The sequence below is a fragment of the Novipirellula rosea genome, assembly GCF_039541335.1.
Taxonomy (GTDB): Bacteria; Planctomycetota; Planctomycetia; order Pirellulales; family Pirellulaceae; genus Novipirellula; species Novipirellula rosea.
Map to the genome: position 1 here is coordinate 1 of NZ_BAABGA010000008.1, position 178,100 is coordinate 178,100.

The 178,100-nt window shown below is 54.5% G+C and carries 123 protein-coding genes and 2 tRNA genes; 71 read left to right on the forward strand and 54 right to left on the reverse strand.

Annotated elements, in window-relative coordinates; all coding sequences use genetic code 11:
- The 3 genes from ABD971_RS02465 to ABD971_RS02475 all read left to right on the forward strand — a co-directional run.
- Positions 1–326: hypothetical protein (locus tag ABD971_RS02465; RefSeq protein WP_345319076.1), on the forward strand; the 326-nt coding region annotated here is incomplete at its 5' end.
- Positions 327–427: 101 nt separating this feature from the next.
- Positions 428–1,456 carry a helix-turn-helix transcriptional regulator gene (locus tag ABD971_RS02470; RefSeq protein ID WP_345319078.1) on the forward strand — a complete coding sequence of 343 codons (1,029 nt, stop codon included), beginning with the start codon at positions 428–430 and terminating at the stop codon, positions 1,454–1,456.
- A gap of 969 nt (positions 1,457–2,425) precedes the next feature.
- Positions 2,426–3,724 carry an MBL fold metallo-hydrolase gene (locus ABD971_RS02475; protein ID WP_345319080.1) on the forward strand — a complete coding sequence of 433 codons (1,299 nt, stop codon included), beginning with the start codon at positions 2,426–2,428 and terminating at the stop codon, positions 3,722–3,724.
- A gap of 224 nt (positions 3,725–3,948) precedes the next feature.
- Here ABD971_RS02475 and ABD971_RS02480 read toward each other — a convergent pair whose 3' ends face one another.
- On the reverse strand, positions 3,949–4,326 hold the full coding sequence (locus ABD971_RS02480; protein ID WP_345319082.1) for a hypothetical protein: 378 nt from the start codon (positions 4,324–4,326) through the stop codon (positions 3,949–3,951).
- Positions 4,327–4,898: 572 nt separating this feature from the next.
- Here ABD971_RS02480 and ABD971_RS35980 point away from each other — a divergent pair.
- Positions 4,899–5,222 carry an ArdC-like ssDNA-binding domain-containing protein gene (locus ABD971_RS35980; RefSeq protein WP_425571242.1) on the forward strand — a complete coding sequence of 108 codons (324 nt, stop codon included), beginning with the start codon at positions 4,899–4,901 and terminating at the stop codon, positions 5,220–5,222.
- On the opposite strand, the gene ABD971_RS02485 is transcribed toward ABD971_RS35980, so the two are convergent.
- Both ABD971_RS02485 and ABD971_RS02490 read right to left on the reverse strand, forming a co-directional pair.
- A complete protein-coding gene (locus ABD971_RS02485; protein ID WP_345319084.1) occupies positions 5,191–5,727 on the reverse strand; it encodes a hypothetical protein in 537 nt (178 codons plus the stop codon). The genes ABD971_RS35980 and ABD971_RS02485 overlap by 32 nt on opposite strands.
- Before the next feature lie 80 nt (positions 5,728–5,807).
- On the reverse strand, positions 5,808–6,878 hold the full coding sequence (locus tag ABD971_RS02490) for a hypothetical protein (protein ID WP_345319086.1): 1,071 nt from the start codon (positions 6,876–6,878) through the stop codon (positions 5,808–5,810).
- 272 nt (positions 6,879–7,150) lie between these two features.
- Here ABD971_RS02490 and ABD971_RS02495 point away from each other — a divergent pair, with 272 nt between their 5' ends.
- From ABD971_RS02495 to ABD971_RS02520, 6 genes are all read left to right on the forward strand, one after another.
- Positions 7,151–7,417, forward strand: coding sequence for a hypothetical protein (locus ABD971_RS02495; protein WP_425571236.1), 267 nt, complete (start codon positions 7,151–7,153; stop codon positions 7,415–7,417).
- A 202-nt stretch (positions 7,418–7,619) separates the two neighbouring features.
- Positions 7,620–8,048: a hypothetical protein gene (locus ABD971_RS02500; protein WP_345319090.1), complete on the forward strand. Its 429-nt coding sequence runs from the start codon at positions 7,620–7,622 to the stop codon at positions 8,046–8,048.
- Between the two features lie 282 nt (positions 8,049–8,330).
- Positions 8,331–9,107 carry a hypothetical protein gene (locus ABD971_RS02505; protein WP_345319092.1) on the forward strand — a complete coding sequence of 259 codons (777 nt, stop codon included), beginning with the start codon at positions 8,331–8,333 and terminating at the stop codon, positions 9,105–9,107.
- A gap of 182 nt (positions 9,108–9,289) precedes the next feature.
- The gene (locus tag ABD971_RS02510; RefSeq protein ID WP_345319094.1) at positions 9,290–9,544 is read left to right on the forward strand and encodes a hypothetical protein; all 255 of its coding nucleotides are present in this window, start codon (positions 9,290–9,292) and stop codon (positions 9,542–9,544) included.
- 11 nt (positions 9,545–9,555) lie between these two features.
- Complete coding sequence (locus ABD971_RS02515) at positions 9,556–10,776, forward strand: tyrosine-type recombinase/integrase (protein WP_345319096.1); 1,221 nt, start codon at positions 9,556–9,558, stop codon at positions 10,774–10,776.
- Positions 10,777–11,595: 819 nt separating this feature from the next.
- A complete protein-coding gene (locus ABD971_RS02520) occupies positions 11,596–12,216 on the forward strand; it encodes a hypothetical protein (protein WP_345319098.1) in 621 nt (206 codons plus the stop codon).
- A 54-nt stretch (positions 12,217–12,270) separates the two neighbouring features.
- On the opposite strand, the gene ABD971_RS02525 is transcribed toward ABD971_RS02520, so the two are convergent.
- From ABD971_RS02525 to ABD971_RS02545, 5 genes are all read right to left on the reverse strand, one after another.
- Complete coding sequence (locus ABD971_RS02525; RefSeq protein WP_345319100.1) at positions 12,271–12,864, reverse strand: hypothetical protein; 594 nt, start codon at positions 12,862–12,864, stop codon at positions 12,271–12,273.
- 1,518 nt (positions 12,865–14,382) lie between these two features.
- A complete protein-coding gene (locus ABD971_RS02530; RefSeq protein WP_345319102.1) occupies positions 14,383–15,312 on the reverse strand; it encodes a ParB N-terminal domain-containing protein in 930 nt (309 codons plus the stop codon).
- Between the two features lie 167 nt (positions 15,313–15,479).
- Entirely contained in the window at positions 15,480–17,618 is a 2,139-nt protein-coding gene (locus ABD971_RS02535) for a hypothetical protein (protein ID WP_345319104.1), read from the reverse strand.
- Positions 17,619–17,672: 54 nt separating this feature from the next.
- Entirely contained in the window at positions 17,673–19,181 is a 1,509-nt protein-coding gene (locus ABD971_RS02540; protein WP_345319106.1) for a hypothetical protein, read from the reverse strand.
- Between the two features lie 245 nt (positions 19,182–19,426).
- Positions 19,427–19,729 carry a DUF1580 domain-containing protein gene (locus tag ABD971_RS02545; RefSeq protein ID WP_345319108.1) on the reverse strand — a complete coding sequence of 101 codons (303 nt, stop codon included), beginning with the start codon at positions 19,727–19,729 and terminating at the stop codon, positions 19,427–19,429.
- 230 nt (positions 19,730–19,959) lie between these two features.
- Here ABD971_RS02545 and ABD971_RS02550 point away from each other — a divergent pair, with 230 nt between their 5' ends.
- The gene (locus tag ABD971_RS02550; RefSeq protein ID WP_345319110.1) at positions 19,960–20,421 is read left to right on the forward strand and encodes a hypothetical protein; all 462 of its coding nucleotides are present in this window, start codon (positions 19,960–19,962) and stop codon (positions 20,419–20,421) included.
- 222 nt (positions 20,422–20,643) lie between these two features.
- Here the strand turns inward: ABD971_RS02550 and ABD971_RS02555 are convergent, their stop codons facing one another.
- The 3 genes from ABD971_RS02555 to ABD971_RS02565 form a co-directional block, all read right to left on the reverse strand.
- On the reverse strand, positions 20,644–21,822 hold the full coding sequence (locus tag ABD971_RS02555) for a tyrosine-type recombinase/integrase (RefSeq protein ID WP_345319112.1): 1,179 nt from the start codon (positions 21,820–21,822) through the stop codon (positions 20,644–20,646).
- An 86-nt stretch (positions 21,823–21,908) separates the two neighbouring features.
- Positions 21,909–21,982: transfer RNA gene (locus ABD971_RS02560), tRNA-Arg, on the reverse strand.
- 105 nt (positions 21,983–22,087) lie between these two features.
- The gene (locus ABD971_RS02565; protein WP_339946454.1) at positions 22,088–22,459 is read right to left on the reverse strand and encodes a DUF2237 family protein; all 372 of its coding nucleotides are present in this window, start codon (positions 22,457–22,459) and stop codon (positions 22,088–22,090) included.
- 425 nt (positions 22,460–22,884) lie between these two features.
- Between ABD971_RS02565 and ABD971_RS02570 the strand changes: the two genes are divergently transcribed.
- The 3 genes from ABD971_RS02570 (at position 22,885) to ABD971_RS02580 (ending at position 27,315) form a co-directional block, all read left to right on the forward strand.
- Complete coding sequence (locus ABD971_RS02570; protein ID WP_345319115.1) at positions 22,885–25,239, forward strand: ATP-dependent helicase; 2,355 nt, start codon at positions 22,885–22,887, stop codon at positions 25,237–25,239.
- A 353-nt stretch (positions 25,240–25,592) separates the two neighbouring features.
- Positions 25,593–26,099, forward strand: a complete 507-nt coding sequence (gene purE / locus ABD971_RS02575; protein ID WP_345319118.1) for a 5-(carboxyamino)imidazole ribonucleotide mutase — start codon at positions 25,593–25,595, stop codon at positions 26,097–26,099.
- A 7-nt stretch (positions 26,100–26,106) separates the two neighbouring features.
- Positions 26,107–27,315: a 5-(carboxyamino)imidazole ribonucleotide synthase gene (locus ABD971_RS02580; RefSeq protein WP_425571237.1), complete on the forward strand. Its 1,209-nt coding sequence runs from the start codon at positions 26,107–26,109 to the stop codon at positions 27,313–27,315.
- A gap of 217 nt (positions 27,316–27,532) precedes the next feature.
- On the opposite strand, the gene ABD971_RS02585 is transcribed toward ABD971_RS02580, so the two are convergent.
- The 8 genes from ABD971_RS02585 to ABD971_RS02620 form a co-directional block, all read right to left on the reverse strand.
- Positions 27,533–28,471, reverse strand: a complete 939-nt coding sequence (locus ABD971_RS02585; protein ID WP_345319122.1) for a CBS domain-containing protein — start codon at positions 28,469–28,471, stop codon at positions 27,533–27,535.
- A 306-nt stretch (positions 28,472–28,777) separates the two neighbouring features.
- Positions 28,778–30,751, reverse strand: coding sequence for a TolC family protein (locus tag ABD971_RS02590; protein ID WP_345319304.1), 1,974 nt, complete (start codon positions 30,749–30,751; stop codon positions 28,778–28,780).
- A gap of 1,165 nt (positions 30,752–31,916) precedes the next feature.
- Positions 31,917–32,447: a DUF6580 family putative transport protein gene (locus ABD971_RS02595; RefSeq protein ID WP_345319124.1), complete on the reverse strand. Its 531-nt coding sequence runs from the start codon at positions 32,445–32,447 to the stop codon at positions 31,917–31,919.
- Positions 32,448–32,752: 305 nt separating this feature from the next.
- A complete protein-coding gene (locus ABD971_RS02600; protein WP_345319126.1) occupies positions 32,753–33,736 on the reverse strand; it encodes a hypothetical protein in 984 nt (327 codons plus the stop codon).
- Positions 33,737–34,126: 390 nt separating this feature from the next.
- A complete protein-coding gene (locus tag ABD971_RS02605) occupies positions 34,127–35,224 on the reverse strand; it encodes a DUF1559 family PulG-like putative transporter (RefSeq protein ID WP_345319127.1) in 1,098 nt (365 codons plus the stop codon).
- Between the two features lie 293 nt (positions 35,225–35,517).
- Positions 35,518–36,957 (reverse strand): DUF1501 domain-containing protein, encoded by a 1,440-nt coding sequence (locus ABD971_RS02610; protein WP_345319128.1) that lies wholly within the window; start codon positions 36,955–36,957, stop codon positions 35,518–35,520.
- Positions 36,958–36,996: 39 nt separating this feature from the next.
- The gene (locus ABD971_RS02615) at positions 36,997–39,726 is read right to left on the reverse strand and encodes a PSD1 and planctomycete cytochrome C domain-containing protein (protein ID WP_345319129.1); all 2,730 of its coding nucleotides are present in this window, start codon (positions 39,724–39,726) and stop codon (positions 36,997–36,999) included.
- Positions 39,723–40,691, reverse strand: a complete 969-nt coding sequence (locus ABD971_RS02620) for a GntR family transcriptional regulator (protein ID WP_345319131.1) — start codon at positions 40,689–40,691, stop codon at positions 39,723–39,725. The genes ABD971_RS02615 and ABD971_RS02620 overlap by 4 nt, the downstream gene beginning before the upstream one ends.
- Positions 40,692–40,978: 287 nt before the next feature.
- On the opposite strand from ABD971_RS02620, the gene dgoD reads away from it, so the two are divergent.
- The 6 genes from dgoD to ABD971_RS02650 all read left to right on the forward strand — a co-directional run bounded on the left by dgoD (position 40,979) and on the right by ABD971_RS02650 (position 51,333).
- Positions 40,979–42,157, forward strand: a complete 1,179-nt coding sequence (dgoD, locus tag ABD971_RS02625) for a galactonate dehydratase (RefSeq protein WP_345319133.1) — start codon at positions 40,979–40,981, stop codon at positions 42,155–42,157.
- Between the two features lie 2 nt (positions 42,158–42,159).
- Entirely contained in the window at positions 42,160–43,551 is a 1,392-nt protein-coding gene (locus tag ABD971_RS02630) for a neutral/alkaline non-lysosomal ceramidase N-terminal domain-containing protein (RefSeq protein ID WP_345319135.1), read from the forward strand.
- The gene (locus ABD971_RS02635) at positions 43,535–44,452 is read left to right on the forward strand and encodes a dihydrodipicolinate synthase family protein (protein ID WP_345319137.1); all 918 of its coding nucleotides are present in this window, start codon (positions 43,535–43,537) and stop codon (positions 44,450–44,452) included. The genes ABD971_RS02630 and ABD971_RS02635 overlap by 17 nt, the downstream gene beginning before the upstream one ends.
- A complete protein-coding gene (locus ABD971_RS02640) occupies positions 44,453–45,733 on the forward strand; it encodes an MFS transporter (protein ID WP_345319139.1) in 1,281 nt (426 codons plus the stop codon).
- Between the two features lie 508 nt (positions 45,734–46,241).
- Complete coding sequence (locus ABD971_RS02645; protein WP_345319141.1) at positions 46,242–47,555, forward strand: DUF3472 domain-containing protein; 1,314 nt, start codon at positions 46,242–46,244, stop codon at positions 47,553–47,555.
- Positions 47,556–50,466: 2,911 nt separating this feature from the next.
- Positions 50,467–51,333: a hypothetical protein gene (locus ABD971_RS02650; RefSeq protein WP_345319143.1), complete on the forward strand. Its 867-nt coding sequence runs from the start codon at positions 50,467–50,469 to the stop codon at positions 51,331–51,333.
- Between the two features lie 288 nt (positions 51,334–51,621).
- Here the strand turns inward: ABD971_RS02650 and ABD971_RS02655 are convergent, their stop codons facing one another.
- On the reverse strand, positions 51,622–52,125 hold the full coding sequence (locus ABD971_RS02655; RefSeq protein WP_345319145.1) for an IS110 family transposase: 504 nt from the start codon (positions 52,123–52,125) through the stop codon (positions 51,622–51,624).
- A 1,465-nt stretch (positions 52,126–53,590) separates the two neighbouring features.
- On the reverse strand, positions 53,591–53,875 hold the full coding sequence (locus ABD971_RS02660; RefSeq protein ID WP_345319147.1) for a hypothetical protein: 285 nt from the start codon (positions 53,873–53,875) through the stop codon (positions 53,591–53,593).
- An 83-nt stretch (positions 53,876–53,958) separates the two neighbouring features.
- Between ABD971_RS02660 and ABD971_RS02665 the strand changes: the two genes are divergently transcribed.
- Positions 53,959–54,585, forward strand: coding sequence for a hypothetical protein (locus ABD971_RS02665; protein WP_345319149.1), 627 nt, complete (start codon positions 53,959–53,961; stop codon positions 54,583–54,585).
- Positions 54,586–54,776: 191 nt separating this feature from the next.
- On the opposite strand, the gene ABD971_RS02670 is transcribed toward ABD971_RS02665, so the two are convergent.
- Positions 54,777–55,016, reverse strand: a complete 240-nt coding sequence (locus ABD971_RS02670; protein ID WP_345319151.1) for a transposase — start codon at positions 55,014–55,016, stop codon at positions 54,777–54,779.
- A 993-nt stretch (positions 55,017–56,009) separates the two neighbouring features.
- On the opposite strand from ABD971_RS02670, the gene ABD971_RS02675 reads away from it, so the two are divergent.
- Positions 56,010–56,531 (forward strand): hypothetical protein, encoded by a 522-nt coding sequence (locus tag ABD971_RS02675; protein ID WP_345319153.1) that lies wholly within the window; start codon positions 56,010–56,012, stop codon positions 56,529–56,531.
- Between the two features lie 1,041 nt (positions 56,532–57,572).
- Here the strand turns inward: ABD971_RS02675 and ABD971_RS02680 are convergent.
- Entirely contained in the window at positions 57,573–57,998 is a 426-nt protein-coding gene (locus ABD971_RS02680) for a reverse transcriptase domain-containing protein (RefSeq protein ID WP_345319155.1), read from the reverse strand.
- A 320-nt stretch (positions 57,999–58,318) separates the two neighbouring features.
- On the opposite strand from ABD971_RS02680, the gene ABD971_RS02685 reads away from it, so the two are divergent.
- The 6 genes from ABD971_RS02685 (at position 58,319) to ABD971_RS02710 (ending at position 64,352) form a co-directional block, all read left to right on the forward strand.
- Positions 58,319–58,990, forward strand: coding sequence for a hypothetical protein (locus tag ABD971_RS02685; RefSeq protein WP_345319157.1), 672 nt, complete (start codon positions 58,319–58,321; stop codon positions 58,988–58,990).
- Positions 58,991–59,177: 187 nt separating this feature from the next.
- Positions 59,178–59,759: a hypothetical protein gene (locus ABD971_RS02690; RefSeq protein ID WP_345319159.1), complete on the forward strand. Its 582-nt coding sequence runs from the start codon at positions 59,178–59,180 to the stop codon at positions 59,757–59,759.
- Between the two features lie 438 nt (positions 59,760–60,197).
- Complete coding sequence (locus ABD971_RS02695) at positions 60,198–60,776, forward strand: hypothetical protein (RefSeq protein ID WP_345319161.1); 579 nt, start codon at positions 60,198–60,200, stop codon at positions 60,774–60,776.
- A gap of 67 nt (positions 60,777–60,843) precedes the next feature.
- Positions 60,844–61,002 carry a hypothetical protein gene (locus ABD971_RS02700; protein WP_345319163.1) on the forward strand — a complete coding sequence of 53 codons (159 nt, stop codon included), beginning with the start codon at positions 60,844–60,846 and terminating at the stop codon, positions 61,000–61,002.
- 398 nt (positions 61,003–61,400) lie between these two features.
- The gene (locus ABD971_RS02705) at positions 61,401–61,718 is read left to right on the forward strand and encodes a hypothetical protein (RefSeq protein ID WP_345319165.1); all 318 of its coding nucleotides are present in this window, start codon (positions 61,401–61,403) and stop codon (positions 61,716–61,718) included.
- A 1,749-nt stretch (positions 61,719–63,467) separates the two neighbouring features.
- Positions 63,468–64,352 carry a hypothetical protein gene (locus ABD971_RS02710; protein ID WP_345319167.1) on the forward strand — a complete coding sequence of 295 codons (885 nt, stop codon included), beginning with the start codon at positions 63,468–63,470 and terminating at the stop codon, positions 64,350–64,352.
- 245 nt (positions 64,353–64,597) lie between these two features.
- Here the strand turns inward: ABD971_RS02710 and ABD971_RS02715 are convergent, their stop codons facing one another.
- On the reverse strand, positions 64,598–64,789 hold the full coding sequence (locus ABD971_RS02715; protein ID WP_345319169.1) for a hypothetical protein: 192 nt from the start codon (positions 64,787–64,789) through the stop codon (positions 64,598–64,600).
- A gap of 2,379 nt (positions 64,790–67,168) precedes the next feature.
- Between ABD971_RS02715 and ABD971_RS02720 the strand changes: the two genes are divergently transcribed.
- The 13 genes from ABD971_RS02720 (at position 67,169) to ABD971_RS02780 (ending at position 83,187) form a co-directional block, all read left to right on the forward strand.
- The gene (locus ABD971_RS02720; RefSeq protein WP_345319171.1) at positions 67,169–67,468 is read left to right on the forward strand and encodes a hypothetical protein; all 300 of its coding nucleotides are present in this window, start codon (positions 67,169–67,171) and stop codon (positions 67,466–67,468) included.
- Between the two features lie 786 nt (positions 67,469–68,254).
- Positions 68,255–68,590 (forward strand): hypothetical protein, encoded by a 336-nt coding sequence (locus tag ABD971_RS02725; RefSeq protein ID WP_345319173.1) that lies wholly within the window; start codon positions 68,255–68,257, stop codon positions 68,588–68,590.
- A gap of 123 nt (positions 68,591–68,713) precedes the next feature.
- Positions 68,714–69,532 (forward strand): hypothetical protein, encoded by an 819-nt coding sequence (locus ABD971_RS02730; protein WP_345319175.1) that lies wholly within the window; start codon positions 68,714–68,716, stop codon positions 69,530–69,532.
- 111 nt (positions 69,533–69,643) lie between these two features.
- A complete protein-coding gene (locus ABD971_RS02735) occupies positions 69,644–69,904 on the forward strand; it encodes a hypothetical protein (protein ID WP_339944709.1) in 261 nt (86 codons plus the stop codon).
- Positions 69,905–70,552: 648 nt separating this feature from the next.
- Positions 70,553–71,068 (forward strand): hypothetical protein, encoded by a 516-nt coding sequence (locus ABD971_RS02740; RefSeq protein WP_345319179.1) that lies wholly within the window; start codon positions 70,553–70,555, stop codon positions 71,066–71,068.
- Positions 71,069–71,212: 144 nt separating this feature from the next.
- Positions 71,213–72,505 (forward strand): putative signal transducing protein, encoded by a 1,293-nt coding sequence (locus ABD971_RS02745; RefSeq protein WP_345319181.1) that lies wholly within the window; start codon positions 71,213–71,215, stop codon positions 72,503–72,505.
- A 32-nt stretch (positions 72,506–72,537) separates the two neighbouring features.
- Complete coding sequence (locus ABD971_RS02750; protein ID WP_345319183.1) at positions 72,538–72,933, forward strand: hypothetical protein; 396 nt, start codon at positions 72,538–72,540, stop codon at positions 72,931–72,933.
- A 729-nt stretch (positions 72,934–73,662) separates the two neighbouring features.
- The gene (locus ABD971_RS02755) at positions 73,663–74,214 is read left to right on the forward strand and encodes a hypothetical protein (protein ID WP_345319185.1); all 552 of its coding nucleotides are present in this window, start codon (positions 73,663–73,665) and stop codon (positions 74,212–74,214) included.
- Between the two features lie 288 nt (positions 74,215–74,502).
- A complete protein-coding gene (locus tag ABD971_RS02760; RefSeq protein WP_345319187.1) occupies positions 74,503–75,111 on the forward strand; it encodes a hypothetical protein in 609 nt (202 codons plus the stop codon).
- 802 nt (positions 75,112–75,913) lie between these two features.
- Complete coding sequence (locus tag ABD971_RS02765; protein WP_345319189.1) at positions 75,914–77,608, forward strand: HDOD domain-containing protein; 1,695 nt, start codon at positions 75,914–75,916, stop codon at positions 77,606–77,608.
- 309 nt (positions 77,609–77,917) lie between these two features.
- On the forward strand, positions 77,918–78,685 hold the full coding sequence (locus ABD971_RS02770) for a hypothetical protein (protein ID WP_345319191.1): 768 nt from the start codon (positions 77,918–77,920) through the stop codon (positions 78,683–78,685).
- A gap of 71 nt (positions 78,686–78,756) precedes the next feature.
- Positions 78,757–80,562 (forward strand): ATP-binding protein, encoded by a 1,806-nt coding sequence (locus tag ABD971_RS02775; protein WP_345319193.1) that lies wholly within the window; start codon positions 78,757–78,759, stop codon positions 80,560–80,562.
- Positions 80,563–81,057: 495 nt separating this feature from the next.
- On the forward strand, positions 81,058–83,187 hold the full coding sequence (locus ABD971_RS02780; RefSeq protein WP_345319196.1) for a PAS domain-containing hybrid sensor histidine kinase/response regulator: 2,130 nt from the start codon (positions 81,058–81,060) through the stop codon (positions 83,185–83,187).
- A gap of 68 nt (positions 83,188–83,255) precedes the next feature.
- Here the strand turns inward: ABD971_RS02780 and ABD971_RS02785 are convergent, their stop codons facing one another.
- The 3 genes from ABD971_RS02785 to ABD971_RS02795 all read right to left on the reverse strand — a co-directional run bounded on the left by ABD971_RS02785 (position 83,256) and on the right by ABD971_RS02795 (position 86,992).
- Complete coding sequence (locus tag ABD971_RS02785; RefSeq protein ID WP_345319198.1) at positions 83,256–84,845, reverse strand: sulfatase family protein; 1,590 nt, start codon at positions 84,843–84,845, stop codon at positions 83,256–83,258.
- Between the two features lie 45 nt (positions 84,846–84,890).
- Positions 84,891–86,621, reverse strand: coding sequence for a sodium:solute symporter (locus tag ABD971_RS02790; RefSeq protein WP_345319200.1), 1,731 nt, complete (start codon positions 86,619–86,621; stop codon positions 84,891–84,893).
- Positions 86,622–86,824: 203 nt separating this feature from the next.
- Complete coding sequence (locus ABD971_RS02795; RefSeq protein WP_339944732.1) at positions 86,825–86,992, reverse strand: hypothetical protein; 168 nt, start codon at positions 86,990–86,992, stop codon at positions 86,825–86,827.
- 74 nt (positions 86,993–87,066) lie between these two features.
- Between ABD971_RS02795 and ABD971_RS02800 the strand changes: the two genes are divergently transcribed.
- Complete coding sequence (locus ABD971_RS02800) at positions 87,067–88,179, forward strand: AraC family transcriptional regulator (protein ID WP_345319203.1); 1,113 nt, start codon at positions 87,067–87,069, stop codon at positions 88,177–88,179.
- Between the two features lie 64 nt (positions 88,180–88,243).
- Here ABD971_RS02800 and ABD971_RS02805 read toward each other — a convergent pair whose 3' ends face one another.
- A complete protein-coding gene (locus ABD971_RS02805; RefSeq protein ID WP_345319205.1) occupies positions 88,244–89,383 on the reverse strand; it encodes an acyltransferase family protein in 1,140 nt (379 codons plus the stop codon).
- Positions 89,384–89,697: 314 nt separating this feature from the next.
- Here ABD971_RS02805 and ABD971_RS02810 point away from each other — a divergent pair, with 314 nt between their 5' ends.
- Positions 89,698–91,068 (forward strand): SWIM zinc finger family protein, encoded by a 1,371-nt coding sequence (locus tag ABD971_RS02810; protein WP_345319207.1) that lies wholly within the window; start codon positions 89,698–89,700, stop codon positions 91,066–91,068.
- A complete protein-coding gene (locus tag ABD971_RS02815; protein WP_345319209.1) occupies positions 91,065–94,091 on the forward strand; it encodes a DUF6493 family protein in 3,027 nt (1,008 codons plus the stop codon). Before ABD971_RS02810 ends, ABD971_RS02815 begins: the two co-directional genes overlap by 4 nt.
- On the opposite strand, the gene ABD971_RS02820 is transcribed toward ABD971_RS02815, so the two are convergent.
- Entirely contained in the window at positions 94,057–95,124 is a 1,068-nt protein-coding gene (locus ABD971_RS02820; RefSeq protein WP_339944741.1) for a 3-deoxy-7-phosphoheptulonate synthase, read from the reverse strand. The two genes, ABD971_RS02815 and ABD971_RS02820, sit on opposite strands and share 35 nt — an antisense overlap.
- A gap of 422 nt (positions 95,125–95,546) precedes the next feature.
- Between ABD971_RS02820 and ABD971_RS02825 the strand changes: the two genes are divergently transcribed.
- Together ABD971_RS02825 and ABD971_RS02830 are read left to right on the forward strand one after the other, a co-directional pair.
- On the forward strand, positions 95,547–96,446 hold the full coding sequence (locus tag ABD971_RS02825) for a rhomboid family intramembrane serine protease (protein WP_345319212.1): 900 nt from the start codon (positions 95,547–95,549) through the stop codon (positions 96,444–96,446).
- An 86-nt stretch (positions 96,447–96,532) separates the two neighbouring features.
- A complete protein-coding gene (locus ABD971_RS02830) occupies positions 96,533–98,128 on the forward strand; it encodes an arylsulfatase (protein ID WP_345319214.1) in 1,596 nt (531 codons plus the stop codon).
- A gap of 141 nt (positions 98,129–98,269) precedes the next feature.
- On the opposite strand, the gene ABD971_RS02835 is transcribed toward ABD971_RS02830, so the two are convergent.
- The 4 genes from ABD971_RS02835 to ABD971_RS02850 form a co-directional block, all read right to left on the reverse strand.
- Positions 98,270–101,680: a family 78 glycoside hydrolase catalytic domain gene (locus ABD971_RS02835; RefSeq protein WP_486348638.1), complete on the reverse strand. Its 3,411-nt coding sequence runs from the start codon at positions 101,678–101,680 to the stop codon at positions 98,270–98,272.
- 227 nt (positions 101,681–101,907) lie between these two features.
- The gene (locus ABD971_RS02840) at positions 101,908–102,126 is read right to left on the reverse strand and encodes a hypothetical protein (protein ID WP_339944748.1); all 219 of its coding nucleotides are present in this window, start codon (positions 102,124–102,126) and stop codon (positions 101,908–101,910) included.
- A 30-nt stretch (positions 102,127–102,156) separates the two neighbouring features.
- Positions 102,157–103,587 (reverse strand): purine-cytosine permease family protein, encoded by a 1,431-nt coding sequence (locus ABD971_RS02845; RefSeq protein ID WP_345319219.1) that lies wholly within the window; start codon positions 103,585–103,587, stop codon positions 102,157–102,159.
- Positions 103,588–103,765: 178 nt separating this feature from the next.
- Complete coding sequence (locus ABD971_RS02850; RefSeq protein ID WP_345319221.1) at positions 103,766–105,049, reverse strand: L-rhamnose isomerase; 1,284 nt, start codon at positions 105,047–105,049, stop codon at positions 103,766–103,768.
- Between the two features lie 269 nt (positions 105,050–105,318).
- Here ABD971_RS02850 and ABD971_RS02855 point away from each other — a divergent pair, with 269 nt between their 5' ends.
- On the forward strand, positions 105,319–106,188 hold the full coding sequence (locus ABD971_RS02855; protein WP_339944753.1) for a helix-turn-helix domain-containing protein: 870 nt from the start codon (positions 105,319–105,321) through the stop codon (positions 106,186–106,188).
- A gap of 48 nt (positions 106,189–106,236) precedes the next feature.
- Here the strand turns inward: ABD971_RS02855 and ABD971_RS02860 are convergent, their stop codons facing one another.
- Both ABD971_RS02860 and ABD971_RS02865 read right to left on the reverse strand, forming a co-directional pair.
- The gene (locus ABD971_RS02860; RefSeq protein WP_345319223.1) at positions 106,237–107,385 is read right to left on the reverse strand and encodes a hypothetical protein; all 1,149 of its coding nucleotides are present in this window, start codon (positions 107,383–107,385) and stop codon (positions 106,237–106,239) included.
- Between the two features lie 222 nt (positions 107,386–107,607).
- Positions 107,608–109,017 carry a hypothetical protein gene (locus ABD971_RS02865; RefSeq protein WP_345319225.1) on the reverse strand — a complete coding sequence of 470 codons (1,410 nt, stop codon included), beginning with the start codon at positions 109,015–109,017 and terminating at the stop codon, positions 107,608–107,610.
- Positions 109,018–109,695: 678 nt separating this feature from the next.
- Between ABD971_RS02865 and ABD971_RS02870 the strand changes: the two genes are divergently transcribed.
- Positions 109,696–110,463 carry a hypothetical protein gene (locus ABD971_RS02870; RefSeq protein ID WP_345319227.1) on the forward strand — a complete coding sequence of 256 codons (768 nt, stop codon included), beginning with the start codon at positions 109,696–109,698 and terminating at the stop codon, positions 110,461–110,463.
- Positions 110,464–110,483: 20 nt separating this feature from the next.
- Here ABD971_RS02870 and dinB read toward each other — a convergent pair whose 3' ends face one another.
- Complete coding sequence (gene dinB / locus ABD971_RS02875) at positions 110,484–111,647, reverse strand: DNA polymerase IV (RefSeq protein ID WP_345319229.1); 1,164 nt, start codon at positions 111,645–111,647, stop codon at positions 110,484–110,486.
- A 409-nt stretch (positions 111,648–112,056) separates the two neighbouring features.
- On the opposite strand from dinB, the gene ABD971_RS02880 reads away from it, so the two are divergent.
- Positions 112,057–112,953 carry a LysR family transcriptional regulator gene (locus ABD971_RS02880; RefSeq protein WP_345319231.1) on the forward strand — a complete coding sequence of 299 codons (897 nt, stop codon included), beginning with the start codon at positions 112,057–112,059 and terminating at the stop codon, positions 112,951–112,953.
- Between the two features lie 70 nt (positions 112,954–113,023).
- On the opposite strand, the gene ABD971_RS02885 is transcribed toward ABD971_RS02880, so the two are convergent.
- From ABD971_RS02885 to ABD971_RS02895, 3 genes are all read right to left on the reverse strand, one after another.
- Positions 113,024–113,299 (reverse strand): anti-sigma factor family protein, encoded by a 276-nt coding sequence (locus ABD971_RS02885; RefSeq protein WP_339944761.1) that lies wholly within the window; start codon positions 113,297–113,299, stop codon positions 113,024–113,026.
- Positions 113,300–113,890 carry a sigma-70 family RNA polymerase sigma factor gene (locus ABD971_RS02890; protein ID WP_339944763.1) on the reverse strand — a complete coding sequence of 197 codons (591 nt, stop codon included), beginning with the start codon at positions 113,888–113,890 and terminating at the stop codon, positions 113,300–113,302. It abuts the gene before it with no gap.
- Positions 113,891–114,241: 351 nt separating this feature from the next.
- A complete protein-coding gene (locus ABD971_RS02895) occupies positions 114,242–116,407 on the reverse strand; it encodes an FAD-dependent oxidoreductase (RefSeq protein ID WP_345319235.1) in 2,166 nt (721 codons plus the stop codon).
- Between the two features lie 309 nt (positions 116,408–116,716).
- On the opposite strand from ABD971_RS02895, the gene ABD971_RS02900 reads away from it, so the two are divergent.
- The 5 genes from ABD971_RS02900 (at position 116,717) to ABD971_RS02920 (ending at position 126,975) form a co-directional block, all read left to right on the forward strand.
- Entirely contained in the window at positions 116,717–119,071 is a 2,355-nt protein-coding gene (locus tag ABD971_RS02900; protein ID WP_345319237.1) for a DUF1553 domain-containing protein, read from the forward strand.
- Between the two features lie 9 nt (positions 119,072–119,080).
- Positions 119,081–120,478: a DUF1501 domain-containing protein gene (locus tag ABD971_RS02905; protein WP_345319239.1), complete on the forward strand. Its 1,398-nt coding sequence runs from the start codon at positions 119,081–119,083 to the stop codon at positions 120,476–120,478.
- 59 nt (positions 120,479–120,537) lie between these two features.
- Entirely contained in the window at positions 120,538–123,228 is a 2,691-nt protein-coding gene (locus ABD971_RS02910) for a right-handed parallel beta-helix repeat-containing protein (RefSeq protein WP_345319241.1), read from the forward strand.
- 96 nt (positions 123,229–123,324) lie between these two features.
- Positions 123,325–125,577, forward strand: a complete 2,253-nt coding sequence (locus ABD971_RS02915; protein WP_345319243.1) for a right-handed parallel beta-helix repeat-containing protein — start codon at positions 123,325–123,327, stop codon at positions 125,575–125,577.
- 81 nt (positions 125,578–125,658) lie between these two features.
- Positions 125,659–126,975 carry an SGNH/GDSL hydrolase family protein gene (locus ABD971_RS02920; RefSeq protein WP_345319245.1) on the forward strand — a complete coding sequence of 439 codons (1,317 nt, stop codon included), beginning with the start codon at positions 125,659–125,661 and terminating at the stop codon, positions 126,973–126,975.
- A 182-nt stretch (positions 126,976–127,157) separates the two neighbouring features.
- Here the strand turns inward: ABD971_RS02920 and ABD971_RS02925 are convergent, their stop codons facing one another.
- On the reverse strand, positions 127,158–128,267 hold the full coding sequence (locus tag ABD971_RS02925) for an alpha/beta hydrolase fold domain-containing protein (protein WP_345319247.1): 1,110 nt from the start codon (positions 128,265–128,267) through the stop codon (positions 127,158–127,160).
- Positions 128,268–128,569: 302 nt separating this feature from the next.
- Here ABD971_RS02925 and ABD971_RS02930 point away from each other — a divergent pair, with 302 nt between their 5' ends.
- Positions 128,570–129,295: an FkbM family methyltransferase gene (locus ABD971_RS02930; RefSeq protein ID WP_339944777.1), complete on the forward strand. Its 726-nt coding sequence runs from the start codon at positions 128,570–128,572 to the stop codon at positions 129,293–129,295.
- A gap of 24 nt (positions 129,296–129,319) precedes the next feature.
- Here the strand turns inward: ABD971_RS02930 and ABD971_RS02935 are convergent, their stop codons facing one another.
- Entirely contained in the window at positions 129,320–130,867 is a 1,548-nt protein-coding gene (locus tag ABD971_RS02935; RefSeq protein WP_345319250.1) for a hypothetical protein, read from the reverse strand.
- Positions 130,868–131,256: 389 nt separating this feature from the next.
- Here ABD971_RS02935 and ABD971_RS02940 point away from each other — a divergent pair, with 389 nt between their 5' ends.
- The 4 genes from ABD971_RS02940 (at position 131,257) to ABD971_RS02955 (ending at position 134,915) form a co-directional block, all read left to right on the forward strand.
- Positions 131,257–131,961: a PTS sugar transporter subunit IIA gene (locus ABD971_RS02940; RefSeq protein ID WP_345319252.1), complete on the forward strand. Its 705-nt coding sequence runs from the start codon at positions 131,257–131,259 to the stop codon at positions 131,959–131,961.
- 31 nt (positions 131,962–131,992) lie between these two features.
- Positions 131,993–132,832 (forward strand): hypothetical protein, encoded by an 840-nt coding sequence (locus ABD971_RS02945; protein ID WP_345319254.1) that lies wholly within the window; start codon positions 131,993–131,995, stop codon positions 132,830–132,832.
- Positions 132,833–133,585: 753 nt separating this feature from the next.
- Positions 133,586–133,960 carry a 50S ribosome-binding protein YggL gene (locus tag ABD971_RS35985; RefSeq protein ID WP_425571240.1) on the forward strand — a complete coding sequence of 125 codons (375 nt, stop codon included), beginning with the start codon at positions 133,586–133,588 and terminating at the stop codon, positions 133,958–133,960.
- 244 nt (positions 133,961–134,204) lie between these two features.
- Positions 134,205–134,915: a DUF4272 domain-containing protein gene (locus ABD971_RS02955; protein ID WP_345319258.1), complete on the forward strand. Its 711-nt coding sequence runs from the start codon at positions 134,205–134,207 to the stop codon at positions 134,913–134,915.
- 276 nt (positions 134,916–135,191) lie between these two features.
- On the opposite strand, the gene gmd is transcribed toward ABD971_RS02955, so the two are convergent.
- Together gmd and ABD971_RS02965 are read right to left on the reverse strand one after the other, a co-directional pair.
- Positions 135,192–136,208: a GDP-mannose 4,6-dehydratase gene (gene gmd / locus ABD971_RS02960; protein ID WP_339945509.1), complete on the reverse strand. Its 1,017-nt coding sequence runs from the start codon at positions 136,206–136,208 to the stop codon at positions 135,192–135,194.
- Between the two features lie 72 nt (positions 136,209–136,280).
- Positions 136,281–137,234 (reverse strand): GDP-L-fucose synthase family protein, encoded by a 954-nt coding sequence (locus ABD971_RS02965; RefSeq protein WP_345319262.1) that lies wholly within the window; start codon positions 137,232–137,234, stop codon positions 136,281–136,283.
- Positions 137,235–137,539: 305 nt separating this feature from the next.
- On the opposite strand from ABD971_RS02965, the gene ABD971_RS02970 reads away from it, so the two are divergent.
- A complete protein-coding gene (locus tag ABD971_RS02970) occupies positions 137,540–140,698 on the forward strand; it encodes a hypothetical protein (RefSeq protein WP_345319264.1) in 3,159 nt (1,052 codons plus the stop codon).
- 58 nt (positions 140,699–140,756) lie between these two features.
- On the opposite strand, the gene ABD971_RS02975 is transcribed toward ABD971_RS02970, so the two are convergent.
- On the reverse strand, positions 140,757–141,191 hold the full coding sequence (locus ABD971_RS02975; protein ID WP_339945504.1) for an NUDIX hydrolase: 435 nt from the start codon (positions 141,189–141,191) through the stop codon (positions 140,757–140,759).
- A gap of 130 nt (positions 141,192–141,321) precedes the next feature.
- Here ABD971_RS02975 and ABD971_RS02980 point away from each other — a divergent pair, with 130 nt between their 5' ends.
- Together ABD971_RS02980 and ABD971_RS02985 are read left to right on the forward strand one after the other, a co-directional pair.
- The gene (locus tag ABD971_RS02980) at positions 141,322–142,617 is read left to right on the forward strand and encodes a CCA tRNA nucleotidyltransferase (RefSeq protein WP_345319268.1); all 1,296 of its coding nucleotides are present in this window, start codon (positions 141,322–141,324) and stop codon (positions 142,615–142,617) included.
- A gap of 554 nt (positions 142,618–143,171) precedes the next feature.
- Entirely contained in the window at positions 143,172–143,573 is a 402-nt protein-coding gene (locus ABD971_RS02985) for an RNA-binding regulator (RefSeq protein ID WP_345319306.1), read from the forward strand.
- Positions 143,574–143,839: 266 nt separating this feature from the next.
- On the opposite strand, the gene ABD971_RS02990 is transcribed toward ABD971_RS02985, so the two are convergent.
- The 4 genes from ABD971_RS02990 to ABD971_RS03005 form a co-directional block, all read right to left on the reverse strand.
- A complete protein-coding gene (locus ABD971_RS02990; protein ID WP_345319270.1) occupies positions 143,840–145,228 on the reverse strand; it encodes an SGNH/GDSL hydrolase family protein in 1,389 nt (462 codons plus the stop codon).
- Positions 145,229–145,332: 104 nt separating this feature from the next.
- The gene (locus ABD971_RS02995; RefSeq protein ID WP_345319272.1) at positions 145,333–152,640 is read right to left on the reverse strand and encodes a hypothetical protein; all 7,308 of its coding nucleotides are present in this window, start codon (positions 152,638–152,640) and stop codon (positions 145,333–145,335) included.
- The gene (locus ABD971_RS03000) at positions 152,637–156,278 is read right to left on the reverse strand and encodes a hypothetical protein (RefSeq protein ID WP_345319274.1); all 3,642 of its coding nucleotides are present in this window, start codon (positions 156,276–156,278) and stop codon (positions 152,637–152,639) included. The genes ABD971_RS02995 and ABD971_RS03000 overlap by 4 nt, the downstream gene beginning before the upstream one ends.
- Before the next feature lie 395 nt (positions 156,279–156,673).
- A complete protein-coding gene (locus tag ABD971_RS03005) occupies positions 156,674–156,880 on the reverse strand; it encodes a hypothetical protein (protein WP_345319276.1) in 207 nt (68 codons plus the stop codon).
- Between the two features lie 105 nt (positions 156,881–156,985).
- Between ABD971_RS03005 and ABD971_RS03010 the strand changes: the two genes are divergently transcribed.
- The 6 genes from ABD971_RS03010 (at position 156,986) to ABD971_RS03035 (ending at position 162,081) form a co-directional block, all read left to right on the forward strand.
- On the forward strand, positions 156,986–157,312 hold the full coding sequence (locus tag ABD971_RS03010; RefSeq protein ID WP_345319278.1) for an iron-containing alcohol dehydrogenase: 327 nt from the start codon (positions 156,986–156,988) through the stop codon (positions 157,310–157,312).
- Positions 157,313–157,470: 158 nt separating this feature from the next.
- Positions 157,471–157,947: a hypothetical protein gene (locus tag ABD971_RS03015; protein WP_345319280.1), complete on the forward strand. Its 477-nt coding sequence runs from the start codon at positions 157,471–157,473 to the stop codon at positions 157,945–157,947.
- Positions 157,948–158,192: 245 nt separating this feature from the next.
- Positions 158,193–159,197, forward strand: a complete 1,005-nt coding sequence (locus ABD971_RS03020; RefSeq protein ID WP_345319282.1) for a ThuA domain-containing protein — start codon at positions 158,193–158,195, stop codon at positions 159,195–159,197.
- A gap of 281 nt (positions 159,198–159,478) precedes the next feature.
- Positions 159,479–160,447 carry an EamA family transporter RarD gene (gene rarD, locus ABD971_RS03025; protein WP_345319284.1) on the forward strand — a complete coding sequence of 323 codons (969 nt, stop codon included), beginning with the start codon at positions 159,479–159,481 and terminating at the stop codon, positions 160,445–160,447.
- 511 nt (positions 160,448–160,958) lie between these two features.
- On the forward strand, positions 160,959–161,249 hold the full coding sequence (locus ABD971_RS03030; RefSeq protein ID WP_339945488.1) for a hypothetical protein: 291 nt from the start codon (positions 160,959–160,961) through the stop codon (positions 161,247–161,249).
- Between the two features lie 136 nt (positions 161,250–161,385).
- Positions 161,386–162,081 (forward strand): hypothetical protein, encoded by a 696-nt coding sequence (locus ABD971_RS03035; protein ID WP_345319286.1) that lies wholly within the window; start codon positions 161,386–161,388, stop codon positions 162,079–162,081.
- Positions 162,082–162,179: 98 nt separating this feature from the next.
- On the opposite strand, the gene ABD971_RS03040 is transcribed toward ABD971_RS03035, so the two are convergent.
- The 4 genes from ABD971_RS03040 to ABD971_RS03055 form a co-directional block, all read right to left on the reverse strand.
- Positions 162,180–163,586: a tetratricopeptide repeat protein gene (locus ABD971_RS03040; protein WP_345319288.1), complete on the reverse strand. Its 1,407-nt coding sequence runs from the start codon at positions 163,584–163,586 to the stop codon at positions 162,180–162,182.
- Positions 163,583–164,926 carry an AAA family ATPase gene (locus ABD971_RS03045; protein WP_345319290.1) on the reverse strand — a complete coding sequence of 448 codons (1,344 nt, stop codon included), beginning with the start codon at positions 164,924–164,926 and terminating at the stop codon, positions 163,583–163,585. Before ABD971_RS03045 ends, ABD971_RS03040 begins: the two co-directional genes overlap by 4 nt.
- A gap of 535 nt (positions 164,927–165,461) precedes the next feature.
- Positions 165,462–169,592: a hypothetical protein gene (locus ABD971_RS03050; RefSeq protein ID WP_345319292.1), complete on the reverse strand. Its 4,131-nt coding sequence runs from the start codon at positions 169,590–169,592 to the stop codon at positions 165,462–165,464.
- A 399-nt stretch (positions 169,593–169,991) separates the two neighbouring features.
- Positions 169,992–171,671: an alpha-keto acid decarboxylase family protein gene (locus ABD971_RS03055; protein WP_345319294.1), complete on the reverse strand. Its 1,680-nt coding sequence runs from the start codon at positions 171,669–171,671 to the stop codon at positions 169,992–169,994.
- A 375-nt stretch (positions 171,672–172,046) separates the two neighbouring features.
- Between ABD971_RS03055 and ABD971_RS03060 the strand changes: the two genes are divergently transcribed.
- Positions 172,047–173,843: a proteasome accessory factor PafA2 family protein gene (locus tag ABD971_RS03060; RefSeq protein ID WP_345319297.1), complete on the forward strand. Its 1,797-nt coding sequence runs from the start codon at positions 172,047–172,049 to the stop codon at positions 173,841–173,843.
- Between the two features lie 295 nt (positions 173,844–174,138).
- Positions 174,139–174,223 (forward strand) — tRNA-Leu (locus tag ABD971_RS03065).
- A 411-nt stretch (positions 174,224–174,634) separates the two neighbouring features.
- Here ABD971_RS03065 and ABD971_RS03070 read toward each other — a convergent pair.
- Positions 174,635–175,525, reverse strand: coding sequence for a hypothetical protein (locus tag ABD971_RS03070; RefSeq protein ID WP_345319299.1), 891 nt, complete (start codon positions 175,523–175,525; stop codon positions 174,635–174,637).
- Positions 175,526–175,623: 98 nt separating this feature from the next.
- Positions 175,624–176,022, reverse strand: a complete 399-nt coding sequence (locus tag ABD971_RS03075; RefSeq protein WP_345319301.1) for a hypothetical protein — start codon at positions 176,020–176,022, stop codon at positions 175,624–175,626.
- A gap of 883 nt (positions 176,023–176,905) precedes the next feature.
- Here ABD971_RS03075 and ABD971_RS03080 point away from each other — a divergent pair.
- Positions 176,906–177,853 carry an ankyrin repeat domain-containing protein gene (locus tag ABD971_RS03080; RefSeq protein WP_345319302.1) on the forward strand — a complete coding sequence of 316 codons (948 nt, stop codon included), beginning with the start codon at positions 176,906–176,908 and terminating at the stop codon, positions 177,851–177,853.
- Positions 177,854–178,100 lie beyond the last annotated feature (247 nt).

Here is a 178,100-nt window from a genome sequence, read left to right on the forward strand (position 1 = left end):
TTGACTCAGGTAAGAGACGATTCGGACTGATCCTGGTTTCACCAAAACCCGGGCATCCGCTCGTGGATCAATACCGAGACCGAATCCATTTACTCCGATCCATTCCAAGAGGAAGCGAACTGATTGAACTCCCTAAGAGCCCCATCATCGGAGCATCAAGCTACCGTGGCATTAGCCAGGTGCTAGCTAAGAATTCTCGCTTCATGTCAGTCACTGAGCAAAAAATTGCGACACAACTCGGAGGATTTCTGGAACTAAAATCACAACAAATCCGAGAAAAATCACGTGGTTTCAAGAGAGCATCTGCCAGCTTAAATTTCGCCTGAAATTTGAAGTCGTGCCCCACCTCTGGCAGCCTTTTGCTTTCCAATTGGCAACGCGGAAGACGAATGTCTCCAATTATGAAGATCTCCTTTGAAAGACGGGAATGACAAAGAAGTTAGGACCAAGGAAAAACATCCCCGAACGCCCCGATGCGGATCGAAGGGTCCGGCAAAGTCTCCGTATCGCAAGAGTTCTTCATGTCCTAAACCTGATTCAGTCGCGAGGACGCTGGAATGTTGCTGCCATCGCCAAGGAACTGGACTGCTCTGCTCGCACAGTTCATCGTGACCTGAACGTATTGGAGTTTTGCGGGGTTCCGTTCTACTTCAGCGAAGAGGAGCAATGTTATCGAGTTCGTTCAGACTTTCGATTCCCAACCCTGATGCTCAATAGCGAAGAAGCACTAGGCCAAGCTATTGCGACTGCCATCACCAAGACGCCTGGATTAAATATTGGTTTGGGAGCCGGTCCCACGACCACTCGACTAGCATCAGCATCGAATGATGAGATCAAACAGACAATTGCTGATGCGATGAGCCTGATTGAAGTCTTCGACTTGAAGTTGGTCGACCACAGCCGACATGGCGAAATTTTGAAGACCGTCCAACTGGCGTTGCTAGGTGCAAATCAGATCACCGGGGTGTACTTGTCACCTTATGAAGAGTCGCCCGTCAAGCTGACATTGCATCCTTATCGACTTTGCTTAGTGAAGCAGGCTTGGTACGTGATTGGACACATTGACGGAGAGACGGAAGCAAAGACCTTCCGTGCGGCCAGATTCAAGAGCCTGCGACAGACCGAAGCAATGGCTCAGCGTCCTGAGAAGTTTGATCTGCGTAAGCACTTTGGCAATGCTTGGTCCGTATACCGAGGGGCAGTGAGCTACGACGTTGAACTTCGGTTCGATGCTTCCGTTGCTCGCACGGTCGTGGAAACCAATTGGCACCACACCCAAACCGAGAAGAAACATCGCGACGGCAGTGTGACACTAATGTTTACCGTCGATGGGCTAGAAGAAATCCAACGATGGATTCTCGGATGGACCGGGGATGTGAACATTGTGAGCCCAGCGGAGTTGAGAGTGGCAATCATCGAAAGGTTGCGGAAAGGAATCGATGACAATTCAAAGTGAATCGGAACCGAATGATCAAGCTGGCCCTGTCATCGGGGTAGGTAGTTCAGCAGACACACTTCAATTTATGGCGAACGCTATGGAAGATCGTTTACCTCTGAGAACCGAAGAGGTCGTTTTCGTAACTCGGATCATGTTTGAAACTCTCTGTTTCGACGAACCTATCGACAAGTCCGCTGAAAGATGTTTTCAGGAACTCGGGCTTCAAAACGGTGCAATCGAGAATTTTCATCGGGTGATGGGAGACTGCCACTTAGAAATCTTGTCAAAGATCTACGAAAGACACGAACCACCTGCAGTTCAAGATTGCCCATGGAAGAACCAGAGGGCTTTCCTAGCACGGGATACCGAAATGCGAGACTGGCTCAAGTCCAACGGGGTCGAGCCCGCCGAGATCGAACCGTTTATCCGAGACACGTTGCAGAATTGATCTATAGCCTAAATATCATCATTCCTTTTACGAGGCCATCGCCATGATGGGCTGTGCACTTTTACTGCTCTACCTGATCTTTATGTTCTGGTTAAGTTGCTTCGTTGGCATGCTAGGCGTGGGGCTGGACACTTTAATTCAAGGAGAACACCCAATTCCGGTCTGTGGTGGAATCGCGTTTCTGTTGAATCTCTATCTGTTCTGCTTCAAGACGATCCCCGGTCGGCAGGGATGAACTACCAAAGGAAATTCCACAAAACCTTGCACCGCTGACCCAACCGTGACTGTGGCCTCTGATAGTGTGGACCAAGACTCCCGGAGCCAGGCTGTTCCCACCTAGGGAAGCTTGCTGGTGCAATCCCGTCAGCTAACAGACGTAGTGATACACTGATTTCAATCAGGCCGCCGCTACCAAACTGCCCAGACTGACAATCCATGGGGTGACGGCCAGCGTCAAGCGAGAAACAACCACAGGGTCTCCGGGAGTCCTTTTCCAAAATTTAAAACATCAACGTCGAAACATTCGAGAAAACTAACCAATGCAATTGACCATCTTCCGGGGAAGCAAAGAAGTCGGCGGAAATTGCATTGAAGTTCAAAGCGGCAACACAAGAATCATCCTGGATGTTGGGATGCCGTTGTTCGATCAACAAGGGCAGGCACACGACGGATTCACCTTGGGTCGGATGCCGACTGTGGAGCTTGAAGCCAACGGCATCATCCCCAAAGTTCCTGGGCTTTTTTCTGGCGACCAATCGCCCGATGCCATTCTTCTTTCCCATGCTCACCTAGACCATGTTGGACTTCTGCGGCACACCAAGCATTCGATTCCCGTCTATGCCAGCAAGGGAACCAGCAAGATGATGCTGGCCGGGAGCGTCTACGCGAACCAACAACAACTTCCCAGAGATCGTTTCAAGGAGATCGAACCGAAGCAAACTGTAGTGATCGGCGACATTACGGTGACGGCCTTTCCGGTCGACCATTCCATTCATGGTTGTCTAGCCTTTCTGATCGAAGCCGAGGGGAAACGCATTCTCTACACCGGAGATCTACGACTACACGGCAGACGGCAAGATGCCCACAAGCAAATTGTGACGGCACTCGGCGGCACCAAGCTGAATGCACTGATCGTGGAAGGAACACACTTTGGTTTTGAAAACGGAAATGAAGTCACAGAGGATGGGCTTGAAGCGGAGATCATCCAACACGTCAAATCTGCTTCAAGCCTAGTTCTCGCTTCCTTCTCACCACAAAACACCGACCGCCTCCGGTCATTCATCCATGCTTCTAGCGAAACGGGACGAACGTTCGTAGCAGACGCCTACACCGCCTTCGTTCTTCATTTGGTTGGTTCCGATGCCAAATTAGAACATCCACTCAAAACTGGAACTGGGCGAGTCTATTTTCCAGATTCTTTGAAGGAGAGAATTCAGCGGTGGGGAACGAACCGAGCAAATGAACTATTCCGGGAGACGGAAATTGACATGGCAGAAATCATGCAGGCACCCGAGAAATACGTGATGGTTTTTCGGTCAAGCATGCTGAGTGATTTTGATGGTTGCTTTCCCTCCGAGACGCTTTGCCTCTACTCAACTTGGCACGGTTACAGCCAGCGTCTGGACTGGCAGGAAGTACAGAAGGCTCTGGATGGAGTCGAGGGCAAGATCACTCACGTTCACACCAGCGGCCACGCTCTATCGTCCGACCTTGTGGAGTTTACCAAGGCAATCGATGCCAGAACAATTGTCCCGGTCCACAGTTTTGAACCGGAAGCGTTCAAAGAGCATTTTGATAATGTGACAATGTCCACGGACGGTCAGGCAATAGTGATCTAACGTCGAACGATCGACCAGGGGAGGGAATCCAGTGGCTAAATTGCCAATCCAGATGGACGTGAGTGGTCACCACTGACACTCAAAAACTGAACGGGTAGTCCAGCTTGCTCAAGCGTACTGAGTAGTTCACGGAATCCAACAACTCGCTGATGAACTCCAACCACCCGATACTGGCAAGCAGGCCGACTATTGTCCCTTTCTGTTTTGAGCACGCATCTTAGTCGTCACTCTAATTCGCAGGTAACGTGAATTCCCAACAACGCCAAAGCCTTATGAACGCCTTTCTGATCTAGTATCTCGAAAGTTCCAAGGGAAATCGGCTTGTCAATGGTCCCCTCGCCGAGAAAAATCTGACGAAGCAATTCGTCGCCAACCTTTCCTTCCAACTTTTCTGCAAAGAATTGTAGCTTGTTCCCAGAACGTAATATCGAAAGGTAATGTCCTTCAGGCAGACCAGTGAAATCACCGTCAACAAGCAGCAAATTCGGGTCGGTTTCAGCGACTTCACAGGTAAAGTTGTCAGTACCGTTGATTTTGTGGCACAATTTTTCCAGCGAATTCCCAAATTCGTCTGCGTCTTCTAATCCATCATACTCGTTCATGAGTGTCCTTATTAAATTGAGGGTCAAGCTTGCTTTCGAACAAACTGGGAATGCCGCCCCGAAAATCAGCGTCGATTTTACCAACTTCGAGGAAGTTTAAAAACTTCCCACCGAACGGGTAGTCGGAGCAGACAGAAGCGATACGCTCTCAGGACAGTGCCACTACGAACAGCCCAAACAGCACTTCGAACGCCACGGTCAACACCAGCCAGATCGAGCCGACGAGCATCAGTTCATTCCGTCGCTCGCCCTTAATTCACCGGATGACGAAGTAAGCCATCAAAAAATGATTGCCGAGACGGTTAGCACGCCTACAGATCAAGGCTTAATTAGAGATTTGGCTATTCGCTAGTTTAATTCACTGTTTCACGTAAAAATCTCAACTTGATCGCTTTGGTAATCTTGATCTCGTTTTGCTACCCGGATGAGAGAGAAGTCATGCCCCAAATTTGCTTACACTAAAATCGTTGATGTCTGCAAAAAACGCATTCCGAACTTCCTCAATTCAAGACTTGATTGGCGTTAGAGAAACGTACTCACCAAAGCCGTCGCTGCTTGTCCACGTTGTGTCCATGCCCGCTGAGCTCAGAAATGCCATTGCTTTCTTTCGGAACCTGCTGACTCGCAAGCCATACATTGGGGTCAACCCATTGATCCTCGAAATGGCTTTACAGCGTCATGGTTTCATAAGCTCAATCTGGGCTACATTCAACCAGTGGAAACAAATGGGTGGACACCGTGACTGGCAAGCAACTTGGATTGTTCATCGAGGTACTGTTTCTGCCCCCATACATTTTTCAACAAGTGGAGTCCAGATTCTTGGCGGTGATCGAAAAAGGGAGTTTTGCAGTTATAAAAGTATTTTCAATCGTGAGACTTTTCTCCGGCAGCAATGATTAAACATTTGATGAGATACTGGTCTTCAGACAACATTTGCTCATGCTCATCAAAGAAGAAATTCGAATGAATATCTCTTAAGCAGAAGGCATCGGAGATGGTTGATTCGAGATTCATTTCTTTGGGGTGGTCTCCACCATGAGCCACGCCCCAATCTCCACTCCCCATACGAACAACTCGACCACGAGGCAAACCGTAGGGGCAGTTCTCGATTTGGCTCAGTAATCCCTGAAGATTCAGTTGATGCAGTCCTGCGAGAATGCGAACAACGTCTTCCCAAACGTCCACATGACCGGCTTCTCCTCCTACGTAAAATGCGTTGGGGAAAACCAAGATGGACCAAGCACCTTGGGGAAGTGGAATCCAGTAATAGGCACCTGTGAACGGCAGGCCTCGTTTCAAAGCCAGGTGATACCGATGGTGGTGATGACTGGTAACCACTGAAGTTCGAGTGGTTGGATCGGAATCAGGTAGCCAAGGGCTTTGCCACTTCTTCTTCAACATAGATTGCCTCGTCGGTTTAGAAGCCAATACTAATACCACACCGGGCTGACAAAGCTGGGTCGCCACAGGTTCGCAGTCTGTCAGTTTGTGATGCCTGAATCAAAGACGAAGGTTTGACTTCCAGCGGGATCGAGGTTGAGATTGGCACCCGCTCCGCCGCAAAGGACCAGACCTGAGGCAACCGAAGGGAGTACATCCATCAAAGGTTTCCAAGAACCCGCACCAGCCAAGATTTCTTGTACCTGAATTTTGGAACAATTCCCGATCACCAAAGCAGGGCGTGACACGATGGCTCTCGGAACAGCCTCGGGGATTTCCGCGAGTCGAGTTTCCATGCCAAGATCTCGTTTTATCTGAACGACCTTCTCGAAAACGGTGATCAGTTCACTGCTGTTTTGCTCAATCCGATCCTTGTACCTCTGCAATTGTTGGATGACTTCTGGAACGTCACCCTTAGACGGAAGGAAGAGCCTTCCATCCACAATGGTTTTCACTTCCACGAACGAGAAGGCACTCACCACGGGATCGAAAACACACAGGTCAATTTTGTCGAAGCCGCGTACGCCCGGATCCTGAAAAGCGACTTCTTGATCTACGATCAAATTGGTTGGACGTATGGTCAACCGATGAATGACATCCCCCTCATCTCCACGGCCATCCATTCGAGCTTTGAAATGCTTAAGCGTAACGGGATCTAAATTCCCCGGCTGAAGTGGAGTAACACTGGGCGAGTACTCAAAACCAGCCTCACCGAGAATAACGCTGGCATAACGCGACTGTGTTCGTGCTTGTGGGATGTAATCCAGACTGATCGAGCCAGACACCTCCCCATCCCGCAGCGTCAACTCTCGAATCAGAGCTCTACTTTTGTAGTAGACCGTGATGCTGTTGTCCCGGATCTCAGGAAACAGTTCGGGGTCGGCGATGAAAGATCTCAAAAACGATGGTGGGCTATCGAGCCATTTGGCGGGGACGCTACGTCGGATCAAAACTGTTTCCTTAATCACTTTGGAGATGGAGAACCAACAGAGAGCTGAAGCCGGTTCGGTCAATCCAAATTCTGTCACCCCATATTGCCAATAGCGGGTCACACCAAGCTCTGGCCAGAGGTGGTTCTGCCCCACAGAAGGCGGGAAGAACCAAATTGCCAACCGTCGGCCAGATCCTGTGACCCGCAGTTGACTCAGCACCATGCGATGATTCGGGTTCGAGAAGTACGGGTGTGATCGCTGGAAAAATGATGGCCGATAACGAAGACCAAGACGACAAACCGAGAGAACGGACGGATGCCGAACGGCGAGCACGGCAATGTGCTCGTCTCGCGAATTTGATGAAGGCACTCCACCTCATCTCCGGTCGGGGAAGGTGGGATGCAAAGGGACTGGCGGGAGAACTGGAATGTTCTCAACGGACAGTTCATCGGATGCTGTCTACACTCAGCATGGCTGGAGTCCCATGGTACTTCGATGAAAAGATCAGGGCTTATCGAATTCGAGAAGGCTTCAAATTCTCCCTCGCTGAAAATGCTCTTCTCAATGTTCCTGATCAGGACGAGAGCGGAAATCAGTGCGACTCACTCGCCGAGTCGATCGACCAAGTCATTGAAGATGGAGAAACGTTCGCTCACTCGCTTGAATCACTATTAGCCACGTTGCGGTCGGTCCGCAAAGGACGTTTTGGCGAAAGATAACAGCGACTGATCTAGGCCTGACTGTACTTGAAAAACCGCCATCTGACCGCAAACTAAGTGTCTACTTCGAAATCGGTTTCCGATGTACGGACGCATTACGCCTACACATCCAAAGTAGGCACGCGTTTCCTTGCTTACCCCGGAATGATTTAGTTGCCATAACGAAGTGGCGACTAGATTCACTCCGATAAAGGGAAACGACATGTCTACAAATCACCAACTCAACACCATACAGAGGTTCGCAAAGTCCGTCGGGAAAAAGAAAGGCACGGTCCGCCTCGCGATGAATAGCGTCGATCCCGACAGCTCTATTGGTGAGACCGTCTACAAGGTTAGTCAATTTGTTGACGATTCGACAGTGCAGATTTGGGAGGTTCATCGAACCGTTGATCTATACAGGGAAGTGCGTGCCAACACGTTTGTGATTGAAACAAATGGCAATGTGTCGGTGCATGGAAACTTCTGTATGGAGTTTCACAGCAATGATGAATTGCTCGCCGAGATTTGGGAAGAGCCAGATCTCGGCATGGTTGCTGACTTCAAGGAATTGGTGGATTTCGCTCGCATGCAGCTGACTGCAACTAGCCATGAGGGCTTAGCCGATGCAACAACACAGAACAATGATCGCTAGTCAGGTCGTCGGCACAATTTAGCTTCTGAGCAGGTCAAGACTCTCATGGCGATACGCACCGAGAGTCTATGACCGTCTGCCGCTGGAAGTCTCGCTCAATCCACGCGACGACCTGTCCAGGTCAGTTGGCTCATCTAGTTGTTCGTAACTGCCACTTGATGACGTGATGCCTGGTTCTTGCAATACAGTTTCTGTATCTGCCAGCAAGAACTCGGTGCACGGCTCTTGCCGTCACAGCCAAATACTTAAATCAGATCCAACTTACGTAAAAACAGCAAAAACATGAAATCAACACGAAAGAACGACCAACGTATTAGAAAATTTCAGGAAGCCACGCGTGCATTTTTAAGTCACGTAAGCCAGCTAGAACAGGAGATCGCGGCGAACTATCACGGACCGCATTTTGGTCCTGACTGCATCGAGAGATTTTGGTGCGTTGAGTTTGAATCCGCATACATGGAACTACGTATCTACCTCAAACCATTCATACGACAGCGACTGTGCTTCCCCCCACAAAGCACGCACTATTGCTCAAATGCATTTCAATCGGAATCAGCGACATCAGCCTTAATGCATTTCCTGAATCCAGCTGAAGCCCTTCATGGCGAAGCTGGCATACTTCAAGATTCGACTTACCTTCAGCTCAAGGCGGAGATGCTAGACGAGCTTTCCGACGTCGCCACTCGGATAAGCGAAACTCACAAGTTCCAACCATCAAAACGAGCGAAAAAGATCAGCGAACTAATCGAGCTGCGATCATTCATCTTCGATCACCATTTTCCGGAGGGTGGAAAGCCTAATCTCGATGTGCTCGATAGCACTGACATTGAGGAAGCATTTGGTTGGGGGCAATCTACCGCCTCCAAGAAAATGAAAGTGCTGTTTCGGAATCGAATTGGCGGAGGGATAAAAGCATACCAAAAGCTATTTGGTCCAGATAAGGAAGTCAACGGAATACGCGTCAAGTTGAGTGACGAAACTTTGACCGTTGACGAAATCTGGGAGGACCGAGCCCTCTACGAAGATGACGATCTGGACGACGGAACCCTAGTCGCCTGACTGACCGCAGAGATCGAGGCAATGGCGACTAAAAGGAGATATTCGTTTCGTGAAATCTCAGAATATCCGGATTCCAAATTCGTCAGCCAGTATCGGGCGTAAAGCAGTATTCCATCGGGTATTTGGAATGTCCGGCCTTTAGGTGAAATCACACTTCACCTCTACGTAAAGGCTATCACCTGATGAATTCGGCAAACAGCTTCATGAACGGCGTAATCAATCCAGAAGAGCTCTACACGCTTGCTGCGTTCAAGCAGCGGCTCGGGGTAGCCGATGCTACTCTCCGTACTGCCCGCCGTGCTGGACTCAAAGTCCACTACCTCCACAAGCAGGGATTCATCCTTGGCAAGGACTGGATCGATTACGTCGTCAACTCTGGCCCTAACGTCTCACGCGGACAGGCCGCCATTGCTCCCACTTCCTCATCTGCGGAATAGGGGGCAGTAAGATGGCCAAAAAGAAACGAGAGCCCGTGCATGCCAAAACTCCGCGAGTTCGCATCGCGGCACCCAAAAACCGCCCTCTCCAAGTTCGATACTTCTGCCCGAGCGAAAAGCGGGAGGTGCGAGTTTCCGTCGGAAGCTTGGAGATGGAAGAAGCGGAGCAACTAAAGAAGGAGATCGAAGCAAAGCTCTTGCTCGGGATCAAGGTACAGCCTGATCAGAACAAATCCCGAGGTCCGGAAATGACCTGGGACGAGTTCCGTGAAGAATACAGCCAACTTCACCTGAAGTCAGTCCGAGATAGCTCAGCCAAGGATGCCGAGAGCAGACTGGACATAGCTACCAAGATCATCAAACCAAAGACGCTCGGTGAAATGGCCAAGCCTGCTTCACTGCAACGACTCCAAGCAGGGCTACTTGCGGGTGAACACAGCCGACGAGGAATGCCTCGTTCTCCACACACCGTTCGTGGCTACATGAAGAGCATTGTGTCAGCTCTGAATTGGGCGTACCACCAAGATTGGCTTACTGACCAGCCAAAGCGACCTCGTATCAAGGTGTCAAAGAAGACCGCGATGAAGGGGAGGCCAATCACCGAGACTGAGTTCAAAAAGATGCTGAAATGCACAGCGGCTGAGGTAGGTGATGAAGCAGCAGACTCCTGGAAATTCATTCTTCGTGGACTCTGGGAATCAGCCTTGAGGATCGATGAACTGATGCACGTCTCTTGGGATATGCATGGCACTATCAGACCAAAATGGATTAAAGGCAGATTGCCAGTTTTAGAAATCCCAGCAGCAATGCAAAAGAACGATACCGATGAAGATATCCCACTTCTTCCGGCTTTCGAGAAACTCCTGATACAAATCCCCAAGGAAGACCGAACGGGATGGATCTTTGATCCACTGTCACTGCAACTGAAACTTGGTCGGAAAGTACGGCACCAACGACCCGATGCAGAGTGGGTTGGGAAAGTGATCAGCCGGATCGGCAAGCGAGCCAAGATCGAAGTAGCCCCAGCAGATTCGCGAACGGGTACCGAAATTAAATTTGCATCGGCACATGATCTGAGACGATCCTGCGGGGAGAGACTCCGAAACGCCGGAGTACCACCACTCGTGATTTGTCGAGTGATGAGGCACTCCTCCTGGGAAACCACTCGAAGGCACTACGCACCAGGAGATGTGCAAAAAGACGCAGCAGTCCTGAGAGGCTTGCTACGATAAGTAGGTGGAACTCATTACCTTCTGCCGAGGCAAAGGGCTGTATGACAAACTGCCCATCAAAAAAGAAGCTCTACTAGATCAGCCTAGGTATCGACTTCTTGTTCCAGTTCTTTGATTCGTGCTCTGATGTCATTGAGAGCGGACTCAAATTCACTCTCGGAATGCCTTAGCCTCTTTATGGCTTCCGGGATCGAGACACCATCGCTTCTCCCACCATCGGGAAGAACCACATTGACCAAATTGTCACTATCCTCTCGATTTTAACTTTTGGCTTCATGTTCTGCCTATGATGACGCGATGCTCTGGCGACGAGTCTGCAAGAATCAGTACCTGGGTACAGTGAAGTCAGTCATTTGACGTAAAGGCAGTACACCCCAGAGGATTCGAACCTCTAACCTTCGGTTCCGTAGACCAAGAAGGCAAACCACAGCCTAACGCAGATTGCTACGTGTTTTTAGCGGGTATCGGACTTGTTGAGTGGTTGGTAATACACCCGCAATCGTGGTCGTTCACGGCGGATGGTGATGACATACACCCGTCACTACCCCCCAGAGCCTACACCTTTGGCAGCTAGCAGGTCCAGTGGAAAAGTCTTTTTTGGATCCAATGGCCTGTGAGAGTCTTCCTCCGCTTGCTGTCCAAGTTGGACACGCAATAGCCATGGCTATCCAGATGTGATGTAAGAAATGGTGGCAGAGTTTGCTGGCGGCTTATTCACACATCGTTACGCAAGTCGCGTGATGGCAGTCGGTTGCATTCATTCGTTACGCCTGACCACAATTGACGCAAGGATCCACTCCTCGTCAGAGAAGAATCATCATGTCAACGTCTACTTTAGATATGCCATTCCACCCCAACAGTCTTGTGAATGAGCGCCGGTGTCCACTTTGCATGGAGATGAAGCCTATCGCCGAGTTTCGTCCTCATTCAGTTTGGAATGGCAAACGCCACCGCGCACCACACTGCAATTCTTGTCATGCTCGGCGTGAGCGAGAACGCAAGGCCCGTAAGAAATGGGAGTCGGATTCAAAGCTACTGCATGCCGCTTGGGGGGCACTCGCGCGTCCCGAAACAAAACGAATGTGTATTGAGAGCTTTCTATTGACGTTAATGAAACACTTCGGCGGTCCTCGCGAACTCGCAAGAAATTGGCATCAGAGTTTTACGGAAGCTACGGCATTGAAGCGAGTGCGGGCGGCTGTGGCGATGCTCAGGCTACTTGAGAGATTTGAGCGTCATGACGTCGATCCTGAGGAGTTAGATGATGAGGAACTCGTGCAAGAGACCCTAAACGCAAAGATCGCTGCAACCACCGAACTGCTAAAAGATCGTCCTGAGGTAGTCGGTATTGTCGCTGAACAGTTCGGCTATCGGTTGACTCGCATTGATGACTCATTGGATGGGCATGAGGCAGTTGCAGGGATAGCAATTCAGCAATAGCCCACTATCTAGGAATTGCACCGCGGTGATTGAGCAGCAGAACGAAACCGGCTGTTAATGCCGTGATTCAAGCGATGCTTTTAACATTCGTGGATCAAACCTCGGTGACATCCAGGTATTTACGGTGAGGTAGCAGATGGGCTTCGCATTGACATAAATCTGCGGGCATTCATTTGAAGCGTTATTGAATGGCGAGTATCGTCCGATCGTTCCACCGTATTTGCAAACAGTGTTGAAGATTGAAAACTGTCCGACGGAGCTCCCATGCTGACCAACAGAGTTAGAAATTGATTTCGGATCGATCAAGTTGTTTGAAATGATCCCGAGAAATTGGCCATCCGGCGCAATGATCACACCGCCAAGGATGTCATCGATTGTGATGTTGTCCGTGTTTCGTCCAGCAACTTTCGCTTGAGAGTTCTGGCCGATTGCAATCGCCCTATCAACGGTCAGTGCAAACCATGCGTTTAACGCTTGCATTTCGGAGGTGGTTAGTTTGCTGAGCCCCGCTGCTCGAAACTGATCAGGTGTCATGCAACGCTCGACAGTCAATTGTCCGCTTGACTGAGCAGCTGCTCCTGCGCACGCGAACATCAACACTAGCACGGCAGCTGCGAATCGCCCTGTGAGCACTTTCAGGTCTACCATCTCTATTTGCCTCGGATACGGATTAAAAATCTCCCCCAACGCCCTCAAAGAATTGTACCCCTCTCGTAGCGGTGAGGCATGCGATACCCCGGGAAAATGGACACTAAACCGACTCAACTTTGACGGATGGGTTTAGACCAACCTTCCCAAACTTTTCCTTGATGATCTCGATTGATTTTGGCGCAAACCGCTTTTCCACGATGACCGCATCGTGGATAGGTTGCACTGGCTCAGTCGAGTGTCGCACGGCTAGCCGGGTCCCTACGGAATCAATCATCAACTCGCCTTCAAGTCGCTGGCAAAGACAGGCCAGCTCCTGGTGCCTGCCAGACTTTGTTTTTATGACGTAGTCGCTGATCGTAGGGAAATCTTTCTGTATTACTCGGAATACGGGACTCGCCAACGTGTCTTTCACCGATGCAAAAAGTGGAATCAAACAGGATCGCTTGAAGTTCTCGTATCGGACCAATTTCATGTCGAGCCGAATTGTCCTTCCTGATTCCAACTGCAACTCGTGAAGTACTGGTCCCGCAATTTGCTGTATCGCTTCCCAGAGATATCGATACAGTTCCCTTGACTCGCAAAGCTCAAGCCAATGCTGCACATCCCTCGGTGCGATCAATCTCGAAAAGTGCGCGCCATATGGTAGTAGGACGCGCCCCGGTTCGCCCCTAGCCGGTGGTGGCGGCTGCGTTGTAGCGAGTACGCCCAACAGAAGTGGTTGGCAAGCAGAGACGTCGACAATGGCGAGCGGTTCGCCTTCAGTCGTCCTGAGAAACTTCCTTGCCTTTCTCGGCAGCTGCGTTGCCAAGCTGTGGTATCGCCGAAAGTCGCATCGTTTTGCAAACTCTTGTCGATTCAACCAACGTGCGATCGTCCATTGGTCCCACTGGCTGGATAAGCTCTTGTCATTCGCCGCATCTGCTGACAACCAAAAACGATCGAAGCATCCCCGATAATGGCTCCCCGCAAATCCAAGATTGTAAGGATCCGGTTCATGCAGGACAGACACACGACGACGCGCATGGACGGATTGCACGAGGTGAAGTTTGCTTCGTCCGTGGCGATGTTTTGCCGTCAAACGATATGACATTGGAAACGCCGGGTTGTAAGCCGTGCCCGTGCTGTATCGCGGGTTAACCTCAATTGCTCCAAGCTCAAGGCCCAGCCTAATCGTCTTGGCGTACCGGCTTCCAAGCAGCTTTCTCAAGCACTTGCTGTGGCGATTGATGAAGTGGCCTCGCTGTGCCTGCCTCGTCAATCCAGTGTGTAACGCGAGATCACTAAGAAACGTCGCTAGCTTATCGCCGGCTACGCCTGTTGGAATTTCCACTGTAGACGGAACCGCAACGAAAACACCGCCTTGTCTTGGGGGCACGTTCTGTGAGAATGACATTGCTACATATCCATACCCGCTCGCCCCTCGTCGCCAAACTTGGGCGGGCGGGTTTTGTTTTGGAGAGCTCCCTCAAAGAACACGGCGCCGCCAAGCTCACTCCTGGCGGCGAAACCGAACGATTACGCTAGGATGGGATTGCTCGCACCCAGCCATGCCTGCTCGATGGCCTCCAAAACCCTCGCAGTATCATCAATGAACCGGTAGGGAGCGGCCATCGCCATCGCGTCATATTCGCCGTCGGTTTGGTCCAGTGCGTCCATGACTCCCTGTGCGTCCGTCACGCGAACTTTGACGACCTCATTGCCGACCACACGGTAGACACGATACCCATGCTCCACGCGTGCAATCAGCGTAGAGTCAGAGTGTCCATCATCAAACTGCAACCATCCCTGGTTCTCTTCTAGCGAAAGAATGTCTTCGATGAACGAGTCTTCGTGAGTGTCCAAATTGGACACCGGATTGCCGGCTTTTGAACGATTGCGAAGATTGATGACCGTCTGCGGGGAACACTGGACACGACGTGCAATTTCGCGTGCCGAAAGATCGGGCCATGCACCCCATGCCAATTGAATCGCTCGCTGAACGTCTGCACGACTACGACGTAGGCCATGCTGCGAGTTGGCCGCAACCGCAAAGCGGATTGCATCTTCGTGATTGCCTTGCCGGATGAGTGCGGGGATGCACCTGATCCCAATACGCTTAGCCGCAGCCAAGCGATGGAAGCCATCCACCAGCAGATTGCCGACGCAAACCAACGGGGGAAACGGCCACGACTTGCCGTCCTGGATAGCCTGACTGGCCACGCTGGCGTACTCCGCGACGGTCGACTCATCGAGCTGGACGCGGGCTTGCAGTGCGGCGTCGACAACGATCGCCTCCACCGCAACATCTATCGCACTTTCGTTGTCGCCGAACACCTGTCCAATAACAGAGGAAACGCTGTTTTGATTTCCGCTGCCCTGGGAATCTTCATTGGCCTCGGTCGGGTTGCTGGCTCGATCGGGGCTTTTTTCGTTATTGGGCAATTGCCCCGTTTTTGTTGCGTGCATAAAACGCCTCTCCATTGTTTTGATCGGCGACCAACTCAGCAACCGATCTGGTGAAAAAACAGTACATGGGACTCGCACGTGAGAGGGGGGATTTTCACTTTCGCGTCTGCCACGCTAGCAGAATATGCCACCGTGGCAGACTGTGGGATTCGCTTTTGTAGTCATCATCAAAATTCCTCGCCGTCGAAGAATCCATCAGGGAACTCAGATCGTTTCTTCCGAACGCACTCACCTTCCTCCATCTTTCCTGCAAATCCGTCATCGCAGCACAGTTCGATGTCGATCCCAAAGTTGATGTTCATCTCGCACTCATACGTCAGATCGTTCTCGGAATCGTAGTACGAACCTGAATAGGCTCCGCTACACGGAATGTCATCCATCAAGAACGAACCCGGCTCCATCGGGAAATCAGGGTTGTATGTCAACTCACCTGTCGGGCCACCACAAAAGTCCGTTATCCAGAAAAAGTGATTGCGCCCGATGATTCCAGGCGTCGAACTGTCTGTCACAGTCACATCGAAATACTGCAAGTTGGATCCATCAAGTACAGTTTCCAGGTTCGTTGGGCATCCAGGTACGGCGATGTTGACCGTCTTGGTTGCAAGCGTTGGCGCTCCGTTCTGGCTGTACTCTACAAAGTCTCCGCTACCATCCGTGACCGTCACTACAAGATCCGTGATCAATCCAGTTTGGTCCGCACTGACCGGGAAGTAGCACGTTCCGCAACATGGCACATAGGTATCACAACAGCAGTTGGCTGACGGGTTGCAGCCTTTGTACTCGATGATTCCCGTTTTGCCTGCAAACGTGATGGTGATGGTTTGCGCATCGATTCCATCGACACATTTCACTTTCATTGACGCCGATATATCGGTGTCATCAGGAGTCCAGCAAGCCTCGTCCTCACTCTCGCTGTCCGCTTCGGGCGTCGATCCTTCAAACTCCAACTCGCTCGTCCAACCCACGCAGATCGTCGGCTCTGGTGAAATGGGCGCAGACAATGACAAACCGATGTCGAATTCGTCACCTGTGCATAGCTTCTCTGGGAGTGTGATCGTCAGCGTTACCGGTGGATCTTGCGAGCAATCGTCTAAGGTGAATTCCAGTTGCCCGCCGTCGTTTTCCGCCGTATCGAATCCGCTCGAATAGTCGAACACAACGCAGCAATCCTCGCACTCCACTGGATCCAAACAACATGGGTCTGTGTACCCGCAATAGCCGAATTGCAACTTCACACAGAAATCGCCGTGCTTGTCATAGCCTGGAGTTGTCACCGTTTCGTCCGACGCCGTGATCGTTATCGTGTCAATTAAGTCCGCGGCGTTGGGGCCAAAATCCTTGCACTTTAACTGCAACTCGAATCCCCGCTCCAGTTCCTCGGAAACCGGCAAGCAGACCGGATTCTCGCACGCTGCGTTCCCCTCCGGCCCGGTGACAACCTCCCAGACGTTCGGGTCGTATTGGATGCAAACCTGGTTCTCGTAGGTCACCGATGGATCAAGAGTCGACGGCACCAAGCTCACATTGATCAGCAGTGTGTTGCCTGCGTTGCCCGTGGTGCCCTCGTAGGTCTCGGGGCAGATCGTCCGCTTGTCACCACCAGACGGAGTGACGGCAACCTTCATCCGCGCCCGGGTAGGATCATCGTCCCAGAAGATGAACTCGCCGCTCAGTTCCTCGTTGGCAACGCTGCACGCCTCTTCCTCGGTGTAGGGTCCAACGTTGTCGGCAAGAATCTTTGGCGACGTGAGGTACAGACAGCAATCGGCACACTCGTAATCGTGCGGGCAACAATCGCTGCTTGGGCAATCGGTCATCGTGATAATCGTCTCACCCACATTGTCGGCGCTAACAACGATCTCACCCCACTGTGTGTTGTACTCGTGCCAACAATCCCAAAAAGTCAGCTTGGTCGAAGTCTCGGATGGTGTCGCCCACTCAACAATCCCATCTTCCACCTTGTCGTCCGCGTCGGTTGACGCGAACAACCACGCACGATCCCACTGCACTCTCGCACGGTACGATCCGCTGGAACCTGTCAGCGCGAACGTCTGAATGATCTCAACCTCATCGTCGCCGCACACTTTGCGGCTGTTCTTTACTGGCATCACCAACACAACGGTCATGTCGTAATCGTCGCCCGATAGCGTGACCTCCAAGTCGCCATCATCGTTGAACGAACCCCAAGTGATCGTGCTGCAACACGATGGGCATTTGCCATCACATGAGCAATCCGTCTCGCAGAACGATGGCTTGCCATTGGAAAAGAGCGGCTTGCCATTCTTGAACATCGGTTTACGTGTCATGGTGTCACCTCATCGGGGATTTGCGTTAACACTGAGTCTCAACGACCGCCGAACCTAAAATGGTCGAGCGTAGTGACCAGCAGGACGCTTCGGCTTGGTGTTCCGCTCAGCCCCGTAATCTTTCCCGAAAATCGAACCAAGGTCATCGAAGAATGCGATCTCGTCGCTGAAATCTGGGTTGAGGCCAAACATTTCTCCAAGTGAGCCGACCGCTTGTCCAATTGGGCCAGGACGATCGTTGTACAATTGCAGGACTTGGTATCGCGAAATCCCGAGTTTAGCTGCCTCCGCAACCAAATCCTCACCCTCGAACCCACGAGTCTGAAGGTCGCGGACATAGTTGTACACGAGCTCCTGAGGAACATTCCCATACTCGTCTGGACGAACCGGCGCCAATGAAGGCTGTGGAGTAGTGCCGTCAATCGCAGGTCCAGACGCCGCACTTGAACCATTCGTCAACGGAAACAGCTGCTCTTGCTGCTGGCGCGCCCAATCGATCGCCCTTGGATCACCCGACGCATAGGCCTCAGAAATTGCATTAGACAACTCCTGCGCCCTACGGACCTCAGGATTCTTGAACAGCTCCGCTTCTGCTCGGTTCTTTTCCGCAACCGCCTCAGCCTGCAAATAGTTAGCGTCTGCTGTTCGCATCGACGCATCCGCCTGTCGGTTGCGAAACGATGACTCAAAGTCAAACATGCGGTCACGATGGGCGTTTTCTGCCTGTTGATTTGCGGCGTTAAGATTGAGGTCTGCAATTCCAAGAATGCCCTTCAATCCCACCTCTGCATCCGTGGCATACCTTCCATTCACCATACCCTGACGCGAGGCAAGGGCCTGATTCAAAATCTGAATCGCCTCCATTGCGAGAGCGGGATTCATTCTCATTGCCCGCATCGCAACCGGGTTCATAAAGGGATTGATGACCTCATACGGGTGACCACCATTGTCGTTCGCCCGAGACAGCTGCTGTTGACGCATCTCTCGCGCGTTTGCTCGACGGTCCGATCGACGCTGCTGGTACGCTTCAAACTTCGCTCGGTTCCCGGCGTCACCATCCGAATGAAAGATCTCGCCAAGTGTCCGAGTACCACCATGGATTCGTACTGGTTCGCCGTTGCCACCCGAAGAACCGAACTGCGGCATCGGCCCAGAAGGGCGAGCAGCGTAGGCTGCATTGATGGCGTCTTGGTTGCCAAGCGACGGACCCGGCGTGCTGACACCACCACGGGTAGTGATCCCGAACTGATCGGTGTTGCCGGTCGATCCAAGCCGTTGGCCGAGCGATGTCGCCTGAGCCATCCGGTTGTGAAGGTTGTTCGCCTGATTCTCTGCCATCGTGGCATAGTTGCCATGGACGTTCTGTGCCGCGTTCGCTTGGTTGACTAGGCTCGTCTGCGACTGCTGGAGGCTACCGGCCAACTGTTGTCGACGCCCGGTCATTGCCTGCTGTAGCGGGCTTGGTTGGGGGCGGAACGGATTGGCCGCAAGCTGATCAGCAAGGGTGTTGGCCCCCGCAGTGTACCGTCGCGACCGTTGAATAGGGGGCTCAAAGAGTGGCATCGTAAGTCTGCTCTATTAAAAGGTGGTTAATGTGGAGATGGTGGCGTGAATGCACTTGCGAGGCGTCCGTCCTCAATGTCTTTTGCGATCGATTCGAGCTGCCTTGACGCCTCGCTGTCGCACCACTCCGTCCCATGCAGAGTCTCGCGGGACCACGACGCATAGGCACTCAGGCAGCGCGATGCGATCTCAAATTGCGATCCAAAACTATCTCGCTCGTCATCACTGAGGGTGTGAGGCATTGATCAGGCTCCCAGCTTCTTAAGGGATTTTTCAGCGCGGGCTTGGTCTCGCTTTCGCTTTGCTGCGGATCGCACTGCCTTAGCAGCACATGGAGGCTTGCTTCGTGAATCGATGAACTCGCGAACGTCCTCCACGGTGGTCAGCCTCCGGCCTCCAACGACGTAGGTTCGCAGGCCATCGTTAGCCCATCGCTGTCCAGTGACGCGGTGACGCTCCAGCCCGGTTGCCACAAATATTGCATCAGTGAGCGGCATCATCTTTTTCATTTCTTGCTCCAGTGCGGGGGTGTGAATTGCTACTCGCATTGTTGTTTTGATGCAATGTCCAATGCAACAGCCTGCTACTGTCCGTGCGCAAGTTTGGAAGAGTTTGCAAGAAACATAGTGCATCGATGTGTGTCATCTCTGCTCCGGTGACTCAGCTAGACGACGCATCATGAGCCTGCCATAATGTCGCGACTAATAGAGGGCCGTCCGGTATCGTGCTGGGCTGGATGTCCCTGTCCCCACCTCACCAGCAACAGGAAACGCAAGCGATGACGCATCATGAGCCTGATTTCGAGACACCTTGTGACGAATGCAATGCAGTTAGCTACGCGAGATGGACGCAGTACTATCCCCGCTGGTCACATCAGCTCTGCCTCGACTGTGCAACACATCGGATCAGAGAGGAGTCCGCACTCGCCCAGATCAATGACTATCGACGCGTGCTCGACCCGTGTGAGCTGGCGAGGACAGTCGTGTACGGTATCCGGTCGAGCCACCGCGACAGTGACGCCAGCAGCAAACAGCTGCAACTGCTCATGTCGGGGATCGAGGTTGCAGTCGCCGGCCTGATTTTCCAGCCCGAGATGATTGTTGAGTACCAATTCCTAAGCGAGCTGGAGATGGCCATTATCGCCGAGTCCAGCCCGCCGCAGGACGACGATGACTCAGATGACTGGTGGGGTGGTGACACGCCCATGTCGCCCACGCCGAGCAATGTGGCAACAGTTTGAGTCTTAGCGGACGCCTCGCGAACCGTGAGGTGTCCGCCTCGGCTTTGACTATGTCACCGTGGCAGAGATGAGAGCTTGCGGGACTTGCCCAAATTACCGGGCTTGTTTTGTTGAAGCGTTCCCGATGGGGAATGTAAACACACATCCAATCGCGATGGGGACCACACTGGGCACCCACCCCACCCCCTCCTTTTCCAGCCGCTGGATAGCGGATAGCCGTCCTCATGACGCGGAAGCCATGAGCGTGCGTTTGTTGAACAGCCACTTACCCACGACGTTCACGACCTCCAGCAGCCGATCATCCCACACCTCTTGTACGTACAGGGCGCTCATGGATGCATCACAGTGCCCCATAATGTAGTCCCTTGCCTCCCTGTCCTTTGCGCTTGCAGCCGTTGTGGCAAATGACTTCCTCAGCCAAGAGAATCCCCCTCGCGACACAAGGGCATAGCTGCGTGCTGTCCGAAAACGCTTTGAGACATCGCCGTTTACGGATGAGTACGGCTGTCCGTGAGCTTGCAGGAAGAAATGGGGAAGCTCACTGCTCACTCTACGGCGTAGCGACTGCTTCAGTGTCTTGCGAGTTATATCCCAGAGCGGGCATCGTCGCTCTACTTCGGTCTTCTCTCGCGGGTATTCGATCCACCCTGACTGGATTGCTGCCTCAACGTGCCCCAACGTGATTCGTTCGACGTCGCTGTTTTGAAATCCGCAGTTGATGCCCAATAGAATCATCGATCGTAGGTGAATCCCGGACTCGTCCATGATCGACCGGATCTCCCGGGCATCGTAGCAGAGCTTGCCACGCTCTCGCCTTATGCGGCGTTGCACCTTGCGGCTCGGCTTGCGAAAGTCCGGCCCTGTATCAAGCTGCCGGATGTGCTTTGATCGCTGCAGCCAATTGAGCATTGTTTTGACGCGAGTGATTTCATTGCCCACCGTGATGGCATTGCACGTCTTCGCTCGCTCGAATTTGTATTCTGCAAACTGTGCTGGAGTCAGCCGTTCGATTGGCGTCCGAGACCCAAAGAATGCAGACACCCGTTTGCACGTTCTGAGGTAGTCCTTGAAGGTCCGTTGAGCTGTCTCAGTGGAGTCTACCCCTCGCTCTTTCGCCTCCAGAAACAGCTGGCATGCCTCGTAGACAGTCAGCGGCCCCTTGGGGGCAACTGGCCGATCGCCTCTCACGCCAAGAATTTCAGACTCGTACTCGGCTAATGCCGCATAGGGATCGTCCCAACGACCGAAATAGCATGTACGGCCTTTTATTTTCTTGGCCCACTTGCCGGACGCATGCGGAAAAAGAGGAAAGTCTGCGTACGGTTTAGCAGGCTTTTGGGGCTTAAGAGCCGCAGTAGATTTACAGGACACTGACGCGCTAGTACCAGTCTTCTTGTTCACCTGATTACACCCTTCGTGGTGTAGTCCGGTACAGCTAAGAAACTGACGAGCGCCGTCTAAGTCAGTGATTTACAGAGGTTTTTGAATACACCCCAGAGGATTCGAACCTCTAACCTTCGGTTCCGTAGACCGATGCTCTATCCAATTGAGCTAGGGGTGCTCGCTGCTCCGATAAAGGACTTCCCGGCGGGTGTGTCCTCTTCAGATGACAGGGATTCTAGCAATCAGGTTCGTGGCCGCAAGCCCTATCTGAACTCTATTTTTTTCATTCTTCTTCGAGCACCGCGTGCTCCTGCAATTCTTCGATTGAGGCAAACTCTAACGCGCTAATATGACTCGCTTCGAGCACTACCGGCGGCGCTTTGCCTGCGTCATACGCCTCTTTCCATCTGGCGGCACACAAACACCAGCGGTCGCCGGGACGTAATCCGGGGAATCGGAACATTGGATTGGGGGTGCTCAAGTCGTTGCCTCGCGATCGACTGAATTCTAAAAATTCAGCCGTCATTTTAGCGCAAATGACGTGTAAGCCCGAATCGGACGCTCCGGTGTTGCAACATCCGTCGCGGTAGAACCCGGTCAAAGGATCGGTGCTGCAGCTGGCGAGTTCGCCGCCTAAAACGTTTTTTCCAGCCATTGATGCGTTTTTTCCCATGCGTATCGTCGTCAAATTGCATCCCTAACGGATGCAGTCGGACTGTCCATTCTAACCATTTTATCCTACCAGATCTCCGTAGCGGGGGCTTGCCCCATGCTGGATGTCGCAATTGCCAAAAGCCGCAAAATTTGACCGCCCTCCCATGCTGAATCGCCTATTCGAAACGAGACGCCCCAACCAGACGCCTTCTTTCGCGGCTTCCCGGGCGGGCATCCGCCGCGTGCGAGGCGGATCGGGAAAAACGGGGTGCGAGATCCCCGCTTCGGGGGTGAGACCGTGGGGTCACTAACGTTTATTTGCCGTAGTCGGTATCATGAGGCGTCAAAGGAAACGTGTCACCGTTTCTCTTCTCTGTTTTTCGCCCGCCTCTCACGTCCCCGCTTTTCTACCGCGAGATCTCTGACATGGACGCCATCCTCAAAGGACTGACCGAGTCGCAAACGCAAGCGGTCACCCACATCGATGGACCGCTGCTGATTTTGGCTGGCCCCGGTTCGGGAAAAACGCGTGTGGTCACCCACCGTATTGCCTACATGATCTCGCAAGGGGTCTCGCCTTCGCAAATCGCGGCAGTCACGTTTACCAACAAAGCCGCTGACGAAATGCGGACTCGCGTCGGCCAGTTGGCACCGGGCAAACCGGTTTGGATGGGAACGTTCCACCGCTTCTGTGCCCAATTGCTTCGCCGTTACGCGCCGCTGGTGGGGTTGTCTGAAAATTATTCGATCTATGACACCTCGGATTCAAAACAGGCGATGAAACGCGCGATCGCGGCCGCCAACGTTTCGACCAGCCATACATCGCCCGAACAAATCACCTCGATCATCAGCAGTGCCAAAAACCGCTTGGTCACGCCCGAGATGATGTTGTCCGCATCGAGTCGAACGGGGGACGCTGTCGCCGCAAAAGTCTATCCGGTTTACCAGCAGCAATTGCTGACCGCCAACGCAGTCGACTTCGATGACCTGTTGTTCCATGTCGCAATCATGTTGCGAAACAACCCCGAACTACGCCAAGACCTGGATTCACGTTTCCGCTACATCTTGGTCGACGAGTACCAGGACACGAACTTGGCCCAGTACGCGATCGTCCGAGGGTTGTCGATCAACAATGCGAATCTAGCGGTCACTGGCGACCCGGATCAATCGATCTATGGGTGGCGCGGCGCAGACTTGAACAACATCCTCGATTTCGAAAAGGATTATCCAGCGGTCAAAACGGTTCGCTTGGAGCAAAATTACCGCAGCACGCCCAACATCCTGCGTGTCGCCGACCAATTGATTCGCCATAACCAAAAGCGAAAACAGAAAGATCTGTACACCCATAATCCCGAAGGCGATCCGGTCGTTTTGAGGATGTATGAAGATGGGTACCAAGAAGCCGACGGGATCGCGGACGAAATCGCCAACGCAATTCGTGTCGAAGGGATGCGGCCGCGTGATTTTGCGGTGCTCTGCCGAATGAACGCATTGACGCGGTCGTTGGAACATTCGATGCGAAGCCGCGGTTTGCCTTACCAAATCATCAACGGCGTCGAATTCTACCAGCGAAAAGAGATCAAAGATCTGCTGGCGTATCTGCATCTGATTAACAACCCCAATCATGATGTCGCGTTTCAACGCGTCGTCAATGTGCCAACACGTGGCATCGGCGCCAAAACGGTCGAGCGACTGCGTCGCTACGCGGATGTGAATCAAGTTCCGATGCTACAAGCGGCTCGCGACGTCTATCAAATCGAAGGGATCGCAAAACGTTCGGCAACCTTTGTGACACGATTCGTTGAACTGTACGATCGTTTGAGCAAGAAAGCCTCCGCGACGCTCGAAGATTTGCTGCGTTACCTTGTCGACGAAACCAAATACGAAGCGTTCCTGGAAAAATCATCCGTCGATCAGCAAGACAGTAGTGCGATCGGAAACGTCGACGAATTTATTTCCGCCGCAGTCGAATTCGATCGCCAGCATCCCGAAGACGGGACGCTCGAGGCATTTTTGGAACAGGTCGCATTGGTCGCGGACACCGACGCGTTCGAAGATTCCGATGACCGAGTGACGTTGATGACATTGCACGCAGCAAAAGGCCTCGAATTCCCCTGCATCTATATCGTCGGAGTGGAGCAAGGTTTATTGCCACATTCGCGTTCGATGGACACCGACGCAGGGTTCGAAGAGGAGCGGCGGTTGTTATTCGTGGGAATCACACGAGCGATGCAGCGGTTGCAGCTGAGTGTTTGTAAGCGGCGAACAGTGCGAGGCGACACACGGCCTGCGGTGCCGAGTCCGTTTTTGAACGAACTTCCTCTCGATGAACTGAAGAAAGTCGAAAGCACCGTGGATCGCGACTGGTTCGACGACGATCCCGACGCTCACGGTGGCTATCCCGAGTCTTGGGATTTACCCGACGAAGGGGACGCGTCGTCCGTCGACGACTCGGGGCCGACCGTGCATGAATCGGCTGCGACCGCTTACGACGAAGCTTGCCAATTGCCCGAGGCGGAATTGGCCGAAATGGCAGCGACAAAGAAACGCAAATCGGCACAGGTTTCAGGATTAAAGACCGCGGCCGAAATGCTCAACGGCGGTGTCACTCCGGTGACCGCCTACCGCGAAGGAACACAAGTGCGGCACACCGAATATGGCGACGGCACGGTGATCTCGATCACGGGGCGTGGTCCCAAACGAACCGCGACGGTGCGGTTCGATGACGGCGAACACAATTTCCGGCTGGCGTTCGCGAAATTGGAAGTGATCGACGACTAAGCAGGCAACTAGACGTAGCGGAACGTGTGCGTGAGTTTTGAGTCGGTCGGATCGACAACGACGAAAGTCTTGACGACTTGTTGATTTATTGAGCCGCGACGCGTCAGCGGCCGGGTCCCACACGATACCCGGTGCCTTACGGCCCACGGCTCACCCTTGCGATTTCCATTTGGATTAAATCAACAAGTCTTGACGACTTCCGCTACGGGGAGATTGTTCAGCGCGTCGCTGTGATTCGCCGGCAAAACCAACGTGGTGGGCGGATCGCGTTGATTTTTGTAAATTTGGCGAGCGAACAATCTCGCAAACCGCACCGCAATTAATGTCCTCCCCCCTTAGAAGCGAAGTTTGTCATGAGTGAAAACGAATTCGGCCCTACCGACGCCTTGGTTGGCGTGATCATGGGCAGCCGTAATGATTGGGAAACGATGCGCGCGGCTGCCGATATTTTGGACGAGTTGCAGATTCCTAACGAGCGTTTGGTGGTGTCGGCGCATCGAACGCCCACACGAATGGTCAACTATGCGACGGGGGCGAGCCAGCGTGGATTGAAGGTCATTATCGCCGGAGCAGGCGGAGCCGCTCATCTGCCAGGCATGGTGGCGTCGGAAACCAACCTGCCGGTGATCGGAGTCCCCGTGCAAAGCCGAGCCCTGCAGGGACTCGATTCATTGTTGTCGATCGTACAGATGCCTGGCGGGATTCCGGTCGCGACGATGTCGATCGGCGTTTCCGGCGCGAAGAACGCGGGTCTGATGGCGGCGCGGATCTTGGCGTTGTCAGATGATGCATTGGCCAAACGGTTGGCCGAGTTTGTTGAGAAACAAACCGCTGCGGTTCTCGAATCGGCGGAGCTATAGGATCAACGTGAGCGAGACGAAATTGAAAAACGATTCTGATTCCGGTTCCGATCCCCAAACAATTCTGCCCGGCAGCACCATCGGGATGGTGGGCGGTGGCCAATTGGGCCGCATGTTCGCCATCGCCGCTACCCAGATGGGTTACCAAGTGGTGGTGTTCTGCGAAACCGAGCAAGAGCCGGCAGCCCAGATTGCTCACCGCTGTGTCTTTGGACGGCTGAACAATATGGATGCGGTCGAAGCATTCGCGAATCAATGTAACGTGATCACGTTAGAGTTCGAGAATATTCCTGAAGCGACGATCGCCAAGTGCCAACAGTACGCACCGACCTACCCTTCGTCCGATGTGTTGGCGACGGCGCAAGACCGCTTGCGAGAAAAGAACACGATCCAAAACGCAGGATTGCCTGTCGCCCCGTTCGCCAAAGTGGTGGATGCGGAAACGTTAGCGACTGCCTCCGAGGCCGTCGGTTTACCCTTAATCCTAAAAACAGCTCGCAGCGGGTATGACGGAAAGGGACAACATCGCATCAACACGCTGGCCGATGCAGAGAACGTCGATTGGTCGCTGTGTGATGAATGGGTGGCGGAACAATTGATTGCGTTCGATCGCGAGGTATCGGTCGTTGTGGCGAGAACCGTCGATGGGAGAACGTCAACGTTTCCCATTTTCGAGAACGATCACGTCAATCACATCCTCGATGTGACGATGATTCCGGCCACGTTGTCCGACAGCGTTCAGCAAAAGGCACGCGAGATCGCGATCGCGACTGCCCAGGCACTCGATGTCGTAGGACTGTTGTGCGTGGAAATGTTCGTTCGATCCGACGCCGAGGGCAATGAGGAAGTGATAATCAACGAGGTTGCGCCGCGGCCTCATAATTCAGGTCACTTGACGATCGAAGCTTGCCATACAAGCCAGTTCGAGCAGCATGTTCGCGCGGTTTGCGGGCTGCCGCTTGGCAATACTGACATGATCTGTGGCGGCGCCGCGATGGCCAATCTGCTCGGAGACGTATGGGGCGACGAGACGCACACGCCACCGTGGGATCGTGCTCTTGATGTGGACGCAGTGAAGCTGCATTTGTATGGAAAGGTTCACCCCAAACCGGGACGCAAGATGGGGCATTTGACGTGCGTCGGAGAGAGCCGAGACACCGTCGTCGAGAAGGTTCGCGAGGCGAGACGCCGGTTAACGTCATCGTCGTCGGTGTAACGACGCGTTGCTTTTATAGCGGAGCGGCGCGGGGCCGCTACGAAAGTACATGGCATTGTCCGTGAGGCACCGGGCAACACGCGGAACCCGGCCGCTCACGCGTCGCGGCTCACTCTATCGACAGCCGGCGAATGAAACGTTCGAGATTTACCTGCCCCCCACGCGCTTCACCATCGAAAACGACGCTGGCGGATCGATCGCATCGATTCGCTCATGCCTAGCGGCGGAATGATTCCGGTGCGGTGCTTGAGACGAGGCTGAGGTAGAGCGTTTCGGCACCGCGACGTTCCGGTTTGGGACGAAGCAATTCCGCTGCGGCTTCGAGCAGGTCGCGACGGCTGACTTGTCCAAGCAATCGCCCCTCCTCGACGATCGGCAGTCGGCGATAGGGCGAGTTGAGGAACATCTGGGTAATGCCCAGCAGATCGGTCGACGGCGACGCTGTCAGCGCCTCGGTATCCATGTAAGGACCGATTTGTCGTGGCTGTGCCGCGCGGCGCAGGTTGTCGCTGGCGTGATTCGATTTTGCTCGCTCGACGACTTCGCATGCCAAACGGCACTCGGCACGCAGCACATCACGGCGACTGACTTGCCCCGCCAACCGCTCGCCCTGCAACACCGGAAGCCGGCGATACGGGGTCTCTTGAAACTTGTGGGCAATGTCCAACAGCGAATCGTCCTCATGAATGATGCGGTTGCGATCCAGGTTCATGTATTGGTTCACACTGGTGCCGGGCAGCTGATCGTGCAGCGCGGCGATCAACGCTCGCATCGCGGTCTTTTCCGAAAAGATGCCCAGATAATGTCCTCGCGAATCGACTACGGGGGCGCCCGATATTCGTCGGCTGAGCAAATGATCAATCGCGTCGAATACGTCCATGTCGGGATTGATCGTGACAAGTTTGCTGACCATGAATTCGCGAACACGGGTGATGTGAAGACCTTCCGCCCTTGCGGTTTCGACTGGTTCAGTCAACGCGTTCATGCAGCATTTTTCACTGAACACAGCGAGATAACCGCCATCGGCACCAAGTACCGGCGCCCCAGAAATATTGTCTCTTAGCAGCCTTGCAACGCTGTCCATGACATCACACTCGGGGGTCAACGTCACTAGATTGCGACGCATGATATCGCTTGCGGCCTTCACTTCGTTCATATCCAAGCCCTTGTGAAAAAGAAGAGATTCGATCCCGCGTGTGGGGTTCGAGGTTGGTGCTTGATCCCAACCTAACGCGTGGTGACGCGTAAAGTCAAACTTTTACCGCAATTCGGCTTGTGAAACATTGCGCAAGGGGGGATGAAACGAAAACAGCACAAGCGATGTAACCATCCCTTGTGCTGTTCGTTTCAAATCAAAAAGCAAGTTGTCGCTGCGATGCGATCGATAGTTAGCGGCGCGGCGTGAGTCGCGCCCCTCGGTCATCCACTCCGAAAGTCTTGACGACTTCCGCTACGGAGGTTTCTAGTTCTCAGTCGGTGCGGGCGTCGGTTCAGCGGTCGGTTGTGGTGACGATTCGAGCATCGCGTCGGTGGCCGGAGCGTTCATGAACGTTTGCATCTGCGGAGCCGAAGGATCAAACGGGCCGCTGGTCAGTGGCGACGGTATATGCACGTCGCTTGGGTTGCGACGAGGCGTCAAGTGACGTCCGGTTTCGTACGCGTCTTGGTACGCCCCCGGTGCCCATTGCCCTTCGGACAGCTGCACTTGGTTGTAAGCCAACAACGATCCTTTTTGACGGTGGAAGTCGCGAATGGCAAGGTTGTAGTTGGTCAGCGAAGTGTAGAATTCAGCCTCACTTGTCACCACTTGCCGTTGGGCTTGCAGCAAGAAGTTGATGTTGTCCGTTCCGTCGCGGTAACGGCGACGCAGCACATCGACTTGTCGTTGGTCCGCCAAATAGCGGTTGTAGTTGGTTTCCAATAATTGGTGCGTCAACATGATTTGACGAGCCGAGTCGGACAGGTCATGGCTGACTCGCAGTTCGGTTTCCGCGAGCACGGCACGTTCACGACGCAGGTTTAAGTTTGCGTGGGCCACAGCCGCACTTGCCGCACGCAAGCCGACGGGCAACTGCATCTCTACGCCCGCTTGCCATTCTTGGTAATTGCCGTCGGTGATACTGCCATACAGGTTATCGAATTGTTCTTTATCACTGCCGCCGATCAAATGATCCCCAAGACCACGGAAACGGTATTGACCAAGAAAATCCAGACGAGGACGTCGATTCAGACGTGCGGCGGTCAGTTCCATTTCACGCCGCTTCAGATTGAATCGTTGGCGGCGAACTTCGACTCGTCGCGTCAATGCTTGTCCAAGAGCACTTTCCCAATCGAACACGACACGGACATCGGTCGGCGTCGTGGTCGGCTTTAGCAAGCGTCCGTCACTGGCAGGCAACCCGATTAGATAACGAAGCCGTTGCTCGCGGGTGTACAACCCGTCGGGACCACCGAGAGCTGCTTCGACTTGAGCGCGGAACTGATAGTACTGCGATTGAGCTTGGGCCTCTTCGTCGCTTCGTCCCGCACCCGCTTCAAGACGGACTTGTTGGTACTGGAACGTCTGCAATGCCGCGTCACGTCCTTTGACGTTGGCTTCGAGCACTCGGTAACCGACCGACAGATCCCAGTAAGCTTGCTCGACATCGGCAACCAAGCTGATCACGGCGGCTTCGAAATCAGCCAATGCAACATCTTCGTTGACACGTGCAATCAAGACACCGTTGTATTGTCCGATCCCCGAATTGGGACCGGCAATACGATTAAACGTCGTTCCCGATCCTTGCAGCAATGGTTGACGATACTCGGCTTCGAGGAAGCCAACAAAGTCGCTGCGGAATGCACGGTTCGGCCGGTTGCTGTCGTTGTAGTTAATGTTGTGACGCAAAGCGAAACTTGCACCTTGCGCGGTTTGTTTCGACAACTCGGCGATGTATGTCGCGTAGTCTTCTTGCAATGCGCGTGGGGTGAACTGTGCATTCACCGAACCGGCCAAGATATTCTGAGGCTGATCCGCGTTGCTCCAGAACAGCTGCTGCGAGAACTGTGCGTCAAACGCCGACAATGCCGCTTCGGTCCCGGTCAGCGGATTGGCGTGTGCCAACGCGGGATCAAACGTGGTGGTAGTGCCTTGCGGATTCGAAACCACGGTACCCCCGATCGATCGCAGCACGGGGCTCTGTTGCACCGCCAACTGAATCGCTTGCTCGAGTGTCAACTCGAGCGACGGGATTTTCGAAGGGTCTTCCAGTGCCAACGGTTCAGTCGCTTGCTTAGCCGCTTCCGAAGGCGCGGTTGCACATTGTTGCACTTCAGGGTACTCGATCCGCATCGCAAAATCGTCATGGTAAGACGCTTTGGTATCATGCGGTCCGTCTTTGATTCGATCAAAAACACTACAACCTACGCTGCTAACGGTGGTTGCTCCGACCAGCATGGCCAACAGTGCGGCTCGACGTGATTTTCGCCATGAGGATTTCAGACGATCACTAACTCGGCAAAAGGGGGATGCCGGAGCTCGCGTGGCTAATGGTTTGTCTTGGTTGCGTCGCATGACCAGGTTCACTTGAGTACGCCGCACCCTCTTTCGTCACCCGTACAACACAAGCGATCGTGCGAAAGATCATTGGCGGTGCTTGCGTTATCGACCGGATTGTCGAAACAACTGGACTTATCGGGCGACGATTTTCGCCTGCAAATGAAGAGGAACCGGCACAGCCCGCAAGGTCATGTTCGAGTTTGCCGGTTAGCGAAACCGTTGCGGCAACCCTGATGGAAGGGGACGTGAGGGGGTGCCGCCAAAACCCCACGTTTTTACGGAGAAATTTGGTTTCAAACCGCACCGACACGCGTCATTCGTTTTGCACGCCGCGCCAAGGCGTCAAACCCGAATTCCCCGGTCGCAAAAGTGGACCAAGGGCATGTGGATTGAGTGAGCTGCGACACGGCCGGGGCTCAGACGTGGTTAGGTGATTTCTTGCTGGAACGGGCTATCACTAACACCACGAGCCCCACCCAGAGCCGGCTACCGCCGACTCTGACCTCCCCGGAGGGGAGGTGAAATAGATTTCACCCTCCCAGCTTGCGTCGGGAGGGTCGGAAAACGAGCTTTCAGCGAGTTTTCCGGGGAGGGCTGGTGAATTCTCGCTCGAACGGTCCACTCCTAACACAACGAGCCCCACCCAGATCCGGCTACCGCCGTCTCTGACCTCCCCGGAGGGGAGGTGAAATAGATTTCACCCTCCCAGCTTGCGTCGGGAGGGTCGGAAAACGAGCTTTCAGCGAGTTTTCCGGGGAGGGCTGGTGAATTCTCACTCGAACGATCCACTCCTAACACCACGAGCCCCACCCAGAGCCGGCTACCGCCACCTCTGACCTCCCCAAAGGGGAGGTGAAATAGATTTCACCCTCCCAGCTTGCGTCGGGAGGGTCGGAGAACGAGCCTTTAGCGAGTTTTCCGGGGAGGGCTGGTGAATTCTCGCTCGAACGGTCCACTTCGAACACCACGAGCCCCACCCAGAGCCGGCTATTGCCGTCTCTGACCTCCGCGGAGGGGAGGTGAATTCTGAATGTCGCCCGCGAGTTCCGTTTGCGGTCCAGGTTTAGGCCTGGGCGACGGCGGGCACGCGGAAACGGGCTTGCGAGAGTTCCCAAGCGGCAAAGATGACCGCCGAAAAGCACAGATCGCCCGCGATGGTAAATCCGAAGAAGGGGATCGCGTTGACGTAGCAAGCGGTGAAACCCGCCACCGACAGCGGATACCAGCCAGCCAAAATCAAGCCAAAATTGCTAACCACAAAGAACACGGTCGAAGCGGCGACCGATGCCGCAGGGACCTTCCACAATCGACTTTTGCCACTTGCGTTGCGAAGCAGCCGACCGATTGGAACCGACGCGACCATACCAAGGTAAACCATCGCCATCGCGACCAGGTTGTAGAAACCCAGTCCCGGAATCCCGAGCATCTGGCCCACCACATCACTGAATCCCATCACTGCAATCGGCACCAAATAGGCTCGACGACCCGACATGTAGCTGCCGGCAAACAGTCCCAAAGCGGCAACACAGGCTACGTTTGGCGGATGGGGCAGAAAGCGGCTCGCAGCAACGGCCAAAATCATTAGGTAAAACATCGGGCGAGTCCAAGCGTTGATTCGGAAAACAGGGGTTCGTATGCCGCTGTTTTAAACGCTTTGCCGCCACATCGCCAGAGGGGAAAAGAGAAGCTGGGCGGGAAAGGCAGCCTGGCAAGTTTCGCCCTCCTATGACCGCCACAGCCCTTTGCGGCGCCGAGTCCTGCATGCCGCGATTGATTCGTGTCGAAACGAAAAAAGGCCGGGCTTCGGCGGTGCAAAAAGCACTGCGGAAGACCGGCCCCAGAACGGATTCGCCGAAGAATAACGGGCAATTCTAAAACGTGCCGTGGACTGCGTCACGATTAAGGAAACGCGATGATCGCCCCCGATACTGCGGCCGCTTCTGCCACCACGGCACGTCGCTCGTACGGCGGTCGCTGCAGGTAAGCGGGGGTGCACGAACCGCTGCGGTAATACCCCAACGTGTAATCGCAATCACAGGGGTGATCGATCGTAGCCAAGTAAGGCAGCATCGGAACGGTCGTGAAGAAACGCATTCCCGCAATCATCGGGGTCAGATGCGGGCATCGTTCGTGTCCATGTCGTTCCAACATACGGTCCTCGAAGTACAGCGGATTCGAAAACGTGTTGGGCGCGTTCCAGGCCATCGTGGACCAACCCCACGACGCATCACGCTCGATTCCTTGTTCGGGCAGAGGCAAAATCGGCGATCCCGTATCGCTGCGGAATCCTGCGGGGGCGCGACCATTGCCGATATTTTCAATCGAGGTGCTGGCCGCCGCGATCGGAGGCAGCTCCAATCGACCGTCGACCACGTCGGGAGTGCGGTAGAATGCGTCTCCGTCCATCAAACTCGAAGCATTCGAAGCACGGCTAGCCCGGTCTCGGACGGGGGCATCGCGGTTGGGTCGCTCAGCCGTTTTCATGGGCTCATTGATCCGGTCGACGTCCAATTCCAGCTGCTCGACTTTCTTGACCTGTGTGGGGGCCTTGATCACCATCGCGGTCATTTGGCGAGCAGGATTAACGTCGCTGGGAACCACCAACCCCTCCGATTTCTGGGCGATCCGGGGCGGCGACTCAAAGTACGACGGCAACGCACTGTAGCGATTCGCCGAAGGGGGCTGGGCCACGTCAACGTCTTGGTGCGACTGCGACTCGGGGGTGGCGTCCAAAATCCCGCTACCAAACACCTCATCGGTCCAAGCGACAAAATCGTCATTGTCTTCTTGATCGAAGACCGGGAAACCATCCAATTCCGCGACTTGCTCCGAAGCTGGCTGATCCGCCAACGCCGTTGAACAGGTCAATATCATGCCCGACATCAGGCTTTTAATAAAAAGGTTCCGCTTAGATTTTATCGAATTCATCGGCTAGCTCCCTCGGCTGAATCGTAGACGGGCCAGTCCGTTTTGGCCTCGTTCTGAATCCTCCGCGGAAAAAGCAGGAGGTCCAGTTGTAAGGATTCGACCTCTCAACACAAAAACACCAGTCGCACCGCGCGTGGTCGGCACAACCGGCACGACTCGTACGAGCCGCACCGCAGTGCAACGGCACGCGGCGAAAAAGTGATTGCGTGCCACGCTGCTTAAAGGAACGCCTCGCTGCTTGAAGGAGACTGTGTCTGACAACTCGAGTTGCATCGCCGCATTTCGCAAACCCATCGCGACGACACAAACTCGAATCCTAAACCAACGACGCGGTGCCGCACAGTCTCATTGAAAAGAGGCCGTTTCCCTACCGGACTTGGTGCCCATTGCACCCCACACCCCGTAGGGGCTTTCGCCGCTTGTGACTTGGCGTGCATTCAGGTTGCCCGAGTCAATCGAGTCCGTGACAAAGCGGACCGACCCGTCGAACGACAACGTTTGCACGCCTCCCTGATGCTCGCTCGACGGCGAGAAACTTCCCCAGCTGTTGTTGTCACCAGCATAGGCACACGAGTAGGAATTGGGCGGCAGGGTGGTGGTGAAGCGGGTATTGATCACACGACCATCACCAAACAACAACCCTCGCCAACAATCCGCACCGGTTTGGTACTGAAATCGGTTGTTGGGATCCAGCGGCGCCGTCATGCAAGGCCCCGCAACTGCCGTTGTGCCATCGTACATTCCGTTAAAACTGGCAACGTCTCCTTTGACGAACGCTTGATCACGTGGTGTCCCCGCGACTTCGCTCATCGCCAATGTGTTGCTGGCCCCATCAAGTAGGTCGCGAAAGCGTCGCAAGTTGTTTCGATCGCCGTTGGTCATGGGCACGAACATGCTCCGTGAGTTGATTCGGGCAATCGCCATGCCTTCTTCGGAATCACTTTTGGCGTTATGCCACATCGCATCGCCAATACAAAAGACATACAGGGATTTCGATAGACCGTTGTACTCCGTACCGTCCGCATTCTGGGCCGAGGGGCAGAGGAACGCGGACTGAGGGCCTGCGTCTAGCAGTGTCTGACTCTGCCAGAACCCCGATCCGGGAGTCGCCACTTTCGCCTCCTGCTCGAACGCTTCATACAAAGCTCCCATTTCGATAAAAGGCAGCAAAAAGATCGAGGCGCCAACGTTGCGTCGAATGCCGTACGAATAGCCATAGAAATCCGCGGATCCTGGAGGGAATTGCTCGTAGGCGGAGTGATAGTTTTGCAACGCCAACCCTAACTGCTTCATGTTGTTGGAACATTGCATACGCCTCGCGGCTTCGCGTGCCGCCTGTACCGCAGGCAACAGAAGCCCAACCAATACACCAATAATTGCAATCACCACCAACAACTCGACCAAGGTAAACCCTTGATTTCTACGCGTCACACTACACTTCATCGCATCACCTTCGATTCAGACCAAGAAACAAGCAAGAATGGATTTAAAAGTTGTTTGACCTACCGAATTGAAGGCTGATAAAGATTCGTTTCCGGACCTTCATCACCGCTACGGTCCGCCGTTTCGGCCAACGTTGTGAAGTTTTTTCTGTTAACAGGGTTTGTGCATTTTCAACGTAGCGAAAGCCATCAACGGATTTCGTTCCAAGGCGTATTTCCAGCGAAACTCTCGCGCGAGTTCCGCTACGTCGGCTGTGCTCCCACGGTCCCAAACCCAGCGTGCATGACGCAGGGTTACGCGATAATGTCCGTAATGGGATGACCGTGGTCGATTTCCAAACGCTTGCGTCCGGGAAGTTCAAGTTTGCGGGAATCGAGTCCCAATTGCTGCATGATCGTGGCGTGAATGTCGGTGACATAGTGACGGTTTTCGACTGCATGGAACCCGATTTCATCGGTCGCACCATGCACAACGCCGCGTTTCAATCCGCCACCCGCCATCCAAACGGTGAAACCAAAGATGTGATGGTCGCGTCCGTCGGCGCCTTGCGACCCAGGGGTACGTCCAAATTCGGTGGCAAACACCACCAACGTCTCATCGAGCAATCCGCGGCGCTGCAAGTCTTCCAACAGACCGCCGATCGGTTGATCGACCGCCAAAGCGTTCTTGGTGTGGTTTGCTTTTAGCTTGCCGTGAGCGTCCCAGACGCCGGCACCACCGCCGCCATGTTGAATTTGGATAAAGCGAACGCCACGTTCAACCAAACGTCGTGCCGCCAATAACTGCATTCCAAATTCGTTACAGTGGGGCGTCCCAATTCCATACAACGACTTTGTCTCGGCACTCTCTTGCGCGAAATCGACCACCTCGGGTACCGAAGTTTGCATCCGAAAGGCAAGTTCATACGAAGCGATCCTAGCCGCCATCTCGGGGTCCTCGGGATATTCATCGGCACGCATCCCGTTTAGCTGATCCAACAGATCTTTGCCGACCTGGCGTGCCTCGTTGGGAAACGCAATTTCGGGCTGACTGAAATCGAGCGGGTTCTTGGGATCGATTCGTAGCGGGACCGCATCGTGAGCCGGGCCGAGGTAATGACCGTCACGGCTGTTCCAGTACTCGCGTTTGCCGATCGAGATGAACTGAGGCAGATTGTCATTGAGCGAGCCGAGTCCATAATGCACCCAAGCCCCGAGCGTCGGAAAGTCACCATCGTTACGATGACGTCCCGAATGGAATTGTGTTTGCGCCCCGTGGTTGCTGTCGGTCGTATACATCGATCGCACGATCGCCAGCTTGTCGACTTGGTTAGCGACGTGCGGAAACCAATCGCTCACTTCGATGCCGGATTCTCCGTGCTTTTTAAAACCGATCTGCAACGGATACAGTTCGTTGCGTTGGTTGCCGTTGCCGTCGGGTGCAACCAAACGTTCGAGCGCAAGCTTGGCAGGATCCTGAGCCTCGGCGAACGGCGTTTCCGAAATCGTTTTGCCGCCATATTTTGTCAGCATCGGCTTGGGATCAAAGCTTTCCATCTGGCTGACGCCGCCATTCATGAACAACCAAATGACATTCTTGGCCTTCGGCGGAAAATGCGGCTGTCCTGTCGGCGGCGTCCAGCCGATCGAACCCGCATCGGCATCACGCTGCAACAGCGATGCCAACGCGACTGACGACAGCCCCATTCCCATATCGGACAAGAATCGGCGGCGATTCGGGGCAATGTGATTCATAAAACCGTTTCCTTATTCAAACCGCAATTCAAGCGTTTTTTATCGCACCGTCACGAAGTCATTGTGATTGACCAAAACCCAAATGAAGTGGCCGCGTGCTCGCTGCACTGAACCGTCCGCTTGGCCTTCCCAGACCGACAATGCTTTCAGACTCGCGGCGATCTCTGCGTCGTCGGCATCGATCCCCAAGAGTGTCTTGAACGATCGAACAACAAAGTCACGTGCGTCTTCGCCATCGACGGACAAGCGGTCGGCAATCTGTCCCGCCGACGTTAGCACCAGCTTGCTGTTGGTCAGTGCCAAGGCTTGCTGAGGCACGATGCTCTGTTCGCGACGATAACAATCGGTCACAAGCGCCTCGTCAAACATCGTCAAAAACAAATCGCGTTGGTTGTTCGAGTGAAAGAAGTACAGGCTGCGCCGTTTGGATTCCGGCTGCTTGGCCGCAGGAACCGGAGGGCCCCCCATCGTCGGATCAAGCGTTCCGGCTAACGACAGCACGGCATCACGGACGACTTGCGATTCCAAGCGGATCGGAACCCGCCGCCACCAAAGGTGATTGTCGGGATCGATTGCAAGATTAGATTCGGCACCGGCATTGGACGAACTCATTCGATACACGGCCGAGTTTACAATCAAACGGTGCAGATGTTTCATGTTGTAACCGCTATCGATCAACTCGGCGGCAAGCCAATCGAGTAGCGCTGCGTTACTTGGCTTCGCTCCATTGCGGCCCATGTCAAACACGGTTGCAACCAAAGGCTGGCCGAGATGACGAGTCCACAAATGATTCACCGCGACACGAGCAGTCAACGGGTGATTGCGGTCGGTGATCCAGCGTGCCAGTGCCGTGCGGCGGCCGGTACTCTGCGGCGGAAACTCGACCGCAGGATCGTCCTTACCCGTACTCAGGAATCGTGTGGCCGACCACTGCGCGCCAATCAGCGGCGTAAAAGAATCATCGGGAAGAATCTTGGCGGCAAGTGCCTGCTCTGCCTTGTCGAGCTTTACCTGAGCCTTCGCCTGCTCTTTTTCAATCGCTTCGCGTTTATCCTCGGTCGCCTCTCCGAGTCGCTTCTCGACGTCGATCAATGAACGCTTCGCCTGCAGCAGAGAAACTTTCCGTTCTGCTCGAATCGCTGCCGCCTTCGCTGCCATAGCGACTTCTTCACTCGTCGACTCGTCCCACTCCGCTTTCATCGCTTCGTAACGCAGCGAGATGCTTTCATGTTCTGCGTTGGTGATTTCGACGTCCACGCGAGCGAGCTTTAATGCAAATTCAGCAGCGGTGTCGCCCTCGCCCGCCTTTTCCATCGCAGCTTCCGCTTGCTTCCGCTTCGTCTGGACGCTTTTTTGTTTTGCCGTGGCGGCTGCCAAATGGTTCTTGAGCACCCAATCGCGTCGCTCCGGTTGCCACGCCTCGGCCGGCAATGGGATCGGTTGGATGTCGAGAGGGTTCTCGCCGGCAGGTTCAAAATCGAGAAACTCGGGCACGCCGGGCTGAATCACCTTCGATTTGTCAGGATTTCCCTCTTCGCCGCGAATCAACCGGTACGTCGGCGCATCCAGCAACGCGTCAAACGCCCGCGGCAGCCCATCCTTGATCAGGTTGGCTTCACCCGGCAACATGTCCATTCGCACCTGATACGGTTCAAAGAACGCCCGCATTTTGTAAAAGTCGGTGTGCTCGATCGGATCGAATTTGTGGTCATGACATTTTGCACAATCAAACGTCAAACCGAGAAACGCTTTGCCGACATGCTCGACGGTTTCGTCCATCCATTGGTTGCGATTGAACAAGAAAAAGTTTCTCGCTAAATAACCGGTCGCCACGAGTGAATCGGTGTCATTTGGATGTAGCTCGTCACCGGCTAACATCAACCGCACCATTTCGTCGTAGCCGCGATCTTCGTTTAGCGAAGCGACGATCCAATCACGCCAATGCCAGAGATGGCGTTGGCTGTTTCGCAGCTGAGCGTTCAGCCCCCACCAATCGCTATACCGCCAAATGTCCATCCAGTGACGTGCCCATCGCTCGCCATGACGCGGATCCTCAAGCAATCGCTCGACAATTTTTTCATACCAATCGGACGCCTTGTCCGCTTCGGCTGCCGCGATCTCGTCACTGGACGGCGGAATCCCGATCAAATCGAGATACAGACGACGCATCAAAATCGCTCGCGGCGCGTCGGGTTGCGGGGTTAACCCGTTTTCTTCGTGAGCTTTTGCAATAAACGAATCGATCGGGTTGCGAACCCAAGACGCTTTTTTGACCGTTGGGACAACCGGACGCTCGATCGGTTGGAAGGACCAATGATCATCGGGATCGATCTCAGGTTGCTCGTCCTCTGGCGCCGGTGCTCCGCCAGCGATCCAAGCGGACAGTAGTTCAATTTCTGCTTTCGATAACGGTTCACCTTCATGCTCGGGAGGCATTCGATCCTCAACCGATGTCTCACTGACGCGGTCGATTAAAACGCTGTCGGTGGTGTCCCCCGGCGTGAAGACGCCTCCGTCGATCATTAACTCGACCGTATCTAGACGCAGTCCACCTTCCTGCTTGAGCGCTCCGTGGCACGAAAAACAGCGAGTCTTGAACAGCGGTTTGATTTTCGTTTGGTAATCGTCCAGCGACCCGGCGTCGGCTGCCATCGTGCACAGCAAACTACCGCACGCGACCGCAAACCAAAGGCGAACACGATCAAGCACGACCGTGGGCTTGATGCAACGAGGCTGTAAAAGACGACTGCAGTTTGCAACACGCATCATGGCTGCTGGACTCCGTTGGACGTTCGTTTGCGCCCCCCACTCACAGCCAGCGCGATCTGGCTAAACACCGGGTGATGGTCACGAATATGGTGTGACAATTCATTGCGTGCCTTGGTCCAGTTCTGCTCGAGAAGCGCAGTCAAAATCTCGCGATGCTGGCGAGCGGTTTCAAGTGCGGTCGATCGATCACGATCCTCCCACTCGAATAGCAATCGGTAATAACGCCCTTGACGTTCAAAAAACTCGCGGATGTAAACGTTCTGCGATGCATCGATTAAATACGAGTGCAGCGACTCGTCGATCTGCGGCGGTGTGGTGGGTGACGATGACGATGACGATTGCGTGTTGGCCTCTAACATCCGCTGCAAGTCATCGCGACAAAGCTGGTCACGAGACAATTCGAGCGCCTTCAACTCTAACACTTCGCGAACATCGATAAACGCTTCGAGATCACTTTGCCGAAACGGACGCACTTGCCAACCGTGACGCGGGATATGATTGAGCATCCCCTCGCCCGCTAGCCGATGAAAGATATGGCGGATTGCCGATCGACTAATACCATACTTCTCGGCCGTCGCTTCCTCGCGAAGATAGATCGCGTCGCCCTGCAAACTCTGCTGTACCAAATCGTCAACAATTCCCTCATAAGGTCCATCGTACGGATCTTGAGGTGGTTCGGGTGACGAGGTCGGATCCGACTCCGAAGGCTTCGCATCGGCGTCGGCAATCTTGGGCACCTTTGCCGGCGTCAACCGCCGATTGGCCCCCTTTTTTAGCAACCCTTCATCGACCAACTCGGCAATCGCATGACGCACCGGAGTGAAGCTGACGTCGTAATGGTGCGCCAGCGCATCGAGCGTCAACGACGCCGGCAACGCGCGCCCCGAGCGAAGCCGGGCCGCCAAATCGTTCTTGATATAAGTCGAAATCGTGCTCATACGGATAAACATACTTGTCTTTGTCAACAAAAACAAGTAACATTGTCACCAAAAGCAAAAAAGTCGAAAAAGAAGCGGCGATTTTTCCGGTCGACAGTAACGTATCCCGCGAAATTTGGACACTTTTTTGTGTCCGCCCCCACGGGGCCTCAGGCTCCAGCCCAATGCCGTGAACGATTTTTTTTTAAGCCTTCGTGCTTCTTTGGCGTAGCGGAAGTCGTCAAGACTTTCGTCCCGCAGCAAAATACCTCGAAACTCTTAACGAGTTCCGTCACTCCCCATCCCATTTACAACACACGAGATACGAATCACGCATGAAAATTACCGCCATCGAAGCCGTCGTGTGTCATGCGAGGATGCGAAACTGGGTGTTCGTCAAAGTCATCACGGATCAACCGGGGCTGTTTGGCTGGGGCGAAGCGACGCTCGAGTGGCACACGCGGAGCATTGTCGGCGCGATCGAAGATCTGGCGGAATTGATCGTCGGCGAAGATCCCAGCCGCGTCGAACACCTTTGGCAAATGATGTGGCGACAACATTTTTGGCATGGCAACGGTGTCGTGCGATCGACCGCGATTGCCGGAATTGATTTGGCGTTGTGGGATATCGTTGGCAAAATCCACAACGTCCCGGTGCACAAGTTATGGGGCGGCCCCGTGCGTGATTACGTGCGGCTGTACTGTCACCTGGGCGGCGGAAACCTCGACCATTTCTATAACACTCCCGTCGATAACGCCAAACAGTTCGCCGACTTGGCCTCGCAAGCGGTCGCCGACGGATTCACCGCGTTCAAGTCGATGGCGGTCCCGCCGACGATGCCAGTCGAAGGACTGAAGTCGATCAAGGCCGCCACCGCTTGTGTTGCCGCAATGCGTGACGCGGTCGGCGACGACATCGACATCATGGTCGATTGCCATGCACGCCCTTCACCAGCAATGGGGATGCAGTTCGCCAAGGCACTCGATCCCTATGGACTCTATTTTCTCGAAGAGCCATGTTGGCCGGAAAACCTTGATAGCCTGGCCGCCATCAACGCGGCCGTGACCACGCCGATTGCGACGGGCGAACGGTTAACGCATCTGGCGGCGTTTCGTGACCTGTTCGGCGTTCGCGGTTGTGAGATCTGTCAACTTGACCTGACGCACTGCGGTGGATTCAGCGAAGCTCGCCGTATCGCGGCACTCGCCGAGGCTCACCGCATCACACTGGCACCGCACAACCCGCAAGGCCCGGTAAGCACCGCAGCATCGATCGAGTTTGGTTTCTCGCAACCTTCTTACATCATCTGCGAATCGGTGCACGAGGATGTTCCCTGGCGAAACGATGTGGTCGAAGAGGGTTTTACGGTCGATCCCGCAACCCGCACGGTGACGCCCAACACCCGGCCAGGACTGGGGATTTCGATCAATGAGGACGAAGTTCGCAAACATCCGTTCGAGCAAGAGGTTGCCCAGCGAGTGTTTTACCGTGACGGCGCGGTGGGAGATTGGTAAGCATGAACACGAAACAACCTCGCCGCTTTCAGCACGCTTCGTTTCAAGGACGGATCGGAATCGCCCGCGTCGACATCACGCCGCCCGTCGGCGTCTATTCGCGCAATTGGGGCGCCGCGAAACATGATGTCGCCGACTCGATCCATCGACCACTCTCGCTTACCGTGTTGGCATTGGCATCCTCCGCGGACGCCGCCCCCGTTGTCCTGATCGATGCCGACCTTGGTTGGTGGAAGACACCTGCAACGTATGACGAATTCCAGCAGCGTCTGCACGCGGAACTTTCGCTCGAACCAGGGCATTTGATCTTCGCACTAACGCACACGCACGCCGGACCGCCGCTGATGCAGCCCGACGCTTCGTTGCCTGGCAGTGATCTGCTGCAGCAATGGATGGCATCGCTAGTTCAGCGAACGGTTGATGCGGTACGCCAAGCTCGCCAATCAATGTTCGCCGCCACATTGGATTGGCATACTGGAACGTGCTCATTGGCGACCGTGCGTGATTTGCCTGACCCGAATCCCGATAAAGCACGCTATCTGTGTGGTTACGATCCCGATGGCGAGCCTGATGACACGTTGGTGCTGGGGCGCATCACGGACGAACAGGGCAAGCTACGTGGCACGCTGGTCAATTACGCATGCCACCCAACGACGTTGGCTGCGGAAAACACCGCGATCTCACCCGACTACGTCGGCGCGATGCGTGAAACAATGGAAAACGCCACCTCCGCTCCGGCAATGTTTTTGCTGGGAATGTGTGGCGATCTCGCCCCGCGTTACCAATACGTCGGCGACCCCGAGGTAGCGGATCGACATGGGCGCCAACTCGGTTTCGCCGCACTGGCGACACTAAACGACATGGAGCCTGCCGGCAAGTCGCTGGTTTATGCTGGAGCACTCGAATCCGGAGCACCGCTGGCGATTTGGAAGCACCAAACCGTCCAAGCGTCCAGCGAATTGTCGGCGACCCGCAGTACGGTGGCGCTGCCGCTAAAGGATTGGCCTTCGGCCGACGAACTCGAACGCCAACGCTTGGCATGCACCGACCGCGCCCTCGAAGAACGACTAAGGCGTCGACGCGACATCCGTCTTGGCATCGGCGACGGCCAAACTTTCGATCTTCCTATCTTTGCGTGGCGGATCGGTGATGCGGTGTTGGTGGGCAGTTGCTGTGAACCGTATTCAATGCTGCAACAAGAACTTCGCCGACGCTTCAAGGATCGCACTTTGATTTGCATGAACTTGATCAATGGTTCGATCGGCTATTTGCCGCCCGCCGCACTTTATGACACCGACGTCTATCCCGTATGGCAGTCCCCGTTTGATCGTGGATGCTTAGAAACAACCCTCGAAGCCATGACCGGAGTCATTAACGATGTGCTCAGCCGTTAACAAGTCGCTGCACGGAGTGCTGCCTGTGCTGCACACCCCGTTTGACGACAAGTATGAGATCGACGCGAAAACGCTGCAGCGTGAAATGGATTGGGCCTTTCAAACGGGTGCCGATGGCGTTGTCGTAGCGATGGTGAGCGAGATTTTGCGACTCGGTTACCACGGCCGCAAACGACTGGCGGAAATCGTTTGCGAAGCCGCCGACGGCCGAGGATTCACCGTCATCAGTGTCGGTTCCGAGAGCACCGCCGAAGCGATCGAGTTTGCCAAACATGCCGAAGCGAGCGGAGCGAGTGCCGTGATGGCGATCCCCCCCGTGGCCACCAGTTTAGGTGCAGACGCGACTCGCGATTACTTTTCTGCGATCGCAAGTAGCATCTCGATTCCGTTGGTGGTCCAAGATGCATCGGGTTACGTTGGGGCTGCGATTGACCTCAGCGTCTACCTGGATCTGCTGGAGCAATTCGGCAACGAACGCATTTTGTTTAAACCCGAAGCAAGTCCGCTGGGGCCGAATCTTTCCAAACTTCGCGACGCCACGGCGGGCCAGGCCCGGATATTTGAAGGTTCCGGGGGCATCAATCTGGTCGATTGTTATCGTCGCGGGATCGCAGGAACGATGCCCGGCACCGATCTGTTGGACGGGATCGTCGCGTTATGGCGAGCGCTGGACGATGGCGATGACGACCGCGTTTATCAATTGTCGTTGCCGATTTGTGCGATCGTCGCCTTGCAATTGCAGGCGGGGCTCGATGGGTTTCTGGCAATCGAAAAATATCTGCTCAAGAAACGAGGTATCTTCGCGAACACGATTCAAATCCAGCCGACGGCGTGGCAAATCGACGAGGAAACGCGGGCCGAAGTGGACCGGTTGTTCGAGCGAATGCAGGCGGCATTGTAGATGGCCGTTGCCCCCACCACGATCCGCTACCGCACGCTGACTTGGTTGACGCTTGCCGCAGCGATTGCCTACCTATGCCGCAACGCCGTGGGTGTGGCCGAGAGCACGGTTCGCGAAGACCTCGGGTTCACGCTCGAGCAATCGGGTTGGTTCATGGGAGCGTTCTTTTGGACCTATTCGCTTTTCCAAGTCCCCAGCGGCTGGTTGGCCGAGCGGTGGGGCACACGATTCACGCTCAGCTTGTTTGCGTTCGCGTGGTCCGTTGCCACGTTTGGAATTGGCGTTGCACCAGGGTTTGGGTTGCTGATCGTGGCCCAGTTAGTGATGGGAGTGGCACAGGCCGGCATTTTCCCTGCATCCTGCAATTCCATCGGTCACTGGATGCCGCTGGGCCAGCGTTCGCTGAGCTGTGGAATTTTGGCGGCCGGGATGCAAGGAGGCGCAATCCTGGCCAGCGCACTTACCGGTTTACTGATCGCCCCGTTGGGTTGGCGATGGGTGTTCGTGGGTTTTGCCGTTCCCGGCATCTTGTGGACAATCGGGTTCTACTTGCGGTTCCGTAACGATCCCAGCCAAGATTCGCGAGTGAACGATTCCGAATTAGCGTTGATCCAAGCGGCACGTTCACCCGCGATCGATCCGGCGGCCGCGAATTCAATCAGCGAGTGGCGTGAGCTTCTCGCCATCGCCCGTTCGCCCGTGATGTTTTGGCTATGTGGACAACAGATCTGTCGTGGATCGGGGTACATGTTTTTCGCCAGCTGGTTTCCCACATTTTTGCAAGAGACACGCGGCGTGTCGGTTGCGGAATCAGGCTACCTACAAGGTCTGGTGTTGGCCGGAACGTTAACCGGCAGCATCTTTGGTGGCACGCTAGTGGATTGGATCTGGCGTCGCACGGGCAGCCTACGACTGAGCCGCAGCGGAGTCGGGGCGACGTTCCTGGCCGCTTGTGCGGTACTGATCGTCGCCGCATGGTTTGTGCAAAGCGCAGTGTTGGCGGTCGCGTTATTGTCACTGGGATCGTTCCTGGCAGCACTCGCAGGTCCGTGTGCGTTTGCCGCGACGATCGACATCGGTGGCCCCCGGGTCCCGCAAGTGTTTGGGCTGATGAACATGGTCGGCAACCTCGCCGCCGCGGCTTGCCCGATCCTGGTGGGCTGGTTGTTCCAGTGGACATCGAACTGGAATTTGGTACTGCTAATGTTTGCCGGTGTTTACTTGGTCGGGGCAATTTGCTGGGTGTTCGTGAACCCTCAAAAACAAATTGACGGCGTTTAATCCGTTGAAAGTGGGGTCGAGGCCGTTCGCAGTAACGGAGGGGTAATATCCCCCGCCGGATGAAAGTCGATCGGGTTCGGCATCCTTAAAACACAACGGCGGCAGATTCGAGACCATTCGCGATTTTCGCTTTTGAAACCAGTGTTCTCGGGATGCAAGAAACACAAAAGTTCGCTGTTCATGCTAAAACGTATCGCGGAACAAGCGAAAAAAGTTTCGAGTTGGACCGGTTCCCACCGGCTGTCCTCGACAGCGTGATCGACTCGGGCCGGTAAGAACCGGCCCTACTTGCTGTTCGGCGAATTACGAAAGCCTTGACGGCTTGTTGATTTAGTCCAAATGCGAATTGCCCTGGTGAGCCGTGGGCCGTAAGGCACCGGGTGCCGCGTGGGACCCGGCCGCTGACGCGTCACGGCTCAATAAATCAACAAGTCGTTGACGAATTCCGCTACCAGTTTTCTCGCAACAAAATTATTGCTCAATCAACCACAGGTGTCTCAGAACCTTCATGGCAACACTCAATCCTTCTGCATCGACAAAGATTTTTCTGGCGACCTTGTTTGCGATTCCAATGATCGCAGCGTCCGCATTGGCTGGCCAGTGGTCCGTGCCGCTGGCGGGGAACACCTTTCACAGTTCGCCGGCGGAAGACGGTGCGGTCTTTAATCGAGACGGCACGCTGCGGTTTACCGATGCAAACGAAGTCTACAGCGTCTACTTTCACGTCGATCGCCCCGGCAACCTCAAGCTCGGTGCTGCGGGTCGTGCGGCGAGAGGCAACGCCACGATCGAAGCCCGAGTGGGCGAGACAACATTCACGGCCACTCTGCGAGGCGAACCTACACGCGTCTACCCTTTGGGCGAGATCAAGGTCGATGGGCCTGATTATGTTGAGGTGCAACTCACGTGCACACAGCGAGAGGATTCCGCGAAGATCGAGCTTGATGAATTGCGGGTCAGCAGCAGTGATCAGGATTTATCGCTCGACTTTGTCAAAAACAACGACGGCAACATGTTTTATTGGGGTCGCCGAGGCCCTTCGGTGCACCTGAGTTATCGGCTGCCCAAGGAAACGAAGCTGACGTACGCGTACAGTGAAATCACGGTCCCCAAAGGGCAGGACCCAATCGGTTCGTATTTCATGGCCAACGGGTTTGGCGAAGGCTACTTTGGTTTTCAAGTCAACAGCGAAACGCAGCGCCGCGTCTTGTTCTCGGTCTGGAGTCCATTTCGCACCGACAACCCCAAAGAGATTCCGGAGTCAGATCGAGTGCTGACGACTGCCAAGGGCAAGGAAGTGAGCGCACAAGATTTTGGCAACGAGGGTTCAGGTGGCCAAAGTTTTTTGGTTTACCCGTGGAAGGCAGGATCGACTTATCGTTTTTTAACCGAGGTCAAACCGGATGGCGATGGCAACACGCAGTACACATCGTGGTTCGGCGACAAGGACAAGAACGAGTGGCGACTGATCGCCAGTTTTCGGCGTCCCAAGACCGACAAGCATTTAACGGGCTTCCATTCGTTTCTAGAAAACTTCGCTCCGAATACGGGGCATATTGAGCGAACGGCAAACTACGCCAACCAATGGGTTTGCGACGTTGAGGGCAAGTGGCATGAGATCACGCGAGCGAAATTCACGGGCGACAATACAGCACGAGGCCGTCATCGACTCGATTTCGCAGGCGGCAGCGAGCAATCACATTTCTTTCTGCGGAACTGCGGTTTCTTTAGTGCGAACGTCAAGCTCGACCAAATTTTTGAGCGTGCCTCCACTGCCCGCCAGCAACCGAAAATCGATTTCGCTGGCCTGCCCCGAGGTTAAGTAGCACAGGCTGTCGGGCTCGTCGTCAGTCGGGGAAATGTCGCTTGAGGGATCTTTAGCAAGATCCACTACCGGAAGTGCGTCATGATCGCGGAGCGATCAGCGACAATGGCGATTGAATTTACAGGAAGATGGGTGACAGGAAGATAAAGAACGAGGTGTAGCGAAAGTCGCGGAGACTTTTGGAAATGTAGTGCAGGCTGCCAGACTCGTTACCTGCATCCCTCCCAGCCCTCCGACTTCACCTCCCCGGCAGCTTTGCTGTGGAGGAGGTCGGATGGAGCCTTTTCAGCGGAATCCCGGCGGGGGCGCCCCCAGCTCGCTCGAACGTCACCATCTGTCACCTCAGCCACCTCACCCAGCGCAGCAGGGAGAAGTCGAGCAGAGCCTTTTGGCGATTGCTCGGGTGAGGGCCTGCCTCCAGCTTTATCGAACGCAACACCAACTTCACCTCCCACACCCGGCTCATCGTCGCTCATTTGATGAGCAACCGCAGCGTGAAACGCGCACATCACTCAGCATCCCGAAGTCCCGGTAGGGACGACAGCGTATAGCCCACGGCGTAAGCCGTGGGTTCCCGAAAGAACCAAGGTCGAAGCCCCGAAAGGGGCGGCAGAAAACGCTACGTCCACCGCCTCCATCTGCCACCTCTCCCGAGCGCAGCACGGGAGAGGTCGGACGGGCCCTTCAGGGCCTCGTCCGGGTGAGGGCCTGTCTCGATCTCACTCGCACCGCACATCAATTCCGCGTCCGCCCGGCTTGCCCCACCCTCCCGTAGTGGATCTTGCTAAAGATCCCGCCCCAAAACGACCGTCAACCACTCTCAGCCAAACCCATTCAGTCACAACTCCGTATCACGGCAGATGCCCTCGTCGCAAACGCAAGCAACAAATACGCGGTCTTATTTGAACAGGAGTAAACAGAGGCAAGAGAGTTACAAGTCACGTATTCTCCATCTGCCACCTCTCCCGAGCGCAGCACGGGAGAGGTCGGACGGGCCCTTTAGGCCTCGTCCGGGTGAGGGCCTGTCTCGATCTCACTAGCAACGCACACCAATTCCGCGTCCGCCCGGCTTGCCCCACCCTCCCGTAGTGGATCTTGCTAAAGATCCCGCCCCAAAACGACCGTCAACCACTCTCCGCCGACCCCATTCAGTCACAACTCCGTATCACGGCAGATGCCCTCGTCGCAAACGCAAGGATTGATTGCGCGGACATTTGAACAGGAGCAAACAGAGGAAACGGAGTTACAAGTCACGTGTCCTCCATCCTGCCACCTCTCCCGAGCGCAGCACGGGAGAGGTCGGACGGGCCCTCAAGGCCTCGTCCGGGTGAAGTTCTGTCTCCAGCTCACTCGCACCGCCCACCAACTCCGCATCTGTTCCGCCTAGTCCCAGTTTCCCGTACTGGATCTTACTAAAGATCCCGCTCCTAGACGACCGTCAACCACACACAGCCAAGCTCATTCAATCACAGCAGTTGCCCACCTCGCAAACTCTAACGTAGATTGCGCGGACAATTCGAACAGGAGCAAACAGAGGCAACAGAGTTACAAGTCGCCTCATCTCTATCGTATTCCTTATCTCCCGTTAAATGACTTTTCCCGCACTCGCATCGAGCCGTCACATCCAACCATTTTAAAATTTGCAATTGTCAATTTAACCTTTTCAATCTCCCAACTCCTCACTCATCGAATCGATCAACTGCATAACAAAAAACACCCCACCGCGACGGATGCTTGCAGGACCGCCTCCTGCTCGCCACGGCAAGATAAATACGTGAACTGACGTGCTTGTGAATTTCCGCCTGGAGGACAGCCACTTCAACGCGCACGGCTGCGGGACATTTCCGCGCCAGTGCTTTCGGCAATCACCCGATTCGGCAAAGAGAAGCTGGCCAAATCGGTCCTGTGGAGCAGATTCCGCCCCGGTTGCGGTGGCCCCACAGCAAAGGTCATCTCCCACGGCCACGGCCATACAAAGCAGGGTGCGTTTCGGAGTGCTGATTCGTTTTTACCGCAGTCCTGCATCGCCGTAGCACTATCTTTGCTGATTTTTTGCATGGCTGCATGACAGGTCAATGCCTCGGATGGAAAATTAGTTTACAATTTTGCTTGACCCAAGAATCGAGTCCCCCCATACTCGGCGGTCGCCAACCGGCGATAACACTCCCTCGCACCGGCGATAACACTCCACGTGTCACCGAGGGAGCCGAAGGTACAAACGGCGATAACACCCCCAGGCCCCACTTATCGCCACCACAACCAGCGATAATTACTTCGTTATCCGTGCTATCGTAAGACAATCAACAATCGAGGCGTCAAAATGAGTTCATCAGAAACGCCCCTGCTACTACCTGCACCACGCAACAAGGGCACGTCAGCTCTGAGGATATTTTGGATCGGACCTGGATTCATCGTCGGGCTTATTGCTAACACCTTGGTTTTCCTCGGCCCATCTACGACGTTTTCCTCGACGTTCGGTGCACCATTAAACGCCGCGGCGGTGTTTGCTACTGTCGCCCTTACCGCTGCTTCGCTATCAATTCTCTACTATTCAGCAAGAAGGAAACTTCTCAAGCCATTAGATTTCCGGTGCCTAGCGTGTGTTGCCGCAGGAGCGATAACTTCGTTCATTGGCTTTGTTTTACTCGAAGGAATTGCGCGCGCGGGTGTATGGGAACCGTTCGAAACTACGGGGTTCACTAGGTTCGTGACACTAATTGGAATTACACTGGCGCTCTCATCAGTTAGTGTAGAAGCCTCGGGACGCCTTACTCGAAGCCTGTATGGAGCCCATACCGACGGATAACCAAAAATTGCAACGGAGCGACGGGCTACGGTTTTTCGATTGGCAAATTCTTTTGGCCGTCGCCCGCTGAATTTGGACGTTCTGTCAATCATGGAGTGAGTCTTGAAGCGTAAATCAATTGCCTTTCTGAAAATCGCTGCAATTGCGATTGGAGCCGTATTGGCGCTGCTGCAGATCTGGGATTGGTTTACCAAACCTTCAGACGATTTGAGAGCGACCGCCACTTTTTCCGAAGTTCACCTTCCTCCGACATTAGACAGCCATCTTAACGCGGTCGAAACACGACTTGCTTCTACGGAACTGATCGGTGAGCTCGCTGAAGGCACGTACATCGACGACAAAACTGAAGAAGGCAAACGGCTTGCCGAACGGGAAGCGGAACGTATTTTGCGGACTATTCGCCGCGAAGTTCCGACTGACGTACCGTTCGAGGTTTCGAGAGTCAGCGGTTGTTACGTAATGGAGGTAAGTAACGCCGGCAACTCCGCACTTTCAGATGTGCAAGTTGTCGTTCCAAGTGCTCGCGTATCCGAGTTGGTTCGTGAAGATGATTCAAATACTATCTCTATTACACGCGGTGTAGTGAGTGTTGGCAACCTTCAGCCACGGGAAGTCGTCAAAGTATCGGTTTGGGCAGATTCGATCTACTCCCCATATAGCAGCGAAGGAATCCGCCTCACACACTCTACTGGTGTCGGTAGCGTATCAATCTACGCGGCAGCGAGTCCGTTCGCGCAATGGATAGATCGATGGGGCATCTTTGCCATCGTGACGGGCTCATTGCTCGCCTTGTCCATCGGGGCGACCCTGTTTCCAGTGCTTCAAGAGATCTTTTCTTCGACGTCGCCCGAACCAGATTCTAATATTGAATCTGGAATCGAAGAAGACAGAACCATGCCATCCACCGGAGATCGCGATCCGACAAATTTGGCGATTAAAGAACAAACGCGCGATCCCGGTGATGGCTAACGACTATGAAGTCCGAGGTTGGCAAGTGGCTCCCAGATGTTTTCTCTTGTCTTATTTCATTGTTTTTTCCGCTTGTGGTGGTGAGGTGCCGTCGCCGGAGGTATTTTTCGGTCGCTCGCCCGTCAGTGGCGACCGAAAAATGACGCAGGCGAAAGGCACTGGCAGTCGCGTCGGTTGACTCGAGTTGCGATACGGTCAATTCCGGCTCTGCCGGCGAATCAATCAAGGAGTTGGATTAAACGACTATTCGAGGTGTGAACGCTCTTTGTCCTGGTGGGCCGGCGTGCTTCACGTCGGCGGCGTCCACTCAGTTATCCGTGCACGGTTCCAGCCTCTTGGTTCGGCTAGCAGCGTGTCTTGGCGTTCGCTTGCCTGGAGGCGTCTAGTGAGCAGCAAGCGTCTTCCTTCGGTACGGTATTTGACCAGAGAGCGAAATTCACGGTGCTGCGGCGATGGCGTGTGGACGGCTTTGAGTTCTCCCATGGCAGCCATGCGAGCGAGTTTCAGTGCGTCGTCACGGTCGGTTTTGCGTTTGACGTTGGCCCACCGCCAAGCTTCCTCGTTGGTGCTGCAGACAAGAGTCTCCAGTCCGAAACTTTGCGCCAAATCATTGATCCAGCCCGAAGGGCCGCACGCTTCCATGACGACGAGATCCGCTTTCGCAGTTTTGAAGATGCTGGCGATGTGTTCCCGGTTGGTGGGCGTGGTGAGGAACTTGGATTTTCTGGTTTTGGAGTTGAAGAAGCAGGCGACGGAGTTGAATTTGCCGAGATCTAATGCGAGAATCTTCATGTGTCCTTTGATCCTTGTGTTTGGTGGGTGGAGTGAATGTGACCGGCAGCCGCACGCTGCCGAGATCACGGGTCCGAGTCGCCAGTTATTTTGAACAAATGGCTCCCACCCATCAAACCTCGGACTTACATGGATTCTTTCGCCTACGCAGAGCCTCTCACCCAATGTCGGGTCGTTCGGCGATTCAAAAGCAGGGCATTTGCATCTAATGTCGGGCTGCCTATTTCCACTCACGATCGATTTGTTCTGCGATTCCGGCGGTGGTACAATCCTCTTGTCGAGGGTACTTGGCAGTGACTCATGATGCTACGTGTGTGGCGAACCATGCCGGTGCACCCGAGCACTCAAAAAACTATTTCCTAATGGTCAATTTTCCGTTCGTGCCAGGTGACCTCAACCGTTATGCCTTTGATGTTTCCTTCCTCTCTTTCTCAAAAGCCGGCGCATAGCGAGACCGAACTCTGCTTTGATGATTGCTTCTGGCATGCTAACTTGATCGATATCGACCTCTTCCAATCACTCGAATCCATTCGACTCATTACTGCGCCAGAAGTCGTTCCGTGCATGCCTGATCCTCGTGCACTCACCGAAGTTAGTTTCTACGATGTCTCCGAATTCGCGATCCGCGAAGTCGGAGCAAACTAACCATTGCGCAATGATGGACCGCGCGCATGGTCGATTGGAGATGCGGAACTTTCGGATTCTGATGGCAGCATCGTCGTGCGAATTCATAGCCGCTGGACACCGTCGATATTCATCAAATGCGCGCGATATGAATGTGCGTTGCTCCCGCTCGATTTTCGCGCTAAGATGAAACTCGAAGGGAACGCTTTCGTTAGCCGCACCTTGCACCGCTAGCCCCAATCACCAATTGGGGGCATAACCATGACATCGCTTTACGCTTGCTTGTCAAGCGGAATTTTTAATTGGCGGCAAGCGAGCCGATTCTTCGAGCTCGCGTTAAGCCGCGATGCTCGTTTGAACTTGGCTTCGCTGAGTGATTTTCCCACTTCCGCCTCGCAATTTGCTTTCACTTTTTCTGACTTCGCTGGCGCGTCCTTTCGATCAGACGTCTCGAACCGAATCCTACACTGGCGAAGTTCGCATTTGGGCTCTCTCTAAGGGAGCGGCATTGAGCTTACTCATTGGCCATGTCGTAAGATAAAAATGTAACCGGTGTGACAGGACTCAGGACTCAGGACTCAGGACTCAGGACTCAGGACTCAGGACTCAGGACTCAGACAAGGAGACAAGGAGACAAGGAGACAAGGAGACAAGGAGTGAGGAGTGAGGAGTGAGGAGTGAGGAGTGAGGAGTGAGGAGTGCGCGGCAGGTGATGGCGGATGTAAGACAGAAAGATTGTTGCGACAGAAAGATTTTCAAGACGAAGTAACGCGTGCCTCATCGTTCTGCCTTCATCTTTTTGTCAACCATGTTTTTGCCTGGGGGTTGATCATTTGCGAGGCTAGCGTCTAACTGCATTTGTGGTGGCCAAGTCGCGTCGATCATTGGACATTGAGTTGTTCATTCGCGGTGATTCGCGGGCAAGCGTTTGCGAGCGGTATTCGCTGCGAATCAGAGGGATTTCCACGGGATAAGTGCTGGTGGCGCGGACTTGATCGCGATTGAAGAGTGCAAAGTGATGCCAGGTGAGACGTGTCCGCTGGGAGCCGGATGCGCCGGCGGCGCCAGTCCGGTTCTGAGAGCGTTCGGTGATCAATTGGACAAGGATCAAGCATTGTGACACCACAAGGAGAAATCGCTGGCAAACCTTGAACACAAAGCTTAACCTAAACCGAAGAGACCTCCGTCTACTCGCCCGAGGTCGCGGTCTTGAGTTTAATGAAGCTGAACGTCAACCGCCGCGACTCGGTTCCGCCCACCGTTCGCCGACTGAATATACAGCGACACCATCACGATTCTGCGACGTCGCCAATGACCATTGACGAGTATTCTCAGACGCTATTGGACGCCCTGATCGACGAACTTGCCATTGCGATCCCACGGGCCTTTACTTCACTGTCCGATGAGTTTGCTGACCTTTGCGGATTCGCAATTGGCACGACACGATTGCTTGAGTTTATCGTTCCGGTTTTCCAACGCCAACGCGAACTTTCATCCGACAGCGGTGATTTCGCCAGGTTCTTTCCGCCTGAATGGGCAGTCCTAAACAGTCGCGATCGAAGCGATACATTCGGTGACGGAGTTGAAACTGCTCGAAAACGCCTTGAGACGCATTGCAGTGCAGGCGATTACGATTTGCGTGCCTCGGTCTCGGACGCATTCTTGGGTTCACTTCTCTCGCTGCTTGTTGATCTTGTTAGAAACAATCAGCTAGGGCAGAAGACCAACGAGCGCTACTTGACAATTTGGATCGCTGGTGATGATCTTGAATGGATAATCAAAGCATCCGAACGGCTCAATACTCCCGAGCTACATCAGCGGGTTCTAAGTATGTAGAATTGGACCACATCAACGGTCAACCATCCAAACGAACAGGAATGCGGCGAACCAGCGGATCGGGATGGCGATGGTCTTAAGAGAGTGCAAGTGGCATGTCAAAAACCTTGGATTCTTTGACTCCTTGCCATCCAGCCCGCTCAGGGGCCAGCCCCCGAACCGCCAAGATTCTTCAGGCATGACACCGGTGTTCAATGATTTGCGAAACCCATCCCGCAGCACTCTAATTCGTCTGTTGGGTGAAACAGATCGAAGTGCTGCAGGCGAGTCTTACGTCTTTTGTCTGATTTTCCAGTTTGGTCGAGCAGCGGCGTCACGCCGACAAGCTTCGCAATTTCTTCACGATTGAACATGCCAAGCTCCGGCAACTCTGCGAGCAACGTCGACGTCGTGACCACACCGACTCCGGGAACGAACTGCAGAATGTTCACCTTTGGATCGCTTTTTTTGCGCGCTCAATTAACTGCTTGGCACGTTGCTTGTCGATCTCTTTTAGCTGCGTTTTCAGGTAGGAAACCATTTCCTTGATGAACTTGATCAACGCCAATCACGCGAGCATCAACTGCTTTCATCATTAAGTCCCTTGCTAGTGAATACGATCTGACCGCAGCGGGCCGATCAAGCGACGGTTCGGGTTTAAAAAAACAGCCGCGCGACTCAAGCTATCCCACGGAGTCAAAGCTAACCAAGAGGGAAAGTCGATCTACGTGGCAGTGTCGTGAGACATCTGCAGGAGGGACTCTCGACATCAACAACCACCCACCTTCCCCTATTTTCTAACCTTTCATGTTTTGATCATCGCTGCCTTTCTCAGGTGCGCGGCATCGACGCTGGACATTGAATTTTCCATTTTCCTGCCCCTTTATTTTCTTGCCCAAGTCTATGGTGTTAAAGCCGAATTTCTGTCGTCCCTCTGGGACTTTTGATAAGGGTTACGATCAAATACCTGGGACTTGCGTCCCAGGCTAGCTTCTGCCGCTGCGATGCAGCTTGGAATAGCGTCGCGCAAGCGGGTTTCCGTAGACAACACACACGGATCTTGGCGTGAATGTGCCTGGCGACAGTTTTAGCTTTAAAGCTCGTCCGATTCAGTTGTTACCCGATCGAAACTGTTCGCGGCGGCTAGCCAGATTTACGGTCACATTCGCAGGCTTCCTCCCCACGGATCGTCACGTCGGCCGCAGTTGCCGCGTTTTCAGGCAAAGGGCCTCGTATTCTTCTTTCGTTAGAATTTCATTTATTATACTGACTCCTTGAAAGAAACCGGAACTAAGCACAGGGGCTGGTTGTAGAGAAATTGGCCACCCCACAAGATCACGTCCATGCTGGGCGTACTGCCCCCAAATCGCCGGCGCAATCGTTTCGTGAACACAAACTAAAATTCCGGCGGCTTGGGGATCGTTGCCGATCGTCGACAAAAATCTATGAATGAAATGACTCACACGCACGGACGGCTGAATGCTCGACGCGTCGGGAAAAGCGAGTGGGAGCTTACAATTGATGGTAACTCACACTCTATCGTGCTGAGGCACAGCAAATGGGGTATGGCAACTTCGGTTGTCATTGACGACAAAACTGTTTTTAAGGGTGGTGATCTCAACACCATTACATACTCGGGCGATATCCCACTTCATCTCGGGAGTCACTCGTTGGTCATTTCAATCCGCGACACCACTTTCGGCAGCAACTATTCGCTAACCGTTGACGATGTTCTGGTGGATGGCCCTGCCCCAACGCACGTGACCGTTGAGGACGACAAAGACCGATGGGCCTTCCAATCTGCATTGTTTACAATGCTGATAGGCGCTCCGATACTATATTTCATCGGTGGCGAGCATTGGTTCATCGGGCCTGTTCGTGCAGACTTCGCAGCGATCGGATCGTTTGTCCTCGCCTTGCTGTATCTCGCAAATCGATTTTTCAGCCGAAAGAACGACGCACCATAAATTGCACTGGAGCTCGCCATGGCGTGTCTGCAAACAGATCGTCTTAAGGGCGATCCCTGTGATTTCCAATCGTTCTTACGGCGATGGTGCGTAGCCTATTGCGGGTGCAATAGTTGTTCAGGTCTCGAACGTTTTTTCCCGTTCACGTCAGCAGTGACATCGTATCGGGCGAACGTCACTTTCATTAGAACTTCCTAATAGTTCAAGCCTTCCTATCAGACCGATGCGTGATTGGATCTAACCACAGATTTACCCAGATGGACACAAATGTGATTGATCGAGATTCGTATCTGTGTGCATCTGCGTGTATCTGTGGTTGTTAATAACGTCCGGAATGACACGGCGTTAGATCGCTGCGTTACCGATTCACCGTTGTCGTTTATTGCTTGAGCCCGCTTCGGTCGCTATCCTTAGGTTCGTAGAGTCCCGTCCGATTGGCGAGTCGTCCGCCACGCAAGCCCAGCGCAAGAATCAGCGTGGTGCACCCGAGTGGCCACGGCGTGTTTTCGTGAACACGAAATCTTGGGTGACCGCCAGGTGACTACCAACGTTATCCTGAGGAATAGACAATGCGTCGACGGTTTCCCAAGACATTCAGAGTTCGCACTCTACTTGCGGTTGTTGGCGTGGCAGCCTTTGCTAGTGCTCTAGTGACAACACCATCGCGGAACGCGGCTGCACTATGCGACTTGATCAATGACGCCAGGGTGATAGGTGGGGACCAATATCTCAAAGACACACTGAGCCGATTCAACTCGCAAATCCAAGACGGGGGTTCACCAATACCGACGCACGCGTTTGGATTTAGACTGACGGTCAAAACACCAACTTTGGAAGATCACTTTCGGCTGCAGCATCCAATTGAGGTTCAGTTCACCACAGATCCAATACCATCTACGGCGTCTGGAAGAACGGTTCGACATTATGTGAACTACAATGTCAGCTTGTTCAAGAAGCTTCATGAGACCACGCGGTCTGAGATGATTGTCAACGAACGCTAGGTGTAAGTGTTGGTATCGTGCGCTGGCAACAAACGCGGGATCACAACGGGATCGGGATAGGGGCCGCATTACTGCGGGCCCCTCCCACAACACCTAGCATGCGGGTCTTCGGTTTACGCCACTGCTTCCAGTAGCACGCGCGAATGCTGCCTCCGAAGCCGCGGAATTCGAAGCCGAGAAACTCAACTCCGTGCGAGCTGCAGATGTAACTCTTCTGCTGGTTGACCGCCAGCTTCAGCTTCCGTGTCAAGTAACGACCTGCTGAATCGAACACGCGCTCGGCCGCTTTCCTAGTCTTGGTAAATACCAGAATGTCGTCCGCGTAGCGTACAAAGCGAAGCCCGCGAGATTCCAACTCCTTGCCGAAATCGTCTAACAAGATGTTCGCCAACAGTGGCGACAGCGGTTCGCCTTGCATCGTCCCTTCGATCGCCGGCTGCAACTGAGCGTCGACCATCACGCCCATGTTGGGCGTACATGGTGACGGAACGGCGGCATTCCTTCTTGGGCATCGCCGCAAGTTCCGCTTAGTCGATTGGCAGTTTTCCACCGTAAGATTTTGTCACCGCAGTCATCTGTGCAGGATCCCAGTCTCGCTCATCGCGGAGCACGAGTATGATGAAGACAAACCGACGGCTGACGCGTCGACCGCAGATGGGGAGACCGAATTTCCCTTGGCCATTCCGATCGAGTACATTGGCCATCAGCGGCGATGGCTCAAACTGTCGTCGTGGCCCGTCCGCGTGAACCATGTGGTACACCGGACGTTATTTGGCAATTCGTTCGATGGAGATCACCAAAATGAAATGCCGCCTTGTCACAGTTGCCTGCGTCGTCAGTGTAATCGGTCTTGCGGGTGCCATTGCTTTCGCCTGCCATACAACAAACTCGCCCGAAGGTCAGGTGCTGGCTCCGTTTGAGTTCAGGCCTGAAGGCGCCCCCAATCCTGAAGCAGCCGCTAAAGCGATGATCCTCGGGGTTGCCACGGCGTCGCCGAGAGACTTTGGGAAGCATGTGCTCCTGGGTGTTTGCAATAACGAGGTTGACGTGTTGAATAGATATGCCGAGTCGCTTCGTGCAACACGGTTCAGTCACGGTGGCGAACAATTCACATACTACGAACTTCGTGATCAACCGCGCGATCCTGAGACGGGGAAATCACGAATGATCAACCGGAAGAAGCCCCTTCGCGTGATTGCCAGTGCCGCATTTGTTGATGCGGATCCACAGGTTAAGGCTCTTCATTTCGAATTGGCGAGCACCTATTACGGCAAGCGTTTTGTATGTGTCGAGGTAGTAGGGGAGGGTTGGGATGGTCGCGAGTATCAGTCTCGAGTTGTGGTGGCGGAACTCGATGATGGCTTTTACGCCATGCCCCGCTGCCGGAGTTCAAAGAGCTTCTACAAGATCGCTGATGCAATGCAGCTTACGCCAGCTGAAGCACCAGAGGCCAAATAACCAGGCGTTACACGCCGAGCCGCCGATCGCGCGTTTCCTGATCTCAAAGTCACTCGCGGCGGCCGGGTGAACGCCGTCGTTCGTCGCAGAGGACATCAGTGGATTACTTCGTCATTGACACCGACTGGGATGAATACCTCGACTCGCCCCCCGTTACCTCAAGCGTTATCCGACTAAGGCCCCTTAAATGAACCTGCATCCTAAGCTACTTTCTCTGGTCGTTGTGCTAACCGTCAACCTTCCTTTCGGCGGGCAAACGCATGCCGAAGATTCCGGCGGCGATCTCCAACCGAACACGACGCAATATCTTGTCGAGCTGTCCGAATACAAGCTCGAACAGTCGATTCCAACCGGGCTTGGCGAGGGCGAGGTTGTTGACGCTATCCTCAAATCGGGCACTAAGCCTGTCGAGACGATACGACTGACTGCGATGTCCGAGACCGAAAGCATGGTCCAAGTCGGGCGGCGTGTCGCGTTAACCACCGGCACCATGACCCGAGGCGGTGTCACGAACCGTCAAACTAAAGACATTGAAATTGGCACGATCCTGCGTATACAGATCAAGCAACATGCCAAAGGTGCAATCGCGGATATCGACTATTCAACAAGCCGGCTCGATGGCGACGGTACTGATGATTCTCCTTCTGATGTACTCACGAACACCATGCAATCAACGCAAATCTTCGGTCTTGGCAAAACACGCCTGTTGTCGACCGTCGGTGCTGGAAAATTGACTGGGGTTCTCATCACCGTCAGCGAAATCCCCTGACTTAGAATGGCGGATAACAATGACAATCGGGATGGCGTAACCAAGCCATGAACCAGCGTGGCGAAGTCGGCGTTTTTGAAGTGGTGAATCGTTTGTCGCCGCTCGTTTGTGGCCGCCGTTATCCGACTGAGATAGTCGGACCCTATTTGGCGATGATATGAATCGCAATTTGTGCAACCATACGAATCGAATGCTCTCACGGAGGACTTTTATGGTCGCGCGATCAACAAACGCAATGCTTTTCTCGATTGTTGCGACGCCTTACTTCAGTCGGTATCTTGAAGTAACACGGAATCGATTCAGTTGGCGAGTCGTCTGCCGCGCAAGCGCAGTGCAACAACCATGTGTGGCGCGCGAGATCGCGATCGGGGTTACTCGGTCGCTAGAGAATCATCCACGCGATCCGTGCGAACACCACCGTTATCCGAATGTATTGCTATGACCGACCGCAAACGCAACCGTGTTGACATCTATCACCACCTTCGCGATGACGTCGTCGTAATGCTTCCGTACGTAGATTATCGCAACGGGATCGTCGGGTTCGGCGACGGGGCGATCGTGCCACGCGACGATTCCACATCGATTGGTGAGGCTATCCTGCGAATGCTGGACTTTTGCGCTACCGCAGACACCACGCCACTACAAGCAAAACGTGACGTTGCCATCGAGCGGTTGCATCAGGGAATCGAATTATCTCACGAAGAGCACTTTCCTTCATCCGGCACTCGTGACAATTGGGGGCGAATTTACGAACGATATCCAGCACTTCTCCACAACTACCGTGTTTTAACCCGATACTTCACGACCGCCGAAATTGACGACGCAAATGGCTCTAATTCACTGACCCTCCGTCAACTTCAAGTCATACGTCGAGGCAGGGAACGCGGCATCTATAAGGCTGAAGCGGTGGTGGAGGTACCGCGCGCGGCTGGTCCTGCAGTACTCGGCGGACATGTTTCTGAACGATTGGATTGCTGGCGTCCCAAACGCTCGTTTTTTAATCGACTGATTGCCTAATCCTTGCTCAAATCGCAGGGACGGGTCCCCACAACTTCCACCGGAGTACGGTACCGCGTTTTTACAAATGGCAAATCAACCCGCCGTCCCCGGTGACGGTGGGCATTATCCGAATGGCGATGATGACATGATGGCAGTCCTGGCGGCGTTTCAGACGGTCATCATGCGTGATCGAACCTGCGTTCGATTTCCAGCGTTCCTTGTTGAGTCAAGCGTTCCTTGTTGAGAAAAGCGTCATTGAGGCAACGCTCAAATCGCTGTCGCAAATTTTTACCTGGTTTGTAAACTGGCAGAATGATTAGGTGGCAGAATAATTGGCGCGTGGTGATTTATCATTTTGCTCCACATCATTCTGCCAACAAATTTCGTCTTTGTTTTGCGGCTACAAACGAATTTGCCGACGGTCGTTGCTCTCGCAATGATTGGATCAACGTCAACCGTCGTGGTTAACGGCACACCCACTACACTGAACTGGGGAACCATCGCTTGCAACGAAGTCGGCAGCTTGAGCAATTGGCCACCCCAACGACTCCCGTGTCGACTCGCGGAACCCCATCGTTCGGCTGACATGCTCCTCACCATCTTCATTCTGCCAGTTAGATGAGACATACAGTTAAGACATCTGTGACAATTTTGGCCACTGTTGTTCTAATCGTGACCGGCTATTGGCTTGTAACACGTACCGCCCGGATTGCGTCAATCGATTACGAGCTCAACCTTGGTTATGCGACGGACCGCTTCGGTGAACCCAGCGATCCAAGCAAGCCGGATTCTGGAGATCTATGGCGTGCCGAACAGATCACTGGTGACAACAAGGTCACTTTCTGGCTTACCGCTGCTGCGATGCCGGCCTTGTTGTGGGTAATCCGTAGTGCGATAAGACGGTCGGCGGAGCGAGGCAACGTTTCGTCCTTGCGACACGCCAATGGACCGAACAAGTAATCGAAGTGCGAAATCAATCGTCATCACCTAAAGCCGATCGCAAAAAAAAACATGACAGCCCCATGCACTGGGGTTGCCAACGGGGCCGATTTTGAAATCCACGTCGCTGGCGACAACCTGGTGATTTTAGTCGCGATGCTCTGAAGTCTCGAATCCAATACGGGAACATTAACGATGCCGAAACGTATTCGCTTACTGGGTCTCTGGCTGCCCTTCCTGCTGATGCCATTGTCAATCTGCGATGGTGCCGACGCTGAATGGGACTACACGCAACATGGTTCCGCGACGGGCCTGTAGACGTCGGCCTCTATGTGGTTTCTGTACGTAACAAACGTGGGTCTTGGCGTGGCTGCCTCTGGCGTCGGTTTTGCGTCCGAGCTTGTCCGATTCCGTTATTGCCCGACCCGAGCGGTTCTCGACGGTTAGCCAGATTTGCGGACACATCCGCGGGCTTCCTCCCCACGGATCGTTACCTCCGGCGCAGTCGCACTTCATTTGATATATTGACCTCCTTGAAAGAAACCGGAACTATTTTACAAGGGACTTGCCCCCCAAGAGATCACGTCCATACGAGGGACACGGAGCACGGATTGCAGACTGCGCGATTCTACTAATGAAAATCGTATTTCCGGTCACTCATCATGGGCACCGTTCGTCGGACACGTCACCACTCAACCGGCACCACCGATGCTCTCATTCTCTCGCCAGCAAATACTCTATTACATTGGAAGCGTTTTCCTCATCGCGACTGCGGCATGCGGGGTCTTCTCAATTTACAACTTCTACTCGTATTGGCACTTGTATTTCACCAGCGCACGGGAACCGCTCGGTCCGTTCGCCGATGTCATTCTGAATAGTACTCGTTTCCACAAGGTCGGAAAACTCGGATGGAAATACTGTACCCTCTCCCTAATTTCGATGTTTTTCGCATACCTCCTGATGAACGAAGACGCATTTCCACTTCGAGAAACGGCGTCTACACATGACGACTTGCACGCCTGTCCCGAGTGTGGCCGCATCATTTCCCGCGAATCAAAGATTTGCCCACGCTGCGAGCATCGATTTCCGACCGAGTCGTGAAACTGCTGTAACACCACCGAACCCCCGTAGTGTCATGACTTGCCCGTTAACGCACTCGATATGCTTAGGTCAGACGATCCGTGATGGTCACCGGTCCGTCTCTACCAAAGCACGTTTTGAAAATAGACCGTCCGGCGGTGACCGAGGATTGGGCAATTTCTCATTTGCCGCCAAACCACACTCAATGGTTGCGTGGTCGAAGGCTCGGCCACGAATGGCGTGCCGTTACCCGATTCTTGTTCATTCGTACGATCCGTGGCATGTCGCCTGGTGCGTTCGCAGGCCGATGATCGATCCGCTGTTATCCAAGTGAACTGAAAGAGACGCTATGTGGAGCATAATCATCGACGTGTTTCTGAGTCTCGCCACCTTTGTTGAGCAGGTGGTATTCATACGGAACCGCAATCGCTAAAGAATCTCGCCTTGAACTTATTCGCATATCGAAATCGTCGTGTTTGTTGCGAAACGAGACCTGTCACTGGATCGATGCGTTCGGCTTCGTAGAGACGCTAAAGAGCATCGTCGACGTTTCGACTTGAAGATTCCGTGAATTGCTTCCATTGATTTCGAGACTCGCAATTGCTGCCTCGCTATACTGTTTCAGTCATGGGTTGGCAGCAGACTCCAGCCCGATCCGTTTCAATGAATCCTGCTGACATGGAACTCTGTATGACGAAGATCACCCTACTCACGATGTTGTTCGTGGTATCGATTCCGATTGCATGTTGTGAAGCGCAGTCCTTGGGATACAGTCGCAACCGAATTGCGATGAGTTTTGACGGCAACAGCGCCCCTGACCACGATTACAAATGGCCGACGGGAGATCCCGACGATTGGGGAGCGCTGCCTGCATCCTGTGCGATCATCGCCAAGCTGGGATTGCAGAAACAGTTGGTTCACTGCTCGTACAATAACTTCATTGATTCGCCGCCTGGACCTGACGCCGAGAATCAACTGAAGATCAGTGCCGATGGTGTGATTAAGTACTGGGGTTTCGACCGCGACGTATTCTTCGACGTTACCATTGAGCAGCGACAAGCGGTCGAAAACTTGGCGGCTGAGATGGCAATGTCGACGGATCGCGATCCGCTGTACTTCATCCATGCGGGATTATCCGAGTTTCTCTACCTCGCGGTCAAAGAGGTTGTCCGGAATGAAAAGGTGGATTCGCTGGCACACGTCTATCTAGTATCGCATAGTGCATTTAACGAGAATGATTGTCGCCGTAAGAGTCATCACACATGGAATGATGTACAACAACTCAGCGGGGGCCGGATAAAGTACACGAAGATCAAGGACCAGAACGATAAAGAAGATCCAAACCATTTGTGGCATTCAGGTAAAAACTTTGCTGTTTGGCACTGGATGCGTGACCATCCCGAACCCGACGTACGATGGATGTACTCGAGATTAAAGGCACACCGTGGACAGGTCGCCGATATTTCGGACTGTGGAATGCTTTTTTACTTATTGGTCGGGGACGCGGACGGCAGCCCCGTCAAATTCCGCGATTTCATTGGAAATCGAATTGTTTCGAAAAACCATTCGGAATGACGTTCAAGAAAACTGTTTTGGCTGTGCAACGAGCCTGAGAAGTGTGACGAAGCAAACTTAAAGAACAGGCAGGGAGACAGGGAGACAGGGAGACAGGGAGACAGGGAGACAGGGAGACAGGGAGACAAGGAGACAAGGAGACAAGGAGACAAGGAGACAAGGAGTGAGGAGTGAGGAGTGAGGAGTGAGGAGTGAGGAGTGCTCGCCGGCGTTTGCTGCATGTTACGTTTGGTCTCTGTCCAGCTTCATTCGGCTGTCCACCATTCGTCTGTCCTGCTGTTTCTTTTTACCGCCTGATCACACAGCATCATTCGTTTACCATTAGTGCTGATCAGTGTTCCCGTCAGGCGAGATAAATCCTTGCCAGTCATCAAACAGGGATCGTTGCTCGGCTTCAGGTGTATCACGCCGTCACCTCCTAGTTTGTCAACTTTCATTTTCTGACCATTCCTGGTCAGTGACCCGCCGCGAATGGATGGCAGGAGGCCAGGAAACGATTCCGGCAGTCGACAGCCAACGATGCGACGCAGTTCGTTGCAGACTGACGCTTTCGCCGATCGAAGTAAGTGGTAGACAGAAAGATTGGTGCGACAGAGAAATTGGAAAGACAGAGAAACGAGTCCTCGATTGGTCGATCTTCACCTTTTTGTCAATCATGTTTTTGCCTGAAATTGATCATCAGGGGACGTGGCGATCGATTGGGCACGCGGTCGTCAATTCGCATCGTCGGTTGGACCGTGCGTTGATCATTGGCAATCGCTGCTTCGGCTCGTTAGTGTCGTCGTTAGCCGGCGTTTGCTGCATGTTACGTCTGGTCTCTGTCCAGCTTCATTCGGCTGTCCACCATTCGTCTGTCCTGCTGTTTCTTTTTACAGCCTGATCGTAGAGCATCATTCGTTTACCATTAGTGCTGGTCAGTGTTCCCATCAGGCGAGATAAATCCTTGCCAGTCATCAACAACAGATCGTTGCCGGGACTCCGGTGCACCACCCGTCACCTCCTATATTGTCAACTTTCATTTTCTGACCATTTCTGGTCAGTGACCCGCCGCGAATGGATGGCAGGAGACCAGAAAGCGATTCCGGCAATCGACAGCCAACGATGTGACGCTGTTCATTACAGAATGACGCTTTCGCCGCTCGAAGTAAGTGGTAGACAGAAAGATTGGTGCGACAGAGAAATTGGAAAGACAGAGAAACGAGTCCTCGATTGTTCGGTCTTCATCTTTTTGTCAATCATGTTTTTGCCTGTAATTGATCATCAGGAGACGTGGCGATCGATTGGGCGCGCGGTCGTCAATTCGCATCGTCGGTTGGACCGTGCGTTGATCATTGGCAATCGCTGCTTCGGCTCGTTAGTGTCGTCGTTAGCCGCCGCTTGCAGCATGTGACGTTTGGTCTCTGTCCAGCTTCATTCGGCTGTCCACCATTCGTCTGTACTGCTGTTTCTTTTTACAGCCTGATCGTACAGTGCCATTCGTGCTGGCTCAGCGATGGTCGGTACTGGCGTCATGCTGCATATTTTGTTGCCAGTTATCAAACATGGATCGTTTCTCGGCTTCAGGTGCAACACGCCGTCACCTCCTATTTTGTAAACTTCCATTTTTTGACTATTTCTGGTCAGTGACCCGCCGCGAATGGATGGCAGGAGACCAGAAAGCGATTCCGGCAGTCGACAGCCAACGATGCGACGCTTTCGCCGATGGAGCCAAGTGGTAGACAGAAAGATTGGTGCGACAGAAAAATTGGAAAGACAGAGAAGCGAGTCCTCGATTGTTCGGTCTTCATCATTTTGTCAATCATGTTTTTGCCTGTAATTGATTATCAGGGGACTTGGCGATCGATGGGAAACGGACGCCGAATACAAACTACGTTTCTTGTTTCATCTTCAACCGGAACAAAACAAGGACCTTCGATTTTCGTATCACGGTGCGGTTGGCGGACAGTATCCGATCGCGAGATTCAAGGGCGATGCGGATGCGATTTACGTTAACGACGGGTCGCAGTCACGCTCGGTCGCACATGCAGGCGTTGTGAATCGGACGTCACGCCGTCGAGACACCTCCCGCACTACATTGCCGGCAAAAACATGTGGGGCAAAAGATTTGTAACGTGTCGAAAGAGCCCAGCGTTGCGATCGCCCCGGATCTAATCTTCATTTTTTTGCCAAACATCTTTTTGCCTCCAAGACGATCAGCGCGGTCAGGTTAAACTGCACGTCGCTGAGTAAACGGAGTCGATGGTCAATTCTCCTCTGTTCTCTCCGTTTCCTCCTGTTCATTCATTTTTTCTTGCGGCGAACCGCCCATGCTCCGCCGAACGCAGACAAATATTGCGCTGCCACACGAACTGTGGTATTCTTCTATTGTGTGCACTTGTTATGAGGGTCGGGTCGACACCCGCACTAAAACAGCCAGAACCAAGTTGTGCACCCGAGTACACGAAAATACTTCGCCTGATGGTGGCTCGTCTGCTGGGACCGAGTGACCACCAACGTTATCCCACTAAAATCAGGCTCAATAAATTTCGTGATCATTAGTGCAGGACCGCGACTGCTCGATTCAACCCTATCTGAAATCGCCGTTTCTGCCATGAACCCATTCGCTGGTCCAACGCTTGTCGTTTGCTCTACCGCTCTACTGATAGCTGGCGCGTATCATGATCATTCGGACACGGGGCTTTTCCTCTCCGCCTGCGGTGCGGTCATCGGCTTGCTCGGATTGTTTTTCTGCTTTCGCAAATCGGAAACAGGTTCGTCCAGTTCTAAGCACGACTAGCCGACCTTTGAGATCGAGTTTCATCCGCACGGCTATCCAAATGCCTTATTTGATCGCGGTCGATTGCTGCTTGCCGCTCTCGATTCGCTACAATTTGCGGATTGGACGGGCGTGGCAAATGAAGTATGCCAGCAGGAAAGCTGGCGGACTGCCGCTTGGTGACCGCGATCTAATTTTGATTGATTTTCCACCGCTGTATCGCGACCTATTTGGGCACATACGGGCATACACGACGGTTGCGGTCGGTCACACCGGCGAGTCGATGGCGAACTGGACTTTCGCGCTCGGCATGGGCGGTGTGCAGTCGGATGCCCCCGCGTCGACGACTCGGACGGATTGACAATGGAAGATCTCTCGTGCTGACTAGGTGATTGGGGACGCTACCCGACAAAATGCTTGAGTTTAGAATCAGCGGATAAAAACAAAGCGAGGTCAAGCGGTCGGCAAGTCAAACGGAACCGCAGATTCACGCAGATCAACACAGATGTGTCGTGCGATAATCTGTGTCCATCCACGTTCATCTGTGTTTGTCTGAGCAGCCGGAAGTCCAAAATTTCATCAAACTAGCGATGTCATTGCTGTGTGCGTGCGACGAACCGTAGTATAAACCTTTTTGATCTCTCGGACGTAACGCGGCAAACTTGGCCTATCGCTTTCCAGCGAGACGGTCAGCGTCTCTTGGCAAACGTTGTCGAGGAAGCATCGGATGCACGGCAGATCCGGTAGTTAGTAACGAAGGCATCACATCATCATCCGCCGGAACGCCGTGATCCGCGACCGCTCCCCGATCGATGGTCCTCACATTCCTGCGGCTGAAACTTTGAAAACCGTCCATTGAGCAACCCGTACGAATCTGCGGCGAAAATTGACAATGACAAGATGAAGGGGCCGCGATATTTGCTCATGCTCGTGCTGGGCTTGCTTCCAGTCGCGGTATGCCTCGTGTTGTTGTGGGTAATCGACCGCTACGTCACACATGTTGGCACAATTCACTTACTTTGCTCAGCAGCACCTGTGCCCTTGATAGGCGGCTCAACGGCGGTAGTCGCCGTTTTCGTCTGCTTGCACGCCCACTGCTGCCGCTCGCAAACGTCTACCTTTCCTCGACTGAAATTATCGTGACGGCATGACCTCCGCACATCTCGTTTGCCACGATTGCCAATTGACGCTGCACCTGGGCGCAATCAAATACGCCGCTGACGAAAAACGGATTGGTTTTTCCCACGGGAAATATTCACCGTCGGAATTGGCGGCATTGATCGAAGCATTTATCGCTGTACATCTTGAGCACGATGTCGAGACCTACGCCGAGCAAGACTTCGACACGCAAGATTGGTCGCGATATACTGCACTTCGGCCAATGCCGACAATGCCAACCGAGATCGCGCCCGTCGACACGATGAATATTGGCCCCATTGTGGTTCGCATTGAACCGCATGACGGCCCATCCAATGACCCGTAAAATCACAGCGACGGGCAACCCTCGCGTGCAGCGGAGCACGCGAATTGAGCGAATGGTTCGTTATAAACTTTTCCTCGCGTCCCCCGTGACGCGTGCCGTTATCGGACAAAGACCACGATGAGCTTGGAACGACGTGAACAACTTGAACGCAAGGCCGGGCGCCGACTCTCTGTTGCGTTTCGGAAGGTCATCAAGATGTCGAAACCAACTGCGATTGACATCGAGATGTTCTGGCCACCGGACCACGACGCCATTAACTTCCTCGTACAAGCCGATCGCCGCGACATTGACTGGAATTTCAGAATACCAACCGCTCATTGGCAAATTCCTAGTGACCCGGAAGACACCTTCCCATCTCACCTTCTCACTGATATCCGCTCCTTCTTTCGATCGACCTGGAAGCAAGTCTACGAACAAGGAAATTCTGAAGCGCGAGCGTATCTAAGGCTTCACGAGAACGATGCGGCAATGGATCTTCGCAACGGTCGTCAGGTCAACGACCGCGATCGAACTGACTACGTCGCACCAAATAGAATCCCGTTCAAGAAGACAAAAGTATCCACGAAGCGAAAACGCCGAGATGGCGGAGTGATTCGGCGAGGAACTTCGCTGGCCAAAGTGAAGAGAGTATACGGTGTAACCAACGATCCTGATCCTAAGGTGCAGGGAAAGTCGCAGTACTATTGGCCTGAGCGCGGAATGCGGATCGGATTCAAGAACGAAAAAGTAATATCCGTCATCTATTTTGCTCCATTTCCGGATTTGGTGGGGGGTATTTGGGTCGGTGCTCAGGCTTGGGAAGTCGATGCATTACTCGGAACCGCCAAGGATGAGGGTTACTTTTCCACAGGACGTGTCTGGCAGTATGATGTCAAGGGTTTCATGGCCGTTGGTTTCGACAAACAAGACCGTGTGCGATCAATCGCACGTTGGACCCGATAAACACAACAATGCACGTGAGTCACGTTATCAACAATGATTGATCACTCGCGGCGACCGCGTGATCGTGACCGTTATTCGACTGTAATTCAACTTTACGGGAGACCGAATGCAATGAAGCTCAACAGCTGGCCTGTAGTTACAACATCTCGCAATAAGACTGGATACAGATCCGGAATCGTTGTAAATGGATACTCGAACCTTGTCTCTGGTGTTGAGGCTGAAGCTCGGCGAACTGTCGAGGCGAAGTATGCCGACGAATGGAACGCCGCAGGTTTAGTTCGCCGCTGGAAACTACAACGCGTAATGAACGCCGAAATCAAGAAACTCGTCGCTGATTTGATGCCGGAGGTTTCACCTGACGCTATCTTCTAATGCGGATCGTTCGATCGCACGCCAATGTCCTCTCAGCCGAAAACCAAGCCATTCACACGGAGCACGCCTTGGGTGGTTTTACAAATGGAAGTGTCGTCGCTCTGTTCCCAGTGCTGGCAAACCGTTACTCAACATGGGCGTGTCGTGACTCGAGCTTTGTTTCTACTTGGGCTTCTCGCCGTTAGCGGATGCCATCGGTCAACATGAATCAATCATGCAATTGAACCTGACGGGGTCACTGACAACCGGGCTGCGAACCCTCCGGGGTCGGAAACGTTTTCGTATTCTCGATTCCGCAGGTGTCGCTTCGCTTACCTACGGCTAATGTCTTTAATCCCTGTCGGGATAGAATCGAAAACCATCCGTCAGAATCTGGGACGATCCAAAATCGTTTGCTCGGGTTGACTTTGGTTCCGCGTTCGAGCACGAACATGGGGCGGAAACGCTTACAAACGGCACCACAGTACCTGGGCTTGGATATCAGGGTGATGCTCAAGTCTACGTCAAGAATCGCGAGTAACGCTCCCGTGCACCGGCGTGCGGCTTACGTGGTATTCTAAATAGAAATCTCGTCACTCTGTGCCCGCTGATGGCAAGCCGGCGGCTGATAGACTATCGCTCAAACTCATCAATTTGCAAACTCGATAAATGAACTCACTTTCCACGAAGGCGGATTCACTCGGGACCGTCAAGAAATCGTTGCGTCCCAAAAAGGAAAACCTCATTGCGGGTTACGCGATCATTTTTCTGTTTTGTTGTGGGGCTGGCTACTTTCTCTACACCGCGAGTCAGGATTTCGATCCGACGAAACGCTATATTCTGGGCAGTCTGTTTCTCGTTGCAGCAACGGGGATGGCATGGTTCGTTCGAAGCCTATCGCGTTTGACTGTGATCATTCATGAACGCGGTTTCGTCGTTCACCGTGGCCGCAGTCAGTTGGCTTTCCCGTGGGACAGTATCCAATGCGTAAATGAACATCTATACACCGAGGTCATACCTCCGCTGCACGGCGCAGCTGGCGTCGTCACAAAAAAAGCGTTCGGAAAAACAACGCGAAGTTACACGGTAGTGCGAGATGATGGTGCATCGTTCTTTTTTGATGACAATGTTGTTGCGTGGTTCGCTTCTGGCCGGCCCGCTCCGCAGCGCACAGCGTACACGTGACTTCGACTGGAACATCGAATCCATTTAGCAACGCGGTCCGCAGCCAACATAAGCGTTGCCCATTTGTTAACCTTAAAACTGTCCCGAAACAAAATCTCATTGTTGCAATTACTTTCTAGATAGCCGATCGAAGAATACACAACGATGCCACGTAATCCATACGAACCGCCCACTACGCCGCCCAACGATCCTGGAGCCCAGCCTCCGATCGAAGATGACCGCGATTCGCTGACGGCGCCAACGATAGCGTACACTGCCAACGGCAACATTGAAGCACATTCGGTGGTCACCTGGCTTGAATCCAATGGCATTCGCGCTTACGCCGTTGAAGATAACTCCGGCGTTAGTCTGTTTGCTTTCGGCACGAGCAGCCAATTTCACAAACCGCAAGTATTTGTTGACAAATCGGACCTCGCATCCGCTGGCGAACTTCTCCGACAGTTCGAGGATGAACGTGATCGACGCCGCAGCGAACTGGACAATATTCCGCCCATTGCGTCGGAATGCGAAGATTGTGGCGAGACGAGCGAATTCCCCGCTGCTCAAGACGGCACGACACAAAACTGTCCGAAATGTAATGCCTTCATGGATGTCGGCAACATCGACTGGCCCGACGACTTCGACGTTGACGATCACGTCGAAACGCCATCGCCAGAACTTTCCGAAGAGGCTGCGTTTGAAAACGCTGCAAGGCTTGATGAAATCGGTGACTGGCAAGATGCGATCGTCGCATACCAAGACGTTGTCGACCGTTGGCCGGAACACGCTACCTACGCAGCAAATTGTATTTCCGCGATTCAGCACAAAATTGATACGGCAAACGGCGGGCGTCAAAGCGATGAATCGGCACACGGGTCGCACGCAGCTTGTGAATCGAAGACTGATCGTTTGCAGTCGGAGTATCGGGTCGATACCCGACTGAAATCCATCCCACAGATCACAGTGAAGCCTGCAACGCAAAACGGACTACTCGCCGCCGCTATTGTTGCGGGACTTCTGTCACTGCCTTCGACCTGGATGACCATCCGCAACGCAAACATTCGGATCACGCCGAACTTTGGCGGGCAACTCATCACGCCCGACGCCGACTTTGCGAACCTGATCATCCCACGCGTCACAAACACAAGTTTTGATGTTACTGGATTGAACGGCCGCGTTACGCTTTTGGCTACATTCCCGATTTGGCTGGTCATTAGCATTGCTATCGCCGGTTGCCTATTCCAAATCGCTGGAAAATTCGATGCGATTGCATTTCCACGCATGTTGCTTTGGTTTATCGCGATCAGCGCACTTGCTCTGACTGTGTTACCGCTTGTGATTGCCCTCGGTTCGGGACGTGCCTCGCCTGGGATCGGCTGGTTTCTCGGCTTGGCATGTGCTGTCACGCCAGTGGTGGTACTTTGGTCAACACGCACATCAACATTGTCTGAGCGGTAACTTCAAATGAACGAAAACGAGAGAATTGCCTGATGGAAAACCAAGATCGCGAGTCGACGTTTTTACTATTGGCTTCTGCGACGACACTTACCCTATCCACAGTTGGACTCACAACGCGTTGGGAATACTTCGGCTGGAGTTACGCCACACCGATTCTCTTTTTGCCAATGTTTCTTGCGTCCATCTACTCAGGTTTGCGGTGGTTCGGTGTCGACACATCCTTGCCTATTCTCGGAGTTGCGCCGCGGGTATTTTGGCCAGTTGCGGGTGTCATCCTTGCAGGACTGATGGAACCAGCCGTATTTGTGATCGTATTCGTGATAATGTGCATACTCGGCATTGGATGGTGGTTTCTGCGACAGTTCCAGCTTGCCGAGGAAATCACAGAGGCAAAGCGGCGAAAACAAAGCAATAACCATGGCGTGTAAGTTGCGGCCTGGAAATGAGTTGCAAACGAGCGAGCGAGTGAGCGAGTTGGGAGTGAGGAGTTGGGTGTGAGGAGTTGGGTGTGAGGACTTGGGAGCTGGGAGCGCATTCGTAAAGTCTTGTCGCAGTCGTAAGACAGAAAAATTGATGCGACAGAAAGATTGGAAAGATGCGATTCACATGCCCTATCTTCCTTCCTCCATTTCCCTACCAAATTTGCTTTGCCGGCGTGTTCGGAGAACCGGGTTCCGGAAGCGTGCGGTTATCACTGATAGAAAGTTAGCCAGTTCATGACCGTCACCTAATATTGGCAGCGATTGCTGTCGCCGCTACCGTGATCTCGATTTTGACGCGGTCCCTCGCTGACGCTTCGGGTTGTGATTTGCCTGGAAAAACGATAACAGCACAGCTTCAAAACTTACGCGTGGGTTTGCATGCTGCCGCCGCTACCCAGGCGATATCCTCCGAATTTCAGTATGCATTCACGGCATCTCGTCACCATGCCAGCAGCGGTCCTCAGACGACTCGATGATCCATTGGACTGAGAGCCATTGCCAGGGATCAAAACTTGTGATTCCCGAAGCAGAAATTGTTGGCAGACGGTGCACGCAAAGCGTATCCTAGCATCCGAGAACTACCGTCCTACTCGCCCTAAGCCGGGCTTGCGAGTTTTTACAATTTGAACATCAACGGCCCCGGCTCGGTGATGTGTAACGTTCTGTGCCTACCCCATGCTTGACTTTCTATTCCGACGCGGTAATCCGACAAATGATTGGCGTCGATCACCCGATTTGATCCTTACTGCTACATTGGATGAGCCCTCGCTGAATGGCGTGGCGCTCGGATCGCGATTCGAGCATCTGTCGTCGTTAGGCCGAAACGACGGTTCGCAGTTAGGCAGTCTGTGTTACTTTGACTTGGGCGTTCGTGTAGACCCTGGGAAAGACGGGACGTTTCAAGGGTTTGCGATTGTTCTAGCGGACGAGGACGACGAGTTTCAGCCCTATCGTGGGACACTCTCGTGGAAACGCAATCCGTTGGATCTACACCACATGACTCGCAACGACCTGCCCAGCGTTTTCGGCGATTGGTATTGGATCGATACTGATGACAATGAATCCATTGCCTTCTATGAGTTCCCAGGATACGAAATGCAAATTGAGCTTGCTCTATCAGGAGCGATCAAAGCAATCATCCTGACCAACGATCCGCTGATGGCCGATCCCGAGCAACGAGACGCGTACAATGTCGACAAACCGTGGCCGCCGCATTACGGCAGCTAGTAGTTCGGTTCACCGTCACTGCGACCCGCGAAATTTTGCTTGCTCGATGATATCCGCCATGATGCTACTCAAATTCATTTCCCCATCTCAAAAACATTGTGCGAATAGACTTGTGCGAACACGCGACGAGAAGAGCCCCAAGAGCGAGGAAGCCGGTGCAGAGTGGTCATCTCTGTTTGCGATGGCCGAAGACTGGCGGACACCCGAGTGAAGCGGTTTTGGGTGCTCATGCTGTGCAACACACCCCGCTATACTTGTGAAGACCGGTCGCTTTCTCACGCAAAGCGTGTGCGAGAATTACCCCGAAGCAACTCGCATCCTGTCGCCGCAAACCTGGCTCACTTGAACGAATTGATGCAACCGCAGGACCAGACCGGGTGTTTTGAAGTGGATGATCAACGGTTGCCACCCCATGAATCCCAACGTTATCCGATTGAAATGAACTCAGCCCCGTCCACGAAATCGCATTTGCCTATACCGCGTTGGGCACGCTTCAGCATCCGCACTGCGATGCTTGCGATGTTGATCGCTGCTGCCTGCTTTGCTTCCTACCGGATGGGTGTCAATCGCGGGCGTGAGATCGGCCCCATTGTACCGACAAGTATCTCCGCGACAGCAATCTATTCACGCGACTACGACATTTCGGACATCGTCAAATCGGAACAAGACGCGAAACTCGTGATAGCTGCAATCCGCGAATCCGTTGATACTGACAACTGGGACGTTGCCGGCGGTTATGCGGAATTGCATTACGATCCCAAATCGAACGTGCTTGCAGTATCTCATGTTTGGCCTGGGCACGTCGAACTTGTCCGATACCTTCAAAGCGTCCGCGAATTCGCTCGGTTCGGCCGAACGCTCGATAAGACGCTGTCGGATGCGAGCTCGAATTTTTGACTCGTTAGCGGCGAGTTGATTTCACCGCCAAGTCAAACCACGGCGGAAGTATCGCTGAGGGTCCTCAATCTCTTAAGTCGGTGCCTTTTGGGTACGCCGGCCGAGTGAAGGCGATCTCGCACTTGTTTGGACAACGCTGTTGTAAACCAGAAAGATTGAAAAGACGCAGTGTTGATTGCCTTCATCTTTTTGTCATCCATTTTTTTGCCTGTAACTGACCGTCAGGGGACGCAGCGTTTTGTTGGGCTCGGGCTCGTCAATTCGCGTCGGCTGGCGAACAGCGTTTCGATCGCGACATGCGGATCGTTCGAGCCGCAGATCGCGTTTTGCACTCTTGAGACGCCGCGAGGAGATGAAACGGCTGATTGGCGAAATTCCAACGCCTCTTCAGTTTCCGATTGCAGAAGAGAGTTACTACCGCAGCCTATTTCGACTCGATCTTCTTGATGTAATCACACGCGAATCCTTTTGTTTTCAGGCATGTTTGTAAGCCGCCTCAATTTGCAGCCATTTATTCTATGAGCATGTTTTTTCGGACAAATCAGCTAGATTCAGACGCTAGAACAGTGTCAAGGCTTTTGTTCGCTGCAAATGCTTGTTATCTATAAGGTCATGTGCGTCGCGCGAAGACGCGTTCTTGCATCTGATTTCGAGTTATCGACAACCGATTTCAGTGCAACGCCGGCGTCTCGCAAAGGTCAAGCAAATCAGCCGAGAGCAGTGCGGGCGAATGTTTTGCCAGTGACAAGAAATAAGATGCAGCCCTGGGTCGTTTGAGACCCATTGCAAAGGAGAGTCAATCATGGAGCAACCTGAATTTCTGGCGATGGTCGTCGACGACGAAGAGATTCCGCGGCAGATGCTGGAATTTGCACTTGCATCGGAAGGATTTCGTTGTCTCGGAGCAGGCGATGGGGCGCAGGCCTTGGCAATGCTTGAGAGCAAAGCGTTCGACCTGGTCGTTACGGATATCCGAATGCCAAATATGCATGGCCATGCATTGGTAGTGCAATTGCTAGAACTTGAGCATCCTCCGGTGATCGCGGTCCACACGTCGGTCGTGGAACCTCGGATCGTCAAAGATTTGATGCTGCGCGGAGTGGACGACATTGTTTTCAAGCCGACGGATTACAAAGCGTTTGCCGCGAAAATGAAAATGTTGGTGTCACGGCGCCGTATTGCGGTCGCCAAAGCAAAGTCACAGTCCGAGCTGTCAGGGAAGTCGCACGGGCCGGCAGCGGACGAGAAGGCACGGGATCAGCCAACGGCAGCGTCGTCCACGGATGCACTCGAGCTGCCCGATAGCATTTCAATAAACGATAAGCTCGATGACGTATTTGCCGCGTTGCCGATGTCCCCTACATCGATCGAGATCTACCAACTAACGCTTGATAACGAGGTGGAGACGCGCGAGATCGTCGCTCGCATCGAGAGGGAACCGTTTTTGGCGGCAGAGATTTTGCGGCTCGGCAACAGCAGTCATTACAACCCAAGCGGTCAACGGATTAGTGATCTTGTCTTGATCGTCAATCGAATTGGTCGCCGCAGGATCGGAGAGTTGGCGTTGGGTGCAAGCGCCTGCAATACTCTGAAAGAGCGTCGTTTCTCGGGGCTAGACGCCGAAATGCTTTGGCGACGCAGCACCGCAGCGAGCATCGCGGCTCAAATCCTGGGAGACCAGCGTGAGCGAAGTGAAACCGCAGGCCTGGTTCTTGGTGCGGTGATGCATTTGCAGGGACGCGTCGGTTTGTGTAGCGAATTCCCCGAAGAATACGAGATCATGACTGCCGTGGCGAAGCAGACCGAAGGATCGCTAAGCGAAATTGAGCGACGTATCTTCGGCATCACACAATCCAAGACGATGTCTCAATTGCTAGGCCGCTGGAATATCCCCTCGGAGATTTCTTGGCCCCTGAGTGAATTGGAAAGCTCCTACGCTCAGATCGCCAAACTGGAGCCCAAACGTCGCGACCAAGTTGAGAGCATCAGGCTTGCCGTCTTGGTCGGCTGGATCGCCGCAGGCGACTGGGAACCCTGGGACGTGGTCGAGTTTCCATCGAGCGAGTCGATCCAACGCTTGAATTTTCATTCGATAACATCGGTGATCGACGCGACGCGTCGAGAGCTTGGGCGGATCGCGTCTCTTTCAGAGCATTCGCCGCGGGGCACTCGCGAAACAAAGCGGGTCGGTTACATGCGGGTGCTGACGCACGGTTTTGATTTCTTCGCAGAAATGTTGCCGTCACTAGGGCTAGCTCCTGTCTATTCGTCACCGGAATCTCAGCCGTGGGTGATCGTCAACGCGATCGGTGCCGGAGCATCACAGGTCAATTTGAATGGATTTGACCGTAACCAAACCGTTGTGGTTTGCGAGGAGGCGGCCCTGCATCATTGGGACGCGTTTCGTAACACCATCAAACTGGGGGAAACGCACGGCAGATTTGAACGTATTTGCCAGGGTCCCGATGTCGCATCACGCCAGCGAGTGAGTGGCTAATCTAGATCACATTCCGCAGTGCGTGGATCGACCGCCAAGGCAGTAATCCTGCGTCGCCGCTTGGTTCCGTCGCTGGGAATCCACACTGCGTCTACGTCCTGCCCTTCCAAAACTTTTTCGAATCCCGACCATGCACGCGGGAACTCGGTTTGAAGCGTTCTCGGCCCTTCCCGGAAGCTAAGACGGCAGATTCTGCTACTTCTAAGCCGTTTTTTACTTCCATCTTCCGCATTCACGTCCTAGTGTTCCAGGGCGGAACCCTTCAGTGTAACGCCGCCCACTCGCGAAACACTGTTGTCGGGGCCGACGATGATCCAAACGCCAAGCGATTGCCAATCCGCGATTGCTCCATTGCCAGTGACCCTATCGACAGTGCCCCCATCACGCAAAGCGGCTCTCGGATCTCGATGGGTTACCTTAACGTGTTTGTGGTTGGTCGCTGTGCTGAGCTTCGGCTACTGGATCACGGCGTACGGATTTGAAGTCGACGACAGCAATCTAGCTCATTCGGCGTCGACGTGGCCTTCGGATTCGTCACTTCCGTTCGCGTCAGACCGATCCACCTTGCTGCTCTTTTTGCACCCACAGTGTCCTTGTTCCAGGGCAACCTTGGTTGAACTCGAGAAGATTCTGGAGTCGACAACCGCACATACCAACGCCCCCCCGAGAACCTTGGTGGTGGCAAGTGTGCCTCGCAACGCGGGTACTCGATGGACTGACAGCCCACTGAATAAGCGTGCTGGGCAGCTTCCGAATGCGGACTTGTACGTGGATGTCGACGGCATCGAAACCGACCGATTTGGTGTGACGACCAGCGGCACGGTGATGTTGTTCGCCCCCCAGGGCAAGCGAACCTTTTCAGGCGGTATCACGATTTCTCGCGGGCATGAAGGCCGCAGTGTCGGAGGCGAATTGCTGCAAGAGCGGTTATGCAGAGTTCTAGATAACCAGACCGACACCGATGCGGATTTCGATGTTTCATCGCCGCCTGTATTCGGATGCGCGCTGTGTACGCCAAAGTCCGCGTCCGAAACCGACGGTACAGCGGCACGCTGCGGTGAGGCCGAGCAATGGTAACGTCGTCTGTGTCATTTTCGAGACCGATTGAGCGATCTTCGGCGCGAGACGCCGATAGGTACGCGGCATCCGTGTCGGCCCAATTTAACCAGCACGCCGCTACGATTTATCGCCGAACCGATCGTATGTTCGCAGTGTTGATGGTGCTGCAATGGGCGGTAGCGATCGCCGTCGCGAGTTGGTACTCGCCGAGCACATGGAACGGAGCCGATCGCAGCATCCATCCTCATATGATTATCGCGATCATCGGCGGTGGATTGTTAGCGAGTTTACCGGTTGCGATGGCGCTACTATTGCCCGGACGATCGATCACACGGAACGTGATCGCAGTCAGCCAGGTGTTGTTTTCGAGTCTGCTGATCCATTTATCGGGCGGGCGAATCGAAATGCATTTTCACATATTCGGATCGTTCGCCTTTTTAGCTTCGTATCGCGATTGGAAAGTGCTGGTTGCCCCAACCTTGATTGTGGTCGCCGACCATATGGTGCGAGGAATATGGTGGCCCGAATCGGTCTTTGGTATCGCCACAGCGTCGCACTGGATTTGGATCGAGCACACGATCTGGTTGCTGTTCGAAGAGCTGGTGTTGCTGATCACAATCCGGCAAAGTGTCGCGGAGATGCGATCCCTTGCCGTTCATACTATCCAACTTGAAGCCGCGACCCAAACGGCGGAGGATGCCAACAAGGCGAAGAGCGAATTTCTGGCTAGCATGAGTCACGAGTTGCGTACGCCACTGAACGGTGTGATCGGGATGACCGAATTACTTTCGGAATCGGAACTGGATGACCGCCAGCGCCGCTTCGTCGATGCGTGTCAATCCAGTGGCAAAGCGCTGCTCAAATTAATCAGCGACATACTCGACTTCTCGAAGATTGAAGCAGGCCACATGGTGCTCGAAGAGCGTGCCTTTGATCTACGTTTGCTGTTGGATGACGTCGTCCTCTGCATGCCGCTGCAACTGGACGAGAAGCGTATCAAGCTTAGTTGTCATTTCCAGCAATTGCCGACGCTGCAGATCATCGGGGATAGTCATCGCCTGCGGCAAGTGCTGCTTAACTTGCTTGGCAACGCGGTCAAGTTTACCGAACATGGCGAGATCCGCTTTTACGTTCACCCACAGCGTCTAAACAGCGACGAGGTGACTTTACTTTTTTCGATCGAAGACACTGGGATTGGCATTCCACCAGACCGCCTGGGAAGTCTCTTTCAATCGTTCTCTCAAGTCGATAACTCGATCAGTCGCAAATACGGCGGAACGGGGCTGGGGTTGTCGATCAGCAAATCGATCGTGGAAAACATGAACGGCGTGATCGGCGTCGAGAGTCGTGAGGGGGTAGGATCGCGATTCTGGTTTACCGCGACATTTCGGCGAGCACACGACAACCGTGAACCGCATCCCAAGGATCCGTCAAAACGTGCCTCGACAAAATCAAAGACGAGCCAATTGGATTCGGCCCACATTTCGTTCGATGTGACTGCGTCCCCGGTCGCACAAATTTTATTAGCCGACGACAACCCGTCCAACCAACAACTCGCAAAAGAGATTGTCATCGGATGTGGGTGGCAGTGTGACGTCGTCGATAACGGAATCGACGCGCTCCGTGCACTCGATTCGAAGCATTACGACGTCGTGCTGATGGACTGCCAAATGCCGTTGCTCGATGGTTTTATGACGACCAAAGAAATTCACAAACGGATTGCCGAAGGGCGGATCGGATCGCGACCTGCGATTGTTGCCTTGACCGGCAACGCGATCCAAGGAGACCGCCAGCGATGCTTGGACGCGGGGATGGACGATTACGTCAGCAAACCGTTTGATTTGACTCAGTTAAGAAAAACCGTCAGTCGGCTGTTGGTGGCACAACATTGCTAGTGCGGGGCGTCCTCAGTCGCTGAAACCGAACCCAGACGCCGCGAGGAACCCAAACACTCATGGGCGGCAAAGCGTCAATGCCATCGACATTGACGCTCGACGGGTGCAAGCTCCGGAGCAACGCAGAAACGGTGGCTAGGGACAAATTGCGGCGATTACCCCAAAGTTCGCAGCCGAGTAGCACGGCGATCCGTTCGCATAACGACTGGGGCAGGATTGCCTTTTTTCGTATTCACAGAACGACTGCAACAGGCGGATGCATACCGAAGCCGATTTCCAATAAAATTGTCAAAGCCAAAAAGTCTTGCCGTCTCGGTGCATTTTTTAAGACCAATGTGCAAAGGAACTCGACTAGAATAGCTACGATATATTTGAACGGCGGTGATCACTTCGGTTACAAATAGGATGTCCCCCACGTGTCATTCGCGGATTTTATAGTCTATTGAATGGTTTTTCGATTGAGGCAGCAGTCCCCCAGGTGGCCGAGAGATCAAGATGCACGAAAAACGAGCTGCGGGCGAGGATAATTCGGAGGCTCTCGCCCCCGTGCAAGAGCAGTCTGATGGCGTCCCGGTAGACGATCGATTTCTTTTGCAATCGCTGATGGACCACATCCCCGACAGCATCTATTTCAAAGATGAAAAGGGGAGGTTTATTCGCATCAATCGTGCAAAGGCCGATCGCTCGGGACTCGCGTCCACCGACGATGCCGTGGGCAAGAGCGACTTTGATTTCTTCGCTCCTGAGCACGCCCGAAAAGCGTGGGCTGATGAAATGGAAATCATGCAAACCCGCGAACCCTTGGTTGAAAGCGAAGAGCATTTGATTTGGTCGAGCGGACTCGAACGCTGGGTGTCGACCACAAAACTGCCTCTGCAACGACAAGACGGCAAGGTGGTGGGAACCTTTGGCATCTCGCGTGACATCACCAAGTTAAAGCAGACCGAACGTGCACTGGGAGCTGCGAAAGAGGTCGCTGAAACCGCAAATCGTGCGAAAAGCGAATTTGTGGCAAACATGAGTCACGAAATTCGCACGCCGATGAACGGCGTGATCGGAATGGCAGAGCTGCTGCTCGACACTGAACTCAGTTCGGTACAGCGAGAGTACACTCAGGCAGTCCTCGAATCGGGCGAGGCGCTGCTGGGACTGTTGAATGATATCCTTGACTTTTCGAAGATCGAAGCGGGCAAGATCGAACTCGATCCCGCGGCGTTTGACATTCGCGACAGCATCGGCACCATGATGAAATCGCTCGCCGCGAGAGCGCATCACAAAGGTCTCGAATTGGCTTATCATTTTGATCCGATGATTCCGGAAATCGTGGTCGGTGATGCAGGCCGGCTGCGACAGATCCTGATCAATTTGGTTGGCAATGCGATTAAGTTCACCGAGCAGGGCGAGGTCGTTGTCGCGGTGAATGTGGACCCTCAAACCGCGGACACACAGAACGATCAGAATATCTCGCTAAAATTCGCGGTAACCGACACAGGGATCGGAGTCCCGCAAGACAAGCTTGACACGATCTTTGCCGAGTTTGAACAAGCCGACAAATCGACCACGCGGAAATATGGCGGCACCGGCTTGGGGTTAGCCATCGCATCGCGTTTCGTTGAATTGATGGGAGGACGGTTAGCGGTGCAGAGCGAATTTGGTCGCGGAACCACGTTCAGCTTCGTTGTCCAACTACCGATTGGGGTGCGTGAAACCAGCAACAAGTCACAGCTGAATCCGGAATCCCTTCACGGGCTCCGCGTGCTGGTGGTCGACGACAATCAAACCAATCGTCGTATTCTGCAAGAGACGCTTCAGAACTGGGGGATCCAGCCGCAAGCGGTTTCCAATGCCAAGGACGCGTTTGAACAAGTCAAGTTGGCGGTCGAGCAGGGTACGCCGTTCCAATTGGTGATCTCAGACGTCAATATGCCCGAGATCGATGGTTTTGGCTTCGTCGAGTCACTACGGCACGACAGCCAAGTCGCCGAGACCACGGTCATGCTGCTGACGTCCGGGATGCGGTCGGGGGATCTGCCACGCTGTGAAGAATTAAACGTGGCAACGCATTTAATGAAACCGGTCAAACAATCCGAATTGCTGCGGGCGATTTCGCATGCGGTGGGACTCGATGCACACGACGCGGACGCCCCGCAATCCGACTCGCTTGACGCAGCCTCGCTCGAGTCCTGTTCTGGCTATCCGAACACGGCGACTGCATCCCCTTCGCTCGGTAGTCTGCGTGTGCTGCTAGTCGAGGACAGCTTAGTCAATCAAATGGTTGCCAAGGGATTGATGAGCAAATGGGGGCACACCGTTTCCGTTGCCAAAAATGGAATCGAGGCAGTACAGAAAAGCGAAGCGGACGCATTTGATTTGATTTTAATGGATGTCGAGATGCCCGAAATGGATGGTCTCGACGCGACGCGTGCGATTCGCAAGCGTGAGCAGAATGCAACGCCCCCCCAACACGTTCCCATCATCGCCATGACCGCTCATGCCATGAAGGGAGACGAGGGGCGGTGTCGAGAGGCAGGAATGGACGCCTACGTCGCCAAGCCGATTCGGCAACAAGCGTTGTTGGACGCGATGACGACGGTGGTTGCCGCCAGCAGCAATCGATCTCGCTAACTCACCATTCCAAGCAAATAGAAATAAAAACAGATGGTCCTCTCACGGATCGGTCTCTGAATGCGATTCTATTTTTTCTTAGCGGTCTTTTTCTTCACGCCGCCCGGACGCGCCGGTGACGGTGAGCCTTCGGGCCGCACCATTTCTGCACTTGGGCGTTGATTCGCTTTGATTTCGGCGACATGGGTGTCGTAGGCGTGTTGCAGCCGTTTGACGACCTCTGGATATTGCGCTGCAACATTCGTGGTCTCGCCGATGTCAGCCACGGTGTCATAGAGCTGCACCGGATCCGTTGATGGCTGCCACTTCGCGTTGTCGCGGTTCTGTCTGCCTTTGCCTTCTTGCCATGGATAGAACTTCCATTTGCCCGAACGAACGGTCCCCGGGCCGTGCATCAGCACATAGGCATCGTGCGGACTTTTGGCGTCCACCGCACCGCTCATCAAAGACCAAATATCCTTGCCATCGATTCTTCGCGCAGGCAAGTCGACTCCACTCAGCCGGGCAAACGTCGGCATCAGATCGATCGAGGCGGCGACTTCGGAACAGACCGAACCGGCGGGAATTTTTCCCGGCCACCACATCAGCGTGGGCTCACGAATACCGCCGTCATAGACGCTGCCTTTCTTGGCCCGCAGCGGCAGCGAGGATCCAACCGCAGCGCCATTGTCACTGGTAAACACGACCAACGTGTTCTCGGCGATCCCGGCCTGCTTCACCGATTTCAAGATCTCGCCGACGGACCAATCGACCTCTTGGATCGCATTGGTGATCAGATCGTTGTCGGGATTGTCAAACGCAGGCGAGACGGCAAGCGGCAAATGCACCATCGTGTGTGGCAGATAAAGAAAGAAGGGTGCGTCGTCGTTCTCGTTGATGAACCGGATCGCTTCTTCGGTGTACCGCCGCGTTATCGTGGTTTGATCACAGGGGTATTCGATTACGTGTTCGTTGCGAAACAAAGGTACTTCATTTTTGATCTTGCTACCCGCTTTCAAATCGGCCAGCGTCACACCATTACGAAGGACGATGTCATCGGAAAGTTGGTTCGCGGGATCGATCCACATATCATTGCTGTAAGGAATCCCATAGTAGGAATCGAACCCTTGGTACGTGGGCAAACAGGGCGGCAGATGCCCAAGATGCCACTTGCCCACACATGCAGTCCGGTATCCCGCCGTTTTAAACATATCCGCCAACGTGACTTCGTCGGGATGCAGCCCTCGATCACTGTTGGGAAACAACACTGCTGCCATGCTCAAACGTTGGTAATGACATCCCGTCATCAACGCGGTACGAGATCCCGAGCAAACGGCACATCCGACGTAAAAGTCGGTGAACTTCATCCCGTCAGCGGCCATTTGATCCAAGCTGGGCGTCTTGGGAACCGTCGCTCCGTTAAACCCCACGTCGCCGTATCCCATGTCATCGACAAAGATCACGATCACATTGGGCTGATTGGCTAATGCGACGGCACCGCAATGCAAAGAGGAAAGTAGAACTCCACACAAAACAAAAATAGACGTCGTCGGGCGCATCAACAAAATCCAATCGGGGAATTTCAATCGCACTGAAACATGAAATTGTACTCGCCGACATACGCCGGGGGCTTTGTCCGCCCCCATCGTTTTCGAGATTTTTTGGATGGGGAAATTCATCTAAATGCGAATGCCAATAAGGAATCGCTAGTTATCCCAATCCCGCTATCGAAAGATCCAGTAAAGGATCGCCATGACCAGCATCAGCAGCGTCGACAGCAGACGTGGATCGCCCAACCGACTGTCGCCGGGGATCTTCAGCGCGGCCCACGGCGGATCCCATGCCAATTCGGATCCGCGTAAATCACCGGTCTCTGCGGCGGCGTCCGGCAAAAATCGACTCAGCAGCGTCTGGGCCACAACGCACACCGTGAACAAGTAAAACGCCATCATCATGAAGCCACCGGGCAATTGATTCAGGGCCCCATCGGGTACCAGCGTGTTGGTTGCGAACACGGCGATCCCCAGCACCGAGCCACCGATCAGCGTGATGGCCGCGGCACGCGAGCTTGCTCGACGCCAAAATACGCCCAACACGAGCACGCTGGTGATCGGCGGAGCGATGTGCGAGATAATGCTTGCCATGCCATTGAAAATGCTCTCGAACATGTTCAGCGCGGGCACCAACGAAACCGCGATGATCAACGCGATCCCGGCCGAAATTCGCCCCACTCGGACAAGCGACTTATCGTCCACCGTCGGTTTGAACCGTTTGATAATGTCATAGCTAAACAGAGTTGAAATGGAGTTGAGTGCCCCTGACACCGTGCTCATCAATGCGGCCATCAATGCCGCCACCAAGACGCCACGCAGCCCAAGCGGCAACAGTTCGGTAATCATGCTGGCGTAAATTCCCTTGGACTGTACCGTGCCGTCGACCGTAATCAGCGACAGATCCAAACGCCCATCCGTAAATAGCGCCCAAGCAAGCAGTCCAGGAAGCACAAACAAGAATACTGGCAGAATCTTGAGCACGCCGGCAAAAATGGGCCCCTGACGAGCGTGCTGCTCGTTCTTGGCACCGAGTACTCGCTGCACAATTGTTTGATCGGCACACCAATACCAGATCCCCAGCACTGGATATCCAAGCATGATCGCATACCAGGGCATATTGTCGGCGTCACCATGGGGCCGCAACATCGACAACCGCTGCCCTTCATCTTCGCGGTCGAGGATCGAAAGCAAATTTTGCCAACCGTCCCAACCGCCCGGAGCATCCACCGTGCCACCTAGCTGCCATAATGCCAACGCCGTGATCAGGACCGCACCGCCCAGTAGTACGATCGTCTGAATGCACTCGGTCACGACCACCGCCAACAAGCCGCCCACGATCGTATAGATTCCCGTCAGCACGCAGAGCACGACGATGCTGTACATCATCGGAATCTCTAGCAGCTCTTCCAGGATGATGCCTCCGGTTAACAACGCGAACGCGATGTGAATCACAATCGCCGTCAAGATCGATACGAAGGCGAGACAGTCACGGCAGACGCGGTTGTAACGTCGCTCGAGAAAATCGGGCAGCGTTGCGATCCCCGAGCGAATATAAAACGGCGCGAAAAACAGACCGAGCAGCACCAGCGTGAAGCCCGCCATCCATTCAAAATTCCCGTTCAACAGACCAGTGTCGAAACCGTTCTGTGCCAGACTGACCAAATGCAACGTGGAAATATTCGTTGCAAAGAGCGACAATCCAATGCTGGCCCAGCCAAGACTTTTGCCCGCCAGGAAATATTCACTGGCCGCTCCCTGTTTTTTCTTGTGAAGCCAAGCGGCGAACAATCCGATGGCGACGATCCCGATCAAATAACCAACGGCTACGAGGATATCAATCGTGCTGAGATGAACGTGAGCGCCACTCGACAAGGATTCGGGAACATTTTGCAGACTTGCCATCGGCAAGGAAAGAGAAGAGATCAAGACTTGAATCACAGGGCAGGGGGAGGGGAAGAGTGGCAGGGTACCTACAAGCGGACGAAAACGCATCACGCGTTATCGTATTCGCATTCTCGTGCTATTGGAATCGGTTTTCATTGTCAAAGCAACGGAGGCCCAATGCGGCCTCCGCTGCGGTGTGTAGCTGATCACGCTGCCAGCGACTAGGGTTTCGAGGCATCCATCGCGTCACCGGACATCAGTGCATCCATCTCCGCTTCGCTGACCGGTTCTCGCGGGGGACGATTGGAGGTGTCAACGACACGGTTGCCATCATCGCCGCAACCTAACAGGAAAGGGACCAACAAAAGAGAATATAGCCAACCACGCATTTTTAATTTCATCCTTCTAAAAAGTGTTTTTAAATTGAAACGCAGGGAATCGTCTCGAACAAATCGGCCGGAACGTGTTGCGTGGAGTCGCATCGTTTGCGCAATCACGCACGAATTGGTCACTGCTTCACCAAGAAATGACGCTCGACATGTCGTTGCCGGCTTGGCTGTCGGCCACCCATATTCAGGGCGTAATTGTTCGCGCCGACAAAGCAACGATTGGCTCACTGCGTGAACTGAATGTCCCGCTGATCGATGTCCGCTGCCACGAGCATTTCGAAGGCATACCGCAAATCGAAACGGATGACCAATTGGTCGCCAAGCTTGCCTTTGATCACCTCTGGGATCGAGGATTCCGTCGGTTCGCCTTTTGTGGATTCCAACATGCCCACTATTCCGCGACACGATTGCGTTTCTTCAAAAACCTTGTTGCCGGCGCGGGGTGCCCCTTGTCTTTCTATGAAACGCCGACGCGACGTGATTTATCGTTAACACAAATTGAGCAGTGCGGTGTCAACGATGAATCTCAGCTGTCCGAGTGGCTTCGATCGTTAACACCACCAACCGGACTGTTCGTTTGTAACGATATCCGCGGCCAACAGGTACTGAACGCTTGCCGCACGCTTGACGTTGCGATACCCGACGACATCGCAGTGATTGGGGTAGACGACGATGACGTGATTTGTCCATTGACCGATCCACCTCTTTCAAGTGTGCGGCCGGATGCAGAAATGGTGGGCTACCGCGCGGCCGAAATATTGCAAGAGATGATAAACGGGCTTCCAGCACCTGAATCGATCGAGTACGTGCCACCCACATCGGTTGTGCAGCGATTGTCGACCCAGGTCATTGCGATTGAGGATCGTGAGGTCGCCAGGGTGTGCAAGTACATCCGTGATCATGCTTGCGATGGGATCGATGTACACGACGTTGCGGAATTCACCACCCTGTCCCGTCGCCAACTCGAACGTCGCTTCCGCAGCGAACTTGGCGGCACACCCCACGATGAGATTGTAAAGGTTCAGATCGCAAGGGTTGAAAAATTGTTACGCGAAACGACGTTGACGCTTGAACAAATCGCGCCGTTGGCCGGATACAGCCACAAGGAACATTTGAGCAAGATCTTCAAACGTAGAACAGGCAAGAGCCCGGGTGAATACCGGCGTCACCATGCGGCACAAAAGTGAACCGCCGTCATTGCAGGGTTGGTCGTCCTGACGTACCCAGGTAAAGGCATGACTAGATCCCGCATTAAACGCTTGGAAAATACCGCTTCAGTTTTAAAAAGTGACGTTCTAACAGATTCCAGCTTGCGACGGCGGCGATGTAGGTCAGTGCGAACATCAAACCAATGTAGCTGAGGTGACTTGTCACAGCATCGCCGGTGACCGCGGTGAACGTGGTCGCGGTAAGTACTGCAGACATCAGCGGAATCAAAGGATTTTGGAAGATGTACATCGCATAGCTGTATTTTCCAAGCGACCGCAGTACCGCGAGATTAAAAAAGCGAGCCAGTTTGTCACCGCGATTTGCCGTCATCAACCAGACCAAAATGCAGGCCCAAATCGTCGGCCACAACGTATGCGTCAACGTAAACAGTCCCTTATTCAGCGCCATTCCCATCGCAACGACTGCAGTGCAGACCAGAAACGGAATCAGCATCCATTTCTTTAGCGATTCGAGGGCGTTCGGATTTCGTGCCACCACAGCGACCGCGGCGCCGATCAGCAGCGAGTCGACACGAAAAATCGTCAACACATCGGCGGCAACACCATGTTGCGACACCAGGACGTAGCCGACTCGCGAGACCGCGCTGAGTACCGCTAAACCAATCGTCACACGAAGCGTCAGAGTGGATCGCGCGTGATAGAGAATGAACGGCCAAACAAGATAAAAATGCTCTTCCACCGCCAACGACCAGAAATGATCGAGATAGCCAAAACACCATTGGTTTTCCAAGCTCATCTTGACGTTGACCAGATAGGTCCACAGATAGAACTGATTCCCCAGTGGGAGAGAGAACATTTCAGCCACCTCAGGAACCAACCGTGCTGCGATCACGAGCGCCGCAAGCGTGCAAAAATAGAGCGGAAAGATCCGCAGGCTGCGGCGGGCAATGAAGTTGCGAAAGTAGTGGGGACGGTCTTTGCCATCGATCAAGATACCCGTGATCAGAAATCCGGAAAGCACAAAAAAGAGATCGACCCCGCGATCGCCCTGGCTCAAGACAAACCCAATCCACCTGCCGATGACGGTCTCTTCAGGAAACCCTTTGCCGAACCGATACAGCGTCACGACCAAAATGGCAAACCCACGCAGCCCATCCAGCTCCGGCACATGTTCACCGCGCCGCCATACTCGCTCGGCTCGATGCTGGTTGGTTGTTTCCATTTGGCTTTATAATGGGAGATTGGCTTCCAGGCTGTCGAGCCAGACGTTTTTTCGTAGCGAAACTCGCCAAGCGTTTTGGGTCGGGGCACCGATGGACGAAAGTCTCCGCGACTTTTGCTACGAAGAATTTAGCAATGGCTTCCAGTTTGACGAGGATGCGATGACAAGCTGGCAGCCAATCCCACAATTTCATCGAAGTTCGGCGTTCTTTATAGCAATAGCATAGACCGAGCCGAGTGCAATTATAGCTGCCCAGGCCTTTGTTTGTGGTACATTGATCGCCCCCCCCTTTTTGCCCACTCCGAGACATCAGCGTGTCGGCTGCCGCGATCACCCAAATCTATCGATATCCGTTCGCATCCAACTTTGATGGTCCGCGACGTCAATTGCGTTTGGCTGCCCAAGCAGAATCGCAAACGAGCCCGCACTATTTCCAGGGACGGATGCAGAATCCATGTTTGACGTGTGATCTACTTCGAGGCTTGATGCGGATTGTGCAGTCCCGTTTTTTTACTCCACCTGCGATGCTGGCCAAAACGATCGCTCTGTCGGATCCTGTGGTCACTTGCAGCGACGAAATGCTTCGTTTCGAAGGCTTCTCGGCGTGTTGTGGTGTGTATGCTCGCGTTGACCTGACGAGCGAGACATTGGACGGACAATGGCTAGCCCGGGGTACGACGAATGTGGATTTTAACGCTCCGATGTTATCGGCTCTGGCGATGGTGCAAACAACGGACGAAGTGCAGTTGGCAGTGGGCGCGGACGAAGTCCGTTTAGAGAGCGGAGGTACACAGATAGTCGAGAAAAAAGTCGAGCTACCGATACGTTGGCTGAAAGGTTTGATGGAGGTGCAAGTCTGTCAGTCGCGGATGGAAGAGATGATCAGTGTGTCGGCGATCGAAGGACGTCGATTTTTGCGAGGTTTGCCTCGCATGCACACTCATCGCCGCCCCACTTGGATCGCTCCTGCAGGGAACGGGTTGCGAGTAACGCAGATCGAAAATCGTGACGCCGTCCGTGTGGGGGGACTCCAGCGTCTGCGTATTTTGGAACCGCTCATTACAACCGCAGGTCGCTTACAGATCTATCGTGATCCGGTCACCGCGGCCGCTGCTTTTGTTCTTGATTTCCCGGGTTGCCGGTTTCACTTGGTGCTCAGCCCCGAAGTTTGGCGAGGATTCTCGGGTGAAGGGCAAGTGCTTTCCGCGACTGCGCTTTCATCGGATGAGCATGACACGGAACTTGCGCGTGTCCGCGCGGCACTCCGCTGGGATACCGTGCTCGATCCTGCGGTCATTGCAGCCCGGGCAGCCACCACCGCCCAGCGAGTCACGGCGTTGTTGGGCGTGCTGAGCACTCAAGGTGTCGTTGGGTTCGATCTCAGTAGCCAAGCTTATTTCCATCGTTTGTTGCCGTTTGACTTGGATTCACTGCGGTCCAGCTCGGCAAAAATGCAACCTCGGTTGGCTGCCGCGACAAAACTGATCGAAGAAGACAAAGTCCGTCTCGGAAAGCAGTGTGACGGCAAATACGAGGTCATGGTGGCCAGCAGCGATGTGGTGCATCGAGTTCGAATCGACGAACAATCAGCCAAATGCAGCTGCCCATGGCACGCCAAACATCAAAACGATCGTGGACCGTGTAAACACATCTTGGCAGCGCAGATTTTCCTAGGAATCCAATGACGACAATCGAGCAGGCTCTCAACGCAGTTTTTCAGAGCGGTGACAAATCCGCGATGCTGAAATTCTTCCAAGGCATGGAGAAAGCGGACCGCGCTTCGCTGCGTGCAAAGTCCAGAGCTTTGCTGAAAACTGCACCGACCGCGTACGTACAAACCAACGGCAACGAGTCTCATTTTGTGATACCACCTGAGTTGCCGGCCGGAGGACTTGCGGTGTTTTCCACGGGGACTCTGTCGGATGTTTCCAAACTGAACTGGAAGTCTCTGCCCAACGACGATGAACAGTTCCAAGTCATCGCTGACCGTCAACCGGATTGGACACAGCGCTGGGTCGTGAAACTTTTAGACGACCGCAGGTATTGGCGAAATTGGAAGCTGGTTCGACGGTTAATACGAGCGGGACTGTGCGAGAAGCCTGATCACCCGCACTACTATCTCGGGATGATTAGCGGGCTCGATGGCGGTTTTCGATCTGAAAGCACAGTGGAATCCAAGTTACTCGAAGACTCCGACTTGCTGGACGACGAGATATGGAGACTGTTCGAATACGAAGGAGGGGGTGACAACAGTTTAGCGAACGTCGATCGCTTCTCGGGCACGTCATGGAAAGCGGCACTGCTGTCGTTGGCGAATCGCGGTCGTATATCACGCGAACGACTGATCAGTTGTACGTTTGACGCATTGCAACGCGATTTCAACCACTATCGCGCGAAGTGGTTTTCGAGCTTTCATGACGAGTTGCAGTTGACCCAAGACGAGCGAGTTCAATTTGCTCCGCGCTATCTGCGTTTGTTGGCATGCTCGACGCAGCCTATCGTGGCTTGGGCTTTTAAGCATGTCCAGAAAATTGACAAAGCATCCCCTTATGCAGCGGCCGACCTGATCGCCGCATTGATTCCTGTACTGCAATCGCGACAGAAAGGGATCGTCAAAAATGCATTAAAACTCGTTTCTTCTGTCATCACTCGAAATCCAGAACAGACGACAGCGGCATGTCTGGCGGCGGTCGAGGCGTTGGCACACGAGGCTGCAGATGTTCAAGAAGCCGCTTGGAAATGGATCGAAACCAACGTCGACGAACCGCAGCCGGAACTGCGAACAAAGGTGAAAGGGTACGTCGATTTACTGGCGTCGTCGGTACAACCAAGCGTGCAGCAGTGGTTGGCGGGCGAGGAAGCCGACCATGCATCCACACCCCTCGCTAATCCAGCGGCAGAGGAATCGGCACCGGCAGTGGCCACCATCGCGTCAGTCACCGGAATTCGCGAGCAGTACGATCCGCAGTGGTTGCGGCTGTATTCGATAGATTCGTTGATTGAAAACATCGCATCGGGCAATCCGAACGTTCCTGCAACACGATTCGATGGCACCGAGATCGCTCGACTGCGCCCCGAGGACCAACTTGAACCGGTTACCGATCTTGACGAATTGATCGACCTGTGTTCGAGCGTCTTGGAAGATCGCGGTCAGGTGGATGAAGCCGAAATGGCAATCGATGGGATCGCCAGACTCTGTGATCAACGCCCTGCCGATTTTGCGCAGCGTGTCGCACCGCTCGCCAAAAGGACGGTTCAGCTGATCAAACGAGACCTGTTTCCGTTCTGGGGACGTGGCACCGTGTCGGACTTGGCTGGCTGCATCTATGCCTGGGTCGAGGGTCAGTTACTCGGTCCGCAAGGTGAATATGAGATCCGCGACGGACAACCTTACTGCCGTGTTGTCAAAGTCGATGGTCTACAGGGGCCGTTTCGCTACTGCAACCGCAACAAACCGCTGGCGGTGTTGTCGGACCGCTGTCAACAAATTGCGATGAGGGTGACGACGGGCACAGCCTCGACGCCGCTGAGTACTCCGACGCATCGAGGCGGTTGGATTGACCCGATGGTATTGGTGGATCGTGTGAATGCTTGCTCCGACGACTCACCGGACGAAACCGACGTGGTGATGGCGATGTTGCGATTGGCCCCGGATCGTCGAGCGGAAGCTCTCACACAGCTGAAACCGAACAAGCAGATCTGGCGTCAAGCGATTCGATACGCCCTCGGAGCCCAAGGTGTCACGATTGAAACGAACGAGCGTTTGTGGGTTGCTGCGGCCCGGGCACGATCACCATGGAAATCGGATGCCGCGGTTGCAGCGGCATTTCCCGAACAAGGGCCAGATGCCGCAACGGCCGCCACCTACCGCTGGGGCCATCAGTCCAATGAATACCGAGCATGGTTGTCGGTTGCGAGCGAGCCCGCTTGCCCCAAGTCGCCCTCTCGTTCACTGTCAAACCTATCAGAGCACCCCACCGTCAGCTTCCACCTACCGCATATCATCGCTTGGGAGGTAGGGCATTTTGCTGGTAACACGACCGACTCTGTCCGTGCCGCGGCAACGTTGTGGCCGATTGCTCGTGAGTCGTTTTTTGCTCGCGCAGCCGAGGCGTTCGCGGCTAATCTCGATTGGCACGAGGCACGCTGGTACAACAATTACTTATTGGAACCCATGCTGGATCCAGGGACGCCACTTTTAGAGATGGCGACGCTCTGTTTGACCATTGCATTGGCGGCCAAAGAACCCGGTGAACAGCGTCTGGCAACCGATGTTGCTACGGTCGCGATCGAGGACGGTCGTTTGGGCACCGACAACTTGGGGACTGCCATGCGTGCATTGTTGCCTGGCGGGATGATCAAGGCGGCGCGGTGGGCAAAATCGCTCGCCGAGGTCGCGTCCGTGTCGGATCTGCATGCGTTGGTCGTGCAAACCGCACTGCAAACGTGTCTGCAGGGTGATCCGACGAACTACCCACGTGATTTCGCCAAACTGCTTGCGCTCTTAAGACAGTTAACGCTGCAGCTAGAGACCTCCGTTGGCGAGACCGGCTGTCGCTCGGCACTGAGTGCGATCAGCGGAACAGGACAAGCCCGCAAGTTAGCCAACCAGTTGCTGGCGATTGAATCTGGAGCGGCCAGCGACAAAGTTGTCGCCGCTCAGCACCAAGCAATCAATTGCCGCGGCGTGACTCGACCGCGTCGCTGAGGTCTTGCAGGATCGCGATGGTTTCGTCCCATCCGATGCAGGCGTCGGTGATGCTCTTGCCACGCACCAAGCCGCCATCGCTGAGGCTCTGGTTGCCTTCGACCAAGTTGCTTTCGATCATCACACCCATGATGCGGTGGTCACCGTCGCCGACTTGGCTGCAAATGTCGCGGCACACATAGCGTTGCCGTGTGTACTTTTTGCGACTGTTCGCGTGGCTGGTGTCGATCATGATCCGTGGTCTCAGATTCGCCTTCTTCAGCAAATCGGATGCGGCATCGATACTCGCCGCGTCATAGTTTGTGTGAATCCCGCCTCGCATGATCACGTGACAATCGCTGTTGCCGGTCGTGGCAAAGATTGCGGACGTACCTTCTTTGGTTACGGACAAGAAATGGTGCGGACGCGAGGCCGAGCAGATCGCATCAACCGCGATTTGCACGTTTCCGCTGGTTCCGTTTTTGAAGCCTACCGGGCACGACAACCCGGATGCGAGTTCACGGTGACCTTGGCTTTCGGTCGTCCGCGCCCCAATCGCTCCCCAACCGACAAGATCGGCAATGTATTGCGGGCTGATCAAGTCGAGAAATTCGGTGCCGGTCGGCAGCCCCATCGCGTTGATGTCACGCAGCAACCCCCGAGCGGTTCGCAGCCCGCGGTTGATCTCGAAGCTGTCGTCCAGTCCAGGATCGTTAATCAAGCCTTTCCAGCCCACGGTGGTACGTGGTTTCTCGAAGTAGACCCGCATCACGATCAATAGATTGTCGTGGTGTTTTTGTTGTTCCACGGCTAACAGTTGAGCGTATTCCAACGCCGCTTCGGGGTCATGGATCGAACAGGGGCCGACGACAACCACCAACCGATCATCCTCTTCGCTGAGCACACGCTGGATTCCCGATCGAGCGCTCGAGACGGTTTCCGCCACATCGGCTTCGACCGGAATCTCGGCCATCAGATCTTTCGGTGGCATCAACTGCTTGATCTCGTTAATGCGAAGGTCGTCAGTCGCTGGCGTTTGGGTATTCTCGGTCATCGCGTCGTCTGGTTGGAATCGGAATCAATTCGAAAGCGTTGACTATCGTTGATGGACGTAAAAGATCAACCGGGGATCGAATTTGGACCCGATGCGGACAGTAAATTAGGCAGAATTGTTTGATACGACCGTCACAAAGTCGCATCGGTAAAGGGCGGTAGCGTCGGAAAACGCAGCACGTACCCATTGTATCTAGAGCGGATCCAATCAACAGCCTGCATCCCCAAAGGTGGTGCCGCCAACCCCCGACGGTGTTTTTCGGCGTAATCGTAGTTCGATCCCAGTCGCGATAGCGACGCAGATGCGGCCGTGACAGGGACTTTGCACCAGCCGCCCTGGCGGAATTCCGCTCCGCTACGTTCCGGCCCACGATTGTCGATCGTCGGATTGCTAAATCGACGCTCCGCGCCGAAGATAGATGCATGGAAAATCAGCTGCCGGATGAAGAAGTCGTGCTCAGCACAAATCGTTCGAGCGAATGTTTCGAAGCACGTCTCGTCCTGATGGCCGCCGGGATTGCCGCCGATGCGGTCTCTCGCGATGGCGCATGGCTGCTGGTGGTGGCTCGCGAGGACCAGGGCGTTGCGATCGCCGAACTCGATGCGTATCGAAACGAAAACCGCGATTCAGCGCCGCGTCGCCGGACCGCCGATCCCGTTTTTGAAGCCGCAGCGTTGGCGGTCTTTCTCTACGCCAGCGTGCTCATGATTGTCGCCGTGCTGGCCGCGAAGTCGACGTTTGGGTTTGAATGGTTCCAGGCCGGACGGATGCATGCAGGAAGCGTCGTCGCCGGAGATTGGTGGCGAATGTTGACCGCATTAACGCTCCATTTAGATGCCGCGCATCTGATGGGCAACCTGTTATTCGGAACCGTCTTTGGACTGCTGGCTGGACGATCTTTAGGAGGCGGCGTGGCTTGGTTGGGAATCGTGATCGCGGGCGGCATGGGTAACGGAATGAACGCCTGGGCTCAGCCCGCAGCCCACACCTCAATCGGTGCTTCGACCGCGGTTTTTGCCGCACTTGGGATGATCGTTTCTCACGGACTCCGCCGCTGGACCGCTTCCCAGGAAAAACCGTTCAAACGATGGAGCCCGTTGATCGGCGGAGTGCTGTTGTTGGCGTTCACCGGAGTCGGCGGCGAACGCACCGACGTGCTCGCCCACGTCACCGGCTTCGTCGCAGGATTGCTGATCGGCTGGGCCGGCAGCCGTTTGCCTGTTCGCTGGTTGGCCAGCCGGTGGGTTCAATCGGCGGCAGGCGTCACCGCAATCACGCTGATCGCGGTCGCTTGGATCGTGGGGCTCGGTGCTGCGGGTTAACCTATACTGCAACTTGGCTTGATCTGTTTAATCTCAAGATAGGAAGGATGAATGTGGCGGACTTATCTCATTTTGCGTTCGGAAATATGCTTCCAGCTTTACGATCATTCTCGCGAAAAACCGCGATCTTGTTGGCCGTTTTCTTCTCGGTTGCTGGCATCGCAAACGCAGAATCAAGACCCAACATCGTGGTGATTCTCGCCGACGACATGGGGTATTCAGACCCTGGTTGCTTCGGAGGCGAGATAGCGACTCCCAACATTGATCAGCTTGCCAAGGAAGGCGTTCGCATGACCCATTTCTACAATGGTGGCATGTGCGTCGTATCCCGAGCGTCAATGTTGACCGGCCGCTGGTGGCCAAACGCGCTGCGGAATTTCCAAGACACGCCTCTGTTGCCCGAACGGCTGCATGAATCGGGGTATCGGTCGGCATTAATCGGAAAATGGCATCTCGACGGCCATCCGATGGACCGCGGTTTTCATCACTTTTTCGGATTCTTGTCGGGCTTCGCCGATCATTTCGCCGGAGCTAGCAGTTACCGACTTGATCGCGAGCCGTTCGCGGACTTTGCAGACAACTACTACAGCAGCGATGCCTTGAGCGACCGAGCGATACAGTTCATCGACGACACCACGAAACAGGCACCAACCGATCCGTTCTTTTTGTATTTGAGTTACCAAGCTCCTCACAATCCGCTGCAAGCTCCGCGTGACGACATCATGCAATACCGAGGCAAGTATGCTGCCGGTTGGCAGGCGATACGCGAGGCCCGCTTCCACCGTCAAAAAGAAATGGGACTGGTCGCGGCCGACGCGGTGCTTCCCTCCTATCCCCAAAATCTTCCCAAATGGGATTCGCTCAGCGATGAACAACGTGATCTCGAAGACTTGCGGATGTCTGTGTTTGCAGCGATGGTCCAGCGTATGGATCACGGCATTGGGCGAGTCATGCAGTCGATACGAGACAACGGGCACGGCGAAAACACGCTGGTGCTATTTCTCAGCGACAATGGAACCGATTCCTTTTCGGTGGTCGACCAGGCAATGTTGAAAATGGACCGTTTGCCGGGTGACCCAGGCTCGAACTGGCAACCCGGCACCGGCTGGGCGTATGCAAGCGTGACACCTTGGCGAATGTACAAAATTGGCCAGCACGCCGGTGGCGTCACCACGGGCGCGGTCGCTTGGTGGCCCGGTAACACGGGCGATCCAGGACGCATCGAATCACGCGCGGTCCACATGGTCGACGTGTTGCCGACCTGTCTCGATGCGATCGGAAAACTGGCAAACGACGTGGCGGGCGAGTCGTTTCTGCCAGTGCTCCGTGAAGAAGCGTGGCAACGCCAACGCCCACTCTATTTCCAGTACATGGACAACCGTGCCATCCGCACCGATCGATGGACCTTGGCCGAGGTAGACGCCGCCGGTTGGCAGCTATTTGACAATCAAAACGATCCTCTGGAGACAACGGACCTCGCGGCGGCAAAACCCGAGGTCGTCAACGAACTCAGCGCAAATTGGTCGAAATGGTGGTGCGACGAAAGTGGCGATGCCGTATATACGCCGCAATCAACCCGAAATAGTCCGCACTATCGCCCCCAAGGCGACCGGGGAAGCGGAGTTCGCTACACCCCAAGTGCGATGCCTAAACGACTCTCAGGCCGCTACCCCAAACCGTAACAGGTTGCAGTAGACGCCCCAGGAATCTCGCGACCGGATTCACGCCCGAGGCTAGCGTCCACTGCCAACTACTTTGGCATTAACCGGATGGTTTCCATAGCGGAACGCTCGCCGTTGTTTGCCTCCGAGACCGCATCTTCGCTACTGTTGGGAATCCTGTTTATCATCTAATTGAAAGATCGAAATCGATTCAATCATCATCTCGCCGACGTTCGCGTGTTCGTCGTACGTATTGAACGGATCGAAGCGAATACTTCGAATCGGTTTCGTCTCATTCACGCTAAACAAATAATCGTTCACTTGATCGCTTGCAGTCAGCGGACGGATGTTCTGCTGTGTTCCGTTAAACCCACGCTCGGGCAACGCCCAGAAAAACTGGCTTGTCGCTCCCTTACTAGGCATCGCTCGCAATTGGATCACGATTGACCCGGAAACCGTTTTGGGAAGTCGCGTCGACATTTGTGAATCGTTGCCGGTGGCGACCAAGAAGGCTTTGCCGTCGCGCTGTTCGACTTTGACATTGGACACGTGGGTCCACTTTTCGACATCCGCCGGGTTATCAAAATCCCATCGCACTAACTCCTTTGCATTCGTCATGTCGATGCCATCCGGATTGATCGAAGTGTCTTTGGGTTTCGATGTCACGAGGCCCTTGCGAGCCGATTGCTTGGCGAAAGGCATCGTGAACTCGTAATCACCCGATCCCACCACGAACTTCGTGGATCCGCTGTCAATGCGAGGCTTGCTGACGTTCACGTTATCCATCGCGGATTTACCGGATTCCAGAATCGATTGCGGATCCTCGGTCGGCAGAACCACCGTCGCCGTCGCATTGGCCGGAATCGAAACGTGCAAATGGAATTGGCCATCGGCAATTTTCCAATCGCTACGGATCGTCCCACGAATCGAATCATGCGAAGCTCGCACCCAATCGATAACATCGACCATCGCATTGCTGTTGGGCGTGGGCACATGAGGATGGATGATGATCTTACTGTATCCTGGGCCGTCCGATTTGATTCCCGCCAACGTATCAAACATCCACTCACACACCGCACCAAACGCGTAATGCGAGAACGAGTTCATTGCGGCGTTGTGCCGTCCAAAGGCGTCTTCTTTGGTGTAGCTGTCCCAACGTTCCCAGATCGTGGTGGCACCGTTTTCGATCTCATAGCCCCACGAAGGAAACTCGCGTGATTGCAGCAAGAACGTCGCCAAGTCGTGTTGTCCTGCACTCGACAGCACGGGAAGCAGCGGCCGTGTCCCCAAGAAGCCGGTCGACATATGGTTGCCGTTCTCGGCGATCATTTTGGCAAGATGGCGGCCTGTCGCTTCACGTTGTTTCGCTGGCACAAGATCGGCAAACAATGCCAACGCTTGCGCCGTTTGCGTGTTCACGTTGATGCTGCCATCGTCGCGAAGGTATTTCGCTTGGAATGCTTTCTTGGTCCGCTGTAATTGGTCGCGATACGCTTTGGCTTCTTTGTCGTGGCCGATCGCTTCGGCCATTTCGGACATCATACGCGCCGAGATCGCAAAGTAGACCGTATCGACGTAATCCAACGGGGTGCTAGCTCCTTGCGCCAACCAGTCGCCCCATGCATTGCCATGCACGATGCCTAGATCGTTGTCGCTCGTCTGTTCGCGCCACTGCATGAACCGGGTCATCGGTTCCCAACAATCCTCGATCACGCGAGTGTCGCCGTACGCTTGCCAAATCGTCCAGGGACAAATCACACCGGCATCAGCCCAGGCGGATCCGAAATCCCAACCGTGTTGAAACGGAAACGGAGCGTAACCGGGAAACGCACCGCTTTCGCGTTGTGATTCCATTAACTCACGAAGCCATTTTGTATAAAACGCACCGATGTCGGCGTTATAGGCAGCCGTTCCGACGTAAGCTTGTGCGTCACCGGTCCATCCCATTCGTTCGTCGCGTTGAGGACAATCCGTCGGCAAATCAAGGAAATTTGCACGTTGAGTCCAGACCACGTTTTTGAACAATTGGTTGACCACCGGGTCGCTGCACTCGAACGTGCTGGTCATCGGCGTGTCGCTGTGCATCACCAATCCGGTCACCGTATCCAAGTCGGCCTCGCCTGGAAAGTTTGCGACTTCGACGAACTGGAAACCATGGAATGTAAATCGTGGTTGATAGATCTCGCCATCCGGGTCGCCTTTGCAGACGTAATAGTCCGTTGCACGTGCTTTGCGCAAATTCTCAGTCATCATGCGACCATCGGGATGCAACATCTCGGCGTAGCGAATCTGGACGCGATGTCCCGCGGGGCCTTTAATTTTCAGCCGAATCACCCCGGCAAAGTTTTGCCCGAGGTCAAAGACATAAGTGCCCGGTTCACGCTCGGTAATCTTTTTCGCTGGCAGTTCTTCCGTGATGCGGACGGGAACGCCAGGAAACGATTCGAGTCGCGGACGTTTAAAGCCAAGGTCACGCGGCGTGCCTTGAATACGAGGACCGCCCCCCACGTTTTCGGGATTATGAGCCTCGTAAAAGTCTGCGACGACGTTCTCCATGTCACGTGCTAGGATCGCGTTGTCCCAGTTTGCATCATCAAATCCGGGTGACGACCATCCCGGCTGCTCTTTGCGGGCGTCGTATGCTTCCCCCATTAACAGATCCGCCTCTTGGATCGGGCCGTCTGCGGTCACCGTCCAAGTCGCATCGGTGCTGATCGTGGCTCGCGTACCGTCGACATATTCGACTTCCATCTGCGTCATCAACGACGGGGTTTTGCCGTAGTTCCACCTTCCCTGACGTTCGGTTCCCATCCCGGTTAGCAAACCAAAGCCAACATATCCGCTGTACCAACCGTCTGCGACACGAGCACCAATCACGTTCTCGCCACGTTTGACCAAGTCGGTCACGTCGTAGGTGTTGTAATAGGCCCGTTGGCGGTAATCGGTCCATCCGGGGGCAAAATACGCATCACCCACTCGCGCGCCGTTGATCTCGAGTTCGTAGATCCCCAGTGCAGCAGAATAGACCGTCGCACGGGCCACTTCCTTTTCCGAAGAAAACGCATTGCGATATTGGCGAGCCGCCGGCAAATACAGCTTGCTAGTGTCTTTCGAGATTGATGATTCGTCTTCGTACGAGATGTACTCGGCTTTCCAATCGGATTCTTCGAGCAGCCCCATTGTCCAAAATGCAGTTTCGCTCCAATCCGAAGCGATGCCATTACGATCCCATGTACGGACTTTCCAATAACACTTTTGCCGCGACGAAAGCGGTTTTCCATCATATTGAATCTGCAGTGTTTCGGACGACGTGACCTTTCCCGAATCCCAAAGGTCAGGCAAGTCGGTCGCGAGCAATTTTGCCGACGAAGCCACTCGGATTTGATAAGCCGTTTGCGATTCCCCTCGCTGATCCGAAACGACAATCCAATTGAATCGAGGACGGAGCGTGTCGATCCCGAGTGGATTGACTCGATATTCGCAGCGGAGCGATGAATCGGAGACACTTAGGCCTGGCTCGGCCGCGGTCAGGCGTCCGCCAGCGAGAAGGAGAGTCGCTACGAGTAAAAACAAGGAAAGACGTCGGAAGACGTTTGGCTCGATTTGCATATTTTGCGGTTTGAAAATAGGAGGGGGGGGGAATGCCCGGTGACGTCACCGAATTGCATCAGCGGTCACCGATTCAGCTTCGATTGCCGTTAGCGGAACTCGATCGAGTGTTTCGTCTGGGAAGGGAGAACAGCCGAAAGTCTTGACGACTTTCGCTAGGTCCATCCCAAAGCCTTGGCTGCGACAAAAGTCTAGATCTCGACACTCGGTTCGCTGCCGGGGTGCAGTTCTTCGGAATCAATATCGCGGCTCATCCAAAACGGTGTGGCAGCGAACCACACAAGCGTTCCGATCAACGCCGATGTCTTCACGACACTCAGATCGATCAGACCCGCGAAGCACAGAACACTCGGAACGATGGTCGCCGCCAGTGCGAGCAGCGAAGCCACTTTGAACACGATTGGTTTCATTGTTTTTCTCGTTGAGGCAAGGGGCGGCAACTAATTGGCAGCAACGTCACCTGCAGGCGACTGAAGCATTTTGCTGAGGCCAAGGTACAGAATTCCGCTGATGATCCAGCACGGGATGACGGCATAAGCGGCGAACAAGTCCTGAGCGAAGATCAAGTAGAGCCCGACGAAAACCGGCAATAGCCAAGCAATCAACACGGCCATGTTGACCGATTGGCTGCGACGTGCCGCATATTCATCTTGCAATCCAAAACGCTTCATCAGGTAATAGTCGACGAAAATGATTGCCCCCATTGGGCCCAAGACGGTGCCGTATGTTCCGACGAATCCAAGTAACTGGGCGGACAAGTTTGGAAACGCTCCGGCCATCGTTGCAACCGCTCCGGCCACCAAAGTCATCACGGTGCGAGAGCTTTTGGGAAAGATGCCTTGGAACGCCAAGCCGGCGCGATATATCGTGGGGTTTGCGGTGGTCCAGCCTGCAATCACCACACAAATAATCCCGGTCCAACCGAGGGCTCCCCAAGCCAACATGCCTGGGTTGGCCGAGTCGTTTTGCGACAGTTTGATCTGAGCTGCCAACAGCAGAGCCGCCGCAATCCAGGCCATGTAATGCCCCAGAAACATCCCAACCGCAGGAGCCCAACCGGAGGAGGGTTTTCGTGCGAAGCGAAAGATCGACAGGTCCGCCATCCCGAAGTGCATCGCTCCGTTACAAAGCCATGCAAAAATCACAATTTGTGAGAACGTAAAGGGCTTTTCACCACTCTTTGCTTGGACAAACGCTACCGCATCGCTCCAATATTTGCCTTCGGATAGCGCTTCGCTGCTAGTCGCTCCCATTTGGATCAATGAGACGATTCCGCAGGCAGCAAAGATGCAAATCATCCAGGGAGCGGCGATGTTTGCCACTCTTGCCACCGTTTGGTAGCCCGCTGCGGCAATCACCGCCATCACGATCCCCACGACAACCACAAGCGCCGTGAACGACGGAGCACCGAAGCCAAACGTTTGCTCTGGGACGGCATAGTGAATGTCAAATGGCACACCGACCGCACTGGCCGATACCGTCACCATCGCGCCGGCTAAGAAGCAGAACAACACGCCGTTGACGACGTTGTAAAGCTTGACGAGTGACCCGCCGGCAATCCGTTCGAGTTGGTAGTAGAGCGTAAATCGTTTAGCGATCGCAATCGGAGTGACGAGGTATCGCCACGTCAAGACGGCCAAGATGTTGCCTAACAGTAACCCGAGGATCAAATCGGCGAGGCTAGCTCCGGCGGCCAAAAACAGTGGCCCGATCATAAACTCGGTGCCTGCTGCGTGTTCGCCAGCGTACATGCCCCAGAATTTCCCGGCACCTAATAACGCTTTGTCGGGGACGCGTTGGCGTTCATACTCACCACCGGTATGTTCTTCAGCAACTCGTTCATCAACGGTGTCGGCCAAGGCTTCGTTCATCCAGTTGTTTCCTTAGACTTCGCTTGGGTTGTTTTGATTGACGCATGCAATTTGTAAAGCTGGCAGTATCATTGTCGCCGGTCTGGAAAACGTGCAGAGCGTTTCGTTCATCTGATTCAAACGCCGAATGTTTCTGCGAATTTCGTTATCGGCAAACTAAATTCAGCGGAGCTCCGCCTCACGCCGAAGCCGTTTGGCTTGTTCGCGACGACAACGTACTCGATTCATACTGACGCACTTTGTCGAGCCATTCGGCACCCACGGGAACGCCAGTGGTTTGGCAGTAATAGTCCCAAACGGCAGCAAACGGCATCGATTTCAATTCTTCCATCATCGCCAATCGCGAGGTGTAATCGCCATCGCGTTCAAATTGTTGAAGCGAGTCGGTAGGTTCCAACATCGCCATCAACAGAGCTTTCACCACATTGCGGGTACCGATCGCCCACGCCGCAATCCGATTGATGCTGGCGTCAAAGAAATCGAGGCCGATGTGCACGCGATCGAGATGTTTGCCTCGTACAATTTCGTGAGCGATCGCTTGAAGTTCGTCACTGAACGTGACCACGTGATCGCTGTCCCAACGCACCCCGCGGCTGACGTGCAGGAGCACTTCGGGAACATACATTAACACGGACGAAATCTTGTCCGAAATCACCTCGGTGGGATGAAAGTGTCCGGCGTCGAGACAGAGCAATTTCTGGCGTGAAATTGCATAACCGAGATAAAATTCGTGCGAACCGACCACGTAGCTTTCCGAGCCGATCCCGAACAATTTGCACTCCACTGCATCGAGCGTATGGTCTTGGTTAACCGGTTCGGCAAAGATTTGGTCCAACGAAGCGGCCAATCGTTCGCGTGGCGATTTGCGATCCGCAGGCGTGTCCTTGTAACCGTCGGGAACCCAGAAGTTATTGATGCACGGGTTGCCTTGTGTCTTGCCCATTTCCGCGGCGATGTGGCGGCATGCGATCCCATGATCGATCCAGAATTTTCGAACGCCCGCGTCCTGATGTGAAAGAGTAAATCCGTCTGACGCTTTTTCATGAGCAAAGAAGGTCGGGTTAAAATCGAGGCTGATGCCTTGCCCTTTTGCCCATTGAATCCAGCCCTCGAAATGGGCAACCCCGATTTCATCGCGGTCGACTTGGCCGTGAAATTCGCCGTAGCAAGCATGCAGGTTCAAACGATGATTGCCGGGGATCAGCGAATAGGCCGTCTGCAAGTCTTGGCGAAGTTCATCGGCAGTGCGAGCGCGACCAGGGTAGTTCCCCGTGACGGCCAAACCGCTACCCAATTCGCTGCCGTTGTCCTCGAAACCTGCGACGTCATCCCCCTGCCAACAATGCAGCGAGATTGCGACCTTTTGCAATCGCTCGATCACTTTGTCAACGTCAACGCCAAGCGACTCGTACCGCTCTTGGGCCAAGCGGTAAGCGGCTTCAATGTTTGCAGATTTGACCATCGTGGAAGTTTCCTCAATCGTAAATAACCAGTCGCATTCCGAGCACCAATCGTGCGCGAATCGGACCCCAAAACAGCGTTCGTCGCTCGAATAGACCGAATAAGCTTAGGGGGCAATAACAAGACGATAATGTAGTTTTTGGGCTCCCACCTTCACTATCGTGTCATTTATTAGCACAATAATGCCACCTGCGTCGATTCCTTTGCCCCATTCTGTGGCCTGATCGCACGTTCGCAATGCCCCCAAAATCAAAATGCGGGGAAACCACCATGCAAATCCTGAAAAATGAAGACTGGTTCCACGAGGATGGGTTTCCGATCGCGGTGGAACGCCGTGATCCGCAAGAATCGTTCGGAATCCATACCCATGAATTTTCCGAGATCGTGGTTGTCACCGGCGGTGAGGGACTGCACGTCACCGGTGAAGATTCGTGGCCGTTGACCACGGGGGATGTGTTCGTGATCGGCGGGTCTCGGCCGCATGACTATTTAAACACAAACCGGTTGCAGCTAACCAACATCTTGTTTCAGCAGGAAGCACTGTCGCTACGACTGCACGATCTTCCCTCGTTACCGGGATACCACGCGTTGTTTCATCTCGAACCCGCGTGGCGGCGACAGCACCAATTCAAAAGTCGATTACGAGTCACCCGTTCAGAACTTGCCACCGCAGTGGACTTGATTCAGCAACTCGATAGCGAACTGCGTGATCGATCGAGTGGGTTTCAGTTCATTGCGACCGCAACGTTCATGCAAATCGTTGGCCATCTTTCTCGATGTTACGGACGAACAAAGAATGTCGATTCCATCTCGCTATTGAGTATCGCCAACGCAATCTCGCATTTAGAGAGTCACTTCACCGATCCAATTCAACTGGATGACTTGATTGAATTGTCCCAGATGTCGCGACGAAGTTTTCTGCGGGCATTCGAATCAGCGATGGGATGCACGCCGATTGCCCATTTGATACGGTTGCGAATCGACCGCGCCGCACAATTGCTTCGCACGACGAACCAAGGAGTCACCGAGATTGCATTTGATGTTGGCTTTAACGACAGCAATTATTTCTCGCGACAATTCCGTAAAATAATGAAGTGCAGTCCTCGCGAGTATCGCAGCCAATCTTCGTTGCAACCGTGATCTACTGAAAGCGAACGATGCGTTTCGCCCGGTCTCGGCACAGAGGAACTACAGTCGCTGGACTTCCACCGCAATGATGAATAGCGACGTATATTTTGGCTTGACCGAATACCGCGTGACTCCATTTTGCGACTCGATTTTTACAAAGTTGGCCGTTTTCTTTTGCAGGGTAATGCCACCGCCAGAAACCGATGTTGCGGATTCAATTTTTTCGTTCACCGGGTCGCGAGAAGTCCAGCTGATCGTCGGGTTACTGCCCACAAAGAATCCTCCTTTGCGTTGCGCAATCAGACCTCGTCTGCCAAAAAAATTCGCGTGATCATAGCCCGGCAGGAATTTCAGCTTGCGATGTTGCGCCAAACTCACTAGCCCCGAATCGAACCATGCGCCGGGGTAGATTGCCACCCAACCCGCAGCCTCAAAATCAATTGAAAAACTTTCTAGTTCTTGATCACTCAGTGCCAGGTTTTCTCCATCGGATAACTTCGCTTGTAATCGATAGGGACCAACCTGCAGCGATTCTTTGATGCTGGGGTTTTGATTGCCCACGAATGAAAACGTTGCCCCGAGATCACCGGATACTGATGCCGTCCAATCACTTGGCATCGATGAGACTGACCAAATCATCCGCCATTGCAATTGCCCGGCTTCGTCCGTGACCTTTGCCCAGCCATCGGGCGGATTTCCTGAGTCGACCGGTGAACCGGGGGGCGTTTTGACCGCGGAACGCGCGGCATCAATCTGTGATTTCAGAGGAGACCCTAAATCATCAATCAGGTCTAAAAAGGTGCTGTAGTTATTGGTGAAGCTGCCGGAGGGCGAGTACGGTATATCTGCTGTCCTTGATGCCGGCATCGAATCGCAAAATTGATACTGATTCAGCGGAATGAGGCCCCCGACGGAACTCGTCCAATCCCATGGGGTTGCCGCCAACATCGGCTGGATGATGGGGTTTTCCAGCGGACCACCCTGCTTCTCGACGTTGACCGAAAACGCCGCGGATTGACTGGGATTACTCGCGTGGGCAAGCACTGCGGATAGAACCGGTGACGCGTTCATGGGAGTCAGCTCCGGCGAGTTTTCCTGTTGGTCGTCTGGTTGATCCAGCGGCTGTCGGTTCTCGGGCTCTTGCGCTGTCAACATGCCCGCAGCGAGCCCGATCATTAGGAGGTGCGTTGCAGTGAATTGAAGCGACATGATGTTCCTCGGCCAGAGATGCTCCTCAACGGAAGTGTCGTCGCGTGCGGCGTGATACGCCCCCCCTGGGCCCGCGATTGCCCAGGCTCACAATTACCAAGGCCCGCGATTGTCGGAGCCCGATCCGCCGTCGTCCCAAGCTAGCGTCTCCGTCGCCCTCCCTCACCCAGCGGTCCCATCGGCCACTGCGACGCTGGGTGAAGCCTCGATTGCCCGTTGGCGTTAGGCGGTGCCCATTCCAGGAAACGCGACCATGACGCCAACGATCAATGGATCCGTCGAAGTGCTTTGTCCGGAAAATTCGGTTGATCCGTTGGTGCTTCGCGTCCACTGGCTGCTATGTCCCCCGCTGCCGCCGAAACGGAAGCAACCGATGCGAATACCGCCGCTAGCACTAAATTGATCCTTGTGCTGTTGGAAGGTGTTTTCGGACATGCTGATTTTGAACCCCGGTTTGTAGACCACGGCCAATCCAGCCACTTGGGTCGAAAGCAAACCGTTTTCACCGAACAGGGCGTTCGCAGGTCCCTTGGAAACCCAGGGACTGGTAATCACCCATCCCTGGCCATCGGGACCTTGTTGGGCTTTGGCAAGATTGCTGATAAATCCACCGTCGTACCACGCACCCGGTGTCACAGGGACAATCGTTGAACTTTGCGCGTTGATCGTGACCTCGACCGACTTGTCATTTTGAGTGAGATCAAATTCGGACCACGATCCGCTCGATTCGACACCCCAAAACGGCGTGCCATAGCTTGCACTAGCGCCCGCCCAACTGTTGGAGGTCGACGAGTTGCCCTGGCTTGCCCCCAGCGTCAAACTGAATTGGCCTTTACTGCCATTGGCCAACGAGTCACGCCAATTCGATGCATTGCCGACGGTAAAGTCGGGAGTCCACTGCAAATTGCCAGCGCCATCGGTGACTTTGGCCCATCCGCGTGGCGGTGGGTCGTTGACTGGATTCCCGGTTGGCAGTTTGGCCGCATCCTGAGCCTGTTGCAACGAAACCGGTTGATAACTGCGGACCAAGCTCTGATAAGAATTCTGAGCCGCCGTCTGTGTTTTCGTTGCCTGCGTCATTTGATCGTCCCAGGACTGCGCCGCAGGACTGTTTAACCAGTCCGTAATCGTGGGGTACTTGGCGGCAAAAATTGCTCCCCCTTGGTTCTTAGCGAAAACGTAAGCTTGATTCATGTCTTGGCTTACTTTCTCTACGGCGCGCTGAGCTTTGATGACTTGATCTTGCAACTGACGCAGATCGTTTTGTTGCTCGGGACTCACCTTCCAAGTCACGTGCGTCAAGACTTGCCGATAGGCGTCAAAGAACGATGCAGCCTGCGCGTTGTAGGTTCCCACAGGTGACCAGGCGGGCATGATGCTGACAACTTGGTTTGCAGCCGGCGAAATTTGTCCCATCGGCACGGGATCAAAATTGGCGTCAATGGGGGCTGCATACAACTGCAGATTACCAGGGAACGCTTGCGATTTCAGCTGATTGTACGACTGACCATACAAATCGTCATTCAAGGTGGCCGCGTGCCCCACCTGGCTCATCATCGGCGTTAGAGTCGCTGCACCTGCGATTGCACCGGATCGTGCTAGAAACAATCGTCGCGAAATGGGCTGTGGCATGGTAAAGGTCTCCAATTGCAGTTCGAAAGGGCCAGAAGAGTGCCACCGCGAAGAGTCGTCCCTTCAAACGATGGTGAATCCGAAACACGGATCATCCCCCCATTGTTCGCCGCGTGGTTGCGCGCTCAAGTGTCGATACAGTGGCGATGTGGTGTCGCGCAACCCTCAAGTGAACTGATGCGCACTGCGTTTCCCTGATGGCCACGAACTGAATCACGCCGAGCGTTCGACTCAGCCAAGACGCCAACTCGGGTACGAGGTGAGTTTCGCAACGACGAATCTCTTTGAGATGATTGTTTCGTAAATAATTCACCGAAACGGTTGCTGAATCGCCCCTTCGTCGCGTCCCATGTCGATACGCAACCCGCGAAATTCATTTCGCACTCTTGTTACTGAGTCCCGTAGGTTTGCAAGTCGCTGCATCGCGTGCAAGACGGCGTTACAAACGTTTTGCAAGGTTCAATCGCGGATGCGAGAATCAAAAGGCGGCAGAGTCAATTTGAATGCAATTCAAAGCGGCACGCTCCTATCGAGCCCAACAAGCCGCAAGTTAACGAGAGCTTAACGATCATGGTTGTCGAAAAGGCTGTTTGACTTAAAGAACTCAATTCGTTAAACACGGTGCAGACTAGCTGGCGGGGGGCAACGCTCTCGTCCTTAGATGAATGGAGAACTTGGATGCCGGTCGACAACGAAATCGTAATGGACCGTGCGGTGGATTATCCATGTCGTGACAGCGCGGGATGGTCGGGATACAAATTGTTGTTGCAAGCGTATCGCTATGCCATGAATGTGGGAGCCGATTTGTGGGACTTCGCGCTGGAAATCGACTTGATTTATTCCGCAGGGCTAACCATCAATGACCTTCGCTGGTTGGTGGCCAAGCAGTTCGTCATCCATGCCGTGGAAACGTCCGTTTGCGGGGAACCTCACCGCCAGTTTGAAATCCGCGAGGGCTACAACTTTGACCACTCGACATGCGTGGTTTTGACCAGCCGAGGTGCCACGTTCGTGGAGCGGATGTTGAGCCGGGATCGAGCATCCGGTTCGGTGCAACCGACAGCCTATTTCGGCGCGAGCTTTGACGAGTCGTTGATGGTGCACGACAGTCCCACGTTTGACCTGCGATCAAAGTCGGTCTCAGTGACAACCAAACCGTGCTGGGATGCCGCTGCACGTGAGCTCCGATTGGCGTCGACGATCGTGAAACGGTTTCGTGTTCCCGCTCGAAATCAAGAGACGATCCTGTGTGTATTCGAAGAAGAGGGTTGGCCCGAGTGTATTGATGATCCGTTGCCGATCAACAGCAGCATCGACCCGCAAACAAGGCTCCACGATGCGATCAACCGGCTCAATCGTCACCAAGCCAATCCGCTACTAAGTTTTCATGGCAACGGCAAAGGGACTGGAATCGCCTGGAAATCTCAATGGGGCGATTTTCCCTGATCGTGTTTTTGCGTCCCCGCTTATAGCGTGGTACCACGGCGGATCGCGTTTTTGCCGAACCGGTCGAGGATCGAATCGGTGGCCTGGTCCACCTGCGCGTCACGGCTACCGTTGTCATCGAACAAATCCAATTGGCGAGTCCGTGAACTGACCAGCGAACTCACGCCCATGCCGACTAACCGAACCGGTTGATCGACGCGTATCCGAGTGAACAGTTTGTCGCGCACGGTTTCCCATAACTCGTTCGTCGAGTTGCTTGGCGAAGCGAGAGCGGCCGAGCGGGCGAGTGTCTGAAAATCACTGAACCGCAGCTTCAAGCTCACGGTGTTGCAATAGCGATCGTGGCGACGCAATCGCCGGCCGACTTGTTCGGTCAATCGCAACAGGATCGCTTGTAATACTTCGCTATCGGTGACATCCGCGTGAAAGGTGGTCTCGTGCGAGATGGACTTGGCTTCGCGGTCGGGAACCACCGCCCGGTTGTCGCGTCCCCAAGCCAACGCGTACAAATGATTCGCCGATCCACTTCCCATGGATCGTGTCAATTGATCGAGGTCCGCCTTTCTCAGATCGGCAACACGATAGATCCCGATCTTCCCTAACCGTTCTTCGGCTCGCTTGCCGACTCCCCAAATTTTGTCGATCGGAAGCGGATCAAGAAAATCGTGAACCTTGTCGGCTTCGACCACCGTGAATCCTCGAGGTTTACGGTGACCACTAGCAACTTTAGCGAGAAACTTGTTCGGCGCGACTCCGACCGACGCATTTAACCCCAGTTCAGCAAGAATCGCATGTTGTATTTGCTGGCCGATCTCGATCGCCGAACCAAACAATGCTTGGCAACCCGTCACGTCTAGAAACGCCTCATCGAGCGACAGCGGTTCGACAAGCGGGGTGTAGCGATTGAAAATCTCGCGGATTTGACGCGAGATAGCTGCGTAAACTTCCATGCGAACGGGAACAACGACGAGGCGGCCGCACCGCTGGAGTGCCGTTTTCATCGGCATTGCGCTGTAAACGCCAAAACGACGTGCTTCGTAACTGGCAGCCGCCACCACCCCCCGGCCTGTCGCACTGCCGCCGACCACGATCGGTTTACCACGAAGTGACGGGTTATCACGCTGCTCCACCGACGCATAAAACGCGTCCATGTCGATATGCAAAATCATGCGGCCCAGTGTCATGTGGCACAGTGTAGCGGATCGAGGTCCCGGATCGAGCCCGTCTTGTAATGCACACGTTAGGTTGGTTCCAATACGCCCAATTCCCTAGGACCAACCCCGTGGGGTGACGCTGTGAAGCATTTTTCTGATAGGGTTTGTGCTAATTTAGCGTAGCGGAAGCCGTGCGTGACTTTCGTTTCATGTCGTACGCCCCCCCCGAAACTCTTAACGGCTTGTTGATTTATTGAGCCGCGACGCGTCAGCGGCCGGGTCCCACACGATACCCGGTGCCTTACGGCCCACGGCTCACCCTTGCGATTTCCATTTGGATTAAATCAACAAGCCGTTAACGAGTTCCGCTACGAAATGCTTCACAACGTCGCCCTTGGGAATGTATTGGAGCGAATCACACGTGTGAGGAAAATTTGCGGTGGAATTTGACCAACTGACTCACTTTTTAAAGATCGCTCAAACCGAAAATATCACTCGAGCGGCCGAGGAGCTCGGGTTGTCTCAGCCCGCCGTCAGTCGTTCGCTGCAGCGATTAGAAGAGGAAATTGGCCAACCCCTTTTCGAGCGTCAATCTCGCAAAATGGTGCTCACCGATGCGGGGGAATTGTTGGTCAGCCGCGCTCGCCAGATCATGTCGATCATCGATGACACCCTCAGCGAAATCACAGATGACGGACAATCGGGGCGGATTCGTTTAGGGGCCATTCCTACGATCGCGCCTTACTTTTTGCCTGGCTTATTACACCATTTCACGTCGGCGTTCCCCAAAGCGAGGCTACTTGTTCAAGAAGAGCCGACGCAAAGTTTGTTGCAGCGGTTGACACAAGGTGAACTGGATCTGGCGATACTCGCGCTGCCGATTCCAGCCAAGTATCTTGAAATCGACACTTTGTTCGAAGAGGAATTGCTACTTGTGATGCCACAAGGGCATCCGCTGAGCCAGAAGAAACAAATCAAATTAGCTGATATTCAAACGCTGCCGTTCGTGCTGCTCGACGAAGCTCACTGTCTATCGGACAATATCGTTTCGTTCTGTCGTCAGCGCTCGTTTCAACCGGTCTCGATGGAAAAGACAAGCCAGTTGGCGATGGTGCAAGAGCTCGTCACGCTCGGACATGGCATTTCGATGGTGCCGGCGATGGCGCGAGCGATCGACAAGAGCAATCGGCGACTGTATCGATCGTTAGCCGGCCCGAAACCGATGCGAACGATTGCCGCGGTGTGGAACCCGTATCGATTCCAGAGCAAACTGCTGCAGGAATTCCGCAAGGCAATGCATCATTATTCGGCGGCGTTCAAGGCGAAGCCAAGGTGATCTTAAGTGACCTCGGTTGGAAACACCCCAGCGTCTTCCAGAGATGCAAGACCTGGCAACGTCGATCTCTTTACGATTGACGCGAGCGGATCGCTTGCTTGATCCTCAAACGCGCATCCAAGGGAAGCTTTTCAGTTTCGCCTTCACTGTTTTCGCTGAAGTCAGCAGCGTGCTGCTGCATTTGATCATGCAAGTAAACAACGTCGCGGCGGAAACTCGAACACAGACGGCACAATCGCAGGTGCATCCAAAGCTCCATCCGTTTTCGCAATGGCAATGGAGATTCGATCGAATCCGAAATCAGTTTCGATATTTCTTTGCAGCTCAGCATTAAATCGACTTTCACTTAGCCTTGTTCTAAATGCCATCGACTTTTCATGCAGTTTGCCAGCCGCAAACGGGCTCGATGTAGTAAGACCCACAGGTTAGACGGACTAATCGACATTTTCTTACAAATTTCTTTTGTCCCAAGTTCATCCATTTCTCGAAGCGTGAAAGCATCGGCTTGACCGACCGGAAGCTCCGACAAACAGGTGCGAAGGATTGGCCAGAATTCCTCTCGCTCGATTGACTCGAGCGGCTGCTGGAGCATCGAGTGTGTATTTCGTCGCCAATTTCCATTTCGGTCAAACATACGATCAAGCGGATCGCCACCGTCCTCTTCGATCAATTGGGTCGTTCGGCTGCGAGCACGAACCAAATCGACAATTTTGCGTTTCAGAATTCCTAGCAACCAGCCTTGTTCCGAGCCTTGCCCTGAAAACTGCTTGATATGCTCAATCCCCGCGAGAAAAGTTTGCTGGACGACTTCTTCTGCGGCTTCAACGTCACGCAAACGCGATAACGCGTACCGGTACAGACTGTCACCGTACTCATCAACCCACATTGCCGGATTGATGGCCGAACGCTTCTCCGTCTCCACTGGAACGTCCATCATGTCGATCTCCTCATTTGCTCACAATTCTACACCTTTGCGAGCGGAGATTACAAATCAAATATTGAAATGTGTGCAACCGTTCAGCTCGCAACATCAAGCGGACGTTATTTCCGAAGCGATTTGCCGGGTTTATGTACCTGACAAATTGCCATTGAGCAAAGCGATTGGATTCGTTGCGGCCCGTATTCGATGAATGGGACGCGGTGGTACCAGGGCTTTGCAATCAAGCAATGCCCTCTTTGAGCTCCCATCCGCACCCAATTCTCACTTTTTTTTCGTAGCCCGGCCGCTGAAGAAGGTCGTTCCAATAATTGACGTTCCAAAGCGGCAAAGCTGGACGCTCGTTTGAGACTACTTGATGGGCATCAAATGAACCGCGTCAACGACGACGTAACCGTTGGTGCCTTCGTTGCTGATCGTCACGGTGATGTTGCCGCTACCAAATTCGTCCTCGAGCAGCGTGACAAAGCCATCTTTGCCTGGACTTTTCTGTTGGTTGACCCTCACGGTTTGCGTCTGATCACCGCGGGTGATCGTGACCGGAACATTCGAGGCGCGGTTGGGATTGGCGGTATAAGACATTCGCACGGCGTAATGTCCTCGTTTTGCCACGGGCAACGAGTACGTTGCCTGCTGCTTTCCTTTATCGAAGTCCCCGTCGTGGCGATAGTTGTGCCCGACAAACTTCGGCACCGTATGTCCCGCTCCGTTGAATCCGGTGCGTTTGGCACTGACATCATCAAAGACGACTCCCGATAGTTTCTTGGGGTCGATCGAGAAGCCTTCGCGTAGTACCGGTTTCCAATCCAACACCTGTTTATCGGTCGTCAATTGTTCTCGCAATTTTGCATAATCGATTTCGTGCAGCGTTTGCTTGTCACGAATCGCTTGGATCGCAGCGGTCGCCGATGATTGTCCCAACACCATAAACACCGGTTCCATCCGGATCGAACCGAATGCCATGTGCGACGCACTGAGCGATACCGGAACGATCAAATTCGTGCATTCGTTCGCCTTGGGCAATAGCGACCGATACGAGATCGGATAGGGAGGAAATCCACCGACTTGCACATCTCCTTCGTTGCGAGCGTGCCCGTTTGCATCAACGTAACGCTGGACATTGTGCGAATCCATCGTGTAGGCAGCCATCCCCACGGGGTCTTCCGCCACCGTGCGACCTTGACAGTGATGTTGGGTCATCACAGCGTCGCCAACCAATCGCCGAGCTTCGCGAATATAGAGTTGTTGTTGCCAGCCGTCCTCTCGCTCGAATTCATCTTTACATGTGCCCCAGCGGCTTACGATTTTGCGAGTCGCTTCGGGAACACGTGGATGATTGGCCATCGTCCAAAACAGCCCTTGCTGGTAACTACGGTGCCGCTCGATAATCTGCTGACGTTCCGCATCGGTTGCTTCGGGGTAGTCATAGTTTTGCCCGATAAAGTCAGTCGAGAAGCCCGTCCGATTGTTGGTGTCCGTTTTGCGATTCGGCATGCCTGAATTGATCACGGGAAATCCGGACTGGCCTGCTTCAAAATTCCGCAGCATCAACTCATAAAGACTCGCGTCGTAATCGCTGGGTTTGAAAAAAGGGATACGATTTTCGGGATGGTCGGTCAAACAGACGCGAAAGCAATAGGCTTGCACGCGATGGTCGGCAGATCCTTCCTCGCCAGGGCCTGTCGGGTCGATGCCGGGCAACAAGCCGCTCGCGGGATCCCCTTTGCGGACATACGGATCGACACCAGGCATCAGTTGATGGTGCCGCGCGTTCGCCGTTTGCACTCCGCTAAGTGTTTCGCCGTACGTTGCATTGGCTTCGCGCCCGACGGTGTAACTGACTCCGGCGGTTGCAAACAGATCGCCTTCGTACGTCGCATCGATAAACATGCGACCGCGATAAACGTTCCCACTGACGCTTCGAATCGACTCGATTTTGCCATCGGCGATCTCAACGCCAGCACCCACTTGCCCCGATTTCCGGCTTCCCGTGCGATCGAGTCGTTCGTTGTAAACGACCTTCACATCGTGCTCGTCTACAAAACTTTGCAGCACAGCCAGCGCTGCGGACGGTTCAAAGGTCCACATCGTCGATTCGCCTTCGGCGGTTCGCGATTGTCCTCCGCTCTTGTATTGGTCAGCGGTCTGCCACTTCCAATTCTCAGGTTTTTGGTAGTACTGAGAAATACGTTGATAGAATTCGCGTGAGATGCCACCAATTGCGGCCTTGTTGCCGATGTCGGTCTGGCCGAGACCGCCGGTGGTCAAACCACCAATCCGCGAACTCGGTTCGATCACGATGGCCGAGCCGCCGAGTCGTTCGACTTGCACGGCCGCCACGATGCCCGCGGCAGTGCCGCCGTAGATCACCACATCGTAGACCTTTGCATCACTGCGACTCTCGTTCGCACGTACCACCGAAGACGATAGCGTCACGGCAGCCATCACTAACACAAGCCAATTCGCCAGAACCGATCGCGTTGGCAGGGTACGATTCGGATTAAAGATCAAACTCATGGGGGCAAAAACCTCAGAAGGTGGGGGAAAAGTTTGGGGGCGGGGGTTTGTATGCAGAGGAACCGGGCCAGAATAACGCAATTCTGCGGACAGGGATTCTACGCGAAGGACGCTGAATCGCAAACGAATTGCCGGTTCTGATTCCGTGAATCAAGCAATTTTTGTCGCCCCCCGGGCGGCTCGTTTTTTTCTGGTTTGAGGGATTTGCGGCTTTCGTCGGGCATTACGTGCAGATTGGCCCCCTATCGTATAGACTATCGAATCCCGCCTTCGAATAATTGCCCGCCTCACGAATTCGCGCGAAAGTCTATGTATTTTCGACTCAGCATTCTGTTTATGAGCTGTCTCGTGCTCATCGCCAACACGGTTGCCGAGAAGCCAGGGCCGGCAGACGCGAAGCTGGACAGGGCAGAAATCGAATATTTCGAGCGTAAAATCCGACCGCTACTTAGCGAGCATTGTTACGAATGCCATTCCGAAGAATCCGACACGGTGCAAGGCGGATTGCTGCTGGATTCGGCGACCGGAATTGCGCAAGGCGGCGATAGCGGTCCAGTGCTGGTGGCCGGATTCCCCGAACAAAGCTTGCTGATAGAAACGATCCTTTACGATGACGGCATTCAGATGCCGCCCAAAGGAAAGTTGTCGGACAGCGAGATTGCGGAACTGACCCGCTGGGTCAAACGCGGCGCAGCCTTTCCACCATCAAGTGATTTGGCGATTCGCAAACCCAGCGGTATCGACTTTGCCAAAGGCCGCAAATTTTGGTCGTTCCAACCTGCCGCACCACAACCGCTGCCGACAGTGAAACAAGCCGAATGGCCGCGAACCCGAATCGATTCGTTCGTGCTCGCCGCGATGGAACAACACGATCTAACTCCATCGCCAGCTGCAGACCGCGTGACGCTTGTGCGACGATTGTATTTCGACGTCACCGGATTGCCGCCAACTTCCCAACAACTGCAGGCATTTCTCGACGACACGTCACCCGATGCGTACGAGCATCTTGTCGATACACTTTTAGAATCACCTCAATACGGTGAAAAGTGGGGGCGATGGTGGTTGGATATGGCGCGATACACCGATCGCACCGCCAGCTGGTTACCGCAAACGAGCCAAGCACATCTGTATCGCGACTGGGTCGTCGACGCGTTTAACCATGACATGCCCTACGACGATTTTATCCATCGTCAACTCGCGACCGACCTAATGCCACAGACGGGACCGGAGGACCTGCCCGCCCTTGGCTTCCTTAGCCTCAGTCCGACCTATTGGAAAGAACCCAAATTGCCATGCGAGATCATCAAGGTGATCGTGGCCGATGAATGGGAAGAACGGGTCGACGCGGTCACTCGCTCGTTTCTCGGGTTAACGGTCGCATGTGCGCGGTGTCATGATCACAAGTTTGATCCGATCAGTGCAGACGATTACTACGGTCTGGCAGGCGTGTTCGCGAGCACTCGTCACGTCGAGCGTCCCGTCATCGATGAAAAAAAATACAAACCTGTGCGTTCGGCAAAGCAGGCGGTTAAAAAATGGGAAGCCGAAATTACTAAACTAAAAAAACAAAAGCCGCTTCCTCAACAACACATTGACGAATTAACCGCGAAGATCGCAGAGATCAAAACCACAACGCCGCTCTACGACACGCCGATGGCGAACGCGTTGTCCGAAGAATCGATGTATGTGGTACGCGCGGGTAAAACGCCTCAAGAGGGAACGAAATTCGAATACCGCCCCGAACCTCGCGATTTACCGTCGTTCATCCGTGGCAATCCGAATCGTCCTGGGCCGATCGTTCGCCGCCGATTTCTGACCGTGTTAAGCGACGCCCCGCGTCCTTTTGAAAACGGCAGCGGACGTTTAGAGTTGGCCGAATCGATCACCAGCGATGCCGCGTCGCTGGCCGCACGCGTGATCGTTAATCGCGTTTGGTTGGCTCACTTTGGTCAAGGCATTGTCGACACTCCAAGCAATTTTGGCCAACAAGGCAGTCGCCCAACGCATCCGCAATTGTTAGACGATTTGGCGGCCCGGTTCATCGAAAACGGTTGGTCGATCAAACGACTACATCGCGATATTCTGATGTCCGCCACGTGGCAGCAAAGCTCGGCCGATTCGCCACAGCGATCCCACATCGATCCTGAAAACGTTTGGCTCTCGCGAATGAATCGGCGACGACTGACGTTCGAAGAGTGGCGTGATGCGATGTTAACGGCAAGCAGCCGACTGAATCCTAACATCGGTGGTCCGTCCATCACGCTCGACTCGGCGGCGAACACGCGGCGAACGCTTTATGCCACCGTGAATCGACGCGACGTCTCGCCGACCTTGATGGTGCACGACTTTCCCGACCCGACCCAGCACAGTCCGGCACGCATGGCCACGGTCACACCGCTGCAAGGACTGTATGCACTGAACGGTCCACTGTTGACTCAGCAAGCCAAATGGATTGCCGATCAGGTCGAAGCAGAAAATCCGGGTGACGAACCAAGCAAGATCGCAGCAGCCTATCGGCGACTATTTTCCCGAGCGCCTCGCGACCACGAGATCCGCTTGGCAATCGACTATCTGGCCGATGCGAATTCCGAATCAAAATCGGACCGCTGGCAACAATACATCCATGTATTGCTGGCCACCAACGAATTCACTTTCATAGATTGATGCATGATCATGAACCCCGCGCAACCTAACGCTTCCTCGCTTGACCGCCGCCGCATGCTGCAGCAATTTGGGGGCAGTCTCGGTATGCTGGGCGCCGCGGGGATGATGACGTCGCCATTGGTTGCATCCACGGCGGATTCGATCCAAGGTTCGGGGCCTCATTTTCCCGCCAAAGCGAAACGTGTCATCCATTTGTTTATGAACGGCGGTCCCTACCAAGGCGATCTTTTTGATCCCAAGCCAGCGTTAGAAAAGTACGCAGGCACCAAGCCTGCGGGTGCGGATCTGTTGACCGAACGTCCCACCGGAGGCTTGTTGCCATCACCATTTAAATTTCGTCAGTGCGGTGAAAGCGGGCTGCCGGTCAGCGAGTTGCTGCCGCAGTTGAGCCGCCACATCGACGACATCTGTGTGATCAATTCCGTCCATGCCGACAACCCCAATCACGGGCCGGCACTGTTACAGATGAACAACGGCACGATCACTCCGACGCGGCCGAGCATGGGGGCATGGTTTCTATACGGACTGGGCACCGAAAACGCGAATCTGCCCGGTTACATCGTGTTGTGTCCTGGCCGTCCCGTGCGGTTTTCTATCCTCTGGAACAGCGCTTTTCTGCCATCGAAGTACCAAGGGACCTACATCAACCATTCGACGATCGATCCCGAGAAGATGCTGCCTCACCTGAGTAATACAAAGTGGGATCACACGACTCAGCGTGAACAACTCGATTTACTGCAACAGCTAAATGGCGAGCACGTGGCAACGCGAGGCGACGATTCGATCTTGAAAGCTCGCAGCGAAGCGATTGAAACGGCCTATCGAATGCAGTTCGAGGCGAGCGACGCCTTCGACCTGAATCGGGAATCCAAACAGACTCGCGAAGCGTATGGCGCCGGCGAGTTCGCCAACGGTTGTTTATTGGCGCGGCGTATGGTTGAACGTGGCGTTCGTTTTGTTCAAGTGTATTACGGCAACGGACAACCTTGGGACACGCACAGCGGCCACAACAATACCGTGCCCAAGCTTTGCAAAAACATCGATCAGCCCATCGCTGCATTGATCGCCGATCTGAAACAACGTGGGCTATTGGAGGATACGCTGATTGTATGGGGCGGCGAATTTGGCCGGACACCCGTGTCCGAGAATGGCAACGGTCGCGATCACAATCATCACGGTTTCACGATGTGGATGGCCGGTGGAGGCGTCAAAGGCGGAACCCGCTACGGCGAAACCGATGACTTTGGATTCAAAGCGGTCATCGACAAGGTGCATATTCATGACTTGCACGCTACGATGTTGCACCTGCTTGGGCTCGACCACAAACGACTCACCTATCGCCACGCCGGTCGCGATTTTCGCTTGACCGATGTCCATGGACGCGTGGTACACGAAATCATCAGCTGATCGCAGCATGCAAATGCACGCGGCTGATTTGACGCAAGACTTCACATGATGAGCAAACTATGCCAAAACCACTTCCATCACTTTTCGCTGTAGCAATGCTGTTGCTCGTGCCAACGCCCCCCGTCACAGCAGCGGAATCGGGAATCCACTTTTTTGTTTCTCCCGACGGAACGGACGCACAATCAGGAACGCAGTCGCAACCCTTTGCATCGATCACGCGTGCTAAACAAGCGGTCCGCGACGCTCGCGTTTCCCGCCCCGACCAAGCGGTTACCGTCCATCTTCAAGCGGGGCACTACACGCTCGATCAAACCGTCGTGTTCACTAGCGCCGATTCAGGACACTCAGCCGAGCGTCCGGTGCGTTACCAGGGCAGTGGCGATGTAGTGCTATCCGGTGGCCAGCAAATTTCAGGGTGGCAAACCGATCCGCAGCACCCTGGGCTCTGGAAAACCCGCGTCGCCGAGCCGAAACCCGGCGATGACCAAGATTGGCGTTTTGAACAATTGTGGGTCAACGGCCGTCGTGCCTCGCGAGCGCGAACTCCGAACGAAGGTGATTTTCACACGCTGCTCGGAGTCAGCGAGGTGCCGATCCCAGGATCGAAGCGAATGCTGACACACACATTCGCCGCCCAAGCTGATGATTTGGCCTCACTGAAAAACGTCGACGCCGAATCACTACGCGATGTCCAAGTCGTGGTCTATCACAAATGGGACACCACGCGTGAATGGCTGCAATCCAGTGACCCGCAACGGCATCTGTTCACCACACATGGCGAAATCATGAAGCCTCACAATCCAATGAAACGCGATTGTTTGTACTTCGTCGAAAACTATCGCGTGGCATTGGATTCCGCGGGCGAGTGGTTTTTGGATCGCGATGGATGGTTGTACTATCATCCGCGCAAAGACGAGTCGATGACAACCGCCAACGTAGTGGCCGCCGGTGTGCCACGCTTGTTTGACATTCAAGGTGATATCAACGATCCACAAAAACGCGTCAAACATATCTATTTCGACGGATTGAAACTGCAACACGCGGAATACCGGATTCCCGAGATCGGTATCCGCTCGAATCAAGCCGCGATGAACGTGGACGCGACTGCAATCCAGTTGGATGGCGCCGAAGACATTCGTTTCACCGGATGTGCGGTCGAGCATATTGGTGGCACCGGATTTTGGTTTCGGAAAGCGTGCCGCGACTGCCGTGTCGAGCGGACTCGGGTTACCGACGTCGGAGTCAGTGCGGTGCGAATTGGCGAGATGCGTTTGGTGCCAGAACCGGTTCGCACCGGCGGCATCATTGTTGACAACTGTATCCTGCACAGCGGCGGACGGATCCTGCCGCACGCCGTGGGTGTTTGGGTTGGTCATAGCAGCGACAATGCGATCACGCACTGTGACGTGGCGGATTTCTACTACACCGCCGTGTCCGTGGGATGGCGGTGGGGCTACGCCGAAAGCGGCGCCAAACGAAACCGCATCGAATACAACCACTTGCATCACATCGGATACCGCATCCTCAGCGATATGGGTGGCGTTTACACGTTGGGGCCAAGCGAAGGCACCTCGGTTAGCCACAATGTGATCCACGACGTCTATGCAACCCGTTACGGCGGATGGGGACTCTACCCGGATGAGGGCAGCTCCGACATCGTTTTTGAAAACAACTTGGTGCACGACGTTCGTGACGGCGGTTTTCATCAACACTACGGCCGCGAAAACATCGTTCGCAATAACATCCTGGCGTTTTCCGAAGAAGGCCAAGTCGCGGTGACGCGAGCCGAACCGCATTTGTCGTTCACGTTCGAGCGGAATCTGGTTTACTTTGACGACGGGCGACTGCTCGGTTACTCGGGATGGCAAAATGGTTCCCAAGTCGCCATGAACCATAATCTGTATTGGCGTGCCGGTGGCCAACCGATTGATTTTGCCGGCAAAACGTGGCAGCAATGGCGTGACGCCGGACACGATCAAGATTCGATCGTTGCCGATCCGATGTTCGTCGATCCAGACAATCGCGACTTCACGCTGCGGGCTGGATCGCCGGCCGCCAAGATTGGCTTCGTCCCCTTCGACACCACGCTTGCCGGGGTACAAGGCGACCAAGCATGGAAGGATCTCGCGGCAGCCACCAAGTTCCGCGATCCCTACGTCGTCCCACCATCGGCGCCGATCGACGTGGACGATGATTTTGATACCGACAACCCGGTGTCGCTGCTAGGAATCGCGACGCTGCAACAGGAAGGACGTCATTCGATGATCGGCGTGGTCCCGACGCCGCACGGCAACGGACGATCACTGAAGGTCCAAGACGCTGCCGATATGAAAGCCGTCTACAATCCCCATTTCTACTGGCAGCCCGATTACACCGAAGGCAAGTCACGTTTGAGTTTCCGTATCCGGTTGCAACCGACCGTGGCGGTTTCCTGCGAATGGCGTAGCAATACCCGGCCATACCAAACCGGGCCTGTGCTGCAGTTCACCGATTCCGCGATTACCAGCCGCGGACGAAAACTGATCGACATCGATGCCGACACGTGGGTCGACGTCACGATGGAGGCCCCCCAAGGCAAAACGAACAGTCAGTGGACAGCCACGTTCGTGTTGCCCAATGGCGAGCGAAACGAGGTGACCGATCTGAAATGTGACCCTAACTGGACCGAAACACGCTGGGTCGGCTTCATCGCAACCGCTCGTAGCGACGCCGCATTCTTCTTGGATGACGTCAAGATGCACAACGAATAAGGGTGTGTGCTGTTACACCGCTCGCCCTTCTGCAGCCTCCTGCCTCAACCCGCTCTCTCTCCGAAACTCCACTGACTCTCTGCAATCCGCCAACTGATGAACCATCGAATCGCTGCCCCTCTACTTTTGGTTACACTCGCATTGCTTTGCGTTTCTGCATTCGCTAACGCGGAACCGCTGCAGGATACAGGCACGACTCCATCGCACGATGGCGTCAATTTTTATGTTTCCGCCGATGCCGAGTCCAACGGCAATGGCACTGCATCGTCTCCGTTTCAAAATTTGACTCAGGCACGCGACGGAATCCGCGCCGCACGTAAATCGGGCGAGCTAAAACCGAATCAATCCGTGACCGTTCAGATCGAACCCGGCGTTTACCGGTTGGATGCTTCATTTCATTTGGCCGCCGAAGATGGAGGCACCGCCGAAGCCCCGGTCGTCTATCGGGCGAGCCAACCGGGCAGTGTGCGGATCCGCGGCAGCATTGAACTTTCTCCCGCCGCATTTTCCGCAGTGGCCGACGACGCAATCCGCTCGCAACTTGACGAAACGGTCCGCAACAAGATCCTAGTGTGCGATGTTTCAACAGAAGATCGCACTGCGTTCCCTCCGTTGAAGACCGCCTTTCGGGGCGTTCCGAATGCTCCGTGGCTGTATGTCAATCGCCACCCCAAGCCGCTTGCTCGCTGGCCCAACCTCGATACGCCTGAACAGGGATGGGCTAGTTTCAGCAAGGCGATCGACTCGGGCCTCGCCGAGCCTGATTCGACGGACACGACACGCCGCAAGCCACGCGGAGGATCCTTCGAATTTGACGACCCTCGCCCTGCCCGCTGGAATCTCGAAGCGGGAGTGTGGTTGCAAGGATATTGGACCCACGATTGGTACGACGAAGTGATTCGCATTGCTTCGTATGACCCAGCGAACAAAGTCATCAAACTAGCCGCTCCGCATAACTACGGAATTATGGCGGGCACCTGGGGCGCTGCGAAGCGTCGCTTCTTCGCCTTCAACACGCTCGCAGAACTCGACTCGCCCGGCGAGTGGTACCTCGATCGAAGTGCCGGAAAACTGTACTACTATCCCGAGTCCGATTTCGCCAACGCCTTCGTCGAATTGGCCACCCTCGACCAACCGCTTTTCAGAATCGACAACACCAAGCATGTGAAATTTCAAGGGTTGGCCCTTGAGTACGGTCATGGTGACGGCATTGTGATGAAGCGTGCGGAGGCGATTGAGATCGCGGGTTGCGTGATCGCCAATCTCGCCCGTGGCGGGATCTCGATCGACGGATCCGACAACACCGTTCGATCGTGTGACTTATACAACTTGGGCACGGGGGGCGTTTCGCTCAACGGCGGTGACCGCAAATCGTTAACGCCCGCAAACAATCGAGCCATCAACAACCATATCCACCACTACGGTTTGTTCCAACGATCGTACGCTCCGGGAATTGGGGTTCACGGTTGTGGGCAAATCGTCACGAACAATTGCATCCACGACGCGCCCCACAACGCGATCCAGTATGGCGGCAACGAGCATCGTTTCGAGCGAAATGAGATCTATCGTGTCGTGATGGAAACCGGCGACTCGGGTGCGTTCTATACCGGTCGCGATTGGACCAGCCAAGGCAACGTTCTACGACACAATTACATTCACGATCTAGGGGGCGGCGATTCAACTCACGTCAACACCATGGGCGTCTATCTGGATGATTGCGATAGCGGTGACACGATCGAAGGGAACGTGTTCCTTCGCGCCGGCCGCGCGATCATGATCGGCGGCGGTCGCGACAATCGCATCGTCAACAACTTGGTGATCGATTGTCCAATTGGAATGCACCTCGATTCACGCGGCATGACTTGGAAGCAATGGAACAGTCCCACGGACAAGAGTTGGCAACTCGAGCGAAAAGCGAACGAGATGAATTATCAGGAACCGCCTTGGAGTAATCGTTACCCGACGCTCGCAGTGATCATGGACGACTCGCCACGAGAACCACTGCACAACGAATTCAACCGAAACATTTTCGTCAATTGTGCCAAACAGGTCTGGAACTTTGATGCCAATGTCAAAAAGGTGTTAGCGAAACTGCAGGTCAGCGACAATGTCGTGCTCAATACCCACGGGGCCGCCGAGGGCATCGCGATGGCTCCCGAAATCGACGGTTTCAACAACGTTATCGGTACCGACCAAGAACCAATCGTGATCGGGTTTGCGTCCGAAGACGAAACAGCACTCACCCAAATCGATGACACTCGTGTTCGTGCCGCAGTGCCGTCGTTCCAACCGATCCCCTTCGACACAATCGGTCTGACCAAGGATGCCTATCGCCGCGTCATTCCCTAGGCCTCGTTTTAAGCTCTGCAAATTTCTGCCCCGGCAAGCCGCTGCCAAGTCAGCTACCCTATCATCCAACCGAGATCATCAATGAGAACCATCGCTGAGAACTTGAAAAGTCTGTCAATATTTGCAACCGCAATCGTGCTGTCGGTGTTCGTCGCGGACACATCCCTGGTTTGTGCCGACGATCCAACATTCGCTCCGGTCAAAGCCGAACTTGTCCGTCCTCGCGATGGTCTAGGCAACGTACTGGCGAAACTTCGTGAGGGAAAACCGGTCCGCATCGGTTATTTGGGCGGTTCGATCACTGCGGCAAGTGGATGGCGGGTCAAGACACGAGAGTGGTTTGCGAAAGAGTTTCCTCAATCCGACGTCTCGGAAATCCACGCTGCGATCGGGGGAACGGGCAGCGATCTCGGTGTGTTCCGGGTCGAGCGGGATGCACTGCGGCACAAACCCGATTTGTTGTTCGTCGAATTTGCCGTCAACGACGGCGGCGCGGCCCCCGAGCAAATTTGGAAAGCGATGGAAGGCATCGTGCGACAAACCTGGGCCGCCAACCCGCGGACCGACATCTGTTTTGTCTATACCTACCGCACCGGTTACGAAAACGACCTGCGAAAGGGATTCTGTCCGCGTGCGGCATCGGCCATGGAAATGTTGGCAGACCACTACGGGATCCCCTCGATCAATTTTGCCAAGCAGATCGTCGAACTTGAAGCCGCAGGAAAGTTAGCGTTTCAATCCGACGAACCGACCGGAAACGGCGTGATCCAGTTCTCAAAAGACGGCGTTCATCCGCTTGACGCTGGCCACGAAATTTACGCCGAGATCGTCGCCGATGCGATCCAGCAGATCAGCAAAACATCCGAGCCGATCGATCACGAAACCAAACTTGAAAAACCGTTTGTCAAGGATCATTTGCAGGCCGCCAAAATGGTGCCGATCGCCCAGAAAATGCTCTCGCCCGAATGGAAGCAACTTGCGGACGACGATACGCTGTCAAAACGTTTCGGGAATCGTATGGGGACGTTGTGGGAGGCCACCGAACCCGGCAGCAAGTTAACGTTCCGTTTCCGTGGTTCTTCGGCCAAACTGTACGACTTACTAGGTCCCGACGGCGGCCAATTGATCATCACAGTCGATGGCAAGCAGATGCCGAAAGTGGTGCCTCGTTTCGATAGTTACTGTACCTATCACCGGATCGCAACGGTTCAGGTCGCTGGCGGACTCGATCCAAACCAAGTTCATACGGTGACGGTCGAAGTCGACTCGGAGCAGCCCGATCGGCAAACCGTCGCGTTCCGTCTGAAAGATCCCGAGGTCGAATTGAAATCGCCGAAATACCAAGGGACGAACGTTCGAGTCGGCCAAATCCTGGTGCTCGGCGACATCGTACCGTAGACATCGGCGGCACGCGAAGACATGACAACTATGTTGATAGCGGTGCAAGCAAGCAGTAGCGAAAGTCGCCAAGACTTTCGTCGGCTTCGGGTCGATGCGGTGGGGGGGGGGAACGAAACTCTTCGCGAGTTTCGCTACGTCAATCGCACGTTTACAGCACACGACTGCGCAGCGTGCCCCGCCTAATCCACGACCTTTGCAAACGCGTCGCGGAAAAAGTCGAGCATTTCCGATTGGGGATTCCGTTTGCCTGCCGTCGACGTATGCACGTACACGTTTTTGATTCCCAGTTGATCCATCGCCTGCTGCAACTGTTTGCCAAAGTTCGGATGATGGATGAATTGTCCCGGACGCGAATCCTCGGGCGGAACGACATCCGGCTCGCTATAGATCATGTACAGCGGCGGATCATCTTTGGTCAGATGCGTGATCGCGGACGCCTCGTCATACAGTTTCTGCTTTTCGGCCGTTGGGTTGAGCGTTTCTTCGACGGTGTGGTTGCCGTAAACCAGGAAGATCGAAGGATGTTCCCACGCTCGACCGCCGACCAACTTTTTAATTTTGATCGGATCATAGGTGCCTTGGCCGCCCATCGTCCCGATCGCGACCACTCGAGTGGATTGTCTCGCGATCGGGTCTTTGCTGTTGGGGTCGGCAAGATCGTCGTGGAACCCTAGCCACATGCTGATTCCCGCCCCGGCGGAACCACCGTAACACGCGACTCGCTTTGGATCGATGTTCCATGCATCCGCTTTGCTTCGCAAGAACTGCAGCGCTCGAGCACAATCATGTTGCGGCGTCGGAAACAGCACCTCTGTACCGTCAACGAACCGATAGTGCAGTGCGGCAACGCTGATGCCGGCTTCGTTGGCCGCCCGAACCATTTGCGGACTGACCGAACGCTTGTCACCTCCGACGAAACCGCCGCCGTGAATGTAAACGATCAGCGGTGTGGGACGATCCGATTGTGCTTGATAGAAATCGAGGACATTGCGTGAATGATCGCCGTAGGAAACATCACGATGCGTTGGGGGAACACGGTTAGCTTGATTTTGCCGCGGACGTCGCTCCGTCATCTTGGCGCGATAGTCCCGAGCCTCTTGTTCGCTCAGCGTGCCGTCTTTATTGGTGTCAGCGTCGGGGAATCGCTTCAGCAGTTCGCTTAGCCGCTCGGCATTCGGCACGCGCCGCTGTTGGGTGGCTTGCGTGGCCGAATCGTCCGCCGACGTCGCCACTGATGTCATCCACAACGTGGTGAACACAAACGCAAAAAGGGGGAATAGACGGCACATCGACATCTCCTTAGGTTCCGAGTTGCATTTGCATTCTCGCCCCCATGGAACAGGGACGATCACCCATTGTCGTAATTATCGAAGCGGACCCGGTGGCGGGCAAGCATCGAAATTTCCGCAATCTGGTTCCGCAACTTAGAAGGGAACGTCGGGTTGTGAAGAACTCGCAACTTAAAAATCTTCACGTCGAGTTAAGATGGTCATCGTCACGGGATCGCCAAACGTAGCCAATTCGCGTAAAACCCGTGAACGTTCCTGTTGCGATCACGCCCCCTTTCCCTCTGCTTGTGCCACCGAATTTAATGCAACGAATGAAATTCCGCGGCTATAAACTGCTGTTCGAGAACCGCTCGGCCGCCGAATCGATGGTGCGTCAAATTGACGAATTCCCTTCGTTTTTCACCCCCGAACATGATCGACCATTGATTATCGACTGCGGCGCCAACATCGGTGTCTCGGTACTGGAATGGAAAACGCGTTGGCCAGGAGCCGAAATTGTTTGCTTTGAGCCCGATCCCTTCGCGTTCAAAATCTTGCAAGCCAATATCGATGTGAACGATATCCCTAGTGTTCGCTGTATCAACGCCGCGGTCTCCGATTGCGACGAGACGGTTCCGTTTTACGGCGACGTCTCGGCCCGAGGCGACGCGCGAGGCAACTCGATCGATCCCGCATGGGGCCAGCGTGAAGGGACCGCCCAAACGAGGGTCAAGTGCAAACGCTTGTCAAGCTACATCGGCGATCGCGATGTCAGCTTCCTGAAACTGGATATCGAAGGTGCCGAGCAACGCGTGTTGTCAGAAATTGCGGGCCAGCTTGATCGTGTCGCAGCGATCTACGTCGAAGTCCACGAAACCGACGACAGCAACGTCTACAATTCAGCCGACCAAATTGAGCAGTTGCTTTGCGACGCCGGTTTTCATGTCGAAGCGGAATCTCGTTTTGATGAGCACGCTTTGCCCGCACACCTCGATGCGTGGAAACAAAGTGTCGGCGCAAGACAAGTGCAATTGCTTGGCTGGCGATGATGCCATCGATTGCAGCGGACGCCTTTAATATCCGATCCCGGCACGGAACATGATCGCATCATCTTGATTGAATTTGTTGGCTTTGTTTTCATACAGAATCTCGCGATCGAAAACGTAACCGACTTCGACAAAAGCGTTGCGGCGTCCGGCTTGAATAAACTCGTGCTGGCCCCACTCCAATCCAAACATCACGCGATAATCATTGATATCGATTAGCTGTTCTGACTTGTCGTCACGCTCGACCGTCCATGAACCGCCACCGTATTCGCCTCCCAAATACCACCACACATCCTGAGTCCCCACGGTCCGCCAGTAGTGGGCCAGTTTGGGTTGCGGAAAGAAGATGTCGTATCGCGAGTACGGGTCAGGTTGCCACAGAATCCCGCCCGCAGGGATCACGTTGTAACGGATACGGTCAAGCACATAGACGCCTCCTTTGATCGTGGACGCAGGGGTCAAGCGAAAATTCACCAAACCTTTTCCCATCACTCGGAAACTGTCGCTGTTCATCGTGTCGAAATCGGTAAAGACACCAATGCGAGTCCCCAGTTCGAGGCCCAAGATCTGATTGGGATCGCTTTGCCACCCCAAGTCGATGAAACCACTATATGCACTGGGGGGTAAATCCGCGTCTTGCGTCGCGGTGTGCTCTGGCCCGTCCCAAAGATGCAGCGAGAACGAAGGGGCGATCATCAGCGGCTGGCTCGAATACAAAAAATTCTGCCAGGCAAAGACCACCGAGACATCGGTGTCGTTGATCCCCAAGGAATCAGGATCATCCGTCGAGCCCAGGTAGGTGTGCCGGATCCGCGGTCCTTGAAGCAATCGGTATGCACTGAATTCGCTGTTGCTGCCGAAGACACTTCCGTTGCCGCCAAAAATCCCGCCTGGGAAAAGCGTCGTGGGTCCGACCGACGGATACACCGTACTGGGGTATGCCGGTCCCGACATCGGAACTCCGGTGTCAAACCCTGTGCCTGGACCATAGGCAGGCGGCCCGTAAGTGGATGGCCCGTATGCAGGAGCACCGTAGGCGTTTCCGCCATAGTTCGCCGGGGGCAGAATCGTTGTGCTCGAGTTGCCTCCGTATGCCGATCCGCCGAATCCGCTCGAAGCGGCGGGCATGATCGGCCCCGAACCGGAATTCGAAAAAATTCGGCTAAATAAACTTTCGCCTCCCGGTCGCGACGGAGGCAGCAGCGTTCCGGGAACCTGGACGGGTCCCAGCGTCGTGCCGGGCGGAACGCTAGGGGCTGGGTAACTGGGCAAGCTGGCGGCGCCGGTCGCATACGGATCAAAATTGCCGCCCAACGACGGAGGAGCCGACGAAAACGGCGATGCCACGGGAGGACTACTCGAAAAACCGCCTCCATTGCCCATCGGTTGCAAATTGGTTTGCGGAACATCGACAGGCGAGCGGCCGCCGAACGGAACTCCCGGCGAAATTGGCGTGTTGCTCGGTGGGAAACCACCCTGAGCCATCGCGGTACTGCCCGCGAAAATGGATGCGAACGCTAAACAGATCCATCCGAAAAACGAGCAAGAAGTGGCGGCTAGTGTAGGAAATCGCAAGCGGCGGGCGACTGGTGACGCTACGAAATGGCGCACTTTCCTCGGATCCTGGCGTTCCGAATCGACGGATCGCAGGCAAAGGAGGTGATGAAATTTCGTAGGGAGCCAGCGAATCATAGGATCCTGCTCTGAGAGTTCGTTGGAGTGGTTTCGCGGTCAGCCAAGGGATCGCTTTTGGGTACCCCGCGAGGCGACTTTAGCCAATCCTGGAAATACTTGGCAAATTGTTTCGCTGTCAATGGTAAAGTCTCAGTCACCAGGTTTCGGAATGCCGTAAAAAGCGAACGGCGAATTCGGTACTCAGGTTGCTTAAATCACCTGATTAGACTCAAACTGTGGCGAAGCCGGTGGCTTTGCTTTCCTTTCTCAAAACAATCAAAACAGTTGCTATGACGGAAGATCTCGACGCCGCTCGCATTGCGGAATACCTCCACGTCACGCCCGATCAAGTGCTGAAAATGGCCGATCGCGGCCGCATCCCCGCCCGCAAAGTGGGGGGGCAGTGGCGGTTTGCCAAAGCCGAAATCCACCATTGGCTCGAAGAGCGAATTGGGGCCAGCGACCCCGAGGAATTGGATAAAGTTCAAAAAGTGCTCGATCGCGTCTCACCCACCGCCGTCGACCGCCCCATTCACGAGCTGTGCAGCGTTGATGCGATCGAAGTACCGCTGAACGCCCGAACTCGCGGCAGCGTTATCCGCTCGATGTGCGGTCTGGCAGCCAAGAGCGGGATGATGTGGGACGCCCCGGCAATGGCCGAAGCGGTCCAAGCGCGTGAGCAAATGCATCCGACCGCGCTGGACTGTGGTGTGGCGTTGTTGCACCCTCGTCGTCCTCAAACATCGATTCTTGCCGACTCGGTGATCGCACTGGGGCTCTGTCCCTCGGCGATCCCGTTTTCCGATCGAGGGCAATTGACCGACGTTTTCTTTCTAATTTGCTCTTACGACGATCGGAATCACCTTCGTATCCTAGCAAAACTCAGCCGTATGATCGTGGACGACTCGTTTTTGGCTGAGCTACGTACTAGTACATCGCCCGGCGAAGCGTGGCACGCCATCAAAGAGTGTGAAGAGCGCCTCGACGAGCTTTGATCGCCCGGAAAGCAATCGACGGATCGACACCATGCACGAAAACTCTCTCACCTCAGCATCCTCGCTACCTTGCCGTACATTGCTGTGGGTCGGGCCCAGGAATTCGGTTGAGTTTCAAGCCTGTTACGAATTTGCGGAATCGAATTCACTACAGATCGCGTTTCGGCACTCGCTGCGAGATGCCCTCGATCGGCCGGCTTCGACGGTCGACCGCATCATCATCACCCGCAACCATCGCGGCGGATTCGATTGGAACCAAGTCAACGTCTTAATCGGACGCTGCATCGACGCCCAAGCAATGGTGTTGTTAGGTGCGGCATGCGAAGGCGTGCGGCATACCGAGCGGTTCGCGGTCGCGGCGGCGGCAAAATCCGAAGCAGCAGCTCGATTGTCGATCTACAATGCGATGCTGTGGCGTCAACAAGTCCCGCAGTGGATGCGAGGCACCACCGCGCATCCGATCCGGCTGGCCGATCAAAAAGTTACCGTAGCCGTGATCGCAGCGACGTTGCCGATCGCCGAACCTTTACTAGACGTGGCGGCTGCTTGCGGCGCCGCCGCGATTTGGATGCGACAAGACGATTCGCTACGGATCCGCAATCTCGATCGTGTCATTTGGGACGACTCCGCCGCAGCCCCCACCACGCGGCAGGGATGGGAATCACGAATCGCAGCGGTCGACACCGCCCAGCGCGCTTCTCATGCTTGGGTTGCCAACGCGCCACGCGAGCACCAAGTGGATGCAGCCGAATCAGCTGGCATCGAGCTTGTGCTAGGCAAACCCTACTTCATCAGTGGATTGACTGATTGGATCGGGGCCAAACTCCACTCCGCGACGGCCAGTCCATTCCGCGAAAAGCTAGCTGCATAACAAGAGCCCGGTCTGCAATGGCAGCACAAGCTGTCAGCTTGTCTTTAAGCCCCACTTCCATTTGCAATTACCGGTTCGAACGATTCAATCGTTCTGATCAGCTTTCCCCTTATCCCCGCCGCTTCCGCTTTCGATCTTCGCCGTGATCTCGGTGGCAACGAAGCATTTAGACGCGGCAAATAACGGCGTTTGCGCTTCGTCGCTACGCTCGCCAGAGCGTGGATGGTCACCGCAGTGACCTCACCACCGACGAAGGTCAATGCTGATTTAGTTATGCGTCATCGCTGCAGCTGCACGCCACCTCGCCCGAGCGCAGCCTGAGAGATGTCGGACGGGCCCCATTAGTCCTGGTTCGGGTGAAGGCCGACCACGCAATATATAGCGCGAAGTGCCCTCGACTTGCGCGGTCGGCCCTCACCCGAGCATCGCTGAAGGCTCTGCTCGACCTCTCCCAAACTCCGTTTGGGAGAGGTGACAGTACGCTTGCGCCACGCCGGATTTTTATTCCTGCAGCCTCTGAAGTCGGACAGAGGTGACAGAAAACATCCGTGAGAAACCATGCTGCTGGTCCGTCGCGGCAAACCCGGCAACCGGTAAAATCAACGAATAACATCGCCTCCGGGTTAAGCAGTTCGTTCAGCAGCAACACAAGTCCGTTTTTCTATCATCGCTATCCCCACGGCCAATATGCTCTCCGGATGTCGTGATTTGGCCGACCTTGGCAAGCGGGGTTAGAGCGTTTGCAACTGATCGATGCGATGCTCGGCGGCGGATTGGTTTTGTTTTCTCGACGGAGGTTCACTGCACTTGAAGAAACGACTCCGCAAGAAACGCAGGCTCGGCGAGTTCCGCGAAGACTGCTTTGAATTGACTTTCGAAATCGCTCCGTCACTCGGCGATGACGAGATGGATGCCCTGACCGACTCGTTCATTCACCTGATCGAAGCGAATGGTCTACAATACGGTGGGGGTGGACGGCAAACATGGTCTGGCGTTGTACAGGGCCCATGCCGCGGGTCAGCAACGGCCGCGGATCGCGAAACCGTGCTCGGATGGCTTGAACGACATCCACACATTGTGCGCGTTGACGCGGGTCCACTTCGAGATGTATGGCACGGATGGTCTTGAACAGATGACTGACACCGAAACAGATCAGCTGGATGCGACAGAACTGCGACTGATTGGCCAGTTTTATCAAAACGACTTCCGCTTCGTGCTGCATAAAGGCCCAGCTTCCTTTGACATCGTCCCTCCGCTGTCCACGTGGAGATCATTGGCAAGGCCAATCCAACCAACGATTTAAAATTTCGACGACAAACGACTTCGGCTCGCCGGCGAATCACTATCCAATCCAAAAGTAACCAAAAATTCCATGACCACTCCACAACAGATGCGTGACAAGAACATTGCGTTGCTAAACCAGCGAGGATTCAAGTCTGCAACCTGGATGCCGCTCCCTGCCGCTGTTGGCGACGTTTCGGAGGAAACCGGATTCGCTGGAGGAACGCTGCGGCCGGAATTAGAGATCGCAAACCGGCTGCTCTGCCATTGTGCCGTATTCGCATGGGGCTCCGCACCTTCCGAATTCGAGCAACGCGTGACGGAGTTCATTCTCAACAATGAACTTCGCCGATCAATGACCGATAGCGAACTGAACATCGTCAATTTGCCAATGGACGATGCACGTGCGGATTACGCTCATCTGATTGGATGGAGGTTAGAGAACATGTGGTCACTTGCGTGGATTCTCGGCCTCGCGGATGAGCCTTCTGCGACAACCGGCCAATTACCTGAGGAGACAAGCGGTGCATTGCTGTCGCTTTTTCTTCCCGGTTTCACCACCACAGCAGATTCGCTACTAAGCCGAGGCCAGACTCAGTCTATCGAGACCGTGATTGAAATGGAGGACCGCTTCTACCTCGCACACAACGCGGTCCGCAGCGGGCAATTGGGTAAGGCGGGCATGTTGCCTGATGACTTTGACCCCGTTGCCGATGGCGGAGCCATTCACGAACGAAGGCACAGTCTGACGTGGTCACTGGCGCCAGGAACCAGATGGGATGAAACCGACCTGAGCACGTAGTATTTACCGAGCCGCGAACCTAACGGGACGCTTGCTGCAATCCTTTAGCAGGTGTGCACCGCATGCAACGGATTGTGAACGCAACCGTCTCTCGAAGAATACGTTTTCAACACGCCTCGTTTCCTCCTCGAACCAACTCGACGATTGCCCGCGGAGAGGTTTTCCGCCGAGAGGGTTTGACGCAATCGCTGGTGGTGCGCCGGAGTCAGCATCGGCAACGATTGCTGTCGCTGCCGCATCCGCTCTCTGCGACCCGAGGTGCACGCTAGCGTCGAGTTAGCTTGGCACGAAACTCTTTGCGTGAGCTTCACGTTTAGCAAGTTCCAAGTCGTGCTCGGTCATGATGCGTGCAAGCTCTTCGAGATCCGTTGCGGCTTCCCAGCCCAGTTTTTCTTTTGCCTTGCTGGGATCACCAAGCAGCAACTCGACTTCCGCAGGCCGGAAGTAACGGGGGTCGATCTCGACGAAATCTTCGTAATCCAAATCGAGCTGTTGGAACACTAGTCGGGCAAAATCGCGAACCGTCTCGGTGCGGCCCGTTGCGAGCACGAAATCGTCAGGCTCATCATGTTGCAAAATTCGCCACATGCCTTCGACATAATCTTTGGCGTAACCCCAGTCACGCTTGGCATCAAGGTTGCCGAGATACAATTTCTTTTGCATTCCCACTTTGATGCGTCCCGCGGCTCGCGTGATTTTTCGTGTTACAAACGTTTCACCGCGACGCTCGGATTCATGATTAAACAAAATCCCATTGCTGGCGAACATATCGTAGCTCTGTCGATAGTTCACGGTTTGATGAAAGGCAAACACCTTTGCACATGCGTAGGGTGATTGAGGGTTGAATGGTGTCAGTTCGGTTTGCGGCGTTTGCAATACATCGCCGTACATTTCACTGCTGCTGGCTTGATAAACCCGAACCTGTTTCTTTTTGTTCAACAAACGAGCGGCCTCGAGAACGTTCAATGCTCCGACGCCCACCGTTTGCAGAGTGTACACCGGTTGGTCAAACGAGACGCGAACGTGGCTCTGAGCCCCCAGGTTGTAAATTTCGTCAGGTTCGATTTCTAGCACCAAGTTCGTCAACGCTTGACCGTCCGTCAGGTCACCGTAATGCAAACGAAGTCGCGAATCTTCGTGAACGTCTTGATAGATGTGCTCAATTCGCTCTGTCGAAAAGGTGCTACTACGGCGCACCAGCCCGTGTACGGTGTAACCTTTTTCGAGCAGCAGTTCCGCAAGGTAGCTGCCGTCTTGACCGGTGATTCCGGTGATCAATGCGTTTTTGGTCATGTCTGTATCGGAGAGTAGTTGGGTTACGAAATAGAGGTGACGTGATGGAGTGTTATGAGATTGAGTGTGGAATTAGACCGAACGCATTTGTCCCGATTCCACTTCGTTCAAAAAGTGATCGTACGTTGTTTTCAGTCCCTGAGCGAGTTCGATTTTGTGCTTCCAGCCCAAAGCATTTAGCCGCGATACATCGCTGCACTTGACCGGGGTGCCGTCCGGCTTGGAGGGATCGGTCTTGATTTCCCCCTGATAGCCAACGGTGTTTGCAACAAGCTGCGCCAGTTCAAGGATCGATAGATCGACGCCGGTTCCTACATTCGCCCAGTCGGGTGGGTTTTGCTGTGTCATCAAAAATGCCAGCGCATCGGCTAGATCATCAACATACAAAAACTCGCGGCGCGGCGTTCCAGTGCCCCAAATCGTGACACTCTCGAGACCTTCTTGTCTCGCTTCATGGAATCTTCGCAGCAGCGCGGGCAGGACATGGCTGTGCTGCGGATGGTAATTGTCGCCGGGGCCGTACAAATTCGTCGGCATCGCGCTGTGAAACATCACGCCGTGCTGGCGGCGATAAAATTGACACAGTTTTAACCCGGCAATCTTGGCCAAAGCGTACGCTTCATTGGTCTTTTCAAGCGGGCCCGTCAGCAGTGCGTCCTCTTGGATCGGCTGCGGACAATCGCGTGGGTAGATGCAGGTGCTGCCGAGAAACAGGAACCGCTTGACCCCGGCCGCATAAGCTGCGTTGATCGCAAAGGTCGACATCAGCAGATTGTCACCCAAGAATTCGACCGGATACGTGTCGTTTGCTAGCACTCCACCGACCCGCGCGGCTGCAAAAATCACGGCATCAGGACGCTCTTGTGCGAAGAAATCCTCGACCGAGCTCTGGTTGGTCAAGTCGAGCGAATCACGAGTTGCAGTCAAAACTTGACAATTTTTTTCGCTCGCCAGCCGTCGGCACACCGCTGAACCGACCATGCCACGATGGCCAGCAACGTAGATTTTCCCGGTGATTTCAGTCATGTCGCGAAAAGGTGTCTCGAGAAGCGGAGTGGATGGCAGGGCAATTTAGCGTACTGATAGCAACTTTGCACCTTTGAGCCAACACGAACTTGGGTTCGCAAAATAGTACATAAAAACCACTCCTACGGGTTGGGGGGAGTGGCGACTTCTCGTCTTTTTGTAGCGATCGTAAGAGCATTGTGAACTGAGCCGATTGGATCGCCGATGCTAGTCTACAACGGCCGTAGAGAATTGCCATGGTTGGCAATCGCAGTGGAAACGGCCGTCCTTGTTCACTTCTCCCGCTAATTCAAGATGAGATCGGGATGCGTAAAGACGTCAAAAGGTCCTTGGTTTTCTGGCCTCTACTCACCTCGGTGATCGTTGTGATGGTCTCGTGGCTCGGAACCACCTCATGGTTTGGCGAGTTTACCACGCCAGCGAGGACGCCGGTATCGTCCCGGCCGGCCGCTGAAAACGCAGCAGCCAGCGGCGCCAAGACAACCGCCCCCGCGTTGCCGACTGCCAAGCCGGTTTCGCGTGCCGTGGCAACAATAACGCCGCAAATCAGCGTCCTGCACAACCCAATTTCGCCTCCCGACGTCGACGTCTCGGTGGTCGAACGCGTCGAGCATGGGTCGCGCGGGATGCGGATGCCGCTGCGACTTGAACGCGAAATGATCTCACCCACGGCCTCGATCGCCACCAGCGAGCTGCCAACTGAATTGCCAGAGGAGGAACTGCCCGCTGCTCCCGCGCCCGCGATTGCGAAACCGGTCAACGAGCAGTTGAATGAGCAGTTGAGCATCGCGGCGGCAAATAAGTTTGATGCCTTTGCATTCAAGCCCGCGCACGACGATTCTTCGATGCACGGTAACCTCGCACTGGGCGTGACCAACACCGTCGTCATTGACGCCGATGCCAGCAATGACGCCAACGCGATTGACGACGCAGCCCCCCATCAAGAAATCTCCGAGACTGCCGCCGGGCATGCGACGCGTCTGGTTGCACCGGTTCGTGAAGAGCAACAAGAGTTGGCGGGCCATGACGCCGCCATCGCTTCCCATCTGCCCCACCACGAATTGTCACTGGCAGAATCGTACGACCAACTCGCCACGCTCGGTCCCGAAGTCGATTACTCGCGTGTCCGTGGCAACGAAGTGGTCTTGAACGTTGCCGCTCCGCCAGTCGCCGCTACGCCGGATATCGCATCCAATCCAGCACCACACGAATCCATCCTGCCAAAATCGGTGTCAGTGTTGGCGAAAATCAGTCCGCGTGCAGCGCTGGATCCTCGTGCCCCCGAAGTAATCTCGAAAACCAACGCCGACGATAAAAACGCATCCTCGCAAGCGTCCACATCGGTATTCCAGGCAGACCGACGCTCTCACCAACTGAGCCCAGCCGGATGGCCGGTGACGATCAGCCTGGATCATCAGCTCGAACTGTTGGCGGAATATTCCAAGTCGGATTCCGAAGCGGCGGATGCTGCGATGACATTACGCCAACAAGAACTAGCCGCGGTGTCGCAGTGGACGCATCGTGTTCAAGACACCCTACGCGAACTGCGAACGCTACCTCGACTCGGTGCCCCACGTGCGGGTGATCTGATCGCTTCGCTCGACCGACTGCGATCCGAGGGACGCGAGACAGCGGAATCGATGGCGACCCGCGAGATTCAAATTCGCTTCCTGTACGCCTGCTTCGCAATCGAACGACGCGTGGCAGTATGGAACCCGATCTGGGAATTGACGCAGCGAGGCGACACGCAAACACTTGCATCGCGAAGCATTCTGGAATCCGATGTCGATGCGGGCGCATTCGTCGCAGGTGCTCGGCTAATCCTAAGTGAAACCGGCGATGCCGAGGGTTGGAGCCGGTACCTGTTGCTCGATGAGATCGAAAATGCGGCGACGGGAACCTCAAACGAGGACCGTGCGATGTTGGCTAAACGTTTCTTGGCGAGACTGCGTTGGCACGGATTGCACCCCGAGCATCGCGAATGGCTCGGCAATGACGCGATCGAGCAACTCGCTGTCGCCGTTCGCCCCTGGACTCGAGGTGCCGTCGATTACGCGAGCTTGTTGAATCAAATCGAGCATCAAGAGTCGAACGAGATCGACACGGTGTCGCTCGAAATTGCCGAAGCGGTACAGACGCTTCGGCACGCCGACAATCCGGTGGCGGTCGAAGTGGCCTCGGCCATCGACACCTACTATCGCAATGCAAATGTGCGTATGGCGATCAGTCAACCAATGTTGCAACGCATGTTGCCGACGATCGCACCGCAAACCATCCCGGTTCGCACCGAGATGTTAGGCAGCCGTGTACGAGGAACAAGTCACGTCCAAAGCAAACTTAACATCGAATTGCTGCCCTCGCCGAATCATTGGCAAATTGATCTGCAGACGACCGGAAACGTACAAACCCGGTCCGTCGGTTTTAGCGGTCCCGTTGCGTTGCGTACTCACGGTGACGCAGACTTCCAGGCGACGACGCCCATTGAAATCACGCCCGACGGCGTCCAGCTTGGCGATTCCTGGGTCGATGTGCGAGGTGAAAACCGGCTGCAAGGCATTGAATCCGACTATGACAATTGGCCGCTGATCGGAGCCCTTGTCCGAACGATCGCGGAATCACGCTACGAATCGCTCGAACCGATCTCAAACCGGCTCTCCCAAGAAAAGGTTCGCGACCAAGTGGGTGGCGAAATTGATCAACGCGTCGACAAACAGATCAACGACTCGGCGCGGAATCTGTCCAAGATGGTACTAGGGCCATTAGGAGCACTGCGATTAGACCCGCAGGTCGCCGATATGCAAACCACCACGGATCGACTACTGGCTCGCTATCGGTTGGCCGGTGACTGGCAACTCGGTGCCCACACCCCACGTCCGCGTGCATTGCGAGACAGTTTGATGAGCGTTCAGGTGCATCAATCTGCGATGAACAACACGCTCGAGCAATTGGTTCCACGAGATCGCCCACGCTTGATCTCGGAGATGATTCACGAAGGCATGCTGTTGTTCGGCAAGGAAACTCAGACGATCCCCGATGACATTCCGGACGACGTCATGATCCAGTTCGCCAAGACACGCCCCATCACGGTCGAGATCGAAGATGGCAAACTCTGGCTGACGCTTCGTATCGTGAGACTGACCCGAGGCGAAACATTTGATTTGCGACGCTTTGTCGTACGTGCGGCGTATGTCCCCAAGGTCGATGGGCTGCATGCAACGCTGGTTCGCGATGGTCACTTGAGTATCAGCGGGCCAAGTTTATCGATGCGAGAGCGATTACCGATCCGCGCGATCTTTAACAAAGTGCTTTCACCCAATCACGGATTTCCGTTGACCACCGAAGCGTTGGCTCAACATTCAGCTGTCGACGGATTGCAGATCAGCCAATTGGAACTGCGTGAGGGTTGGATCGCGATGTCCATCAGCGAGGCGGACGCGGCTAGAATCGCAACCCGTCCTCGCTAAGTGATGCGTCGGAGCTTGTTTTACGGGGTAGCGGAGTCGTGTGGGCGATTAGCGTGTTCTAGAACGCGAAATCCAATTCGACTTCGCGAGTTCGTACGGCTTGGATGAACTCAGGCAAACTCGGCAACATCTCACGAGCGGTGCAGATATCGTCGCTGTTCATCCAGCGGTATTCCGCAACCTCGGCCGGGTTGGGAACGGGTGTCACCTCGGAATCAAGATGGGCCAACCACCATGCCAGCGTGGTTCCCCAGGGGGTAACGCTTCGCCAAACCAGGCGGACAGGCGAGACATCGATCGTCAGTTCTTCTTGCATTTCGCGAACCAACGCGAACTCTTCGCTCTCTCCCTTTTCGATCGTGCCCCCCGGCAAGCAGAGCTTTCCCGGTGCCGTGACCGTCAAGGAACGTCGAATGATCAATAATTTTTCGTCGCGGAAGATCACTCCCACGACACCTCTCTTTTTTCCGATTCTTTGCTTGAAGTGACTCATACCGTGCTTTTACCCAAGATTGGCTTGAGCCACAATCGGAGATCCTCTGTGACCTTGATGATCGCATGTTGATTTTCGCGTTCCGTCGGTCACCGGAAGTCATTTCTCTGCCACAAAATGCATCAGTTTTTTGAACCCCATTCGCACCCCTTACGATTTCGATTTTTCCAGTCAACCGGCTCAGGAAGCGATCCGTATCATCGACCGCTTGCGTGAGGCTGGCTTCACCGCATATCTGGCGGGCGGCAGCGTTCGCGATGCGCTGTTAGGCAAATCGCCCAAGGATTACGACGTCGCCACCGACGCCACCCCCGAAGCAATCCGCGACGTCTTTGGCAAAAAACGGACGCTGGCATTCGGAGCAAGCTTTGGAGTAATGGGGGTGCTACCGGATCGCCGCAACCCTGGGCTCGCAAAATCGCGGCAACAAAACGTCGATAAAGTCGAACCGACCGAAGTGGCAACCTTCCGCAGCGACGGTGTTTACCTCGATGGAAGACGTCCGGATAGCGTTCACTTTGGCAATGCCGAAGCCGACGCGATGCGACGTGACTTTACCATCAATGGATTGTTCTACGATCCAGCCAATTCCGAAATCATCGACTATGTTTCCGGCCGCCAGGATCTCGAACGCTCGCTGCTGAGAACGATTGGCGATCCGCGTCAACGATTCGCTGAAGACAAATTAAGGATGTTGCGGGCGGTTCGCTTCGCCACCACGATTGGTTTCCAAATCGACTGTGCAACGGCCTCGGCCATTGGTGAGAAAGCGAGCGAAATCGAAGTCGTCAGCGGTGAACGAATCGGGGTGGAGATGCGACGCTGCCTCGCTTCGGAACATATCCTCGAGGGTCTCGATCACCTTACCGATCTGGCGCTGACGCCCTATGTGCTGCCCGAACTCGAAAAAATGGATCGAGCTCGTGTCCGCCAATTGTTTGCGACTCAGCAGCGTCGTGAATTTCCCTCGGCGATCGCAATGTTATTGCTGGCAAGCAATACTGCCAACGCCGATCTGAAAGCGATTACCGAGCGCTGGAAGCTATCGAACGAGGAGGTGCGGATTGTGACGGCGGTTCTGCGAAACGCACCGAAGCTAGCGATTGCACACAAAATCGCGTGGTCCAAGATCCAACCGATTTTGATTGATCGTGATATCAGGTATGTGTTGGATGTCGCCGTTGAAATTGCCGCTGCAGACAGGCTCGGTGAAGACGGAATTCGGCGAGTCAACGAGGCGTTGAATCAGCCGACGGAGGTGCTTGACCCGGCACCGCTACTGAATGGCAGCGATCTTGCGAAGCTAGAGATTCCGGCTGGGCCAGTGTACGCAAAGATACTGAGGCATCTACGCCAGCGACAACTTGATGGCGAACTGAGCACCCGAGAACAAGCCATTGCCGAGGTTCGGGCGACGCGGTGGTAAGCAGGTTGTCGTGCGTCCACCGCAACTTGCTGACTGCAGCTGAATAATGCGGCTGCATGTCGTTGTCACAATCGATTTGGAGACACGTTGGCGATTTAGAGGCACGTGAGGCGATAGAAAACGCGAATCGGCATCGCGAATTGGCTGTGTCCACAGCAGGAACGCGGGAAAGTGGATTAATTGTGACATGCCCGAGCTCGGCGAGATCGACCGCGCTGTTTTGCTGGCTTTACGGAAATCCGCCTCGTTAGGGACGGTCGTTTTCGCATTTTGGCGTCTTCGGAGGGCAACCACGTTAAGGCAACTTTTTATGTCATTTTGCCCCTTTACGGCGATTTCCAGAGGGACTTTGGGCTATACGCAGCTGTTTAATACGGTAAATTGATCCTTGGTTGGTTGGTTGATCGTGCAGCTCGTAGCCGGATTTAGGCCGGGGCGTGCAGTTTCGTCCGTCCCACTTGGTAGGTCTCCAAATAGGCCGCAGTCTTTTATGCCCGCAACTTCCAACGGCGGGCGGTCAATCCTTGCACAGGAGTTTAGCGTTGGGAAGGAAATTGTATTGTGGAAACTTGAGCTTTGGTGTCTCAAGTTCTGACCTGGAAAACTTGTTTTCTGAGTTTGGCACGGTTGAAAGCGCCCAGGTCATCACTGATCGCGATAGCGGCCGAAGCAAAGGCTTTGGTTTTGTTGAGATGAGCAGCGATGCTGAAGCTCAAGCGGCTATCACTGGACTGCACGAGAAGGAACATGAAGGTCGTTCATTGACAGTCAATGAAGCTCGTCCACGTGAAGATCGTGGCGGCGGTGGCGGCGGACGCGGTGGTTATGGTGGTGGCGGCGGCGGCGGTCGCGGCGGTTACGGTGGCGGCGGCGGCGGTGGTCGCGGCGGTTACGGTGGCGGCGGCGGTGGCGGACGCAGTGGTGGCGGCGGCGGTGGCCGCGGCGATCGCTACTAAGGTATCGACCGGTTATCTGATTGCACTCGTGCCCTGCTTGCCAGAGCACAAAGTCAAAAAATCGAATTCTCAAACGGCTTGCCTAGGATCTCCTAAGCAAGCCGTTTTTCTATGCGCTAATGATCTCTGATCTGCGGCTCGCCCGTGGACTGCAGTTGGCCGCGGCCGGTGCGTTGGGCAACACGGCGACTTCACCCCAAAGCCGCCCGCACTGCGGCTTGCGCCGCAGCGTCCTTTCCAAACGCAATTCAATCCCGTTACGATCCTTAACGATCCACCGCAGTGACTTGGATCGTGTGGGTCACAGGATGGAAGGCGTCCTGGATAGCATCCGCCAACGGAGCTCGCTCGGCTTCGGTTTTTGCTACCGCCGCAGCAAAGTCTGTCTTGCCCTCTTTACCATGAAACACCTTTTTGACTTGGTGCGTCTCGAAGGCTTGTTTTGCCGCGACAGCTTCGTCTACTTTCGCGAACGCCTCGGAAAACGGATTGATCGAAAAATCGTCCGCCAAGTTCACTCCCTTTTGCAAATCGGCTGCAGAATAGACCCGTGATTCATCTCCCCAGGTCACACGATACTCCGCCGCCGTTGTCCCGCGAACCGTCAACTGGAAGCGATTGAGATCTTCGTTAAAGGGAACCAGCGTCATCCCCGAGCGAATCGAGTTGTGGTGATCCAGCTCACCCGCGGCACAGAACGGATATTGCGTGCTTTGCAGAGTCGCGTTCCCATCAGAATAAGAGACGAGTTGATGCCCTCGGCTGGTCGTGACCTTTCCATTTTCGAGATCCCATTGAATCTCGGCAATTTGGCCATCCAATCCCAATGCCTTCAAGAATGCGTACGCCATAATCGTCTGGCCGGCCCAGCCGGGATGAATACCATCGTTGCCCGCAACGTTATAGGGTGATTCGTCGGTCGCATTGTGTTGCGCCGGAGCAAACACTTGGGCTTGAAACATGGGCCAAAAAATATCGGCAAAGCGAACATCGTTTTTCTCCGCCACGATCATGGCGATATCTCGCAGAGCACACAAATGAATGTTGTGATCTTCCAAGTCGCCTGCTTTGGATTTAACCCAACTTGCGATCTTTCCCGCACATCCTGGGGAACCGACCACAACGCGAACATCGTTCTCTTTGAACCGGCGGACGATCGCCGAATAATGATCCTCGTACCATTGCCCATTATTCACATCAAAAGGTCGATAACGAGAATCGTTCATCCCATAGGCAAGCGTGGCGATCGTGGGCTGAAACGTTAAACAATCTTGATCCATCCGACGAAGGAAACCGTCAGTCTTCTCGCCGCTCCATCCATATTGACGCACGGTGATTTCCAACTGCGGCACACACACCGTCAAATACGTCTCGATCATCCTCGAGTACATTTTTTGTTCTGTGATCGAATCTCCACAAATCGCTAGGCGGTCACCTTGCTTCAGTAGCAGAGGACCGGCCGCAGGAGCTTTACGAGGATTGAAGGCCGCAAACGCTTCGTGATCCGGTTTTGTTTCGTAGGCATACGGCCCCAACGGAATTTGAAGCTTGCCAATCGGCGATGTGGTTTGTGCAGGTGCGGTTTGCGCAGGTAATGTGGAGCTACTAAAGCAGAGGATACAAGCGAGCAGAGCAGGGTAGGTCAATCGGTTCATGGAAAGTCGTGAGGTTATCGAAAAAGCGGAGGAAAAAAGGGGGGAGGGGGGCAAAACAAACGCGTCATCTCACGCCCTTGCATCGCCTACCATTTCATTGCGTCTCAGCGCATCACGCGTCGACGAAATGGTTTGCGGGGTAATGCGGGCGCTGAAATGGCTACCAACAACAAACTGGCGGCGACCGGAATCGGAGCGACAAAGAAGCCGCACAGAGCGACAAGGCAAAGCCAAAAGGCGGGGTAACTCGTGATCGAACCGAAATAGTGTTTTAGCGGCCACAACAGGATCAGAATGGCAATCGCGGCCAGCAACGAAATCACATTCGTGATGATCGTCTTCAAGTAGGTTTCATTAGGATCGGCCGGTACAACGGGCGACAATACCGATTGAGTGTCCACTCGCTGAATTTGTTGCAACTGGTAACCCTTTAAGTTCGCGCGGTTGGAAAACAAAAACGGAATATCAATCGATCCACTGGAGTAGCGTTTGACATGCACCAACATCTCTGCGTTCAGCTTCTCCCAGCTCGCCAAACCGGGAAGCACTTCTCCCGCAAGGAACGATTGTTCCACGGGAGTCTCTTTAAGCGACGACACTTTCACCGAGGAATTGGCTGCCTCCGCAGCGTTCCCAGTCGACTTTTCGTTTCCGGGTTTTGGCGTCAAAATCCATTCCACCGGGAATCCCGCCTCGGCAGCCAAATCTTCGTATCTGGCGATCATAGGACGGATCCATGTGGTGGATTCGGCCGTGGGCCGTTCGGCAAGAATATCACTGGAATCGTTGATCATCTGCACAATCGATGCTGCCAACGATAATCCGCGACGCTGAACCATCACCGCACGCGCCTGGTCCGGCGTCAAACTTTGCAACTGGCCTTCATGGTCGACGAGCGATTCAATCAACGTCGGTCGCCCTACATCCTGAGAATCCGATAGTGCGTAGGTGGAAACCCACGCCTCGGTGACCGGGATCGCCAACATCGTCGCAGCATAATCACCGCGGCGTGCCCCCGACAGCGGCACGTCAAACATCACCTCAACGCTCTGAGCGAGTCGAGAAAGTGATAATGGCAACCGAATGATATTGCGATGATTCGATGGCGATGCAGCCGCTGCATTGCGGTCCACAGTAGCCCCTTGGTCGGCAGTCTCCTTCTGGGCAGCGCTCTCTCCCGATGGATTGTCGACCGTAGCATCGTTCTGCACGGTGACCACCATCGGCGTGACAGCTTGATTCGCAGTCCACGCCCCCAGACACGTGGCTCCCTCGGGCAACGCGATGTCGACTGCATCCAAAGATCCCGGGACTAGGTCGAATCGCGACATTACCACGATTCGTTGGTGACCGGGAAACACGCGTGTGTCAGCGGCGATCACATTGGCGATCCGGTTTTGCTGTTGCAGCGGAGCCAGTTCAATCGACCAACCATTGGCGGCGACTGCGTAGGTTGCCCGCGGCCCACTGAGATCCAAATCTTTTTGCCGCGTGATCTCTGCCCAGAACGGCGGCAATTCCGCGGCTCGCACCGAACTGGATCGCCAACGAATCGGTTCGTTCGTCAAACGACTCGGCACCGACACATGAACCGATCGACTGCCTTCGCCCAGAATCTGAATCGAAGGAACGCTGACGCGAGATTTGTCAGACGTTGCCAATGTTCCTTGAATCGAAATGACGCGACTTTCTCGTACTTGTTCATCACACGAGACGCGGATCAATTGATTCGACACGTCATTGGCGGGTTGTCGAGACCAGCGAGCTGCGGAGGAAACGTCGAGCGATTCACACCAACGCGTCGGGACTTGGATATCGATGAAATCGGGAAGTTTGCCAGGACCAAACCGCGTTAACGACTGCATGCTCCATCGCCCTTCGCTCCACGAAAGCGTAATCAATTGACTGGCATCAAAACGGGTCGGACGAACCGAGGACCGCAGCACCATCAAGGGGATCTTCATTGCGTCGCCGACCATCGCCGAGTCGAATTCGTAACCCACCACCGGCACCCACCCCTTTGCCAGATGAGCGAGATCTCCGGTCGTGTTCCGCTCAATAAACTCCTGCGGAGGACGCGTGGCGATTCGCACGTCGAGCGACTGGTCACGCGTGACAAAGTAACGATCGGTTGTCTCAGCGCTCGGACTGAGCGTCAAACGAGGCAAAGTAAATTTTCCGTTGGACGGCAGATTCGAAACCGCGATCACCTCGACCACGCTCGTTGTTCGATCCGACAGGTCACCCAGCATCACTTCGGTAAACGATTTCGAGACCAACGGGCGGGCATCGCTGGGTTGTCCATCAATGCTTAATTGCCGCAGTGACACTGCGGCGGGCAATTTCAGAATCCAGCGACGTGCTTGTTTGCCGTTGTGGACGATCTCAGCGCGATAGCGAATTTCTAGCGCATCGACGGCGATGTGCACTTGATGGGTTTGGGCAATCGTCGGGCGAGGATTGTGGATATTGACCAATTGAAAGGAGGGCAATTGACCAAAGGCGACAAAGGTGCGATCCGGTTTGCTACCGCGATACCCCGACCAAACGGCTAGGAACTGGTCATCGGTCAATGCGTCCAGCGGTTCGCGGGTGACCGGCAAAACGCGGATCCCCGGATCGCTGTTAATACCAACCCACGCGGGCTCGCTATCGCCGGACATCGTCGGCACCACATCGGGGATGACCATCGACACGGCATCCTCGAACGATTCCGCTTTACTGATCCGTGACGGCAGCGTCCACAGCAATTGGATCGGCCCCGGTGAATCCAGCAGCGCCGCCAACGTAACCTGTCGCCGCGTCGGACTGAGTAAATCGGTTTGCCGGATTTCCCAAGATGTCGACACCACCGTGGGCATCAACGAATCGCGTATCATTAGTGACACAGTGTCTCCGGCCGAAACCGCATAGGTCGGCTCGACTTGACATTCGACCGTGGTATGTGACTTTCCCGCGTGTAGCCAATAGCGTCGTCGCAGCGGCAGAGAACTGGTGGTCGCGGTCCCCTTGGTAAATTCGATTTCGATCGCCAATTTGTCGATCGGCCCCAATTCGGAAGTCCAAATTTGCAGTTGACGCTGCGAGATCACCTGACCGGTTGCCCCTAAGATTCGAACACGATCGAGCGTGCCGCTGCCTTCGACGGTCAAGCGTGACGACGAGACCGGTGGCAACTTGACCGTCAATTGCCCCTTGTTTTCACTAGCCATCCAATCCGGAATCAACGTCACTCGCAAACGAAATCGATCGCCTAAAGGAACGTTGGCAACGACTTCGTCTTCGGACGTGGCCGCAAACTGCACGATGCGATCTTGTTCATCCTGAACTAACTCGATCCGCCGAATCGTTTCCGAAGCGAATGGCAGAACGACTCGATCCGAGGCGTGATCGGTGTGGATGATGTAGTCGGCATCAAGTAACAACGCACCAGGACGGAGCGAGTCCTCGTCCGATTCGATTCGCAACCGGTAACTGGCCGATTGAAAACGGGCCTCCTCGGGTTGTGATCGCAGCGACAGTGCCAACAACGACGCTTTTAGCTCGCGAGGAATGTAAAGCTTATCACCGACAAGATTCCCTTCTTTGTCCACAGGGACCAACAAATCGACGTTCGGCACAAGCGGCGGATTCGATTGCGAGCGACCGCTCGTTGCATTTGCATCGGCAGCGGGGTTTGCCGAATCCTGAGCCGACGCTGCGGCACACGCCAAGCTTACCAGTGCCATGATCACAATCACGCTGGGGGTTGTCACGGAAAACTCCGCAGCCTGTTCTTGCGATCGTTGAGATTCGAACTGTTGCTCCTCTTGCTGAAGACGTCGCTCCAAGCGTTGTTCGGCAAAAGCTTTCCAGCGCAACGTACTGACAAGCAATGAGCCCATGATCGCTGGGATTAAAAACCAACCAATCGTGATCCAGTGCCAAGGCCACCACCAGCCTGCCATCATCGCCAACAGCAGTACGATCATCAGGTTCAGGTAAAGCGATCGTCGAGCCACCATCCAACAAAAGGCAAACACTAACATCGCCACCAACCAGCCGATCGCCAGTGCATTGTTGCGGCGCACCAACAACACCTCACTTCCCGCGGTCAAGGCAAGCGTCGACGGAGACGTCATCTCTGGGGTTTCGGCCAACAGCACGCCCGGCAAAAACGAGTCCGACGACGCGCGCACATGTGATCGTGCTCTCATCACCACCGCGTCGACGTTGATCGAAGGCATCGTACACTGCCGCCACCACCGGCGATAAACTTGTTGACGACTCCAAATCAATCTCAGCTGCTGGCTCTTGATTGGCTGCACAGGCTGGATCACGACCGGGCGACGATCAAGATCAATGGTCTCGAGTTCGACGCCATTTTGCTCGACGGATACGAGACGCAAATCATCGTCGTAGTCAATCTCAAGAGGCTTCGACGCAGTCACCTGCAGAATCGCTTCCACGCGGTCGGTGCCGTGACTTGACGCGACCAAGGTCACGTCTTGATTCCAGACGATGTTGATGTTCGGATTGGCTTGCGTTTTGGCGATCGTCAGCGACGGCTGATCCACCGCATCATACCGCAACCGCGTTTTGATTATGTTCGCAGGGTTTCGTGGGGCCGCATCGACATCGGTCCCCGTCTGGACCGGATCCGACGACACGTTTTCAGCTTCGTCAGGATTGGCGGATTGTGAATCATCGCTTTCTCGGCGTCCATCGATCAGTTCATCAAGCCGGAAATTGGCATCGATCGGAACACGCAATACCGAGTCGTCGCTCTGTTTGACGATCATGCCCTCGCCAACCAAGACTTCCGAGGTCTGTGATGTCGCATTGGGAATCACAGGAAGCCGGATCGACATGTCGCCGGACAACGGATAACGCCGGCGGCCCACCAGTCGTTTGCCACGCAGATTCCACTGCGTCACATCAATCGTGTAGACACCGTCCGAATCGGGGCGTTCCAACAGCACGTTGGACGCGGGCAAACTAATCGCGGAACCTCCGTCGGACTGCCGCAAACTCCATGACAATGCGGGGCGATCGTGATCAGGCCCCGTTTGCACCGTAATCGTTTGCGGCGAAGGGTTCGTGGTCGACATTTCAATGACGAGATCTTCAAGCACTTCGCCCCCGGATAGTCGAATCGCCATCGCCGTGGAAACATCAAATGCAACACTCGGCGGCTGTAACACGAGCGTTGGGGTGCGACCAGTGGCACACCGCAAATACATCGCATTCTTGTTGGACGATTCAAGGAAATCACGGAACGGTTGATCAATCTCACTGCGTTTGATTCGTTGGCTCAGCAACGACATCTGACTCGACCAATCCAAATTGGCAGGTGGAGTGACGGCAGCGATAAATTCGCCCTGGACATCGACAAAGCGAAGAAACCAACTTCGCGGAACAATGATTTGCGGATCGGCTTGAATGATCCGTGATTGCCCCGTCGCCTGGATTTGCAATTCCGAATCAAACACGTCGCTTGCTTCGGGCCAAATCGTGAATTGAGATGTCGCGGCATGGATCGCGGGCGTTTCGATCACACGCCCCGACCCTGTCAATGTGATCGATTGCAAGGACCATCCGCGCTGCAATTCAATTCGGATGGGCTCGACACGTTGAGGATCCATTCGCACCCGCATTCGCGTCGTTGCGGTGATCAATCCGTCTGCCAAACTCAGATTCATGACCGTCGACGAATCACGTAGTGGCGACGCCTTGGCGATCCGAACACGTGACCAAGCCGGTAACCCTTTCGCAGCAGCACCGGCCGCGGCGGTGCCGGTGTCATCGGTGGGTCCCGATTGACCCGACGTTTGGCCCGGCGTGGATTCGCCTGCGGCGGCAAATCGTTTGATCACGGACTCGTCAAGTGTAAACGGAGGCCCTGACGCCGTGATTTGCCGTGTTTCTTCGTCTTCGGGCGTCTCCGTTGACATGCTCCAACCGTCCGGCAATTGCCACTGAATCACCCGCAATGGATTGGACATTGTCAAATCCACTTTGCTGATCACTTCCGAAACGACGATTCCGCTGACCAGAAAATGGGGCTGCGGCAAGTCACACCAACCGTCACTTTCCTGCCACACCGCTTGCCCCTTGATCGTGATCGAAGTCGGCGTGTCCGACAGCGGTAATGAGCCTGCAGCCGGGGAAATGTCGATGCGATTCACCCCATCAGCAATTTCGGTTGTGCTAAACGGCGTTTCAATCGCGTTGATCGCAATCGAGGTGATCGCACTATCGCCGACAATCATCGAAGGCAAACGGTCGGGCACATGCAGCTGAAGGATCGCTTGATGTGTCCAAACCACTCGCGTCGTATCGATCGCATATTGCGTGTATTGGTTCCGCACTAACAAATCGCGAGGATTCTCACGCGAACCTTCCCGCGTCGTGACTAACCGAACTCGCGATAGTCCCCCCGCGTCGATGATGTAGTAACGCGAATCAACGCCTCGCGCACTCAATTCCAATTCGGGCGGCGGGCTCGGCGACAAACGGACCACGCCATCAAGCGAATCAACCGCGATGCCTTTAGGAACTTGCAGCACAATTCGCGTTTGCGGTGAAGCCGGCAGACGCAAATCGAATTGTTTCACCAGCCCCTGAGTCGAACTTTTTAGGCTCCATGAAAACGCCAGCGACGTGTCGCCGTCGACAACCGCCATCAAATCCCCGTCCGGCAATGACTCGAGCCGGGGGATCGCCGAAGCGTTGTTGACGTTGCCATTTCGAGCCGACGAATGGATTGCCAAATTCACTTTGCCCAATCGGCGTCGCACGATGCCCTTTTCATCACATTGGATATCAAGCACTGATCGCTCGCTAACCAACGTGTTGCCGTCCAACTCGATCACGTACAACGCGTGTCGCAGTCGGCTGGCATTCTCGTCGGGCACCAAACTGCTCGCTAAATCGATCGCTTCTTTGAGTCGCAGAACCGAAATCGGCTGAAAACTGTCGGGAACAAGCTCGGTAAGCTGCGAATGAAACAGTGCGATCGGTCTCAATCGAGTGCCGTCGGGTAATTGGTCGGGTAACACCGCCAACGGGTTCTCCGTCACGGTCGGTTCGCCCGCCTCCGTCTCGTCTGTTTCGTCCGCACCGTTTGTTTCGTCTGTTTCGTCCGTCCCGTTTGTTTTGGAGCCAGCGGAGTCCGAGTCCGTCATCGGCTCATCCGCATCAGCGGATTCACTCGAGCGAACACCCTCGCCATCGTTGTCACGCGTTGCCGGGTTCTTCGTCTCTGCCGAGTCCTGCTCGTTCTCCGAGTCTGGCTCGGTCACGTCAGCAGCGGTATTCGGCGAATTTTGGACGCTCGATTCTTGGGCGCTCGATTCTTGGGCGCTCGACGTCAGCGAAATTGCCAACGCCCCGACCAGGATCAGGGTGCAAAGCAAAACGCGGCGTGTCACGGCGTCACCTTGTTCACGCTGGAAGCCGGAGCCATCGATCGGGTCGCGGACAGCGTTCCGCGGCTGGCGCCAGAGTTTTCTTTGTGCATTTGTGTCGATCCCTCGATCCGACGCGACCGTGGCCGAGAATCCAGTGCACTGCTGCGATCACGAGATTGGACCATCGTCCTGATCGCAGACATCACGACCACCAACACCAATGCAATCATCCCCAATTGACCCGCCAACACTGCGGCATCGGGGGCGACGACCAACATGCCGGCAAACATCACCGCCGCAGCAACGGCGAACAATGGATGCCGCGTTTGAGGCACAAACGACAACAGCACCGCAATCAATAACACAATCGAACCGGTCACTCCCCACAGAATCGTGCGTGACACCACGACCGCGCGGAAGGAACGGACGTCCGAACCAACATACAAATAGCGATTACCGCGTGGGACTTCGACCAGATCGGTGCCGCCCACCCAACCGGCCAACGAACGCGAGGTCTGCGTTGATTCACGGTACAGACGCCAGCGATCAAAACGCCATGCCATCGAGCGGCCAAGCGTTGGTGAAGCCCAGATCACATGCGAATCCTGAGGCGCCACAATTTCCCAGTACACGCGTCCCACGCCGATCGGCAGATCGAGTGCCGGACCGATGCTTTCGACCATCATCGACGCGTCCATTGGCAACCAGACTCGCAGATCGACCAAATGTGACTTTCCATCGGACGGCAACGAGATCACCAACGTGCTGTTCTCGCGACGCACCCGGGCAACGTTGCCATCGACCAAAGCTTCGGTTGAAACGCTGTAATCACCCGCTGGCAATCCCAGACGCAGCTCGGGACTGCCTTCGACGTTGGCCAGCAATTGTTCCATCCGAGTCGCATAACCAGTCGCCGTTCGCAGCACCGCGCGAGAGACGAACACATCTTCGGTGTCGGTTTGTCGTGATCGAAGACGCAAACGCAGCGGTTCTCGCGGCAACGCTTCTAAGATCATCGTCGATTTGTCACGGTCACGAATCGGTGAACGTGACAATGTATTTTCATCAGAAGTGGAAGTCTCGTTCGTCACACTGCCTCGGTCGCCCAGACGATCGGCCGAGATAATTTCGGTCGTCGTATCGCCTTGCATCATCACCCGCATCGTGCCACGAAACGTCGTCTCCACACCAAAGGGACGTGGGATCGCGAGCGTTTCGATGTGGTCCGCCGATGCGACATCGCGGATTGGACGCAATTGTTCCCAGCGAATCGACATCGATCCGCTGCCGAGTTGGTCCGAGATCAATTCGTAACGGTCGTCGCCTCGCGGATCCAGCACCGCAGGTTGATTGTTGACCTTGACCGTCCAGCGAGTCGCCATCGCGGCCGAGTTTGCCGATGTTTCAGATGCATCGGGCTTCAATTCGCCGGGCTTCGATGCGTCGGGCTTCGATGCGACGACGCCGGACGACTCCGATGCGGTTACCTGTTTTGCATCGACCGAATCCGCCGACTCGGTCGCGTCCGCTACGGCCAGCAGGTCAGCCGATGAAATTTGGATTGGCAGACGGCCTTCTAAATCCAAGCTCGAATTGACGATCCAATCGAGTGTCGTGTGCAGACTGCGACCTTCGATTTCAATCGTGGCATCTCCGGCCAACGAGATCGTCGGTGATTGTTGGACGACATGGCCTACCAATTTCCCCGCAGCATCGGGCGGAATAATGCGGTAATTCGAACGTGGTGTATCCACCGGCGTCGCGTTCTCGGTACTGATCACACGATCGACGTTTTGTGAATCTTGCAAATCAACGACAAATGACAATCGGCCTTGATTGGCCACCGCGACTGTCGCCGATTGGACCAACATCGTATCCTCGATATCGGTAATTCGCGGTAACTGAAACGTCACACCGTCGTCGCCGCTGCCACGAATCGCCGAGCCCTGCAGCGGCGAATGGGCCGCCTCGCTGATCGGCAAGTCGTGTTCGGCGACAATTCGAATCGGCGATGGATCGCTGCTGGAGACCGATTCGAGGTAAATCTCGTGCAGATTCCCGTTCAGCCCCGATTCAATTTGCTCGGATGTTTCTTCGTTTTCAATCGAACGCAATCGCCACGATCCCATATCGATTTTCAGTAGCGTTCCCTCTGCGGCACGACCACTCGAAAGAATGCGATACTTGATCCGAGCGATCGAATCGTGCAGCGAGATTTCGGATTCAGTAGACAACCGCAATTGGCGGCGTGTGGTCGCTAACCAGATCGGCAAATCAAAGGAAGCGCGGTCGTAACGAAACAAATACGACCGTCCGGTTTCTTCGGTCGGTTGGGCCAAGATGCTTTGCACCCACGGTCGTGACCGCCATCGCAATCGATAATCGTCACCCGTCGATATTTGGATCTCGCCTCGCTGACGAAGCGCTCCGATGACTTCAGGCGCCCGGAACATCAGCGGCGTGGATGCATTCGGATCGCTCGCAGAGAACTGGATGTCGAGGTTCAGATCGATCCGCTGTTGACGCTCGGTTTCGGGAATCACGATGTCAAGTAAGGTGCCTTCGCCATTGGTCGACGGTCCGGTCGGCGATACCGGGCTGGTGATTTCAACCGATTGACCGTTTGACCCCAGCGTGGGCGTGTCTAACAAAACGGCATTTTCGGGTAATCGCAGCTTCAACGCGTTGATCGTTCCCCGTACGCTGCGGATGATCATCTGGCATGACGCGATCGGTTGGTCTTGAGGTGTGTCCCACTGGACCACGATTCGACTGTTGTCGATTTCCAAAAGCGGTGATCCATCGGACGCGCGATCGCGTTTTCCCCACCGCAGCGTAAACACGCCACCACCGCTTTCGATCACAAACTCAGCCAAATTGGCCGCCGAACGCTCGGTCTGTAACACCTCGTCACCGCGGCCGACAATCTCGCCCGTAAATTGTTCGTCATCCGTCGTGATGCGAACGATAGACGGAACATCAGGCAATTGAAATTGCAACGAATGGTTCGGCCCCGGCTCGACCCTCGCTGCGACATTCATCGTGACCACCGCTTCACGACGCCGGTTGGTTTTGACCATCAAAACATGCCCAGAATCGCTACCCGAGACCGTCATGCGGTATTCGTCTAACCCGCTGACATCGGGCGGACCCAACAGAAAGAAGTTCCGCATCCGCAGCGGAATGGCCACCATACGCCCCGCCGTGGAATCGATCGTTAATCGGATCACGATTTTCAATTCCGCTCGGCCTGGGGAAGCGGACCCCGTGATCCCTTGGGACGCAGCTCCGGTGATCTCGAGCGACTGGAAATCAAACACCTGGCTGCGTGAGTCGACTCCCGCTTCCAAATTTTGCAGACGCTCGATTTCTTCGAACGTCGTTCCTGGCATCAACACGGGGACTCCCGATTGATCAAGGAACAAGAATCCTTTGACTCGCAACTGACTGCCGCCGCTCGCCGATTCGGTATCGCTACCGGATTGAAGAATGCTGCGAGGCGGCTCGGAGCCAGGCCCCTGCGCATGAACTTTTGGGCTGAACCCAGCGAACACAACGACGAGCATCGCGAGAGCTGCGAAACGCCCAAAACGCAAACGCGGTCCGCGATGATTACTGAATACCGAAGACAAACGACTGCTCTGGTCTCGATTCTTCATGACGTTCCGACGCACGTCCGCTCGTCGTGCTGCGAAATCGCAACACTCGCAAACGAAGCCGTTTCGAGGGGGAATCGGTGGCATCACAGAGAAGTGCTAGACAAGAGGGTTGCCGGGAACGATTGAAGAAAAGGAAAATTGGATCGCCGTGGCATTCAAGCCACATGCATGTCTCCAAAACGGTACGAGGTGTTTAGCACAGGATGCTTTGTCTCGACGTTATACCCTATAGTCTACGCAAGCTCCGTAACCGGCAAAAGGAATTGATCCTGCGATCCTTCGCATATTAGCGTTGAAAAGGTGAAAACAGCGTACAACGCCACTAATCGCTGCAACCGCACCCCTCGTTGCGAGGGTTCAGACCACCCAACAAGAAGTTTATCACTGAGCTCTCGTTAGATTTTGATTTTCGACTTTCCGAACGGATGCAAACGTGACTGAACCCCTGCAAAACGCCGCCCCACGTCCGTAACTCTTGCCACAGCCGCGCTTTCCGAAGTCGCCAGCATCCGTTCACGCAATTCGACCACACGCGTTTTCCTTGTCATCGATCCGATCGCATCGGCCGCAAGGCGTGCGGATGCCGTGCTGAAAGTCTGCATTTGAAAGTTGTGTTGTCACAAAGTTTTCGAAATTTCAACTGAATCCCAAAACGCGAGGACGTCCAGCGAGGAATATCGCGGTTTCGCGACGCCACCCCTGAAATCGTGATCGCCATGAACGAAGGAACGGCGATTGATCTCGGGAAAATGATCGGAACGTTGGCGGTCCAGCCCGACGACGCACGGGCAATTGTGCAGGGGCACCGTTGGATTGTCGGCGACGCGTCTCCGTTAATCGCGGCGTGCACGACGGCGGGCACCGGCAGCGAGGCGACCCATTTTGCGGTGGTCTCGTCGACGGTGAAAAATATTCACTCGCGGCCCCCGCACTGCTGCCTAATTACGCCATCGAAAATCGTGTTGCGGACACCAAAGCAGGATTGGCCGCAGGGTGCGGGTGTGACCAAGCATCCGCAATGCTTCCACCATTGACGACTTCCCGATTGACCGACAAGACTAGGTGTCATCGAGGCGGCGACGCGTTCGACGTACGATCTAACGCAGTCTTTCGCACCTCACTCACCCCCAAACCTAACGTCGCTCACCATAACATCGCTCTTAGGGGGGCGCCGGGTCATGCGACCCAAGTGATGGCAAAACAAGAACAAGATCGAGAAGACCTGCTTCGCGACGGTCGTCAAATGGCGATTCGCGGCGAGACGACCATGAACGACATCGTGGTCACAATCGGTTTCCGTGACGCGGGACAGATGAGTCTGTATTGTGGTCCCGACCCTGTGTTTCAGTTCAATGCGGGGCAGCAGCTGCGCCGCGTCTTTTTCGCTGGTGAACGCTACGCCGCCGATGCCCGACATTTAGTGCGACTGGATCGAGCCAGCCGTGACGGCAAGGTTCAGTTCGTCCCAAAAGAAGTGTCAGAGGACCGCCGCGCTGCGATCATGCAATCACTCGAACGCTGGATTGGCGATTTGCGTCTCGCGACCACGAAAGAGCATGCGGAATGGAGAGTGGCGGACCAGCAAGATGCGGTGTTTCACCAGCAGTTGTCTGGGTGGCTCGACGCGCTGCCACAACCCATCGAAATCGCGGATTCGCCCAGCGTTTAGCGGGTCTTGATTGTTTTTCGTGACGCGAGTCAACTACACTGGTGCTGCGTTAAAGCCTATTTTGAGGGTGGCGAAACTCACGCGGAAGCTTCGGATCATCCGAAAAATGCCTCGAAAGTCTTGACGACTTGCGTCACGCCCTCCATTTTTAGGCTCTGACAAAGCACTCGCCCCCATCTTGGCCAAAATTCCCTTACCGCCAACAGCTCTTTTGTTCGCATCCCTCGATTCTGACCGGGTACATGATGATCACCACTCGCATCGCTGCGTTTCTTTGCATCGCCTTCGCCACCACCTTTTCGCTCGCGGCGGATCGACTTGTTTTCGAGCCTCCTGCAGGGACCGCCAATGGTCACCACATTGTCTTGATCTCGGGTGACGAAGAATATCGCACCGAGGAATCGTGTCCGATGCTAGGCAAAATCCTCAGCCAGCGGCACGGATTTAAATGTACCGTCCTGTTTGCGATTGATAAGAAAACGGGCGTGATCAATCCCAACGATAATTCCAACATCCCTGGACTCGAAACACTCGCCGATGCTGATTTGATGATCATCGGAACACGTTGGCGCGTGCTTCCGGATGATCAAATGGCACCGATCTTGGATTATCTCAACGCCGGAAAACCGCTGATCGGGTTTCGCACCTCGACTCACGCATTCAAGAGCGGCAAGTTTGGCGGGTACAACTGGGCCAATTTTGGAATCAACGTGATCGGCGAGAATTGGCACAGCCATCATGGACATCACAAGGTCCAAGGGGGCCGCGGCGTGATCGTTCCTGAAAATGCCGACCATCCCATTTTGAACTCGGTCTCGGATATCTACACCGCCTCCGACATCTACGGTGTGGTGCATTTAGACCAGAAAGCGGCGACGGTGTTGTTGCGTGGTGCGGTCATCGCGGCGCTCGATCCCGACGCACCCATCGTCGAAGGCCCTATCAATGATCCGATGATGCCGCTTGCGTGGCTGAAAAGCTATCCGTCGCCATCGGGTGAAACCGAAGGCAAGGTGTTTGCAACCACCGCCGGTGCCGCCGTCGACTTGTTGAGCGAGGATTTGCGTCGTTTGTTCGTCAACGCCAGCTACTTCTTGACCGGCCAAGATGTTCCCGAAAAAGCGGACGTCCGTTTTGTCGATCCGTTTGATCCCTCGTTCTATGGTTTTCAGCCCGAAAACTATTTCCTCGAACGAGGACTGAAACCCGAAGACTTCAAACTTGGCAAATCCGCCAAATCGGTTCAGTAACTTGATCGGCCTCGGCATGGCCGAAATGCTTGCTTAGCATCAAATAGTATCTGGCTCAGCCGAATGGCGGACGTCTGGGCCGGGGGCCAATATCGAAGCAAGAATCGATGCGAACATCACTGCATCGATGCGTGTCACAGCGGTGTCCACACCCTCGCAGCGGAAAAGGGAGGATTTCCGTCCACAAGGGGGTAAAACCTGAGCGGTCTGGATCCCATCCCCTCTACGCCGGTGGGGTTCCCGAGTATGGTTCGTGTCTGATCGCCGCCCCCCACCCAAATTTGAGTATCGTCTTGGATTCGTCCGCGAAAACTGCCGCCCCGTCGCTGTTAGATTTGCGGTTTGGATTCTTCTGTGCAATCGCTGCACACACGCTGTGGGGGCTGTTCCCGATTTACTGGCGACAACTTGGCCACGTCGATGCAACCGAGTTGGTTTGGCATCGCATTCTGTGGTCGTTTCTGATGCTCTGCATCATCATCCCATTCGTCCTACGCAAAGGAAATCTGGGAGGGTACCAAGCGTTTGTAACCGCGGTTCGAACGCCCAAGATTTGGGCAATCTATTCGCTTGCCGCCGTGATGATCGCAATCAATTGGTTGGCATTCTTGTGGGCGGTCAAGAACAACCGCGTGCTCGAAGCATCGCTAGGTTATTACATCAACCCGCTGATGAATGTCATGTTGGGAGTGATCGTGCTCGGTGAAAAACTCGGGCGAATCCAGTGGGTTGCCGTCGCGGTTGCCGCGGTCGGCGTTCTAGTGATGTCAATTGCTGGCGGCAGCGTTCCCTGGGTCTCCTTGGCGATGGCTAGTTCATTCGCCTTCTATGGACTGATTAAAAAGAAAACTCAGTTGCCCGCGATCGTCGGATTGTGGTTCGAGATGGCGGTATTGTTTTTGCCCGCGCTCTTCATGATCGCATCCAGAGCGACCACGGGCGACAGTGCCATGATCGCATCCAATTTGACAGGGAAGCTGATGTTGATCGGAGGCGGATTAGTGACCATCACGCCGCTGATGTTGTTTGCGGCGGCAGTTCGCCGGGTGAATTTGTCCACGATCGGAATTTTGCAGTACATCGGTCCGACGCTGCAATTTATCGTGGGCGCGTTCGTTTTTGGTGAACCACTCGATGGATGGCGAATCATCGGTTTCGGCTTCGTCTGGGTCGGACTCGTTATCTTCTTAGTCAGCCCGACGTTGCGAATGCGGTTGGCCAGCAAGCAGGTTTCACTCAGCCGAAACTAGCCCGTCCCGTAGCGGAAAAACGTCACAAGTTTCGTCCCGCAACCCGCTTCGTCCACACCACCGCTTCGGCACCCCTGAATCGACGAAAGTCTTGACGACTTCCGCTACTCGTTATGGGGGCTCGTATTCATTGGCGGGGTGACTTTTGCGACCGCGACCGTGATCCGGTGCTAGCAGCGCACAAATAGCAAAGAGGCAAGCGAATTTGCTATTTAATTCTGCGAATCGCAACTCCTTACCACGTTTGATTGGCATCGCCGCCATGTCCGCTATTGGGCGTACGATCGCTGTCGAAGGCTTTAGCGTTGCACTTCGTGCGAACCCTCTCTTTTGAAATCGGCTGTCGTTGTCCGCCTGGTTGCGACGATTTGTTTGCTATACGCCAAGGTTGGGCTTCAGTCAAACACCAACCGATCCAAGTCGCTTCGTTCCTCTAATCCATGTCACTCGCGTCACCCCGCCCTCCCAAAACAAAACGCGGTGGCACGAGACAGCTAGGGCTTTGATTGTCATGACAAGATATCGCCACCGCTACTTCTTTTTCGGTTTACTACTCGTGTTGCTCGGTGTTCAGTTCCGAATGGTCGATTCATTTGTCCTCAATGAATCCACCACGCGCACGCTGGCTCGGTTCAGCGAAACAACCACCGCGACCAACACGACCACCCTCGATTCGATCTTGCTGCGGGTTCACCCCAAGCCGATGAAGCGAGTCCAACCGCCGCGTTGGTTGGGTCTTTCCATGATTGCGTTTGGCGCCGTGATCACGCTGCATGCGTTTGCAATGCCAAAAGAGAATTGAATTTTGACACCCAATTCACTTTGAAAGATTCCCGAGACCTGTTGCGTTTTGCCCCGTTCGTTCCCGGCCAGCATGGAAGCCGTTATCCGAGGAACCGTTTCATTTCCTGAAACTGTTACCACTGCGATATTCTGTCATGCTGCTTTTACCGCTCTTGCTGCTGTGGGCCCGTACGCCAATGTATTTTTCGCGATACCTGATGGCATGCCTGATCCCGACCACAACGCTGATCGCGGTATTGACTCCGTTATTCGTCGTGACACTCGATGGCAGTGTTTCGGCGGCCGACCGGTTCGGCGACGATTCGCAACAAAACGTAACAGGTCAAAATCGCAGTGACTTTGCTGGCGTCGGTCCTCTCGCTGAGAGTGCGTCGCGCGACAACGATTCTCGTAATCCCAAACTGACGCACCACAATTCGCTGCGTCATCAATTGCGCGAAGGCTCGGTGATTCCTCAGATCACAGGCCAAATCTCGATGTCCGGCCGCCGCTGGCTCTTCACCCCCAGCGACGAAAAGGCTCCCCAAACTCATTCGCCCGATAACCGGCTGCGAGGATCGGAAACCCACATCCGTGAATCGGTTGAAAACGGATCCCATTCGCGTGTGTTTACCACTTCGATCGAAACGTATGAACGCGAATCGACGCCCGCCCGCTCCCCGTCGCAATACAAGTCACTCGAAATCGTTGAAAACCTAGTCTTGCAGCGGGTCGTCAATGCAATTCGCGCCGATGCAAACGATAGCCAGTGGACGATCACCGCGCGCGTTACCGAGTTTTTTGACGAGAATCGGCTGATTCTGATCACCGCCCAGCGATCGGCCCAGTAGCGATCGGCCCAGTAGCGATCGGCCTGAAAAAGGAGATCGTCTCGCGACGCGCCAAGGATTTCTCCTCGGCATGACTTAACATTTCCGCTGGCAGCGGATTAACGTGCGTCCTGCAGTCCGACCACGATCACCAGTCCGATGAACGCCATAACGGCAAGGGCGGCGAATCCAAGCAGTGTCCCTCCGATTATCCACACCATCTTTCCGGTGTCCGTTCCTCGTTTGGGTGAGACCGAGACCAAGGCATTGGTCAAAAACTGAGCCGCGATCGAACCGTACAGCAGCGGTGTGAAAAACAGGCCCGCGATACCTCGCAGCCCTCGGCTGACATTTCCTTCGATGAAATAGCTGCCAAACGAACTCGCGACGACCACAACGGCCAAGAATCCCAACGCGATCGTCGTCAGCGACAATGTCGCTCGCGGCCACCCCTCTTGGCAACTATAAATTCGTCCCAGCGGCGGGATCAACAGCATGCATGCCAACGCACATCCCAACAACGGCGACGATCCGGTGACAAAGTAGCCGGCTACCAACACAATGCCGCTGAGCACGCAGACACCCACCCAAGTCGAACTGCGGATCTGGTGTTCGGACAACGCCAGACGACCAAATTTGCTCGTCCGTAAAACGAGATTAAACAGCGGGCTGGCGACCCACGTCATCAAGGCAAACGCGATGTAGGCAATCAACAGTGGTTGCAGCCACGGAGACCACTCGGGATGGTCGTCGGCGAAACCGGACAACAAACGGAACCCGATATAGGCACCGATGATCACGCCCCACTGCGCTTTTTGTTGCAGTTTCTGCATCCACAGAAACCAATTCAACATGATCCGGTAGATAAAATAACGAGACTTCATCGCCTCGATGATCCCGGCGCGAGCCCATTCCATTTCCGGGTTTAGCCGCAGCGCCTCACGAAAGTGTTCCATCGCCTTCTCGGGCTGGTTCTGCTCGAGCAGCGTCCATCCCATGTTGGCATGCGCGTACTCGTCCTCAGGAGCCCGCTTCAAAGCCGCGCCAATCGCTTCCTCTGCTTCGATTTTTCGCCCCAATTTGACCAGTGCCATCGCTCGCAGGTTAGTGCACCCCACGGACTCGGCATCCAGCGAAAGCCCCAATTCGGCCGCTTCGAGCGTTTCTTTCCAACGATGTTGGTTGAACTGGATTTCCGCAAGTTTCGCAAAATAGTCGGGGTTGTACGGATCCAGCCCCACCGCGGTTTCGATGGCGGTTTGAGCAGCCGCGTATTGGTTGCGATTGGCCAGCACGATCGACTGAGCGTAAAAGACAAACGGTTGGTCCGGCGCCAAATGGATCGCCAATTCGGACTCCGATTGCGCATCAGCGTATTGCTTCGTTTCCGAGAAACAGATCGCCAGTACGGCGTGTCCCATTGCGTTATCGGGATCCACCGCCAACAGTTGTCGCAATTCGTCAATCGCCATCTCATGACGAGATTGCCCCAGCAACATTAACGCGCGTTGTAGGTGTGCGTTCATAGATTCAAGTACTTTAACACGTCGTCGTAAATGCCGCCCTGGTTCGAATAAATCGCATAATTGCGAGCGGTGGAAAACCATTCTCGCGTGGTCGGACGCAGCGTTTTCGCCGCAGCGATCATATCCCGGGTAATCAGCGGTTTGGGGATGCCTTCTTTTAGCGCCAACCGCAGCTTCTCTTCGATTGCTTGATCGACCACCGCTTTCATATCGGCCCCCGAAAACTCGGGTGTTTTCTTCGCAACTTGAGCAAAATCGATCGCATCCTGAGGTTTGCCCTTCAAATGAATCCGCAGCACCGAAGCGCGAGCTTCCAGATCCGGCGGCGGCACAAACAACACACGGTCAAAGCGTCCAGGACGCCGGAACGCAGGATCAACGTGCCACGGCGCGTTGGTGGCCGCTAACACCAGCACGCCATCATTGGACTTTTCAACACCGTCCATCTCCGAGAGAAATTGGTTGATCACATGTCGTCCCGCCCCGCTACTCATATCACTGCGGCGGCCTCCGAGCGCGTCGACTTCGTCAAAAAACAAAACGCACGGCTTGTTGTAGCGGGCCTGCTCGAAGATTTGGGCGAGATTTCGCTCGCTTTGGCCGGTCCACATGTCGAGCACATCGCTGATGCCGACCGAGATAAAGCCCGCGCCTAACTCGCCCGCCGTAGCGCGAGCCAAATAGGTCTTGCCGCAACCGGGCGGACCGTACATCAAAATGCCGCCGCCAATCTTTTTGCCATACGCCTTGTACATCTCGGGGTGTTGCAGCGGATACAAGATCTTCAACCGAATCTCTTCCTTCAACTTATCCATCCCGCCAACATCCTCGAACTTAATCTTCGGACGTTCGACTTCCGAGACAAAACTTTCGATCTCGGGTTGAGTCGATTCACGACTGCGACCTTCAACTACATCGCCATCTTGGTAGGCTTCGCCCACCCCTAGTTGGTCACCCAAAATCGGATCGGCCGACGCCGGGTCTCGCTCAAGTGCCTCTTTGTACTGGATCACTGCGTCACGCACCTTGCCTTCGCCCAGCAACAGTTTGGCAAACACAACGAACGCTTTCGCCGGCGCCGCTGCGGAGCGGCACAAATCCTCTAGGATCACCATCGCCTTGCTTTGTTCGTCGAGCGACAGATAGGCGGACGCCAGCCCAAATTTCACATCGGCATTCTCCGGCGAAAGCGAAAGCGCGCTCCGGTACTCCGTCGCCGCCTCGTCAAATCGACCGTAGTTGCACAACGTCTGAGCAAGGTGAACTCGGAGCGGAAGATTGTCAGGCGAAACCTTTAAGGCCTCACGCAATCCACGGATGGCATCGTCTTCGGGCGACATATACGAATCTTGGCGGGAGGAGCGGGCGGAAAGTCGTCTCAAGATTGTACGAGGTTGGAGATCGGCTTCCTAGTCGAGCAACGCTGTCGAGATACAAGATTTTGCCTACATGTCGCGGGGAATACTTCGCATGGAGTGGACTTTGTGAGCCAGCGGCGATAGCTCTTTCCATCGAGCGGCACGCCGCGAGCCGTCCGGTTACTGCGTGACAAAACGTTCGCATTTGACCGGGCGGCTTGCGCCGCACCGCTACAAAAACGACCTAGTTGGTGCGAAAGTAGATGGCACCGAGCGCTAGCCAGCGAGCCTCGGCCCCGCATTTTGAAGTTGCGCTATTTGCTTTCGCGGAGCGACATACTTCAATAGCCTCGGACTTTAGTCCGAGGGATTTTCTTGATCGTTCGACACAGAACGTCGCTCCGCGACGGGGTGCCAAATTCAGAACCGATAACCTTGGACTGAATTCCAAGGCTATCCCGTAAAGTGCCTCCGGCACAAAAACAGCAACTTCAAAAGCCCCGCATCGAGATCAACATCATCTCTCAGCATTCGGCTCCACCACCGTTGCTGCTAAAACCGGTTCCTCGTTGCTAACCTTGCTGAATTGTTTCCAGCCCCATGCCAGCCAACGCAACAGCGCCGCCGCTAACCACAGAGCCCACACCAGCATAAAGAGGCGATAAAACCACACCGAAATCGAAATCACGCTCGTGACGGGCAATTGCGTCCCGCTGTGCGGAGTGAACCAAATCAGCTTCGTCCGCCAAGAGTTGTTGCCGGCGATAAACATGTCTGGGTTCCCCAGCAAGCCTTCCCCTACCACGATGAACAACACCAACAGTGAGATTAGCGTTAGGAATACGATCACTGCTTGTAGTAAGTAACCCTTCCATCGGTAGCGACCGGCGCTCGGGTGCTTTCCACAGTATGCCAACATAAACAACCAACCCACGACGAACATGGATGCAAAAAGCGGCACCTGCGTTAAACCGATCGAAAGCAGCACCCATTCGTATCGTCGCAGCGGTGATATCGGAATGCTACCCAACACCAACGCCACGATGAAGGCAACGGCCAGGATCGTCCAAAAACGGACTGCCGGACCTCGTAGCGGTCCGTCGGCCCACAAAATCCAGCGATTTTCAGGCATATCCAGCTTCGTCGTCAAGTTTGACGCGTCCGCTGGCAATGTCACTGCGGGTGAATGAACGACGGTTGCGATTGTTTCGGAGCTAGTCCATTGGACTTTGACTGCTTGACGCCCTGGTCGCGCCGGGACAATCAAGTCGTTACCGCGGCGCTGGACGGGGATCGCTTGCTTGTCGAGTGTAAGCGACGTGATCTCAATCTCCGGATCCAGCGTGATGGCGAAGTCGTTCGCCAAACTGCACTCCAGATCCACGTCCAGCGTACTGGTTCGCCGCCGATCCCCCAACGAAGTCGCCAAATTCACTCTCTGGACCGTGACCGTGTCGCCAACCACCGCAATCGGGCGGCTGAACATGATCGTGACCGTTTCTCCAGGCCACGGTTGCCATACCGGGATCAATGCCTGTTCATCCTCCTCGAATACCGGAGTCAGCCCCGAGAGCGAAACGTTCCAAATCGGTGAAGTAACAAGTTGCCAACGTTCGACCCAGCGATCGGTTTCCGCAGCGGACAAGTTCACCTCGGACCGCCGCTCTAATTCGCTTTCCCATGCAAACGATTGCTGGTTCGCTGCCATTTGTACCGCGACGGCATCGTCTTTAACTTCCCTGCCCGACGTCAAAACTTGCTCGCCTTGCAAAAGCGGCACCTGAATCGAAATCGCTTTGCCCGTTGACGACAGCCGCGTCACGGTCGTGCGGACCTTCCAGACCAAGCCGATTTCCAGCCGCCGGTCGACCAAGACAACGGGATTAAATTCGGTACGATCGTATGCGGCTTCGTCTTCACTGACCTCTTGCTCTTTGACAAAGAACACCTGCCCAGCCGGCACACCGTTGCGATCCACTCCCGTCACGTTCCATCCGTCAGCATCAATCGTCACTCGCCGCGGTTTTAGCAAAAAACTCCATTCCCATTCCGTCGAATCCGCGACACGGCCGGTGACCGTGATTTCATGAATGCCTTTGTTTACCGCAATCCACAGATAGCCGTCGCGGCGAGCCACGAGCACCGGATCATCACTACCCATCGTGACGGACAAGGGTGACCAAGCGGGCAGACGTCCCGGTAACGGCACTGCAACATCGGCCGCGGCATGCACGGTCACCTTCATCGTCAACATGTTGTCCACAATGCTCAGCTCCGCCGCCGGGATCTCTGCCGCATTGGGGAACGCGTCGGATGTTTCAAGCAATCGGTCTCGCAAAGTGTTAAGCATCTCCGGCGACGGGATGCTCCGAAGTTCGATGTTCAGTTGCGAGGACTCGGTGGTCGTGATGACTGCGTCGCCGCGATTGGCAGCGTCCTCCTGAGCCATCGCCGTAACGGGTAGCAACATCAATGCGATCGCGGCAGTGGTTGCCGCAGTGCGTGACGCTGCTCGCGACCATGGCCAACGCTTTCCTCGATCACGCAGTCTTCCTCGATCACGCAGCAAGATCATCCCCAGCAGAATCAGCAAGAGGACGCGAATGCAAGTGATAATGCGATTCAATGTTAACGAGACCAGCACCGGACGAACATTTTGATCCGCCGCCACGGGACCATTCCACAAGCAAACGACGTTGTTCCAGTTCCATTGCGGCTGAGCAGGACCGGTTTGGATGACGGCTTGTGGGTCGTAGTTCAAGTTGGTGTAGCGATCGATCGTTTCGCCAAATTGTTTCGCGGCAGATTCGCGGCCTCTCCGCGTTCCCAACGACATCGCCGGGGCGTCAATTTCGAACGAAACAGCCGCGTCGGTTACCATGCTACCCGCCCGATGCTGGGCCCCAATACCACTCCACACAAACAGCCCGCGGCTGCCGTAGGACATGCCCTGCGGTTCAAGCTGGGGATAGATCACGTTCTGAATCTGCATCGCAATAAATGGCACGACACAGAGCAGCAGCACCGCTAACGTAACGTACTTCCACACGGTGATCCATTGTTTGATTTTTCCGTCACTCACCACTCGCAACAGAGCGATCGGCATCAACAACAACAGCCACGTGATTCGCGGCGATCCAGGTTCGTGATACGACAGCCCAAAAGCGAGCAGTGCGACAATCCCGCCGACAAACCCGAACAACTTGAAGACCGCCAACGAGAATACCAGCAGTAGAAACAAATCAAGCAGCGACCATGCAGTTAACCAGTCGCCGCGAACTTGATCCGTTCCGAACACCGCAAACACTCGCCAACCCGGCGGAGTCGTGATGGTCATTTCCAGCGACTCGGCGTCCGCTTGCCATCCGGTTGCCGACACCGCGTCACTCATCGGAACGCGTCCAATCGCATCCATTTGCAAATTTCGGCGGCGAATCTCAGTGCCACTCGCGCCAGTGACCGGATTCACGGTGATCAGCTGAGCTTCACCTGCGACACGCACGGCCCCCAATTCATGATCCTCCGCGACATCGAGTCGCCATATTTGCTGCATCTGTCCTTTCAACTGGTCGTGATACGTCAACATCTCGCCGTCTTCGTCGAGCCACAGTCGGCGGGTGATGCTTAGCCCCGAGCGAGCTTTTTCGCCCATGCCTCGCATCTTTTCCACCAACTGAAATGGTTTGCTGACGTCCCACTGGTAAACCGGGATATTCCGCCATTCGTTGGGATAGGTGGTTTGCGTCACATCAACCATCGGCAGGTCTTCGATCTGCGACACACGAAATTCGGGGTCGGTTTGCAGGCCGACTAATTCCATATCGGCCAGCGGTTGAGCGTCGGGGGCAAAGCGAATCTCGTTTACATCATGGGTGCGAAAGGCATCGACGTTGATCGTCCATTTACCAGAACGCACCTGAGCTTTGATCACCCCTTGTTCGTCAATGGCCACCGGAATCGGACTTTGCACGGTGGCTAATTGCCAACCTTCGGGCAACACCGATCCAAGCAATTCTTCGCGGCTCTTTCCCGACACCGTCAACTCAATCTGCGTTCGCAACCACAGCGGTATTCCATCCTCGATCTTGCGATACACTTTGACTGTCAACAGGTCTTTGTCGGTGGGCTCGCTACGCGAGCGTTTTAACCAAACTTCACCATTGGGGTCCCACGTCGGATTGACCACTTCGCTGCCATTAATCGACAGTGACACGATGCCGATCGCGGGAGGAATTTTGATTCGTTGTGGCATTTGATTCCACTGGAAATCGCCCGTCAATTTCCCTTGTCCCTTGCTCAGTTTGACCGACGGTGCACCGTTGTGCTGCACCACCACGATGGGTTCACCATCCAAGCGGACGTTCGTGGGCCAGATCGCCGAGGTCCCCGGTAGCGGCATCCAAGTTTCGTCGAATCGTTTGACCTCGAGTTCAAATGCGCCCCCGTTTTCCTCCGCCGTGAACTGCAGTGCCGAAGGCCAAACACAGATCGCCTCGGTCGCGTTGCTGTACAGTTTTGGACATTCACGATTTTGAATGTCCCACGTTACCCAATCCTGCCACGGTTTCAGCACCTCGGGGATCGAAGGCGATTGCGCCGACGCCACCGTGCAGAACATCAGCGTGCAAACGACAACAAATCGACTCAATAAACACGGATTCGAAGGGAAAGAGCGATCGGGCATATCGAGCACGCACACGGAGAGGATCAGAGGGACGTTTTGCCAAAGCGGAAAGGCCGCTATTGGCAAAGTTACGTTCGATTAGAGCCCAAAACCGCCGCATTCTTCGCAAGAAACAGGTTTTCGAGGTGCGAATGTAAGGAATGCCGATGTTTTGCCCCCTACGTAGCGGAAAAACGTCAAGAGTTTCGTCCACGCCACCGCATCGTCTAACGAAAGTTTAGACGGCTCGTTGATTTAGTGAGCTGCGGGCCGTAAGGCACCGGGTACCGCGTGGGACCCGGCCGCTGACGCGTCGCGGCTCAGCAGATCCCCCCAACCGACGAAAGTCTTGACGACTTCCGCTACGAAGAAGGGGGGGCGTTTTTATCCGACCGACTTGCTCAGCCGTTCCGCCAGTTTCCGCAACGTTTGACTGGCGTCGTTTTCTTTCAGTTTTGCTTGGATCAGGTGCGGCGAATCATTCTCGTTCCATGCTCGCTCAAGTGCCTGAATGTACTCGGACTTGGTCTGCACCAAATGGCTCACTCCACCTCCATAGACTTGCATCAAGTCGCCATAATTCCACTTGGCGATCTCGTTGTATTTCCATTCGCCTTCGTGCAGATAGCGTTCGGTTCCGTATCCGTGGTTGTCCAGCAAGATCACGATCGGATTGTGTCCGTGGCGAATCAGTGTGCTCAATTCTTGGCCTGTCATTTGAAACGCGCCATCACCGACCAGCACCACAATGCGGTGATCCGGCTTGGCCGTTGCCGCCCCGAGCGCCGCAGGAATGCTGAAACCCATCGATGCGTAATAAGCCGGGCTCAAAAATTCACTCTGCTCGTGAATCGTCAATTCCGTTGCTGCAAACAGCGAATCGCCGACATCCGCGATCACAATCGTATCCGCGTCAAGACGCTTATTCAGCTCGCGAATCATCCAACTGGTTTGCAGTAAATCGGTTCCGGCTTCGTCCGCCGATTCGGTATTTCGTGGCGGAATCAAGTTGGTCGTGTTTCGCTCCGTAGTCTGGGGCCTCGCGTCAATCAATCCCGTCAAGAACGACTTCAAGTCAACGTCGTGATAATGATGATGCGAAATACGCAGCGTTTCACTCGTCACCAAAATGCAGCGTCCTGGATCCAATTTCGCAGAAAACACGCCCAAGTTGATATCGGTCAAGAACGTGCCGAGCAACAACACACAATCGCTTTCCTCGACAAACCGCGTCACCTGCGGATCGCCAATCGCCCCCTCGTACAAACCAATGAACAAAGGGTGCCGCTCGCTCACCACGCTTTTGCCCAGCATGGTGGTCGCAATCGGAATGTTGGCCGCTTCGGCCAACTGGATCAACTGCTCTTGCAATCGAAACCGATGCATTTCGACGCCCGCTAGAATCACCGGGTTCTCTGCACTCGAAAGACGCCGCACCGTTTCTTGGATCGCTTCGTTGGTCGCCTCTTCGCTGTTACTGAACGAGACGCCGGTGTAACCATGAGTGACCGGTGGCACGACGTGTACCATGTCACGCGGCACGTCGATATAGACCGGGCGTTTGTAACGGTCACAGGCATCAAGAACGCGGTCGATTTCCGAAAATGCGGTCATTGAATCGGAAAGTTCAGTTCCTGCGATCGTGAACTTTTCGAACACGTCAATCTGAGTGCGGAAATTGCGAACCATGTGATGCAGTAACGCTCCGGTGCTGCGTTCTTTGATCCCCGGTGATCCGGAAATCACAACCACCGGCGACTTTTCCGCGTAGGCGCCCGCGATCGAATTACAAACGCTCAACCCTCCGACGCAATAGGTCACACACAGTGCCCCCATCCCGCGAATTCTCGCGTAGCCGTCCGCGGCAAACCCCGCACAATCTTCACGCGTGCAGCCGACGACGTTGATCGGACTCTTTTCGAGTTCGCTGTAGAGTGACAGCACATAGTCGCCCGGAATTCCAAACAAGTCATCAACACCGTAGTCACGCAGTCGACGGACCAAATATTGACCAATCGACACGTTCGCCGTCACTCGGCGCGGGGCTTCCTTTGACACACTCATCGCAGTCTCCTCCGAAAACGAACCCAGAAATACCAACCAGCTCGCGGCGTGTATCTTATTATACAAAAGCGGGATGCAGCGCACGCCAAAATTGCCAGCCCTGCAATCCCGCAGCCCTCCAATCGCACCCCGCGGCATTTTCCAACGCCCCCACTCCGAGTCTCCGAGTCTCCGAGTCTCCGAGTCTCCGAGTCTCCCTGTCTCCGAGTCTCCCTGTCTCCCTGTCTCCCTGTCTCCCTGTCTCCCTGTCTCCTCACTCCCCCCTCGCCCCGCCCCGGGTCTATCTGCTCGATACGGCACGCTCTAGAATGTGACGCGGTAGGGCGGCTACGTTTTCCATCACTCCCACGCCTCGGTTTTTCCAAAGTCACGATTGTGAACGCTCGTGCTTCCGCAGACAAACGCACGCCGCCCGCAGCGGCCCGCCCGCAGCGGACCACCGCGCTCGTATCGCGATTGATGGGGATGGAAACCGAATACGCCACGCTGGCCGTCGACCCTCAGAACTTGTCGTCCGAAGACCTACCCGCGTCGCTGTTTGTCTATGAACAAATCTGTGAGGCGATTCGACGCGATCAACCGACTGCCAAAGGATTATTCGACAGCGAGCAAATGTTTTTGGCCAGCGGCGGCGCGGTCACCTTTGAATCCAACCCGACGATGCACGATTTGCCCGGCGGTTTGATCGAGATCGCGACTCCCGAGGTACGCAGCCCCGAAGAACTGTTGACCTGCCAACGATCGATTGACCAATTGGTAGCCGATGCCACCGCCGATTCGGAAACTAGTTACGATCTTCGCGTGCTCAAGAACAGCTCCGATTCCTATTCGCACATCTACGGCTGCCAAGAGAATTACGAGGCCGACGTGGCGAGCGGCGTCTGGTTAGTTCTCTATCGCTTCTTTGTCTGTCTGTTGTGGATGATGCAGGTCATCAGCCTGGTCGTCTCGGTGCCGCTGCTGTGGTTGATGTTATCGATTGGTTGGATCGCACAGCGGCGACGTCGTTCGCGATCGGCGACCGCCGATTCCGCTGGCGTTCGTTCCAGTGACATTGAGCAGGAAGCGATTGAAGCAGACGATTCGCTTGGCGAACAAAATCCACAAACGACCTTTGACTCGGTTCCCCCCACCGTGGCTTGGCTTTTCGTAGCGGCGCTGCGGTGGATTCACTTTCCCATTGTTCTGGTGTTACGCTTTGTCGCTCGACATATCGCGTTTCGTCCCCAGCGCCGCTACCTGACCGCGCTATTGGCGTCTCGATTGGCGTTGTGCGGTTCCGGCGCACTTGATTACGACGGACGGTATCGGCTCAGCAGCAAGGCGATGGCGATCGATACGATCGCCGACATGGGAAGCTTTCGTGGCGAGCGACCGGTGTTTGTCTATGGGCATTGGCTAAGTCATTATTGCACGAAAACGTTTCTGTCGCTGGCGTCGACTCGAGTGATGTTCGCGCGGCGGCAACGGTTGCAGATCGGGTTGTCCGATTCCAACATGGCCGACCACGCCGAGTACGTGAAATTCGCCTCGGTGTCGTTGGTGCTCGATATGATCGAAGCGGGAGCGGTAGCTGATTTGCCTGTTTTGAAGGACAGTGTCGCCTCGATTCATCGCATTGCAAGCGATTGGAACCTAGTCTCCAGCGTGCCCACGTCACATGGAGAATTATCGGCGTTAGAGATCCAGAAGAAATACTTCTTGGCTGCAAGGCAATTTGTTGCCGAGACCTCCAACCAGTGGCTGGGCGAATCCGAGACGGTTCTGGTGCGCTGGGAATCGCTGATCGCAATCTTAGCGGCGTTTCGGCGAGACCACACACAAACGAGTGAAGCGGTTGGGCGTGTTGACTGGATGACCAAGCAACATTTGATCCTCGCACTCGGCGAAAAGGCCGAGTGGACCGAGAAGAAGAAGGTGGATTTGCGGTACCACGAATTATCCGCTGACGGTTATTTCCAGCAGTTGGCGGTAACCAAGCCCGAGGTGATTTTTGTCAAGCAGCAGAACGTCGATCGTCGCCGCCGCTCCCCTCCTTCGGGATCGCCCGCCGCCCGGCGGGGCTGGATCATCCGCGAGTTCGCTGGCGGTGACGAAGTGTTTCACACCGATTGGGCCTACGCGATGATCGGCCGCGGCCGGAAGCGAAAGCGAGTCAACTTCGATATCTAGGAGTGCCGCGGACCAAATGCGTAGCGGAAGTCGTCAAGACTTTCGACCTTTACCGGCCACGAGGAAACTCTTACGCCAGTACCGCGATCCCTGACCCCTGCGGAGTTACCCCAGCACGTGTGTCGAACCGTAAACCCTGCGACCCGCATTAGGCCAAATGCTCGTTAAAACAGGAACAATTGGACTTAAAAAAGGGGTCGGTCGGGATGCAAAAAAAGGAATCGTATTGGGGGAGTTGACGAATTGGGCCGAGGAGGCAAAACTCTGCATACTGCTAAGCGAAAGCACGACAAGAGCGGCCGTGGCGGAACTGGCAGACGCGCTAGGTTGAGGGCCTAGTGGGAGTTAATCCCGTGGAGGTTCGAGTCCTCTCGGCCGCATCAGAAAAGCCCCGTGATTCACGGGGTTTTTTCGTGCGCGGATCGAATCGTTCATCGTCAGCAATACCGGCGGAATGGACAGCAAGTGCCCCTGTTTTACCACAATTACCTGTTTTAGGTGCAACCAGTGGTGCAAGCGTTCGCGGGTCGTTGAATGGCGTCGATCCGTCCAAGTATCTCTAGGACGGCGACTACCTTGTTCCGATTACTGACCGGGAACACCGATACCCTTGCTTTTTTGAATTAGCTCAGACATACCGCTGCCTTGACGTGCCCGAATCCAAGTCAGCTGGGAGGGTCCACAGGGTCTTCAGGAGGATCAACAGGATCCAGCGGGCATAGTTGATTGGTGTCTCAGATTGCCGAAAACAAGTGCTGCAACAAAGACAGTAAGGGTTCTAAATTTGAATCTCATTGGGTCTCCAATTGATCGAGAAACGAAACACTGTTGACTATGAAAAGTTCACGCTGGAGCAAATCCAACTTTGGGCTACCATTGATCGAATGCCATTTCAGGTTGATCGAAATGGTAGGTCGATCCGTAGCTTCATAAGTGACCGTCGACGGCAGCGACGTGCCTTCGAATTGCGTAAGACTAATCTCACATTTCGAGAGGGTCTTAAGTTGTTCAATACCGTTCTTTGGCCGTGAGCTTACAATCGATAAATGGCGAATGGGCCAAAAGTTGTTTTCTTTGTCGAATTCAATTTTTGTTCCCATGGAAACGTAAGTCGACTTGTCTCGGCGACCACTTAGAACGCGAAACGGCGGCCAGTTCGCGTAACCAGCGATAACGTCGTGGTCTGCCTTTTTCAAGCTGAAATCTCCATAGAAAGCCAGCCCGAAGCTTCGAAAGTAAAACGGGTTTAACATCGCATCGTGTCGTTGACGAATGTAGCCCGTTGACCGGGTAGCAAGTGAACCCGCCTCAAAGTTTGTCATTTCAACAAAGTCGTCCTGCCTAAAGATTGCCATGTTCGCGACCTTTTTGATCTCAGGAATTTCTACCTTTCCGGTTGAGGTTTGCTCGGAACCGGCAGGAAGATCGATCAAATCACGTCTCGCGTGGAAGTACGTCTCGGTTTCCTCATTGAAGGCATAGAGCCCATACTGCTCCATCTCGTTTTTTAATTGCCCTCGTCTTTTTATCATGATCGTATATTCGAACGCGCCGGCGACAATCAAGTCCCGGCTTTCGGCCACCTTTTCCGCGAGGTAGGAAGCTTCGACGAAGGGCAAGCTTTCGAACTCCTCACGGCTGATATCAACCAATGAGCTCCACTTGCTTTTTACGCTATCCATCGGTTCCTCGCCCGACGTCGCCGGCAAGGACATTCGTGTTAACAAGACGAGCAGGACCAGTAAGGCAAATCGTCGATGGCTATTGAGTCGAACGAGCATCATTTCGAGTTTTCCTCATCCGTCAGAGTTGGATTTGAATTACGATCTACCACAACACGTGTCAGCGACACCCCAGTTACGTCATTGATGACGTCAACTGCATCACAATCCGGCGATATGATAATCTTATCGAAGCAAACAATTCGCTTTCCAATCACTCTCATGTCGGCGTTGATCGATTCACCGTTTTCGCTTCGAAGTGACAAGCTCAGATTTTCGGAAAGCGGCTTCGCCAACACTACGGTGAGCCGCTCTCCAGACGTTTCTAAGGAATCAGGGTACCGGACATTGCCCAAGTCGATCTGCAACGCTTCACCTTTAAGAAGTGAGGATGCGTCTACGTCAAAAGAGTGAGCAACGATGTCATCGGCAGAGGCGACGGATGCGACCGTGAGCAACGCGTAAGTGGCTATCGCGAATGCGAACGACCAACTTAAACCGATCCAGACTTTTTCCGCGTTTAGGCTAGACGCTCGATTCCAACATTGTAATTCTCGGTGAGTCACTAGGCTAAATCCGAAGGAATGTCAGGAAGAGCCGGTTCAATCGGCGATAGTGGAACGCTAATTTGCCAGCCCATCCTTACCGAATGCCTAGCAACTGTTGTTCCTTTTCAACCGCGACGAAAACGGGGATCATCGGTATTTGCTAAGAATGTACCGCCGATTTTGCCATGTGAATTAATCGATAACCCGTTAGATTACCGCTTATGTTTGAGCAGTCGAGACGACTCGGCGTTTCCGTTGCACAAATCAATAGCAAAGAGTGCTTCGTTTTCCGGCAGGTCATGCCTATTTTCGACTCAGAACAGTTGAGCTAATGTCGCACGGCAGCGTCGAGCGAAGAAAAGCACTGCCATGGTCAAACTGAAAAATTGAGGTGCGCTCGAGCTTACCTTCACAATGGCTATGTCACGACTCAAACCGTAATCGAGATGATGGACGATTGCCCACGCGGAACGATCAACAGCGGAAACGCAAGCATCGCCACGAAGAAGACCACCACTGACACCAAGAACGCTTTGTCAAAAAAACGGACGCCAGAATGCAGCCCGCAAATAAGCTTAGCTAAGCATAAGCCGAGCGCTGGTCTCACAAGTGAGGGTGAGACCGCGAATTCAACATCTCGACAAAGCTCTCTACGCTCAGGGTTGGGACATTTATGGCTATGAGTTCCAGTAAAGAAAACTTTTTTCATTGGGGAATGCGCCTGCGTTTGAAAACCAACCCACTTGGAATTCCCGTAATTATTACTTTGTTGATAGGAGGATGCATGGACGGCATGCCTACAGTGAAACACCCTGATTCAAAACGCACGTTTCATGAAGCAGTGGGATGGAAAGCGGAAGATTTCTTCACAGATCCCCAAGTTGTCGAATTATGCCGAGCGATCGAAGCAAACGATCTCGAGCGAATGAAACAGTTACTCGACGGCGGGGTGGATGTGAACGCAATTGGGACCGGTGGGATGACTCCGTTATTGTGGTCGTTCTTCGACAACAACGTAGAACGTTTCGAACTGCTGCTCGATCACGGTGCCGACCCAAGTGTCAAAATCACGACGAACCTCGGCGTTTCACAAGCGTTTGCTGTTGGCGACTCCGCCGCGACGCTGGCCGCACACTCGTACTACAGCAGCCTCTACGATGCTGTGGTCGGGCACGTCAAAGACTTTAATATCACAGGCGCATATGGACAGCCGTTTTTACACATCATCATTCGCGCACCAATTTCGCAGGAAGAGAAACGCCGCCGCATTCTACTCGCGATCGAACACGGTGCAGACATCCAGCAAAAGGATTCTTTAGGCACTCTCGCCACCACTGCGGTTGGTAACGGGCAGCAGTGGGAGCTAGTGCTCTGGTTGCTCGACCAAGGCGTCGATTCTAGTTATTGTCGACCGCTAGATCATTACTGCTTGGTGCACCATGTGCTTTCTCATGAGGATCGGTTAACTCCAGGCAGAGAGCAGGCGTATGTGAATCTCTTGGAACGATTACGCCAAGAGGGGCACGATCTAGACACAATCCGAAAACAACGAGAAACATTCGTCGGTCTAATGACGAATCGTGAAAAGGATTTGTACATTAAAAGTCGGATCGCCGAACAGGTTCGCTCAGGATTGCGTCCTGACCCAGAACTCGGGGAAGAAGCCAGCGAAGCGTGGTATGCGGAACGACGGCGGCAGCGGATGGTTGGACAATCCGATGACTCAGCACCGATCGAATAGGGTGTGTCGATTTCCATGCTTTCCTTGCTTCGATCAAGACTTTCTTCGACGGAAGTCGAAGAAATCTAATGGGTCAGAAGAAATCTAATGGGTCAAGAAATCTAATGGGTCAAACCCAATACTGTTCGGCACGAAAGTTGCGCATTGAATTTCACTGGTTTTTGGCACGGCGTTTGCGCATTGGGGCATCTTTGGCGGATGGTCCGCCAGTTTGACACGCAGCGGATGAACCAGTGCCGAAGCGACT

Bases quoted from the DNA above. Each gene is read 5' to 3' on its own strand.
- ABD971_RS02470 (WP_345319078.1), top strand. From the start codon at position 428: ATGACAAAGAAGTTAGGACCAAGGAAAAACATCCCCGAACGCCCCGAT.
- ABD971_RS02475 (WP_345319080.1), top strand. From the start codon at position 2,426: ATGCAATTGACCATCTTCCGGGGAAGCAAAGAAGTCGGCGGAAATTGC.
- ABD971_RS02480 (WP_345319082.1), bottom strand. From the start codon at position 4,326: ATGAACGAGTATGATGGATTAGAAGACGCAGACGAATTTGGGAATTCG.
- ABD971_RS35980 (WP_425571242.1), top strand. From the start codon at position 4,899: ATGCCCGCTGAGCTCAGAAATGCCATTGCTTTCTTTCGGAACCTGCTG.
- ABD971_RS02485 (WP_345319084.1), bottom strand. From the start codon at position 5,727: ATGTTGAAGAAGAAGTGGCAAAGCCCTTGGCTACCTGATTCCGATCCA.
- ABD971_RS02495 (WP_425571236.1), top strand. From the start codon at position 7,151: ATGCTGTCTACACTCAGCATGGCTGGAGTCCCATGGTACTTCGATGAA.
- ABD971_RS02500 (WP_345319090.1), top strand. From the start codon at position 7,620: ATGTCTACAAATCACCAACTCAACACCATACAGAGGTTCGCAAAGTCC.
- ABD971_RS02505 (WP_345319092.1), top strand. From the start codon at position 8,331: ATGAAATCAACACGAAAGAACGACCAACGTATTAGAAAATTTCAGGAA.
- ABD971_RS02510 (WP_345319094.1), top strand. From the start codon at position 9,290: ATGAATTCGGCAAACAGCTTCATGAACGGCGTAATCAATCCAGAAGAG.
- ABD971_RS02515 (WP_345319096.1), top strand. From the start codon at position 9,556: ATGGCCAAAAAGAAACGAGAGCCCGTGCATGCCAAAACTCCGCGAGTT.
- ABD971_RS02520 (WP_345319098.1), top strand. From the start codon at position 11,596: ATGTCAACGTCTACTTTAGATATGCCATTCCACCCCAACAGTCTTGTG.
- ABD971_RS02525 (WP_345319100.1), bottom strand. From the start codon at position 12,864: ATGGTAGACCTGAAAGTGCTCACAGGGCGATTCGCAGCTGCCGTGCTA.
- ABD971_RS02530 (WP_345319102.1), bottom strand. From the start codon at position 15,312: ATGCACGCAACAAAAACGGGGCAATTGCCCAATAACGAAAAAAGCCCC.
- ABD971_RS02535 (WP_345319104.1), bottom strand. From the start codon at position 17,618: ATGACACGTAAACCGATGTTCAAGAATGGCAAGCCGCTCTTTTCCAAT.
- ABD971_RS02540 (WP_345319106.1), bottom strand. From the start codon at position 19,181: ATGCCACTCTTTGAGCCCCCTATTCAACGGTCGCGACGGTACACTGCG.
- ABD971_RS02545 (WP_345319108.1), bottom strand. From the start codon at position 19,729: ATGCGAGTAGCAATTCACACCCCCGCACTGGAGCAAGAAATGAAAAAG.
- ABD971_RS02550 (WP_345319110.1), top strand. From the start codon at position 19,960: ATGACGCATCATGAGCCTGATTTCGAGACACCTTGTGACGAATGCAAT.
- ABD971_RS02565 (WP_339946454.1), bottom strand. From the start codon at position 22,459: ATGGCTGGAAAAAACGTTTTAGGCGGCGAACTCGCCAGCTGCAGCACC.
- ABD971_RS02570 (WP_345319115.1), top strand. From the start codon at position 22,885: ATGGACGCCATCCTCAAAGGACTGACCGAGTCGCAAACGCAAGCGGTC.
- purE (WP_345319118.1), top strand. From the start codon at position 25,593: ATGAGTGAAAACGAATTCGGCCCTACCGACGCCTTGGTTGGCGTGATC.
- ABD971_RS02585 (WP_345319122.1), bottom strand. From the start codon at position 28,471: ATGAACGAAGTGAAGGCCGCAAGCGATATCATGCGTCGCAATCTAGTG.
- ABD971_RS02590 (WP_345319304.1), bottom strand. From the start codon at position 30,751: ATGCTGGTCGGAGCAACCACCGTTAGCAGCGTAGGTTGTAGTGTTTTT.
- ABD971_RS02595 (WP_345319124.1), bottom strand. From the start codon at position 32,447: ATGTTTTACCTAATGATTTTGGCCGTTGCTGCGAGCCGCTTTCTGCCC.
- ABD971_RS02600 (WP_345319126.1), bottom strand. From the start codon at position 33,736: ATGTCGGGCATGATATTGACCTGTTCAACGGCGTTGGCGGATCAGCCA.
- ABD971_RS02605 (WP_345319127.1), bottom strand. From the start codon at position 35,224: ATGAAGTGTAGTGTGACGCGTAGAAATCAAGGGTTTACCTTGGTCGAG.
- ABD971_RS02610 (WP_345319128.1), bottom strand. From the start codon at position 36,957: ATGAATCACATTGCCCCGAATCGCCGCCGATTCTTGTCCGATATGGGA.
- ABD971_RS02615 (WP_345319129.1), bottom strand. From the start codon at position 39,726: ATGATGCGTGTTGCAAACTGCAGTCGTCTTTTACAGCCTCGTTGCATC.
- dgoD (WP_345319133.1), top strand. From the start codon at position 40,979: ATGAAAATTACCGCCATCGAAGCCGTCGTGTGTCATGCGAGGATGCGA.
- ABD971_RS02630 (WP_345319135.1), top strand. From the start codon at position 42,160: ATGAACACGAAACAACCTCGCCGCTTTCAGCACGCTTCGTTTCAAGGA.
- ABD971_RS02635 (WP_345319137.1), top strand. From the start codon at position 43,535: ATGTGCTCAGCCGTTAACAAGTCGCTGCACGGAGTGCTGCCTGTGCTG.
- ABD971_RS02640 (WP_345319139.1), top strand. From the start codon at position 44,453: ATGGCCGTTGCCCCCACCACGATCCGCTACCGCACGCTGACTTGGTTG.
- ABD971_RS02645 (WP_345319141.1), top strand. From the start codon at position 46,242: ATGGCAACACTCAATCCTTCTGCATCGACAAAGATTTTTCTGGCGACC.
- ABD971_RS02655 (WP_345319145.1), bottom strand. From the start codon at position 52,125: ATGAAGATTCTCGCATTAGATCTCGGCAAATTCAACTCCGTCGCCTGC.
- ABD971_RS02675 (WP_345319153.1), top strand. From the start codon at position 56,010: ATGAATGAAATGACTCACACGCACGGACGGCTGAATGCTCGACGCGTC.
- ABD971_RS02680 (WP_345319155.1), bottom strand. From the start codon at position 57,998: ATGGGCGTGATGGTCGACGCTCAGTTGCAGCCGGCGATCGAAGGGACG.
- ABD971_RS02685 (WP_345319157.1), top strand. From the start codon at position 58,319: ATGGAGATCACCAAAATGAAATGCCGCCTTGTCACAGTTGCCTGCGTC.
- ABD971_RS02690 (WP_345319159.1), top strand. From the start codon at position 59,178: ATGAACCTGCATCCTAAGCTACTTTCTCTGGTCGTTGTGCTAACCGTC.
- ABD971_RS02695 (WP_345319161.1), top strand. From the start codon at position 60,198: ATGACCGACCGCAAACGCAACCGTGTTGACATCTATCACCACCTTCGC.
- ABD971_RS02700 (WP_345319163.1), top strand. From the start codon at position 60,844: ATGGCAAATCAACCCGCCGTCCCCGGTGACGGTGGGCATTATCCGAAT.
- ABD971_RS02710 (WP_345319167.1), top strand. From the start codon at position 63,468: ATGACGAAGATCACCCTACTCACGATGTTGTTCGTGGTATCGATTCCG.
- ABD971_RS02715 (WP_345319169.1), bottom strand. From the start codon at position 64,789: ATGAAAGTTGACAAACTAGGAGGTGACGGCGTGATACACCTGAAGCCG.
- ABD971_RS02720 (WP_345319171.1), top strand. From the start codon at position 67,169: ATGCCTTATTTGATCGCGGTCGATTGCTGCTTGCCGCTCTCGATTCGC.
- ABD971_RS02725 (WP_345319173.1), top strand. From the start codon at position 68,255: ATGACCTCCGCACATCTCGTTTGCCACGATTGCCAATTGACGCTGCAC.
- ABD971_RS02735 (WP_339944709.1), top strand. From the start codon at position 69,644: ATGAAGCTCAACAGCTGGCCTGTAGTTACAACATCTCGCAATAAGACT.
- ABD971_RS02740 (WP_345319179.1), top strand. From the start codon at position 70,553: ATGAACTCACTTTCCACGAAGGCGGATTCACTCGGGACCGTCAAGAAA.
- ABD971_RS02745 (WP_345319181.1), top strand. From the start codon at position 71,213: ATGCCACGTAATCCATACGAACCGCCCACTACGCCGCCCAACGATCCT.
- ABD971_RS02750 (WP_345319183.1), top strand. From the start codon at position 72,538: ATGGAAAACCAAGATCGCGAGTCGACGTTTTTACTATTGGCTTCTGCG.
- ABD971_RS02755 (WP_345319185.1), top strand. From the start codon at position 73,663: ATGCTTGACTTTCTATTCCGACGCGGTAATCCGACAAATGATTGGCGT.
- ABD971_RS02765 (WP_345319189.1), top strand. From the start codon at position 75,914: ATGGAGCAACCTGAATTTCTGGCGATGGTCGTCGACGACGAAGAGATT.
- ABD971_RS02770 (WP_345319191.1), top strand. From the start codon at position 77,918: ATGATCCAAACGCCAAGCGATTGCCAATCCGCGATTGCTCCATTGCCA.
- ABD971_RS02780 (WP_345319196.1), top strand. From the start codon at position 81,058: ATGCACGAAAAACGAGCTGCGGGCGAGGATAATTCGGAGGCTCTCGCC.
- ABD971_RS02785 (WP_345319198.1), bottom strand. From the start codon at position 84,845: ATGAATTTCCCCATCCAAAAAATCTCGAAAACGATGGGGGCGGACAAA.
- ABD971_RS02790 (WP_345319200.1), bottom strand. From the start codon at position 86,621: ATGGCAAGTCTGCAAAATGTTCCCGAATCCTTGTCGAGTGGCGCTCAC.
- ABD971_RS02795 (WP_339944732.1), bottom strand. From the start codon at position 86,992: ATGCGTGGTTGGCTATATTCTCTTTTGTTGGTCCCTTTCCTGTTAGGT.
- ABD971_RS02805 (WP_345319205.1), bottom strand. From the start codon at position 89,383: ATGGAAACAACCAACCAGCATCGAGCCGAGCGAGTATGGCGGCGCGGT.
- ABD971_RS02815 (WP_345319209.1), top strand. From the start codon at position 91,065: ATGACGACAATCGAGCAGGCTCTCAACGCAGTTTTTCAGAGCGGTGAC.
- ABD971_RS02820 (WP_339944741.1), bottom strand. From the start codon at position 95,124: ATGACCGAGAATACCCAAACGCCAGCGACTGACGACCTTCGCATTAAC.
- ABD971_RS02825 (WP_345319212.1), top strand. From the start codon at position 95,547: ATGGAAAATCAGCTGCCGGATGAAGAAGTCGTGCTCAGCACAAATCGT.
- ABD971_RS02830 (WP_345319214.1), top strand. From the start codon at position 96,533: ATGCTTCCAGCTTTACGATCATTCTCGCGAAAAACCGCGATCTTGTTG.
- ABD971_RS02840 (WP_339944748.1), bottom strand. From the start codon at position 102,126: ATGAAACCAATCGTGTTCAAAGTGGCTTCGCTGCTCGCACTGGCGGCG.
- ABD971_RS02845 (WP_345319219.1), bottom strand. From the start codon at position 103,587: ATGAACGAAGCCTTGGCCGACACCGTTGATGAACGAGTTGCTGAAGAA.
- ABD971_RS02850 (WP_345319221.1), bottom strand. From the start codon at position 105,049: ATGGTCAAATCTGCAAACATTGAAGCCGCTTACCGCTTGGCCCAAGAG.
- ABD971_RS02855 (WP_339944753.1), top strand. From the start codon at position 105,319: ATGCAAATCCTGAAAAATGAAGACTGGTTCCACGAGGATGGGTTTCCG.
- ABD971_RS02860 (WP_345319223.1), bottom strand. From the start codon at position 107,385: ATGTCGCTTCAATTCACTGCAACGCACCTCCTAATGATCGGGCTCGCT.
- ABD971_RS02865 (WP_345319225.1), bottom strand. From the start codon at position 109,017: ATGCCACAGCCCATTTCGCGACGATTGTTTCTAGCACGATCCGGTGCA.
- ABD971_RS02870 (WP_345319227.1), top strand. From the start codon at position 109,696: ATGCCGGTCGACAACGAAATCGTAATGGACCGTGCGGTGGATTATCCA.
- dinB (WP_345319229.1), bottom strand. From the start codon at position 111,647: ATGACACTGGGCCGCATGATTTTGCATATCGACATGGACGCGTTTTAT.
- ABD971_RS02890 (WP_339944763.1), bottom strand. From the start codon at position 113,890: ATGATGGACGTTCCAGTGGAGACGGAGAAGCGTTCGGCCATCAATCCG.
- ABD971_RS02895 (WP_345319235.1), bottom strand. From the start codon at position 116,407: ATGAGTTTGATCTTTAATCCGAATCGTACCCTGCCAACGCGATCGGTT.
- ABD971_RS02900 (WP_345319237.1), top strand. From the start codon at position 116,717: ATGTATTTTCGACTCAGCATTCTGTTTATGAGCTGTCTCGTGCTCATC.
- ABD971_RS02905 (WP_345319239.1), top strand. From the start codon at position 119,081: ATGAACCCCGCGCAACCTAACGCTTCCTCGCTTGACCGCCGCCGCATG.
- ABD971_RS02910 (WP_345319241.1), top strand. From the start codon at position 120,538: ATGCCAAAACCACTTCCATCACTTTTCGCTGTAGCAATGCTGTTGCTC.
- ABD971_RS02915 (WP_345319243.1), top strand. From the start codon at position 123,325: ATGAACCATCGAATCGCTGCCCCTCTACTTTTGGTTACACTCGCATTG.
- ABD971_RS02920 (WP_345319245.1), top strand. From the start codon at position 125,659: ATGAGAACCATCGCTGAGAACTTGAAAAGTCTGTCAATATTTGCAACC.
- ABD971_RS02925 (WP_345319247.1), bottom strand. From the start codon at position 128,267: ATGTGCCGTCTATTCCCCCTTTTTGCGTTTGTGTTCACCACGTTGTGG.
- ABD971_RS02930 (WP_339944777.1), top strand. From the start codon at position 128,570: ATGCAACGAATGAAATTCCGCGGCTATAAACTGCTGTTCGAGAACCGC.
- ABD971_RS02940 (WP_345319252.1), top strand. From the start codon at position 131,257: ATGACGGAAGATCTCGACGCCGCTCGCATTGCGGAATACCTCCACGTC.
- ABD971_RS02945 (WP_345319254.1), top strand. From the start codon at position 131,993: ATGCACGAAAACTCTCTCACCTCAGCATCCTCGCTACCTTGCCGTACA.
- ABD971_RS35985 (WP_425571240.1), top strand. From the start codon at position 133,586: ATGCGATGCTCGGCGGCGGATTGGTTTTGTTTTCTCGACGGAGGTTCA.
- ABD971_RS02955 (WP_345319258.1), top strand. From the start codon at position 134,205: ATGACCACTCCACAACAGATGCGTGACAAGAACATTGCGTTGCTAAAC.
- gmd (WP_339945509.1), bottom strand. From the start codon at position 136,208: ATGACCAAAAACGCATTGATCACCGGAATCACCGGTCAAGACGGCAGC.
- ABD971_RS02965 (WP_345319262.1), bottom strand. From the start codon at position 137,234: ATGACTGAAATCACCGGGAAAATCTACGTTGCTGGCCATCGTGGCATG.
- ABD971_RS02970 (WP_345319264.1), top strand. From the start codon at position 137,540: ATGCGTAAAGACGTCAAAAGGTCCTTGGTTTTCTGGCCTCTACTCACC.
- ABD971_RS02975 (WP_339945504.1), bottom strand. From the start codon at position 141,191: ATGAGTCACTTCAAGCAAAGAATCGGAAAAAAGAGAGGTGTCGTGGGA.
- ABD971_RS02990 (WP_345319270.1), bottom strand. From the start codon at position 145,228: ATGAACCGATTGACCTACCCTGCTCTGCTCGCTTGTATCCTCTGCTTT.
- ABD971_RS03000 (WP_345319274.1), bottom strand. From the start codon at position 156,278: ATGAAGAATCGAGACCAGAGCAGTCGTTTGTCTTCGGTATTCAGTAAT.
- ABD971_RS03005 (WP_345319276.1), bottom strand. From the start codon at position 156,880: ATGCAGACTTTCAGCACGGCATCCGCACGCCTTGCGGCCGATGCGATC.
- ABD971_RS03015 (WP_345319280.1), top strand. From the start codon at position 157,471: ATGGCAAAACAAGAACAAGATCGAGAAGACCTGCTTCGCGACGGTCGT.
- ABD971_RS03020 (WP_345319282.1), top strand. From the start codon at position 158,193: ATGATCACCACTCGCATCGCTGCGTTTCTTTGCATCGCCTTCGCCACC.
- ABD971_RS03030 (WP_339945488.1), top strand. From the start codon at position 160,959: ATGACAAGATATCGCCACCGCTACTTCTTTTTCGGTTTACTACTCGTG.
- ABD971_RS03035 (WP_345319286.1), top strand. From the start codon at position 161,386: ATGCTGCTTTTACCGCTCTTGCTGCTGTGGGCCCGTACGCCAATGTAT.
- ABD971_RS03040 (WP_345319288.1), bottom strand. From the start codon at position 163,586: ATGAACGCACACCTACAACGCGCGTTAATGTTGCTGGGGCAATCTCGT.
- ABD971_RS03045 (WP_345319290.1), bottom strand. From the start codon at position 164,926: ATGTCGCCCGAAGACGATGCCATCCGTGGATTGCGTGAGGCCTTAAAG.
- ABD971_RS03055 (WP_345319294.1), bottom strand. From the start codon at position 171,671: ATGAGTGTGTCAAAGGAAGCCCCGCGCCGAGTGACGGCGAACGTGTCG.
- ABD971_RS03070 (WP_345319299.1), bottom strand. From the start codon at position 175,525: ATGGATAGCGTAAAAAGCAAGTGGAGCTCATTGGTTGATATCAGCCGT.
- ABD971_RS03080 (WP_345319302.1), top strand. From the start codon at position 176,906: ATGCCTACAGTGAAACACCCTGATTCAAAACGCACGTTTCATGAAGCA.